The organism is Saccharopolyspora phatthalungensis (genome assembly GCF_014203395.1).
Taxonomy (GTDB): domain Bacteria; phylum Actinomycetota; class Actinomycetes; order Mycobacteriales; family Pseudonocardiaceae; genus Saccharopolyspora; species Saccharopolyspora phatthalungensis.
This window is the reverse complement of the sequence record NZ_JACHIW010000002.1, coordinates 682,388-913,073: the sequence shown is the minus strand read 5'-3', so window position 1 is coordinate 913,073 and position 230,686 is coordinate 682,388. Positions and strand designations below refer to the sequence as shown.

171 protein-coding genes and 4 pseudogenes (2 of these 175 cut by a window edge) are annotated in these 230,686 nt (G+C 66.8%); 104 read left to right on the top strand and 71 right to left on the bottom strand.

Annotated features, from left to right (window positions below; genetic code table 11):
- Nucleotides 1-3,875, top strand: partial view of a WXG100-like domain-containing protein gene (locus BJ970_RS30825; RefSeq protein WP_184730749.1) — the 3' end only. 7,603 nt of this gene lie to the left of the window's left edge; 3,875 of the gene's 11,478 nt are visible here — the last part of the coding sequence; its start codon lies off the left edge, out of view; the stop codon is at nt 3,873-3,875.
- Nucleotides 3,876-4,310: 435 nt separating this feature from the next.
- Complete coding sequence (locus tag BJ970_RS30820) at nt 4,311-4,604, top strand: hypothetical protein (protein WP_184730747.1); 294 nt, start codon at nt 4,311-4,313, stop codon at nt 4,602-4,604.
- 146 nt (nt 4,605-4,750) lie between these two features.
- Here BJ970_RS30820 and BJ970_RS30815 read toward each other — a convergent pair whose 3' ends face one another.
- Nucleotides 4,751-5,695 carry a LysR family transcriptional regulator gene (locus tag BJ970_RS30815; protein ID WP_184730745.1) on the bottom strand — a complete coding sequence of 315 codons (945 nt, stop codon included), beginning with the start codon at nt 5,693-5,695 and terminating at the stop codon, nt 4,751-4,753.
- Nucleotides 5,696-6,011: 316 nt separating this feature from the next.
- Here BJ970_RS30815 and BJ970_RS30810 point away from each other — a divergent pair, with 316 nt between their 5' ends.
- Nucleotides 6,012-6,869 carry an SDR family NAD(P)-dependent oxidoreductase gene (locus BJ970_RS30810; protein ID WP_184730743.1) on the top strand — a complete coding sequence of 286 codons (858 nt, stop codon included), beginning with the start codon at nt 6,012-6,014 and terminating at the stop codon, nt 6,867-6,869.
- Nucleotides 6,870-6,948: 79 nt separating this feature from the next.
- On the opposite strand, the gene BJ970_RS30805 is transcribed toward BJ970_RS30810, so the two are convergent.
- From BJ970_RS30805 to BJ970_RS30790, 4 genes are all read right to left on the bottom strand, one after another.
- Nucleotides 6,949-8,193 carry an MFS transporter gene (locus BJ970_RS30805; RefSeq protein WP_184730741.1) on the bottom strand — a complete coding sequence of 415 codons (1,245 nt, stop codon included), beginning with the start codon at nt 8,191-8,193 and terminating at the stop codon, nt 6,949-6,951.
- Nucleotides 8,194-8,428: 235 nt separating this feature from the next.
- On the bottom strand, nt 8,429-9,352 hold the full coding sequence (locus BJ970_RS30800) for an SDR family NAD(P)-dependent oxidoreductase (protein ID WP_184730739.1): 924 nt from the start codon (nt 9,350-9,352) through the stop codon (nt 8,429-8,431).
- 176 nt (nt 9,353-9,528) lie between these two features.
- Nucleotides 9,529-10,164: a dihydrofolate reductase family protein gene (locus BJ970_RS30795; RefSeq protein ID WP_184730737.1), complete on the bottom strand. Its 636-nt coding sequence runs from the start codon at nt 10,162-10,164 to the stop codon at nt 9,529-9,531.
- Nucleotides 10,165-10,271: 107 nt separating this feature from the next.
- Nucleotides 10,272-11,066, bottom strand: a complete 795-nt coding sequence (locus BJ970_RS30790) for a phytanoyl-CoA dioxygenase family protein (RefSeq protein WP_184730735.1) — start codon at nt 11,064-11,066, stop codon at nt 10,272-10,274.
- 440 nt (nt 11,067-11,506) lie between these two features.
- On the opposite strand from BJ970_RS30790, the gene BJ970_RS30785 reads away from it, so the two are divergent.
- The 8 genes from BJ970_RS30785 to BJ970_RS30750 all read left to right on the top strand — a co-directional run bounded on the left by BJ970_RS30785 (nt 11,507) and on the right by BJ970_RS30750 (nt 18,313).
- Nucleotides 11,507-12,745 (top strand): cytochrome P450, encoded by a 1,239-nt coding sequence (locus BJ970_RS30785; protein ID WP_246471907.1) that lies wholly within the window; start codon nt 11,507-11,509, stop codon nt 12,743-12,745.
- An 8-nt stretch (nt 12,746-12,753) separates the two neighbouring features.
- A complete protein-coding gene (locus BJ970_RS30780; protein WP_184730733.1) occupies nt 12,754-12,951 on the top strand; it encodes a ferredoxin in 198 nt (65 codons plus the stop codon).
- Between the two features lie 37 nt (nt 12,952-12,988).
- Entirely contained in the window at nt 12,989-13,225 is a 237-nt protein-coding gene (locus BJ970_RS30775) for a lasso RiPP family leader peptide-containing protein (RefSeq protein ID WP_184730731.1), read from the top strand.
- A gap of 156 nt (nt 13,226-13,381) precedes the next feature.
- The gene (locus BJ970_RS30770) at nt 13,382-15,232 is read left to right on the top strand and encodes an asparagine synthase C-terminal domain-containing protein (RefSeq protein WP_184730729.1); all 1,851 of its coding nucleotides are present in this window, start codon (nt 13,382-13,384) and stop codon (nt 15,230-15,232) included.
- On the top strand, nt 15,160-15,486 hold the full coding sequence (locus BJ970_RS30765; RefSeq protein WP_312864558.1) for a lasso peptide biosynthesis PqqD family chaperone: 327 nt from the start codon (nt 15,160-15,162) through the stop codon (nt 15,484-15,486). The genes BJ970_RS30770 and BJ970_RS30765 overlap by 73 nt, the downstream gene beginning before the upstream one ends.
- Entirely contained in the window at nt 15,483-15,914 is a 432-nt protein-coding gene (locus BJ970_RS30760; protein WP_184730725.1) for a lasso peptide biosynthesis B2 protein, read from the top strand. Before BJ970_RS30765 ends, BJ970_RS30760 begins: the two co-directional genes overlap by 4 nt.
- A 669-nt stretch (nt 15,915-16,583) precedes the next feature.
- Nucleotides 16,584-17,354, top strand: coding sequence for an RICIN domain-containing protein (locus tag BJ970_RS30755; protein ID WP_184730723.1), 771 nt, complete (start codon nt 16,584-16,586; stop codon nt 17,352-17,354).
- 227 nt (nt 17,355-17,581) lie between these two features.
- On the top strand, nt 17,582-18,313 hold the full coding sequence (locus tag BJ970_RS30750; protein WP_184730721.1) for a matrixin family metalloprotease: 732 nt from the start codon (nt 17,582-17,584) through the stop codon (nt 18,311-18,313).
- Nucleotides 18,314-18,536: 223 nt separating this feature from the next.
- Here the strand turns inward: BJ970_RS30750 and BJ970_RS30745 are convergent, their stop codons facing one another.
- Nucleotides 18,537-19,760, bottom strand: a complete 1,224-nt coding sequence (locus tag BJ970_RS30745) for a serine hydrolase domain-containing protein (protein ID WP_184730719.1) — start codon at nt 19,758-19,760, stop codon at nt 18,537-18,539.
- A 463-nt stretch (nt 19,761-20,223) separates the two neighbouring features.
- Between BJ970_RS30745 and BJ970_RS30740 the strand changes: the two genes are divergently transcribed.
- A complete protein-coding gene (locus tag BJ970_RS30740) occupies nt 20,224-21,978 on the top strand; it encodes a 3-hydroxyacyl-CoA dehydrogenase family protein (RefSeq protein WP_184730717.1) in 1,755 nt (584 codons plus the stop codon).
- Between the two features lie 312 nt (nt 21,979-22,290).
- Here the strand turns inward: BJ970_RS30740 and BJ970_RS30735 are convergent, their stop codons facing one another.
- From BJ970_RS30735 to BJ970_RS30725, 3 genes are all read right to left on the bottom strand, one after another.
- Nucleotides 22,291-22,707: a hypothetical protein gene (locus tag BJ970_RS30735; RefSeq protein WP_184730715.1), complete on the bottom strand. Its 417-nt coding sequence runs from the start codon at nt 22,705-22,707 to the stop codon at nt 22,291-22,293.
- 1,718 nt (nt 22,708-24,425) lie between these two features.
- A complete protein-coding gene (locus BJ970_RS30730) occupies nt 24,426-25,850 on the bottom strand; it encodes an MmgE/PrpD family protein (protein WP_312864557.1) in 1,425 nt (474 codons plus the stop codon).
- Nucleotides 25,847-26,680, bottom strand: coding sequence for an HpcH/HpaI aldolase/citrate lyase family protein (locus BJ970_RS30725; protein WP_184730712.1), 834 nt, complete (start codon nt 26,678-26,680; stop codon nt 25,847-25,849). The genes BJ970_RS30730 and BJ970_RS30725 overlap by 4 nt, the downstream gene beginning before the upstream one ends.
- A gap of 41 nt (nt 26,681-26,721) precedes the next feature.
- On the opposite strand from BJ970_RS30725, the gene BJ970_RS30720 reads away from it, so the two are divergent.
- Nucleotides 26,722-27,486 (top strand): alpha/beta fold hydrolase, encoded by a 765-nt coding sequence (locus BJ970_RS30720; RefSeq protein ID WP_312864556.1) that lies wholly within the window; start codon nt 26,722-26,724, stop codon nt 27,484-27,486.
- A gap of 184 nt (nt 27,487-27,670) precedes the next feature.
- Here BJ970_RS30720 and BJ970_RS30715 read toward each other — a convergent pair whose 3' ends face one another.
- The 8 genes from BJ970_RS30715 to BJ970_RS30680 are packed head-to-tail and all read right to left on the bottom strand — an operon-like array spanning nt 27,671 to nt 75,135.
- A complete protein-coding gene (locus tag BJ970_RS30715) occupies nt 27,671-28,129 on the bottom strand; it encodes a nuclear transport factor 2 family protein (protein WP_184730710.1) in 459 nt (152 codons plus the stop codon).
- Entirely contained in the window at nt 28,126-39,387 is an 11,262-nt protein-coding gene (locus BJ970_RS30710) for a type I polyketide synthase (protein ID WP_184730708.1), read from the bottom strand. The genes BJ970_RS30715 and BJ970_RS30710 overlap by 4 nt, the downstream gene beginning before the upstream one ends.
- A gap of 32 nt (nt 39,388-39,419) precedes the next feature.
- Nucleotides 39,420-53,774, bottom strand: a complete 14,355-nt coding sequence (locus BJ970_RS30705) for a type I polyketide synthase (RefSeq protein WP_184730706.1) — start codon at nt 53,772-53,774, stop codon at nt 39,420-39,422.
- Between the two features lie 49 nt (nt 53,775-53,823).
- Entirely contained in the window at nt 53,824-71,895 is an 18,072-nt protein-coding gene (locus tag BJ970_RS30700) for a type I polyketide synthase (RefSeq protein ID WP_184730704.1), read from the bottom strand.
- A gap of 54 nt (nt 71,896-71,949) precedes the next feature.
- Complete coding sequence (locus tag BJ970_RS30695) at nt 71,950-72,093, bottom strand: ferredoxin (protein WP_246471906.1); 144 nt, start codon at nt 72,091-72,093, stop codon at nt 71,950-71,952.
- 25 nt (nt 72,094-72,118) lie between these two features.
- Nucleotides 72,119-73,321, bottom strand: a complete 1,203-nt coding sequence (locus BJ970_RS39695; RefSeq protein WP_184730701.1) for a cytochrome P450 — start codon at nt 73,319-73,321, stop codon at nt 72,119-72,121.
- Nucleotides 73,322-73,327: 6 nt separating this feature from the next.
- On the bottom strand, nt 73,328-74,161 hold the full coding sequence (locus BJ970_RS30685; protein WP_184730699.1) for a cyclase family protein: 834 nt from the start codon (nt 74,159-74,161) through the stop codon (nt 73,328-73,330).
- Nucleotides 74,158-75,135 carry an HpcH/HpaI aldolase/citrate lyase family protein gene (locus BJ970_RS30680; RefSeq protein WP_184730697.1) on the bottom strand — a complete coding sequence of 326 codons (978 nt, stop codon included), beginning with the start codon at nt 75,133-75,135 and terminating at the stop codon, nt 74,158-74,160. Before BJ970_RS30680 ends, BJ970_RS30685 begins: the two co-directional genes overlap by 4 nt.
- 252 nt (nt 75,136-75,387) lie before the next feature.
- Between BJ970_RS30680 and BJ970_RS30675 the strand changes: the two genes are divergently transcribed.
- The 6 genes from BJ970_RS30675 (at nt 75,388) to BJ970_RS30650 (ending at nt 81,267) form a co-directional block, all read left to right on the top strand.
- A complete protein-coding gene (locus BJ970_RS30675; RefSeq protein WP_184730694.1) occupies nt 75,388-76,593 on the top strand; it encodes a cytochrome P450 in 1,206 nt (401 codons plus the stop codon).
- A gap of 23 nt (nt 76,594-76,616) precedes the next feature.
- Complete coding sequence (locus BJ970_RS30670; protein WP_184730692.1) at nt 76,617-76,811, top strand: ferredoxin; 195 nt, start codon at nt 76,617-76,619, stop codon at nt 76,809-76,811.
- A gap of 7 nt (nt 76,812-76,818) precedes the next feature.
- On the top strand, nt 76,819-77,703 hold the full coding sequence (locus BJ970_RS30665; RefSeq protein ID WP_184730690.1) for an aminoglycoside phosphotransferase: 885 nt from the start codon (nt 76,819-76,821) through the stop codon (nt 77,701-77,703).
- Between the two features lie 46 nt (nt 77,704-77,749).
- Nucleotides 77,750-78,799, top strand: coding sequence for an aldo/keto reductase (locus BJ970_RS30660; RefSeq protein ID WP_184730688.1), 1,050 nt, complete (start codon nt 77,750-77,752; stop codon nt 78,797-78,799).
- Between the two features lie 240 nt (nt 78,800-79,039).
- A complete protein-coding gene (locus BJ970_RS30655; RefSeq protein ID WP_184730686.1) occupies nt 79,040-79,624 on the top strand; it encodes a hydrolase in 585 nt (194 codons plus the stop codon).
- Nucleotides 79,621-81,267 (top strand): MDR family MFS transporter, encoded by a 1,647-nt coding sequence (locus BJ970_RS30650; RefSeq protein WP_221468321.1) that lies wholly within the window; start codon nt 79,621-79,623, stop codon nt 81,265-81,267. Before BJ970_RS30655 ends, BJ970_RS30650 begins: the two co-directional genes overlap by 4 nt.
- A 40-nt stretch (nt 81,268-81,307) precedes the next feature.
- Here BJ970_RS30650 and BJ970_RS30645 read toward each other — a convergent pair whose 3' ends face one another.
- From BJ970_RS30645 to BJ970_RS30630, 4 genes are all read right to left on the bottom strand, one after another.
- Complete coding sequence (locus BJ970_RS30645; RefSeq protein ID WP_184730684.1) at nt 81,308-82,111, bottom strand: tyrosine-protein phosphatase; 804 nt, start codon at nt 82,109-82,111, stop codon at nt 81,308-81,310.
- A gap of 192 nt (nt 82,112-82,303) precedes the next feature.
- Complete coding sequence (locus BJ970_RS30640; protein ID WP_184730682.1) at nt 82,304-82,741, bottom strand: response regulator transcription factor; 438 nt, start codon at nt 82,739-82,741, stop codon at nt 82,304-82,306.
- A 490-nt stretch (nt 82,742-83,231) separates the two neighbouring features.
- Entirely contained in the window at nt 83,232-84,662 is a 1,431-nt protein-coding gene (locus tag BJ970_RS30635; RefSeq protein ID WP_184730680.1) for a carboxylesterase family protein, read from the bottom strand.
- Nucleotides 84,659-85,432: a class I SAM-dependent methyltransferase gene (locus BJ970_RS30630; protein ID WP_184730678.1), complete on the bottom strand. Its 774-nt coding sequence runs from the start codon at nt 85,430-85,432 to the stop codon at nt 84,659-84,661. Before BJ970_RS30630 ends, BJ970_RS30635 begins: the two co-directional genes overlap by 4 nt.
- A gap of 319 nt (nt 85,433-85,751) precedes the next feature.
- Between BJ970_RS30630 and BJ970_RS30625 the strand changes: the two genes are divergently transcribed.
- From BJ970_RS30625 to BJ970_RS30600, 6 genes are read left to right on the top strand one after another with little or no spacing between them, the layout of a single operon-like run.
- Entirely contained in the window at nt 85,752-87,017 is a 1,266-nt protein-coding gene (locus BJ970_RS30625) for a cytochrome P450 (RefSeq protein WP_184730676.1), read from the top strand.
- A gap of 21 nt (nt 87,018-87,038) precedes the next feature.
- Nucleotides 87,039-88,307 carry an LLM class flavin-dependent oxidoreductase gene (locus tag BJ970_RS30620; protein ID WP_184730674.1) on the top strand — a complete coding sequence of 423 codons (1,269 nt, stop codon included), beginning with the start codon at nt 87,039-87,041 and terminating at the stop codon, nt 88,305-88,307.
- Nucleotides 88,308-88,318: 11 nt separating this feature from the next.
- The gene (locus tag BJ970_RS30615; RefSeq protein WP_184730672.1) at nt 88,319-89,308 is read left to right on the top strand and encodes an LLM class flavin-dependent oxidoreductase; all 990 of its coding nucleotides are present in this window, start codon (nt 88,319-88,321) and stop codon (nt 89,306-89,308) included.
- Nucleotides 89,309-89,316: 8 nt separating this feature from the next.
- The gene (locus BJ970_RS30610; protein WP_312864555.1) at nt 89,317-90,534 is read left to right on the top strand and encodes a CaiB/BaiF CoA transferase family protein; all 1,218 of its coding nucleotides are present in this window, start codon (nt 89,317-89,319) and stop codon (nt 90,532-90,534) included.
- Nucleotides 90,531-91,637 carry an acyl-CoA synthetase family protein gene (locus tag BJ970_RS30605; RefSeq protein ID WP_246471905.1) on the top strand — a complete coding sequence of 369 codons (1,107 nt, stop codon included), beginning with the start codon at nt 90,531-90,533 and terminating at the stop codon, nt 91,635-91,637. The genes BJ970_RS30610 and BJ970_RS30605 overlap by 4 nt, the downstream gene beginning before the upstream one ends.
- Nucleotides 91,638-91,667: 30 nt before the next feature.
- Nucleotides 91,668-93,086, top strand: coding sequence for a B12-binding domain-containing radical SAM protein (locus tag BJ970_RS30600; protein WP_184730668.1), 1,419 nt, complete (start codon nt 91,668-91,670; stop codon nt 93,084-93,086).
- Here the strand turns inward: BJ970_RS30600 and BJ970_RS30595 are convergent, their stop codons facing one another.
- A complete protein-coding gene (locus BJ970_RS30595) occupies nt 93,087-93,836 on the bottom strand; it encodes an ABC transporter permease (RefSeq protein ID WP_184730666.1) in 750 nt (249 codons plus the stop codon).
- Between the two features lie 22 nt (nt 93,837-93,858).
- Between BJ970_RS30595 and BJ970_RS30590 the strand changes: the two genes are divergently transcribed.
- Nucleotides 93,859-94,770, top strand: a complete 912-nt coding sequence (locus tag BJ970_RS30590; RefSeq protein ID WP_184730664.1) for an ABC transporter ATP-binding protein — start codon at nt 93,859-93,861, stop codon at nt 94,768-94,770.
- On the opposite strand, the gene BJ970_RS30585 is transcribed toward BJ970_RS30590, so the two are convergent.
- Nucleotides 94,755-95,387, bottom strand: a complete 633-nt coding sequence (locus BJ970_RS30585) for a hypothetical protein (protein ID WP_184730662.1) — start codon at nt 95,385-95,387, stop codon at nt 94,755-94,757. The two genes, BJ970_RS30590 and BJ970_RS30585, sit on opposite strands and share 16 nt — an antisense overlap.
- A 362-nt stretch (nt 95,388-95,749) precedes the next feature.
- Here BJ970_RS30585 and BJ970_RS30580 point away from each other — a divergent pair, with 362 nt between their 5' ends.
- On the top strand, nt 95,750-97,057 hold the full coding sequence (locus tag BJ970_RS30580) for an MFS transporter (protein ID WP_184730660.1): 1,308 nt from the start codon (nt 95,750-95,752) through the stop codon (nt 97,055-97,057).
- Nucleotides 97,058-97,128: 71 nt separating this feature from the next.
- On the opposite strand, the gene ccrA is transcribed toward BJ970_RS30580, so the two are convergent.
- Together ccrA and BJ970_RS30570 are read right to left on the bottom strand one after the other, a co-directional pair.
- Nucleotides 97,129-98,436: a crotonyl-CoA carboxylase/reductase gene (ccrA, locus tag BJ970_RS30575; RefSeq protein WP_376775183.1), complete on the bottom strand. Its 1,308-nt coding sequence runs from the start codon at nt 98,434-98,436 to the stop codon at nt 97,129-97,131.
- 384 nt (nt 98,437-98,820) lie between these two features.
- Nucleotides 98,821-99,213: a hypothetical protein gene (locus tag BJ970_RS30570; protein WP_184730656.1), complete on the bottom strand. Its 393-nt coding sequence runs from the start codon at nt 99,211-99,213 to the stop codon at nt 98,821-98,823.
- An 889-nt stretch (nt 99,214-100,102) separates the two neighbouring features.
- Between BJ970_RS30570 and BJ970_RS30565 the strand changes: the two genes are divergently transcribed.
- The 13 genes from BJ970_RS30565 (at nt 100,103) to BJ970_RS39690 (ending at nt 110,766) form a co-directional block, all read left to right on the top strand.
- The gene (locus BJ970_RS30565; protein ID WP_184730654.1) at nt 100,103-100,450 is read left to right on the top strand and encodes a helix-turn-helix domain-containing protein; all 348 of its coding nucleotides are present in this window, start codon (nt 100,103-100,105) and stop codon (nt 100,448-100,450) included.
- A complete protein-coding gene (locus BJ970_RS30560) occupies nt 100,393-101,358 on the top strand; it encodes an NsdA family TPR-like regulatory protein (protein ID WP_184730652.1) in 966 nt (321 codons plus the stop codon). Before BJ970_RS30565 ends, BJ970_RS30560 begins: the two co-directional genes overlap by 58 nt.
- Nucleotides 101,358-101,831, top strand: a complete 474-nt coding sequence (locus tag BJ970_RS30555; RefSeq protein ID WP_184730648.1) for a hypothetical protein — start codon at nt 101,358-101,360, stop codon at nt 101,829-101,831. The genes BJ970_RS30560 and BJ970_RS30555 overlap by 1 nt, the downstream gene beginning before the upstream one ends.
- A gap of 185 nt (nt 101,832-102,016) precedes the next feature.
- Nucleotides 102,017-103,270 carry a helix-turn-helix domain-containing protein gene (locus tag BJ970_RS30550; protein WP_184730651.1) on the top strand — a complete coding sequence of 418 codons (1,254 nt, stop codon included), beginning with the start codon at nt 102,017-102,019 and terminating at the stop codon, nt 103,268-103,270.
- 115 nt (nt 103,271-103,385) lie between these two features.
- Nucleotides 103,386-103,859, top strand: a complete 474-nt coding sequence (locus tag BJ970_RS30545; RefSeq protein WP_184730648.1) for a hypothetical protein — start codon at nt 103,386-103,388, stop codon at nt 103,857-103,859.
- Between the two features lie 185 nt (nt 103,860-104,044).
- Entirely contained in the window at nt 104,045-105,298 is a 1,254-nt protein-coding gene (locus BJ970_RS30540) for a helix-turn-helix domain-containing protein (protein ID WP_184730651.1), read from the top strand.
- 115 nt (nt 105,299-105,413) lie between these two features.
- A complete protein-coding gene (locus BJ970_RS30535) occupies nt 105,414-105,887 on the top strand; it encodes a hypothetical protein (RefSeq protein ID WP_184730648.1) in 474 nt (157 codons plus the stop codon).
- Between the two features lie 466 nt (nt 105,888-106,353).
- On the top strand, nt 106,354-106,728 hold the full coding sequence (locus BJ970_RS30530; protein ID WP_246472052.1) for an SseB family protein: 375 nt from the start codon (nt 106,354-106,356) through the stop codon (nt 106,726-106,728).
- Nucleotides 106,721-107,029 carry a hypothetical protein gene (locus tag BJ970_RS30525; RefSeq protein ID WP_184730644.1) on the top strand — a complete coding sequence of 103 codons (309 nt, stop codon included), beginning with the start codon at nt 106,721-106,723 and terminating at the stop codon, nt 107,027-107,029. The genes BJ970_RS30530 and BJ970_RS30525 overlap by 8 nt, the downstream gene beginning before the upstream one ends.
- A gap of 5 nt (nt 107,030-107,034) precedes the next feature.
- The gene (locus BJ970_RS30520) at nt 107,035-108,546 is read left to right on the top strand and encodes a putative T7SS-secreted protein (RefSeq protein WP_184730641.1); all 1,512 of its coding nucleotides are present in this window, start codon (nt 107,035-107,037) and stop codon (nt 108,544-108,546) included.
- The gene (locus BJ970_RS30515) at nt 108,543-109,280 is read left to right on the top strand and encodes a hypothetical protein (RefSeq protein ID WP_184730639.1); all 738 of its coding nucleotides are present in this window, start codon (nt 108,543-108,545) and stop codon (nt 109,278-109,280) included. Before BJ970_RS30520 ends, BJ970_RS30515 begins: the two co-directional genes overlap by 4 nt.
- Before the next feature lie 142 nt (nt 109,281-109,422).
- Nucleotides 109,423-110,253, top strand: coding sequence for a polysaccharide deacetylase family protein (locus BJ970_RS30510; RefSeq protein ID WP_246471904.1), 831 nt, complete (start codon nt 109,423-109,425; stop codon nt 110,251-110,253).
- 225 nt (nt 110,254-110,478) lie between these two features.
- Nucleotides 110,479-110,766 carry a hypothetical protein gene (locus tag BJ970_RS39690; RefSeq protein WP_312864554.1) on the top strand — a complete coding sequence of 96 codons (288 nt, stop codon included), beginning with the start codon at nt 110,479-110,481 and terminating at the stop codon, nt 110,764-110,766.
- A 258-nt stretch (nt 110,767-111,024) separates the two neighbouring features.
- Here the strand turns inward: BJ970_RS39690 and BJ970_RS30500 are convergent, their stop codons facing one another.
- From BJ970_RS30500 to BJ970_RS30480, 5 genes are all read right to left on the bottom strand, one after another.
- Complete coding sequence (locus BJ970_RS30500; RefSeq protein ID WP_184730637.1) at nt 111,025-113,019, bottom strand: alkaline phosphatase family protein; 1,995 nt, start codon at nt 113,017-113,019, stop codon at nt 111,025-111,027.
- A 698-nt stretch (nt 113,020-113,717) separates the two neighbouring features.
- Nucleotides 113,718-114,767, bottom strand: a complete 1,050-nt coding sequence (locus BJ970_RS30495; protein ID WP_184730635.1) for a Glu/Leu/Phe/Val family dehydrogenase — start codon at nt 114,765-114,767, stop codon at nt 113,718-113,720.
- An 80-nt stretch (nt 114,768-114,847) separates the two neighbouring features.
- A complete protein-coding gene (locus BJ970_RS30490; protein WP_184730633.1) occupies nt 114,848-114,985 on the bottom strand; it encodes a hypothetical protein in 138 nt (45 codons plus the stop codon).
- Nucleotides 114,986-115,754: 769 nt separating this feature from the next.
- Nucleotides 115,755-116,384, bottom strand: a complete 630-nt coding sequence (locus BJ970_RS30485; RefSeq protein ID WP_184730631.1) for a helix-turn-helix transcriptional regulator — start codon at nt 116,382-116,384, stop codon at nt 115,755-115,757.
- Nucleotides 116,385-116,578: 194 nt separating this feature from the next.
- A complete protein-coding gene (locus tag BJ970_RS30480) occupies nt 116,579-117,109 on the bottom strand; it encodes a hypothetical protein (RefSeq protein WP_184730628.1) in 531 nt (176 codons plus the stop codon).
- Between the two features lie 211 nt (nt 117,110-117,320).
- Between BJ970_RS30480 and BJ970_RS30475 the strand changes: the two genes are divergently transcribed.
- On the top strand, nt 117,321-118,325 hold the full coding sequence (locus tag BJ970_RS30475; RefSeq protein WP_184730625.1) for a radical SAM family protein: 1,005 nt from the start codon (nt 117,321-117,323) through the stop codon (nt 118,323-118,325).
- Between the two features lie 34 nt (nt 118,326-118,359).
- Here the strand turns inward: BJ970_RS30475 and BJ970_RS30470 are convergent, their stop codons facing one another.
- A complete protein-coding gene (locus BJ970_RS30470; protein WP_184730623.1) occupies nt 118,360-119,145 on the bottom strand; it encodes a thioesterase II family protein in 786 nt (261 codons plus the stop codon).
- A gap of 603 nt (nt 119,146-119,748) precedes the next feature.
- Here BJ970_RS30470 and BJ970_RS30465 point away from each other — a divergent pair.
- Together BJ970_RS30465 and argG are read left to right on the top strand one after the other, a co-directional pair.
- Nucleotides 119,749-122,391, top strand: coding sequence for an EAL domain-containing protein (locus tag BJ970_RS30465; RefSeq protein ID WP_184730621.1), 2,643 nt, complete (start codon nt 119,749-119,751; stop codon nt 122,389-122,391).
- Between the two features lie 129 nt (nt 122,392-122,520).
- On the top strand, nt 122,521-123,969 hold the full coding sequence (gene argG, locus BJ970_RS30460) for an argininosuccinate synthase (RefSeq protein WP_184730619.1): 1,449 nt from the start codon (nt 122,521-122,523) through the stop codon (nt 123,967-123,969).
- A gap of 101 nt (nt 123,970-124,070) precedes the next feature.
- On the opposite strand, the gene BJ970_RS30455 is transcribed toward argG, so the two are convergent.
- Entirely contained in the window at nt 124,071-124,385 is a 315-nt protein-coding gene (locus BJ970_RS30455) for a hypothetical protein (RefSeq protein ID WP_184730617.1), read from the bottom strand.
- A gap of 90 nt (nt 124,386-124,475) precedes the next feature.
- Here BJ970_RS30455 and BJ970_RS30450 point away from each other — a divergent pair.
- Nucleotides 124,476-124,964: pseudogene (locus BJ970_RS30450) on the top strand (NAD(P)/FAD-dependent oxidoreductase); the annotation flags it as partial.
- Between the two features lie 240 nt (nt 124,965-125,204).
- On the opposite strand, the pseudogene BJ970_RS40250 reads toward BJ970_RS30450, so the two are convergent.
- The 3 genes and pseudogenes from BJ970_RS40250 to BJ970_RS30435 all read right to left on the bottom strand — a co-directional run.
- Nucleotides 125,205-125,576: pseudogene (locus tag BJ970_RS40250) on the bottom strand (AMP-binding protein); the annotation flags it as partial.
- Entirely contained in the window at nt 125,488-126,213 is a 726-nt protein-coding gene (locus tag BJ970_RS30440; protein ID WP_184730615.1) for an enoyl-CoA hydratase/isomerase family protein, read from the bottom strand. The pseudogene BJ970_RS40250 and the gene BJ970_RS30440, both read right to left, overlap by 89 nt.
- Nucleotides 126,210-126,857: a CoA transferase gene (locus BJ970_RS30435; RefSeq protein ID WP_184730613.1), complete on the bottom strand. Its 648-nt coding sequence runs from the start codon at nt 126,855-126,857 to the stop codon at nt 126,210-126,212. Before BJ970_RS30435 ends, BJ970_RS30440 begins: the two co-directional genes overlap by 4 nt.
- A gap of 160 nt (nt 126,858-127,017) precedes the next feature.
- On the opposite strand from BJ970_RS30435, the gene BJ970_RS39150 reads away from it, so the two are divergent.
- Entirely contained in the window at nt 127,018-127,326 is a 309-nt protein-coding gene (locus BJ970_RS39150; protein ID WP_221468320.1) for a hypothetical protein, read from the top strand.
- Nucleotides 127,327-127,409: 83 nt separating this feature from the next.
- Here BJ970_RS39150 and BJ970_RS30425 read toward each other — a convergent pair whose 3' ends face one another.
- Together BJ970_RS30425 and BJ970_RS30420 are read right to left on the bottom strand one after the other, a co-directional pair.
- Complete coding sequence (locus BJ970_RS30425) at nt 127,410-128,189, bottom strand: IclR family transcriptional regulator (RefSeq protein ID WP_184730611.1); 780 nt, start codon at nt 128,187-128,189, stop codon at nt 127,410-127,412.
- Between the two features lie 70 nt (nt 128,190-128,259).
- Nucleotides 128,260-128,712, bottom strand: coding sequence for a hypothetical protein (locus tag BJ970_RS30420; RefSeq protein ID WP_184730609.1), 453 nt, complete (start codon nt 128,710-128,712; stop codon nt 128,260-128,262).
- A gap of 347 nt (nt 128,713-129,059) precedes the next feature.
- Between BJ970_RS30420 and BJ970_RS30415 the strand changes: the two genes are divergently transcribed.
- Nucleotides 129,060-132,323: an NACHT domain-containing protein gene (locus BJ970_RS30415; RefSeq protein WP_184730607.1), complete on the top strand. Its 3,264-nt coding sequence runs from the start codon at nt 129,060-129,062 to the stop codon at nt 132,321-132,323.
- A 22-nt stretch (nt 132,324-132,345) separates the two neighbouring features.
- Here the strand turns inward: BJ970_RS30415 and BJ970_RS30410 are convergent, their stop codons facing one another.
- The 3 genes from BJ970_RS30410 to BJ970_RS30400 all read right to left on the bottom strand — a co-directional run bounded on the left by BJ970_RS30410 (nt 132,346) and on the right by BJ970_RS30400 (nt 134,214).
- Nucleotides 132,346-132,705, bottom strand: a complete 360-nt coding sequence (locus BJ970_RS30410; RefSeq protein ID WP_184730605.1) for a lytic transglycosylase — start codon at nt 132,703-132,705, stop codon at nt 132,346-132,348.
- Nucleotides 132,706-132,889: 184 nt separating this feature from the next.
- On the bottom strand, nt 132,890-133,219 hold the full coding sequence (locus BJ970_RS30405; protein ID WP_184730603.1) for a LysM peptidoglycan-binding domain-containing protein: 330 nt from the start codon (nt 133,217-133,219) through the stop codon (nt 132,890-132,892).
- A gap of 506 nt (nt 133,220-133,725) precedes the next feature.
- Nucleotides 133,726-134,214, bottom strand: coding sequence for a LysM peptidoglycan-binding domain-containing protein (locus tag BJ970_RS30400; protein WP_184730601.1), 489 nt, complete (start codon nt 134,212-134,214; stop codon nt 133,726-133,728).
- Nucleotides 134,215-134,524: 310 nt separating this feature from the next.
- Here BJ970_RS30400 and BJ970_RS30395 point away from each other — a divergent pair, with 310 nt between their 5' ends.
- Both BJ970_RS30395 and BJ970_RS30390 read left to right on the top strand, forming a co-directional pair.
- Nucleotides 134,525-135,226, top strand: a complete 702-nt coding sequence (locus tag BJ970_RS30395; protein WP_184730599.1) for a LuxR C-terminal-related transcriptional regulator — start codon at nt 134,525-134,527, stop codon at nt 135,224-135,226.
- A gap of 374 nt (nt 135,227-135,600) precedes the next feature.
- Complete coding sequence (locus BJ970_RS30390) at nt 135,601-136,566, top strand: DNA/RNA non-specific endonuclease (protein WP_184730597.1); 966 nt, start codon at nt 135,601-135,603, stop codon at nt 136,564-136,566.
- Between the two features lie 21 nt (nt 136,567-136,587).
- Here BJ970_RS30390 and BJ970_RS30385 read toward each other — a convergent pair whose 3' ends face one another.
- A complete protein-coding gene (locus BJ970_RS30385) occupies nt 136,588-136,929 on the bottom strand; it encodes a response regulator transcription factor (protein ID WP_184730595.1) in 342 nt (113 codons plus the stop codon).
- 358 nt (nt 136,930-137,287) lie between these two features.
- On the opposite strand from BJ970_RS30385, the gene BJ970_RS30380 reads away from it, so the two are divergent.
- Nucleotides 137,288-138,607, top strand: a complete 1,320-nt coding sequence (locus BJ970_RS30380; RefSeq protein ID WP_184730593.1) for a serine/threonine protein kinase — start codon at nt 137,288-137,290, stop codon at nt 138,605-138,607.
- Nucleotides 138,608-138,714: 107 nt separating this feature from the next.
- The gene (locus BJ970_RS30375; protein WP_184730591.1) at nt 138,715-139,713 is read left to right on the top strand and encodes a hypothetical protein; all 999 of its coding nucleotides are present in this window, start codon (nt 138,715-138,717) and stop codon (nt 139,711-139,713) included.
- A gap of 61 nt (nt 139,714-139,774) precedes the next feature.
- Here BJ970_RS30375 and BJ970_RS30370 read toward each other — a convergent pair whose 3' ends face one another.
- Together BJ970_RS30370 and BJ970_RS30365 are read right to left on the bottom strand one after the other, a co-directional pair.
- Nucleotides 139,775-140,101 (bottom strand): GYD domain-containing protein, encoded by a 327-nt coding sequence (locus tag BJ970_RS30370; RefSeq protein ID WP_221468317.1) that lies wholly within the window; start codon nt 140,099-140,101, stop codon nt 139,775-139,777.
- A 186-nt stretch (nt 140,102-140,287) separates the two neighbouring features.
- Nucleotides 140,288-141,802 carry an FAD-dependent oxidoreductase gene (locus BJ970_RS30365; protein ID WP_184730589.1) on the bottom strand — a complete coding sequence of 505 codons (1,515 nt, stop codon included), beginning with the start codon at nt 141,800-141,802 and terminating at the stop codon, nt 140,288-140,290.
- A gap of 356 nt (nt 141,803-142,158) precedes the next feature.
- On the opposite strand from BJ970_RS30365, the gene BJ970_RS30360 reads away from it, so the two are divergent.
- From BJ970_RS30360 to BJ970_RS30315, 10 genes are all read left to right on the top strand, one after another.
- On the top strand, nt 142,159-143,022 hold the full coding sequence (locus BJ970_RS30360; RefSeq protein ID WP_184730587.1) for a hypothetical protein: 864 nt from the start codon (nt 142,159-142,161) through the stop codon (nt 143,020-143,022).
- 92 nt (nt 143,023-143,114) lie between these two features.
- On the top strand, nt 143,115-144,224 hold the full coding sequence (locus BJ970_RS30355) for an SRPBCC family protein (protein ID WP_246471903.1): 1,110 nt from the start codon (nt 143,115-143,117) through the stop codon (nt 144,222-144,224).
- A gap of 4 nt (nt 144,225-144,228) precedes the next feature.
- A complete protein-coding gene (gene gvpJ, locus BJ970_RS30350; RefSeq protein WP_184730583.1) occupies nt 144,229-144,660 on the top strand; it encodes a gas vesicle protein GvpJ in 432 nt (143 codons plus the stop codon).
- The gene (locus BJ970_RS30345) at nt 144,660-145,454 is read left to right on the top strand and encodes a GvpL/GvpF family gas vesicle protein (RefSeq protein WP_184732470.1); all 795 of its coding nucleotides are present in this window, start codon (nt 144,660-144,662) and stop codon (nt 145,452-145,454) included. The genes gvpJ and BJ970_RS30345 overlap by 1 nt, the downstream gene beginning before the upstream one ends.
- A gap of 1 nt (nt 145,455) precedes the next feature.
- A complete protein-coding gene (locus tag BJ970_RS30340; protein ID WP_184730581.1) occupies nt 145,456-145,707 on the top strand; it encodes a gas vesicle protein GvpG in 252 nt (83 codons plus the stop codon).
- Between the two features lie 4 nt (nt 145,708-145,711).
- The gene (locus BJ970_RS39685) at nt 145,712-146,167 is read left to right on the top strand and encodes a gas vesicle protein GvpO (RefSeq protein WP_312864553.1); all 456 of its coding nucleotides are present in this window, start codon (nt 145,712-145,714) and stop codon (nt 146,165-146,167) included.
- On the top strand, nt 146,164-146,628 hold the full coding sequence (locus tag BJ970_RS30330; RefSeq protein ID WP_246471902.1) for a gas vesicle protein: 465 nt from the start codon (nt 146,164-146,166) through the stop codon (nt 146,626-146,628). The genes BJ970_RS39685 and BJ970_RS30330 overlap by 4 nt, the downstream gene beginning before the upstream one ends.
- The gene (locus tag BJ970_RS30325) at nt 146,621-147,394 is read left to right on the top strand and encodes a GvpL/GvpF family gas vesicle protein (RefSeq protein WP_184730579.1); all 774 of its coding nucleotides are present in this window, start codon (nt 146,621-146,623) and stop codon (nt 147,392-147,394) included. The genes BJ970_RS30330 and BJ970_RS30325 overlap by 8 nt, the downstream gene beginning before the upstream one ends.
- 5 nt (nt 147,395-147,399) lie before the next feature.
- A complete protein-coding gene (locus BJ970_RS30320; protein WP_184732464.1) occupies nt 147,400-147,627 on the top strand; it encodes a gas vesicle protein in 228 nt (75 codons plus the stop codon).
- Complete coding sequence (locus BJ970_RS30315; RefSeq protein WP_184730577.1) at nt 147,620-147,943, top strand: gas vesicle protein K; 324 nt, start codon at nt 147,620-147,622, stop codon at nt 147,941-147,943. Before BJ970_RS30320 ends, BJ970_RS30315 begins: the two co-directional genes overlap by 8 nt.
- Before the next feature lie 92 nt (nt 147,944-148,035).
- Here the strand turns inward: BJ970_RS30315 and BJ970_RS30310 are convergent, their stop codons facing one another.
- On the bottom strand, nt 148,036-149,400 hold the full coding sequence (locus tag BJ970_RS30310) for an NAD(P)/FAD-dependent oxidoreductase (RefSeq protein ID WP_184730575.1): 1,365 nt from the start codon (nt 149,398-149,400) through the stop codon (nt 148,036-148,038).
- Between the two features lie 285 nt (nt 149,401-149,685).
- Nucleotides 149,686-150,831 (bottom strand): L,D-transpeptidase, encoded by a 1,146-nt coding sequence (locus tag BJ970_RS30305; RefSeq protein WP_312864552.1) that lies wholly within the window; start codon nt 150,829-150,831, stop codon nt 149,686-149,688.
- Nucleotides 150,832-151,133: 302 nt separating this feature from the next.
- Here BJ970_RS30305 and BJ970_RS30300 point away from each other — a divergent pair, with 302 nt between their 5' ends.
- Complete coding sequence (locus BJ970_RS30300; protein WP_184730571.1) at nt 151,134-151,496, top strand: PRC-barrel domain containing protein; 363 nt, start codon at nt 151,134-151,136, stop codon at nt 151,494-151,496.
- Nucleotides 151,497-151,552: 56 nt separating this feature from the next.
- Here BJ970_RS30300 and BJ970_RS38375 read toward each other — a convergent pair.
- Nucleotides 151,553-151,660 (bottom strand): annotated as a pseudogene (locus BJ970_RS38375) (maleylpyruvate isomerase N-terminal domain-containing protein); the annotation flags it as partial.
- Between the two features lie 140 nt (nt 151,661-151,800).
- Here BJ970_RS38375 and BJ970_RS30295 point away from each other — a divergent pair.
- The gene (locus BJ970_RS30295) at nt 151,801-152,529 is read left to right on the top strand and encodes a phosphatase PAP2 family protein (RefSeq protein WP_184730569.1); all 729 of its coding nucleotides are present in this window, start codon (nt 151,801-151,803) and stop codon (nt 152,527-152,529) included.
- Nucleotides 152,530-152,574: 45 nt separating this feature from the next.
- Here the strand turns inward: BJ970_RS30295 and BJ970_RS30290 are convergent, their stop codons facing one another.
- Nucleotides 152,575-152,991, bottom strand: coding sequence for a YeeE/YedE thiosulfate transporter family protein (locus BJ970_RS30290; RefSeq protein ID WP_184730567.1), 417 nt, complete (start codon nt 152,989-152,991; stop codon nt 152,575-152,577).
- Nucleotides 152,991-153,632 (bottom strand): YeeE/YedE family protein, encoded by a 642-nt coding sequence (locus tag BJ970_RS30285; protein ID WP_184730565.1) that lies wholly within the window; start codon nt 153,630-153,632, stop codon nt 152,991-152,993. Before BJ970_RS30285 ends, BJ970_RS30290 begins: the two co-directional genes overlap by 1 nt.
- Before the next feature lie 805 nt (nt 153,633-154,437).
- On the opposite strand from BJ970_RS30285, the gene BJ970_RS30280 reads away from it, so the two are divergent.
- The 7 genes from BJ970_RS30280 (at nt 154,438) to BJ970_RS30250 (ending at nt 163,492) form a co-directional block, all read left to right on the top strand.
- Nucleotides 154,438-154,734, top strand: coding sequence for a hypothetical protein (locus BJ970_RS30280; RefSeq protein ID WP_184730563.1), 297 nt, complete (start codon nt 154,438-154,440; stop codon nt 154,732-154,734).
- 37 nt (nt 154,735-154,771) lie between these two features.
- Nucleotides 154,772-155,605 (top strand): S1 family serine peptidase, encoded by an 834-nt coding sequence (locus tag BJ970_RS30275; RefSeq protein ID WP_312864551.1) that lies wholly within the window; start codon nt 154,772-154,774, stop codon nt 155,603-155,605.
- 102 nt (nt 155,606-155,707) lie between these two features.
- On the top strand, nt 155,708-156,742 hold the full coding sequence (moaA, locus tag BJ970_RS30270; protein ID WP_184730561.1) for a GTP 3',8-cyclase MoaA: 1,035 nt from the start codon (nt 155,708-155,710) through the stop codon (nt 156,740-156,742).
- Nucleotides 156,743-156,976: 234 nt separating this feature from the next.
- Nucleotides 156,977-157,768 carry a hypothetical protein gene (locus tag BJ970_RS30265; RefSeq protein WP_312864550.1) on the top strand — a complete coding sequence of 264 codons (792 nt, stop codon included), beginning with the start codon at nt 156,977-156,979 and terminating at the stop codon, nt 157,766-157,768.
- Nucleotides 157,765-158,019, top strand: coding sequence for a hypothetical protein (locus BJ970_RS30260; RefSeq protein ID WP_184730559.1), 255 nt, complete (start codon nt 157,765-157,767; stop codon nt 158,017-158,019). Before BJ970_RS30265 ends, BJ970_RS30260 begins: the two co-directional genes overlap by 4 nt.
- 1,654 nt (nt 158,020-159,673) lie before the next feature.
- Complete coding sequence (locus BJ970_RS30255) at nt 159,674-163,090, top strand: ATP-binding protein (protein ID WP_246471901.1); 3,417 nt, start codon at nt 159,674-159,676, stop codon at nt 163,088-163,090.
- Between the two features lie 129 nt (nt 163,091-163,219).
- Nucleotides 163,220-163,492, top strand: coding sequence for a hypothetical protein (locus tag BJ970_RS30250; RefSeq protein WP_184730557.1), 273 nt, complete (start codon nt 163,220-163,222; stop codon nt 163,490-163,492).
- Here BJ970_RS30250 and BJ970_RS30245 read toward each other — a convergent pair.
- Entirely contained in the window at nt 163,454-164,773 is a 1,320-nt protein-coding gene (locus tag BJ970_RS30245) for a helix-turn-helix domain-containing protein (RefSeq protein WP_184730555.1), read from the bottom strand. The genes BJ970_RS30250 and BJ970_RS30245 overlap by 39 nt on opposite strands.
- A gap of 230 nt (nt 164,774-165,003) precedes the next feature.
- On the opposite strand from BJ970_RS30245, the gene BJ970_RS30240 reads away from it, so the two are divergent.
- The 3 genes from BJ970_RS30240 (at nt 165,004) to BJ970_RS30230 (ending at nt 170,232) form a co-directional block, all read left to right on the top strand.
- Nucleotides 165,004-165,831 (top strand): mycofactocin-coupled SDR family oxidoreductase, encoded by an 828-nt coding sequence (locus tag BJ970_RS30240; RefSeq protein WP_184730553.1) that lies wholly within the window; start codon nt 165,004-165,006, stop codon nt 165,829-165,831.
- Between the two features lie 729 nt (nt 165,832-166,560).
- Entirely contained in the window at nt 166,561-167,943 is a 1,383-nt protein-coding gene (locus BJ970_RS30235) for an HNH endonuclease signature motif containing protein (RefSeq protein WP_184730551.1), read from the top strand.
- A 402-nt stretch (nt 167,944-168,345) separates the two neighbouring features.
- Nucleotides 168,346-170,232 carry a glycoside hydrolase family 15 protein gene (locus tag BJ970_RS30230; RefSeq protein WP_184730545.1) on the top strand — a complete coding sequence of 629 codons (1,887 nt, stop codon included), beginning with the start codon at nt 168,346-168,348 and terminating at the stop codon, nt 170,230-170,232.
- Nucleotides 170,233-170,271: 39 nt separating this feature from the next.
- Here BJ970_RS30230 and BJ970_RS30225 read toward each other — a convergent pair whose 3' ends face one another.
- Nucleotides 170,272-170,958: a GAF and ANTAR domain-containing protein gene (locus BJ970_RS30225; protein WP_312864549.1), complete on the bottom strand. Its 687-nt coding sequence runs from the start codon at nt 170,956-170,958 to the stop codon at nt 170,272-170,274.
- 364 nt (nt 170,959-171,322) lie between these two features.
- On the opposite strand from BJ970_RS30225, the gene BJ970_RS30220 reads away from it, so the two are divergent.
- Nucleotides 171,323-171,745, top strand: coding sequence for an STAS domain-containing protein (locus BJ970_RS30220; protein ID WP_184730541.1), 423 nt, complete (start codon nt 171,323-171,325; stop codon nt 171,743-171,745).
- A gap of 35 nt (nt 171,746-171,780) precedes the next feature.
- Here BJ970_RS30220 and BJ970_RS30215 read toward each other — a convergent pair whose 3' ends face one another.
- On the bottom strand, nt 171,781-172,269 hold the full coding sequence (locus tag BJ970_RS30215) for a beta-class carbonic anhydrase (protein WP_184730539.1): 489 nt from the start codon (nt 172,267-172,269) through the stop codon (nt 171,781-171,783).
- Between the two features lie 1,177 nt (nt 172,270-173,446).
- On the opposite strand from BJ970_RS30215, the gene BJ970_RS30210 reads away from it, so the two are divergent.
- Complete coding sequence (locus BJ970_RS30210; RefSeq protein ID WP_221468315.1) at nt 173,447-174,673, top strand: 3-deoxy-7-phosphoheptulonate synthase; 1,227 nt, start codon at nt 173,447-173,449, stop codon at nt 174,671-174,673.
- Nucleotides 174,674-174,680: 7 nt separating this feature from the next.
- Here BJ970_RS30210 and BJ970_RS30205 read toward each other — a convergent pair whose 3' ends face one another.
- Complete coding sequence (locus BJ970_RS30205) at nt 174,681-175,274, bottom strand: dihydrofolate reductase family protein (RefSeq protein ID WP_184730535.1); 594 nt, start codon at nt 175,272-175,274, stop codon at nt 174,681-174,683.
- Between the two features lie 280 nt (nt 175,275-175,554).
- On the opposite strand from BJ970_RS30205, the gene BJ970_RS30200 reads away from it, so the two are divergent.
- The 7 genes from BJ970_RS30200 (at nt 175,555) to BJ970_RS30170 (ending at nt 182,412) form a co-directional block, all read left to right on the top strand.
- Nucleotides 175,555-175,992, top strand: a complete 438-nt coding sequence (locus tag BJ970_RS30200; protein WP_184730533.1) for a cold-shock protein — start codon at nt 175,555-175,557, stop codon at nt 175,990-175,992.
- A gap of 538 nt (nt 175,993-176,530) precedes the next feature.
- Nucleotides 176,531-177,880, top strand: a complete 1,350-nt coding sequence (locus BJ970_RS30195; protein ID WP_246472044.1) for an ABC transporter substrate-binding protein — start codon at nt 176,531-176,533, stop codon at nt 177,878-177,880.
- Complete coding sequence (locus tag BJ970_RS30190; RefSeq protein WP_184730529.1) at nt 177,877-178,830, top strand: carbohydrate ABC transporter permease; 954 nt, start codon at nt 177,877-177,879, stop codon at nt 178,828-178,830. The genes BJ970_RS30195 and BJ970_RS30190 overlap by 4 nt, the downstream gene beginning before the upstream one ends.
- Before the next feature lie 2 nt (nt 178,831-178,832).
- Complete coding sequence (locus tag BJ970_RS30185) at nt 178,833-179,666, top strand: carbohydrate ABC transporter permease (protein ID WP_184730527.1); 834 nt, start codon at nt 178,833-178,835, stop codon at nt 179,664-179,666.
- 83 nt (nt 179,667-179,749) lie between these two features.
- Nucleotides 179,750-180,844, top strand: a complete 1,095-nt coding sequence (locus BJ970_RS30180) for an ABC transporter ATP-binding protein (protein ID WP_184721886.1) — start codon at nt 179,750-179,752, stop codon at nt 180,842-180,844.
- Nucleotides 180,845-181,447: 603 nt separating this feature from the next.
- Complete coding sequence (locus BJ970_RS30175; RefSeq protein ID WP_184730525.1) at nt 181,448-182,065, top strand: helix-turn-helix transcriptional regulator; 618 nt, start codon at nt 181,448-181,450, stop codon at nt 182,063-182,065.
- Between the two features lie 122 nt (nt 182,066-182,187).
- On the top strand, nt 182,188-182,412 hold the full coding sequence (locus tag BJ970_RS30170) for a hypothetical protein (protein WP_246471899.1): 225 nt from the start codon (nt 182,188-182,190) through the stop codon (nt 182,410-182,412).
- A gap of 206 nt (nt 182,413-182,618) precedes the next feature.
- On the opposite strand, the gene BJ970_RS30165 is transcribed toward BJ970_RS30170, so the two are convergent.
- A complete protein-coding gene (locus BJ970_RS30165) occupies nt 182,619-186,299 on the bottom strand; it encodes an ATP-binding protein (RefSeq protein ID WP_184730523.1) in 3,681 nt (1,226 codons plus the stop codon).
- Between the two features lie 391 nt (nt 186,300-186,690).
- Between BJ970_RS30165 and BJ970_RS30160 the strand changes: the two genes are divergently transcribed.
- The 5 genes from BJ970_RS30160 to BJ970_RS30140 all read left to right on the top strand — a co-directional run bounded on the left by BJ970_RS30160 (nt 186,691) and on the right by BJ970_RS30140 (nt 192,262).
- Nucleotides 186,691-187,116, top strand: a complete 426-nt coding sequence (locus BJ970_RS30160) for an SsgA family sporulation/cell division regulator (RefSeq protein ID WP_184730521.1) — start codon at nt 186,691-186,693, stop codon at nt 187,114-187,116.
- 539 nt (nt 187,117-187,655) lie between these two features.
- The gene (locus BJ970_RS30155; RefSeq protein ID WP_184730519.1) at nt 187,656-188,930 is read left to right on the top strand and encodes an extracellular solute-binding protein; all 1,275 of its coding nucleotides are present in this window, start codon (nt 187,656-187,658) and stop codon (nt 188,928-188,930) included.
- Nucleotides 188,931-188,941: 11 nt separating this feature from the next.
- Nucleotides 188,942-189,925, top strand: coding sequence for a carbohydrate ABC transporter permease (locus tag BJ970_RS30150; RefSeq protein ID WP_184730517.1), 984 nt, complete (start codon nt 188,942-188,944; stop codon nt 189,923-189,925).
- Between the two features lie 116 nt (nt 189,926-190,041).
- Entirely contained in the window at nt 190,042-190,845 is an 804-nt protein-coding gene (locus BJ970_RS30145; protein WP_312864627.1) for a carbohydrate ABC transporter permease, read from the top strand.
- Nucleotides 190,846-190,852: 7 nt separating this feature from the next.
- Nucleotides 190,853-192,262, top strand: coding sequence for a GH1 family beta-glucosidase (locus BJ970_RS30140; RefSeq protein ID WP_184730515.1), 1,410 nt, complete (start codon nt 190,853-190,855; stop codon nt 192,260-192,262).
- A gap of 436 nt (nt 192,263-192,698) precedes the next feature.
- Here BJ970_RS30140 and BJ970_RS30135 read toward each other — a convergent pair whose 3' ends face one another.
- From BJ970_RS30135 to BJ970_RS38365, 6 genes are all read right to left on the bottom strand, one after another.
- On the bottom strand, nt 192,699-193,760 hold the full coding sequence (locus BJ970_RS30135) for a PTS transporter subunit EIIC (protein ID WP_184730513.1): 1,062 nt from the start codon (nt 193,758-193,760) through the stop codon (nt 192,699-192,701).
- Between the two features lie 431 nt (nt 193,761-194,191).
- A complete protein-coding gene (locus BJ970_RS38370; RefSeq protein WP_312864548.1) occupies nt 194,192-194,635 on the bottom strand; it encodes a cytochrome P450 in 444 nt (147 codons plus the stop codon).
- Nucleotides 194,539-195,165, bottom strand: coding sequence for an FAD-dependent oxidoreductase (locus tag BJ970_RS30125; protein ID WP_246471898.1), 627 nt, complete (start codon nt 195,163-195,165; stop codon nt 194,539-194,541). The genes BJ970_RS38370 and BJ970_RS30125 overlap by 97 nt, the downstream gene beginning before the upstream one ends.
- A gap of 166 nt (nt 195,166-195,331) precedes the next feature.
- Nucleotides 195,332-195,706: a fluoride efflux transporter CrcB gene (gene crcB, locus BJ970_RS30120; RefSeq protein WP_184730511.1), complete on the bottom strand. Its 375-nt coding sequence runs from the start codon at nt 195,704-195,706 to the stop codon at nt 195,332-195,334.
- The gene (locus BJ970_RS30115; RefSeq protein ID WP_184730509.1) at nt 195,703-196,044 is read right to left on the bottom strand and encodes a DUF190 domain-containing protein; all 342 of its coding nucleotides are present in this window, start codon (nt 196,042-196,044) and stop codon (nt 195,703-195,705) included. The genes crcB and BJ970_RS30115 overlap by 4 nt, the downstream gene beginning before the upstream one ends.
- A complete protein-coding gene (locus BJ970_RS38365; RefSeq protein ID WP_312864547.1) occupies nt 196,041-196,538 on the bottom strand; it encodes a fluoride efflux transporter FluC in 498 nt (165 codons plus the stop codon). The genes BJ970_RS30115 and BJ970_RS38365 overlap by 4 nt, the downstream gene beginning before the upstream one ends.
- A gap of 374 nt (nt 196,539-196,912) precedes the next feature.
- On the opposite strand from BJ970_RS38365, the gene BJ970_RS30105 reads away from it, so the two are divergent.
- A complete protein-coding gene (locus tag BJ970_RS30105; protein WP_184730505.1) occupies nt 196,913-197,269 on the top strand; it encodes a DUF7144 family membrane protein in 357 nt (118 codons plus the stop codon).
- Nucleotides 197,270-197,290: 21 nt separating this feature from the next.
- Here BJ970_RS30105 and BJ970_RS30100 read toward each other — a convergent pair whose 3' ends face one another.
- Nucleotides 197,291-197,539: a hypothetical protein gene (locus BJ970_RS30100; protein WP_184730503.1), complete on the bottom strand. Its 249-nt coding sequence runs from the start codon at nt 197,537-197,539 to the stop codon at nt 197,291-197,293.
- 431 nt (nt 197,540-197,970) lie between these two features.
- Between BJ970_RS30100 and BJ970_RS40380 the strand changes: the two genes are divergently transcribed.
- A complete protein-coding gene (locus BJ970_RS40380; protein WP_446689104.1) occupies nt 197,971-198,909 on the top strand; it encodes an STAS domain-containing protein in 939 nt (312 codons plus the stop codon).
- Between the two features lie 30 nt (nt 198,910-198,939).
- A pseudogene (locus BJ970_RS40245) lies at nt 198,940-199,395 on the top strand (PhzF family phenazine biosynthesis protein); the annotation flags it as partial.
- Here the strand turns inward: BJ970_RS40245 and BJ970_RS30085 are convergent.
- The 5 genes from BJ970_RS30085 to BJ970_RS30065 form a co-directional block, all read right to left on the bottom strand.
- Nucleotides 199,371-200,714, bottom strand: a complete 1,344-nt coding sequence (locus BJ970_RS30085; protein WP_184730500.1) for an MFS transporter — start codon at nt 200,712-200,714, stop codon at nt 199,371-199,373. The pseudogene BJ970_RS40245 and the gene BJ970_RS30085 sit on opposite strands and share 25 nt — an antisense overlap.
- 115 nt (nt 200,715-200,829) lie before the next feature.
- A complete protein-coding gene (locus BJ970_RS30080) occupies nt 200,830-201,972 on the bottom strand; it encodes an enolase C-terminal domain-like protein (RefSeq protein WP_184730498.1) in 1,143 nt (380 codons plus the stop codon).
- Nucleotides 201,973-202,307: 335 nt separating this feature from the next.
- Complete coding sequence (locus BJ970_RS30075) at nt 202,308-203,282, bottom strand: LysR family transcriptional regulator (protein ID WP_184730496.1); 975 nt, start codon at nt 203,280-203,282, stop codon at nt 202,308-202,310.
- 58 nt (nt 203,283-203,340) lie between these two features.
- Complete coding sequence (locus tag BJ970_RS30070; protein ID WP_184730495.1) at nt 203,341-205,083, bottom strand: thiamine pyrophosphate-binding protein; 1,743 nt, start codon at nt 205,081-205,083, stop codon at nt 203,341-203,343.
- Nucleotides 205,084-205,121: 38 nt separating this feature from the next.
- Nucleotides 205,122-206,285, bottom strand: a complete 1,164-nt coding sequence (locus tag BJ970_RS30065; RefSeq protein ID WP_184730493.1) for an NAD(P)/FAD-dependent oxidoreductase — start codon at nt 206,283-206,285, stop codon at nt 205,122-205,124.
- A gap of 1,157 nt (nt 206,286-207,442) precedes the next feature.
- On the opposite strand from BJ970_RS30065, the gene BJ970_RS30060 reads away from it, so the two are divergent.
- The 3 genes from BJ970_RS30060 (at nt 207,443) to trxA (ending at nt 209,802) form a co-directional block, all read left to right on the top strand.
- Complete coding sequence (locus BJ970_RS30060) at nt 207,443-208,825, top strand: HNH endonuclease signature motif containing protein (RefSeq protein ID WP_184730491.1); 1,383 nt, start codon at nt 207,443-207,445, stop codon at nt 208,823-208,825.
- A gap of 82 nt (nt 208,826-208,907) precedes the next feature.
- Nucleotides 208,908-209,183 carry a hypothetical protein gene (locus BJ970_RS30055; RefSeq protein WP_184730489.1) on the top strand — a complete coding sequence of 92 codons (276 nt, stop codon included), beginning with the start codon at nt 208,908-208,910 and terminating at the stop codon, nt 209,181-209,183.
- A gap of 262 nt (nt 209,184-209,445) precedes the next feature.
- Entirely contained in the window at nt 209,446-209,802 is a 357-nt protein-coding gene (trxA, locus tag BJ970_RS30050; protein WP_246471897.1) for a thioredoxin, read from the top strand.
- Between the two features lie 15 nt (nt 209,803-209,817).
- On the opposite strand, the gene BJ970_RS30045 is transcribed toward trxA, so the two are convergent.
- On the bottom strand, nt 209,818-211,515 hold the full coding sequence (locus BJ970_RS30045) for a PucR family transcriptional regulator (protein ID WP_246471896.1): 1,698 nt from the start codon (nt 211,513-211,515) through the stop codon (nt 209,818-209,820).
- A 218-nt stretch (nt 211,516-211,733) separates the two neighbouring features.
- On the opposite strand from BJ970_RS30045, the gene dnaK reads away from it, so the two are divergent.
- The 6 genes from dnaK (at nt 211,734) to pgm (ending at nt 219,759) form a co-directional block, all read left to right on the top strand.
- A complete protein-coding gene (gene dnaK, locus BJ970_RS30040; protein WP_184730484.1) occupies nt 211,734-213,614 on the top strand; it encodes a molecular chaperone DnaK in 1,881 nt (626 codons plus the stop codon).
- Between the two features lie 8 nt (nt 213,615-213,622).
- The gene (locus BJ970_RS30035; protein ID WP_184730481.1) at nt 213,623-214,150 is read left to right on the top strand and encodes a nucleotide exchange factor GrpE; all 528 of its coding nucleotides are present in this window, start codon (nt 213,623-213,625) and stop codon (nt 214,148-214,150) included.
- 7 nt (nt 214,151-214,157) lie between these two features.
- Nucleotides 214,158-215,090 carry a DnaJ C-terminal domain-containing protein gene (locus BJ970_RS30030; RefSeq protein ID WP_184730479.1) on the top strand — a complete coding sequence of 311 codons (933 nt, stop codon included), beginning with the start codon at nt 214,158-214,160 and terminating at the stop codon, nt 215,088-215,090.
- Nucleotides 215,090-215,413: a chaperone modulator CbpM gene (locus tag BJ970_RS30025; RefSeq protein ID WP_184730477.1), complete on the top strand. Its 324-nt coding sequence runs from the start codon at nt 215,090-215,092 to the stop codon at nt 215,411-215,413. Before BJ970_RS30030 ends, BJ970_RS30025 begins: the two co-directional genes overlap by 1 nt.
- A complete protein-coding gene (clpB, locus tag BJ970_RS30020) occupies nt 215,404-218,037 on the top strand; it encodes an ATP-dependent chaperone ClpB (protein WP_184730475.1) in 2,634 nt (877 codons plus the stop codon). Before BJ970_RS30025 ends, clpB begins: the two co-directional genes overlap by 10 nt.
- Before the next feature lie 78 nt (nt 218,038-218,115).
- Nucleotides 218,116-219,759, top strand: coding sequence for a phosphoglucomutase (alpha-D-glucose-1,6-bisphosphate-dependent) (gene pgm, locus BJ970_RS30015; protein WP_184730473.1), 1,644 nt, complete (start codon nt 218,116-218,118; stop codon nt 219,757-219,759).
- A gap of 13 nt (nt 219,760-219,772) precedes the next feature.
- Here the strand turns inward: pgm and BJ970_RS30010 are convergent, their stop codons facing one another.
- The gene (locus BJ970_RS30010) at nt 219,773-220,333 is read right to left on the bottom strand and encodes a type 1 glutamine amidotransferase domain-containing protein (RefSeq protein ID WP_184730471.1); all 561 of its coding nucleotides are present in this window, start codon (nt 220,331-220,333) and stop codon (nt 219,773-219,775) included.
- 90 nt (nt 220,334-220,423) lie between these two features.
- On the bottom strand, nt 220,424-220,975 hold the full coding sequence (locus BJ970_RS30005) for a PadR family transcriptional regulator (protein ID WP_312864546.1): 552 nt from the start codon (nt 220,973-220,975) through the stop codon (nt 220,424-220,426).
- Between the two features lie 109 nt (nt 220,976-221,084).
- On the opposite strand from BJ970_RS30005, the gene BJ970_RS30000 reads away from it, so the two are divergent.
- From BJ970_RS30000 to BJ970_RS29975, 6 genes are all read left to right on the top strand, one after another.
- On the top strand, nt 221,085-222,659 hold the full coding sequence (locus BJ970_RS30000; RefSeq protein ID WP_184730469.1) for a class I adenylate-forming enzyme family protein: 1,575 nt from the start codon (nt 221,085-221,087) through the stop codon (nt 222,657-222,659).
- An 8-nt stretch (nt 222,660-222,667) separates the two neighbouring features.
- Nucleotides 222,668-225,094, top strand: a complete 2,427-nt coding sequence (locus tag BJ970_RS29995) for a xanthine dehydrogenase family protein molybdopterin-binding subunit (RefSeq protein ID WP_184730468.1) — start codon at nt 222,668-222,670, stop codon at nt 225,092-225,094.
- Between the two features lie 2 nt (nt 225,095-225,096).
- The gene (locus BJ970_RS29990) at nt 225,097-225,876 is read left to right on the top strand and encodes an enoyl-CoA hydratase/isomerase family protein (RefSeq protein ID WP_184730466.1); all 780 of its coding nucleotides are present in this window, start codon (nt 225,097-225,099) and stop codon (nt 225,874-225,876) included.
- 9 nt (nt 225,877-225,885) lie between these two features.
- Entirely contained in the window at nt 225,886-226,770 is an 885-nt protein-coding gene (locus BJ970_RS29985) for an FAD binding domain-containing protein (RefSeq protein WP_184730464.1), read from the top strand.
- 4 nt (nt 226,771-226,774) lie between these two features.
- Complete coding sequence (locus BJ970_RS29980) at nt 226,775-228,001, top strand: xanthine dehydrogenase family Fe-S subunit (RefSeq protein WP_184730462.1); 1,227 nt, start codon at nt 226,775-226,777, stop codon at nt 227,999-228,001.
- 200 nt (nt 228,002-228,201) lie between these two features.
- A complete protein-coding gene (locus BJ970_RS29975) occupies nt 228,202-228,633 on the top strand; it encodes a PaaI family thioesterase (protein WP_312864545.1) in 432 nt (143 codons plus the stop codon).
- Between the two features lie 447 nt (nt 228,634-229,080).
- Here BJ970_RS29975 and BJ970_RS29970 read toward each other — a convergent pair whose 3' ends face one another.
- The 3 genes from BJ970_RS29970 to BJ970_RS29960 all read right to left on the bottom strand — a co-directional run.
- The gene (locus BJ970_RS29970; RefSeq protein ID WP_246471895.1) at nt 229,081-229,572 is read right to left on the bottom strand and encodes a hypothetical protein; all 492 of its coding nucleotides are present in this window, start codon (nt 229,570-229,572) and stop codon (nt 229,081-229,083) included.
- Between the two features lie 67 nt (nt 229,573-229,639).
- Entirely contained in the window at nt 229,640-230,494 is an 855-nt protein-coding gene (locus BJ970_RS29965; protein ID WP_184730460.1) for a helix-turn-helix domain-containing protein, read from the bottom strand.
- Nucleotides 230,481-230,686 carry the final stretch of a DUF6879 family protein gene (locus tag BJ970_RS29960; RefSeq protein ID WP_184730458.1) on the bottom strand. The gene runs 310 nt beyond the window's last position, so the window shows 206 of its 516 coding nt (coding positions 311-516); its start codon lies off the right edge, out of view; the stop codon is at nt 230,481-230,483. Before BJ970_RS29960 ends, BJ970_RS29965 begins: the two co-directional genes overlap by 14 nt.

Genomic DNA, 230,686 nt, shown 5'->3' with positions numbered 1-230,686 from the left:
CGGACGCACGCCTTGCCCGTGATGCGGGCAAGCCCTACACCGCCGGGGAGTTGGGAGAAAGGTTCGGGAAGAACAAGGAATGGGGGCGGCAACGGCTGTTGGAAATCAAGGATGAGGGTGGGGTGACTCGGCAGGACCTGGAGGAGCGGGAGCGGGTGGCGGCGCGTGCGGAGGCGCGTCGAGCCTATGCCGCCGGTCAGCCCTACAGCCAAATGGCATTGGCGACGAAATTCGGGAAGAGCTTTGTGTGGGCTCGGTCGCGGCTTGCGGAGATCAGGGAAGAGGGTGTGGTACCTCGGCACAATTTGGAGGAGGAGGAGCGGGTGGCGGCGCGTGCGGAGGCGCGTCGTGCCCGGGACGCGGGCAAGCCCTACACGGGTAAGACGTTGGGGGCGAAATTTGGCAAGGGCAAAGATTGGGGGCGGCTGCGGATCGCGGAAATCAGCAATGAGGTTGGTGCGGGTCGGCTGGCAATCGACGAGGCGGAGCAGGAGCGGGAGGCGGCGCGTGCGGAGGCGCGTCGTGCCCGTGACGCGGGGGAACCCTGCACCGCTAAGACGTTGGCGGACAAGTACGGAAAGAGCGACACGTGGGGGCACCGGCGGCTAGTCGAAATCAGCAATGAGACTGGTGTGGGCAAGCCGGCATTGGACGAGCAGGAGCGAGAGGCCGCTCGTGCGGAGGTGCGCCGGGCCCTTGCGGCGGGCGATTCCTACACCGGTAAGGAGTTGGGGGAGAAGTTCCACCGAGGCATGAAATGGGGTGCCTCGCGGATCGCCGAAGTCAAGCAAGAGGTTGGTGGTTCCCAGCCGGCACTGGAGGACCAATTGCGGGAGGTGGCGCGTAGGGAGGTACGTCGCGCCCGTGATGCGGGGGAGCACTACACCGCGACGGCATTGGGAAAGAAGTTCGGGAGGGGCAAAGGCTGGGCGGCGCTGCAGATCGCGGAAGTCGACAACGACGGTGGCGTGTCCAGGTCGGCATTGGAGGAGCAGAAAAGGGAGGCGGCGCGGGCTGAGGTGCGTCGTGCTCGCGGCGCGGGCGAGTCTTGGACCGGCGCCGCGTTGGCGGACAAGTTCGGGAAGGGGAAAGACTGGGGGCGGATGCGGCTCGCGGAAGTCGACAACGAGGGTGGTGTGTCCAGGTCGGCATTGGAGGAGCAGAAACGGGAGGCGGCGCGGGTAGAGGTGCGAAGTGCTCGTGACGCGGGGACTTCCCACAGCGGTAAGACGTTGGGGGACCTGTTCGGAAAGAGCGACGCGTGGGGTCGGGCCCGGATAGCGGAAGTCGAGAATGAGGCCGGCGTGACCCGTTCGCTACGGGAGAAGCAGTTGCGGGAGGCCGGGCGCGTGGAGGCGCGTCGTGCTCGTGACGCGGGCACGCCATACAGCGGTGAGAGGCTGGCGAAGAAGTTCGGAAAGGGCAAGGATTGGGGTTTGTCGCGGCTTCGGGAGATCGGAGCTGAGGTCGCGGAATCAGCTGGCGAAACGCCGCGTTCTGGACAGGACTTCACGGGCAGCGGTAAGCCCAACGAAAGGGCTGCTGAGTCGTTCGCCGCGGGGTTGTCTGAGGGTTCGGGACGTCCCCACGTCGAAGACACTGGGACGGCCGCGGGTTGGTCGGCGGGCGCGTTGGCGGCAAGTACGGATGGAGATGAGCGGTCCCGGTTGGTTGCTGAATTGCGGAGCTTGGTTGACACATTGCGGCGGCTTTTGGTTGGTGCGCCGCAGGGTTATCTGCCTGGGTTGCGGCAGCGCGTTGAGCATTGGTGGGGGACGTTAGGTCGGAGAGCTCTTGATGGCGTGGATGTGGCGGAATTGCGGAAGCGCGTGCGCGATGCCGGGGCGCTGGTGACCCGGCTGCGCAGCGATGGGTTGGTTGATGCATCGGTACCTGTGGGCGCTGTGGGGTCGCTTGACGAAGCTGCCGCGCGGATGCCTGCGGGGCCTGGTCCGGCGCCGGGGGTGGTGCCCGAGGCCGACGATCTTGACGGTGCGGAGCAGGTGCGGGAGGCGGCGCGGGCGGAGGCGCGTCGTGCTAGTGACGCGGGTGAGCCCTATACCAGTGAGGAGTTGGGGAGGAAGTTCGATAAGCACAAGGAATGGGGTCGGCTACGGCTTACCGAAATCGCCGCGGAGGGTGGTGTGGGCCGACCCCTTTTGGAGGAGCAGGAGCGCGAGGCGGCGCGGGCGGATGCGCGTCTTGCTTGTGATGCGGGTGTGCACTATACCGGTGCGGCGTTGGGAAGGAAATACGGAAAGAGCGCGTCGTGGGGTAAGGCCAGACTTGAGGAAATCAGAGGCGATGCGGGTGTGAGCAGTCGGCACGATGTAGCGGAGCAAGCGCGGGAGGCGGCGCGTGCGGAGGCGCGTCGGGCTCGTGACGCGGGCAAGCCCTACACCGGCGGGGCGCTGGGCAGGACGTTCGGAAAGAGCGACGACTGGGGTCGGTTGCGGCTTGCGGAAATCAGGGATGAGGGTGGCGTGACGCGGTCGGCTTTGCGTGAGCAGGATCAGGAGTCGGAGCGGGAGGCGGCGCGTGCGGAGGCACGTCGTGCCCGTGATGCGGGCAATCCCTACAACGGTCCGGAGTTGGGGACGAGATTCGGAAAGTCAGAGGCGTGGGGCCGGCGGCGGCTTGCGGAAATCAGGGATGAGGGTGGCGTGACGCGGTCGGCTTTGCGTGAGCAGGATCAGGAATCGGTGCGGGAGGCGGCGCGTGCGGAGGCGCGTCGCAGTCGTGACGCGGGCAAACCGTATACCGGCGCGGCGCTGGGGAGGATGTTCGGCAAGGGCAAGGATTGGGGTCGGTCGCGGCTTGAGGAGATCAGGAATGAGGATGATTCGGTCGGCGAGGCGTCGGGTTCCGGTGGCGTGCCGACGGAGGGTGAGCCGTCGCCCGCGCAGCTGTCTGATCCGATGACCGTTGCGCCGGCGTTGGGCCAGGGGTGGGACGTGCGGGAGCCAGGGACGAGTGCTCTTGGCAAGCCAGCGTCCTCGGTGTGTGGGTCGGTGGGCGGGTCCTTGGCGGATGGGGATGCGGGTGAGCGGTCGCGGTTGGTTGCTGAGTTGTTGGCGTCGGTGACTTCGTTGCGTCGGCTTTTGGTTGATGGTTCGGCGTCGTATGTGCCTGAGTTGCGGGCGCGGGTGGAGTGCTGGTCGGACATTGCGCGGCGGGGGGTGTTGGGTGGTGTGGATGTTGGGGTATTGCGGAATGAGGCGAGGGCTGCTGGGGCTGCGGTGGGGGTGGTGCGGGGGGCGCGGCGCGATGCGGCGGTGTGGGAGTTGAATGGGTTGGTGGTGGCGGCTGATGCGGCGTTGCGGGAGGTGATGGGCTTGCAGGGTGCTGACGCCGTGGCAGGGCTGCTTGCTGCTGCGGATGCGGTGTTGGGTGCTGGGGCGGTGGATTCGGTGCGGTTGGTAATGGCGTATCAGGTGTTGCGGGCTCCGGATGATCGGGTGGCTGCGGAGGCGTTGCGGGAGCGGTTGCGGGGGTTGGCGGGTGCGAGTCTGAGTGCGAGTGGGGAGGCTGGTGGTGGTTTTCTGCCGCGGCCGAGTGATGAGTTGTCGGTGCGGGAGCCCGTGCGGGAGGAGGGGAGTACGGACGCGAATGAGGGGATGGAGCGGGAGCGGCGTGTGTTGTTGGAGCGGTTGTACCGGTGGGCGTGCGCGGGTGATGGTGGGTCTGGCGGTGGTGGTGTGCGGGATCGTGTGGTGGGGGAGTCGAGGTGGGGGGCGAGGCGGCTTTCGGTGGGGGATGCGGGGCGCGGGTCGGGCGGTGGGGGTGGTGGGCGTCGTCGTTTGTTCTGGCCTGGTAGTGGGGTGAGTCAGGGTGAGTCGTCGGAGTGGGTGGAGTCGGATGTGTGGTCGGAGTAGGGGGTTTGTCGGAGTCGTGGAGTATGTCTGAGAGTGACATGCTGAATGGTTTTGGGGAGGTGTTGGGCAAGGCTGGTACGGGTGAGTCGGGTGGCTCTGGTGGGTTTCGCGTCGTTGGGTCCGGCGCGGCAGGTGACGTAATGAGGTGGGTTCGTTGCTGGGGGGTGGGCGGGAGTTCCGGGTGGGTGATGCGGGTTCCGCAGGAGGGGTTTCCCGCCATTGCATTGGCCGAGGTCATTCCACCCAAGATCATCAGATGAGGTGATCAACGATATTTCGAGTTGCCCGGCGATCTAGCGGCGATATGTTTTAGATGGCCCCGCTGCGGCGGGGTTTCCCAACCCCGACGGGAATCCACTGCCATTCATCCTGACAAGCGGTGGCGGATTCCCTGCGGCGTCATTCACTGAGGTCAGTACGAAGGGGATTATTGTTATGCGTTCTGTCAAGCGCATCGTCGCTGTATCTGTTCTGGGGCTCCCCCTGCTGTTCGGTGCTCCGGGAATGGCGTTTGCCTGCGGCCACGGCAAACCGTCGCCGAGCATTAGCCAGGACCAGGACCTGAGCCAGGACCAGGACGCCAGCACCGCGCAGAGCAACAGCAACCGGCCCGTCATGTACGTGTTCAACGTGGGCAAGGGCGACCAGAACGTGGTGAGCTGGAACCACCAGGCCACCGACGCCGACACGGACCAGACCCAGGCGGGCTGGCAGCAGCAGGAAGACTGACGGCGGTCGAACCGCCAGCGGTCCAATTTGAACACGGCGAATGCTCGGCCCGGCGATCTCATCGCCGGGCCAGCATGCGTCCTCGTCCGGCGGCCGTGGTTCCCGATTGTGCCTAAATTTGGGGAATCCCGGCCCGACGCGGCGGATCATCGTCGCGTCGGAGCCACGAGATCGGGCAGCCACACTTCCTCGCGCACCGCCACGGGGGCGAACGAACGGCGCACGTGCCGGACGAGTTCGCCTAGTCCGGGATGCTGATTTCCAGCGTGCCAGATGAGCGACCACGGATAGAGAGGCTTCGGCCTCGCCAACGGGATGCGGGTGAGCCGCTGGTGCTCCGGCCATGAGCCTCGGGTCTTCTCGCCGACGAAGGTGAGCAACGCCGGCGAGTCGGCAATGGTGTCGAGTAACGACTCGAAGCCGAAATTCGGGCCGGTCGAGTCGATGTCGATCCGGAACGCCCTGGCGAACTCTTCGTAGAATCCCGCCCACTCCGTGCCGGTCACGATCCCCGGGACCCAAGCCGTGAACGGGGTCAGCTCATCCGGCCGGACCGCGGCATGTCCGGCGAGCGGATGCCGGTCACTCACCACGATCTGCACCGGCTCGAAATAGGCGAAGGACTGCGCGAGCTGGGGATCGGTCCGGTCGATGGGCTCACGCAGGTAGCAGAAACCCGCGTCGATGTCGCCGTCGAGCAGTCCGCGGATCGTCGCATCCACGCCGCTCGTGGTCAGTATCTCGATGGAGATCGCCTGGTGGCCCAGGTGGAATTCCCGAAGGATCTCCGCCGAAGCGAGACGGCGGCTCAGCACGTCGACGCGCAATGGCCGCGACTCCCGCCGCACCGACTCCACGGCGTGTTTTACCGCCACCAGCACCGCCTTTGCTCTGGGCAAGAACCGGACGCCGTCCGCGGTCAGCACGGCACCGGAGGCGACGCGCTCGAACAACTTGGTGCCGAGGAAGGATTCGAGCGCGGCGATCCGTTTGGATACGGCCTGCTGGCTGATGCCCAGCTGGTCGGCCGCGATCTGGAACTGCCCGTCTTCGGCCACCGCCACGAATGCCCGCACGGCCTCGAAGTTCATGATCAGACGATAGCGCCTACCACCTTGTCTGATGCTGCTGCCGGAGACTGGGCCGCTTGGCCGGTAAGCCTTTTCGTGCTCTTAAAAGAGATCCTAATGTTGGCTTCCGAAAGGCCCGTTGCGTTGTGCCGGACGGCCGCGTAATGGACCGACCGTTTGCGGTCTTCTAGGGGCCGGGCCGACGCTGTTACGGTGGCGAGGCCGCCGACGGGCTCGCCGACACGATTACCTCCCGGCCACCGGCGACGATCTACCGGAAGTTCAAGTGCCTCGAAACCCGCCCAGGCCGGCGATGGAAGGCAGGGAACGACGACAGATGAGCGCACTCCCAGACTTGCGTGAAAAGGTCGCCGTGGTCACCGGGGGCGCCACCGGTATCGGCAGGGGCATCGCCGAACAATTCCGTGCCGAAGGCATGCGGGTGGTCATCGCCGATATCGAGCCGGAAACCCTGCGGAATACGGCCGCCGAGATCGACGCGGTGGGAATTCACACCGACGTCAGCGATCTGGAAAGCGTACGGGCGCTCGCGCGGTCGGCGACCGAGCGGTTCGGCACCGTGCACGTGATCTGCAACAACGCCGGAATCGGGCCGATCGCGCGGATCGCCGACATGACGATCGAGGACTGGCACTGGATGATCGGCGTGAACCTGTACGGAGTGGTCCACGGTGTGCAGACATTCCTGCCCATCCTTGCGGCCAACGACGACGGCGGCCACATCGTGAACACCTCGTCGATAGCCGGCCTGGTCGCGCAACCGCGCCTCGGCGCCTACTCCGTCACCAAGTCCGGAGTGGTCGCGCTCACCGAGACGCTCGCCGCCGAACTTGAGCAGGCAGGCTCCAAGGTCGGTGCCACCGTGCTGTGTCCTGGAGCGGTACGAACGAACATCCACAAAAGCTCGCGCAACCGTCCGAGGCGCCACGCGGGAGGCGGGCTCGCGGACTTCGACGTCTCCCGGGTGGACAACCCGGCCTACCGCTGGATCACCTCCCGCGAGGCGGGCGAGGTGGTGGTCCGCGCCGTCAAACGCGGTGACCTGTATGCCCTCACCCACCCGGAGTCGTACGGCATGGTCGAGCAACGCCACCAAGCCATCGCTGCCGCCTATGAACGGGCCGCCGAGGACGTCGGCTCCATTCGCGAGGTAGCCCCTTCCGACGCCCGATGACCCCTTCCAACTCCCGATGAAACAGGTTTCGTTCGCGTTCGTTCCACGGAAATCACCACAGGAGACCAGTGGTGGTGTGTCATGTGCGGCTGGCGGCCGGTTCGCGATCGTGCAGTGGCGCATGGTCGTGCCGGGGGAGCAGGAGCGGCGTTGCGAGCATAAGCAGACCGGCGATCAAGATCGCGGTGTGGGCGCCGGTGAAAGCCGCCAACAGGCCCCACAGGGCGACCATGACCGCGTTGGTGGCCTTTCCGGTGACCGACCATGCGGACAGGGTGCGGGCGACTCGGTCCGTCGGAACCTGATCGAGCCGGAAGGTGGCGAACACCGGGTTGAACACGCCCATGCAGGTGATCAAGGCGAACTCGACGGCGATGACGAGCGCGAGCCCGGCCGGGCCGGGGCAGATGAAGACCAACCCGATGGACCAGCACGCGCGCAGTGCCCCGGCGCCGAGCATGATCTTGTGGCGCCCGAATCGTGCAACGAGCGGGGCGGCCAGCCGGGAGCCGATGAGGCCGCCGACGCAGGAGACCCCGAATGCCAGGCCGTATTCCCACGGCGCGAAACCGAGGCGGCCGAGCATCAGGACGGCCAGCAGCGGCGAGGTCGCCATGATCAGGCTGCTGACGAGGATCGTGTTGAAGAAAAGCGGGCGCAGCGCCGGGTGCGTCAAGATGTAGCGCCATCCTTCGACCAGGTCGCCGGCTCGCAGCCGTGGTCGGTCGGTCCGGGCCGGGCGCGGCTCCGTCCCGCCGATCGCGCGGATCCCCAGTGCCGAGAGCAGGTAGCTGACCGCATCGGCCAGCACTGTCGTCAGCGGGCCGAACAGCCCGATCGCGGCCGTGCCCAGCGGTGGTCCGAGCACGGTGGCGGTCCAGGTCGTGGACTCGAACCGCCCGTTGGCGATGAGCAGGTCCTCGGGCCGCACGAGCGTTTTCAGGCAGGCCCCGCTGGCCGCGTTGAAGGCGATGTCGGCCGCGGCGACGATGACCGAGACGACCAGGAGTTGCGCGAAGCTGAGCAGGCCGAGCACGAATGCGGCGGGAACGGTCATCACCGCCGCGAACCGGATCAGGTCCATCGCGACCATCACCGGCTGCTTGCGGCGGAATTCCACCCACGGGCCCAGCGGCACCGCGACCGCCGCTCCCACCGCCAAGCTCGCCGCCTTCAGCGCGGACACCTCGGTCTCCCCGGCGTGCAGCACCAGGATCGCGACCAGGGGAAACGCGTCGAACGCGAGCCACGTGCCCAGCGTGCTGACCGAAAAGGCCGCCCAGAGATACCCGAATTGCCGCCCCAGCGACCGCCTACCAACCATGCCCAGTGCGTCCCTCGCTGTCTCGCCTTAACAACCTCACGATGATCGCTCAGATCAAAGCGAGCAGTAGCCAGCGGATCAAACAACCGCCGAGTCGGCGAGTCACAACCATGCGTTGTGTGACGGTATCGGTGCGCTCGACCACATCCGAAAAAGCTCAGCGACGGTCACCCGCGTGGGGCTTGACGAAGGAGCGACCGACGCGCCGCGCGCAGCAGTGGTGGACGTTGTGCGCTCAGGGGGAGAGTCCGACTAGCGCGGCGCTGTCGTGCCACACGCGCTCGCAGCGTTCGGGGTCGGTGGTGTGCGGCGCGGTCTGGACGGCGATGCGGTCGACGAAGAAGCTGCCGGTTACGCCTTCGACCGTGGGCGAGGTGGCGAGCCACGCGGGCGTGTCGGCTCCGATGTCCGGGCCGGGACGATCCTTGGGCCCGGACGAGCCGGGCGCCCACCTCCCGCCGCCGGGTTGTGGGCCGGGTTGGGGAAAAATGCCGTCCCGGTATGCCTGCTTGATCAGCTCGCCGAGCCCGGGTACCTCCCGGCTCAGTCCGGTGCCGGAGATAAGACCGGGGTGGCAAGCGTTGACGGTGATGGCGGTCCCGGCCAGGCGGCGGGCAAGCGCATAGACGAACATCGTGTTCATGTTCTTGGTGCGAGCGTAGGCGTAATACGGCCGCAGCCCGGCGGGCTCGCCCAGTCGTTCCGGGTGGGCAAGGGGGAAATCGTCGAGATCGACCGGTTCCAGGGCCAGCGATACCGGATCCGAGCCGACCACGATCAGCCTGGCACGGTCCAAGGCCGCCGCGAGGGCACGCAGCAGCAGGTAAGGCGCCAAGTGGTTGACGGCCAGCACCCGCGGCAGGCCGTCGGAGGTCCGCCGGTCCAGCGGGGTGACCAGGGCGGCGTTGCTGATGACCACATCCGGTGCCGAACCGCTCAGCAGCCTCTCGGCGAGGTCGCGCACCTGGGCGAGCTCGGCGAGATCGGCCCGCTCCAGAACGAGCTCGGCGCCAGGCACCGCGGCGGCGATCCGCTCCCGCGCCGCCCGGAGGCGCTGGTCGCTGCGGCCGACCAGGGTGACCGTCAGTCCTTCGCCGGCGAGCCGCCGGGCAATCGCCGCGCCGATCCCGTTGGTGGCGCCCGTGACGACCGCGTGCATCGATGTTTCCCCGTTTCAGGCATCGGTGGTGTGGCGTGCCGCCACCACCTGCGGAGGCTTTCCGCGTAATCTCGGCTCCCTTTCCGGCAAACAGGACACGCCGTCAGCGTGTTTGCGACAGTGTGCCGCAGCGGGCGCCCGATTCACGCATTCCGTAACGCTATGTCCGCGATGTTTCAGTGGACGACCCGGTATTTGATGTGGGTGACCGCCTCGGATGGCACTACCGTGACCGGTTCAAGGGTCGGGTTGCCGACGTTATCCAGCAGGCGCTCGCCGGCACCCAGCACGATCGGGACGAGATGGATGAAAAGCTCGTCGAGCAGGCCCGCGGCGAGGAACTGCTGCACGGTCTGGGCCCCGCCGGCGATCGAGACATCCCGGTCACCGGCCGCCTTGCGGGCCTGCCGGAGCGCGGACTCGATCCCGTCGGTGACGAAGGTGAAGGTGGTGCCGCCCCGCATTTCCAATGGCTCCCGCGGGTGGTGGGTGAGCACGAAAACCGGCGCGTGGAACGAGGGCTCCTCGCCCCACCAGCCGCGCCAGGACTCATCCCACGGACCGTCGCCGCCCCCGAACATCCTGCGACCCATGATGTAGGCGCCGATCCCCTGGATGACCTCGGCGAGCACTTCGGAGTCGACCGAGCGCGCACCGCCCTCCAGGCCCCGGTGTTCGTGCCAGGCGCGGGTGGGAAACACCCACTGGTGTAGCCGCATGCCGCCCACGCCGACCGGATCCTTCGGGCTCTGGTTCGGACCGGCGGCGAAGCCATCGAGGGACATCCCGAGGTGGCAACTCACGGCACTCATCCCCGGCTACTCCTAGCGTCTGTTTGAGCCCAGGCGGCGTCTGAGGTTTCGCTACCGGCACCAGCCCAGGAGGCCAAATGCTACGCAAACCACTTGTGCAACGCTCTCTAGCCGAAGTCGGAGACTCGGGGGTAGCGGTCGTCGGGCGGCAGCTGGCCGGGCTCCAGGTCCTCCAGCGGGCTTTGGCCGGGAAGTGGCTGGTAGGTCGCCTCCGCGTCGGTGTAGGTGATGATGAATGCCTCGCGGGTCTCCTCGGAGGTGTTGCCACCGGCCATGTGTCCCACGCGGCTCTGGTGGAAGGTGGCGTCTCCGGCCCGCAGCGGCACGGTGACCCGGGGGCTCCAACCGAGCTGCGGCCACTGGGTGAACAGGTAGGAATCCGGGTTTTCCCGCGCTGCGGACAGCTCACCTCGGTACGGATCGGCGCGGCGATGCGACTCTGGCAGGAAGGTCAGGCAGCCACGCTCGACCGGCACGTCGACGAGCGCGATCCACGCGTTCATCGTCATCCGGGAGTCCAGCGGCGCGAACGTCAGGTCGTCGTGCCAAATGGTGGGTACCTCGTCGTGCGGATGCTTGGCGAACGCCTCGCCGCCCCACACGCGCAGCGGCATGCCGGCCAATTGCTCGGCGACCGCGCCGATCCTGGGGTGGCGGGAGAGGTTGCGCAGGGTTTCGTGCTTCCACCACGCGCCCTTGGTTTGCACGAGTGCCGTGCCACCGCCGCCCATGCCGGCCGTCTTGCCGTGCCGCTCGATGGCGTCCAACGCGGCTTCTCGGTATCGCGCTACTTCCTCGGCGGTGAGCAGGCTCGGGATATGCGTGAAGCCGTCCTCCCGGAACGCGGTGACGAATCGCTCCGCGACTGCGTCGGACTTGGTCTGGGCTGTCGTGTCGGTCACGTCACTCGTCCCATCATTTCTAGGCATGGTGCACGCGTTTCCAGGCATGGTGCACGATCATTTCTAGACATGGTGCGCGTTTGGCGTAAATTGAACAATCGTGCATGCAACAAAAGTTCATGTACGAAGGTTCAATTGAGCACGGCATCGGCATGGGCAAGACTGCGAGCATGTCGACATCGGCTGAAGGTCGCTTCTGCCGATGGAGCGTGCAGCTACCTGTCTCGCATTCTGTCCCCAAGGCTCAGGATTCGCCCGGAACACGCCAAGGTCCAGCGCACGGACTTGGGCCAGCCGATCATCGGATACGACGAGGCTCTCACGGTGCGTCGATGTACAAAACTTGGTCACCCCTGTCCCGCGCCCACCCCGGGTAGCCAACACATCCGGGACGGGCTGAAGATTCGGTGCGACAGGCCGTCACGAGAGACACCACCACTATGACCATGCTCGACGAAAACCAGGCCGCAATTCAAAGCTTTCCGATGCGGCGTCAATGCCCGTTCGCTCCGCCGGCGGAATACGCGCAGCTACGCGAGGAGGCGCCGCTCGCCCGCGTGATGCTGCCCAGCGGACGGACGGCGTGGGTCGTGACGCGGCACGCCGAGGCCCAGCAGGTGCTCGCCGATCCGCGAATCAGTACCGACATCACGCGGCCGGGCTTTCCCGCCCTGACGCCCGAGACGCCCGAGTCCGCCAGGAAACGCGGCCGGCTCCACGAGGGCGAATTCTTCAACGTGGACCCTCCCGAGCATGACGTGTACCGGCGGATGCTGATCCCCGAGTTCAGCGTCAAACGCGTCAAGGCCATGCGCCCCGGCATCCAGACCGTGGTCGACCGGCTGATCGACGAAATGCTCTCGGGTGGTCCCCCGGCGGACCTGATCGAATCGTTCGGGCAGCCGGTCCCCTCGATGGTCATCTGCCAGCTCCTCGGCGTTGCGTACGAGGACCACGTTTTCTTCCAATCGCGGATCCGAAACCGGAAGATGGTGACGGTTGCCGGCGAAACCGCCCTGGCCAGGGCGGCGATCGCGGAGATCCGGGCGTACCTCGACGACGTGGTCACGCGGGCCGAGCAGGAGCCCGGCGACAATCTCGTCGGGCGGCTGGTCACCGAACGGCTCGCGACGGGGGAGCTGTCCCACAACGCCCTCGTCGGCATGATCCACCAACTGTTGATCGCCGCACACGAGACCACGCACAACATGATCCCGCTCGGCGTACTCACCCTGCTCCGGCACCCGGGACAACTCGCCGAGCTGCGCGCCGATCCCGCGCTGTGGCCGGGAGCGGTCGACGAACTGCTGCGGTATCACTCTATTGTGGACGGTGCGGGCTTCGCTCGGGTGGCCATCGAGGACATCGAGATCGGCGGGCAGCTCATTCGGGCCGGAGACGGTGTTTTCGTGCTCACGGCCTCGGCCAACCACGACGAGCGGTCCTTCGAGCGCCCCGACGACCTCGACATCCACCGCGGCGCCCGCAACCACCTGGCATTCGGGTACGGCGTCCACCAGTGCCTCGGGCAAAATCTCGGCCGTGCCTGGCTGGAGATCGCCTACGAGACGCTGTTCCGGCGCGTTCCGGGACTGCGCGCGGCGGTCGAGGTGGATGACCTGCCGTTCAAATACGACACCGCGATCTTCGGGATGTACGAGTTTCCCGTCGCTTGGTAGGAGCCGCCATGCGCATCTCCGCGGAGAAGACCCGATGCATCGGCGCGGGTCACTGCGTGCGCGCAGCGCCCGACCTGTTCGACGCCGACGAGGACGGGCTGGTGACGGTGTCGAATCCGGACCCCGACCCGTCGCGCGCCGACATCCTGCGCGACGTCGTCGGCCTCTGCCCGAACGCCGCCATCACGCTACAAGAGGATCCCTGACTCGCGCCACGGCCACGCGGCCGATGGATTCATCGAGATGGCCACCTTGCCGCCGTCGACCGACGGCGCCCCGATTTTCCGGGCTGCGATGGCGCAACCCGGACTACTGATGATCGGAAAGGAGGAGCGCATGGTCGAATCGACGGAGCTTGATAACGACAAGGCCATCTATGTCGCACCGTTACTGGAAGAAGTCGGGGATTTCGCCGAGCAGACGCAGGGAAATCAGTACCTCTACGTCGAAGGTTTCTTCTCTTACCTCGGCACGATCTGACAGCCGACCGGCGCCTGAGTAACGTGCGCTGACCAGCGGCAGAGAGGATGTCTTCGCCGGTTTGCGGACAAACCGGTTCGGCGCCTCTCTGTCGCGATCGTTTAGGTGGGGTTATGTCGCGGGCCGCATTCTTTACACGTCGGGGTGGCGGACATAGTGGAAAAGGACAACGGGCGGCTGCCGTGGTTCGTGGTCGTTCCCGACCGGGTCGTGTCGTCGGAGATCATGCACCGGCTGCGGGATCGGGCCGAGCGGGTGGTGTCTTATCCTTCGAACCGGCCGTGGCTGCTGGGCAGCTGGGGCGAGAACGAGCTGACGGTTTGCGCCAGCGGGAGTAAGTCGCTGGCAACGGTGGGGACATGTTCCTTGTCGTCGGCCGAACTCGCCGTCCGCCTCAAGAGCGTAACCGATATCGGCGATATCGAGCGAGCGATCAGCGGCGCGCACGGCAGTTTCGCGGTGGTTGGATCGGTCAACGGAAGATGCTACTTGCGCGGGAATGCCTCGGGAGCACGCAGGATTTACCACGCGTCAATAGACGGCGTGACGTTCGGCGCGGACCGGGCGCGCACGCTGGCCTGGTTGTCCCGGGCCGATATCGATCTGAGCCAACTCGCGGCCCGCATCGCATTCCCGGTCTTGCCGCATCCGATCGCGAAGCGGGCGATGTGGGCCGGAGTCCACGCTCTTGAGCCGGCCGAAGCGCTTCAGCTCGCGGCAGACGGAAGTCACCGCACCGTCACCTGGTGGCACGCTCCACCTGCCGAGCTGTCCCTCGGGCAGGGCGCGGTTCCGCTACGCGAGGCGTTGCGTGCCGCTGTGGCGGTCCGCGTTCGTCCCGGCGAGGTCGTCGGCGCTGACTTGTCCGGTATGGACTCAACGTCATTGTGTTTTCTAGCCGCCGAGGCTGGCGCGCGACTGGTGACCTCAACCGTGCGGTGGAGCGATCCGGGAAACGAAGATCACGCCTACGCGCTGCAATCTCATGAGCGGCTGGCCAATGCCGAGAATCTGGTATTCAGCTCGGCGGAACTGCCGGCGTTCTTCACCGGGCTGGACAGGCGCCGTGAACCGGCGGACGAACCGCATGCCCTCAAGTGGGATCGAGCCGCTTCGATGCATGTGTCCGATGTGGTACGTGCCTTTGGCGCGTCGCGTCGTCTGAGTGGGCACGGCGGAGACCACGTCGTGCAGCCACCGGTGTTGTATCTGCGGCGGATGTTGCGTCATCGACCGCTGTCGGCCCTGCGCCAGCTCGCCGGCTGGCGCGCGCGGGATCGATGGGATTGGAAAGCGACTGGCAACCTGCTCCTGGATCGCAGCACATATCCGGCTTGGCTGGCGACCACGGCCGGACGATTACGGGAGATCGATGTTCTCGATACGAACCCGGAGCCCTGGGGGTGCCGCCCGCAGCTTCCGCCGTGGGCGAGCGATATGGCCATCGAACTTCTCCGGGACCTGCTGAGATCCGCTTCTGAACGGGTTGGCCCGCTTGGCCCGGACGCATGCCGGCACGTCTGGATACATCACGTGCAGGAGGCGGGAAGCGTCGCCAGACTCCTTGCCCACACCTCGGATGATGAAGGGCTGAGGATCGAGAGCCCTTACTGCGACGATGCGGTGGTCAACGCGTGTTTGTCGGTCCGTCCGGATCAAGCACGTGCACCGTGGTCGTACAAGCCGCTGCTGGCCGAGGCAATGAGTGGAATTGTTCCCGAGGCGCATCTGCGAAGGGAGACGAAAGACCACTGTGGACAGGAGTGGTTCGCCGGCTTGCGCGCCAATCAGCGAGATCTCGCCGACTGGTCCGATAGCTCGCTGCTGGTTGAGCTGGGAATCGCCGATGAGGCGATGCTGCGCAACGCCATGCTCAACCCGTACGTGTTATGTGGCGGGGCAGCTCAGTTGGCTAACACGTTGGGCGCGGAAGAGTGGTTGCGAGACCTGTCGGCTTACCCCACCCCGCGATATCTCAGCGCTGCCGCCGAGGAGGCGACACAGTGACTTCACTTCGCGACGATGTCTCCGTCTGCTCCGCGGATGACGGTATGGTTCTCTTGGATGAACGCAGCGGCCGTTACTGGCAGCTGAACGTTACCGGCGCCGAAGTGCTGTCCGCCTTGCTTTCCGGAGCCACCCCACAAGAGGTGGCCGCGCGGCTCGCCGCCAGCCGAGCGGTGGATGAACAACGAGCCGCTGCCGACGTCGCGGCGCTGCTGGATCAACTGGTCAAAGCCGGACTCGTGAGGGTTTCATGAGCCATAGCCAGACGCTCGACAGCGATTCCTGCAAACCGCCACCAGGCAGACGCGTGCTCGTCATCGTCGCCGTCACAGGCTCACGGATCTTGGCGAGGCTGCGACCCCATCGATTATGCGCGGTGCTGAAGTTCATCAGTCGCGGTGCGAAGGCCGCCGATTACGAATCGGCCTTACGCGCTCGCCAAAACGTTGTCGCGGTCAGCAGGCGTTGCGCCGGACGCTATTGCCTGAACCGTTCGATCGCGACTGCACTGCTGTGCCGCCTCTATGGCAACTGGCCCACCTGGTGCACCGGGGTCATGATGGCGCCGTTTGCGGCGCACGCCTGGGTCGAGGCGGACGGCCGCCGGGTAGGCGAACCCGCGGACGCCGCCGGATATAAGGTCATGCTTTGCGTCCCGCCACGCGGGATTTCCCCATCTTGAAAGCAAAACCGGAAAACCCAGGAACTGCCGCGCCCGCCAGGGACCTTGGATCACCTCGGTGTCAACGGACATCTCGCCTTTTTGCCGCCGAACCGTTACCCAAAACCATCGATGCAGGATCGAGGCCAAGGGTCTTCGTTGAGACCAAATAGCCGATTCCGTGCTCAACTACGGCCTTGTAATGTTGCACGCACGCGGAAGTGCTCGCGACGAGAGCGGATCATGGAGTGCTTGTCATGAACGCTCGTCTTCTTGCCATTGCGACATTTGGCAGTCAGGGCGCGACCGTGCGCGACCGACGACGAACGTGACGGCGACAGGCCCGACGGGAACTGACGTCCGTACCGGAAGTCGCGACGATGGCGGCTCATTCTTCCTCTTCTTCATCGGCGACCATGCCTAGGGCATTGTTTCGGTCTTCATCGGCAATCGCAGCAGGAGTGACGGTTCATGAGGATCACACTCGATCAAAGCGCGTCATCGAGCACCTCTCGTGCGCCATGGCGTCGCATTTTCCGACGATGCGCAGCGCGGATTGGCGCGTGCGCGGTAACATGCGCGCTAACGTTGGCGGGGCTGGCCACGGCCGCCCCGTCGGCGCAAGCGGCGGATGTGACGCTTCCCGTCACGTTCGGGATCGGACCGGTCCTAGGGATCGGCGGCAAGTGCATGGATGTCACAGGGGGCAGCGCCGATAACGGCACCGCAGTGGAGTTGTGGGACTGCGGCGACGGGCAGCCCAACCAGCGGTGGACCGTCCTTGCGGGCGGCAGCGATCCAGCCGGCTCCGTGTATGCCTTGGGTAAGTGCCTGGACGTCAGCGGCGGCGGCACGGGCAACGGCACGCGAGTGCAGATCTGGGAATGCAACGGGTCAGGTGCGCAGAAGTGGGTGGTAGGCACGGACGGAACGGTGTACAACCCACAGTCCGGCAGGTGTCTGGACGCGACCGGCGGAAGCTCGAACAACGGCACCCTGCTGGAAATCTGGGACTGCCACTGGGGCATCAACCAAGAGTGGCTGCCCCCTCAGACGGGCGTGCTCACCGAGCCCGCCAACGTCGGCGCCAAGTGCGTGGACGTCCTGGGCGGCAGCGCCGATGACGGCGCTGCGGCGGGGCTGTGGGACTGCAACGTCGGGCAGGCCAATCAGTGGTGGACCGTCAGCCCCGACGGCACTTTGCAGGCCCTGGGTAAGTGCCTGGACGTCAGCGGCGGCGGCATGGACAACGGCACGCGGGTGCAGTTGTGGACCTGCAATGGGTCAGGCGCGCAGGAATGGGAGAACGGCCCGTTCGGAGAGTTGATCAACCCACAATCCCACAAGTGTCTCGACGCGACCGGCGCGAGCACGGAAAACGGGACCCTGCTGCAAATCTGGGACTGCACTGCGGGGGACAACCAGAGGTGGACGAGGCCGACTCAGATCCCGTTCGCGTAGTAAGGGAGTGCCCCTTACCGCGGACGCGACCGTCGACAGCGATGCGCCATCACCTCTGGGCCGTGTGGCGCCGCCGTGCACGACCGAGCCACAGCGCCGGTGGCCCCGCGTGCATTCCCTTGGCGTAGCTCCGCCGAGGCCACCGCGCTACCGGCGCACCACACACCGACACATTCCGTGGAATCTCGACAGTCAAGATCGCTTGGTCGATCACGTCGGAGGACATCATGTTCATGAGGATCAAGCGTTCCCTACTCGCGATTGCCCTCGCCCTGCCGGTGCTGACATGCGGGCTCGCGCTGACAGCTCTCCCGCCGAGCGCGGCCGACCCCAACCCACGCCCCAGCGCCGACTGTGAGTGTGCCGAGGTCAACCCGGAGAACGCGTTACCTTACGTCTCCTGGGAAATGTCACCAGAACTTCGAAACAACCCAGCCATGAAAGACGTTGTCGACACCGCTGTCCGGAACTGGAATACCGCGCTTTTCGGCCCCGGCGCCCGCATGCTGCTGGAAGAGGGGGAGCAGCGCTGGCGGGAGTGGAAAGGTAACAGCTGGCAGTTCACGAATCGTCGCCAGGCGTCGATCATCATCAAGATCGGCCACAATGAAAACTGGCAGAGCCGCCCTGGGCAGGTGGTTCCCGGAGTGTGGACTTCCGGCAGGGGGCAATGCGTTCCACCTGAGCACGGGGGTTGCCATGCCATTGAAGCCGCGACAATCAAATTGAACCCGGAATACTTCACCGGGAGTGGCTGGGATAACCAACCGGACAAAAAGGATCTCCAGATCGGTACTGTCGCTCATGAAATCGGCCACGCGCTGGGGTTGAATCATTCCGTTGACCCCCTGCAACGCGACGAGCTCATGTTGGCGCGGCTTAAGCAAGAGGGTTTTCTTGCGACCTCACCCACCGCTGCCGAGGTGAGGGCGGTCAAGACGATTTATGGACTCCAGTAGGCGCGCCCCCGCTGCCCACCTTCGTCCACCTGCAGCGCGGCGGCGGGGTTGAGGGGTGGTGTCACGGGCGGCGGGCCTTCGCCCCAGTCGAACGGCAGCCACATTCCCTGCTCCGGCAACGGGTTGCATAGGGAAGACGCCCACCCCCTGCGTGGGCCCATCGATTGCCCGACAACACTCCTGGACACGGCACCACCGTCGCTGAGCGCTTCCTTCGGCCGTCTCAGCTGACTATCGCCTGGTACACCAGCTGTTTCAGCTGCGGCAGGATCGGGTGTGCGGTTTGCGGCTGAAGCTGGGTCAGGAACAGGACGGTCAGCTCCTCCTGCGGATCGACCCAGAAGAACGTGCTGGCCTTGCCCACCCAGCCGTACTCGCCGACGCGGGACGGAACCTTCGCCGTGATCGGGTCCACGGTCACCTGGAAGCCGAGCCCGAAACCGAATCCGTAAACCCCCGGATCGAGTTCCGGGGGAGACAACGTCCGGAGATCTCCGCAGTCGGGGAGGTGGTTGGTGACCATGAGCTCGACGGTGCGCGGGCCGAGCAACCGGATGCCGTCCAGTTCACCGCCCCTGCGCAGCATCTCGGTGAAGCGGTAGTAGTCGAGCGCGCTGGCGACCAGCCCGCCGCCGGCCGACACGCAATCCGGGCGCGTGAGCGGTGGCGCACCGGGAAGCGGCGTTGCCCGCCCGTTCGCATCCGGCCGGTAGACAACGGCGAGGCGGTCGGTTCGCTCGGATCCGACGAAGAACCCGGCGTCGTCCATCCCGAGCGGGCGGAAGAGGCGTTCGGCGACGAACTCGTCGAACGGCATTCCGGAGAGCACCTCGATCAGCCGGGCGATGACGTCGGTGCCGACCCCGTAATTCCACGCCGTTCCCGGCTCGAACTGCAACGGCAGGCCCGCATAGCGGTCGCACACCGCGGCGAGGTCCATGCCCGGCGGCGGTCCGGACTCCAGCCCCGCCGCGCAGTAGGCGGCATGGATGGGATGGGTGTGGAACGCACCGTAAGTCATTCCCGCCGTGTGGGTCAGCAGATGCCAGATGCGGACCGGCTCGACAGCCGGCCGGGTCGCGAGGTTGGTTCCCATGCCGGCCACGTACACCCTCGCGTCCGCGAACGCGGGCAGGTGATCGGCGATGGGATCGTTGAGGGAGAACAGGCCCTCCTCGTACAGGAGCATCGCGGCGACCGAGGTGACCGGTTTGGTCATCGAATACATCCGCCACAGCGTGTCCGGCTCGACCGGGAGCCCTTCTTCCCGGTTGCGCAGGCCACGGGTGGCCAGGTGCGCGATCCGGCCCTTCCGGGCTACGACGAGCAGGTAGCCGGGCAGCCGGCCGTCGTCGATGTAGCGGTCGAAGTGGCGGTCCAGCCGTGCCATGCGTGCCGGATCCAGGCCGACCGCGGTCGGCTCGGTCTCCTGCTGTAGCTGTCCCATGACCGCCCTTCACCGAACGCTCGCTTGCCTACCCCGGCCAGCGTCAACAAATAGGCCCAGCGCCAACAAATAGGCCCAGCGCCAACAAATATCTACGTCACCGCGCGCAAGAGTGTGAAGTGAACCTTCGTACACAAATTTCCGCCCGTGTACGAAGGTTCACTTCACAATCGGATATCGGTCGGGTACGAAGGACTTGACGTGCAGTGCTCCTGCCCGCCGGATCCGAGGATGGGAATGTCGACTCAAGCACCGCAAGCAGGCTCCGAGGTCGCGCTCGGCGAGGTGCTGCGGCGAAGGCCCGACCACCGGATCGTCGACGGACCGGCCGGGCAATACTCCACGGCCCGGTGACGTCGGTGATCCACCTGCCCGGCCGTGAGGCGGAGATCGGCGACGCCGTCTCGTCACCCGCACCGGTGGACACCTTCGCCGGTGCCCCGGTGACCGAAGGGATTTCTTGATGCCATCCAAGTCTTTCCCCGTAGTGGGCGTGGTCGGCCTCGGCGCCGTCGGTTCGGCGCTCGCCGCGATGATCGCTCGCAGCGGTAGGCGAGTGCTGTGTGCCGAGGCGGATGGCTACGCGCTCGCCGAAGGCAGGGCGAGGGTCGCACAGGCGTTGGACCAACTGGGCACGCCCGACGCCGGGAATCTCGTCGCGTACACGATCGCCCCGGCCGCTTTCGCGCAGGCGCACCTCGTCATCGAGGCATTGCCGGAGAACCTGGACCTCAAGGTCGACGTGCTGCGGAGGGCGAATGCATGTTGCCGGCCGGACGCGGTGTTAGCGACGACCACGACGGGCTTCGCCGTCACCGAGATCGCGGCGCGCTGCGGCCGGGTGGACCGTACCGTCGGCCTGCATGTCGGCAATCCGGGTGCCGTCGCCGAGACTTCGGTGGTCGAGGTGGTGCACACCCCGCTCACCGGCTCCTCGGTCCGCCACGACGTCGCCGAGTTCGTGGCAGATCTCGGGCTGACTACGGTGGCCGTCGGCGACAACCCCGGATTCCTCGGCGGCGCTCTCACACTGTCCTATTTGAACAGTGCGGCGGTCATGCTGGGCCAGGGATATGCGACACGTGACGACATCGACTCGGCGATGACCCTGGGTTGCCGGATGCCGATCGGGCCGTTGGCCCATTTGGATGCGCTCGGCATCGACATGGTGGTGGACAGCCTCACCGCGCTGGCCGCCCGCACCGGCGACCGGGGCTTTCGGCCGGCTCCGGTCCTGTCGTCGATGGTGGGAGCAGGATTGCTGGGTCGCAAGTCCGGCCGTGGCTTCTACCGCTACGGCAGTGATGATGCAAGCGCGCCGACCCCGGCCCCACGTCGTCGTGGCGCCGCGATCCGGCGGATCGGGCTGCTCGGCTCGGGCACCATGGCCACCGGTATCGCGGAAGTGTGCGCGGCAGCCGGTTTCCCTACCACGCTCGTGGCGCGGACCGCTGTGCGCGCAAAGGAAGCGACAGCGGCGATCGAACGGTCGCTTCAGCGCGGCGTGCGTCGCGGCCGGATCACCGATGACCAACTGGCCGCGATCGTCACCCGGTTCAACGCCACGACCGAGTTAGGCGCGATCGCGGCTTGCGACGTGGTCATCGAGGCGGTGCGCGAGGATCTCCGTGCCAAGCAGGACGTGTTCGCGCAACTCGACCAGGCCACCCGGCCAGGAACGGTGCTCGCTACCACGACCTCCAGCTTGCCGGTCGGCCGGTGCGCGGACGCTACCGGCCGGCCCGAGGATGTGATCGGGCTGCACTTTTTCAACCCGGCGCCGGCCATGCGGCTGGTTGAGGTAACCCGTACCCCGCTGACATCCGACAAGACCGCTGCGACCGCGCTGCGCCTGGTGTCGGCGCTGGGCAAGCATCCGGTCTGCTGCCAGGACCGGACCGGATTCATCGTCAACGCACTGCTGTTCCCGTACCTCAACCGCGCGGTGAACATGATCGGGCAAGGGTGTGCCACGACCGATGAGCTCGACACGATCATGGTCGGGGCGCACGGCTACCCGATGGGTCCGCTCCGCCTGCTCGACATGATCGGTCTCGACGTCTCCCTGGAGATCCTGGAGCGGCTTTACGACACCTTCGGCGAGCCGGAGCTGTTTCCCGCCAAGCATCTCCGGGAGCTGGTCATGGCCGGGCACCTCGGATACAAAACCGGCCGAGGCTTCCACGTCCACGACCCCGGCGGGCCCGGACAGCGCTGACGGTCGGGTTCCGCACTGGGGGTGGCGAGTGCGCCTTCCCGGCGTCCGTCCAATGGTGGTCGCCGGGGTGCGCGGGCGCGGTCGGCCGCCAGGCCGCAGGCGCAAGCCCACGCGGGTCCCCGGCGGGGCCGCCTTGGCGGCACCCTTGATCTGATAGCGAAAAATTCGGCAACACATCCGCTGAGACGGGACATGCTGCTGCGACCATGCTTGCCTGCGCTTGCGTGCTGTCCCGTTCCACGGTGGGCTCTGACAGTCGAAAGCCCCGCTTCGGACAGTTGCGGCCGAAACGGGACCTTTGGGCGGCTGAGCTTAAAAGTCTTTGCTGTGCTCGCCCTTCTGGTCGGGGTCCCAAAAGTCGATCACGTCGTCGAGGTCGTAGACGAAATAGATGGGCTTGTAGCCATTTTCCTTGAGTTGGGTGAAAATACCCTGTGCGAGCGCCTTGTGTTGCTCTTCGTCGCCGCGAGGCCCCCGGACAGTCACACTATGAGGCATTTGCGTAAACGGTATACCCATGTCTTCGTCTAGATCTTCGCTAAGACTTTGCTTGAGAAGCAGTTCGTAAGAAATGAAATGGTTGGTGCCGGGGTTGCGAACCGCAATATGATCCGCGTATATTTCCTCGATCGGCTCGAATTTCAATCCAATAATGCGCTCTAGGTCTTCAGTTATAGAGCCTTGGCGACCACTGTGGCTACCGAAGTACACATCAAAGTAGGCGGGCACTAGCTGTTCCTCTTCCAGTCGAAGTCAAAAGTCTTTCCCCATATTCTTACTCGGGCGAGTTTATAGGCGTTTCCAGGGGCGTTCAGATAGGCTTTTAATCCGTTGACTGCTTGCCCTTCTGTCAGATCTGTTCGTCTCGCGTCGACGATAACGTCGGAACTCTGACCCCTTTGGCTTGTGACTTGCTGAGCGCGTTTTTGACGGTTTTGTGTGTCGGCGGCTGGTTGTCCTTCTGTTGCAGCGTCTTGAATTCTACGGGATCACCGTTGACCGTGGAGTCAGCCGTACGGGCATGATCGCGCGTCGGCAATCTGCGTACGATGTTCTGCCCGGTCTGCGCAAGCCGTTTAGCAATAGATTCTTCGTCGGAGCTGAACCTCTCTTCGTTCGTTTCTCCGTCATCCTCGACTGCGCCTGGCCACGTTGCCGGGTCATCGGTGACGCCCTCGGGCGTTGACTTGGGCGTAGATATCTCGGGCTCGGTAGGCAGTCGTATGGCCGCATACTAGCCTGGATGCGCATCGCTGGCCTGGACGTACTTTCTGATGACGGGGCTCCGGATCGGCCGTTTTGATGCTCACTAGTGCCAACAACCTGAGCACGGTAGGTGGCGATCCGGTTCTTTACTTTAGTGCCGAGCTGGAATGCTCGCTCAATCTCCGTGGTGGAGTGCTGCAAGCTCGCGAAAGCCTCTGCGATTTCAGGGTCGTTGCTCTCTGCTACCACGGCGTGGAGGGTTTCGGCGGCCTCTTCCAGCAAGCTCTGCGCTTCGGTAAGTGCTGATACCAGTAGAAGTTCAGTGGCCCTATCTAATCCCCTCGCTACGTCATCAAGGCTCATACGTTCCTTTGTATCCCTTTTTCGTGTTCTTCGGGCCAGGTGGGGTGTTTGTGGCTCTCAACGCGGGTGGAGTCCGGTGGCCGTGCCGCTCGGGGCGCAGATCGGGTACCACGACACGGCCACCGGCGTTTTCTAGGCGGCGTCGGCGTGGAGGCGTGCGACAGCGCAGGCGTGGCAGCCCACTGCGGAAATGCGGGCGTAGCTGGGGGCGTCGCTGTCGAGAATCCCTGATCGCGCCGTGCAGGTGAAGAGCGCCCCAAAGGGCGCGTGTGGTGTAGTCACCGTTGTTGAGGCGGGGCTCCAGCAGCGTCTGAGCTTCGGTCACAAGCTGGTAAGCGTCTCCTTCTCGTTCGGTTGTGCGCCAGACGTTGCCAAGCACCACGCACCCAAAGCCAGCGACTCGGGCTCTCCAGCGTGTTCAGCAGCGTTCATGGCTCTGTCGGCAACCAACCACAACAATGGTGTGTCCGATACCCATGCGAGCACTTGGTGGGCGAAGCCGTAAGCACTGGTGAGCGTCGCGTAGACGCTTCGCCGTGGTTCCCGTCCAAAGTCCGGGCGGTGTGTATGGCATCTCGGATGATGGCGGGTAGCGATGCACCGACCGAACTGCGCGGTGTCGGACTGTTTTGCCAGAGGTGCCAAGCGTTGTCCGTCGTCGCCATCGGCATCGAACTGGTCGGCCCACCGCGAGCCGTCTGACGAAGTCTGCCCTCGGCTCGGAGACGTGCACTGTGGTCAGAGGTGTTCTCGTGAACTTCGCGTTCACCGCCTCAAGGCGCTCGACGAGCAGAAACGACGGCCGGGGAACACCTCGGTGCGGCCATGCCGGGAGCCGGCATCGGCTCCGGTCGCAAGCAGACACATCAAGCGGGCAGCTAGCGGTTGTGTGCGGGCTCCAGGCCGCCCAGCGATCGGGTCAGGTCGGTCACTTTCGCGGCTGTGCGCAATCCCCACGCCAGCTCGGCGAGGCGCTCGGCCTGTTCACGGCTCGTCGAGCGCGTCGAGTTGAGCATGAACTTGGTGGTCAGTTCGGCAGCCGACAGCGGGTTGTCCGGTCCGCCGCGGTTGCTCAGTACCGCCTCCTCCCGACGGGATCCGTCGGCCAGCTCGGCGGTGAGGATCGCGGGGAACTGGCGCGGGAAGATCTCGCTGCAGCGGGGGTCCTCGACCACCTGGACATTCGCGGCGAGCGCGAGCCGAACCGGGTCTTTCGCGGCGGCGTCGGTGAAGTCCTCGTGGAACACTCCCAGACCGCCGCCGCCCAGCAGCGCCGAGGCCACGGCGAACGGGCCGCTGAACGCCGCGTGGTAGCCCGACCTCGGGCAGATCTTCTCCGCCCGCGGCTCCGCGATCGTGTGCACCACGGGGCCCGGCACGCCGAGGGTCACCGCGACGATCGACTCCGGAGTCACCCCGGATTCCCGCAGCCGCAAGGCCCCGTCGATGCCGGCGTGGGTGAAGTGGTTGCAGGGATAGGGTTTGAAGAAAATCCCCGGAGTCTCCCAGCGGTCGCCGAGCCCATCGGTGAGCGGGCCGAGATCGGCCCGGTCACCGCAGAATGCCTGGAAGAACCCGAACCTGCCCTCCAACACGGTTGGCGGACCGGTGAGCCCCCGCGCGGCCAGGTCGGCGGCCACCACACCGGCATGCGCCGCCCAGCCGCAGTGCACCCGCTTGACCGTGCCGCCCGTGCGGTTGGCCTCGATCACCCCGGCACCCATGCTGCACGCGATGCCGATCACCGAGGTCAGTGCATCCCCGGCCAGACCCCGCAGCATGCCAGCGGCCACGGCGGCGCCGACCGTGCCGCAGATAGCGGTGGCGTGCTGGCCACGGTCGAAGAACACCGAGTTGTTCGCGGCCGGATCGTATCCGGCCATGCCGAGCCGGCAAGCGATTTCCACGCCGACGGTCGCCGCATCGAGCAGTGCCGGACCAGCCGCGTCCACCTCTTCGGCCACCGCCAACGCGGCCGGGATCACCGACGCGGACGGGTGCAACACCGATGGTAGATGCGTGTCGTCGAAATCCAGGCTGTGGGCGAGGGTGCCGTTGACCAAAGCCGCCGACGGGGTGGGCAAACGCTGCGTCAGACCGATTGCGGTCGCCGCCGGATTACCGCCCCACGCACCGACTGTCGCCGAAACGATCCGGGCCGGTTCGGCACCCACGGCGGCGAGGCTGTTGCCGATCACGTCCACCACACGCCCCGCCATGTCCTCGCGCAACTCGTCGGGCAGACCGGTCCGGGTGACCTCGGCCGCCAGAGCGGCCATTTGCTGCGCCGGAGTTCTCGTCACTTCGCGGATCCCCTCTGCTTAAGCGCGTCGGCCAACTCGACCAGCCAGCGCGCATTGGCGATCAGCGCCGGGTCGACGAACCTGCCCTGATCATCCATCCAGGCCGCGTCCCGCCGGTGACGCGACCGCTCCAGCCGCGTGCGTGCGTCGGCCACCTCGTCGGCGTCGGGGGTGAAGAGGCGGTTGACCACGTCGATCTGCTTGGGGTGCAGCACGGACCGGCCGAAGAAACCCCGGGTCTTGGCGGCCGCGGTGTCCTCGGCGAGCCCGGCCAGGTCCGCGACGTCGGTCCACGCTGCCAGCGGCGGGCTGGGCAGGCCCGCGGCGCGACTGCCGTTGACCACCCGCTGTCGCACCCAGTCCAGGGCTGCGCGGTCACGCACCCTCAGATCCGCCATGAGATCGGCTTCGCCCAGGGAAAGAACCGCGACCAACGGGTGCGCGGTGGCCAGTCGGAAGGCGTTTTCGACGCCGAGCGCGGATTCGATGATCGCGTGCACCGGCAGCCCGGTATCGTCGGCGGCCATCCGGACCAGGTCGGGTTCCTCCGCCTTGGGCAACCGCAGCCCGCCCGCGTCCGTGCCGGCGAACGCGGCAAGGTCCGCTTTGCCCCACGGCGATTCCAGCGCGTTGATTCGCACCCAGACCGGCTTGGGGTGCCGGATCCCCAGCGCCGCCACGGCGTTGTCCCGCGCGACGTCCTTCGCATCGGCCGGGACCGCATCCTCCAGGTCGAGCACGACGGCGTCAGCCGCTCCGGCCATCGCCTTGGCCAGCAATTCGGTCTTGTGCGCTGGGACGTACAGCCAGCTGCGGGTAAGTTCGATCATCGCGCACCCACCGATCGGCGAGCAGGAGTACGGTTCGCCGGGTGCTCGATCTTCCAGTGCACTACTTCCCCGGTCGCGACGGCACGCGCCTGGCCTACCGGGAGCTCGGCCAGGGGCGCCCGCTCGTGCTGCTGCATGGTTTCTTCTCGCTCGCGACGCAGAATTGGGTGCGCCCCGGCCACGCCGAAACGATCGCGGCGCGCAGTCATCGCGTGATCATGCCGGACCTCCGGGGGCACGGTGACAGTGCGAAGCCACACGAGATCTCCTCCTATCCTCGCGACGTGCTGGCCGACGACGGTTTCGCGTTGGTCGAGCACCTCGGGCTCGACGGCTACGACCTCGGCGGCTATTCGTTGGGCGGACGGACCGTGATCAGGATGCTGGCGCGCGGCGCGATGCCCGAGCGCGCGATCGTGGCGGGGCAGGGCATGCACGAGATTACCGGCCTGGGCGGCGGTGTCGGGACGTTCCTCCGCCGCGTGTTCGGTGGCCTCGGCACGTTCGCGCCCGGCTCGCCGGAGTGGAAGGCCGAGCGGTGGCTCAGGTCCGTCGACGGCGATCCGGTGGCGCTCCAGCACGTGCTGGACACCGTCGTCAACACGACGCCCGATGCCGTCGCGCGGATTCAGGTGCCGACGCTGGTGGTGGCGGGAGCCGATGATGACCGCGACGGGTCGACACCGGCGCTGGCCGCCGCTTTGCCGCGCGGCAGCCACGCCGTGGTGCCCGGGGACCATACGACCGCCACCGCCGCGCCCGAACTCGCCGCGGCCATCGTGGCCTTCCTTGGGTCTGTTTTATAAGCGGCGAAAGCCGCTTGCGGTGTGGGACTCAGCTCGCACCGCCTGCCCACAGGGTCCCAAACCGTCCAGGCGTCGCCTGGCGAGGACAGCCCCAGCGCCGTGTATTTGGGCATACATCAGTCGGGGATCCCCCTGTCACGTCTGGACCGCCAGGCGGCGACGGTAACTCCCGCAGAGTCGCCGATCAGTAGCGGCGCTCGCCGTCGGCGTTGATTGGCGACCACCACTGGTTGTAGTTCGTGGCACCGTCGCCGAAAATGCCGCCGTATCCCTCGACGACCTTGCCGTTGTCCCACTTGAGCATTTGCACCCCGGAGATGTCGAGCACGTCGAAGGGGGAGGCGCTGCCCTCCGGCGCTCCGTCGCGCACGGCGTGAATCCTGTTGGCGTCGATGGAATAGCCGTCCTCGTTGTTGATGAGCAAGGTGATCGGCCGCATGTGCCACGACCCGCCGGATGCCTCCAGCATGCCTTGGACGTAGGCCATGAAGTCGTCGATTCCCACGCGCCAGCCTGCCTGGGCATGGTTGCCCGGCGCGAGGAAGCGCAGGTCTTCCGACCAGTACAGCGCCGTCTTCTCCCGGTTCCCGGAGCTCACCGCCGCATAGGCGGCGGCGACCAACTCAGGGGTTATTTCCGTCATTCGCGTTCTCCTTCTCGTCGGGCTGTCCGGTCATGGGCCATCGGGTGAGGGCCATCGGGTGCGGGGAGGTCGGTGAGCCATGCGTCGACCGTCCGCGCGGTGGTTCCGGCGTGTTCCTCCATGATCGTGAAGTGATCTCCGGGGGCCTCGGCTCGCGCGTCGCACAGCGACCAGGTCGGCCCCCAATCCGATTCCGCGAGCGGGGCCCCGGTCTCGTCCGGCAGGGGATCCCTGGCGCGAACGAACAACGCGGGGGTGTTGATCGAGCGCGGTTCCCAGTCGCCGAACACCTCGAAGTAGCCGCCCATCGCGGTCAGCGACACGTGGTCCATGGACACGAACTGCTCGCGCCGGGAGAACAGCCCACCGGTGAACGCCTTCTGCAGGCGGGGGTTCATTTCGAGCGGCAGGTAAGTGTCCACCAGGATCACAGCGTTCGCGGGCTGGCCCCACCGTTCCAGCCGTTCGGCGACCGCGTGCGCGATCCAGCCGCCGGAGGAGTAGCCGAGCAGGGCGACCGGCGCTCCGTTTGCGTGGTCGAGTGCGGCTTGCGCCTGCGACTCGACCAGTGCGTCGACGCTGCCGGGCAGCTGTTCCCCAGCGAGGAAGCCAGGTTCGGGCAGTACCACGGTGTCGCGGGAGTCCTGGAGTGCCGCGGCGAAGCGTGCGTATTGGTGGGCACCGGACATCGCCACCACCGCGGGGAAGCAGAGCAGCGTGGGAGTGCGCGGTCCGCGTGCCAGCGGAACCGGGTGCGGGCGCTGGCGCAATTCGTCGGGCGAGTGGAAGGCGGCGCGCAACCGCGCCGCGTGCCGGACGAGCTCCATGCCCTCCTCGATCCGTCCTTGCTCGCACGCCTGCCGGAAATACGCGCCGAGGGTGTCCACTGCCGTGGAATGCTCGGCCCGCGCCCCGTCGTCCAGCTCGTTCCACAGGAACCGGGCGAGCGCGGGTGGCGTCGGGTGGTCGAACACGACCGTGCCCGGCAGCCGCAGCCCGGTGACCCGTTCCAGGCGGTTGCGCAGCTCGACCGCGGTCAGCGAATCGAAGCCGAGCTCGGTGAACGCGCGGTCGACGCCGACCTCCTCGGCGTCGCGGTAGCCGAGCACGGCAGCGACCTCCCCCCGGAGCAGGTCGAGCAGCGCTTCCTCCCGCTCGTCGACGGCTAGGTCGGCCAGCCGCGTGCGCAATTCGCGCGGGTCTCGGTTCTCGGTGGCCTCATGCCTCCGTGACGTTCGCGGTTTCGGCCGCACCAGGCCATGCCAGATGCGCGGAAGCGCTTCCCGGTCGGCCGCGGCACGCAGCACCGAGGTGTCGACTCGGACCGGCACGAGCACCGGTTCCGGCCTGGCCAGCGCGACATCCAACAGGGCAAGCCCCTCGGCGGGCGAAAACGGAACCACACCACCGCGTTCGAGCCGGTGGCGATCGGCCGCCATGCCGCCTTCGACGTCCCACGGTCCCCACGCGAGCGACAGGCCCGCGAGTCCCTTGGCCCTGCGGTGCGCGGCCAGCGCGTCGAGGAAGGTGTTGCCCGCGGCATAGGCGCCCTGGCCCGCCGAGCCGAGCGTGCCCGCCGCGGACGAGAACAGGACGAATGCCGCGAGGTCCAGGTCTTCGGTCAGCTCGTGAAGATGCCAAGCCGCGTCGACCTTCGGTCGCAGGACCCGGGCCAGGCGCTCTGCGGTGAGTGACCCGAGCACCCCGTCGTCGAGCACACCCGCGCAATGCACAACGGCGCGCAGTGGCCGATCCTCGGGGATGGTGTCGAGCAGCGACGCGACAGCGCAACGATCGGCGGCGTCGCACGCGGCGGAAGTGACATGGGCCCCGGCGCTTGCCAGTTCATCGACGAACGTCGTCATGCCGAGGCCCGCGTTTCCGCTGCGGCTGATGAGCAGGAGATCCCGGACGCCGCGAGTGAGCACCAGGTGGCGTGCCACCGTCCGGCCGAGCGCGCCGGAGGCGCCAGTGATCAGCACAGTGCCGTCGGTGAGGTCCACCGCCGAGGTTTCGGCGGCCGCAGCGGGAACCAGCCTGGGCACCCGCACCGCGCCCTGTTGCAGCGCCGCCTCCGGCTCGCCGGAAGCGAGCACAGCGGCGAGCTCGGGCCAGCTGATCTCCGGTGCTTCGGGATCGAGATCGATCAGCGTCAGACGCCCGGGGTGCTCGGCCTGTGCGGCACGGACCAGGCCCCAGATCGATGCGTAGGCAGGGTGCGGGTGCGGGCCGGTGGCACCACGGGTCACCAGGACCAGTTGTGCGGACCTGAAGTGTTCGTTCGCAAGCCAGTCCCGCAGCAGCTCGACGGTGCCGGTGACCAGCCGGTTGGCCAGGGCAGGTATGCCCCCTACCGTATGGGGCTCGGTGCGGGGCACGAAGACCCGTTCCACGGCCGCCCCAGACTCCGCGACTGTCTCGCTGAGCTTTGCCAGGTCTGGATAGGACTCCACGGGGGTGCCGCTGTCGCGCAACGCGCGGGACAAGCTGGTTTCGCCCTCGCCGACCACTGCCCAGCCGGCGGCGGGTGTGACCGCGCCAGCCGCTCCGAGTTTCCGCCATTCCACGGCGAACAGCGAACGATGGACCGTTGCCATTGCCTCCACCGGTCGAAGGGTCAGCTCCGCCACCCTGCCGACCGATCGTCCGTCCACACCGGACAAGTGAAGGGAGATACCGCTCCCGCCGGTGGACTCCAGTCGTCCTCGGAGGGCGTGCGCACCGGGGGTGGCTACGCGCACGCCGCGCCACGCGAATGGCAGTGCGGCGCCCGTTTCGGCGAAGTCACCGAGCCCCACTGCATGCAGCACCGAATCGAGCAGCGCGGGATGCACGACGTGCCGGCCACCCGTGTCCGCCAGGTCTTCCGGCAAGGACACCTCGACGTAAAGGTCGTCCGCGCGCCGCCACGCGGCACGCAGCCCGCGGAAAGCCGGGCCGTAGCGCAGACCCTTTTCTGCCAGCTCTTCATATACCGCATCGAGGCCGAGCGGCACGGCGCCGGGCGGCGGCCAGTGCTCGGCGGACTCCTCGGACACATCCTCCTCGGCGTGTCTGAGCACCGCGGTCGCGTTCCGGACCCAGGGGTGTTCATCGGATGCTCGCCCATGAGATTCTCGGGAATGAATGCGTGCCGTTCGCCGTCCTGCCGTGTCCGCGGCTCCGACGGTGAGCTGAATGTCCACCGCGCCTCGTTCGGGGATGACCAGTGGCGTTTCCAATGTCAGATCATCGAGCACGTCGTTTCCGAGGTGCGCGCCCGCATGGAGAGCCAGATCGACGAAGGCCGTGCCGGGCAACAGGATTTGATCGCCCACGGCGTGGTCGGCGAGCCACGGATGTGCCGCGAGAGAGACCCGGCCGGAGAAGACCACGGCGTCCGCATCCGGGGTGCCTGCCACCGCGTCGAGCAGCGGGTGATGGGTGCGGTCGAGCCCGATCGTGTGAGGGTCAGCGGGGGTGGGGTGGTGGTGCAGCCAGTAGCGGGCGTGTTGGAAGGGGTAGGTGGGCAGCGGGGTCGCGCGAGCCCCGGATTGCGCGTAGTGGTTTTGCCAATCGGGGCTGATTCCGTGCGCCACGAGCTGGCCGAGTGCGGTGGTGAGAGCCGCTGCTTCGGGTTGGTCGTGGCGTTGGGAGGCGACGGCGGTGTTGGGCAGGTGCGGGGTCAGGGTGTTGGCTGGGCCGATTTCGAGGAAGGTGGTGGCGTGGGTGTTGAGCGTGCTGGCGGCGCGGGCGAATTGCACGGTGTGCCGGGCGTGCTGGACCCAGTGGTCGGGGTTGGCCAGCGTGGTGTCGTCGATGAGTTGCCCGGTGCGGGTCGAGACGATCGGCACCGTGGCGGGCTGGGCCTTCAGTTTCGCCGCGGTGTCGCGGAATTCGGCGAGGATGGACTCCATCAGCGGTGAGTGGAAGGCGTGCGAGACGCGGAGCCAGGTAGTTCGGTGGCCGTTGTCGCGCAGTGATTCGGTGATCGTCGCGAGGGCGCTGCGGTCGCCGGAGAGGACCAGCGAAGTGGGGCTGTTGATGGCGGCAACGGAGACTGCGTTCTCGTGCCCGGTGTGGTAGGCGGCGATGGCGTTCTCGGATGCGGTGATCGCTACCATCGCGCCACCGGGCGGGAGGGATTGCATGAGTCGGCCGCGTGCGCAGATGAGTGCGGCCGCATCGGACAGGGAGAGCGCTCCGGCGGTGTGCGCGGCGGTGATTTCGCCGATGGAATGACCGGCGAGGATCGTCGGTTGGACGCCCCAGTACCGCCAGAGTTGGTAGAGGGCGGTTTGGTATGCGAAGAGCGCGGGTTGTGCGTACTGGGTCTGGTTGATCAGTTCGGGGTCTTCGCCGAACACTGCGTCGCGCAGGGGGCGGGGTAGGTGTGGGTCGATTGCGGCGCAGGCGGTGTCGAAGGCGTCGGCGAAGGCGGGATAGGTCTCGTAGAGTTGGTGTCCCATGCGGTGTCGTTGGGAACCTTGGCCGGAGAAGACCATTGCCAGGCTGTTCTCGGCGGCCCGCCCGGTGTGCAGGTCGGGGTGGTCGGTGCCTTGGGCCAGCGCGGCAAGCGCTTGGGCGCCTTGGGCGAGATCGCTGGTGACGATCACGGCACGTTCCGCTAACGCGGCTCGGGTGGTGGCCAGCGAGTAGCCCACGTCGAGGATCGAGTCGTCGTCGGTGAGACGTTCGGCCAGCCGGGCGGCCTGGGCGCGCAACGCGGACTTTGTGTGCGCGGACAGCAACCACGGCACCGCAGCCGGGTGTGCGACCGGGTTTTCGCTTCTTGGTGGTTGCGCCGGAGCCGTTTCTGCCGGTGGTTGTTCGAGGATGACGTGGGCGTTGGTGCCGCTGATGCCGAAGGAGGAGATGGCGGCGCGGCGGGGTCGGCCGGTGTCGGGCCATTGCTGGTTTTGGGTCAGGAGTTCTATCGCGCCGGTGTTCCAGTCGACTTCGGGTGTGGGTTGGTCGATGTGGAGGGTTTGGGGGAGGGTGCCGTGGTGCATGGCTTGGATCATTTTGATGATGCCGGCGATGCCGGCGGCGGCTTGGGTGTGGCCGATGTTGGATTTGATGGATCCGAGCCATAGTGGTGTTTGGCGGTTGTGGCCGTAGGTGGCTAGGAGTGCTTGTGCTTCGATGGGGTCGCCGAGTCGGGTTCCGGTTCCGTGTGCTTCGACGGCGTCTACTTCGGACGGTGCTAGTCCGGCGTTGGCCAGGGCTTGCCGGATGACTCGTTGCTGGGAGGGTCCGTTGGGGGCGGTGAGTCCGTTGGAGGCGCCGTCCTGGTTGATGGCGGAGCCGCGGACGACGGCCAGTACGGGGTGGTGGTTGCGGTGGGCGTCGGAGAGTCGTTCTAGTAGGACGATGCCGATGCCTTCGCCCCAGCCGGTGCCGTCGGCGGTGCTGGAAAACGCCTTGCACCGGCCATCGGCGGAAAGCCCGCGCTGGCGGCTGAACTCGATGAACGCCGCCGGCGTGGCCATCACGGTCACCCCGCCGGCCAACGCCAGGTCGCATTCGCCGTTGCGCAGCGATTGCGCCGCCAGATGCAGCGCGACCAGGGACGAGGAACATGCGGTGTCGATGGTGATTGCCGGACCTTGGAGGCCGAAGGCGTAGGAAATGCGACCGGAGGCGATGCTGGGGGCGCTGCCATTGCCGAGGTTCCCGCTGGAGTGGGTCGTGTCGTCGCTGAAGCGGGTGGCGTAGTCGCTGTACATGACTCCGGCGAACACGCCGGTGCGGGTGCCGTGCAGCGATGTTGGGTCGATGGTGGCGCGTTCGAGGGCTTCCCAGGTGGTTTCGAGCAGGAGCCGTTGCTGCGGGTCCATGGCGTGCGCTTCGCGGGGAGAGATCCCGAAGAGTGCGGGGTCGAACTCCGCGGCGTTGTGCAGGAAACCACCCTCCCGCACATAACTCGACCCGGGCGACTCCCCGTCCGGGTCGTAGATCCTCGCCTCGTCCCAGCCGCGATCGGTGGGAAACGGCGAGATCGCGTCCGCGCCCGTCGCCACCAGCCGCCACAGCTCTTCCGGGTTATCGACGCCGCCGGGATAGCGGCAAGCCATGCCGATGATGACGATCGGGTCGTCGTCGGCCGATCGCACCGAGATCGATTCGACGGCTCGCTCCGGTGCGCCGAGCAGCTGAGTGCGCAGGTGCCGGGCGAGCGCGATCGGGGTCGGGTGGTCGAACACCAGCGTCGCGGGCAGCCGTAATCCCGTCGCGGAGTTCAGGCGGTTGCGGAACTCCACGGACGTCAGCGAATCGAACCCGAAATCCCCGAAAGCCCGGGCGGGCTCGACCGAATCCGGATCCGTGTGCCCGAGGACCCCCGCAACCTGGCCGCGAACCAAGCCGAGGAGGGTGTCATCCTGTTCCACTTCGGACATCCGGTGCAGCCGGTCGGCCAGGGTGGAAGCGTCTGGTTCCCCTTGCGCCGCACGGCGCGGAGTCGTCGGAACCAGCTTCCGGAGCAGCGCGGGAACCGCGCCTCCCCGGCTGGCGGCGAGCGCTCGCGCATCCAGATGCATGGGCAGTACAACGCTCTCGCCGCTCGCGAGTGCGGCGTCGAAGAGGCGTAGACCTTCCTCCTCCGTCAACGCCCTAATGCCTGCGGGCAATGCGTCGAGGTCGCCGGTCATGCCGGTGTTCCAGGGGCCCCAGGCGATGGTGGTGGTGTTGGGGTGGTGGTGGGCGAGTGCGTCGAGGTAGGCGTTGGCGGCGGCGTAGTTGGCTTGGCCTGGGGTGCCGAGGGTGGCGGCGGCGCTGGAGAAGTGGATGTGGGTGGTGTTGGGGTGGGTGTGGGTGTGGAGGTGGTGTGCGGCGGTGGTTTTGGGGGTGAAGGTGTGGTGGAGGTGGTGGGGGGTTTGGTGGGTGAGGGTGGCGTCGTGGAGGGTGCCTGCGCAGTGGATGATGATGGTGGGGGGTGGGATGGTGTTGAGGGTGTGGGTGATGTGGTGGGGGTTGGTGAGGTCGCAGGTGTGGTGGGTGAGGTGGGTGTTGTTGATGGTGGTGGGTGGGTTGTGGGGTGGGTTTCGGCTGAGGAGGTGGAGGTGGTGGGGTTGGTGGGTGTGGATGAGGTGGTGGGTGATGAGGGTGCCGAGTGCTCCGGTGGCGCCGGTGATGAGGATGGTGTCGTGGGTCCAGTTGGGTGGGGTGTGGTGTGGTGGTGTGGTGTGGGTGAGTCGGGGTGTGTGGGTTGTGCCGTTGCGGAGTGCGATTTGTGGTTCACCACACGCCAACGCCGTAGCGATCGGCCGAAGTGGCGAGGCATCGGTGTCGTCCAGGTCGACCAAGAGGAACCGATCGGGGTGCTCGGACTGGGCGGAACGCATCAACCCCCAGACGGCGGCGTTGGCCAATGCGGCCGGCACGTCCGCCGCGGTGTCCGAATCAAGCAGCAGGGCGCTTCGGGTGATGAGGGCCAGTCGCGACGCGGCGAACCTGTCGTCGGCGAGCCACTGCTGAGCCAACTCCAGGGCCTTGACCGCGGCCCGTTCCGCTTTGTCCTCGGTGTCGCCTTCTGGCGGAACGAACGGAACCAGCACGACCTCCGGGACCGGCTTACCGTCGTCGATGGCGCGGCCGAGCTCGCTCAGATCTCCATACTCGTCCGCCTGGCCGGCGAACTGCGCATCGGTGGTGATGGCCGCCCATCTTCCGGGCGGTGTGGGCCGGTCGAGGTCGGGCAGCGGCACCCACGACACGCGATACAGCGAACGCGTCGCGGCCGAAGGCAGTCCCTCCTCGGGAATCGGGCGAAGATGCAGACGGGCCACGGTGAGCACGGGGCGCCCGGTCTGATCCGCGAGCACGAGCGACACGGCATCGGGCCCCGCTGGGGAAATCCGGACTCGCAGCTCCCGGGCATTGACCGCATGCAGGGAGACGTCCGTCCACGAGAACGGTATGGACGAGTGCTCGCCGGGCTGCGTGCTGAGGCCGATCGCGTGCAGGGCCGAGTCCAGCAGGGCGGGGTGCAGCGCGAAGCGATCGGCGTCCGCCAGCTGATCGTCTCCTAGCGCGACGTCGGCGAAGATCTCCCCGTCTCGTTGCCAAGCCCCGCGCAGTCCTTGGAACGCCGGACCGTACCGGAGATCGGCCGGGCCGTCAGACCCGTAGAATCCGTTGATGTCAAGGGGAACCGTCCCGGTCGGCGGCCACTGGGTGAGCATTTCGGCGGGCTGCGGGGTCTGGCCGGTGAGCCGTCCTTCGGCATGCTTCGTCCACGGCTGGTCGAAGGACGCGTCGGCCTCGCGCGTGAAGATGCTGACCGGCCGCCCGCCGTCCCCGTCGGGTTCCCCGAGCAAGGTCTGGACGTGGAGTGCGCTGTCCGTGAGCACGAGTGGGGCGCCGAGCGTGAGTTCGGCCAGGTGCGGGTGTCCGGCCTGCTGCCCGGCGTGGAGCGCGAGTTCGACCAATGCGGCGCCGGGCACCACCACCCGGTCCAGCACGGTGTGATCGGCAAGCCACGGGTGCGAGGTAAGCGAAAGGCTGCCGGTGAGCAGCATCCGGTCGCCCTCGGCGAGACCGACCGCGGCGGTGAGCAGCGGGTGATCCGATCCCAGCAGGCCGGCCGCCGACACATCGGTCGCCGCGCTCTCGGCCGATTCCAGCCAGTAGCGTTTGCGGGCGAACGGATAGGTCGGCAGCGCGGTCGTGCAGGCTCCGGAGTTCGCGTAGAGGTTTCGCCAGTCGGGCAAGCTTGCGCGGGTGATGAGTTTCCCGAGAGCGGTTGCGAGGGCCGCTGATTCGGCGTCGTTGTGGCGGAGCGAGGAGAGTGCGTCGTCGGGCAGATGAGGGGTGAGGCTGGCGCTGGGGCCCACTTCGAGAAAGGTGGTGGCGTGGTGGCTGAGGGCGGTGATGGCCTCGGCGAAACGGACGGTGTGCCGGGCGTGGCGGACCCAGTATTCGGGCTGGGAGAGGGTGTCGTCGTCGACGAGTTGTCCGGTGACGGTGGAGACCATCGGCAGCGTGGGGGATGAATAGTTCAAGGCTGCCGCGATGTCGCGGAATTCGGGGAGGACGGGATCGATCAGTGGCGAGTGGAATGCATGTGACACCCGCAGCCAGGTGACCCGGTTTCCTGCGGCACGCAGCGATCCGGCGATCGAGGTCAGCGTGGCGTGGTCGCCGGAGAGGACGAGGGAATTCGGACCGTTGATCGCGGCGATACCAACTTTGTCCGCATTTCCGGCCAGAAGCTTGAGGACGTCGTCTTCGGTGGCGTCGATGGCCACCATCGCGCCACCGGGGGGAAGGGATTGCATGAGGCGACCGCGCGCGCACACCAGCGTCGCCGCGTCGGTAAGCGACAGCACACCGGCAATGTGGGCGGCGGCGATTTCGCCGACAGAGTGCCCGGCGACGATCGACGGCTGGATTCCCCAGTGCTGCCACAGGCGGCAGATGGCCACCTCGATGGCGAACAGCGCCGGCTGCGCGTACTGGGTTCGATTGATCGGCTCGCCGTCGGTGCCGAACACGACGTTCGCCAGCGGGTGCGGCAGATGCGGGTCGATCTCGGCGCAGACGGCGTCGAAGGCGTCGGCGAACACCGGAAAGGTTTCGTAGAGCTCTCGTCCCATGCCCAGGCGCTGGGAGCCTTGGCCGGAGAACACCATCGCCAGACCACCCTCGCCGGCCCGTCCGGTGAGGACGGCGGCGGGTGCCTCACCGGCTGCGAAGGCGCTCAACGCCCGCCTGCGCTCGGCGGTGCTTCCGGCCAGGAGTACGGCACGTTCGTCGAATGCGGTGCGGGCCGTGCCCAGCGAGTAGCCGACGTCCAGCACCGGCGCCTCATCGGTAAGGTGCTCGGCCAGCTGCGCGGCCTGGGCGCGCAAATCGGTCTCGGTGCGCGCGGACAACACCCACGGCACGACAGGCGGGGTGACCACCGGCTCGGCCGGGGAATCAGCCGCATCCGGTGCCTGTTCCAGAATCACGTGTGCGTTGGTGCCGCTGAAACCGAAGGACGACACGGCGGCGCGTCGTGGCACGCGCTGCGGCCAGGGCACCTTTTCGGTGAGCAGCGAAACGGCACCGGACTCCCAGTCGACCTCGGGCGTGGGCTCCGCTATGTGGAGGGTGCGGGGCAGGATGCCCTGGTGCATGGCCTGGACCATTTTGATGATGCCTGCGATGCCGGCGGCGGCCTGGGTGTGGCCGAGGTTGGACTTGATGGATCCCAGCCACAGGGGTGTTTCGCGGTTCTGGCCGTAGGTGGCCAGGAGTGCTTGTGCTTCGATGGGATCGCCGAGGCGAGTGCCCGTGCCGTGGGCCTCGACGGCGTCCACCTGGTCGGCGCGCAGTCCCGCGTCGACGAGCGCGTCACGGATCACGCGTTGTTGGGATGGCCCGTTAGGCGCGGTCAACCCGTTGGACGCGCCGTCCTGGTTGACTGCGCTGCCGCGGATGATCGCGAGCACCGGGTGTCCGTTGCGCTGGGCATCCGAAAGGCGCTCTACGAGCAGCATTCCGGCGCCCTCCGCCCACCCGGTCCCGTCGGCGGTGCTGGAAAACGCCTTACAGCGGCCATCCGGGGCGAGGCCCTGCTGCCGGCTGAAGTCGACGAACGGGGCCGGGCTCGCCATCACCGTCGCGCCGCCGACCAGCGCGGCCGAACACTCCGATCGGCGCAATGCCCGGCAGGCCAGGTGCAGGGCGACCAGCGATGACGAACACGCCGTGTCGATGGTGACGGCGGGCCCCTCCAGCCCCAGGGTGTAGGCGAGCCTGCCGGAGGCGATGCTGCCCGAGTTGCCCGTGCCCAGATAGCCCTGGACCACCTCCGGGATCGCGGGAAGACGTGACGCGTAGTCGTGGTACATGACCCCGACGAACACGCCGGTCCGGCTGCCGCGCAACGATCCAGGGACGATTCCGGAACGCTCCACCGCCTCCCACGAGGTCTCCAGCAGCAACCGCTGCTGCGGATCCATCGCCAGCGCCTCCCGCGGCGAGATCCCGAAGAAGTCCGCATCGAATTCCGCCGCATCGTAGAGGAATCCGCCCTCGTGGGTGTCGCTGGTGATCGAGGCGAGATCCCAGCCGCGGTCGCGCGGGAATTCGTCGATTGCGTCCTGCTCCGCGGCGACCAGCCGCCACAGCTGTTCGGGAGCGCGCACGCCGCCCGGAAACCGGCACGCCATGCCGATGACGGCGATCGGCTCGCGGTCACGTTCCTCGGCGCAGCGCAGCCGTTGCTTGGTGTCCCGCAGTTCGGTGGTGAGCCGCTTGAGGTACTGGAGCGTCTTCTCCTCGTTCACGTCACTTCCGTTCCGGTCCGGCGTTCGAGAGGTCAGGACGAGCCGAGTTCGTCATCGATGATCGAGAAAACTTCCTCGAAATCGGCCGCCGCCAGGGCTTCCTCGGCGGCGTCGTCGCCGCGAGGGGAGAGCTCCCAGGAACCCAGCAGGGCGCGCAGCCGGCTCCTGATCTGCGCACCATGCGCGTGTTGCGGACCGATCTGGGTGAGTACGGCTTCCAAGCGGTCGATCTCGGCGAAGACCACATCAGGCCCGGACACGTCGTCGGGTAGCAACTCGGCCGCGAGGTAGTCACATAGTGCCGCCGGACTGGGCCGGTCGAAGATCAACGTCGCGGGCAGTCGCAGCCGGGTCGCGGTCTCCAACGCGCCGCGCAACTCGACCGCCATCAGCGAGTCGAACCCGAGGTCGGCGAACGGTCGGTCCATGGCGATCGCGTCGCCCGACTCTTGCCCCACGACCTCAGCGACACGGCCGCGAACCAGCTGCGCGAGCCGTTCCTGCCGTTCGTGCGGCGGGAGGGCGCGCAGTGTCTCGGCAAACGACCGGTTCTCGGGGCCGGGCGCATCAGCGGCGACGCGCATCTTCGCGACCGGGCGGACCAGGTCGTGGAGCACGTGCGGGATTCCGCTCTCGGCCGCTCGACGCCGCAACGCCGGGATGTTCAGCCGCATGGGCAGGACGACGCTCGCGCCAGTGGCGAGCGCGGCGTCGAAGAGCTTGAGTCCTTCCGCCGCGGTGATGGGCGTGAGACCGGTTCGCGCGATGCGCCCCAGGTTGGTGCCGGTCATGCCGGTGTTCCAGGGGCCCCAGGCGATGGTGGTGGTGTTGGGGTGGTGGTGGGCGAGTGCGTCGAGGTAGGCGTTGGCGGCGGCGTAGTTGGCTTGGCCTGGGGTGCCGAGGGTGGCGGCGGCGCTGGAGAAGTGGATGTGGGTGGTGTTGGGGTGGGTGTGGGTGTGGAGGTGGTGTGCGGCGGTGGTTTTGGGGGTGAAGGTGTGGTGGAGGTGGTGGGGGGTTTGGTGGGTGAGGGTGGCGTCGTGGAGGGTGCCTGCGCAGTGGATGATGATGGTGGGGGGTGGGATGGTGTTGAGGGTGTGGGTGATGTGGTGGGGGTTGGTGAGGTCGCAGGTGTGGTGGGTGAGGTGGGTGTTGTTGATGGTGGTGGGTGGGTTGTGGGGTGGGTTTCGGCTGAGGAGGTGGAGGTGGTGGGGTTGGTGGGTGTGGATGAGGTGGTGGGTGATGAGGGTGCCGAGTGCTCCGGTGGCGCCGGTGATGAGGATGGTGTCGTGGGTCCAGTTGGGTGGGGTGGGGTGTGGTGGTGTGGTGTGGGTGAGTCGGGGTGTGTGGGTTGTGCCGTTGCGGAGTGCGATTTGTGGTTCACCACACGCCAACGCCGCCGGTACGGCGGCCCACGACTCGTCGGCACCGTCGATGTCCAGCAGGATCACACGACCCGGCATCTCGGACTGAGCGGATCGCACCAGTCCCCACACGGCGGCACCGGCCGGGTCGGGGACGGTCCCGCCGCAGGCGACGGCACCTTGGGTGACGATCACCAGGGTCCGGTCATCGGTCCAGTTCTGTAGTTGTTCCAGCACTTCCGTCGCGGCGGCCAGCGCCACCTCGGGATCGCGGCTCTGGACGTTCTTCGGCCGGAACAGCAAGTGCGTGCCCGGATCCGACCCTCCCGTGCGGTTGGCGAGCGCGGCGGGCAGATCATCGCCCGCCACCGCGATTTCCCCCGCACCCGGTGGAATCTCGCGCGGCAACCAGGCCAGCTCGAACAGCGACCGCAGCAGTTCGGCGTCCGTGCTCGCGATCTGCTCGGGCGAGATCTTGCGCAACACGAGACGTTCGATCGTGGCCACGGGCTGACCGGTGCCGTCGGCAACGTGCACCGCGATGCAGTCCTCGCCCGCCCGGGAGATCTGAGCCCGCAGCACTGCGGACCCGGTGGCATGCAACCTGACGCCGGACCAGGAGAACGGCAGTCGCGCCTGCCTGTCCGCGCCGAACATCCCGGCCACGGCGACCCCATGCAGCACGCAGTCGAGCAGGGCGGGATGGATGCCGAACCCCTGTGCGTCCTCACCGTCGGGCAGCGCCGTTTCGACCACGATGCGCTCGCCGGCCCGCCACACCGCACGCAACCCACGGAATGCCGGGCCATAGTCCAGGCCGGCCGCCGAGAACTCCGCGTACGCATCGTCGATCGGCAACTCCTCCGCGCCCGGCGCCATCACAATCGGGCTCCCCGCGGGTTGCGCCGCTTCGGCACCCAGGACGGCCGAGGCGTGCCTTCGCCAGGACGTTTCGCCGTCGAGCATTGAGTGGACGGTCACCTGGCGGCGCCCCTCGGCGTCGCGCTCCGCCACGGCCACCTGAATCCGCACAGCGCCGCTTTCCGGCACTGCCAACGGGGTTTCCAGGGTCAGTTCCTCGAATCCTTGCCCGCCGGTGAGCCGCGCCGCGTGCAGGACGAGATCCACGAACGCGGTACCGGGCAGCAGCACCGAACCCAGCACGCTGTGGTCGGCGAGCCAGGGATGCGTGGCCAGGGAGAGGCTGCCCGCCAGGAGGAGCCCGTCGCTGTGCGCGAGCTCCACCGCACTGGTCAGCAGCGGGTGTCCGGCCCCGTCCGCGTCGGGCCGCGACGCGGCACCAGGGCGCGGCCAGTAGCGCTTGCGCTGGAAGGGGTAGGTGGGGAGTTCGGTGGTGTGTGCTCCGGTGGCGGCGAAGTAGGTGTGCCAGTTTGGTTCGAGTCCGTGGGTGAGGAGTGTGGCGAGTGCGGTGTTGAGGGCTTGGGGTTCGGGTTGGTTGTGGTGGAGTGAGGGGATTGCGGTGTTGGGCAGGTGTGGGGTGAGTGTGGCGGCGGGTCCGATTTCGAGGTAGGTGGTGGCGTTGATCGCGGTGATGGCGTCGGCGAAGCGGACGGTGTGGCGGGCGTGGCGGGTCCAGTGCTCGGGAGCTGCCAGAGTTGTGTGGTCGATTGGTTGGCCGGTGAGGGTGGAGATCATCGGCAGGGTGGGGGGCCGGAAGTTGAGGTTGGAGATGGTGTCGTGGAATTCGGTGAGGATGGGGTCGATGAGTGGTGAGTGGAAGGCGTGGGAGACGCGTAGTTGGGTCACGCGGTAGCCGTTGTCTTGCAGTGATCGGGCGATTTCGTTGAGTGTGGTGCGGTTGCCGGAGAGGACGAGTGAGGTGGGGCTGTTGATGGCGGCGACGGCTACGGTCTCCTCGTGGCCGGTGAGGTGGGGTTGGATGTCGGTTTCGGTGGCGGTGACGGCGATCATGGTGCCGTGCTCGGGCAGTGTTTGCATGAGGCGGCCGCGTGTGCAGATCAGGGTTGCCGCGTCGGGGAGGGCGAGGACGCCGGTGATGTGGGCGGCGGTGATTTCGCCGATGGAGTGTCCGGTGATGACCGATGGCTGGATGCCCCAGTGCTGCCATAGCCGGTAGAGGGCGACTTGGAATGCGAACAGTGCTGGTTGTGCGTATTGGGTTTGGTTGATCAGGTGTGGGTCGTCGCCGAATACGACCTCGTGGAGTGGGCGTGGTAGGTGGAGGTCGAGTTGGGCGCAGGCGGTGTCGTAGGCGTCGGCGAAGGCGGGATAGGTGTTGTAGAGCTGTTGTCCCATTCGGTGTCGTTGGGTGCCTTGGCCGGAGAAGATCATGGCCAGGCTGTTTTCGGTGGCGTGGCCGGTGATGATCTCGGTGGGTGTGTTGCCTGTTGCCAGGGTGGTCAGGGCTTTGCGTCGTTGGGTGATGTCTCCGGTGAGCAGGACGGCGCGGTGTTCGAGGGCGGCTCGTGTGGTGGCCAGTGAGTAGCCGACGTCGAGCACGGATGCCTCGTCTGAGAGGTGGTCGGCCAACTGCTTGGCTTGGACGCGGAGGGCTTCGGGAGTTTTCGCGGACAGCACCCACGGCACGACCGGAGGAACGCGGGAAGCCGCTTGCTCCTGCGTCGAAACGGGCGCCTGCTCCAATACGACGTGGGCGTTGGTGCCGCTGACGCCGAAGGAGGAGATGGCGGCGCGGCGGGGTCGGCCGGTGTCGGGCCATTGCTGGTTTTGGGTCAGGAGTTCTATCGCGCCGGAGGTCCAGTCGACTTCGGGTGTGGGTTGGTCGATGTGGAGGGTTTGGGGGAGGGTGCCGTGGTGCATGGCTTGGATCATTTTGATGATGCCTGCGATGCCGGCGGCGGCTTGGGTGTGGCCGATGTTGGATTTGATGGATCCGAGCCATAGTGGTGTTTGGCGGTTGTGGCCGTAGGTGGCTTGGAGTGCTTGTGCTTCGATGGGGTCGCCGAGTCGGGTTCCGGTTCCGTGGGCTTCGACGGCGTCTACTTCGGACGGTGCTAGTCCGGCGTTGGTGAGGGCTTGGCGGATGACTCGTTGCTGGGAGGGTCCGTTGGGTGCGGTGAGTCCGTTGGAGGCGCCGTCCTGGTTGATGGCGGAGCCGCGGACGACGGCCAGTACGGGGTGGTGGTTGCGGTGGGCGTCGGAGAGTCGTTCTAGTAGGACGATGCCGATGCCTTCGCCCCAGCCGGTGCCGTCGGCCGTGCCGGAAAACGCCTTGCACCGGCCGTCGGGGGAGAGTCCGCGTTGGCGGCTGAATTCTACGAAGGTGGTGGGGGTGGACATGATGGTGACGCCGCCGGCCAGTGCCATGTCGCATTCGTTGTTGCGGAGCGCTTGTCCCGCCAGGTGCAGCGCGACGAGCGAGGACGAACACGCCGTATCGACGGTGACGGCGGGCCCTTCCAGACCGAACGTGTAGGAAATCCGTCCGGACGCCACGCTGGTCGTGTTGCCCGTCAGCAGGTGGCCCGCCGTTCCCTGGGCGTCCTCGCGCAGGAGCGAGACGTAATCCTGCCCGTTGACACCCATGAACACGCCGGTTCGGCTGCCGCGCAACGATGTCACGTCGATGCCGCCGCGTTCGAACGCCTCCCACGAGGTCTCCAGCAACAGCCGCTGCTGCGGGTCCATCGCCAGCGCCTCGCGCGGCGAGATCCCGAAGAACTCCGCGTCGAACTCGGCCGCATCATGGAGGAATCCACCGGCAGTGGCGACACTGCTGCCGGACTCATCCGGCGCCGCGTCGAACAGCGCGCCGAGATCCCAGCCGCGATCGGTCGGGAACGGCGAGACGGCATCTCGCCCGCCGAGCACGAGTTCCCACAGTTCCTCCGGGCTGCGCACCCCGCCCGGAAAGCGGCAGGCCATGCCGACGATAGCCAACGGCTCGTCGGTCCCGGCGGCGGCCGTGGCAGCAGGCTCCGGTCGCTCGTCGGTGAGTAGCCCCGCGAGGTGCGAGACGAGGCGGTTGGCGGTGGGGTGGTCGAAGACGAGCGTGGCGGGGAGGGCGACGCCGAGCGCCGCGCCGAGCCGATTGCGCAACTCGACGCCGGTGAGCGAGTCGAATCCGAGCTCCTTGAAGGGACGTTCGCCATCGATGTCCCCGGCTTCGGCGTAGCCGAGCACCGACGCGACCGCCGACGTTACGGTCGACCGCAGCCAGGACCTCCGCTCGCTAGGGCTGAGCGCGGCAAGCCGGGCGCTGGGCCCGGTCTCCGACGCGTCGAGGAGGACGCACGCCTCGGGGAGTGCGGACAGGAACGGACTGGGCCGGGCGGAGACGAACGCGGGCAGGAAGACGTCCCATTGAACGTCGGCGACGGTGAGACAGGCGCCGGCCCGCCGCACGGCCCGCTCCAGCGCGGCCATCGCGCGATCCGGCCGGAGCGGGGCCAGCCCGCGACGTCGGGCATGCTCGCCCGCCGCGCCGTCGGCCATGCCGCCGTCGGCCCACGGTCCCCACGCGACCGAGGTAGCGGTCAGGCCCCGTTCGCGACGCCGCTGCGCCAACGCATCCAGATAGGCGTTGGCCGCGCCGTAGGCGGCCTGCCCGCCGCTTCCCCAGACGCCGGAGATCGAGGAGAACAGCACGAATGCGTCAAGCTGCCGCTCACCAAGGAGTTCGTCGAGATGTGCGGCACCGGCGATCTTCGCCCCCGTCACCCGCGCGAACTCCTCGTTGCTGGTCTCGGCCAACGGCGCCAGCTGTCCCACGCCCGCCGTGTGCACGACCCCGGTCAACGGCAGGTCCGCCGGAACGGTGGCGAGCAGGTTCGACAGCGCCGAGCGATCCGTTACGTCACACGCCGTGATGGTGACTGCCGCGCCCAGTCCAGTGAGTTCGGCGTCCAGCTCAGCCGCCCCCGGCGCGTCCGGGCCGCGGCGACTCACCAGCAGCAGGTGTTGCGCCCCCTTGCGCGCGAGCCAGCGAGCGACGTGCGCGCCCAGCGCCCCGGTGCCGCCGGTCACGAGCACGGTGCCGCGCGGTGTCCACTCCGGACTTTGCGGCCCGGTGTGCGAATCGCGGATCAATCGACGGGTGTAGACCCCGGAGGTTCGCACCGCGAGCTGATCTTCGCCTGCGGAGTCGGCCAGCACCGACAACAGCCGAGCGATGGCACGGTCGTCGAGTGCGGCGGACAGGTCGATGAGCCCGCCCCACAGGCCTGGCCACTCCAGTGCCACCGCACGGCCCATGCCCCAGATGGATGCCTGTGATAGGTGGCTCAGCTCGTCGGAGGGCACGGCCGCGACCGCCCCTCGGGTGATGCACCACAGCGGCGCATTTGCCCCGATTTCGTGGAGCGTCTTGAGCAGTGCGACCGTGGCCGTGAGCCCGCGCGGCAGCATCGGGTGTGTCTCGTCGGGAATGTCGTCGAAGGCAAGGAAGGACAGCACGCCCGAGAGCATCGAGCAGTCGCCGAGCGCGGTGATATCGTGCACGACCCGGACATCGGCTCCGCCGTCGCGCAGCGCGTCGAGTACCGAACGCAACTCCGCGTCTTCGCTGTGCCCCGGCGGCAGGACGACCAACCATGTGCCGTCCGGTGTTCGCGGCGGAGCCGACTTCAGCGGAGCCCAGGAGACGTCGTAGCAAAGAGAATCCACAATGGATTCCGCGCGTTCGCGACGCCGCCACCGGGCAAGTGCTGGCAGCGTGGTCGTCAGCGCGGCCTCGTCGGCCTCGCCCAAGGTGCGGGACAGTGCCTCCAGATCTTCCCGCTCGACTGCATCCCAGAACCGCGATTCCGACTTCGTGACCGGGACTTCCGGAAGCTCGGGTTCGAGCCAGTAGCGATCTCGTTGGAAGGGGTAGGTGGGGAGTTCGGTGGTGCGCGCCCCGGTGGCGGCGAAGTAGTCGTGCCAGCGGGGGTCGGTGCCGTTGGCGATGAGTCGGGCGAGTGCGGTGTTGAGGGCTTGGGGTTCGGGTTGGTTGTGGTGGAGTGAGGGGATTGCGGTGTTGGGCAGGTGTGGGGTGAGTGTGGCGGTGGGTCCGATTTCGAGATAGGCATCAGCATTGATCGCGGTGATGGCGTCGGCGAAGCGGACGGTGTGGCGGGCGTGGCGGGTCCAGTGGTCGGGGGTGGCGAGGGTGGTGTGGTCGATTGGTTGGCCGGTGAGGGTGGAGATCATCGGCAGGGTGGGGGGCCGGAAGTTGAGGTTGGTGATGGTGTCGTGGAATTCGGTGAGGATGGGGTCGATTAGTGGTGAGTGGAAGGCGTGGGAGACGCGCAGTTGGGTCACCGAGAAGCCGTCGGCGCGCAGGTTTTCGGTGATCTCTTCAAGAGTGGTGCGGTGGCCGGAGAGTACCAGCGAGGTGGGGCTGTTGATGGCGGCGACGGCTACGGTCTCCTCGTGGCCGGTGAGGTGGGGTTGGATGTCGGTTTCGGTGGCGGTGACGGCGATCATGGTGCCGTGCTCGGGCAGTGTTTGCATGAGGCGGCCGCGTGTGCAGATCAGGGTTGCCGCGTCGGGGAGGGAGAGGACGCCGGTGATGTGGGCGGCGGTGATTTCGCCGATGGAGTGTCCGGTGATGATGGAGGGGTGGATGCCCCAGTGGTGCCATAGTTGGTAGAGGGCGAGTTGGAATGCGAAGAGTGCTGGTTGTGCGTATTGAGTTTGGTTGATCAGGTGTGGGTTGTCGCCGAATACGACCTCGTGGAGTGGGCGGGGTAGGTGGAGGTCGAGTTGGGCGCAGGCGGTGTCGTAGGCGTCGGCGAAGGCGGGATAGGTGTTGTAGAGCTGTTGTCCCATGTGGTGTCGTTGGGTGCCTTGGCCGGAGAAGATCATGGCCAGGCTGTTTTCGGTGGCGTGGCCGGTGATGATCTCGGTGGGTGTGTTGCCTGTTGCCAGGGTGGTCAGGGCTTTGCGTCGTTGGGTGATGTCTCCGGTGAGCAGGACGGCGCGGTGTTCGAGGGCGGCTCGTGTGGTGGCCAGTGAGTAGCCGACGTCGAGCACGGATGCCTCGTCTGAGAGGTGGTCGGCCAACTGCTTGGCTTGGGCGCGGAGGGCTTCGGGGGTCTTCGCGGACAGCACCCACGGCACTACCGGTACGGCGACGGGAGGCTTGACCGGTGTTTTATCGGATTCCGGTGCCTGTTCGAGGATGACGTGGGCGTTGGTGCCGCTGACGCCGAAAGCGGAGATCGCGGCGCGGCGGGGTCGGCCGGTGTCGGGCCATTGCCGGTTCTCGGTCAGCAGCGTGACCGCGCCGGTGCTCCAGTCGACTTCGGGTGTGGGTTGGTCGATGTGGAGGGTTCGCGGGAGGGTGCCGTGGTGCATGGCGAGCGTCATTTTGAGGACGCCTGCGGCCCCGGCGGCGGCTTGGGTATGGCCGATGTTGGATTTGATGGATCCGAGCCATAGCGGTGTTTGGCGGTCGTGGCCGTAGGTGGCCAGGAGTGCTTGCGCTTCGATGGGATCGCCGAGCCGGGTTCCGGTTCCGTGTGCTTCGACCGCGTCCACTTCGGACGGTGATAGACCCGCGTTGGCCAGGGCTTGGCGGATCACCCGCTGCTGGGAGGGGCCGTTCGGGGCGCTCAGCCCATTCGAGGAGCCGTCCTGGTTGACCGCGGAGCCACGGACGACGGCGAGCACGGGGTGGCCGTTGCGGCGGGCGTCGGAAAGTCGCTCCAGCAGGACGACCCCGCAGCCTTCGCCCCAGCCGGTGCCGTCGGCAGCCGCCGCGAACGACTTGCAGCGGCCGTCAACGGCGAGCCCGCGTTGCCTGCTGAACTCCACGAAAGCCGCCGGGGTGGACATGACGGTCACGCCGCCCGCCAGCGCCAGCGAGCATTCCCCGTTGCGGAGTGCCTGCGCGGCCAGGTGCAGCGCGACCAAGGACGACGAACACGCCGTATCGACCGTGACCGCCGGTCCCTCCAGCCCGAAAACATAGGCCACCCGGCCGGAAATGACGGCGGTCGCGGTGCCGGTGAGGAGGTAGCCCGCGGCGTTCTCCGCCGCCCAGCCGGTCCCGTAATGGGAGGTGGCGGCCCCGACGAACACGCCGGTCGGGCTCCCGCGCAGCGCTTCGAGCGCTATCCCGGCCCGTTCGAACGCCTCCCATGAACTCTCCAGCAGCAGGCGTTGCTGCGGGTCCATCGCCAGCGCCTCGCGCGGCGAGATCCCGAACAGCCCGGCGTCGAACTCGGCCACGTCGGCGACGAACGCGCCCTGGCGCGCGTAGGAGGTCCCCGGCCTGCTGAGCGACGGGTCGTAGATCCCGTCGAGATCCCAGCCGCGGTCGGCGGGAAAGTCCGAGACGGCGTCCCGCCCATCGATGACCAGGTTCCACAGCCCGGCAGGCGAGTCGGCGTCGCCCGGGAACCGGCAGCTCATCGAGACGATGACCACGGGATCGTCGTCGGCGGCTCGAACGGCCGTCGTGCGCGCCACCGCGACATCGTCACCCAGCAACTCGCGCTTGAGGTAGGAGACTACGGCCACCGGTGAGGGATGATCGAAGACCAGCGTCGTCGGCAGCGCAAGTCCCGTGACCGAACGTAGCCGGTTGCGGAACTGGACGGCGGTCAGCGAGTCGAAACCGAGATCCCGGAACGCGCTGCGCGGTGCCACGTCGTCGGGGGCGGAATGGCCGAGCACGGAGGCCGTCTCCGAGCGCACTAGATCGAGCAGGGCTTGATCCCGCTCGCCAGGTGTCAGCGCGGCGAGGCGCTGCCGCCAGCCACCGTCCTCGGCGGCCCCGACCGGCTGGTCGCCCGGGCCGTCCAGCGCCGCCCGTGCTTCGGCCAGGTCGCCGATCAGCGGACGACGGCGGGCCGCGCTCAACGTCGGCGCGAAACGCCCCCAGTCGATGTCGGCGATGGCGATCACCGCGTCATCACGGGCGAGCGACCGGCGCAGCGCCTCGACGGCGAGTTCGGGCTCCATAACGCGTAGCCCGAGCCTGCGCAGCGCCTCCCCGGCCCCGTCCCGCGCGATCATGCCGCCGCCACCCCACGACCCCCACGCCACGGAGAGCGCGTGCACGCCGCGTGCGCGGCGATGCTGGGCGAGCGCGTCGAGGTAGGAGTTGGCGGCCGCGTACGCGCCCTGGCCGCTGCCGCCCCACACGCTGGCCCCGGACGAGAACAGAACGAAGGCGTCCAACGCGTGATCGTGGAACGCCTCGTCCAGGTTCCGGGCCCCCAAGGCCTTCGCGGCGAACGCGTCCGCCATCACGTCGGCGTCGGTGTCCACGAGCGACGCGGCGGTACCGACCCCTGCGGTGTGGAACACGGCGGTCACCGGATCGTCGAGGCCATCCAGCAGCGCGTCGAGCGCCGCGCGGTCGGCCACGTCGCACGACGCGATATCGACCCGAATGCCGGAATCGCCGAGCGCTTCCAGCTCGGCCTGCAGTTCGGTCGCCCCCTCGGCCGCGGCGCCGCGGCGGCTCGTGAGCACCAGGTGGCGGACGCCGGAGCGGGCCAGCCAGCGGGCGACATGTGCGCCGATATTCCCGGTCCCGCCCGTCACGAGGACCGGACCTTCGGTTCGCCAGGTCCGCTCCCGCCCGACAGACGTCGCGTTGCGGGTGAGTCGCCGCGCGAACACCCCCGAGGCGCGCACCGCGAGTTGATCCTCACCGGCCGTGCCGGCGACGGCCGCCACCAGCCGCGCCGTCGCTCGCTCGTCGGGCTGCTCCGGCAGGTCGACGAGACCGCCCCACCATCCCGGGTGCTCAAGGCCCGCCACCTGGCCGAGACCCCACACCTGGGCCTGTTCCGGATGGCGAATGCGGTCGGAACGGCCGACGGAAACCGCGCCGGAAGTCACGCACCAGACCGGGCAGCGCACGTCGGCATCGGCCGCCGCTTGGAGGAGCGCGAGCGTGGTCGCGGGCCCAACGGGCTCCAGGTCGGAAAGGGTGAGGAACGAGAGGACGCCAGCAGGCGCCTTTTCGGTCAGCAGGCCAGCGAGGACGTCCCGGGTGCCAGGCTCGATAATCGCGACCTCCGCGCCCGCGTCTTCCAGCGCCCGATGCGCCGCCACCACCCACGCGTGCTCCACGCACTCGGTAGGGACGAGCAGCAGCCAGCGCCCGGAGATCCGTGTCGTTTCCTGCCGAGAACCCTGCGGACGCCAGGTGACCTGGTAACGCCACGAGTCCACTGTGGAGGTCGCGACCTGCTCGCGGCGCCAGTCCGACAGCAGGGGAAGCGCCGGGCGCAGCAATTCCTGCGAGTCTTTCGAGCAACGGTCTCCGACCGACAGCATTTCGGACAGCGTCGTCAGATCCTCGCTCTCGACCGCGCCCCAGAAGTCCCGCTCAGCCTTGTCCGCCGCGTGCTGTGCCGTCGGCGCTTGCTTGGCTTCGAGCCAGTATCGGGCGCGTTGGAAGGGATAGGTGGGGAGTCCGGTTTGTCGCGGATTGGCGTCGGCGTAAACGGCTGTCCAGTCGACGGGGAGGCCGTGGGTCCACGCTTGGCCTGCCGAGGTGAGGAGTTGGGTGCGGGTGCCGTTGTTGCGGTGGAGGGTGCCGATGGCGGTGGCGGGTGTGCCGGCTGCTTCGGCGATTTCCTGGACACCGACGGTGAGTACCGGGTGGGGGCTGGGTTCGATGAAGGTGTGGTGGTCGGCGAGCAGGTCTTCGACGACGGGGCGGAGCAGGACGGTCTGCCGGAGGTTCTGATGCCAGTAGTGCGGGGTGAGGTCGGTGCCGGGCAGTGGCGTGCCGGTGACGGTGGAGTGGAAGGGGATATTGCCGTTGCGTGGCGAAATGGGTTCCAGGGCTTGCCGGAGCTCGTCCCGGATGGCGTCGACGTGGGGGGAGTGGGAGGCGTAGTCGACGGGGATGCGGCGGGTGCGGATGTCGCGCTCGTCCAGGGTCGTGAGGAGACTTTCGAGCGCTATGGTGGGTCCGCTGACGACCGTGGTGTGCGGCGCGTTGAGTGCGGCGATGCTGATGTCGGGGTGCTCCGTGAGGTTGTGCCGCAGGGCGTCTGCGGACAATGAGACCGAGGCCATGCCGCCCTTGCCGGCCAAGTGCCGGGCGATGATCTGGCTGCGCAGGGTGACGATGCGGGCGGCGTCGTCGAGGGTGAGGATGCCTGCGGCGTAGGCCGCGGCGATTTCGCCCTGGGAGTGGCCGATGACGGCGTCGGGACGGATGCCGAGTGCTTGCCAGGCGTGGGTGAGGGCGATCATCACCGCCCACAGGGCGGGTTGGACGACGTCGACCCGGTCGAGTTGCGCTGCTGGGCCGGTTCCGCGTAGGACGTCTGTGAGTGACCAGTCCACGTATGGTGCGAGGGCTTGTTCGCAGTCGCGGATGGTGTGCGCGAAAACCGTTGAAGAGTCGAGTAGTTCGGTGCCCATGCCGACCCATTGCGAGCCTTGCCCGGGGTAGACGAAAACGACTTTGCCCGGTGGTTCGGCCGGGTCGCGGGGCACGGTTGCGTTGGCGAGGCCGGTCAGGGCCGTTCGGAGCTCGCCGTGGTCCCCGCCGACCACCACGGCGCGGTGGTCGAGCCGGGCTCGCGTGGTGGCCAGCGAGTAGCCGACGTCAACAATCGATGTCTCGTCGGTGATGTGCTCGGCGAGCCGCCGAGCCTGGGCGCGGAGGGCTTCGGGAGTTTTGGCGGATAGCACCCACGGCACCACCGACAGGGTGTGGTGCGTATCCGGATTCTCGTGAGCGGCAGCGGGCGCTTGTTCGAGGATGACGTGGGCGTTGGTGCCGCTGATGCCGAAGGAGGAGATGGCGGCGCGGCGGGGTCGGCCGGTGTCGGGCCATTGCTGGTTTTGGGTCAGCAGTGCGATTGCGCCGGAGGTCCAGTCGACTTCGGGTGTGGGTTGGTCGATGTGGAGGGTTTGGGGGAGGGTGCCGTGGTGCATGGCTTGGATCATTTTGATGATGCCGGCGATGCCGGCGGCGGCTTGGGTGTGGCCGATGTTGGATTTGATCGATCCGAGCCACAGGGGGTTTTGGCGGTTGTGGCCGTAGGTGGCGAGGAGTGCTTGTGCTTCGATGGGGTCGCCGAGTCGGGTTCCGGTTCCGTGTGCTTCGACGGCGTCCACTTCGGACGGTGTTAGTCCGGCGTTGGCCAGGGCTTGGCGGATGACTCGTTGCTGGGAGGGTCCGTTGGGGGCGGTGAGTCCGTTGGAGGCGCCGTCTTGGTTGATGGCGGAGCCGCGGACGACGGCCAGTACGGGGTGGCGGTTGCGGTGGGCGTCGGAGAGTCGTTCTAGTAGGACGATGCCGATGCCTTCGCCCCAGCCGGTGCCGTCGGCGGTGCTGGAAAACGCCTTGCACCGGCCGTCGGGGGAGAGTCCGCGTTGGCGGCTGAATTCTATGAAGGTGGTGGGGGTGGACATGATGGTGACGCCGCCGGCCAGTGCCATGTCGCATTCGTTGTTGCGGAGCGCTTGCGCGGCCAGGTGCAGCGCGACCAGCGAGGACGAACACGCCGTGTCAATGGTGACGGCAGGGCCTTGGAGGCCGAAGGTGTAGGCGATGCGTCCGGTGGCGATGCTGGGGGCGCTTCCGTTGCCGAGATGACCGGCTGTCTGGTCGGGGATGTCGGCGAGGCGCGTGGCGTAGTCGTGGTACATGACGCCGGTGTAGACGCCGGTTCTGCTGCCGCGCAGCGCGGTGGGGTCGATGTTCGCGCGTTCGACGGTTTCCCAGGTGGTTTCCAGCAGCAGTCGCTGTTGCGGGTCCATCGCCAGCGCCTCGCGCGGCGAGATGCCGAAGAGGGTGGGGTCGAATTCGGCCGCGTCGTGGAGGAAACCACCCGCACGCACGTAACTCGTGCCGGGCGCATCGGGGTCGTCATCGAAGAGTGTTTCCAGCGGCCATCCCCGATCGTCCGGGAACCCCGAGATCGCGTCGGTGCCGGTGCGCACCAGTTCCCATAGTTCTTCCGGGGAGCTGACACCGCCGGGGTAACGGCACGCCATGCTCACGATCGCGATCGGCTCGCTGTCCCGGCTTTCCAGCTCCGCGAGGCGCTCGCGCGTCTGCTGCAGGTCGGTGGTGACCCGCTTGAGATAGCCGAAGAGCTTTTCCTCCTGCGCCATGCGCTAACACCACCTGTGAATCGAGCGAAGCCGGACCGGGGCGGGGCAGTCAGAGGTTCTGGTCGATGAAACTCATCAATTCCTCCGGTGTGGTGGTGTCGGCGGCCGTTGGTCCCGCTTGGTTCGCGCCCCCGCGCCGTTTCCAGCCGGCGAGCAGGTCGGCGAGACGCCTGGCCACCTGCTCGTGGTCGGACGAAACCTGGCCTTCGACGGCGGTAAGCGCCGCCTCCAGCCGGTCCAGTTCGTCGAGCAGGGAACCGGGCGCGCCCGGCAGCGCCGCGTCGAGGTGAGCGGCGAGCGCGTCCGGCGAGGGGTGGTCGAAGGCGAGGTTCGCGGGCAGCGCCAGGCCGCTCAATGCCGCGAGCCGGTTGCGCAGCTCGACCGCCGTAAGCGAATCGAACCCGAGCTCGGCGAAGCTTCGGTGCGGGTCGAGCGCGGCGGCGGAGGCGTGACCGAGCGTGCCGGCGACTTCGGTGCGCACCACGTCGAGCAGGACTGCTCTGCGCTGCGCGCCGTCGAGCCCGTCGAGCCGGTCCTGGAGCGGAGCCGATGCCTGCGACGGGGAGCGGGGCGCGGTGTTCGGTACCGGCACAAACCCGTGCAGAACTGCGGGAACTGACTCCCGCGAAGCGGACCGCAGCGCCGCCTTGTTGAGGATGAGCGGGGCGACCACCGGCTCGCCGGTGGCAAGGGCCTCATCGAACATCGCGCGACCCCGTGACTCGTCGAGCGGCGTGATCCCGATGCGTGCCAGCCGGCGACGATCCGTTTGGCCCAGCCGCCCCGCCATACCGCCGTCGGCGTCCCACAAACCCCACGCCAGGGAGACCGCCGGTAACCCGGCAGCCCGCCGCACCTCGGCCAGCGCGTCGACGAACGCGTTCGCCGCCGCGTAATTCGCCTGGCCCGCCGCGCCCAGCACGCCCGCCGCCGAAGAAAACAGGACGAACGCGGACAGGTCCATATCCTTGGTCAGTTCGTGCAGATGGCAAGCGGCATCCGCCTTCGGTGCGAACACGGCCGCCAGGCGATCGCCCGACTGCGCGGTCAATGCGGCGTCGTCCAGTGCTCCCGCGCAGTGCACCACGGCGGAAAGCGGCCACTGCGGCGGCACCGACGCGATGACTTTCGACAGCGCGCGCCGGTCGGAGACATCGCACGCGGCGAAGTCGACGACCGCGCCGAGCTCGTGCAGCCGGGCTTCCAGATCGGCCGCCCCCGGGGCATCGGCGCCCCGTCGGCTGACGAGCAGCAGCCTGCGCACGCCGCACGACTCCACTAGATGACGAGCGAATACACCGCCGAGCGCGCCCGAGGCGCCGGTCAGCAGGACGGTGCCCGGACCCCAGGACACCTCGGCATCCCCCGCAGTCGTAGCCACGAGGCGCGGCACGTGCATCTGACCGGCGCGCAATGCGATCTGGGGCTCGCCGGACCGCACCGCGGCGGGCAGTGCGGGCCAGGAGTCAGGGTGGCCATCCGTGTCCACGAGCACGAGGCGGCCCGGATGTTCCAGCTGCGCGGACCGCACAAGCCCCCACACCGCCGCCCCCGGCAGTCGGGGGTGGTCCTCGGTGCTGTCGGTGGCGCCACGCGTCAGGATCACCAGACGCGTCGAACCCTTGTCCGCCAACCATTTCTGCAACGCAGCCAGCACACGCTCCGCCGTGGTGCGGGCGGCCCGGGCGAGGTCACCGTTCACCGCCGGTTCCACCGCGTCGGTCAGCACGATCGCATCCGATGGCGCGGCGGTCAGCGCTTCATCGATGTCGCCGTGCACTGTCACGCGAAGCCCTGCGACGTCGGCGGGAACGTCGGCGGCACCGCCCACGACGGCCCATTGCTGGTCACCGATCTCGGTCTGTGGCTCGAAAGGCTGCCAGTCGAGCAGGAATGAGGGTGCGCTCCGCGCCTGGTGCAGTTGGTCGCTCGTCACCGGGCGACCCACGAGCGAATCGACGGTGGCGACCGGCGCGCCGGAGGAATCCGCCAGATCGAGCGAGAATTCGCCGGAGCCGCGGCGGACGAGGCGCACGCGCAGTTCGTCAACGCCCGCGCGGTGGACCGTGACACCGGTCCACGAGAACGGCAAGCTCGGCGAGTCGCCACCTGCGCTTGCGTGGAGCGCGGCGTCGAACAGTGCGGGGTGGAGGTGAAAGCCCTCGGTCGTGTCGTCCACGCGGACCTCGGCATAGATCTCGTCGCCCCGCGCCCACGCCGCCCGCAGGCCGCGGAACCCCGAACCGTATGCCACGCCCGACTCGACCAGCCGCCGGTAAAGACCCTCGACGTCGATCGACTCTGCATCCTTTGGAGGCCACTGCGTCAGTTCGGCGGGAACACGATCGGAGCCTGTCGTGAGCACGCCTGTGCCGTGCCGCGTCCACGGTTCCTCGGCTCCCTCGGGCCGGGAGTAGACCCCGAGGAGACGCCGTCCGGCGTCGGATTCCCCGGCCTCGACGCGCAGTTGCACCGCCCCATCCTCGGGAAGGACAAGGGGAGTGTCGATCGTGAGCTCGGCCAAATGCGGGTGGCCCGACTGCGAGCCGGCGTGGAGCGCGAGCTCGACGAACGCGGTACCGGGCAGGAGTACCGAGCCGAAGGCGGCGTGGTCGGCGAGCCAGGGATGCGTGCGCAGCGAGACCCGTCCGGCCAACAGCACCCCATCCGAAGAGGGGGAAGCCACGGAAGCCTTCAGCAGTGGGTGGTGGACCGGGTCGAGTCCTGCGGTGTTGAGGTCGGCGTCGGTGGGCTGGTCGTCGAGCCAGTAGCGCTTGCGTTGGAAGGGGTAGGTGGGCAGTTCGGTGGTGTGTGCTCCGGTGTGGGTGAAGTAGTTGTGCCAGTTTGGTTCGAGTCCGTGGGTGAGGAGTGTGGCGAGTGCGGTGTTGAGGGCTTGGGGTTCGGGTTGGTTGTGATGCAGTGAGGGGATTGCGGTGTTGGGCAGGTGCGGGGTGAGGGTGGCGGCGGGTCCGATTTCGAGGTAGGTGGTGGCGTGCTGGCCGAGTGTCGTGACGGCGCGGGCGAATTGGACGGTGTGACGCGCGTGGTGGATCCAGTGGTCGGGGTCGCTCAGGGTGTCGTTGTCGATGAGCCGACCGGTGCGGGTGGAGACCAGCGGCAGAGCCGGGGCCTGGAAGCGCAGGCCGGCCAGGGCTTCGCGGAACTGGGCCAGGATGGGTTGGATGAGCGGGGAATGGAAGGCGTGGGAGACGCGTAGTTCGGTCACGCGGTAGCCGTTTTCTTGCAGTGATCGGGTGATTTCGTTGAGTGTGGTGCGGTTTCCGGAGAGGACGAGTGAGGTGGGGCTGTTGATGGCGGCGACGCCGACTTCGTGCTCGTGTCCGGTGAGGTGCGGCAGGACGTCGTTTTCTGCTGCGGCGACGGCTGCCATGGCGCCGTGGTCGGGCAGGGATTGCATGAGGCGGCCGCGCGTGCAGATCATGGTTGCCGCGTCGGGGAGGGAGAGGAGCCCGGCGATGTGGGCGGCGGTGATTTCGCCGATGGAGTGGCCGGCGAGGACCGATGGCCGGATGCCCCAGTATTCCCATAGTCGGTACAGGGCGACCTGGAACGCGAACAGCGCGGGTTGCGCGTACTGGGTCTGGTTGATCAGTTCGGGGTCTTCGCCGAACACTGCGTCGCGTAGGGGACGGGGTAGGTGTGGGTCGATTGCGGTGCAGGCGGTGTCGAAGGCGTCGGCGAAGGCGGGATAGGTCTCGTAGAGCTGGTGTCCCATGCGGTGTCGTTGGGAACCTTGGCCGGAGAAGACCATTGCCAGGCTGTTCTCGGCGGCGCGGCCGGTGATGACGTCGGGGTTGCTCACCCCCTGCGCGAGCGCGGCAAGTGCCTGGGCGCGTTCATCGAGGTCACCAGCGACGACGACGGCGCGTTCCTCGAACGCGGCTCGCGTGGTGGCCAGCGAGTAGCCGATGTCGGGTACCGATGTCTCGTCGGTGAGGTGGTCGGCCAGCTGCGCGGCCTGAGCGCGAAGGGCTTCGGGGGTTTTCGCGGACAGCACCCACGGCACCACCGGTACAGCGGCATGAGGTTCGGCTGGTGGCGTATCGGGTGCTTGTTCGAGGATGACGTGGGCATTGGTGCCGCTGACGCCGAAGGAGGAGACGGCGGCGCGGCGGGGTCGGCCGGTGTCGGGCCATCGCCGGTTCTCGGTGAGCAGTGCGACTGCGCCCGATTTCCAGTCGACCTCGGGTGTGGGTTGGTCGATGTGGAGGGTTTGGGGGAGGGTGCCGTGCTGCATGGCGAGCGTCATCTTGATGATGCCGGCGATGCCGGCGGCGGCTTGGGTGTGGCCGATATTGGATTTGATGGATCCCAGCCATAGCGGTGCTTGACGGTCCTGGCCGTAGGTGGCGAGGAGTGCTTGTGCTTCGATGGGGTCGCCGAGCCGGGTTCCGGTTCCGTGGGCTTCGACGGCGTCCACTTCGGACGGTGTTAGTCCGGCGTTGGTGAGGGCTTGGCGGATGACTCGTTGCTGGGAGGGTCCGTTGGGGGCGGTGAGTCCGTTGGAGGCGCCGTCCTGGTTGATGGCGGAGCCGCGGACGACGGCCAGCACGGGGTGGCGGTTGCGGTGGGCGTCGGAAAGTCGCTCCAGCACTACGATGCCGACGCCTTCGCCCCAGCCGGTGCCGTCGGCGGTGCTGGAAAACGCCTTGCAGCGGCCATCGGCGGAAAGCCCGCCCTGCCTGCTGAACTCCACAAACGGAGCCGGTGTAGCCATGACGGTGACGCCGCCTGCTAGCGCCAGCGAGCATTCCCCGTTGCGGAGTGCCTGCGCGGCCAGATGCAGCGCGACCAGCGACGAGGAACACGCCGTGTCGACGGTGACTGCCGGGCCCTCCAATCCGAAGGAGTAGGCCACCCTTCCGGAAACCACGCTCCCAGCGCTGCCGTTGACCAGGTAACCCTCGACATCGGGCGGGACGTTGGTGAGCCGTGCGCCGTAATCGTGGTACATGACGCCCGCGAAGACGCCGGTTCGGCTCCCGCGCAACGACGTCACGTCGAAACCGGCGCGTTCGAACGCCTCCCACGAGGTCTCCAGTAACAGCCGCTGCTGCGGGTCCATCGCCAACGCCTCGCGCGGCGAGATCCCGAAGAAGTCCGCATCGAACTCGGCCGCGTCGTAAAGGAAAGCTCCCTCGGCGGTGATGTCCCAGCCGCGATCGGTGGGTAAATGCGCCACCGCGTCGCCGGCGTTCTCAACCAGCCGCCAGAGAGCATCGGGCGAATCGCTGCCACCGGGGTAACGGCACGCCATGCCGACGATGACCACCGGATCGTCGTCGATCGGCGCGGCGGCGGGGGCGCTAGCACCGGCCCGCGACATCCCGGAGAGTTGTTCGTCGAGGTAGCGGGCCAGCGCAGTGGGATTGGGCTGGTCGAATACGAGAGTCGCGGGCAACCGCAGGCCGGTGGCCAGGTTCAGCCGGTTCCGCAGCTCGACCGCGGCGAGCGAGTCGAAACCCAGCTCGCGGAACGCCCTGGTCGCCGACACCGCCTCGGACGAAGCGAGACCGAGCACACCGGCCGCCCGCTCCCGGACCAGGTCGAGCAGGACCGCTGGTCGCCGATCAGCCGGGATGTCGTCCAGCAGGTGTGTTTTTTCGCGTGCGGCCGAACGCCGAACGGGCGCCCGGACGAGATCGCGCAGCAGCGGCGGAACCGGCGACGTTCCGGCGACCAGCGCCGTGGTGTCGAGGCGCAGAGGTACTACCGCCGCTTCCGCTCCGGCGAACGCCGCGTCGAACAGCGCGAGTGCGCTTTCCGTCGGTAGCGCGCCGATCCCGAGACTGGACAGGCGGTGCAGCGCGGTTTCGTCGAGGTCTCCGGTCAGGGCGCTTCGCTCCGACCACAGCCCCCAAGCCAGCGACACGGCCGGTGAACCGCGGTGTCTGCGATAGCGGGCCAGCGCGTCGAGGAAGGAGTTGGCCGCCGCGTAATTCGCCTGCCCGGCGGAACCCACCACACCAGCCGCCGACGAGAACAGGACGAAGGCATCCAGATCGTCGGTCAGTTCGTGCAGGTTGACCGCCGCGTCGATCTTCGGTTTGCAGACCTCGTCGACCAGTTCCGGAGTGAGCGATTCGACGACGCCGTCGGCGAGCACGCCGGCGGCATGGATCACAGCCGTCAGCGGATGCGTGGAAGGCACCTGTTCGAGCAGGGTTTTCAGCTCACGCCGGTCCGCCACGTCACATGCGACGGCCTCCACCTGGGCACCCGCGGCCCGCAGCTCCGCGAGTAGCTGGTCAGTGCCCTCGGCCTGCGGCCCCTGCCTGCTTACAAGCAGCAGACGCCGCACGCCGTGCTGTGCCACGAGATGCCGTGCCAGCAAGCCGCCAAGCGTCCCGCTGCCACCGGTGAGCAGAACGGTGCCGTCCGGATCGAACCTCGGCGCGGGCACTTGCGGAGCGTCGACGCGGACCAGCCTGGGCAGGAGTGCGCGGCCCGCACGCAGCGCGATCTGCGGTTCGCCGTCGGCGACTGCCACCGGCAGCATCCGGTAGGAGTCGTCGGTGCCATCGACGTCCACCAGCACGAACCGGCCCGGGTTCTCGGTTTGCGCGCTGCGTACCAAGCCCCAGACCGCGGCGTGCCGGGTGTGGGCGGGGACCGCGTCCGCTACCTGGACCGCGCCGCGCGTCACCAGCACGAGCCGCGAGTCGGAAAACCGGGGCTCGGCGAGCCAGGCTTGCAGCAGACCCAGCGCATGCTGGGTCTCGGCGTGCGCAGCCGCGGCCGACGGCGTCTCGTAGTCGTCGCGCTGCCTGTCGAGGCGCGCGAAAACCAGGGGCGGAACGTTCGCGGCGGCGAGTACCGGGAGATCCGCGGCGCTGGCCACGTCCACATGTGCGTCCGCGCGCAATCCGGACTGGGGGGTGAATTCGCTCCATTCGATCCGGAAGAGCCCGTCACGCCCGCCGGCCCGGGCAATCGCCGTGAGGTCCACCGGTCGCAAGGAGAGGGCCTCGGCTTCGGCCACCAGTGCGTCGGCGGGGTCGGTGATCACCAGCCGGTGTTGTGCGGACAGGTGGACCCGTACCGTGTCGGCTCCCGTGGCGTGCACGGTGAAGTTCCGCCATGCGAACGGGAGGACGGAGGGCGCTTCGCCCCGGGACAGCATCGGCAGCAGCACTGTCTGGGACGCCGCGTCCAGCAACGCAGGATGCAGCGAGAACTGCTTCGCATCCGCGCGCGCTTCTTCTGGGAGCACGACCTCCGCGAAAACCTCGTCCGCCGACGCCCAAGCAACCCGCAGCCCTTGGAAAGTCGGCCCGTACGCGTATCCGTGCCCGGCGAGACGGTCATAAAGTTCATCGAGTGGCAGTGGTGCAGCGCCGATCGGCGGCCACGGTGCGTCGGCCACTGAGTCTTCGGCTCGGGCGCGAGTGAGAGTGCCGGTGGCGTGCGACGTCCACGGGTCGCTGTCAAGCGCATTCTCCGGTCGGGCATGGATATTCAGCGCGTAACTGCCGGTGCCCTCCGGCACTAGGTGAACCTGGACGTGGATGCCGCCTTCGTCGGGAAGCGGCAGCGGGGCAGTGAGCGTCAGGTCTTCGACGACATCGCAGTCGACCTCGTCGCCGGCGCGCACGGCCATCTCCACGAAGGCCGTGCCGGGCAGCAACACGACACCCGCCACCACGTGGTCGGCGAGCCAGGGGTCGGTTTCGAGCGAAATCCTGCCGGTGCACAGCACACCGCCGTCGGCCAGTGGTACGCACGCGGTAAGCAGAGGGTGCCGCAGCGCATTCTGGCCGGCCGCCGCAAGATCCAGCGCACCGCCGACGCGTGCCTTGGGCCAGTAGTGGGTGTGCTGGAAGGGGTAGGTGGGGAGAGCGGTGTGCGGTGGTGGGGTGGTGTGGGGGGTGGTCCAGGTGGTGGGGAGGCCATGGGTCCAGGCGGTGGCGGCGTTGGTGAGGAAGTGGGTGAGGGTGTCGTTGTCGCGGTGGAGAGTGGGGATGGTGTGGGTGGTGTCGGTGGTTTGTTGGATGGGGTGAGTGAGGACGGGGTGTGGGCTGGGTTCGAGGTAGATGGTGTGGGGGGTGTGGAGAGTGTGGATGGTGGGGTGGAATTGGACGGTGTCGCGGAGGTTGCGGTACCAGTAGTCGGGGGTGAGTTCGCTGCCCGACGCCAGGGTTCCGGTGACGGTGGAGTGGAAGGGGATGGTGGCGGGTTGGGGGGTGATGGGTTGGAGGGCGTGGCGGAGTGCGGTGTGGATGGTGTCGACGTGGGCAGAGTGGGAGGCATAGTCGACGGGGATGCGGTGGATGTGGATGTTGTTGTTTTCGAGTGTGGTCAAGAGTGTGTTGAGGGGTTCGGTGGGTCCGCTGATGACGGTGGAGTGGGGGCTGTTGAGGGCGGCGATGCTGATGTGGGGGTGGTCGGCGAGGAGGTCGTGGAGGGCATCTGCGGGCAGTGCGACCGACGCCATACCGCCCTTGCCGGCGAGGTGGTGGGCGATGAGTTTGCTGCGGAGTGCGGTGATGCGGGCGGCGTCTTGGAGGGTGAGGATGCCGGCGACGCATGCGGCGGCGATTTCGCCTTGGGAGTGGCCGATGACGGCGTCGGGGGTGATGCCGAGGGTGGCCCAGAGTTTGGTGAGGGCGATCATGATGGCCCAGAGGGTGGGTTGGAGGATGTCGACTCGGTCGAGGTGGGTGGGGTTGGTGGTGTCGCGGAGGATGTGGGTGAGGGACCAGTCGACGTGGGGGTTGAGGGCGTGTTCGCAGTCGTGGATGGCTTTGGCGAAGGCTGGTGCGGTGTCGAGGAGTTGTGCGCCCATGCCGATCCATTGGGCGCCTTGGCCCGGGTAGACGAACACGACCTTGTCCACCGGCCCCGCAGCCTCGATCGGGTCGGTTCCGTGGGCGAGTTCGGTCAGTCTTGCCCGCAGCTCGTCCCGGGTGTGGCCCAGGACGACGGCGCGGTGGTCCAGCACGGCTCGGGTGGTGGCCAGCGAATAGGCGACGTCGTGGATGGAGTGCTCGTCGGTCACATGCTCGGCCAGTCGGGAAGCCTGGGCCCGCAACGCTTCCGGGCTTTTGGCCGACAGCACCCAGGGCACCACCGGCTCATCGGCGGGAGCGTCCAAGGTTTCGGTGTCTTGCGGTGCGGCCTCGGCAGCCGGCTGCGATGGTTGTTCGAGGATGAGGTGGGCGTTGGTCCCGCTGATGCCGAACGAGGAAATGGCGGCGCGGCGGGGTCGGCCGGTCTCGGGCCATTGCCGGTTCTCGGTCAGCAGTGCGACCGCGCCGGAACCCCAGTCGACCTCGGGTGTCGGCTCCGTGATGTGGAGGGTTTGCGGGAGGATGCCGTGCTGCATGGCGAGCGTCATTTTGATGACGCTCGCGATGCCTGCGGCGGCTTGGGTGTGGCCGATGTTGGATTTCACCGAGCCCAGCCACAGCGAGTTTTCGCGGTCGTGGCCGTAGGTGGCCAGGAGTGCTTGTGCTTCAATGGGGTCGCCGAGCCGGGTTCCGGTTCCGTGCGCTTCGACGGCGTCCACTTCGGACGGTGACAGTCCGGCGTTGGCCAGGGCTTGGCGGATCACTCGCTGCTGGGAGGGTCCGTGGGGGGCGGTGAGCCCGTTGGAGGCGCCGTCCTGGTTGACCGCGGAGCCGCGGACGATCGCCAGCACCGGGTGACCGTTGCGGCGGGCATCCGAAAGCCGCTCCACGAGCAGCAGGCCGACTCCCTCCCCGGAACCGAAGCCGTCGGCGTCACTGGAAAACGCCTTGCAGCGGCCGTCCGGAGACAGTCCGCCCTGCCGACTGAACTCGATGAACATGTGCGGCGTCGCCATCAGCGCGACACCCCCGGCGAGCGCCATCGAACACTCGCCCCGGCGCACCGCCTCCGCGGCCAAGTGCAGCGCGACCAGCGACGACGAGCATGCCGTGTCTACGGTGACGGCAGGCCCTTCCAGCCCGAAGGTGTAGGCCACCCGGCCGGAGGCGACACTCGCGGTCGTGCCGGTGAGCAAATAACCCTCCAGCTCCGGCGCGGTATCGACGACCCGGGACTGATAGTCCTGGTAGGAAAGACCGACGAACACCCCGGTGTCCGTGCCGCGCAGGCTGTGCGGGTCGATCCCGCTGCGCTCGAAGGTCTCCCAGGACGTTTCCAGCAGCAGCCGCTGCTGCGGGTCCATCGCCAGCGCTTCGCGGGGCGAAATCCCGAAGAAACCGGCGTCGAAACCGGCCATGTCGTGGAGGAATCCGCCACGACGGGTGACCGAGGCGGCGAGCCGTTCGGGATCCCAACCGCGGTCGGCCGGGAAGTCGCCGATCGCGTCCCCGCCTGCCGAAACGAGCCGCCACAACTCCTCGGGTGAGGTCACCTGCCCCGGATACCGGCACGCCATACCGACGATCACCACGGGTTCCTCGGCACCGGACGCCGTCACCGTGGAGTGCTCGTCCGCGACTTCCGAACCCACCAACTCCGCTTCGAGAAAGCGTGCCACCGCGCCCGGTGTCGGGTGATCGAAAACGAGGCTGGACGGCAGCCGTACGCCGACCTCCGCGCTGAGCCGGTTGCGCAGTTCCACACCGGTCAGCGAATCGAAACCGGTTGCTTGGAAGGGACGTTCGGTGTCGATGCCATGCGCGTCGGCGTGGCCGAGCACGGCCGCGACCTGGGTGCGCACGAGGTCGAGCAGGGTCGCCGAACGTCGCTGCGGCGGCATCGACCGCAGCCGGTCGGTTAGCGGCTGGTCATCGGCTTTCGTCCGGCCGCCCGCGCCCGCGTCGATCAACGCCCGAACTTGCGGCAGGTCCTCGATGAGCGGGCGCCGGCGTGCCTCGGAGTAGGCGAGGAAAAAGCGTTCCCAGCGTATGTCGGCGACCATGACGGCGGCGCGTGGCTCGGCCGAGCCCCCGGACAGGATCGTCAACGCCTGGTCCGGAGACAGGGTGGGAACCCCGTGGCGGCGGAGCCGGTCGGCCACCGAGGCCCCCGCCATCCCATCCCCGGCCCACGGTCCCCAGGCGTAGGCGGTGGCCGGTAGGCCGAGCGCGCGGCGGTGTTCGGCCAGGGCGTCCAGGTATGCGTTGCCGGGCGCGTAGTTTCCCTGGCCGGGAATGCCGAGCACACCGGAGATCGACGAGAAGAGAACGAAATCGTCCAGATCCAGATCGAGGGTGAGTTCGTGCAGGTGCCGGGCGCCTTCGGCCTTCACGCGCAGCACCCGGTCGAGTTGGGCGGGGGTGAGTGCGTCGATGACGGCGTCGTCGAGGGTGCCCGCCGCGTGGATTACCGTGGTCAACGGGACCGCGTCGGGTAGTCCCGCGAGCAGGGCGGCCACGGCCGCACGATCACCGATGTCGCATGCCACGATGCTGACCTGGCTGCCCAGCGACCGGAGTTCGTCGGCGAGCGCTTCGGCACCGGGGGCGTCCGGCCCCCGCAGCGAGGCGAGCACCAGGTGAGCCGCCCCGTCCTGCGCCAGGCGGCGGGCGACCTGGGCCCCTAGCGCGCCGGTGCCGCCGGTGATCAGAACGGTGCCGCGCGGCGGGCAGCTCGTGCGCGCGACCGGCGGGGAAGAAGCGGGGAGCACGCGGCGTGCAAACGTCCCGGACGCGCGGATAGCGACCTGGTCTTCAACGGACTGCGCGAGGGCCGCCAGCAACCGGGACAGCGAGCGCTGATCCGGCTCCTCGGCCACGTCGATGAGGCCGCCCCAGCGCTCGGGCTGCTCCAGCGCCACCACCCGGCCGAACCCCCAGATCTGGTTCTGCACCGGTCGGCGCGGCGCGTCCGAACGCCCGACACCCACCGCACCGCACGTCACGTTCCACAGCGGCACTTTCAGATCAACATCGGCAAGCGCTTGGATCAAAGCCAGTTTGGCTGCGAGGCAGCGCGGGAGCGCGGGAGATTCCGGCTGTGGCGCGTCGTCGAAGGCGAGCAGCGACACGATGCCGTTGATGCCGTCCATGTCCTGCAACCGTGCGCCGAGGATGTGCCGGTCGGACTCGCTGTCGGTGTCCAGCCACAGCTCGGTGACCTCGGAACCACTGGCCCGCAACGCCTTCGGTAATGCACGTGCCCACGGGGTTTCGCGGCGGCTCTCCGGCAGCACGACCAGCCAGGAGCCGGTGGGCGTCGAGGTGCCCAGCGTCGTCAACGGTTTCCATTCGACCGCATAGCGAAGTGCGCGCAGCGCCGTGCTTTCACGATTGCGCCGACGCCACTGAGCCATTGCCGGCAGAGCCTCATCGAGCCATGACGGGCCGGGCTCCGCCGCGTTTTCGCCACTGGGGTTTTCGCGACTGGGGTTTTCGTGACTGGGGTTTTCGCGGCTGGGGAGGCCGAGCACGTCGGCGAATGCGGCGGTGTCCTGGGTCTCCACCGCGTTCCAGAACCCGAAGTCGTCGGACTGCTCGATGGCCTTGTCCGGTTTTTCGGGCCAGTAGTGGGTGTGTTGGAAGGGGTAGGTGGGGAGGGGGGTGTGTGGTGGTGGAGTGGGGTGGAGGGCGGTCCAGGCGGTCGGGAGGCCCTGGGTCCAGGCGGTGGCGGCGTTGGTGAGGAAGTGGGTGAGGGTGTCTTTGTCGCGGTGGAGGGTGGCGATGGTGTTGGCGGTGTCGTTGATTTCTTGGATGGGGAGGGTGAGTACGGGGTGTGGGCTGGGTTCGATGAAGGTGGTACGGGGGAAGACGAGCTTTTCGACGGTGGGGTGGAATTGGACGGTGTTGCGGAGATTTTGGTGCCAGTAGTCGGGGGTGAGGTGAGTACCGGGTAGTGGTGTGGTGGTGACCGTGGAGTGGAAGGGGATGGTGCCGTGGCGTGGCGATATGGGTTGTAGGGCTTGGCGGAGTTCGTTTTTGATGGTGTCGACCTGGGTGGAGTGGGAGGCGTAGTCGACGGGGATGCGGCGGGTGCGGATACCCCTTTGTTCCAGCATTGTGAGCAGTCGTTCGAGGGGTTCGGTGGGTCCGCTGATGACGGTGGAGTGGGGGCTGTTGAGGGCGGCGATGCTGATGTGGGGGTGGTCGGCGAGGAGGTCGTGGAGGGTGTCGGCGGGTTGGGCAATGGTGGCCATGCCGCCGTGGCCGGCCAAGTGCTCGGCGATGAGTTTGCTGCGGAGTGCGGTGATGCGGGCGGCGTCTTCGAGGGTGAGGATGCCGGCGACGCATGCGGCGGCGATTTCGCCTTGGGAGTGGCCGATGACGGCGTCGGGGGTGATGCCGAGGGTGGCCCAGAGTTTGGTGAGGGCGATCATGATGGCCCAGAGGGCGGGTTGAAGGATGTCGACTCGGTCGAGGTGGGTGGGGTTGGTGGTGTCGCGGAGGATGTGGGTGAGGGACCAGTCGACGTGGGGGTTGAGGGCTTGTTCGCAGTCGTGGATGGCTTTGGCGAAGGCTGGTGCGGTGTCGAGGAGTGTTGCGCCCATGCCGATCCATTGGGCGCCTTGGCCCGGGTAGACGAACACGACCTTGTCCACCGGCTCCGCAACGCCCCGGACAAGCCCGTCGACCTGCCGCCCAGCGCTCAGTGCGGCCAACGCGCCGGCTCGGTCGGGGCCGAAAACGGCGGCCCGGTAGTCGAATTCCGGACGCGTGGTCGCGAGTGCCATCGCGACTTCGACCGGGTCCGCGCTCAGCCGACTCTGCAACCGTTCCGCCTGAGCGCGCATCGCGGTCTCACTGTGCGCGGAGAGCAGCCACGGCACGGCGGATTCGGCCACCGAGGAGTCAGCGCAGATGCGCGGCCCAGCAGACGGCGGTGCTGCCTCGACAGGCGGCCGTGGTGGTTGTTCGAGGATGAGGTGGGCGTTGGTCCCGCTGATGCCGAACGAGGAGATGGCGGCGCGGCGGGGTCGGCCGGTGTCCGGCCATTGCTGGTCTTCGGTTAGCAGCGCAACCGCGCCGGAACTCCAGTCCACGTAGGGCGTGGGCTCATCGATGTGGAGGGTTGAGGGGAGCGTGCCGTGCCGCATGGCCTGCACCATTTTGATGACGCCGGCGATGCCTGCGGCGGCTTGGGTGTGGCCGATGTTGGATTTCACCGAGCCTAGCCACAGCGGGATTTCGCGGTCCTGGCCGTAGGTGGCTAGGAGTGCTTGTGCTTCGATGGGGTCGCCGAGCCGGGTTCCGGTTCCGTGTGCCTCGACAGCGTCTACTTCGGACGGTGTCAGTCCAGCGTTGGTGAGGGCTTGGCGGATCACTCGCTGCTGGGAGGGTCCGTGGGGGGCGGTCAGTCCGTTGGAGGCGCCGTCCTGGTTGATCGCGGAGCCCCGAACGATCGCCTGCACCGGGTGACCGTTGCGGCGGGCGTCCGAAAGCCGCTCCAGCACGACGATGCCGACGCCTTCGCCCCAGCCGGTGCCGTCGGCCATGCTGGAAAACGCCTTGCACCGGCCATCGACGGACAGTCCGCCCTGCCGACTGAACTCCGTCAAGATGCCCGGCGTGGACATGATGGTCGCACCGCCCGCCAGCGCCAGCGAGCATTCGCCATTGCGGAGTGCCTGCGCGGCCAGGTGCAGCGCGACCAGCGACGAGGAACACGCCGTGTCGACGGTGACCGCCGGGCCTTCCAGGCCGAGTAGATAGGAGATCCGCCCGGAGGCCACGCTCGTCGTGCTGCCCGTCAACCGGTAGCCGTCGGTCCCGTCCGCGGGCTCATGCAGCCGAGGGCCATAGTCCTGGGCCATAAGACCGACGAATACCCCGGTGTCGCTGCCGCGCAACTGCTGCGGGTTGATCGCCGCGCGTTCGACGGCCTCCCACGCGATCTCCAGCAAATGCCGCTGCTGCGGATCCATCGCCAGCGCCTCGCGCGGCGAGATCCCGAAGAACTCGGCGTCGAAACCGGCGATGCCGTGCAGGAAACCGCCGCCACGGGCGACCGAGCCGTCCGGTCCGCCGCCCAGCAACCGGTCCAGGTCCCAGCCCCGGTCCGCCGGGAAGTCGCCGATCACGTCCCGGTGGTCGGCGACGAGCTGCCACAGATCCTCGGGCGAGGCCACCTCACCCGGATAGCGGCAAGCCATGCCGACGATCGCCACCGGATCGTCGCCGCCCACCACAGAGCTCCCACGCACCGTTGCGGCAGTCGTCCGCGCGCCGCCTCGCAGCTGCTGCTCAAGATGCCGCGCCAGCGCCGTCGGCGTGGGGTGGTCGAAGACCGCGGTCGGCGGCAGCGCCACGCCGGTGGCCTTGGCCAACTCGGCGCACATACCCGCCCCGACCGCCGAAGTCAGCCCCTGATCCCGGAATGTGACCTCGGCACTCACCTGCGCGGGATCCCCGTACCCCAAGGCCACGGCCGTGTGGCGGCGAACCAGGTCGAACAGGACGTCCGGCATCCCCTCCGAGCCCGTCTCGCGGAGCTTGAGTTCGAGCGCCGTGAGGTCCTCGTCGGATTGCTCGGACACGCCGTCGAACCAGTGGCGGGTGCGCTGGAACGGGTAGCTCGGCAGCGGAATCCGCCGTGCGCCGGAGCCACCGAACACGGCCGTCCAGTCGACCGGCAGACCATGAATCCACGCTTCGCCGGCGGAGGCGAGCAGGCGGGTGAGCGTGCCGTCGCCGCGGTGGAGGGTGCCGATGACCCCGGCCGGAATGCCCGATTCCTGCGCTGTCTCCTCGATGCGGACCGTGAGCACCGGGTGCGGGCTGGGTTCGATGAACGCGGTGCTGTCCCGGATCAGGCTCTCGATCGTGGGGTGGAACAGCACGGTGTTGCGGAGATTGCGGAACCAGTAGTCGGGGGTGAGTTCGGTGCCGGACACCGGGGTTCCGGTAACGGTGGAGTGGAACGCGATCTCGCCGACGGGCGGCGTGATCGGCGCCAGAGCCCGCCGGAGATCGTCTTCGATCGCGTCGACGTGGGGGGAGTGCGAGGCGTAGTCGACCGGCACGCGGCGGACCCGCACTCGGATGTTTCGGTTCTCCAGTACCTTGAGCAGTCGCTCCAGCGGATCCGACGCGCCACTGACCACTGTGGACCGAGGGCCGTTGAGTGCGGCCACGCTGATCTCGGGATGGTCGACGAGTATCTCGCGCAGGGCATCCGCAGGCAGGGCGACCGAGGCCATGCCGCCCTTGCCGGCCAAGTGCTCGGCGATGATCTGGCTGCGCAACGCGACGATGCGGGCGCCGTCGTCGAGGCCAAGGATGCCGGCGACACACGCGGCGGCGATCTCGCCCTGGGAATGGCCGACGACGGCGGCGGGGCGAACGCCGAGCGCCTGCCAGACGTCGGCAAGACCGATCATGACCGCCCACAGCGCCGGCTGCACCACATCGACCCGATCCAGTTCCGCCGCGGCGCCGGCGCCGCGCAACACCTCGGTCAGTGTCCAGTCAACGAATGGCGCGAGAGCCTGTTCGCAGCGGTGGATGGATTCGGCGAACACCGGGGAGGAGTCCAGGAGCCCGGCGGCCATGCCCACCCACTGCGAACCTTGCCCGGGAAACACGAAAACTCCGACCCGGTGGCCCGTGGCTCGCCCCGAACGGACCAGCTCGGCGGGCTCCCCGGCGGCCAGCGCCGAGAGACCTGCCGGCGCGGCTCCCGTGGCCGTCCGGTCCGCGCCCAGCACCACGGCGCGGTGCGCCAAACCAGACCGCGAGGTGACCAGCGACCACCCCACGTCCACCGGCGAGTTGTCGTCGAGCGCGGGTGCGAGGCGGGTGGCCTGCGCGCGCAACGCCGCCGCGCTGGCCCCGGACAGCACCAGCGGCACCGGCGTGGCGTCGGAATCGGCTACCACCGGGGCTTTGGTGCTCGTTTCCGGGGCCTGGCGCGATGCCGAAAGCGGCGGCGCGGACAGCACGACGTGGCAGTTCGTGCCACCGACCCCGAAGGAACTCACGCCGAACAACGCGGAGCGGTCGGCTACCGGCTCCACCGTGCTCTGCACCCGAAGATTGAGCTCCCGCAACGGAATCTGCGGATTGGGTGTGCCGAACCCCGCGGTCGGCACGAGGATGCCCGCGCGAATGCACAGCGCGGTCTTGATGAATCCGGCGATGCCCGCGGCCGCCTCCAGATGGCCGATGTTCGACTTGATCGACCCCACCCGCAGTGGGCTCGCGGGCCCACCGGCGGCACCGATCGCCTCGCCCAGCGCGGCGGCCTCGACCGGGTCTCCGACGCTCGTGCCCGTGCCGTGCAACTCGACATAGGCGACATTGCCCGGGTCGGTGCGCGCACGCCGGTGGGCGGCCCGGATCACCTCGGCCTGCGCCCGCTGCGTGGGCGTCGACAGCTGGTCACCGCCCCCGTCATTGTTCACCGCGCTGCCGCGAAACACGCAGTAGACCTCATCCCCATCGGCGATGGCGGACGCCAGTGGTTTGAGCACGACGGCACCGCCGCCTTCGCCCTGGCCGAAACCGTTCGCCCGTGCGTCGAAGACGTGGCACCGCCCGTCGGGGGACAAAGCGCCGAAGCGGTGGGCGGCGATCGAATGGTGCGGCGCCAGCCGGAGAGCGACGCCACCCGCGATCGCGACGGCACAATCACCTCTGCGGAGGCTTTCCGCGGCGACGTGGACAGCCACGAGCGAGGACGCCTGCCCGGCATCGACGACAAGACTGGGGCCATTCGCCCGCAGGAAGTACGAAACGCGGTTGGCGACGATGCCGCGCAAGGAGCCGGTGAACGTGTGTGGCGTGATCGAATCCGGGCCCCGCTCGCGGATCAGCATGCCGTAGTCGTCGCCCGCCACGCCGACGAAGACGCCGAGCGCGCTGCCCGCGACGGACTTGCCGGGGATTCCGGCATCCTCAAGCGCTTCCCAGCCGAGCTCCAGCAGGAGCCGTTGCTGCGGGTCCATCATCGCGGCCTCGTGCGGCGAGATGCCGAAGAAGGCGGCGTCGAAGCCGGCGACATCGCCCAGGAACGCGCCCTGCCGGATGATGCTGGCCTCATCCGGGCTCAGGGCGTCCAGCAGCGACCGGTCCCAGCGCCCTTCCGGGACCGGCGAATCAACCGTGGCACCCGAGGTCAGCAACGACCACAGCGCCGTCGGACCGTCCGCGCCCGGGAAGCGGCAGGACAATCCGACGACGGCGATATCACCCTCGGACGGGTGCGCTGGCCCCCGCGACGCGGGAACGGCGCAATCCTCGCTCCAGACCGACACCTCGTTCCCCCTCTTTTTCGTCGATCTGTTCTCCGACAGCAGACAGCGGCGCCGTCATCGAAGGCTGATGGCGTTTTCCGGGCAGTTCGCGGCACAACGCCGCACGGCCTGTTCCAGCGCCGGCGGGACCGGTCCGCTCAAGGTCACGACGCCGAAGCCGAGCTCGTCGCAATCGAAGACGTCCGGGGCGATGTCCATGCACCGCAGGTGTCCCTGGCATTTCTCAGTGTCCAAGTGGACCCGCATCCGTGCCTCCCCACCGCAGTTCGAGTGTGCGGGGACCCCACACATGCCCGGTCGACCAGGTGACCGCGTCCCCCGGGGCGAGTTCGAAGTCCGGGATGACGCGAAGCCATTCCTCCAGCGCGATCCGCATTTCCATGCGCGCGATCGAGGAGCCGATGCAGCGGTGGATCCCGACGCCGAACGCTAGGTGCCGGTTCACCTGCCGGTCCAGGTCGACGCGTTCGGGCTCCGGGAACTCCGCGGCGTCGCGGTTGGCGGAGGGCAGGCCCATCAGGATCGAGTCGCCCGCCTCCAGCCGCACCCCGTGGAACTCCGTGTCGCGGGTGACGACCCGGGCGATCTGCACCGGAGAGAACGCCCGAAGGAACTCTTCCACCGCCGTCGGGATGAGCTCGGGGCTCGCCGCCAGTCGCGCTCGGTCCTCGGGATGCCGGGCGAGGTGCCACAGGCTGCTGCCGAGGGCGCTCCAGGTTGTGTCGATACCGGCGGTAATGATCAACACGAGCGCGCCGATCAGCTCCGCGGGCGTGAGCTCGCGACCGCCGATGTCCGCGCCGAGAATGCAGCTCACCAGATCCTCGCCCGGGCGCAGGCGGCGCTCGGCCATCAGCTCGGTCAGAAACGCCTGGGTCTCGGTCATGGCATCCCTGATCTCGTCCATCTCGTTGGAGTCGAGGATGACGCGCATCCGCTCGCCGAACTCTTCCTGCCGGTCGTCGGGACAACCCATCATCCGGGCCATGAACCGGGACGGGATCTTCTTCGCGTATGCGGCGGCGGCATCGCAGTGGTCGAGCGCCACGATCTGTGCCAGCAGTTCGCGGGCGTGTTCGCGGACGAACGGCTCCAGCGACTTGATCCTCCGCGGGCCGAAGGCCGGCAAGAGGATGCGCCGGAACGGCCCGTGCTGCGGCGGGTCGAGCGTGATCGGCGGGCGTTCGGCCAGCTCGTCGCCGAACGCGTCCTTGGGCACGCTGATCGACACCGAGGAGAACAGCTCGGGGTCCTTCGCGACGTCGTCGACGGACCGGTAGCTGGTGGCGATCCAGTAGCCGCCGAGTTTTTCGCTGCGTGCCACCGGACACGCGCTGCGCATGTCGTCGTAGACGGTGAAGGGATTGTCCGCGGCGGGCGGGGAGAACAGGTCGAAATCCGCATCGCGGTTCTCGGCTTGAGTCACGCTTGCTCACCTGCCTACCAGCGCGAGAGGGCGAACCGGGCAACCGCTGGCCCCGACGATCTTCAGCGGGGCGAGCACGAACGTGAATTCGGTGCTTTCGCGGCCGGACAGCTCGTCGAACCGCATGTTCTCGATGAGGTGGATTCCGTGTTCCACTAGCAGAATCCGGTGCACGGGCATGATCGCGTGGCCCCGCCCGGGCGGTATCTGCTCGAACGCCGTGGTATCGGTTCCGGCCGCCCGGATTCCCCGATCCGCGAGCCACCGCGCGGCCTCGGCGGTCACCCCCGGCACGCCCGTGGCGAACCCGAGGTAGGTTTCCGGCTCCGGCCACCACCGGCTCCACCCGGTGTTGATGAGGCACACGCCGCCGCCGACCGGCTCGGCACTAGCCCGGTCGGCGGCCGCGGCCAGGTCTTGCGCGGTGATGCCGTAGCCGGCGGGCAGGCAGTCGACGTCGTGCAGCCTTGCGATGTCCAGGTACACGCCGTGGCACACCATCGGCTCGATCGTTTCGACGCCGTGGACCGTGAACAATCCGCCCTGCTGGGCCTGCGCGCTGTCCCATCCGCCGTGCAACCGGCCGTCCTGGGACACGTGCGCGAGGGCGTCGATGTGGGTTCCGACGTGGCCGCCGGTCATGATGATCTCGTTGGCCGAGGAACCCCCGTCGGCCCTGACCATGTCGCCGTGCCGCCGGGCCAGCGCCATCCGGAACCCCGGATGGTTCGGCGAACAGGGAATCCCGTTGGCAAGCGGCTGCGCGAGGTCGAGCACGTCGACGCCGCGCCCCACCGCGGCCAGCAGCGCGTCATCGTTTCTCGCCTTGGACCGGTTCATGACGCGGTCCCGGTCAGGTCCGGTTCGGTCAGGTCCGGTTCGGTCAGGTCCGGTTCGGTCAGGCCGGAACCGGTCAGCTCGGGTTCGGGCTGGCCGGAATCGGGCAGGTCGGGTTCGAGCAGGTCGAGCGCTCGGGCGAGCTCCAGCACCCGCCTGGCGTTGGCGAGAATCGGCGGGGCCACCAGTTTCCGTTTCGCCGAGACCACGACCGAGGTGTCCTCGCGCTGCGCGTCCGCCGCCGCGCAGATCTCGCGCGCCGTGGCGATTTCCTCGGGTGAGGGCCGGTAAACCTCGTGGATGATCGGCAACTGCGCCGGATGGATCGCCATGCGGCCCAGGAAGCCGAGGCGCTTGCCGTGCTCGCAACTGCTGCGCAGCGAATCGGGCTCGCGCACCTCGGCGAACACGCTTTGGCACGGACTGGCCAGGCGGGCGGCGCGGGAGGCGGAAATGACCCGGATCCGGCCGGCGTCCATCGTCATGCCGTCGAGGTCGCACCCCAGATCCACCCGCAGGTCGGACTCGCCGAGTCCCAGCATCTCCACCGCCGGCGCGGCCGTGGCGAAGGCGTAGGCGAACTCCAGCGCGTAGGCGGACTCCAGCAGCAGATGGATCGCGGCGGCGCTGCCCGCTTCCTTGAGCAACCCCGCGACCTGGACGACGTCCGCGGTGTGCCCTACCTTCGGCAGCCGCAGGCCGTCGAGTCCGGCGCCGGCCACCGCCAGCACATCGTCCTTGCAGCGCCCGGAGGCCATCGAATTGACCCGGACAAAAGTGGGCTTCGGCATCGGTTCCGCGGTGAGCCGCGAGACCACTTCGCGCGCATACGTTTTCTTTGGCGCCGGCACGCCATCTTCCAGATCGAGAATGACGGCGTCCGCTTCGGACGAGTACGCGCGCTCGATTCGGTCCGGTTGATGACCCGGAACGTAGAGATAGCTCAATAGCAGTCTCCGTCGTGCCACACACCGCATCGATCGAACCCCCCTGATCACCAGCACTGGAACGAAACACGACATGCGGAAAACCGCTCGGCTGGGCCATTTCTACGTCGCTTTGGCCCGGCGGTAAATGGAACCTTCGTACAAAGCAGCGCGCTTGGGGTGTACGAAGGTTCAATTTACGGTGCGCCGCGACCTGAGTACGACTGTTGAGGTGCCGGTCCGCGCCGGTCCGAGTCGTGATGTCCGACGTATCGATTGCGGTGGACGGAGATTCTGATAAAGATGTCCTCCTCGGCTGAAGTCCCGTTCTATCCGATGGAACGCTCGGCTGCGTGTCCACTCGATCTGCCTCCCCAGCTGCGGGAGATCGCGCGTGACCGCCCGGTGTCCCGGGTGCGGATCTGGGACGGCAGCCAAGCGTGGCTGATCACCGGGTACGACGAGGCCCGGGAGTTGTTGACCGACCCTCGGGTGAGCTCCGATCAGTCCCGGCCCGGATATACCTTCGCGGCTCCGCAGGCGAAAGTCTTCCACAACCGCAACCGGTCAATGCCCACAATGGACGACCCGGAACACGCGGTGCTGCGACGCATGGTCGCCGGTGACTTCACCAACAAGAAGATGGAAGCGCTCCGGCCGAAGTTCCAAGAGCAGGTCGACGAGCTGATCGACGAGATGCTCGCTTCGGGAAACCGCGCCGACCTGTTCTCCCAGCTGGCAGTGCCGATGTCCTCCAAGGCGATCTGCGCGATACTCGGGGTGCACAACGAGGAGGGCGTGCGGTTCGCCGCGCTGGGCAAGACCATGGCTTCGCCCGCCTCGACCAATGAAGACCACGTCAAAGCGGTGGAGGGCATGCGGGCCCTGCTGCGCTCGCTGGTCGTCCAGAGCAAGACCGAGCCCGGTGACGGGGTCATCGGCCACCTGGTCGGCGCGGGCGAGTTGCCCGACGACGAGATCGTCGCCACCGCGCTGCTGCTCATGGCCGCCGGGCATGGCGCCACGGCGCACATGACGACGTTGGGCACCATGGCCCTGCTGGCCAATCCGGACCAACTGGCCCTGATTCGCGACTCCCGCGATCCCGCGTTCATCGCCAACGCGGTCGAGGAGTTGCTGCGCTATCTCAGCGTCGCCCACCTGGGCAGGCGCCGGGTGGCGATCGAGGACATCGACGTGGGTGGGGTGCTGATCCGGGCGGGCGAGGGCATCATCGTCGCGACCGACACCGCCAACCACGACCCGCACGCGTTCGAGGGTGATCCGGACGAACTAGACCTGCGGCGCAACGCCTGCCACCACTTCGCATTCGGGTTCGGCGTGCACCAGTGCCTCGGCCAGCAGCTCTCCCGCGTGCTCCTGCAGGTGGTCTACGGCACCCTTTACCGGCGAATTCCCACCCTCGCCCTGGCCGTTGCGGTGGAGCAGCTCTCCTACAAACTTGGCCTGGCGATTTATGGCGTCAACGAACTGCCCGTGACGTGGTAGCACCCCGGACGAGGAGATCCAACGTGCGAATTCGGCTGGACAGGGAAAGGTGCATCGGGTCGGGGCAGTGCGCGCTGGCCGCTCCGGAGTGGTTCGACCAGGACGCGGACGGCATCGCGGTCGTGTTGGCCGAGGATGTGCCGGATCAGGAGGCCGAGCCGGTGCGGCAGGCGGTGTTCACGTGTCCGGCGCGCGCCATTTCGCTGGATTCGGACTAGTTCGGGCATGAGCACGGACGCACAACGAGAAGCCCGGGAGCCGGCGCCGGCCGACGTCGACCTCGCGGCCCTGTCTGCCGGGGCCGTCTCGTTGCGGGGCAGCTGGGACGACCTGCCCGCCGCTGTCGTCGCCGCGATCCGTGAGGTCACCGGCCCCATCAACGGGATCGAGCCCGCCGAGCACGGCTACAGCAGCCACGTCGCCGGGACGCTGGACACCGCGAGCGGACGGTTTTTCGTCAAGGGGCTGCGGCGCGAGAACGGGATGGCGAGGACCCAACAACGCGAGGTCGCCGTCAACCCGCGCGTCGTGCCGATGGGGCCGCGGCTGTGCTGGCACGTCATCACCGACGACTGGGATCTGCTCGGCTTCGAGCACATCGCGGGCCGCATCGCCGACTACCGCCCGGGGTCGCCGGACCTGCCGCTGGTGGCCGGGACCATCGCGGCACTGAACGAGGTCACGGCGACCGGCCTTGAGCTGACGCCGGTGGCCGAGCGGTGGCGCGACCACCTGGGCGATCCGGCGGATGCCGCCGCGCTCACCGGCGACACGCTGCTACATACCGACTGGCACCACACCAACCTGCTGGTCACCGACGCGAGCGCCGTGCACGTCGTCGACTGGGCGATGGCCACGCGCGGCGCGGCCTGGATCGACCCGGCCTGCTGGATCGTCTGGCTCGCCTTCGCCGGCCACCCCATCGCCGACGCCGAGCAGTGGGCGACCGAGGTCCCGGCTTTCCGCGCGGCGCCGGACGACGCGGTGGACATTTTCGCCGAGGTGCAGGCCCGGCACTGGCAGTACATCGCCGACCACCACCCGAACACGATGACGCACAGCCTTCGCGACGCAGCCGTGCGATGGGCCCAGCACCGAGCACGTCGCTGACGAGGCCCCCGGAACGTTTTCGAAACCCAGTGAGGCCAGGAAGAAGATGAAACACGCACTGCTCGGAGCCAGCGGCGTCGGCACGTCCGTCTACGCGCTCGGCACGGCCACCTTCGGCGAGCACACCGACGAGGAGGAAGCCAGCCGGGTGCTGGAGGTTTTCGTGGACGCAGGCGGTCTGCTCGTCGACACCGCCGACGGCTATGCCGACGGCCGCGCGGAGGAGATCGTCGGACGCTGGTTGGCCCGCCAGCCCGCCGAGGTGCGCAGTCGCGTGCTGCTGTCGACCAAGGGCGGCGGGTACACGACCAGCGCGGCGATGAACGAATGGGGCAACACCCGGCACAATCTGACCCGCGCGCTGAACACATCGCTGCGCAGCCTCGGCGTCGACTCCATCACGCTCTACCAGGTGCACACCTGGGATCCGTTGACACCGCTGGAAGAGACGCTGTCCTTCGCCGACGACGCGGTCCGGCAGGGCAAGATCCAGTACCTCGGACTGTCCAATTTCACCGGCTGGCAGCTGCAGAAGGCCGTCGACACCGCCCGGCGCCTCGGCCTGACGGCACCGGTGGTCTATCAGGCCCAGTACAACCTGCTGTGCCGCGAAATCGAATGGGAGATCATCCCGGCCGGGACGGCCAACGGCCTCGGGCTGCTGGCATGGTCGCCGCTGTCGGGCGGGTTGCTGACCGACAAGTACTCCGCACATGCCCGCCCGGACGGTGATTCGCGGTTCACCGAGCAAATGGAGCGCGGCAAGATGCACGACAACTACGTCGCCGCGCTCTACCAAGCGCACGTCACGAACGAGCGCACGTGGGCAGTACTGAAGATCCTCCGCGATATCGCCGTCACGAGAGGCGTCACGCCGGCCGCTGTCGCGCTGGCCTGGGTCGCCGCCCGCCCCGGAGTGAGCTCGGTGATACTCGGCGCGCGCACCAGTGCGCAGCTCGCGGCCAACCTCGCGGCACGGGATCTCACCCTGGACGCCGAGGAGATCACCCGGCTGAACGAGGCGAGCGACCCGTGTCCCGCCGGATACCCCTACGGTGCTTTCGGTGCAATGCAACGAAGTCGTTCGATCCAGTAGCGCAGCGACCCGCCTGGGCCTACATCAGTCGGGGATCCCCTGTCACGTCTGGACCGCCAGGCGGCGACCGTAACTCCCGCAGGGGGGCCGCTACCCGCACCGCTACGCAAACCACTTTTGAAACACTCTCTACGGCACCGTACAACCGCTGGTTGTTCTGTCGGCCGTCGAGTTGTTTGATCCGCCGCATCGCTGGTGGGTCTAATGGAAACCGAAATCCCTCTGTAGAAAGGCATTCTCGTGGCAATCACCACGCTCGATGCGGGTACCGCGCTCGTGCTCGTCGACCTGCAGAACGCCATCGTCGCCGCTCCCACCGCCCCGCGCGGGGGGCAGGACGTGGTGGTGCGGGCCGCGGAGCTGGCGGAGAACTTCCGTGAGCACGGCGCCCCGGTCGTCATGGTCCGGGTCACCGCGGCTGCGGACGGATCGGACGCGGTACCCGGTCGCTGCGACCTGCCTAGCCCGGCCGGCGTCCTGCCGGAAGCCTGGGACGAGATCGTCGAAGACCTCAGCGGTCATCCGGGCGACATCATCGTGACCAAGCGCAACTGGGGTGCCTTCTACGGCACGGACCTCGACCTGCAGTTGCGCCGCCGTGGCGTTACCCAGATCGTGCTGGCGGGCATCGCCACCAGCATCGGCGTGGAGTCCACCGCGCGTTCGGCCCACGAACGCGGTTACCACGTCACGCTGGCGACCGATGCGATGTCCGATCTCGATCCGGAAGCGCACCGCAACAGCATCGAGCGGATCTTCCCCAAGCTGGGCGAATGCGGCACCACCGCCGAGATCATCGAGCTGCTGGCGAAAACCCGCTCATGAGCCTCGGCGCGGAAGAGAAACAGGCTGGCTTCAGCCATCGGCAGATCATGCTGGTCCTGCTGGGGCTGATGCTGGTCATCTTCCTGGCGGCGATGGATCAGAACGTGGTCGCCACGGCGATCTACGCGATCGGGCAGAGTCTCGACGGCCTGACCGGCCAGGCGTGGGTGACCACCGCTTTCTTGATCACCTCGACGATCACGACGCCGCTGTACGGCAAGCTGTCGGACCAGTACGGTCGAAAGCCGCTGTTCCTCATCGCGATCGGGCTGTTCGTCGTCGGCTCCGGACTGTGCGCGATGGCCACCTCGATCTACTGGCTCGCCGTGTTCCGGGCATTCCAGGGCATCGGAGCGGGCGGGCTGTTCTCCCTCGCCTCGACGATCATCGCCGAGCTCATCGCGCCACGCGACCGGGCCAAGTACGGCGGCTACCTCATCGCCGTGCTCACCGCCGCCAGCGTGCTCGGGCCGCTCGTCGGCGGCCTGCTCGCGGGCCAGGAAGCGTTGTTGGGGGTCGTCGGCTGGCGGTGGATCTTCCTGATCAACATCCCCATCGGCGTTGTCGCGGCGCTTGTCGTGTTCAAGGTTCTGCACATCGACCACGAACCGCGCCGGCACCCGGTCGACTACCCCGGCGCCGCGGCCCTGATCGTCGCGGTGGTACCGCTGCTGCTCGTCGCCCAGTGGGGACAGCAATGGGGATGGGGCTCGGGCAGGTCGACCGGGTGCTTCGCCATCGGTGTGCTCGGCATCGCCGGGTTCCTGCTCGCCGAGCGGCGAGCGGGCGACGAGGCCTTGCTGCCGCTCAGGTTGTTCCGCAACCGGGTGTTCGCCGTGGGGGCAGCGCAGTCCACCGTGATCGGCATCGGCATGTTCGGCGGAATCGTGCTGCTGCCGCTCTACTTCCAGCAGGTCAAAGGATATTCGCCGATCGATGCGGGGCTGCTCATGCTGCCGCTGCTGGTGGGCATGCTGGCGTTGTCCTACGCCGCCGGCCAGGTGACCTCCAAGACCGGTCGGTACAAGGCGCTGCCGGTGATCGGGTCCGTTCCGCTCGTTGTCGGCATGCTCATGCTCTGGCGACTAACCGCCGACACCGACATGGTCTATGTCAGCTGCGCGCTGTTCGTGCTCGGCGCGGGACTCGGCATGAACCTGCAAACGATCGTCGTGGCAATGCAGAATGCGGTGCCGGCCCGGGATATCGGCGTGGCGACCGCGTCGGCGACCTTCTTCCGGCAGATGGGAGGCACGGCGGGTATCGCGGTTCTGCTGTCCATCGTGTACTCCACGGCGGGCGGCAAGATCAGCGCGGCGTTCACGGCCGCCCGGGACACACCCGCGTTCCAGGCCGCCGCGACCGCTCATCCCGACCAGTTCGAGATGGCGACGTCGACGTCCTCGGGTGGCGCGGCAGTGCTCGACGACACCTCGTTCCTCAACGGCATGGACCCGGTGCTGGCCGCGCCGTTCAAGAGCGGGTTCACCGGCGCGCTGGCGATCGCGTTCCTGGTCGCCGCCGTGGTGCTGGTGGCCGCTTTCGTCTTGGCGATCGTCACGAAGGAGTTGCCGTTGCGAACGAGTGCGCCCGCGGCCGCAAAGGAACCTGACGAATCGGGAACCGCAGTTGGGCCCGCGTAGCGGCCGGCGGGCGGCTGGCCGATACCCGGGGAAGCGGGCCTTATTCGGTCAGCCGCCGTCGCAGCGCCTTCTGGTCGGCGCTGGTCCAGCCGTGTGCCGTGAGCCAGCCGAGTGCCCCGCCGAATCGTTCCTCGATGGTGGCCAGGAGTCGTTGCATGAAGTACGGCCGGGGCAGCGAACTCGCGACCGGTCGGCCATTGAGGTCCGCGGCGTAGGTCTCGCGGGAGCGCAGCCGCGCCAGAATCGGCTCGATCCGCTCGCCGGTCTGGATGTAGTCGGCGACGATCTCCTCCCGCACGACGCCGACCGCCTCCATGACGAGCGCACAGATCACGCCGGTGCGGTCCTTGCCGGCGGCGCAGTGCACCACGGTCGCTCCGTTGCCGTGCGCGATGAGACGAAGCGCGGTCACGACCGAGTCGGGGCGTTGGGTGAAGTAGTCGAGGTAGTTGGCGAGCAGCTTGTCTTCCGCCGGGGCGTGTTCGTCGTCGCGTTTGGTGTGCCAGGGAAGAACTTTGTCCACATCCACGGTTGCCTTGGCGTCCGCGCCGGCACGGGTGACTTCGGTGAACAGCGAGAGGTGGTGGATCGTGACGGCATCGACCCGGGTAAGCGGGCCCGGGCCTTCCAGCCGCACCTCCGCGTCGGTGCGGAGGTCGATCACGTCCCGCAGGCCGACGGAGTCGATCAGGTAGGTCACGTCGGCCGCCGTGAGGTCTTGCAGGTCGTCGGATCTGAGGATCTGTCCGAATCGGGTAGTGCGGCCGTCCACGGTCGCCAGCCCGCCGAGATCGCGAACGTTGACCGCGCCCGCCAAATCGATCCACCGGCTGCGGGTGGTCAAAGTTCCGGTGCAATCATGCTAGGTCCCCTGGCATGTTAAGTCCCCCTGGCGATTCTGCTGCTGCGGTACCCATTTTGAGAGGTGGCTACCGACGGTGCATCGTCCTTTCGTCCGCATTCGCTTGGCCCGAATGCCTGTCTCCGATCGTCCTGCCCACCTTGATCAATCACGGGTTTGGTGAGTCGGAAATTCCTATCTTCCCGGGTCGGGAGCGTTTTTTCTGGCCAGCGTACGCCGGGCGCCCAGGCCGCAGTGAATACTCAGGGCCAGCGGTGTTTGCGCGCAGACGGGGGCCCGGCAGGCAACGTCCCGGGGCGGCGCGCACCGCCAGATGCCGAGCTGGTAGGCGTAGGAAACGAGGCCCGCCTGGAGCCTTGATTCCACGCCGAGTTTCGCCATTATTCGCGCGACGTGGGCCTTGACGGTCCGTTCGGTGATGTGCAGCTTGAGGCTGATGGCGCGATTGGAGTTGCCGCTGCCCAGCTGGAGGAAAACCTGGGTCTCGCGAGACGACAACAGGGCCGCCCGGGCGAGTTCATCGCGCCACATGCGCGGCTCGACATCGCCGTCGACCGCGTCATCGACCAGCTCAAGGGCCTTCGGACCGACGCACTTGACAGGATTTATCATACCTGTGTCCCCAGTGTCATTGGTGGCGAACGGCGGGATGGTCTCCGCCGTTTGTCCGGCTTGCGTGCAGAATCCAGGCGCCCAGGAACCCGACCGTACACCCGTTGTGCTCCGTTCCGTTGCCACCTTGGCTGTTTCTTCGCCATGCACCGGAATGCCGGCCGCGCCGATGTATTCGGCTGGCTACGAATTCATTCCGGCGTTCGGATGTCGGCTTTGTGTCAAACGGCGGAGCGCAGTGCGGGGAGTTGGGTTCGGCGTGGGTCATGACTGGAAAATGGTAGTGGGCGTAACGGTCAATGCGGACCGTAGGGATGTGGAAGCGCTTGTCGTTATTGGGGCATGTGGTCGCCTCCAGCGGGCCCGATTGTCCCTTGCTCATGCCAGCACTGCGTGGCCGCTCTACGCAATGGGCTGATCGTGTGGTGCCAGCGGAAAACGCGCGGCCGGAGGCCGGACTACGCAAAAAGCGATGCGCTTCGTATCATCGTCATGGCTCGCCCGGAAGTGCGCCCAGGGTCTGCGTGTCCGTGCTGTCCGGGTTGAGCCATTTCGCGACCGGTCTGTCCACAGTGTAGCGTTGCCAGTCCGGTCGTCCGTTCCTGGCCAGGTCGATGAGCGCACGTTGTTCCTCGGCGCCGACCGCCCGGTCTTCGTCGGTGCCTGCGCAACCGTGCACATCGCAGAACAGCGCGGAGGTGTCGGCACCGTGCACGGGTTTGCCGCTCACCAGCGGGTTTCCCGCCAGATGCGAGGTGGTGGGGTGATAGTCGAACACCTGCGCCCAGCAGTGTCCGCCCGCACCCGTCGCGGCGGCCAGCAACCGTTCGGCCGGCTCAACATAAAGCTTCCGCGACAACAGGCTGATCTTGTCGTCATGACCGACACCGTGCCGGCTTCCGCCGGAATGCCCATCGTCCTCGACGAGGCGCGCATACCGCTCGTCGACGGCGTTGCCCCGGACCAGGTCGAGGATCCGCGCCTCGTCGGAAGTCACCGACACCAGCAGCGGCACTTCGGACACCGAACCATCCGCAATGGACCGAAGCGGCGGTTGGTGGAGCACATCGCCGTCGACCACCGGGTCGTAGCGGGCCGGTCCACCCTGGATCGTTCTGCGATGGATGTATCGCAGTGCGGTGTTGCTGAGGTTGACGAGCTCCGAGGGCGTCTGTGCCAGCGACTCCGCAGCCGCGATGAACCGTTCCGCGAAGCGGGCGGCTTCGGACAGTTCACCGACCTGGTCGGCGCTGCCGCTGTAGATCGCCGCCTGGTGGAAAAGCCCGCGTGCGGCCGGTACCCCCAGCAAGGTGGCCACATCGGAGGCTCCGGTCGACAAGCCGAAAAGCGTGACGTTGCCGGGATCGCCGCCGAACCGCGCGATGTTGTCCCGCACCCACCGCAGCAGCAGAAGCTGGTCGCGGACGGCGAGGTTCGACCCGTCCGCGAAGTCCGGGTCCAGCGCGCCCAGGTAGAGCCACCCCCACGGGCCGAGCCGGTAATTGGCCGACACGATGACGACGTCGTGGTGTGCCGCGAACACCCACGGATCCACGGTCGGCATGTTGCCGCCGACCATGTGCCGACCCGGATGCAACCACACCAGGACGGGCTGCGGATCGGCGCGGTCGGGCTGGCGCGTCCAAACGTTCAGGTTGAGGCACTGCTCGCTCTTCACCGCGTCCGGGTAGAGCGGCGTCCACCTCTCCGGCGAGGCCCCCATCTGCACTTGCCAGCTGACCGCGCCCCACGCCCTCGCATCGACCAGATCCACGGAATGCCGCTCGTGTGCCGGGCGAAACCGTTGTGTCACACGGCCATAGGGGATCCCCCGCCAGTTGGGCACGCCGCGGTCGACGAACCCACGAACGCGCCCGGATGCGGTTTCGATGACCAGGGTCGCGTCGCGGCTGCGCGTCATGTCTCGACGCGGCGGGCCAGCTGGACGAACGTTTCGGAGCGGGTTCGCACGGTACCGCCGAACTTTTCCTCGATCGTGGCGTGCAGCGCCGCCAGCAAAGCGCTGCGGCGCTCGGATTCGAGCTGCTGGTGATCGCTGAAGGTCGTCACGAGCCCAATCCACTCGTCGGCGCTCAGGGTGAGCTGCCAATGGTGGGTTTGCGCGTCGAATGCGGTGAAGGCCTCCTCGCCCGCGAACGGGTCGGCGACGCCTTCGGTGCTTCTCGGGACGCTTCCCCCGACTCGCGTGCCCGGCGCGTGCTCGCGATAGACGTCTTCGAACGCGGCCAAGACGGGTTCTTCGAGCTCGTGGACGTTCCAGAACCGCGCGATAGTTCCGCCCGGACGAAGCAAATCGGCCGCTCGGCGGATACCCGTATCGGGGTTGATCCAGTGCCACGCGTCACCCGAGATGATCAGGTCGAACTGGCGTCCCGCATCGTCCCAGGTCTCGAAGCTCGCCACCTCGACCACGACGCCCTCGCGCGCGGCCACCTCGGCCATGCGTTCGTCGAGTTCGACACCGAGCACGTCAAGGCCGCGCTTGAGCAGGGCGGTGGCGGCTTTCCCGGTCCCGCACCCCACATCGAGCACGTCCTTTGGCTGCAAGGCCAGCAGACTGTCGATGAGTGCGTCGGGATAGCTCGGGCGGAACCGATTGTATTGTTCGGCCACCGATCCGAACGACCCGGCGCGAGCGCGTTCCAGGTGACGTTTGCTGAAAGACGACATGCGGGCAGGCTACCGCAGCGCAAAGGGCGGTGCGAGGATTTCGCGCGGATACCGGAAAATGTTGGCGGGAACGTTCAACGCGGCCCGGATCGGCCAGAAGTCGCCATCCGGAGAACGGCCGCGCCGGCACCGGTGGGTAACCCGCGAGCTCGCCGTTCTGGACGTACGGCTCGATTGTCGATCCGGCCGTGCCGGTGGCGCGCAAATTGACTGTTGGTACGACGTTCGGGTGTACGAAGGTCCAATTTACCCTCCGGCGCCTCGTGGGTAGGAACGGTGTGAGGCTCAGTGCCGTTGCCCGCGGGACCCGAGGATGAGAATGTCCGATGACGTGCCGGAAGTCGACTTTGACCACCACTCGGCGGACTACGCCCGCGATCCGGTGGCCGCGAACATCGGGATGAACTCCCGCTGTCCGGTCGCCTACAGCCGCCGCCACGGCGGCTTCTGGCTGGTCACCGGATTCGACCAGATTTCCGAGGTCGCGCATCAACCACAACTGTTCTCCTCCGAGCATGAACTGCCCAACAAGCCGGGCAGACCGCAGGGCACCGTGGTACCGCCCTCCTCCTTCCGCGGGATTCCGCTGGAGATCGATCCGCCGGAGTACCTGGAGTGGCGCAAAGCGCTGAACGTATTCTTCTCGCCGGCAGCGGCCCGGAAACTGCGGCCGCGCATCGCCCAGTTCGCGACGTGGTGCGTCGATCAGTGCATCGAAAGCGGCGCGATGGACCTCGTCTTGGACCTGTCCAACCCGGTGCCCGCGCTGATCACGCTCGACATCGTCGGGCTGCCGCTGGACGACTGGCGGCTCTACGCCGACGTCGTGCACGCGCTCGTCTACACGCACCCCGGGACGCCGGAATTCGACCGCGCCGAGGCGGGATTCGCGCGGCTGATCGAGACAGTCCGGGAGCTGATCCCGAAGCGGCGCGCCGATCCGGGCGACGACCTCATCAGCTTCCTCACCCAGGTTGAGATCGGCGGCGCGACGATTTCCGACGAGGACATCGCGGCGGTCTGCAACGCGGTCATCCCCGGTGGGGTCGACACGACCACCGCGTTGCTCGCCAACACCTTCGACTACCTCGACCGCGATCGCGCCGCGCGCCGGCACTTGATCGACGCGCCGGAGTCCATTGCGGACACTTGCGACGAATTCCTGCGCTACTTCACGCCGGTGATGGGAGCGGGCCGGACCGTCATGCGGGACACCACGATCGGCGGTGTCCCGGTGAAGCAGGGTGACCGCGTCCTGCTCTCGTGGGCGGCTGGCAATCTCGACGCGAAGGTCTTCCCGCGGCCGGCGCGGATCGACCTGGACCGCGATGCGGGACGGCAGACCGCGTTCGGCGTCGGCTTGCACCGGTGCATCGGGCGGCACATCGCGCGGATGGACTTCGAGGTGATGGTCGGCGAGGTACTGCACCGGCTGCCCGACTACCGCATCGTCGAGGGCGCCGAACGGTACTCGACGCTCGGGCAGATCAACGGCTTCGTGAAGATGCCCGCCCGCTTCACACCGGGATCGCGGCGTGGGCCGGCAGTGGCCACGGTCTCGGAACTGCCGTCGCTGTCGGACTGATTTCGGGGAGTGCGGGACGAAATGGTGCAGCAGAAGGTGCTCAGGCTCGGGGCCATCGTCGACGGCCCGGGGGGCCACGTCGCCGCATGGCGGCACCCGTTGACCCGAGCCGACGCCCAACTCGACTTCGCCTTCCACCGCCGCAACGCCGAAATCCTCGAACATGGCGTGTTCGACTGCATTTTCGTGCCCGATGTGGTGGCCCTGTGGGGTACGGACGTGGAGCATCTGAGCCGGACCGCCCGCAACGAGCATTTCGAGCCGCTCGGCCTGCTGGCGGCCTACGCCGCGACGACCGAGCACATCGGGCTCGCGGCGACGGCGACCACCACGTACAACGAGCCTTATGACATCGCTCGCAAGTTCGCCTCCCTGGACCACATCAGCGGCGGCCGGGCGGGCTGGAACGTCGTCACTTCCGCCGCGCCGTGGGAGTCGCGGAACTTCGGTTTCCCCGAGCACATGGAACACGATCGGCGATACACGCGCGCGGAGGAGTTCCTGTCGGTAGCCGACCGGCTGTGGCGCGAACTGTCGCCGATCGAGCACGAGGGAGAGTTCTTCAGCGTCCGAGGCCCGCTGAACGTGCCGCCCACACCGCAGGGTCGTCCGGTCATTTTCCAGGCGGGCGCGTCGCCGGTGGGCCGGGACTTCGCCGCGCGCCACGCCGAGGTGATCTTCACCCGCCATACGAGGCTGTCCGATGCCCAGGACTTCTACGCCGACCTCAAGAGCCGCGCGGCGCGGCACCGAAGAAGTCCGGACCGCGTCCAGATCTGGCCCGGCCTGCAACCGATCGTCGCGGACACCGAAGCGCAGGCGCGGGACCGACTGCGCGAACTGCAAGAGCTCATGCCCGACATCGTCGCGTTGCGCGCCTTGCAGGATCAGTTGGGCGACGTCGACCTGACCGGGTATCCGCTGGACGGCCCGGTCCCGGACCTGCCGGTCGCCAATCACTCGCACAGCACGGCCGAGCGTTGGATCTCGCTGGCCAGACGGGAGAATCTGACCCTGCGCCAGCTTTCCTTGCGGCAGACGGGAGACATCGTCGCGGGCACGCCGCGCCAGCTCGCCGACCACATGGAAACGATGTTCAAGCAGGGGGCCGCCGACGGTTTCATCGTCGACTTCCCCTATCTACCGGGATCGTTGGAGTCCTTCGTCGATCGGGTCATTCCCGAGTTGCGCCGCCGAGGGTTGGTGCGCACCTCTTACTCGGACGGGACGTTGCGGGAGAACCTTGGCCTGACCCAACCGCGGGAGACGCCCTTGGTGAGTGCGATATGACGGGGCGCGGCATGGTGCTTTTCGCACCGTTGAGCACGGCGCAGGACGACGGCGCGACCGGACGAACGGCCTTTCTGCGCACTCGCGAGCGCGCCCGCGCCGCCCACCAGGTCGGCATGGATGCACTGCTGATCGACGACCGGCAGTCGATGGGGGACCCGGCCGGGAGCACGATGTACGAGGCAGGCACCATCGCCGCCGCGCTGGCGGTGGCGAGCGAAGGCATCGGGCTCGTGACGGCGATCGCGACCGAGCAGCTGGCGCCCTATCACGTGGCACGAGCGGTGGCCACCGTCGACCACCTCAGCGGCGGACGCGCGGGCTGGGAGGTGCGTTCGGCCAGTGACGACAACGAGGTGGCCAACTATCGTCGCGGTCCGGCCACGGATCCCGCTCAACGGTCGGCCCGCGCGGCGGAGTTCATCCGGGTGGTCACCGGCCTCTGGGACAGCTTCGACGACGACGCGTTCGACCGTGATCGCGCGTCGGGTTCCTACTTCGTCCCGGAACGGCTGCACGCACTCGACCACGAAGGGGAGTACTTCGACGTGGCCGGGCCGCTGAACATCGCCCGTCCGCCGCAAGGACATCCGGTCTTGGTGCACCGGCTGACCGGCCCAACCAGCCAGACACTCGCCGGCCGCCTCGCCGATGTTCTCATCGTGCCGACCGACAGTGCCCGGGACGTGGCGGAGATCCGGCAAGGGGTGCGAGCCTCCGCGTCCGGCGCCGATCGCGCCCCGGAAGACGTGCTGATCCTGCTCGAATGGCGGGTCCGGGATGAGGACCGGCCGGACCACCTGTCCGATCTCGTCGAGGCAGGCGCCGTCGACGGCTTCGCACTGCTGCCGCCGCGCGGGCCGATCGAGGCATCCGAGGACGCGATGCTCCGGCTAGCCGCCGACCTACGTCGCAACGTCAGCCGGTCACCGGAGCCGGGGCAGACCTTGCGGGCCAGACTGGGTCTGCCGCGCCCGGCCGACCGCCGCACAGTGGTGTGAGCGCCTTGGTGGACGAAACATTCGACGGCGCCCCAACGCCGCCGCTGGCCGACATCAAGGTCATCGACATCGCGACGCTGTTCGCCGGGCCGTTCGCCGCGCAGTTGCTGGCCGACTTCGGTGCCGACGTGGTCAAGGTCGAGCACCCGAAAGGCGATCCGCTGCGCCGCTACGGCCCGGCGCGCGACACCGTGCCGCTAATGTGGAAGGTGGTCAACCGCAACAAGAAGAGCGTCGTGCTCGACCTCAAGCAACCGCAGGGACGCGACAGCTTCCTCCGGATGGCCGCCGATGCGGACGTCGTCATCGAGAATTTCCGGCCGGGCACCTTGGAGCGGTGGGGCATCGGGCCGGAGGTGCTTCAGCGGCTCAACCCGGCGCTGGTCGTCACGAGGGTGACCGGCTTCGGCCAGGACGGGCCCTACGCGGGCAGGCCGGGCTTCGGCACGCTGGCCGAAGCCATGAGCGGCCTCGCCGCGATGTCCGGCGAACCGGGAGGCCCCCCGATGCTGCCGGCCTTCCCCCTGGCCGACGCTTTCGCGGGCGTGCAAGCCGCCTGCGCGACGCTGGTCGCGCTGCACGCGCGCCACCGGCTGGGCAAGGGGCAGATCGCCGACGTCGCGATCACCGAGTCCATCATCGGGGCCCTCGGCGCGCAGCTGACCGCCTACGACAAGCTCGGGCTGAAGCCGGAGCGGGTGGGCAACCTTTCCAACAACAACGCTCCGCGCAACGTGTACCGCTGCGCGGACGGTCGCTGGGTGGCGGTGTCCGCGCCGGCGCAGTCGGTGGCCGAGCGCGTCATCCGGCTGGTCGGAAGACCGGAACTCGTCGATGAGCCATGGTTCTCCACCGGCGCCGGCCGGGTGGCGCACCGGGCCATGATCGACGATGCGGTCGCCCGCTGGATCGCCATCCGCGATCGCCCCGCGGTCGTCGCCGCCTTCGAAAAGGTGGAGGCCGCCGTCGCGCCCATCTACGAGGTCGACGATGTGCTGAGCGATCCGCATTTCCAGGCGCGCGAGGTCGCGGTCCGGGTGGCCGACGACGAGTTGGACACCGTGTGCATGCCGAACGTGCCCTTTCGGCTCTCCGCGACACCCGGACGCATCCGGTGGGCCGGTCCGAGCTTGGGCGAGCACACCGACGAAGTCCTTGCGGCCATCGAGAACCCGATCGGCCGCACCGACCAGTCAGGCGAGGAAGCCGGAGGAGGCGCCGAATGAGCATGGCAGTCGAAAAGCAGCGCTGGGAGCTGCTGGACCCCGCGATCGACCCGGCCGATCCCGACGAGTACCTGCGCGCCGCGCTGCGCTGGCATTTCGACGAGCGGACGGGATCGCCATTCTGGCTGCGCCGGGCCAAGCGCCTGGATTTCGATCCGATGCGCGACGTGCACACGTTCGCCGACCTGCGGATGTTTCCCAACGTCGTCGACGAGCTGCGCACCGTGCCGGTGGAGGACCTGATTCCGCGCGGCTACGGACCGAAGGCCCCCGCCCCCAGGGTGTTCGAGAGCGGCGGCACCACCGGAGCACCGAAGCGGGCGATCCTGATGCCGGACTGGATCGAGGCCGCGGTCGACCGGATGGTGCGCGGGCCCCAGTTCGCCGGGCGCGAGCCCGGCAACATCCTGGTCTTCACGCCGACGGGTCCGCACAAGATCGGCTGCATGTACGACTACATCGTCGAGCGGCAGAACACCATCAAGTTCTGCGTCGACATGGACCCGCGCTGGGTCAAGAAACTGGTCAGCCGCGGCCTGACCGACGAGGTCGAGGCATACGTGGAGCACCTGCTCGACCAGGCCGAGCACATCATGAGCACGCAGCGGGTGGGTCTGCTGGTCACCACGCCGCCGATGCTGCGGGCCTGCACCCGGCGACCCCGCCTGACCGAGCTGATCAACTCCAAGGTCGAGCTGATCTTCTGGGGTGGCGCGCACCTGACCGTGGACGAGCGTTTCGAGCTCCAGCACGAGTTCTTCCCCGACGTGCGGATGCTCAGCCGGTACGGCAGCCTGATGATCCTCGAAAGTGCCGGTGAGCGGCCCGGCCTGAGTCAGGACGACGACATCATCTACGACCCCCGCAGCCCGGTCGTGACCTTCCAGGTCGTCGAGCCCGCCACGGGCGAACCGGTCGGCCACGGCCAGCGCGGTCAGGTCGTCATGAACCACGTCAGCAAGGGAATGTTCCTGCCGAACAACCTTGAGCGAGACACCGCCATCCGCGTCGCCGGATTGCCGGGACAGGTGGGCGACTCGGTGTCGGCGCCCGCGCCGGTCGACACGTTCGACGGCGAGAAGGTCATCGAGGGCGTCTACTGATCAATTCGCACCACCCGCCCAGGGGGAATCGTGAAGGTGACGTTGGTGTTCGTCGCGGAGGCCGAACGGGTCGGCTTCCCGGTGTGGACCGCTCCGCTGACCACGCCGTTGCTGGCGACCTGCCTGCTGCGGGCCGGCCACGAGGTCGAGCTGCTGGATACCCGGTTGATCGATGAGGGGCTGGCCGACGTGCTGGCATCGACCAGCGGAGACCTGGTGGCGATCAGCTTCATGTCGCACTCGCGTGACGAGGCGTTCCACGTCGCCGAGCTGTGCCGGGCGGCGGAGCGGATCACGGTGGGCGGCGGGGCGCATCCCACCGTGCGACCGCAGGAACTCCTCGACAGCGGGCTTTTCGACTACGTCGTGCGCGGTGAGGGGGAGCGAACCCTGATCGCGCTCGTGGACGAACTGGCTCGCGGCGGCAGGCCGGCCCAGCAGGTTCTCGACGGCGAGCCTTTCGACCTCGGGGATTATTCGCCGCTGACCGGCTTCGACGCCTACGCGGAGGTCTACCGGCCGCCGACGGCGGTGTCGGTGGCCAAAGCCAAGAGCCTGACCGGAATGCGCCCGGAAACGCTGCGGGAATACGCCCGGCCGGGGGAGGACGCCGTCGATGTCAGCTCGCTGCACACGCTGTCCCCGCAGGACTTCCCGGCCAGCCGGGATTTTCGCTCGATCTACTTGGAGCTGGGCAGGGGCTGCCCGTTCACCTGCCTCTACTGCACCATCCAGAACGACTGGTTCGCGCCGAAGCGCGCCAGGGCGAGGCCGTTCGACTCGGTGGAGCGCGAGCTGCGGTACTTCGTCGAGAACTACGGCACGAACTATGTGATCCTCGTCGACTCGATCGCGCCCGCCGCCGCCGAATTCGGGCGGTTCGTTGAGCTGATGAAGACGGACTTCCCCGACGTGGAGTTCAGCTTCAACGCCACTGCCACGCACTTCACCCCGGCCGTGGCGAAGGCCCTCGAAGGAGCGAACTGCCTGGTGTGGTTCGGGTTCGAGACCGCGTCGAAAACAATGCTGCGGGTGCTGCGCAAGCCGGGCAGCGTGCGGACCCAGTACCGGGCGGCACAGCTGTGCAACGAGCACGGCATCCGGTTCGGCGCGAACCTCCTGCTGGGCGTCCCCGGCGAGACCACCGAAGACTACGAGGCCACGATGGATTTCCTCGGCACCACACGGCCCTACAGCCCGAACCCGAACGTCCTGACCCCGTTGCCCGGTACCGACATGTACGACCGGTGCCTGGCACAAGGGCTGCTGCGCGATCCGCACAACTACCGGTCGTGGAGCGCCGAAGAGGTGCGGGCGACGGGACACGGCCCGCTCGTCGGCGTCGACTACGAACGGGTGCTGGCCTATCACTCGACGATGCTGGCACTGGATCGCACCGGCGAGACCGTGCACGTGGACCGGGGCTGCCACCTCAAGCCGCACGGCTGATCAGCCGGACCAGCGAAAGATCCGGACCGCGATGAGGAAGCTGCCGGCCGCCCACGCCAGCAGGATCAGCAGGTTGCCGGATACCGCGACCAGTCCCGCGCCGTCGAGCATGACGGCGCGGATCGTGTCATTGGCCGTGGTGAGCGGCAGCGCTTTGACGACAGGTTGCAGCGCGTCGGGGAAGCGCGACACCGGGAAGAAAATCCCGGAGCCGACGTACATGGGCAGGGTCGCGGCGCTCAGCAGGCCGCTCGCCGTCTGCAGGTTCGGGGTTCGCGCGGCGACGAGCAGGCCGAGCCCGGCGAAGACAAGTGCTCCCAGTACCACGACCACCACCAGGAGAACGAGCGATCCGCGCACGGGCGCCCCGAACACGAGAGCGCCGAACACCAGCAGGATCGGCAGCTCCGGCAGGATCACGACGACCCGCACCACCACGAAGCTGAACAGGAAGTACGCCCTGCTCATCGGAGTGGCGACCATCCGCTTCACCAGCTTGCGGATGCGCATGTCCGCGATGGAGTAGCCGACACCCCACAAGCCGCTGGACATCAGCCCCATGCCGATCAGACCGGGGATGAGGAAATGCACGTACTCCTCGTCGCGACCGCCGCCGGCGGGAACGCCCCGGAACGCGACGCCGAGCACGAGGGCGAGCAGCACCGGAGAGGCGAAGGTCCAGAACACGCTGCCCGGCTCGCGGTAGTAGGTGCGCAGCCGGGCCAGGATCAGTTGCCAGAGTTGGGTCATGCGCGTGATAGGTTCCTCAACGATGTCGGCCTGGGCACTACGTTGCCGGAAACTGGTGAAGCGCTACGGGGCTGTGACCGCGTTGGACGGCCTCGACCTGGACGTGCGGCAAGGGGAGTGCTTCGGGCTTCTCGGTCCGAACGGCGCCGGCAAAACTACCACGATGGAGATCGTCGCCGGCCTGCTGGATCCCGGTGCCGGCGATATCGAGGTGCTGGGCGGCAATTGGCGCGCGGACAAGGAACTGCGAACGCGAGTTGGCATCGCGTTGCAGGAAACGCACCTGCCGGATCACCTGACGGTGCGGGAACTCCTGGCGCTGTTCCGCTCGTTCTACCGCGACGGCCCGACGGTGAGCTCGCTGATCGAGCAGTTGGGCTTGGCCGACAAGCGGGACACCTTGTTCCTGAATCTGTCCGGCGGGCAGAAACAGCGCGTCGCGGTGGGATGCGCGCTGGTGGGGGATCCGGAGCTGGTGCTGCTGGACGAGCCCACGGCGGGTCTGGACCCGCAGGCGCGGCGGCGAATCTGGGACGTGCTGGGCAAGTTGCGCACCGAGGGCCGGACGGTGCTGCTCAGCACCCACCACATCGACGAGGCGGAACGGGTGTGCGACCGCGTCGCGGTGGTCGACCACGGACGGGTGATCGCCGTCGGCGCACCCGGCGAACTGATCGCGCGGCTGGACAGCACGAGCCTGGTCGAGTTCCGCGTCGAGGGCGTGGCCGACATCGCCGAACTGCCCGGTGTGCGCTGCGCCGAACGCCTCGACGCCGACCGTTTCCGGCTGGCCGGTTCCGAACTACACCCGATGGTCGAGGCACTGTTCGCCCGTGCCTCGACCGCCGGGTTCCGGGTCGTCGACCTCACCACGAGGCAGGCCACCCTGGAGGACGTGTTCGTCAAGCTGACCGGCCGTCACCTGCGAGACTGACCGGCCCGTTCGTAGACCACGGTGGACCGGATCTGCCAGTGCCCGCCCTGTCCGTCCTGGTTCGTGCCCCCGCCCTCGCCGTAGACGACCAGCGCCGAGCCGGCGCAGATGAAGGTCGCCTTGACCGGGATCAAGCCCATGACGTTGCCGTCTGGGCCGCCCAGCCGCAGAGATTCCGCCAAGCCCCAGCCCACCGGCTTTCTTGGGCCGAGGAAGACGTTCTCGGCGGTGGCGTCGCCGGTCGCGGTGGCCGTGTCCATCGTGATGGCGCCGGTGATCGCACCCGTCACGGTGGCATTGCACCGAATACTCCCGCGAAACTGAATCCAGGAGTTGACCCGTTGCCCGACCAGGGCGTGCACTTCTTTCTTGGCGTCGCGGAAATCGATTTCGACCGAGTCGGCGCCCACGGTCATCCTTACCCCGGTGCCACTGTGCGCCTCGCTCAGGAAGGGCTTTCCTTGCGCGACACCGCTGCCGCTGACGTACTGCCACGTAGACCGCCAGACTCCGTGCACGTCGCCAACCGACGCCACCTCCGCGGCGGTGGCTCCTAAGAGCGTGGTCCCGAACATCGGTTCCGGGACGAGATCTACCTGCGTCACTTCGCTTGTCATGATGCCCCCAAAGTCCGTGCGATCGGATCCCGATGTTGAACACGTTCAAGTCAGGCCAATGTAGTGAGACCGACCCGCCCGCGGTAGTGCTTTCCCAAAACTCGTCCGTAGGCACTGGCCGTCGTGGACAGTGCCGCGGCCGCCGCGGGTGGCGCTGCCCTCGGTGTTGTGAACGAAAGTCCAATCCACGCCTGTCGGCGCGCGCGGTACCTTGAGCGCTGGCTGCCAGGACGAGAGCCGCATTCGGCCCAGGGATGACCAACCGGATCCATCACAAGACCAGAGTTCGGCGTCGGATGGGGGAGGACTAGGATGCCTTACTTCGCAATGTCTGTGCACGGTCGGCCGACTGGTGGCCTGCGGTGAAAGCATCGAGAAAAGCCCTCGCGGCTGGAATGATCGGCAACTGCATCGAGTTCTTCGACGCCACCCTGCATTCGCTTCTCGCGCCGGTCTTTTCCGGACAGTTCTTCCCGACCGGCAACCCGGCGATCTCGCTGCTCTACACCTATGCCGTCGTGGTCGGCGTCGGCTTCGTGGTGCGTCCGATCTCCTCCGTGCTGCTCTCCCCGCTCGCCGACCGGCTGGGGCGCCGTCAGATGCTCTCGCTCACGCTGCTCATCATGGGCGGCGGCGTGTTGCTGGTGGCGATCATCCCGAACTACCAGACGATCGGCATCTTCGCTCCGATTCTGCTGATCATCGCCCGCGCGGCGCAGAACGTGTCCAACTCCGGCGAATACCAGGCGGCCGCCGCATTCGTGGTGGAACACGCCCCACCGCACCGGCGGGCCACGATGGGGGCCTTCCAGTCCGCGGCCGCGGTCGTCGGCGTTCTCATCGCGACGTTCACCGCGAGCGTGGTGACGGCCGTCTTCCCGCGCGATGCGCTGGAGGCGTGGGGTTGGCGGCTGCCGTTCGTGTTCGCCGCCTGCCTGTGCCTCTACGGTGTCTATTTGCGACGAAACGTGCCGGAGAGCCCGCTGTTCGAAAAGCTCGATCGCCAGGAAGAACTCGACAAGACCCCGCTGCGCAGCACCATGCGCGGTCACAAGCGGGGTTTGCTGCTGGTCGCCGTGCAGCAGTTCAACGCGGCTTCCTTCTTCGTGTGGCAGGTGTTCCTGCCGACCTACGCGCATCTGGTGGCAGGCTTCCCGCTGGCCCTCGGGCTTGGCCTCAATGCCGTAGCGCTGTTGATTTTCGTGATCCTGGTGCCGCTGGCCGGCATGCTCTCCGACCGGGTCGGCAGGAGACCGCTGGTCATCGCAGGCGCGGTGGGCCTCGCGCTGGTCGCGTACCCGATGTTCGTGCTGATGCAGGAAGTCACGCCCACGCGCTACCTCCTCGTGGCGCTGGTCGGGAACCTGCTGCTCGCGCTGTCCCACGGCAGCTCCGCCGCGTTGTTCTGCGAACTGTTCCCGACCAGGGTCCGCGCGTCCGGCGTCGGAGTGCCCTACCAGCTGGCCAACCAATTGTTCGGTGGTGCGACTCCGCTGATCGCCACCGCGACTCTCGCGGCCAAGCACAACATGGCGTTGGCCTACTACGTCATGGCGCTGGAGGCGGCCGCCGCGATCCTGTTCATCTTCCTGCTGCCGGAAACACGCCACCGCAGGCTCGATGCCGTTGACGACGACGAGCGATCGCCGGTCGGCAAGGCGGACGGGTAGGAACTTCCAGCGGTCGTCCTTCGGCTCGCTCGATGGCGGTGTCCCGCAGTGCCGGACACCGCCATCGCCTGTCATTCCAGGCCAGTCATTTCGGTTGGGTCGTCGGCCTGGCGGAACCTGTTGATTTTCGTCGCGCTGCGTTCCCGGAGCTCCTGATCGTCCACGCCGAGTCCCGTTTTGGGGGCTAGGCAGAGCACGCCGACCTTTCCACTGTGGCAGTTGCGGTGCACACCGGCCGCCGCCACGCCGGCCTCGGGTAACCGGTACACCTTGGAGAGCGTCGGGTGAATCATGCCCTTGCAGATCAAGCGGTTGGCTTCCCAAGCCTCGCGATAGTTGGCGAAGTGGCTGCCGATGATCCGCTTCAGCGACATCCACAGGTATCGATTGTCGTACAGGTGCTGATATCCGGAGGTCGAGGCGCAGGTGACGACGGTGCCGCCGCGGCGGGTCACGTACACGCTCGCGCCGAACGTTTGCCTACCAGGGTGTTCCAGGACGATGTCGACGTCTTCACCGCCGGTCAGCTCGCGGATGTGCGTGCCGAATCGCTTCCATTCCGAGGGGTCCGGTGTGGCTTCGTCCTTCCAGAACCGGTACCCCTCGGCGTCGCGATCGATCACCAGGTCGGTACCCATTGAGCGAACGAGCTCAACCCGTTCCTGGCTGGAGACAACGCATACCGGAATGCCTCCTCCGTTGCGGACCAGCTGGACGGCGTAGGACCCCAAGCCGCCGGCCGCACCCCAGATGAGGACGTTGTCGCCTTGCTTCATTCGGGCGCCATTGCGGGAGACCAATTGGCGGTACGCGGTGGAGTTCACGAGTCCGGAGCAGGCGGCCTCTTCCCAGGTGAGGTGCGGGGGCTTGGGCATGAGCTGGTTCGCCCGCACCAACGACAGTTCGGCCAAACCGCCGAAATTGGTTTCATACCCCCAGATTCGCTGCTGGGGATCGAGCATCGAGTCGTCGTGGCCGTCCGGCGATCCCAGGTCGGTGGACAGGCAGTGCGCGACCACCTTGTCGCCTGGCCGCCAGCGGTTCACTCCGGCGCCGGTCCGCAGGACGACACCGGAAAGGTCGGAGCCGACCACGTGGTAGGGCAGATCATGCCGCTTTCCCTCGTCTCCCGAGCGACCGTAGCGCTTGAGGAACGCGAACGTCGGAATCGGCTCGAAGATGGCGCTCCATACGGTGTTGTAGTTCACCGCACTCGCCATGACGGCGACCAGAACCTCGCCCGGCCCGGGTTCGGGAGTCGGAACTTCCGCGAGGTGTATCGACTTGGCCGGGTCTTTGTCCGCGGAGGCGAGCCCTTCGAACATGTCGACCTCGTCGGCGAGCAGGACCGCGCCACGATACGTGTCGGGAACCTGCATGGTCGCGAAGTCCTCGGCGGCAGCGGTGTCCGTGATCGCCTGCACTAGCTCATTCATTCGCTGGTAGTCACCTTATGTTGGCTGCATTCGGGTTGTCTCGGCGGCAACTGCCGGGCAAGAACGATTCGGGAGGATTCGCCTTGGGCCCCAGCGGCGCCAGAGAACGCTATCGATGGCTGATCGTTCGCGCGACCTCGTTGCCCGGACCCTGCGGCAAATGCGGGTGGGACGTCCGGACGCTTCCCTGTGGCCGTCAGCTGCTCCGAACGCTGCGGTTCGCACAGGAGCCGGTCGTCGCAAGTTGCGTCGGTGGAAAACCCGACCGTCCCACTGCCGTTGTCCGCGATAGCTGGGGTGTAGAGGTACTACGTCCGCGCGGCGAGGTTACCATGAATCCCAGTCCGGGCGGGCTTTTCGGTTTTCCTTGTCGTGATGCACCTCCGAGCCGCCATTTGTAGTAACCGCTTCAACCCATAGGTGCATGCGGTCGTTCTCGCGCGCGAAGTCCTGGTAGACACTGTCGCCCTGGCGCAGGGCATCGAGGTTATTGATCGCATCGTGCGCAATGTGCCTGTCGTCGCCGACGTGACCGGTGCCGTCGCGTGGTCCGAGCAGAAGCACGGTCGTGCAGTGTGCGTGCTTGGCGGTCATATGCGCGATCCAGCTGACGGCCTCCACCGGCGTGCGCAGAACTCGCTCCGGTTCACGGTCGAGCCGCTCGGCACGCGAGGAACCTGTTTCGTCGCTGCTGATGCCGACGTAGGCAAGCCAGTACACGCCACGACTTCGCCACTGATCTGGATTGAGAATGGTGAAGCTCCTTGCGCTACAACGTGATCGCCCTTGAACCGGTGTGCTGGGCACCGCAGTTCGAGGCGCGCAATGGCCGATAACCGGCCGCCCCACCGTTCTCGTGGAGGCAGTTTCAGCGGCGCCCAGGGTTGGGGATGTTCTCTTTGGCTTTGGCGAGGCAGTCGGGGCATCGGGGACGCATGGTGGTGGGATGGCCGGGTTCGGCCCACATCACCAGACCGCCGCATGCACCGTAGGAGTTCCTCTGCTGGGCGACCAGGTGGGTTTCCGTGTCACGCAGGCTGGGGCCGGGAAGCCAGCGCGGGTAAACCTCTTTCGTGCCGGAGTTCATCCCTGCACCCGCCTCCGGGGCCTATGGCGGGGCCAGCCGACCCACACAGGCCTCCCCACAGCCCCGTCTCGCGGGCCTATTTCCCTTTCTGCGCTGGTTCTTCCGACGGGCCTGCGTTTGCGTTTCCGGGGCGATAGTCCTCGATTCCACCGATTCCCATTCATCGAATGGACGGGTCAGGAAGCGACTCGCGCAATCCACGCAGAACTCATGCCTGCGTGCTTCGAGCCGTTCGGGCGGCTCAGGAGACAGCGTCATCTGCATCCCGTACAAGCCTCCCGGCAGCTCGTCTTGCGCCGCTGCGCGCGTGCCCGTCAAGTCGCAACTGGCGGTGCGCTGGATCATCGACATGCCACCCTCATCCCCCGCTGATCGAGAACATGAGCAAAAGCGTGCTCGCGGCGAGCGGCTGGAAAGAGGGAGAGTTGCGGGGAGTGCACGGGGAGAGTTTGGCGAGAGTCGATTCCTACGGTCCGTTGTCGACCCATTACACTCAGCAACACCCGGTCCCAAGGAGTCGACGTGTCCGAGCCGAACGACGCGCTGCGTGCCGCTCGTGAAAGTATCGAGTCGCTAGCCTCCCCGGGGCACCCGTTAACTCGCCAAGAGCTGGCCGAAGCGTTGAATGCGCAGGTCTACCGCTCGACCGAGAAGATCACCGCAATCGACGCCAACCACATCGGGAAGTGGGAGCGCGGCGTGATCACCTGGCCGGCGGCGCACTATCGGGCAGCGCTGCGAGCAGTGCTTGACATCGCAACCGACGCTGATCTGGGTTTAGAAAACCGGGTCGCGGGTGTACCACTGAGAACGTGGACCGCAAGACGTTTTTACGAAGCACTCTTGGCGTGGGTGCCGGTGTCGCGATAACAGGCGCTACCGGTCTGGTGGGTAGCCAGGACGATCTCGTTTCGGCTGTGTCTGGTCCGACCCAGTACTACCGGCGCATGGAATCAAGCGTGTCGTCGCAATACCTTGCCCCAGCAGCCGAAGGGCATCTGCAACTTGCCAAGCAGATCGTGCAAGACAAGCTGCGCAGCAGTAAGGGCTTCGCGATCTTGAGTGAAGTTGCCGGCCTTGCTGCCTGGCTTGCGGCCGATAGAGGCGACTCGGCGACCGCTCGCGCTCGCTACAAGGAGAGCATTCACTACGCGGAATCGTCTCGAATCCCGTTGCTCGTCTCCTACATGACAGCCAGTCTCGGGCACTACGCCGTGGAGACGGGCGATCCCCGCCGTGGCTTGTACTTTCTCGATCGCGCTGCACAGTATCAGGACAGTCGGACTCCGGCCGCAGCTCGCGCTTGGCTGGCGTGCCTGCGCGCGGTCGCCTACGGGGCGATAGGTGATCGAGCGCAGACCTTGGACGCGCTCAGGACGGCGCAGCGCAACGCCGATCGCCAGACAAGCGACGCTCAGTGGCCGTGGATGTTTGCGTTCACGTCGGCAAAGGCAGCTCGCTACCAGTCGAGCGCGCTCGCCGCATTGGGCGACTACTCAGGTTCGTGCACAGCGTATGCGACTGCGATTCCCGCTATCACGGCACCGAAACCCCGCTCGCTCGCGAAGGTCGAGTATGCGAACCTCCTGGTAACGATGAGGCAGGAGGAAGAGGCATGCCGACTCGCGGTAGAGGCACTTCAGGCCGGCCAGCAGTACGGTTCCGAAAGAATCGTGGAGCGCGTGCGTGATCTGCGTTCCCGGATGTCTACGGCGTGCCGTGATGCCGAACTTCTGGACCATATGTTGATCGGTCTCTATACCAAGGAGCGGTGGTAATGCGACTTGCGGTGACAGGACATCGGGGGCTGGCGCAGCGGACGGTGGAGCTGGTGCAGGCCGCACTCCGTACGGAGCTGGGGCAGTACGAAGGTTCCCTGGTCGGGTTGAGCTGTATCGCCGACGGTGCGGATGCGCTTTTTGCGCGAGCAGTTCTGGATCAGGGTGGTTCGCTGGTGGTCATCGTTCCGGCCGTCAACTACCGCGACAAGCTGCCCGAAGAGCACCATGCCGAGTACGACGATCTGCTTGGCCGGGCCTCGGATGTCGTTCGGCTCGATTTTCCGGATTCCACGTCGGAGTCGCACATGGTGGCCAGCGTGAAGATGGTCGAGATGGCGGACAAGCTTGTAGCGGTGTGGGACGGTAAGCCGGCTCGGGGCTACGGCGGCACGGCCGATGTCGTCAACGCCGCCCGCGACCGTGCTGTGCCGGTCACCGTCATCTGGCCAGACGGGGCCGAACGAGACTAGCCACCGTCACCACCGGACCCGTTGAACATATGGGGTCGGGTCCGGCGGCGGTGGACAACGCGCGATAAGACCGCCGTCGTCACTGCGGAGTTCGCCTTCGCATGCCATCAGACCGCTGGCGTTGGCGATGAAGTCCGGGACGCATTTGCTGGGGCACACGATCGGATTTCCGTACCCTGATCACCATGCGGTTGCACGATGAGGCGACAGTGGGTCAGCGAGTGGCGTACTACCGGCGTCGGCGCGGCTACAGCCAAGCTGTTCTGTCCGGTCTCGTTGGCCGCTCCGAGGAATGGCTTTCACAGATCGAGCGTGGGGCACGTGATATCGATCGGTTGTCTACGATCCTGGAGGTCGCGAAAGCGCTTCGGATCGTGCCCCAGCGTCTCCTACCGGGGCCGTTCCACACAACCCCACGACAGACGCAGCAGTCGGGCACGATTGGAACGGCCCCTGATGTCGTACCGGATATCGAAACAGCGATGCTCCGCTATGACGGGATCGCCGGTTTGGTTGGTATTACCGACCCTGGCCCGGTCAATCTGGGACATCTGGAGCGTCAGGTCGAGTTGTCTTTCGTGTGTTCCCAGACCGAGCAGTGGTCTCGCATGGCCCCGCTCGTGCCGGGCATGATCGCGGATAGCTACCACGCCTCGCGGCAGGCGGTAACTGATGCGGAGAAACGGCGGGCAAAGACGCTTGAGGCGCTGGTTTACCGGGTTACGAGCGGGATGCTTGACCGGCTGGGTGAACCACGGTTGCCGTGGGTCGCCGCTGAGCGGTCTATGGCGGCAGCGGAGATGACAGAGGACCCGCTGCTGATCGCCGGTGGCGCGTGGCGTCTCGCCGTTGTCCTCCGCCACTCGGGCCGGCTCACAGAATCTACGGATGTGCCGACAGCAGCTGCCGATGCGCTGCGCAGGGATGACCGGAATGCCACGCCCGAACACCTCAGCGTCTACGGCTCTTTGATGTTGAAGGGCGCAGTAGGGGCAGCGAGCGTTAATGACCATTCGGCAGTACGCGACTATCTGAGCGAAGTCGAACGGACCGCCGAACGCCTCGGCAGCGACCGCAATGATTTCTGGTTCGCGTTCGGGCCGACCAACGTCAGCATTCACAGGGTTTGGCTTGCACTCGAATTGGGTGACCCGTCCCAAGCGATTGACCTCGCCGACGCGGTGCCGCTGGATCAACTTCCGCCCGAGCTGGCAGAGCGCAGGGTGTCACATCTGATCACGGTGGCGTGGGCATACTACCTACGTCGGAGGTACAGAGAGGCGCTGGACGCGCTGACCGAGGCGCGGATGGCGGCACCGGAGCAGTTGATCTTTACTGGTCGCGTGCACACGATGCTGAGCGGCATGCTCCGCCGGGAACGCCGGTCGATCAAGCATGACCTGCGGGAGCTCTCGGAGTTTGTCGGAGTCGCAGGGTGACGTAGGTTGCTGTAACTGCCGTACGTGACTTGCGTTCTCGGATGTCGGCAGCGTGCCGTGATGCCGAATTTCTGGACCATATGTTGATCGGTCTCTATACCAAGGAGCGGTGGTAATGCGACTTGCGGTGACAGGACATCGGGGGCTGGCGCAGCGGACGGTGGAGCTGGTGCAGGCCGCACTCCGTACGGAGCTGGGGCAGTACGAAGGTTCCCTGGTCGGGTTGAGCTGTATCGCCGACGGTGCGGATGCGCTTTTTGCGCGAGCAGTTCTGGATCAGGGTGGTTCGCTGGTGGTCATCGTTCCGGCCGTCAACTACCGCGACAAGCTGCCCGAAGAGCACCATGCCGAGTACGACGATCTGCTTGGCCGGGCCTCGGATGTCGTTCGGCTCGATTTTCCGGATTCCACGTCGGAGTCGCACATGGTGGCCAGCGTGAAGATGGTCGAGATGGCGGACAAGCTTGTAGCGGTGTGGGACGGTAAGCCGGCTCGGGGCTACGGCGGCACGGCCGATGTCGTCAACGCCGCCCGCGACCGTGCTGTGCCGGTCACCGTCATCTGGCCAGACGGGGCCGAACGAGACTAGCCACCGTCACCACCGGACCCGTTGAACATATGGGGTCGGGTCCGGCGGCGGTGGACAACGCGCGATAAGACCGCCGTCGTCACTGCGGAGTTCGCCTTCGCATGCCATCAGACCGCTGGCGTTGGCGATGAAGTCCGGGACGCATTTGCTGGGGCACACGATCGGATTTCCGTACCCTGATCACCATGCGGTTGCACGATGAGGCGACAGTGGGTCAGCGAGTGGCGTACTACCGGCGTCGGCGCGGCTACAGCCAAGCTGTTCTGTCCGGTCTCGTTGGCCGCTCCGAGGAATGGCTTTCACAGATCGAGCGTGGGGCACGTGATATCGATCGGTTGTCTACGATCCTGGAGGTCGCGAAAGCGCTTCGGATCGTGCCCCAGCGTCTCCTACCGGGGCCGTTCCACACAACCCCACGACAGACGCAGCAGTCGGGCACGATTGGAACGGCCCCTGATGTCGTACCGGATATCGAAACAGCGATGCTCCGCTATGACGGGATCGCCGGTTTGGTTGGTATTACCGACCCTGGCCCGGTCAATCTGGGACATCTGGAGCGTCAGGTCGAGTTGTCTTTCGTGTGTTCCCAGACCGAGCAGTGGTCTCGCATGGCCCCGCTCGTGCCGGGCATGATCGCGGATAGCTACCACGCCTCGCGGCAGGCGGTAACTGATGCGGAGAAACGGCGGGCAAAGACGCTTGAGGCGCTGGTTTACCGGGTTACGAGCGGGATGCTTGACCGGCTGGGTGAACCACGGTTGCCGTGGGTCGCCGCTGAGCGGTCTATGGCGGCAGCGGAGATGACAGAGGACCCGCTGCTGATCGCCGGTGGCGCGTGGCGTCTCGCCGTTGTCCTCCGCCACTCGGGCCGGCTCACAGAATCTACGGATGTGCCGACAGCAGCTGCCGATGCGCTGCGCAGGGATGACCGGAATGCCACGCCCGAACACCTCAGCGTCTACGGCTCTTTGATGTTGAAGGGCGCAGTAGGGGCAGCGAGCGTTAATGACCATTCGGCAGTACGCGACTATCTGAGCGAAGTCGAACGGACCGCCGAACGCCTCGGCAGCGACCGCAATGATTTCTGGTTCGCGTTCGGGCCGACCAACGTCAGCATTCACAGGGTTTGGCTTGCACTCGAATTGGGTGACCCGTCCCAAGCGATTGACCTCGCCGACGCGGTGCCGCTGGATCAACTTCCGCCCGAGCTGGCAGAGCGCAGGGTGTCACATCTGATCACGGTGGCGTGGGCATACTACCTACGTCGGAGGTACAGAGAGGCGCTGGACGCGCTGACCGAGGCGCGGATGGCGGCACCGGAGCAGTTGATCTTTACTGGTCGCGTGCACACGATGCTGAGCGGCATGCTCCGCCGGGAACGCCGGTCGATCAAGCATGACCTGCGGGAGCTCTCGGAGTTTGTCGGAGTCGCAGGGTGACGTAGGTTGCTGTAACTGCCGTACGTGACTTGCGTTCTCGGATGTCGGCAGCGTGCCGTGATGCCGAATTTCTGGACCATATGTTGATCGGTCTCTATACCAAGGAGCGGTGGTAATGCGACTTGCGGTGACAGGACATCGGGGGCTGGCGCAGCGGACGGTGGAGCTGGTGCAGGCCGCACTCCGTACGGAGCTGGGGCAGTACGAAGGTTCCCTGGTCGGGTTGAGCTGTATCGCCGACGGTGCGGATGCGCTTTTTGCGCGAGCAGTTCTGGATCAGGGTGGTTCGCTGGTGGTCATCGTTCCGGCCGTCAACTACCGCGACAAGCTGCCCGAAGAGCACCATGCCGAGTACGACGATCTGCTTGGCCGGGCCTCGGATGTCGTTCGGCTCGATTTTCCGGATTCCACGTCGGAGTCGCACATGGTGGCCAGCGTGAAGATGGTCGAGATGGCGGACAAGCTTGTAGCGGTGTGGGACGGTAAGCCGGCTCGGGGCTACGGCGGCACGGCCGATGTCGTCAACGCCGCCCGCGACCGTGCTGTGCCGGTCACCGTCATCTGGCCAGACGGGGCCGAACGAGACTAGCCACCGTCACCACCGGACCCGTTGAACCTATGGGGTCGGGCCCGGCGGCGCTGGACAACGCGCGATTTCAATGGAAATCGCCGGGTTGATTCCCATTGAAATCGTCGGCGGGAGCGCTCGGAGAGGGCCATCTGGGTGATGTGTTCGGGTCCTGCCCAACGGGTCAGGTGGCCTGCCTAGGATGTGACGTGCACTGGAGCCGAGACGATACGGAGCCGTATGACGGACGGTTTCCCGTCGACTTGCACACCTTGACACAAGCATCCGGGGGGTGCGAACGAGACATCGAGGCGATGCCGACGAAGCGAGTTAGCGGCATTGACCACCTGCGACGCTTTGGACATGATGCCCTCACTACCGCCGTGGCGGACCCCCGTCCGCGCTGGGATCGAGAAATTACTCACCTGGCCGCGGATCGGCGTGATCTCGGTTCGGTGCCGCTGGCCGGAGGTGAGATCACGTGGACATGGCTGAAGAGTCGCGAATTGTGTCGGCCGCGTCTCGTTTGCGTGGTGGTCAGGCGAGGCTTAGTGATGTGGCTGAGTGGTTCGACCGTGGCTACTTCTACACGAAGACTCCTGCTGATGCGCCGCGGCTTTTCGTTGCAGATTTGGGAATGCGCGGGCGGTGGGCATGTGTATTCAGCTCGCCGCAGCGACTGGCCAACGCGGTCGGTGAGTGTGACTACATCGGCATGCCCGGTGCAGACTTTCTTGAGTTGACTCCTGGCGGGGTAGGGCTGGTATTCGACCCTGGGGAGGGCTACGCGCTGGCGTTGAGGGCAGATATCCTCGCACCCGCTGCCGCGACGGTCCGGACGCGAAGGAAACGGCATGAGTGATCGCGAGCAGGTCGAGGTCACGATGCAGGCGTTGATCGATGCCGCTAAGGGGCTCAACGCGGTGATCGATGACATGTCGGATCACGGTCTCCAGGGCGTGGACGACCTCGGTTCCGACAGTGCCGCGTACGGGCACGATCGGTTAGCAGGTGCAGTACGGGGGTTCGCGGAAGGGTGGTCATACGGCCTGTCGGTGCTGGTTCGGGACGCGACCGGTCTGAGCGAATCCCTTGCTGAGTCGGCGGAAACCTATGCCGAAGCCGAACACATCAGCGTTGAAGAGTTCATGAAGCGGCGGTGACTGGCATGGCCGAGCTAGGGGCCACGGGTGACCCGAGGGCCCTGGTCCCAGGCAACCCCGAGGCGTTGTTCGGCGAGATCGCCCTGTGCTACCGATTCGCGGAAAATCTTACGACAGCCGGTGAGGCGCTGAAGAAACTTGACACAGGGCAGTGGAAAGGCGAAGCGGCTGACGCCTTCCACGAGGCTTTCGACGGACATCCGATCGAGTGGATCAAAGCCGGTGATGCCTTCTCCGACACCGCTGATGCGGTGACTCCGTTCGCTGAAATGCTGGAATGGGCGCAAGGTCAGGCCGCCGAATCGATTGCATTGTGGAACGAAGCTCAAGCGGCGACAGCAAGGGCCAAAGCCGAGCACGCCGATGCGGTCGCTCGCGAACGCCAGCGCGCCGCGACGGGTCTACCCGGCGCGGTACCGGCGGCGGTGCCGTTCTTTGATGCCGGTGCGGAAAAGCGTGCCCTCGCACAGGACATGCTGCACCGCGCGCGAATGCAACTGGTAGCAGCCGGCGATCGGACAGCCGCGGCCATCGACGCGATCGCGCAGGGGGCTCCCAACAGGCCTCGGTTTTGGGGCCAAGTAAGCTCTACTTTGTGGGAATTCGGCGCGGGTGTGGGAGAATGGGTAGGCGATCTCGGTGAGATTTTCTCCCATCTCGATGACATCCCGGCCAACGTTGTGCAAGCCTTTGCCCAACCGGTTGAGTTCGCCAAGAGCGTCGTCAACTGGGAACAGTTCCACACCAACCCCGCCCGGGCGGTAGGCCACGTTCTCCCCGACGCGCTGCTGAGCCTTGCCGGAGGTGTGGGAACAGGTAAGAAAATCCTCGGCGTCCTGCGGAAAACCCCAACCGGCCGTAAGGGGTGCTTTGTCGAAGGAACCGCGTTACTCACCGAGCAAGGGAACACCCCGATCCAGAACGTGGCCGTGGGCGAACTGGTGTACTCGGTCGATCCGCGCACTGGAGAACGACGCTGGTGCTCCGTTCAGGAATGGGTACGCCACGACGTCACCCGACTTGTCGATCTCACCATCGCCGACGAGGCGATCGCGTGTTCTCCGGAGCACCCGTTCTGGGTCTGTGGAATGGGCTGGACGCAGGCAGGCGACCTCACTGTCGGGGATGTTCTGCTCGATGCCGATGGCATGGAGCGCAAGGTCGAGGCCGTCTCGGCAAGACAAGGCACGTTCGCCGTCTACAACCTTGAGATTGCTGAGCTGCACACCTACCACGTCTCGGGCTTGTCGATCCTGGTGCACAACAAGGCCATGTCGACGCCTGAACCGGAGGGAGTTCCCAAGAAGCGGGACGAGAAATGGTTGAAGCGCCAGGGGATCGATCCGCATGACGTCAAGGCGGACCTGCCCGGCCCGATGAGTTGGTTCGATCTCCATGTGGACCGGGGGGCAACATCTTCGCGGTCCGCAAGGGCGCGGATCCGCGCTCAGGTCAGTACGTCGGAAACGTGTTGGATTACGATGGGTAGCATGAATACCAAGGGAGGATCGTGGTGAGCAGCGAAGCCAACAATGTCCCGAAGGGATACCCCGGGTTCCGGGTCCGCGATCCGGCTCCGCTGCGACCCACACCCGCCACGCTGAAGCGAGTCGCGCTCGCCAAACTGTCCTCGGTGGAGTTCTTCAGCGCGTCGTTTGGCGGCGAGAGCTTCGTTTTCGCGCCGTGGCTAACCACACTGATCGACTACGGTACCGCCATGCGCTTCGCAGGGGTCTACCGCACCGAACCCGTCAGCGCTGAGGACGACGAGGAAGCGCCGTCTGCGGATGCCCGGCGGCTGTGTATCCGGCGTTCCGAATGGATCCGGGATGTCGATCTCGCACAGGCCAGCGAAGCAGATGATCTCGGTGATTACCTTGCAGCCGGGCCGCAAATTGCGAACACATTCGTCTTCACAACCACCCACGCACAACAACAGATTGCCGATATCACTAGTCGCATGCTGGACCAGCTTGCCCGGGGGATCACGATTAGCGCGAGCGAACCCAGGCCGGCTGCCTGGCAGGAAGTAGCAGTCGAGGTTGCCGACGACCGCTTCATCACGAACGTCAACTACTCGCCACTGCTGACCCGCTGCGACATTCTCGAATCAAGCCTGCCACCCTGGCTAGAGGCCACCGAGGCGGCGGTCAAGCAAGAAGGCATCCTTCCAGACGGCGATGTCACCCTCAGCATCCGACGATCAGTTCCCGAACTCGTCCATGCGACATTCCGCCCCACACACGGCTAAGCCCGCGCCAAATACGGCCGCCGTTCCTGTGACATGGGCCGCTGGTGACCAAGGCCGCGCTCTCCCACGCACCGCGCTTGCTCCGGCAGCAACTTCCGCGCCTGGCCTGCCTCGTGCGGCCGCCTGCACTACCCCGTACTGGTTGACCGAAGCCGGCTCAGCAGCCATTGTCGTCGGCATGGGCGGCATCCACGACCCGGTCGACCGCCGGACGTTCTTCGGCCTGCTCGCCATTGGCCTGGCGAGCGTGGTGGCGGGCTGCGCGAATCCCGCCGGCAACCAACCACCCCAAACACCCGCCGCTGCCCCGCCGCACAATTGGGACACCCCCGTGCCACCCGCGCCGGAAGGCGGGCCGACCAGAGTGCTCAGCCACGGTCCCCCCGGCACCGACAAGATCGCTCTCACCGTCGACGACGGCTATAACGACATGGTCGTCACCGGCTACGTCGACTTCGCGGTGCGTACCGGAATCCACCTGACGTTCGGCCCGAACGGCACCTACGCGCACGCCTGGGCACCACACGCGGATCAGCTCAGGCCGCTCGTCGAACGACGCCAGGTGCAGATCATCAACCACACCTTCAGCCACCTCGACCTGCGCCGGATGACCGACGCGCAGATCCGGGCCGAACTCGAACGCAACGAGGACTGGGTCACCAGAACCTTCCGCACCAGCACCAAGCCCTACTACCGGCCGCCCTTCGGTTTCCACAACGAGCACATCGACGGGGTCGCGAACGAGATCGGCTATCGCAACACCGTGCTGTGGAACGGCACCTACGGCGACTCCGAGCCGATCACCCCGGCATACCTGATGACCCAGGCCCGCAAGTACCTGCGCCCCGGCACCATCATGCTCGGCCACGCCAACCACCCCGCGATCCTCGGCCTGTTCGACCAGATCACCGAGCTGATCAGGCAGCGCAACCTCACCCCGGCAACGCTCAACGAACTGCTCGCCACGCCCTGAACGCGACCGCTGCGCTAAGGTCGTGCGCCATGACTGACGGCGCCGCCCGGCGGATCGTGGTGTACGGCGTCACGGGTTCGGGCAAGTCGGCCGCTGCGCAGGGATTAGCCGGGCGACGGGCCTGCCGTGGTACTCCGTGGACGACCTCACCTGGGAGCCGGGCTGGGTCGAGGTGCCGCCGGAAGAACAACGCCGCCGCATCACGACGATCTGCAACCGCGACGAGTGGATCCTGGACACCGCACCGGCGCACCGTGGCGCGCGATCGACAAACGCCTTATCTGCAACGGCAACCAGGAATCGTTCCGGACGATGTTCGCCCGCGACTCGATCATCGTGTGGCACTTCAAGTCATTCCGGCGCAAGCGCCGACGCATGCGGGGCTGGGCCGTGAACCCCTCGGGACCGAACGTCCGTCGACTCGCGCGGCCGAAAGAACTGGACGCCTGGATCAAGACGTTGCAGCCCATCGCCACGCCACGGGCCCCGCACGACGAGCCGCCGTGTGGGTAGGGGTAACGAGCGATTTCGCGCACATTTTCCCTTCCCCCAAACAGACTGTCGGCTGGACACGGCCCCGGATCCGTACGGCCGGGGCCGCCGATCGCTGGACCTGGCCCATAGTGGCCGCCTACACCCAACTCCGACTCGCCCGTCATCTCACCGGCGCTCTCCCCGCGTATGAAGCGCCGACCAGGGGATCGCGGTTGCCCCCCGGTCGGCGTGGCTTTTCGTGCGGCGTCTCCGCGTTGAGCGTCCGCGACCCGATTCTCAGACGGACGTTGCCATTCCGAAGAGATGGAGATAGCCCGTGCTCGGCTTGGGCAGCTGGACCATGCCGACGGTCTTGCTCGGGTCGATGGGCACCGAAGTCGAGAAGACGTAGGTGTTGACGTTTTCCGGACCCGATGCCCTGTTGCGGTAGGGCATCTTCGCCACGACGCTGTTGGTCGGCAGCACGGAACGGCCGCCGCCGTTCAGCGTCCAGTCGCCGAACTCCACCGAGAATGCCTGCGTCGTGCCGTCGGTGTAAGTGACAGTGCCCGTGCCGGTCAGGGGCCCGTAGACGGCCGAACCCAGAAATGTGAGCTTCGAACCCTTGCCGGAGAACTCGACGTGCTGCCCGGTGGAGACGACGTTGTCCGCGACACCGGCTGGCACGTTCGGCCAGGTGAACGTGGCCCCCTCTGCCGTGACGGTGGCTCCCGGGCTCAGGTGCTGCGCCGCGAGCGCCTGCGCGGAGTAGCTGTGGCCACTGACGTCGAAGGCTCCTGTGGACGCGTTCTGATCGTCGCTGATACCAACGTTGTTGAACGCCGACGACAGCGACGCATACGGAACGTCGGCCGAGCCGGTACCCTCGTCGCTGCTCTTCGCATTCTTGTAGGTGGCCCGAGCGGACAGTGCGTAGGCACCGGGCTTTGCGTCCGCAGGGGCGGTGACCGCCCAGGTGGTCTTCACCGACTGGCCAGGGTTGACCGTGGTGAACCCGGTGGGCGAGGTGGCTTCAGCCGTCCAGCCCTCGGGCGCGGTGAGTTTGATGGAGGCGTCCGAGAGCGCTTCCGGACTGGTGTCGTTGGTGTAGGTGGTCGTCACGGTGGCGGTGGTGCCGGGCTTGACCAACGGCGTGTCGACCGTGAGCGAGTGGTGCGCGTTGTAGCTGGGCACTTCCCATTTCTGGTTGATCGTGGCATCGCAATCCCGGAGTTCCGCCGGGGTTGCGATGGCGATGTCGGCGCCGGGGACGGTCAGGCAGCGGCCGGATACCGGATTGAGCAGGGAACCGTCGTCCTTGGGCTGCCAGTTTTGCGCCGGGGTGCCGTCGCAGTCGGCGAGTTCGGTCGCCTTCTCATCCGGGGTGGCGGCCAGGCACTTGCCGGACTGGCGGATCGTGCCGTCGGCATGCCTGATCCATTGTTGGTTGGCGGCGGCTTCGCAGTGCCACAGGCCGAGCGCGCCCCCAACCGCCGGATTCGTCTCGTGGTTCTCCAGGCATCGCCCGGCCATTCCCTGCAGGCGCTCCGTCTTCGACAGATCCCACGGCCCGGTGATCGTCGAGACGTCGGCATCGGCCGTGTGGTTGATGTGCTGCAGGCCGTACATGTCCAAGATCGTGCGCAGCACGTTGTAGTGGTTGATCTTCTGGTCGTCCTCGCCGGCCCTGGCCATCGGCCCCACGACGATCGTCGGGATCCGGTTGACCGGCGTGAAGTCGTCCTCGTCCCAGGTCAGCACGAAGAGGCTGTTGTGCGTCTTGGCCCAGGTGATGTAGGAGTCGAACTTGGCTTTGACCCAGGCATCGCCCTGCGCGATGGTGCCGTCGTGCATGCTCTGGTCGCCGTTGCCCACGACGAAGGAGACGGTGGGAAGTTTGTCGAAACCGGCCGGAGTGCTTGGGAAGTCCGCCAGCCTCTTGTCCATCGGGTTCAGGTTGTCCGGGGTGCCCGGAATGTTCTTGTAGCGGAGCCACTGGGTGGGGCGGCCCTGGTCGGCGTAGTCGGCGAAGCTGTACCCGTGGGTGGTGAGCTGATTGGGGAGGTTGTCGGTGTCGACGGACTCCGGGGCGGGCCAGTCACTGGTCTTGACGATGTCCGATGCGGACAGCAGTGCGTAGTAATTCGGCAGGCTCGGGTGCGTAACACCATACGAGTTGGTGAACGACACACCCTGGCTGACGAGAGACTTGATGTACGGCGCTTGGTCCTGAGGTCTGGTGGACGAGTTTCGGAGGACGTCGTCGTAGCCCTTGTTCTCCATCATCACCATGACCACATGGTCCGGCCGGGGAACTGCGGTGGATCCCGTGACAACCGAAGACCCGGCAACTGAAGCCCCGGCATCCGAAGCTCCGGCATCCGGAGATGCCGCAGCCGAGGGGACCGTACCCGCAAGGGCGGCGCATGCTAGTAGGGCCGAGGCCATCAGACCTCGGATGCTCCGGCGAGTTAACTGCATCCTGGTGCTTCCTTTTTACTTGTAAGCATTTTCTGTCGAACCGGTCCGCGACAATTCTTCGTCGGTCGATCGCGGACAAGCCGGCGACGGCACACGGCGAACCTCACCGTGAAGACCACCGCGAAATACGGCGTTTTTGTGGTTTCGGGTCCATCCGTGACGGCGGAAAGCCTAGGTACGCTTAGTTTCTGGCTCAGTAGCGGTCTCGGTAGCGATCCGTGAACTTCTCCTGAACTGGCCGGGCAGCTACGAGTCATCCCGATGCCCGTGCATGATCAGCTACGGAAAGGTCGCTTCCCCTAGCCCCTGCGGACCGTCCACATGGAACGTCTTGGAGACCCAGCGGGCGATTACCGTGCGCAAGCACGAGGGTGCAATCAAGCGCCGTTTCTCAGCGACACAGCGGGATGTCCGGTGGAGCTGGAACGTCAGGGAGCGTCTCGGCCGGTGGCTGGCAGGCCGAACACGGCGACCGACACCTCGATGCCGCCGGCGGGTTAAGGAGCGCCTTAGCGTGGGAAGTACGGTCCCGGTGCGGGTGCGGGTGCGGCTGCGATTCGTTCGCGGGCGAAGCGCAAGGCGACGGACACGGTGTCGCATTGAGTCGATGCCGCCTCGCGCAATACCTGGGCGGCGGTGTCGCCGATGCGCCGGACCCGGTCCTCAAGACCGTCGTCGTCACAACGGAGTTCGGCTTCGCACGCCATCAGCCCGCCGGCGTTGGCGATGAAGTCCGGAACGTAGACGATGCCGCGTCGCGTCAACACGTCTGCAACTCCCGCATCGGCGAGGATGTTGTTGGCCGCGCCGACGATAACGGGAGCTTTCATCGTCTCGGCGGCCTGCTCGTCGACCGTCCCGCCCAGCCCGCAGGGCGCCGCGATGTCCAGGTCGGCTGCCAAGATCTCGGCTGGATCTTCCGCTGTCGCCCCGTACTTCTCGCAGGCCATGCGAACTCGGTCGGCATCCAGATCCGCGACGACGACTTTCGCGCCGGCGTCGGCGAGCAACTCGACGAGGTACATGCCCACGTGCCCGGCCCCTTGCACCCCCACGCGAGCTCCGCGCAGCTCGCCGAGGTTCGCCTGCTGCACCGCGGCCTGCATGCTGCTGAATACGCCGATGGCCGTGAAGTACGACGGATCGCGTTGCTGGCTTGACACCAGCGGCACGTGGTCCGCGATGAGCGCGAGATCCGCGACGGTCGTGCCGGAATCGACGGCAGGGATGTATCGCCCACCCAGCGTATTGATGTACTCGGCATGCGCGATGAGCAAGTCACGGGTCTTCTGGGAAGCCGGATCCGCATTGATCACGCTCTTGCCGCCACCCAGGCGCAGGCCCGCCAGCGCGGCCTTGTAGGTCATGGCTTCCGCCAGGTTCATCGCATCCTGCGCGGCTTCAACATCGGTGCGGTATCGCTTGATGCGGATGCCACCGAGAGCCGGCCCCAACGCGGTGTTGTGCACTGCGATCACGCTGCGGAGTCCACGAGCCCTGTCCCGGCAAACGACCAGCTGCTCGAAATCACGCTCGGCCATATCGCGAATGATGCTCATGTTTCCCTCGATTGCTCTCGTCAGCTGATCGTTGCCGTAGATCATCACCCGATTACCGGCCAACGGTCCTGGACACGGCACTAGTTCTGGCTGAGCGTGTACGCTGGGCTCGGCTGGGTCTGGGACGGGACCATCAGCTCCGTGGCAGCGGTGAACTGCTCCAGCTCTTCTTGCTTGATGCCGTAGCAGTGCTCGGCAGCGGGGACGTATTCGCGCACCGCTTTCCACCGGCGGACTCGTTGCTTTCTTGGTCGAACAGCGGTGTCCACCGGTCGTCACGGTTGGTATCCTCACGCGCTATAGCTCGCAGAGGTTTTCGCTTGTTGTTCAGGACGTCTGAAATATGCCGCACACGTCCGGGTTTGTCAGCATCCGCTGCCCATTCGTACGGTCCGAGGGGGACTGAACAGGCAAACCGCGAGCTAGACCGGGTGGGCAGCCGGACACCCCGCGACCAACCGATCATGTTCCTGGCTCGGCGCGATATGCAAGATCAATCAGGACGGATCGAGTCCCGTCATGTGCGCAATGGATGCGCTTGGGTGTTTCTCCCAAGTTAAGGCAAAACCAGAAACCGCACGTCCTGGCTCGGGCTGACTAGTTGTCGATCGCCACGGCGCCGGGCGCGAGCACCAGCCGGGAGATCTGCAACCGGGTGGCCGATGGATGTGCTGCCGCCGCAAGGGAAGGGGTAGCAGTTCGGACGGTGCTTGTCAGTAGCCGTAGCCTGTTTGCACAAGCCGGATATGAACGAAAGGGCAACCCGCTGGCGTCCGGCGACGGTATCCGGAACACGAGCCCAATGAGCGCCTGCCAAGGGAAGACTTATCCCCTGAACACAGCCGGCGGACTGCCCTCAGGCACAGAGTAGCGTGCCCCCGTCTCGCCGGGGTCGCTTTTACTGCGTCCGGTTGCCAAAACGGTTACCTGAATGGCAACGATGAGCGTCGAGGAACGCCGAACCGTGGCAGCGGTCGATCGTGGGTTTCAGATGAGACCCGAACGAATCGCGAAGGAAACGGCGTGTGTGCGGTTGCGGAGTCCGTGGCGCTTGGTGACCTGGTGCAGGATGTTTTTGATGTTGCGTTCCGAATAGGCCAGTTTCTGCGCGATCTCCTTGAGGTCGAAGCCCTCGGAGATAAGCCGGAGAACATCGACCTCGCGGCTGGCGAGCCCGTACATGGTCAGGTCGCGGGGAGCGAGTACTTCGCGTTGGATGCGCTGGAGTTCGTCCATCAGCGTGCCCAGGAGCGACGGTGGGAGGACCCCGCCGCCGTTGCCGACGGTGTGGATGGTGTGCAGGAAGGAAGCGGGGGAGAAGCGGGAGCGCCAGAGTATGGCGCGGACGCCGCACTCGACGGCCTTGGAGATATATGGTCGTAAGTCGCCGTCGGCGATGAGCAGAAAGCTCTTGGCCGTCTCGGAAGCCAGCTCGCATAATGTCCTTATTACGTATGAGTCAGCGGTTTCCTGGGCTAAAACGACGACATCGGCGTCGGCCGTCCCGGTCTGGGTGAGTCGCCGATCCTGGTCGATGCAGCTGGCCAGGCCGGCTCGGGTGAGGTGGTCCGGGGCGTGGAGGGCCACGCGGACTGTCGCCACGGCCGTGTCGTGCACGTTGATTCCCCCGTGTGATGTATTAGTCGGCGGCTGATCAGGCGCGGGTTTGTCCTTGGCCGCAGCGAAGACAAGGAGCCGTCGCTACCGGCGGGCTTGCCGTGCTGATCGGCGACCCGCTTGAACCGCCGCAAGCCGGCATGCGTTAGGTCGTGCACGGTCGAGGACCCCGTTGGCCTCCCTTCGGGGCGACTTCAGCCCAGGAGCAGCGCAAACCGTGTGACCGGTGCGCTTGGCTCGCCGAACCGAGCGGTCCGGCGGCTCCGGTACGTCGCCCGGCGCCCGTACGCCCGGGAGCACTCGGGTTCACGGGCCTCCTCTGGTCGCTTATGCGGACGGCCTACTGTGCTCCTCCGCATGGTCGAATTTTCGTCAGTAGAGATGAGGGAGTCAAGGCGCAGTGAGGACGGATACGCGAAGTTGGCGCGGCGGTAACCTGTCCAGCCGACCGTCTTCCGGCCGCGGTGCTGGCTCGCATGGTCTGCGCTGCCCACACTGGTTTTGCGGGCGGTGGCGGCAAAGCCGGATCGAAGGATGCCGATTCGGGATGTGTCGCGTGCGGGCCGAAATACCGGCGTCGCCGAATGCACGTGGTGACCCAGGGTTGACAGCACATCCGGGATCGAAATCACATCGGCATCATCGCTGGCATCGGCACGTGACGCGCGCCGGTCGAGATCGGCATTGCCGGAGATTGCGGCATCGGCTTGTTCGCCGATGCGCACACTGAAAGTGATTTGGGTGAACGGGCATTCAACGTTCCCGTTCGGGCTTGATCAAGGAAATCGGCTCGCCGCAGCGGAACGGAGCGCTATGCTGCGCTCTGCATTGCAAAAGTCCGGGTTTTGTCCGGGAATTCGCTAACGATCCGTGCCCAGGCCGACCGCTCCTAGATGCGCCGCGCACCGCAGGAGGTCGGATGACGATGAGGAAGCGATGAACGCCACTGACGAAATGTTACTGGAAGCCGAATCCGTTAGACGAAAGAACTTTGGGAGTGCGCTCCGCCTGCACTCGGTGATCTATCCGCTCGATTTCTGCACCTCGGGATGCACCTATTGCGGCCTGAGCACGCTACTCAAGAATGCGCATGGGATTCGTGGCGGAATGCCGCCGGAGACGTTCAAGCGGCTGCTGACCGAACTGGTCGATGTCGGCTACCGGGTGCACGAACTGGTCTTCGGCACGGTCGCCGAGGATCAGGAACTGCTGGCTACCAGGGTCGCGCGCTGGGTCTCGCGGGCACGCGAGATCGATCCCGACGGTTACCTCATCGTCAACTGCGACACCCTGCAACCCGCCGGATACCGGCGGCTCAAGGACGCCGGGGCGGACGCGGTGTGGACCTTCATGGAGGTGATGACACCGGAGATCTATGCCGCCAAGCACCGGTCCGGCCTGAAGGCCGACCGCGAGCAGCGGCTTGAGGCGCCGCAACGGATGCGGGACGCGGGGCTCGAAGTCGGCAACGCGCTGCTGTGGGGCCTGGCCGCCGATTGGAAGGCCGAGCTGGAGCAGTTCGTCGAGTGGTCCCGTGAGGTCGGCGGGTTCGACTTCGTCGCCACCCCGGTCCAGCAGACGTTGACGCTGCTGGAGGGCTCGGAGGTTCCGGCGGACTTCGATGTCAATCCGCCGCTGCTGGTGACCGAGTCCCGGTATCTGGAAATCTGCGCCCACCTGCGGCTGGCCTTCCCGGATGCGCACCTGGTCGCGAACACCCGGCTCGACCCGAAGTTCGTCTACGGCAACGTTTCCCGGATCACCGACATGTGCAACGGCTACGTGTGGACCGGTTCGCTGTCGCATCCCAAAGACGAGCTCGCCCCGGTCGGCCACGTGCGCTCGGCCGCGACGCAGATGGACTTCTTCAATCCCGGCTCATTGCCCGGGGGCATCCAGGAGCTGTGCCCGGACGACGTGCTCGTCGAGCTCGCCCTATAGCGCAGGCGCCTCGGCTAACCGCAACGTCGCGATTTCAATGGGAATCGACGCGCTGATTTCCATTGAAATCGCCGTTGGTGTGCGCCGCGAGCGCAGACGACACCACCTCGATCACCTTAGGCCGGTGATCGTTGATGTAGAAGTGCCCGCCGGAGTAGGTGTGGAGTTCGAATTTCCCGGTGGTGTGCTGTTCCCACGCCTCGGCCTCCTGGCGGGTGGCCAGCGGGTCGGTGTCCCCGACCAGCGTGACGATCGGGCACGACAGCGGGACGCTCGACCGCGGGCGGTAGGTCTCGATCGCACGGTAGTCGCTGCGCACCAGGGGAAGGATCAGTTCCACCAGCTCCGGGTTGTCGAACACCCGGGTATCGGTGCCGGACAGGGCCTTGAGCTCGGAGATCACACCGCGGTCGTCGAGCAGATGCACGCGCTCCTCGCGGTGGCTGGACGGCGCGCGCCGGCCGGAAGCGAACAGCATGACCGGCGGTATTCCCGCGTCGTCCAGCCGGCGGGCGACCTCGAACGCGACGGTGGCGCCCATGCTGTGGCCGAAGAACGCCCACCTGCGGTCGGCCAGCGGGCGGAACGCCTCGAAGACTTCGTCGGCGAGACGATGGATGTCGTCGATCAGCGGCTCGGTGTGGCGGTCTTGCCGACCGGGGTACTGCACCGACAGGACCTGCGTCGTCGTGGACAGCGCGGTCGACATCGGTAGGTAGAAGTTCGCCGCACCTCCGGCGTGCGGGAAGCACACCAAGCCGATCTCGGCGTCGGGTCCGTTGTGGTAGCGGCGGAACCACAGGTCGCTGTCGAGGGGCATTGCGCGGGCAGCCTTTCTGGTTGCTGGCGGGCCTCCGGGCCGCCGCGGCGGCCCGGAGGCCCAAGACTACAGATCCGCGAGGAAACGGCATGGGGCGAGCCCGGGTTCGTCGTTGAGCGTTCACCACGCGGACTGGTCAACTGACCCTGGGGCCGAGGGGGTGGCCGTCAGCTCTTGCGACGGACGGTGCTTTCTTGCGCATTTCTGCTTGGCTAGTGAAAAAATCACGGTGGCCGGTCGCCACCTGCTTTCCGGGTGCCTCTGTGCCGGATCCCGTGCCCATTTCAATATAGGAATGCCTCGCGCCGGCCGTGGCCGCTTCCGTACGCTTAGGACCGCGCTGGCCACCAAGGCGCATCGGCGGCGGTTGCGCGCTTCGGTGCGCATGCTGATCCACTATTTCAGCGAATGGATACGCCACCGCAATGCCAAGGCGGTCTCGGCGCCGCATTGGTAACGATCAGAATTTGGGGTAGCGTACCGATAAATGCTCGTTACCTGCCCATGCGGGGCAGGTCTCTCGCCCCAAATATGCGGACAGTAACGGCAAAACTACGGAACGTGCTCTCCTGGAGTGGCTCCGGGCTTGCAGAGGTACCCGCAGTGAACAACAAGAACGCGGCTTCATACGCCGATCACGGTGAATTGTTCAACGCCCTGCCGGTGGCGATGGCCGTGCACGATGACCAGGGAAACCTCCTGGCGGTCAACGAGGCTCTTTGCGAGCTCCTGGGCTACGCCCGCGCCGAGATCACCACGATGACCTGGGCAGATTTGCTCGACTCGCAGAACGGCGAGCCGGCGGCGCGGCACGAGCTCATGCGCCATCAGCGCAGCCTGGTCGGCGCCCACGGGCAGCGCGTGTTCTGCGATGTGCATTCCACCCGCAGCGAGCACGCTGATGAGTCGGTATGGCTGACCGCGGTCCTGGATGTCGGTCAGCGGCGTCGATACATCGGCCAGTTGCACGACGAACTGATCTATGACGAGCTGACCGGGCTGCTCAACCGCAGGGGCATCTGGCAACTGCTGAGCCGGTTGTTGGCGGAGAATACCGATGGGCAGCTGGCCGTGCTCTTCTGCGACCTCGACAACTTCAAACGCATCAACGACTCGCTGGGCCACGAGGTGGGCGACGAATTGCTGTCGGTGCTGGCGACCCGCCTGCGGCATGGCCTGCCGCCGGGCTGCACACCGGCCCGGCATTCCGGAGATGAATTCCTCGTCGTCTGCGCCGATCTGGCCGCCGCCGGCGGCCTGGACGCGCTCACCGACATCGTCTCGGAGCTGCTGACCACGACCATCGTTCCCCGCGGATACGAAATCGCGGTGTCCGCCTCGATCGGCGCGGCCACGGTCAGCGATCCGTCGCACACCCCGCAAGATCTGCTGCGATTCGCCGATTCGGCGATGTATCACGCCAAGAACCAGGGTGGGGCGCGGGTGGTCCGCGCGGATCCCGATCTGACCAACTCACTAGAGCAGGAGATGCAGTTGGAGGGACAGCTCCGCCTGGCGATCATCCGCGACGAACTCGTCCTGCACTACCAGCCGATCGTGGACCAGGCCGGCCGCGTGATCGGCGCCGAGGCGTTGCTGCGTTGGCCGCACCCTGAGCACGGCCTGTTGTCGGCAGAGGCGATCCTGCCCGCCGCCCGCCGCGCCGGCCTGCTGGCCGAGCTTGACCGGTGGGTGTTGCGCACCGCGCTGCACGAGGCCGTGCAGTGGCCGCACACCGAGGCCGGCCGACCGGTTGGTATCGCGGTCAATCTCGGTAGCCAGTTGCTGCACAGTCCGAAATTTGCGGATGATCTCGCCGGAATCGTCACCGACTGCGGCATCGCCTGGGACCGGGTGACCCTGGAAATCACCGAAACCGACCTGCTCGACCTCACCCCGGGCACCCTCGCGGCCATGACCGACCTGGTCGCCCGTGGGGTGCGTTTCGCCGTGGACGACTTCGGCACGGGCTATTCCTCCCTGGAACGCCTCAAAGACCTGCCCGTGCAAGTCATCAAACTCGACCGCAAATTCGTCTCCGGGGTCGGAGACGATCCCGTTGACACCGCCATCGCCGGCGCCGCCCTCAGCATCGCTCAGGCCCGCGGGATCTCCTGCATCGCCGAAGGCGTGGAAAACACCGACCAGCTCTACCGGCTAGCGGCCCTCGGCTACGACACGCACCAAGGCTTTCTGTTCTCCGCAGCTGTACCGGGGGCCGAACTGCGCACCCTCATCAACTGCTCGCCCGCCCTCAACGGTTCCGTGCAGCGAAGGTCGCCGGTCGCGGTCCGCGTTCGGTCCGAACGCACCGAAGTCCCGCCGCCCCGCAGCCGCTGCTCGCCTGTGGTCGCCCGCCGGCAGGGCAAGGTGACCGGAACCACCGGCATGGTGCCCGGCGAACACCTGTGCTGGGCATACCAGTACCCCGAGGAATTCCAGACCCGTGCCCGTGAGTACGTCCTTGACGGTATCCGCCTGGGACAGCAGGTCCTCTACCTCGGCAACGCCCCTGCTTCGCACCTGCGAACGCAGTTGGCCCTGGACGACAGGCTCGCCGCCGCGCTGGAAACGGGCGCTCTCTCGGTGTCCTCGGTGACGGATTCCTATCCTGTCGACCACAGCGGAGCCGTCATGCCGGAGGCCACGACGGCCACTTTCCTGGCCGCCGCCGAGGAGGCACTTGCGGCCGGATACAGCGGGTACCGCGTGATCGGCGACGGCACCCCGATGGTGCGCACGCCCGCCCATCGCGAGGCGTTCGCCCGTTCCGAGTATCTTTTCGATCATGCGATGAGCGCCCAGCCGGTGACCGGGCTGTGCGCCTACGACGTCACGCAGCTCGGCAGTTCGGCCATCGCCGAACTCGCCTGCCTGCATCCGTTGACCAGCCCGCACGCGAGCCCGTTCCGGTTGTACAGCGAACCACCCGACGGCACCGGCGGCCGCTACCTCGGCCTCGCCGGGAGCGTCGACCTGCCCTGCGCTGACCTGCTCGTGCACGCCCTGCGGCACAACCGGCAGGAAGAGCTGCTCATCAACGACCGAGGACTGGAGATCCTCGACCCCCGCGCACTGCTGGCCCTGGACCGCCACGCGCGCGAACACGAGCAGCGCCTCATACTCCGTCTCGCCCGGCCACTGGCCACCCGCCTGACCGGCCTGTTCGACCGCCTCACCCACACCCGAATCGAAGCGCAAGCGCACTCTTCGCACCCGCACCCGTCCGACCCGCTTGCGTCCTGACCCCGGATCTGATCGTTTGGTGCGGACGGCCACGCGATCAAGCCCGGCGCTCCCGTGGAGCGTCGACTCCACCGACCGGCGGTCACCCGGACTTGCATGGTAATTCACCACCATGCATAATTTTGTACTATGTCCAAGGTTCTGACCTCCCTGCCCACCGGCGAGCGCGTCGGCATCGCTTTCTCCGGCGGCCTCGACACTTCCGTCGCGGTCGCGTGGATGCGCGACAAGGGCGCCGTCCCGTGCACCTACACCGCCGACATCGGCCAGTACGACGAGCCCGACATCGCCTCGGTGCCCGGCCGCGCGTTGACCTACGGTGCCGAGATCGCGCGGCTGGTGGACTGCCGCGCGGCGTTGGTCGAGGAGGGCTTGGCCGCGCTCACCTGCGGTGCGTTCCACATTCGCTCGGCCGGGCGCTCCTACTTCAACACCACGCCGCTGGGCCGTGCCGTCACCGGGACCCTGCTGGTCCGGGCGATGCTTGAGGACGAGGTGCAGATCTGGGGCGACGGCTCGACGTTCAAGGGCAACGACATCGAACGGTTCTACCGGTACGGCCTGCTCGCGAACCCCCAACTGCGCATCTACAAGCCCTGGCTCGACGCGGACTTCGTGTCCGAACTCGGCGGGCGCAAGGAGATGTCGGAGTGGCTGCTCGCCCACGGCCTGCCCTACCGGGACAGCGCCGAGAAGGCCTATTCGACCGACGCCAACATCTGGGGCGCCACCCATGAGGCCAAGACCCTCGAACACCTCGACACCGGCATTGAGACCGTGAATCCGATCATGGGCGTGCGGTTCTGGGATCCCGACGTCGAGATCGAGGCCGAGGACGTGACGATCGGCTTCGAACAGGGCCGCCCGGTGACGATCAACGGCAAGGAGTTCGCCACCCCGGTCGACCTGGTGCTGGAGGCGAACGCGGTCGGTGGACGGCACGGCATGGGCATGTCGGACCAGATCGAGAACCGGGTGATCGAGGCCAAGAGTCGCGGCATCTACGAGGCGCCCGGGATGGCGTTGCTGCACGCGGCGTACGAACGACTGGTCAACGCGATCCACAACGAGGACACGCTGGCGAGCTACCACAACGAGGGACGGCGGCTCGGCCGGCTGATGTACGAGGGCCGCTGGCTCGATCCGCAGGCGCTGATGTTGCGGGAGTCGTTGCAGCGTTGGGTCGGCACGGCGGTCACCGGCGAGGTGACGCTGCGGTTGCGGCGCGGCGAGGATTACTCGATCTTGGACACCTCCGGACCCGCGTTCAGCTACCACCCGGACAAGCTGTCGATGGAGCGCACCGAGGACTCGGCCTTCGGCCCGGTGGACCGGATCGGCCAGCTCACCATGCGCAACCTCGACATCGCCGACTCGCGGGCCAAGCTTGAGCAGTACGCTGGCCTCGGCATGGTCGGCACCAACCATCCCGCGCTCATCGGTGCCGCCCAGGCGGCGTCGACCGGCCTGATCGGGGCGATGCCGCAGGGCGGCGCCGAGGCCATCGCATCGCGCGGCGAGGTCTCCGGCGACGACGAAACGCTCGACCGCGCCGCGATGGAGTACGGCACCGACTGACCGGCTCGTGGGCCGGGGACCAAATGTCCATAGTGGACGTTGGCCGGATAGCGGTGGTTTCAATGGAAATCGGCACGTCGATTTCCATTGAAATCGCCCCGCTACGCCTCGCTCGGTCGCCCGGGTGCGGGGTGAACGGTCAGCTCGACGACGTCGGCCAATCGGTAGGGCTGGGTGTCCACGAGGGCCCCGTGCAAGCGGCGGAGCCTCGACACCTCCGCGCGCACCGTGACGAGGTGCTCGGCATCGCCGAACAAGGCCAGACTCAGCGCTTTGGCGGAGAGGCCGTCGGGGTCGGCGGAATGCAGCAGCGCGAAGATCTCAGCATGTCGCTTGGTGAGGGCATGGTGCCATTCGGTGTCACCGGCTCGTAGCCGGAGCACGGGTGGGCGGGACAGGTCGAGATCGAGCCGCAACGTCCGGCCGCGGCTCGACGGTTGGATGAGCCAGCCATCGGCCAGCCGCTCGGGAAGGCAGGAGCCCAGACCGGGCACCGCGAGGACCTGTGGGGCGACGACGAGTCCGGGCTGTTCATGAAGTACCTCCGCCGCGGCTCTGGCTACTACATCGACGTCGGCGCCGCCGAACTGGTCGCCGACGGCGAGATCAAGCTAGCCCACGGCCAAGTCGACCACCTCACCAGGAACAGCGTGGTGCTGGCCGACGGCACCGAATTGCCAGCCGATCTCGTCGTCTATGCGACCGGGTACGGCTCGATGAACGGCTGGGTGGCGGACCTGGCCGGTCAGGAAATGGCCGACAAGGTGGGCAAGTGCTGGGGTCTGGGTTCGGGCACGACGAAGGATCCCGGGCCGTGGGAGGGCGAGCAGCGCAACATGTGGAAACCCACGCAGCAGCAAGGGTTGTGGTTCCACGGCGGGAACCTGCATCAGTCCCGGCACTACTCGCTCTATCTCGCCTTGCAGCTCAAGGCCCGCTACGAGAGGATTCCGACTCCGGTGTACGGCGTGCCAGAAGTGCACCACCTCTCCTGAGCGGCCGGCTCGTTGGCCGAGGCTGCGCCGGGTATAGGTCGTGGGCGGCGCGCTGTGCAGCCTCAGTGTTGCGCCGCGAGGGATCTGGAGCGTTGCGGTCGATCTTGCCGACCCCCCGGTTGATCGACAGCCGGGCGAGGTAGTGAATCCGATCCGGGACGTTAGATCCCGACTTCTTGTCCGCTGAGGACAGTGCCGAGGGTGCCGGTGCAGCCTGCCTCGCCCGCGTTCCGGTGCCAGGTGCTCCAGTGCTCTCAAGTACATCGTCGGCACGCCGGTCACGATCGTGGGGTCGTGCTCGGTGATCTGCCGGTCCAATGCGGTCGCGTCGAAGCGCTCGACGAGCGCGATGCTCGCGCCTGCGAGCAGCGGGGCGATCAGCTGATTGTTGAGTCCGTTCGTGTGATAAACCGGCATGATGTGCAGCAGCCGCGATGCAGGAAGCTCCCGCCGAGGGCGACCGAGTCGCCGTCGCCGATGTAGTCGGTGAGCTCCGCCAGGGATACGATTTTGTCGGTTGGGGTCATTGTTTCTGTTCTTCTCGGAAACGTTGGAGGCGGTCCCGGAGCCCGGGAACCGAGGCCGAGCGAACGAGATCGGCGAGATCGGCATCTGCCGAATCGGCCGCGAGAGCTCGGTGGAACACCGAGCGGGCGTCCGCTTCGACTCGGCCGGCCCCCTCGGCCACGCGGGCCAGCAGTTCGTCCCACTCGCTGGTATCGGCGACCTCGGTCAGCAGACCGGTGCGCAATGCGTGGTCGGCGTCCATCGTCAAGCCCCGGCCCTGCACGTCTCGGGCGGCCGTTTCCCCGATCCGGCCTGCGAGTCTGCGCGTGCCGAGCACGATCCCGAAGGCCAGCCCGGGAAATCTGAACGCGGAATCAGGCGTCCCTACCCGGTGCGTGCAGGCGCAGACCAGGTCGGCGGCCGCTCCGAACACCCGACCGTGCGCCAGCGCGAGCGTCTCGAACGGTGCGTGGAAGACCAGTTGGAGCAATTGCTCGACGCGCACGAAACGCCGCAGCAGATCGCCGTCGCTGGCCTCGGCCAACCCGCCGAAGTCGAAGCCCGCGCTGAAGGTCTTTCCCTCGCCGCGCAGCACCACGAGATCGGTGGGCTCCTGGTGCGCATCCCGCAAGCATTCGATCAAATCCTCCACAATGGATTCCGCGAGGGCATTGCGCTTGGCCGGCCGGTTCAGCGTCAGCACGAGCGCGCGGTCGGTGCGCTCGGCCACGAGCTCGATCATCGGCTCTTCCTCATCTCGTCGACGATTTCGGCGTTGTGCTCGCCGAGAGCCGGCGGACGGCGCCATACCTTGGGGGACTCGCCGTTGAAACGCAGCGGTGAAATGAACGTCCGCGTGGTCCTGCCGCCGGGCAGCTCTATATCGGCCACCCATTGCATGTGCTCGACCTGCGGATCGGCGAGCGCTTGCGAGTAGCTGTTCAGCGGCGAGCACGGTACACCGGCACGTGTGAAGAGGTCGAGCAGTTCGGCCGTCGGGTAGTTGGCGAACTCCTCCTCCAGCAAGCACCTGAGTTCGTCCTGGTGCCGTGCGCGTGTGGTCGTGGAGACGAACCGTTCGTCGGCGGCCAGATCCGGCCGCCCGAGGGCGGTGCACGTCGCCTGCCACAGCCGGTCGTTTCCTGCGGCCAGGGCGAAATGTCCGTCCGCGGCGCGGAAAGCCTGGTACGGCGCGTTGCGCGGATGAGCGGAACCGAGCCTGCCCGGATCCGCACCCTTTCCGAAATATTCGCTGGTCTGCAACGCGGCGATGGCAGCGAGGATCCGAACATCGACACGTCGATGTAGGTGCCGCATGCCGCAGTAGGGCCCCGACGCCACTGTGCAGAATTCGACGACACTGATGTCGCGCAACGGTGTAACCATCAACCAATCACCTTCGCTTTTCCGTTTCACCAGGGTCGAGTCCCAGTTGTGTTCTACTATGCGGAACAGCGTTCTATATAACGATATGCCGCCGACGCGCGTTGCGTCAATCCGTTGACAGGCACGGAGAGGCCGCTCACAATGGCCGCCGATACTCGTGGTGATCAGTCCGCTTTTGCAGGCTTTTTCGGCGGGCGCCGAGTCCGGCGGGGTGTCGGTTTACCTCGCGGAGATCGCCAAACCGGGCCACCGCGGGCTTTACGTGAGCTGGCAGTCGGCCAGTCGGCAGATCAGCGTGGTCTTCGCGGCTCGTCACCCTCCCGAGATCATGCCGGAAACCGTGCGTGCCACCGGTTTCGCGATCAGCACCATCGCGACACCCGGACTCGTGGGAGATCCGGCCCCGGCCACCGCGACGCCCGGACCCGTGGGAGATCCGGCCCCGGCCACGGAAATCCGCCGCGCGTAGTCGAGCACGGCAGCACGAGCCTCCTCGCGGGTGGGTCCGGATCGCCCTGGGGAAACGCCCCTGCGGCGCAGGCCCCTCGATTACTAGTCGGTCGCTCGGGCTGCCGCACGCCAGTAGTCGCGGCAGCCTAGCTCCCGCGATATGCCTTCGGCCGCCTTCAGCACCTCGTCGCGGAAACTCGACTCGATCTTCGGCAGGAGCCGGTCCGTCGGCCCCGACACGCCGACCGCGGCCTCGGGCTCGTCCTGTGCGTTGAAGATGACCGCGGCCAGCCCGGAGACCGAGCTCCGCCACTCGCCGCGGTTGACCGCCCACCCGCGTTCGCGAACCTCCGCGAGTTCCTGCCGGAGCGCCGCGGGGTCGGTGATCGTGCGGTCGGTGTAGGAGACTAGGGCTTCACCTACGACGGCAGCCAGGTCGTCGTGGGAAAGCCGAGCCAGGAGGGCTTTCCCGGAGGCCACGCAGTGGGCGGGGGCGCGTCCGCCGATGGAGGAGTATGCCCGTACGGGCTGCGGGCTCTCGATCTTGTCGAGGTAAACGACGGCTGCCCCCTCAAGAGCGGCGAGGTGCACGGTCTCCTGGGTCACGTCAGCAAGCCGCTGGGTGTGCGGAGTCGCCAGCCTGCGCACGTCCACCCGGTCCATGATCGCGCTCGACAGCTCGAACAACTTGAGCGTGCATTCGTAGGTTCCGGCCGTGTCGGCGGCTCGGACGTAGCCGGCCGCGGCAAGGGTCTGCAGGGTCCGGTGCGCGTTGCTCCGGGCAAGGCCCAGCTCGCGGGCCAGTTCGCTAACCCCGCGCGGGGTGGGGCTCAGCGCGAGTGTCTCCAGCACCCGGAGCCCTTTCAGCAACGTACTGTCCATCATCCCATTATATAGAACGGCATTCCATAATGTCGTGGGCAATCCGGAGCGCGTTGCAGTGCCTGCGCGGTCATCGACCCCGCAGGCGCCTCTTGTAGAAGGGTGTCTGGACGCTTCGCTTGCCTTTCGCGTAGATCGTGGCGAACAGGCTCAACATCGACATTGCGAGATCTTCCTGGCGTTGCTCGGCAACCAGCCTGTTCCAGATCTCGTCTGCCGCCGGGCGGTCCTTCTCCTGGACGGCGGCGGCGAAGCGCAAGGCATCGAGCTCGTCGTGGGACAGGGCCTGCCGGGGCCCGCGGTGCCCATTCGGATCGTCGACCTCGATCTGCTTGCGGTCGAGGTTCGAGGCCAGCACGACGGCGGCCAGGTACAGGCCGGATTCTCCGTGGGTGTCCCTGAGGTCCATCAGGTGTCCGCGCGCGGCTGATGGTGTGCCGCCCACGTAGGCGTCCACTGCGGCCTGGGCGAATCCGAGAACTGACCGCTCGTTCTCTTCGGTCAGCAACGCCAGATCGAACATGGGCTAGGACGCTAGCTTCCGATCAACGAGACGGACAGACATCTAGCCCGAACGGGTTAACGTGGCAAGGAAAAGAACGGGGATGGCCGCGTCCGCCGCCGAGGTGATCGGTTTCCGCTATTCCGATGATTCATCGCCAAGGGCGAGAAAATTTCTGTTTCTGTTCTTTTGCTGGGTGTCATGACCGGCTGGGGCGGGTTGGTCGGGTGCCGGGATTTCCCAATTTTAGGCAAAATCGGGTCCGCGCATCCGCAGGGCGGCGAGAAAGTTCGGTGCGGAAATCGCGCTAGCGCGCGATGGTCCGATCCGCGCTGTTTAAGCGAAGGGCGGTTCGAGAAGATCGGATTGTGCTTAGCGAAGCGGGGCTGCGGATCGGCCAGGAGATCGTCAAGTACGCGGCACGCGCCTGGGTGGGGCATCGCACTACCGTCGAGGTCCGGAACGCGGAATTGATCGACTTGGTCGCGGTCGGCGTGGTGGACCAGTTCCACCGCCGCAAGCTCGCCCGGCAGTGGGAGGAGATCGGTGACCAAGTGGCGCAGCGCCTGCTCCCGGTGCTGGAACGGGAAGCGAAGTTACCCGATGCCGAGTGCCGGGCGGCCCTCGGCGCGGTCGTGGAAACGCTGATCGAAGCCGACCTGTCCGATTACGCGCTGTTCGACGCTGATGTCGACCCGATGACGCTGGCGCGGAGCATCCGCCGGCGGATGAGCCAAGCTCCTCGCCGAGCCGGGTTGAGCGAAGCCGGGGAACTGCTCTACCGGCGGGTCCTCGACGAGAGCTGCGTCTGCATCGTCAGCGTCGTCCAGCAGCTCCCGGCGTTCGAACCTCGTGCGCTGACCGAACTGCTGCGCCGGGTCTCCGATGCCGCGGACCAGATCGGCCGGGTGCTGGAGCGTCTTCCTCGCGCCACGCTCGACGCGCCGCGAGGAACCGACCATGATGCCGAGTTCACCCACCGCTATCTGGCCTATCTGAGCGAGACGCTCGACGTGCTGGAGCTCTACGGCGTCGACGTCCACCGGTTTCGGCCCCGGACTTCGGTCAGCTTGGCGTACCTGAGCCTGTCGGTCACCGGTTCTCGTCGCGACGTACCGCCTGGCAGGCGCGGCGGGGAATGGGATATCCCGTCCGAACGCGGTCTGCGGGTCGAAGAGGCCCTCGGGGAGGGAAAGCGAACGCTGCTGCGCGGTGACGCCGGATCCGGGAAGACGACCTTGCTTCAGTGGATCGCCATCAACGCCGCCCGGCACGGCTTCACCGGCTCGCTTGCCAGGTGCAACGGTGCCATTCCGTTCGTCGTCTGGCTGCGCGGGCACGCCGACGGGGAACTTCCGTGGCCGGAGGACATGGTCGCCGCCGGCGCGGGGCCGTTCGCCGCCCAGATGCCCCCGGGCTGGGCGCACCGGCAGTTCTCCTCAGGTGCGGCGCTGTTGTTGGTCGACGGCGTGGACGAGCTGACGAGTCGCCGCCGCGCGGCCGTCCGCAGATGGCTTTCCCGACTGGTCGCGGCCTTCCCCGAGATCGAGATCGTGATCACCTCCCGCCCGGCAGCGGCGGAAGCGCGATGGCTCGACGGCCAGGGATTCCAGTCACTGCTGCTGGAACCGATGACGCCGGCGGACGTCGACGCCTTCTGCCGCAGGTGGCACGACGCCGTCCGGGAAACCGCCCGAAACGGCGCGGAACTTCCGTGCACCATCGCGGAACTGACCGAGTACGAGGCAAGCCTGGCCCAGCAGCTGGATTCCAGGCGCCACCTGCGGGCGTTGGCCACGAACCCGCTGATGTGCGCCATGCTCTGCGCGCTTAACCTCGACCGCCGCAAGTATCTGCCGGCGGACCGGATGCAGCTCTACGCGGCCGCGCTGGAAATGCTCATCGAACGCCGTGACGCCGAACGTGCGGTACCAACCGATCCGGCATTGGAGGTCGCGTCGAAGGTGGCGCTCCTCCAGTACCTCGCGTGGTGGCTGACCCAGTGCGGCCGGGCAGAGCTGGGGATCGAGGATGCCGTCCAGCGGGTCGACTACGCGCTCACTCGCATGCCCAACCTGGATCTCGACGCCAAGTCGGCCGTGCGCTACCTGGTCGAGCGCAGCGGTGTCCTCCGCCAGCCCAGGCTCGGCCGCGTCGATTTCGTGCACCGCACCTTCCAGGAATACCTTGCGGCCAAACAAGCCGCCGAGGAACACCTCATCGACGTCTTGATTCGCAATGCTCATCTGGACCAGTGGCGCGAGACCGTGGTGATGGCCGCCGGGCATGCGACTGCGCGGCTCCGCGACGAGTTGCTGACCGGAATGCTCGACAGAGCAGACGAGGAGCCCCGGCGCGCTCGTCGGCTCCGCCTGATCAGCGCCTCCTGCCTCGACACCGCGCACACGGTCTCGCCGGAGGTTGCCGCACGGACTACAGCCGCCCTCAACGCACTGCTTCCGCCTCGGCGGAAGCAGGAGGCGCGCTCCCTCGCGCTCGTCGGAGAACGACTCCTTCGCCACCTTCCGCGCCGGCTGGACGACCTCAGCGAATCGGCCGCTGCGGCATGCGTGCACGCGGCTACGCTGATCAGCGGGCCGGAGGCGTTGTCCACGCTGGCGCGGTACGCGAGCGATCCACGGGAGCAGGTCCAGCTCGAACTTGCGCAGGCATGGAAGTACTTCAACCCCGAGGAATTCGCGAAGAAGGTGCTCGCCCACGCACCGCTGCGGTACGGCAGTATCACCGTAGAGCGATCGGAACACCTGCCGCACCTCGGGAAGCTCCGGGCGCTGCGGGCAACAAAGCTTGATCTGCGGGTCGACCGGACCGAAGACCTCGGCGCCCTCAGCGAGGTACCGAACCTCACCGAACTGCGGATCTATCCCGAGGGCCCAGCACTCGACCTGAGCCCGCTGCGCCGGTACCCGAACCTGGAGTACCTCCAGATCGTGAACAGCCCGTGCCGGGGTCTGGATGTGCTGGGGGAGCTGCGACACCTGGTCGGCCTCCACATCAGGCTTTCCCGGCAGGTGAGCGATCTGGAGTTCGCGAGCAACCTTGCCCAGGTCGAGCACTTCTTTTTCGGCGACTGCCGGAACATCCGGGACGTATCGCCGCTGAACGGCCTGCCGGCCGCGTCGGTCAAGCTTTGGGGATGCGAGGCATTGAACGACCTGTCCGGTTGGACCGGCTCGTCCCGGCTGACGACGCTCGGCATTCACGCCGCCCCGCTCTATGGCGGTGCCGGGGCGTTGGAAACGCTCATTTCCGGACTGGAGTTCCTCACCCTCTCGGCCTGTCCCACGGTGACGGACCTCAATCCGCTTCGCGGAACAAGGATTTCCACGCTGTGGCTCGCACACTGCCCGGTCACCGATCTCGCGCCCCTCGGGGAGGCAAACGAGCTGCGGGACCTCGCCATCGACTGGACCGAGGTCACCGACATCAGCCCCGTCGTCGGTCTCCCGCGACTGCGACGCATCGACATGCGCGGTCTGTCTCCCGATTTGGATCTTCGGCCGCTGCAAGACCGGCCGCGATCTCCCAAGCTGGAAATTTGGCTCAGCCCCGGGCAACGAGCACGCGGACTGGGCGGGCTCGGTGAGGGGGTGCGGATCAAGCGGGTGTGAGTCCTGCGGAGGTTCCCTCCGTTCATGTCGCCGCTGGGGGTTGTTCTTGTGGAATGCAGAGCTTGTCCGCTAATTGATCGACGCTCGGGTCGAGCATGTGGTTGTAGCGGGCCAGCTTCCCCGGATCGTCCTTGTCATTCAGGCCGTGATCCCTACAGATCTTCGTGAGAGTGTCACCTTGCTGCACCTGATAGACCATGCATACGTTGTGATCCTCGGACAGGAGCAGCCTGTCACCGGGGTGAATGAGGTCCGGATTCTGGATGTGGTTGATCCGCTGGAGCTCCTGCCACGGAACGTGGAACCATTCGCCGATCTCCGAGAGCGTGTCGCCCTCTTGCACAACGTAGGTGTTGCATTCATTAGTCGGGGCGGTAGTCATGGAAACTCCTAGCGACATGCGCGGTCTGTCTCCCGGCCTGGATCTTCAGCCGCTGCAAGACCGGCCGCGCTCTCCCAAGCTGGACAAGGAGTCGCCCTCGACGGGCGGCTCGTCAAGGGCGACTCCGGCCTGCGGCGAGTGCCCGAGTGCCGCAGGCTCACTCCGTTTCCGCCGTTGCGGTGCGTCACGATTGCGGAATGCAGATCTTTTGCCCCACCTCGATGTGATCCGGATTGCGGATGTGGTTGTAGCGCGCCAACGGGCGCCAATCCACGTGGAACTTCTCGCCGATCTCCGAGAGCGTGTCGCCCCTCACCACGGTGTAGACCGTGCATACGTTGTGATCCTCGGACAGGAGCAGCCTGTCACCGGGGTGAATGAGGTCCGGATTCTGGATGTGGTTGATCCGCTGCAGCTCCCGCCACGGAACGTGGAACCATTCGCCGATCTCCGAGAGCGTGTCGCCCTCTTGCACCACGTAGACGTTGCATTGATTAGTGGGGGCAGTAGTCATGGAGACTCCTCGGGTTGTTCGGTCGCGCTCCCGCCGGATCGCTCGGAGCGCCCCTTCCATGAAAAGCACGACACCCGTGCGGCGACAATGAACAGTCCGCTTCATTGAGGGTTCATCGCCGATGCCGTGCTACGGCTGAACGAGCGTGACAGCGTGCTGAATCTTCTGAAGCCACACGGAGAACACTGAACCCCCATTAAATCCTTCGGATCCATATTGAAATCTTCCAGCCGTCTCCCGAACCTGGATCTTCGGCCGCCGCGAGACCGACACGATCGTCCAAGCCGGGGACCTGGCTCAGCCCCGGGCAAACAGCACGCGGACCGGGCGAAGTCGGCGAGGTCGACCGGGCCGTCAGGGCCGAACCGGGTTACCGCAGGATGGATTTCAGCGAGAGTCGCCCTCGACGGGCGGCTCGTCGAGGGCGACTCCGGCGTGCGGCGGATGCCCGGAGTGCCCGAGCGCCACAGGGCGGAGACTCACTCCGCTCCTTCCGCTGCCGTGCGTCACGATTGCGGAATGCAGATCTTTTCGCCCGGGTGGATGAGATTCGGATTTTTGATGTGATTGTAGCGCGCCAAGGTCAGCGGATCCGTATCAGGATTCAGGCCATGATCCCTGCAGATCTTCGTGAGATTGTCATCAGGCTGGACCGTGTAGACCATGCACACGTTGTGATCCTCCGACAGGGTTAGGTTGTCACCGGGGTAAATGAGGTCCGGATTCTTGATGTGGTTGATCCGCTGGAGGTCCTTCTGCTTAACGTGGAACCATTCGGCGATCTCCGAGAGCGTGTCGCCGCTTTGCACCTCGTAGACGTTGCATTGATTAGTGGGGGCAGTAGTCATGGAGACTCCTCGGGTTGTTCGGTTGCGCTCCCGCCGGATCGCTCGGAGCGCCCCTTCCATGGAATGCGCGACGCCCGTGCGGCGACAATGAACAGTCCGCTTCATTGAGGGTTCATCGTCGATGCCGCCGTACTGCTGGTCGAGCACGGCAGCGTGCTGAACCTGCTGAAACCACGCGGAAAAACTGAACCCAAGTTAGATCCTTCGGATCCATATTGAACCTTCCAGCGGTCCGTGGCACCTCTCGGCGCGGGGGTCACGGGGCTGCTGCGATTCGCAAAGGCGAAGTCGCAGGAGAGTCGGGACCATTTGCCATACCCGCCACCGTCACGCCTTGATAGGGTCGGCATTGAACTGGCCGTGCGACGCGACGCCTGGCAACTGGAGGACGCTTCCAGATGACGGTGAAACGGGATCTTGGCGAAGCGCCGCTGGGGCGGTGCCAGGGTGATTCAGCATGATCGAGATCATTATCGTTGCCGCGACGAGGTTCTATCGGGAGGGGTTGGCCCTTGCCCTCCAGAACGCCGACGGCTTCGAAGTCATCGCGACCCTGGCGCGGCCGGAGGAACTCGAACCGGATCTCGCCGCGCGCACTCACGGAGTGGTCCTGCTTGATATTTCGGACTTGTCGGACGGTCCCAGTGTCGTGCTCGCGTTGCGCGCGAGAAATCCCGGTCTGCGGCTCATCGCGTTAGGGGTGTCTGCGCAGGAATATGACATCATTGCATATGCCGAGTTGGGCGCGGCCGGGTACCTGACCCGGGATCATTCGATTTCTGAACTGGTTCGGACGATCGAGAGCGTTGCCCACGGGGAGTTGCGCTGCTCGCCGAGGGTGGCGGCCGCCTTGAGTCGCCGGGTGGCCGAGCTGTCCGCAGAGGTGCAGCCCGGTCCGAACGCGGGGCTCTTGAGCCGTCGGGAAGCGGAGGTCGCCGTGCTGCTGGAGCAGGGTCTGTCCAATCAGGAGATCTCCCGGCAGCTGTGCATCGCCTTGGCTACCGTGAAGAACCACGTGCACAACATCCTGGACAAACTCGGATTGCAGGGGCGGGCCGCGGCCGCCGCTTGGGCCCGGCAGCAACGCTTGGACCACTCCGTCCTCATTCGTTCGACGCTGCATCAGGCTCTTCCACCGAGTAACCGCCCGCACTCGTGACTCTCCCGGAATAGCTCACGCGGGCCAGGCGTGCGGAGCCGAATCCACTTCGGCCCACCGGCTTCAACGTGCCGCTCGGCCACGATGGCCCGATGGGCGGTTCGAAGTTGGGCCGCTGCAACCAAATGTGCGTTGGTTCGTGGTGAAACCGGATGGGCGCGTGAACCCGGTCCGCGACTGGGTTGAGCCTCATTTGAACCGTCGGGCCCATACCGAGGCCGTCGAAGCCATCCGACGATGTGGTAGCTACCTCCAGGGCAACGAGGCCGTGCCGCCGTGGCGGCTTGCCGGTGACCAGGTCCTCCAGCAGGCCGGGGTGGAATTCGCCTGGCAGCTCTCGACGAGTCGACCTCGACCAAACGAAAGGCACGATCATGCAAAGTCCGCAGCCCAGGCTGACTGTTCCACTCAACATCGCAATAGAGATAGGAGAATCGGCGACGGCGGAGCTCGCTCAGGTTGCCTACACGCCGGCCGAAATCGCCCGCCCGCACTCTTATTACGACGGTTACACGGGATACGAACCGGGATTCCTCGGGACCGACTTGTCGTTACCGGAACTCTCCGACGAACAGCGTCGCAATGCGGCGAAGAACAATGATGCGCCCGCCGGCAAGGATCCCACCGTCCTGCCGTACACGCACTTCAGCATCGTTGTCAATCGGCGCCGTCAACTGGCCTACTACACGGCGGTGAACATCGACGGGGCTAAGACCGTCGAATTCGACCGGCAGGCGGACAAGTGGTACTTCGACCCGCGCATCGCGGAATCGGAGCAGATCGGCGAGTCGCTTTACCGGCGCAACGCGCTGGACCGGGGGCACCTCGTGCGGCGGCTGGATCCGGTTTGGGGAGCCGACCCGGCGCGAGCGAACGACGATACGTTTCACTTCACGAACTGTTCGCCGCAGCATGAGAAGTTCAACCAGGGAACAGAGCTCTGGCTGGGGCTGGAGAACTTCATCCTGGAGAACGCCGACCTCACGGACAAGAAGATAACCGTGTTCACGGGCCCGGTCATGACCGATGACGACCCGCTGTACAAGGGCGTCCGGCTTCCCCTGGCGTACTGGAAAGTCATCGGCTACCGCGATCCCGGTGGTGCGCTTCGCGTCTCGGCATACCTGCTTGACCAAACGAGACTGATCGACGACATGCTCCCCTTCGCGGCGGTCTTCGAAGCCGGTACCTACCGCATTTCGCTGGCGCACCTGCGAGCACAAACGGGCCTTGATTTCCGGTACCTGGAGACGCACGAAACCCCGTTGACGTCGGATGGACTCGAAGCGCGTGTCGGCAGGGTGCCGTTACACAGCGACTTCTCCAACCTGGTGCTCTAGCTCGACATGCCGGATGTGCGCTCAGCGCATGATCCCGTCCACGATGTTGAGCAGCGCTTCCGGCGAGATCTCTCCGAGCGGGCGGCAGTGGAACGCCTCGCGGCCGTCGCCCGTCATGATCAGGAGGTGCACGGGCGAACCTTGTACGAGCAGCTGCATCAGCAGGTCGGGAAGCTGGTGGTACCCGGTGGTCAGGACCACCAGGTCGGCTCGTGTGCTGTTGATGCTCAGTACAACCTGTCGGGCGCTATCCGCGTTTCCGGCACTGCCAACGATGTCGATCCCGCGCCGTTGCGTGACAACGACCTGAATGATCTCACGCATCATGCGTGGCATGTCGATGAGGAAGATCCTGGCATTCATGATAAGAACCTCCTCGCCTCCCGGACATCATGGCTTTGCCGTCCAGGCGGCAGAATGATCCCGGCGGGGCCAAAGTGGGTTCATAGTCAATCCAACGCGCACGCCGCCTGCGAGCGACTGACCGGTCCGACCGAAGCGCAGGAATCCCCGCGTGCAACAGGACACGAGTGGCGGGGATTGGGCACATGTGGATCCCGCATGGATCGGTGTGCTCATTGCCGCCGGCTGCGCACCTTTGGCTTACTGGTCGTGTCTACCAGCCTCCCGGCCAACGAGGGGACGCGGGGCAGCGTTGGGGAAAGGTCACGAGCAGGCGGTGGCCGGCCGGACCGCTTCTCGTCGACTCGGAGGGGGAGAGATGACGCAACAGATCGGTGGTGTGCCGTACTGGGAAGTCGAGTTCGACGAGGCGGGCATGCTCCGCCAAGGCGGAAAACTGCCCGAGATCATCGCGAGTGCGGGGGCACGGGAGCTCTTCGTGCTCAGCCACGGCTGGAACAGTTCCTTCGCCGGCGCGCGTGACCTGTACTCGGAGATGTTCGGGCTCGTCGCGGGGATGCTCCCCGCGGAGCAGCGGGCGAATACCGGGTTCGTCGGAGTGCTGTGGCCTGCGTTGCTGTTTCCGGAAGACGCCCCCGCCGCCAGCGGCCCGCAGGTCCCGGAGGCATCGGTGCCCCGGGCTCTGGGGGCGTTGGCGTCCCCACAGGCCACCGCAGAGGTGTCGACAGGCGCAGAGCTCGCGGAAGCGCTCGCCCCCGCCTTCCCGGACCAGCAAGCGCAGCTGAAGCGGATCGGCGACCTGCTCGACCGGCGGCCGCAGGACCCGGACCGGCTCGTGGAGTTTTTTCGCCTGGCGAAAGGACTCGTGACCACACCCAGCAACGCCCCGGAAGACGCGGGAGAGGTGGAGGTGATGAACGCACCGCCGGGGCGGGTGTTCGACGCGATGGCCGCACTCTCACCCGGGAATGGTGGAAGCGAGCAGGAGCTCAATCCGTTCGGACGAATGTGGCAGGGGGCACGCGAGGCATTGCGGGTGCTCAGCTACTACGAGATGAAGGAACGCGCCGGGGTGATCGGCCGCAATGGTCTCGGCCCCCTGCTCGAACAGTGCGGGCAGTCCGTCCATGACGCGCGTGTGCACCTGCTCGGCCACAGCTTCGGGGCCCGACTCGTCTCGTTCGCCCTCGAAGGTCTCGCGCCCGAGAGGCGTGGTACGAACAGTCCGGTCAAGTCGCTGTACCTGATGCAGGGCGCTTTCAGCCACTTCGCCTTCGCACCGCGAGCCCCGGTGCGGGAGGGCGCCGGCGTGTTGGCCGAGTACGCCGACCGGGTCGACGGCCCACTCGTGTGCACGTTCAGCGACGCCGACCGCGCGGTCGGCTGGTGGTATCCCAACGCCAGCAGACTCGCCTGGCAGGACGCCGAGTTGGTGGCCCAGATCAACTACCGCTGGGGAGCGATGGGCCACGACGGCTACCAGCAGACCGGCGTCCGGAGCGCCACGATGGCCGAGCAGGGCACGGACTACGGGTTCCAGCCGGGCGTGTTCTACCGCCTCGACGCAAACGGCGTCATCAACCGGAACCTGTCCTGGTTCGCCCAGGCACACAGCGACATCCGGCATCCGGAGGTGGCGTGGGCCGCGGTCTCGGCCGCTCGATCGCCGCGCGGGTGAGCGACGTGAACGCCGCGCGGGAAAGCGATCAGGACGCCGTGTCACGAAAAGTCCACGGTCGACGATGGCCTTGGGGGAACAGGGCATTCGCCCGCATCGACGAACTGATGGCAGTCGTGGAATGGGCGGAGAATTGCTCCGCACCGCACGAGCTGTGCACCGAGAAGATGGCGGCAAGTGCCCGCATGCACCTCAAGTGCGCTCAACGAGTTCTCCGCCGGACGTGGTGGCCGCGTCGGGCGCACGGGGTGGACAGTGCACTCGCCCACATCCACGCCGCCCACGTCCTCGTGCTTCGGATGGTTTCGCTCGAAGATCTCCGCGGCATGCTGCCCGACCTTCTCATGCTGATCGAGGATGCCCTGCCGCCCGAGGACAGGCGTCGGTTGTCCGTGGAGAGGATCTTCAAGAGTTCTGCGGACGGGAGGCTTATCGCGTCCCAGCAGCAGACCGTGATCGATGCCGTACGCGAGGCCTACTGGGTCCAGGAGCGCGAAATCGTTCGTGAGCGCAGCTTTTCGCATCTCGTGTGGTATTGGACCAGCGGCCTGCTGTGCATGGCCGTTGCGATCGCGGTCGTCTCCTTCCTCAATCAGAAACTGCTGCCGATGTGCTTCGGTCCCACCCCGAACGCGCTACCGCTAACGGAACAAATAGTCGTGTGCCCCCTTGGCGAAGCTCCGTTCAAGCAGAATCGGGACGCAAGCTTCGAGGCCGCCGCTTCGTCATTCGACTACGCCGTCATCGAAGCGGCCGGATTCGTCGCGGCAGCGGTTACCGCCGCTGCCGCGCTGCGCCAGCTCAAGGGCAGCCCGACCCCGTCCAATGTGCCGCTTGCACTCGCGTGCCTCAAGCTTCCGGCCGGGGCGGTGACGGCCGTGCTTGGCATCCTGCTCATGCGCGCCGATTTCGTACCAGGATTGTCATCCCTCGATTCGTCGGCGCAGATCGTCGGCTGGGCCGTCATCTTCGGAGCCGCACAGCACCTGTTCACCAAGGCCGTCGACGCCCGAGGCCGGGAAGTCATGGAGGCCGTGCCAAGCCCGCAACCCGCGACCGCTGCGGCGGCGCCCCCGTCGCGGGCACCCCTCTACGGCCGGGCGTGAACACGCCATCGCGCCGCCGGGTGTCCTCGCCCGGCGACCGCAGCGACGTTGTCTCTTGGCGTCATCCGCCCGGCGGCCGGTAGTCGAACTCCTTCGACGCCGCATCGTCGACCTCGGCGGGACTCAGCAGGACGACGGTCTTGGTGCGTGCCCGCCCGGATCCGCTGACAGCCAGCCCAAGCGATGCTGCCGAAGCGTTGTCCGGCAGATCGACGACGACATACGTGTCGACCTCGCCGAAGGCGAAGTAAAACGATTCCACCCCGCCACCGAGCTGGGCAACCGCCTCCCGCACGGCCTCCACCCGGGCCGTGCCGCCTTTTTCGCGCAGTCCCTTGACACCCTCGTCGGTGTAGGTCGCTTGCACCAGGTACTTGGGCACTTCCATCACTCCCCCCGCTGGTCCTGCACGGCCGTGCGCGCCGAACGCACTGCACGGCCAGGACTGAACGGTCACCCCCGGCTGGCGTTGACGAAAGAGTCCAAAGGCCTCCGGAGGCCAAGTAGTGGCCGGATTCGGCGATGGCGTCCAGGGGTCTGTCTTGTAAGGACACCCCGGCGCGGCGTATTGGGCTCAATGTTCCGACTCCGGTGGAGTTTTGACCTCCAACGGCTGCACGGCCGGGCCCTCCAGGACGGCGCCGTCGACATCGAACCGGGAACCGTGGCAGGGGCAGTCCCAACTCCGTTCGGCACCGTTGAAGCGCAGCAGGCAACCAAGATGGGTGCAGCGCAGCGAGACGCAGTGCAGCAAGCCGTCCTCGTCGCGGTAGACGCCGGTGAAATCGGTCCCATGACGAATCACCCGCGCCACGCCCGGAACCACGTCCTTGGTCGCGATGTGGTTTCCCGTCGTCAGCCGATCGCTGACGAAGTCCACACCCGCGCCGAAGTTGATCTGGGCCAGCTCCCACCACGAAGCAGGCGAGAACCGGTTCGGCGAAAGCGAAGCCGCCCACGGGTTGTCCCGTGAGTCGAGGAGGTCCGTCAGCACCATCGCGGCGAAGGTCCCGCCGGTCAGCCCCCACTTCATGAACCCGGTGGCCACGAAGAGCCGGGAGGAGAACGGGACGGCGGCGCCCACCATCGGGAAGTGGTCGTACGAGGTGGGGTCCTGCGCCGACCAGCGGTGGGTGATTTCTTCGACATCCCAATGGGTTCGGGCGAACTCCTCCAGACGCCCGTATTGTGCGGCGGCGATTCCGCGTGCACCGGTGGGGTGTCCCTCGCCGCAGACGATCAGCTCACTGCCGTGGGAGCGCAGCGACCGAACCGGCCTCCCGGCGTTGATCGACAGTCCCCGTGGGGGAACTCCGCGCAACCGCGCGGCGATGCAATAGGACCGTTCGACTTTCAACCGCGCGAAGTGCAGTCCCCTGTCCAAAACCGGGGAGTGGGTCGCGACGACCACCTGATCGGCCGTGAGCGACCCGAAGGCCGTATTGATCCGGCATGGCGAACCGTCGGTCAGCCGCAACGCCCTGCTCTGCTCGAAGATCGCGGACTCGTCACCGTGCACGAGTTCCGCCAAACCCAGCGCGTAGCGTACCGGGTCGAATTCGATCTGGCCGTCCAGCCGCAGCGCGCCCATGACCGGGAACGGGAGATCCGGAGTCTCGTCCGCCAGGACCGGAAGCCCCGCTTCCCTGGCCGCCTCGGCCTCGGTCTCCACGGCACGCATCCCGGCATCGTCCACGGCATAGGTGTACGCGGGCTGCCGCCCTAACCCGCAGGCGATGGACTCCTCAGTGGCCAGTTCCGCGATCTTCTCCACCGCGGCGGTGCTTGCCGCCGCGTACACCTGCGCCGCATCCCTGCTGCGGTGCTCGCGGATCGTGGTGTACATGGTCGATTGCAACGCGGTGGCCTTCGCCGTGTTGTTGCCGGTCGCCCCCGAGGCGACCCGGTCGGCTTCCACCACCGCGACCCGGGCACCTTGCCGTTTCAGCAGCAGAGCCGTGGTCAGCCCCGTGATCCCGCCGCCGATGACGGCGACGTCGAAAGACCGCCGACCGCGCAGTACGGGGTATTCCGGCCGCTGAGCCTGTGTCCACGGCGAATTCCGCGCCGTGTGGCTGTGCGTGGTCATGTCCCTCCATCGCCTACCAGGACCGACAACCGTTGGTTTCCCCGTCCCGGCGACCGAAAACCGCACGCCCGCCGGAGCGCGGTCGCAACAACTGATTTTTGGGGCGTTCCGCGCCCGCTGGTGAACAGATGTTTGGGACCAGGTGAGCGAGGTACCCCGAAGGACATGTGCTTGTCGAGATCTTCAGGGTTTGATCATGGCGCTGCGCACGGCGATGTGTGTTGTGTCGCTAGCGGCAGGGTAGCCCTCCTACAGATGGTCGCCGCGGCGGCTGGATGATAGGGCGACATTGGGATCGGTGGGGTTTTGCGCTTTCGCGCAACGGGCCGCCCGGGACTCGTGCTGAGGGGTTGATCATGAAATCGGGACCTCAAATCGCTTTGGCGGTTGCTGTCGGCTACGTCCTCGGGCGCAGCCGGAAGATGAAGCTCGCGATCGCCGCCGCCGGAATGGTGGCAGGGCGGCGTTACGCCGGGGGGCCCAAGGAACTGCTCGCGCAAGGGAGCAAGTTGGTGCAAGCGTCACCTGAGTTGAAGAAGTTGACGAATGAGGCGCGTGAGCAGCTGATTAATGCGGCTAAATCCGCGGCGATCGCGGCGGCGTCGAGCAAGATCGATTCTCTCGGTGACAGTTTGACCAAGCGGGCGGCCGGTTTGCGGGCCGGCGGGGTCGGGGAACAAGCCGCCGCGCTCGGGCAGCAGGCCGCCGGTGCCGGGGAACAAGTCGCCGTCGTCGGGCAGCAGGCCGCCGGTGCCGGGAAGCAGGCATCTGGCCTGGGCAAGCGGGCCTCCGGTGGGGTCAAGCGCGCCTCCGGTCTGGCCCAGCGGACCTCCGAGGAAGGGCCGGAGGAGTTCCCGGACGAGGACGCAACCGCAGCCGAGGAGAGCGCCGAACAAGCGGCTCCGGAGCGATCATCGCGAGGCGCCGACCGTGCCCGCGTTCGATCGTCCGGACGGCCAACGTCACGCCGCACCGGCACACGTCACTCTGTGCCGAGTGATCGGCAAGGCGGTCCCGCCCCGAAGCAGCATTCCGAGTCGGGCTCGGCGACGGCCGGGCGGGACGAGTCCAAGACGGCCAGACGGTCCCCCAGACAGTCCCACGGTGCAACCGAAGGTCGGTCAACTGGCCGGACACCGAGTCAAAGCAGGTCCGCAACTGCGGGGCAGCGCAAGTCGGGTGAGAGTTCTGAGTCTTCCGCCACGAGGAAGTCGTCCTGAGCGAGCTGAGGTGATTGACCATGGCAGAGCCGTCCAAAGAGGGTCGTTCCGCCGGGTCGGGTGGGTTTCTGAGTGAGCTGCCACTGGAGCCCTTGAAGGCCGGCTTCCAGGATCTGCTGACCGCCGTTGGGGAACGGGCAGCGGGTTACGTCAGCGACAAAGTCGAAGATATGACCCAACGACTGACGGCGTCGGCAGCCAATGGCGGGGCCGGCCTGATGGCAGCAGTGACGGGGGGCAAGGAATTGGCCGCGGGAGGCTCGCCGGTCAAGTCGGCGTTGAAGGCAGGTTTGACCGGCATGACGGTAAAGGCCAAGGAGGCAATAGGGCTGGGCGGAGGCGGCGGAGCCAAAGGGGGGAAGAAGGGCAAGGCCAAGGTCGTCAACATCATCGAGCACAACGATGTGGGACTGCCGCTTCGGGTCGTGTACGACCAGTGGACCAGGTTCGAGGATTATCCGAGCATGACGAAGAAAGTCCTCAGCGTGGACCAGGAGGCCGACGAGAAGGTCAATTGGCAGGCGCAGATCTTCCTGTCGAAGCGGAGCTGGGAAGCCTCGATCATCGAACAGGTTCCGGATGACCGCATCATCTGGACTTCGAAGGCCGCGAAAGGATCGGTGGACGGTTCGGTCACGTTCCACGAACTCGCGCCGGACATGACGAGAATCCTGCTCGTCATCGAATACTACCCCCAGGGCTTCTTCGAGAAGACCGCCAACTTGTGGCGGGCGCAGGGACGCCGGGTTCGTGCGGACTTCAAGTACATCAAGCGGCACATGATGACGCAGACGATCTTGGAACCGGACCAGGTCGAAGGCTGGCGTGGCGAGATCCGCGACCGGGAGGTCGTCAGGACGCACGAGGAAGCCATGCGCGAGGAGGAAGAGGAAGGCGGCCTCCGCGAAGCCCCTGCCGAAGAGGAGGAATACGAGGGCGAGCGCGGGGAAGCCGAAGAGGAAGAAGAGTACGACGAAGAATACGGCGACGAGGAGGATTACGGCGAGGAAGACGAGGCCGGGCGGGCCGAAGATTACCCCGAATCCGACGAAGAGTACGAGGAAGCGGACGACCACGGCGACGAAGACGAGGGCTATGCGGAACGTGACGGCGAGGACTACGAGGAAGACGAGGGCCGTGGCGACGAGGAAGAGAGCAGCCGGAGTCGCCGTGAATCCGTGACATCCAGTCGGAGAAGGTGATCGCATGACGGTGGCGAGCACGCAAGGCGGCGGTGGTGGCTCCCCCGTGCAGCGGGGGTCGGCGAGCAGCCTCGCGGATGTTGTCGAGCTCATTCTGGACAAGGGTTTGGTCATCGATGCGTTCGTGCGAGTTTCGCTCGTGGGGATCGAGTTGCTGACGGTCGATGCGCGCGTCGTCGTCGCCAGCGTGGACACGTATCTGCGGTTCGCCGAGGCCACCAACAGGCTCGACTTGGACCAGAAGGGCGGCAAGGACCTCCCGGAACTAATGGAGGGCATGTCGAAAAGCGCCGTCGAAGGCAAGACCAAAGGGGTGATCGACGCCGCCAAGGACAAGTTCGACGAGTTTCGCGGTGCGGGCGAAGAGAAGCGCGAGAAGCAACCCGTTCGCCGTCGTCCACCGCGCCGGGAATCGGATGGTCGGGGGCGTGAATGATGACCACGCGTGCGGAAAAGGACAACGACGTCCAAGCTGGACGGTCGGGTCCGGTCGATCACGGTGTGTACGTCTACGGGATCCTCAACCAGAGGCAGCGGCTGCCGGAAGAACTGCCTTCGGTCGGGGACCAGGAGGCTGCGGTGAAGCTGGTGTCGCACGGCGAGCTCTCCGCATTGGTCAGCGAGGTCGAGCTCGTTCGTCCGCTCGGTATCCGTGAGGACTTGCTCGCGCATGAGCGTGTGCTCGACACGTTGGCAGCCGATACGGCCGTGATTCCGATGCGCTTCGGCGCCGTCGTGAGCAGCGTCGATGCGGTCGTGGACGAGCTTTTGGCGCCGCACCACGACCATTTCGAGGCGATGCTGTCCGAACTCGCGGGGTCGGTGCAGTACACCATTCGGGGCCGCTACGCCGATAGCGCGCACATTCGTGAGGTCGTGGCCGAGGAGCCGGCGGTCCAGGAACTGCGCGAAACGCTGCGCGGCGTGCCTGAGGAAGCGGGCTACGCCGAACGCCTGAGGCTGGGTGAGCTGGTCAACCAGGCGGTGGTGAGAAAGCGCGAAGCGGACACCGAAGAGCTGATCACGTCGGTCTCATCCACGGTCCTGGCGACCAATCCACATCAGGTCCCCGCCGAGGACGATGCGGTGGACGTCGCCTTCCTCGTTGATCGGGACCAGGTGCCGCAATTCGAGCAAGCAGTGGACGAGCTGGGGGAGCGGTGGGACCGGCGGATCAACCTGCGCTTGATCGGTCCGCTCGCGCCCTACGATTTCCTGCCGGAGGTCTGACATGGGTCTTCTCTCTGGGCTGTTCACGCTCCCGCTGGCACCGGTCCGAAGTGCCGTATGGATCGCCGAGCAGATAAAGCGGCAGGCGGAGGGGCAATACTACGACCCCGCGCTCATCCAGCGACAGATCGCCGACGTCGATGACGCGCATGCGGCCGGCGAGTTGACCGATCAGCAGCGCGACGAACTGCACGAGGACTTGCTGGCCCGACTGTTCGAAGCGCAGCGCCGACGCCAAGCAGGGGAGATGTGATTAGGTGGCAACCGCGCGCAGCGACGATGCCAGGGACCGCGAGCCTTCGGCGCAGCGGCCCCGCAGAATCCGGCCGCAGCAAACGGGATCGGGTCCCGCGGGCACCGCCGGTGGCCGAGTGGAGAAGGACCGCAAGCCGCAGCGAGCGCGACCGGAACCGGACAGCGATGCGGACGGGCGAGCCAGGCAGGAAAGGGAGCGGTCGCTCAGTGCGACCCAGGCCGCCCAGTTGGCCGTTCGCCAGGTGCACGAACTGACGGGAAAGGAGCCGGAGACCGTCACCTCCATCGAGCGCGTGGGTGCCGGCTGGCTCGTGGGCATCGAGGTGGTCGAGAGCCATCGGGTCCCGGACACCACGGACATCCTGGCCGTGTACGAGGCGGAGTTGGACCAGGACGGCGACCTCCTTTCCTACCGCCGGGTCGACCGCTATTCCAGGGGGCGAGGCGACGAACGATGACCGAGCACGACGCCGAGGGGCGCCCGATGACCTCCGCAGCGGCCGGAGGCGGTGGCGCGCGCGCACCGGTCTGGTATGGACAACGCGCGGCGGCCCCGGCCAGACAGGAGTCCGCCAACCTCGCCGACATCCTTGAGCGCGTCCTGGACAAGGGAATCGTCATCGCAGGCGATATCCAGGTGAACTTGCTCGACATCGAACTGCTCACCATCAAACTCCGGCTCGTGGTCGCCTCCGTCGAGCGCGCCCGCGAGATGGGGATCGATTGGTGGGAACACGACCCCACCTTGTCGTCGGGACACCGCGACCTGGTCGAAGAGAACCGACAGCTGCGATCGCAGGTCCGCGAGCTCGAATCCGAACGCGAACCGTCTCGGGGCGCGATAGAGCAAAGCAACGAAGAACAACGCGCTCGTCGAAGCACGCCAAGTCGTTCCGCCGAGGAGCGGGATCGTGGCTGAGACGCTGTCCTATGTGTACGCGATCTCGCGGGCGGACGCCGACCTGCGGCCGGAGGTGGCGGGGATCGCCGGTGCGGAGGTTCGACTGGTGACCTCTGGTGCGCTCGCGGCGCTGGTCAGCACGGTGCCGGCGGACGAATTCGACGAACTCGGACTCCGGAAGAACCTGGAAGACATGCGGTGGTTGGAAACAACGGTGCGCGAGCACAATCGCGTCGTCGATACGGCAGCCGCCGACTCGACCGTCGCGCCACTGGCGTTGGCCACGGTCTACTACAACGACGCCCGCGTTCAGACCGCTTTGGCCGAGCAAGAGCCCGCGTTCCTCGATGTCCTGGAGCTGATGACTGGCCGCACCGAGTGGGGAGTCAAGGCATACGCCGACCTCAGCAAGAGCGCAGCGCAACCCGCTGAATCGGAGGCCGACACGGCCGAGCGCCCCGGGAAGGCTTACCTCGGCAAGATCCGGGAACGACGGGAAGGACAGGCCGAGGCGGAGCAAGAAGCGTTGGAACAGGCAGGCGAGATCCACGATGCACTGAGCGAGCTCGCCCAGGCGAGCCGACTGCACCCGCCGCAGAATCGCGAGCTCGCGGCCTACCGCGGCTTGATGGTGCTCAACGGTGCCTATCTGGTGGACGACGAGCGATCCGCGGAATTCGCCTCCGCAGTGGACAACATCGCGAGGACAAGCCCGCTGCGGACCGAGCTGACCGGCCCGTGGGCCCCGTACTCGTTCGCCGTGGTGGCTACGGAGCGAACGTGAGCACGATGACCGCAGGATACGACGTGAGCCCGCGAAGCGTTCGGGATACGCGTGAAATCGCGCTCGTCGACTTGCTGGACCGGTTGTTGGCCGGGGGCGTGGTGCTCACCGGGGATGTGACCATCTCGCTGGCCGGAGTGGACCTGGTGCGGGTGTCGTTGCGTGCGATCATCACATCGATCCAGGAGAGCACGGCGGACGTCGACTCTTGGGAGCGGGGCGGCGATGAGTGAACAGCCGGAGCACCGCCGGATCGACAGATCGGGGAGACTGCAACATCGGATCGAGACCGATGCCGATTCGGTGCAACGCGATCTGGTCCGGCTCGTGCTGACCATCGTCGAGCTGCTGCGCCAGCTCATGGAACGTCAGGCGCTGCGCCGAGTCGACCAAGGCACGCTCGGCGACGACCAGGTCGAGGAACTGGGACTTGCCCTGATGAAGCTCGAAGAGGCGATGACCGAACTGCGCGATCGGTTCGGGTTTTCGCCCGACGATCTCAACCTCGACCTCGGCCCGCTCGGCCCGCTGCTGCCTCGCGATCGATGAGCGATATGCCGGGACCGGGAAGGCGTCGATTCCGATTTTGCCTAATATTGGGAAATCTAGGGAACCCGGACTCGGCCGCGCGCCGGGCGCGGTCAGCTCCTTTCGGCGATAGGCGTGCGAGCGGGCGAACGGTCCTCGCTCCGGCGCCCGTCCGTGCGCATGTGCGGGACTTCGGGAGATGCCGTGTCCAGCGGCACGGCGCCGGATCGGACGAGGCCGAGCTGCACGGTTTGCCGGGTCATGAGCGCTTCCAACGCCCAATCGAGCGCGGTTCGCACCCGGTTGGCAGGCATCGCGAACAGGTGATACCCGCGGGTGACGACCTTGGCGAGCAGACCCGACAGCGAAATGTGCAAGGGGTTGGCCGCCGCCTTGCCCGCACCGAGGTCGACGAGGAACCCGAGATCGTGGTGCCGGTATCGGGACAGCCGGCCGTGCCGCAGCGACGCGGCGACGTTGTGTGCGGCGAGCTTGCCCTGCCGGACGGCGTGCTGTGCGGTCATCGGCGTGAGCTGCCCGGGACGGCTGCGATCGGGGACGGCGGCTGCGTCCCCGCACGCGAACACGTGCGGTTTGCCGGGGACCTGGAGCGTCTCGTCGACGGCCAGCCTGCCCTGCTCCGTGCGCAGACCTAGGGAGTCGACGAGCGGATCGGGTCGCACACCTACGCACCAGATCAGCGAGCGGGTGGGCACGAACCGCCCGGTGCTCAGGGTGACGCCGTCCTCCGTCGCTTCGTCGATCGACGTCTTGGTGCAGACTTCGACACCGCGCTCCCGCAGGACCCGGTCTGCCGTACGGGACAGCCGCCGATCGAGGCTGGGCAGCACGCGGGGCGCGATGTCCAGCAGCATCCAGCGCATTGGCTGCTCACCCAGCTCCGGGTGGCGCTCGGCGAGTATGCGGGTGAACCCGGGTCCTTGCGCGGCGACCTCGGTGCCGGTGTAACCCGCGCCGACCACGACGAAGGTGCAGCGCGCGTCGCGTTCGTCCTGGTCATCGGTCGCCCCGGCGAGCTCCACCTGGCGGGTCACGTGGTCGCGGAAGTACAGCGCCTCGGGTATGCCGCGGAATCCGTGCCCGTGGCTGGCCAGTCCCGGGATGGGAAGCAACTTGTTGACGCTGCCCGCCGCCAGCACGAGCCGGTCGAAACCCAGTTCCCGGGTGTTGTTCTCCGGGTCGACGTAGACCAGCTCCTGACGGTCCGAGTCGATCGCGGTGACCTCGCCGAGCACCAAGTGGGCCCTCGGCAGAGTCGCCGGCAGCGAGATCGAGATCGCGCGGGGGTCCAGTATCCCGGCGGCGACCTCCGGCAGCAGCGGCAGGTACAGGAAGTAGTCCGTGGGGTTGACCAGGACGATTTCGGCTTCCTCCGGGAGCATTTGCCTCGACAGGAGCTTCGCTGCGTGATAGCCGGCGAATCCGCCGCCGACGATCACCACTCGGTTTCGTCCCATTGTGGTGTCCTCCTCGCATCGGCCCTCAAGATCGTTATTACCCGGCTCGCAAGCCGGTCAAACAGAGGCGAGGAGGAGCTTTTGAACTTGGGCTGCCTTGCGGTGGAGGTATTCCCTCAGCGCCATCCGCCGAAACACCCGGCTTGGCGACGGCTCCGGGCAGCTTTCCTCGGGCCTTGACCAGGCGGTGCACCAGCTGCCCCGCTACCCGGCCTGGCTTGACCAGTGGCGATTTCAGTGGAAATCGCCACGTCGATTTCCACTGAAATCACCACCGTCCGGGCGTCAAGACAGCGCGCTACCCGCCTTCCATTTGTCCCACGACAACGACCAGTCCCCGTAGGTGTCCCAGACCGGCAGCGCGGGCCCGCCCGAGTTGGTTACTTCGACGACGTCGCCGAGTCCGAAGTTCTGGAAGAACCACGCGGCATTGGCCTGGTCGAGGTTGATGCATCCGTGCGAGACGTTCGAGTTTCCCTGCTGGGGCGTGCTGGCCGGGTTTTCGTGGACGAATTCGCCGTCGTTGGAGATGCGTTCGGCGAAGAACTCGTCCGACCGGTAGTAATCCGGGTTGCCGGGACACACGCCGTAGGTGCAGGAGTCCATTGTGTACTTCTGCTGCTTGTCCGAGATCACGTGCGTGCCGACGTGCGTGGGCGTGATGTCCTTGCCCATGCTGATCGGCATGGTGTTCACCAGCTTGTCGTTGTGGAAGATCTGCATCTGCTCCGTGTTGCCATCGGCCTTGGCCACCCACGAGTCGTGCACCTGGAAGTCGAGCGTGCGATCGGTCTTCCCGTACACGCCGTTGCCCAGGTCGACGCCGTAGAGGTTGACCTTGACGGACACCTTGGTTCCGGGCTTCCAGTACTGCTGCGGCCGGTAGTGGACCTCTTGGGCGGAGATCCACGACCACATCCCGGGCTGGTCCGGCGTGGCGGTGACGTGCAGCCCCTTCTCGGCGGCGGCGCGGTCTTTGATCTCGTGGTCGAACCGGACGACGATCGGCTGACCGACGCCGACATCGTTACCCGCCCTCGGCGCCGGAATGAGGCTGGGATACGCCTGCGCCTTCGGGGTGAGGGTGCGGACCGTGCCGTGCTGCGTGGTGGCCTTCCCGTCCTTGCCGGTCACGGTGGCAGTGACCTCGTAGTTCGAGCCGTAACCGAGAACCTCGGTGGTGCGCCAGCTCAACTTGTCGTCGGCCATCGCGCCCTTCACCTGCTGGCCGGCCGGGCTCGTCACGGTGACCGACGTGAGGCTGCCGTCCCGCACCGAAACCACGATCGGCGCAGTGGGGTTGATCTGGTCGCCCGCCGCCGGCGTGATGTCCACCACAGGGGAGGGGGTGGAGGGTCTTTCTTCCCCCGAACCCGGCAAGCCGGACGGGCTGCACGCGCTCAGTCCGACCACGATTCCCAATGCAACCACCGCATGAATCGGACGTCGCGGGAATAACCGTACAATTTTTCGGTCCATCCGATATCTCATCAGCTCACCTCGCCGCCAGCTTATTGTCCAGCTTCGCAAGGGGATTATCCGCGTCGGTGATCATGCGCTCCCGCTGGGCGGCGGCATGTTGAGCAGCTGCGCGAAGTCTAGGTTGCCGTGCGAAGCGCACGAACCTGCACGCACTGCTTCCTTCCCGGGCGATGGCGGCCCCTCGACGGCCCGCGAGCGCGTGGCGGACGCTCCTCGGGCGCACGAGCGATTCGGGCGTAGCCTAAAGAGCCGTGGAGGACCTGGGCCGTCCCATCGCATACCTTGCCCTCGACGAAGGCACGCCGGTCTTCGATCACACCGGTGCACGGGTGGGTGTCGTGGAACGCGTGGTCGCCGACCTGCCGATGGACATCTTCGAGGGCTTGATCATCCAAGAAATGCCACTTTTCGGTCGCCACCTGTTCGCCGACGCGGACCAGATCGCGGAGTTGCACGAACGCGGCGCGCTGCTGTCGGTCGGCCGCGAAGATCTCCGGGAGTACAGCGAAACGGCCGTCGCCAAGCGCAACAGGGCCTCCTCCCGGCGAACAGGAGAAGGCCGTTTCCGCGCCCTGCTGCGCCATGCCTGGCACTGGATCAGCACGCGCTCCTGACATCGAAGCAGGACAGCGGGATCAGCCCGCGCCGAAGGCCCCGTGCGGCCAGCCGATCACCCGAGGACGAGCGGGAGTCTCGCGGCCAGCTCGTCCAGTTCGGCCTTCTCCGTGTCGGTCGGGGCACGTCGTCCCGTGCCGACCAGCAGCACGTCCTTGTCGGCGCTCGCGATACGGTTGATCTACCTCGCCCGCGTGGCCGCCGCCATTGTCGAGCCCTGGGCCCGGGCTGCTGCCGTCCGCACCGCGCGGTCGAGATCAGTCTGCGTGCGCGTTCGCGATCGCCGATGCGGGGATGGAGACGATGACGGAACGACACCGCTGGACCCAGCCGCCCCGCCGACACCTCACGGCTCAGGTGGATTTGCGCACGGGGCGGCCCGATCCGCATGCCTCCTCCGGGTTCAGCGCCGCAGTGCTGCTCGGCGGGACCGGAGCATGGCTGTTGGCCGGACTGACTGACGACGTCGTCGAACGGGCGGGAACCGCTCGGCTGGACCCCGTGGTCGAGGGTTTCGCGGTGGCCCACCGCACCTACTGGCTGTCCGCGGGAATGCAGGTCGTGACCTGGCTGGGATCCGGCGTCGTCCTCGTCCCGATCCTGTTGGTGGCCACCGCGTTCCTCCTGGCGACACGAGGCGCGGTGCGGGCGGCCGTCGAGATCTGGGCCGCCTACCTCGGAGGCGTTGCCCTGTACACGACCATCAAGGCCGTCATCGACCGGCCTCGCCCGCCGGTGGCCGAGCTGATCACCCAAGCCGGCGGAGCCGCCTACCCATCCGGCCACGCCACCCAGGCGATCGCGACCTGGGGCATGCTGGCGCTCGTGCTGACGCGCACTTACCCACCCCGCGCCCGCGCCGCCACGCTCGTCGCCGCCTCGCTCATCGTGCTGGTCGTCGGTGTGTCCCGGATCTACCTCGGGGCTCACTGGCTCACCGACGTCCTGGCGGGCTACGCCCTCGGCGGAGCCTGGATCGCGTTCCTGCTTGCCATCCGTCTGGCGGCTCAGAGGTCCCGTCCCGCCAAATAGCGCGAAAAGGTCCGCGACCGCGCCAAGCGCGCCGGCGGGAGACCGCTACAGCCCACAGGATCCGCGGTCCAGGCGGAAGTACCTGGCGTTGGCCCAGCGGCAGAGCCAGATGCCGACGACGACGCCGGCGATCGTGACGAGGGCGGGGAGGTATCCGCTGGCGAGCTGGATGATCGGGATCGCCGGGCAGCCACCCGAGATCGCCCAGCCGGTGCCGAAGAGCACCGCGCCGGGGATCACGCCGGCGTGGATGCGCCCCGGTGTGCGGCGGACGCCCACCAGGGCGAAGACCACCACGATGATCGCGACCGCGGCGGCGAAGGCAAGGAGCATGCGCGGATCCCGGAAGGTGAACATGCGGTTGAGCTCGCCGTAGTCGCCGAATCCGATGTTGGTGACGGTGTAGCCGAGGGCCAGCCCGGTGATGATGTTGGTGACGAGAACCGCGCCGCGGGTACGCATCAGATCACCTTCCACAGCAGGAACGAAACGAGGACCGCAGTACCGAAGAAGACGGCGGTGGCGACGATGCTGACCGGCCGCAGTCGGCCGCAGCCGCTCAGGCCGTGGCCGGAGCTGCACCCGCCAGCGAGGCGGGTGCCGAAACCGACGAGTATGCCTCCCCCGAACAACACGCCGATCATGACGGCCGGGTCGGCGGTGACGAGTTCGCGGAAGCCCTGGCCCATGTCGAACCGGAGCTCGAACCGGCCGGCGGTGACCGCCGCGGCCCATCCGCCGACGAAAATCGACAGGAGCAGGGCGGCCTGGGTGATCAGCGGCGCCGGTCGCAGGCCGGCGGTCTCGGCTTGTGCACGTGCCGTGGGCCCAACGTTTTCAGGTGCCTGCGCGTCGTCGGGCTCCGTCGGCACTCCCGGGTGCTCGCCGAACTCTTCGGCGGTGGCCGCCGCGAGAGCCCTGGCGAGGGCACGGTCATCGGTGAACTGTGCGTCCAGCCGTTCTATGCGTCGTTCGGTGCGCCAGTGCAAGACGCGATCCCACGCCGAGGACACCCCTAACGATCGGTCAGTGGTGAGGGTGTAGTTGATGGTGACCAGGGCGAGCGCGACGGCGCCTTGCCACCAGGGCCAGTAGTCGCTCATGCGGGGCCTCTCATCCAATCGGCGAGTCGCCTCCACCAACGGCGCCTCGAACGCTGCGCTTGCCGCGCGAGCGGCGTTGATCGGGCCGGTGAGCTCCCCGGGGGCTTCGGAACCGGTGCGGGCGGCGGCGCGAACGGCTGGGCCGGTTCGGGTTTCGGTGCGGGATCGAACCAGGCGGTGGCCTGCGGTGGCTCGGGCCGCGGCGGGCGCGGCGTCCGGCTCGCGGCCGCGGCGGATCGGTTGGCGGCGACGTCTTTGAGGTGCTGAGCGTCGCGGCCGTTCGGCAGTAGCGAGATCGGTACCGGTCGGCCGGTCACTGCCAGCTGGTATCGAGCACAGTCGAGCCAGCGGTCCTCGGTGTCGCAGTAGTAGTCGCGCCAGTTGCGCAGGCTCGCATTGAGCAGTGGAAAGAGAGGACATCCATCGGTGTGGGAGCAGCCCACGTCGCTCCGATCTGACCGGCGCACACCACCTGGGCGCGGGAAGGCGGCATGGTCCGGTCTTTCGTTCTTGTCGGTGCAAAACCCCGCCGGTGGGCTGAGGGCTCGGGGAGTGTATCCGCCGCATCCGCGGAAGAACCGACACGCTCCAGCTTTCGGAAAACATGAATTCCGGTCGAAAAGGGGCGGCGGTCAGTGACTTTGTCAAGTTGCTTTCAGTCAACCAACGACACCTTCGGCGTTTGGTTATCGCGTCGTGATGCGCGCGTTCTCGCATCGTTGGTCACCGTGTGCCATCGGCCTCATTTAGGCGCGCGGGGTCATGCGGCGCCCGCGCCCCGCATGTCCGGAAAAGCCGGATTCCGTTGCAGGGGAGCGAAAAGACCGCACCAGCAGGAGCGGTCCGGCCGACGACCCGTGTGCTCGGTGAGACGCGCGATGGCCCGCAGCAGTCGTGGGGCCGCGCCGCCATGCCCGACCCGCACCAGTTGCCGGTGAAGCTGCCCTGGCGGACGAATAACCACGCGCGGCCCCGCATGACGGCCTCGAAGCCGGTCTTCCTGCGCGGCGACGGGCACGGCGTCGTGATCGGCATCGCCCCGGGCGGCGGCTTGTGGTATCAGGGATCGGTCGGGGTGTTCGCGCCTCGCTGCCAGCCTTAGTTACGGCATGGGTTCTCAATTGTTCCGGGAGGATGCCGTGATCGTGAGAACGCGCCTCGGCCCGGTGACTTCGTTGGTCTGCGTCGCCTTTCTGGCGGTTGCCGGGTCTGCATCGGCGGGCCCGGACTGGGCGGCTGCGTCCAGCGCGGCCGTGCATCCCGGTGTGCAGACCGTGACCAACTCCGCGCAGTGCACCTCGAACTTCGTGTTCACGAGCGGGTCGAAGGTGTATCTCGGGCAGGCCGCGCATTGCGCCGCCGCCGCCACCAATGCCGATCAGGTCAACGGTTGCACCTCGTCGTCGCTGCCCATCGGTACCAAGGTGAAGGTCACCGGGGCGAGCAAGCAGGGAGTGCTGGCCTACAGCTCGTGGCTGACCATGCAGGCGGTCAAGGAGAAGGACGCCAACGCCTGCGCCTACAACGATTTCGCACTGGTCGAACTCGATCCGGCCGACGTCGGGAAGGTCAACCCGAGCCTGGCGTTCTGGGGCGGTCCCAGCGGCCTGAACACCGAGGGGCTGCGGCAGGGCGAGGTGGTCGTGTCTTACGGCAGCTCGCAGTTGCGAGCCGGAGCCAGTGACCTGAACGCCAAGCAGGGCACGTCCCTCGGCGACACCGGCGGCGGGTGGAGTCACACCATCGTCACCGTCACACCAGGTATCCCGGGTGATTCCGGGAGCGCCGTGCTGGATTCCGCAGGCCGCGCGGTGGGCGTCCTGTCCACTTTGAACATCTCGTCCAACGCCGGCAGCAACAATGCCGGTGACCTCGCCCGAGAACTAAATTATCTCCGTGCGCACTCGTCACTTAAGAACGTTTCGTTGACAACGGGCACGCAGACCTTCCGCGGTCCGCTGACACTCTCGTAACCCCGGCCGCCGGGGGCTACCGTTTCCGCGATCGCGGCGCTGTTGCCCGGGAACCCGTGGCGGGAGCACCATCAAAGGTTGAGCTTCCATCCTGGAGGCGGGATGCACGACGCCAGGTACGCCGACAGTCAAGCACCGGACCGATTCGGCCGGTGGCTGCGGGATCTGCGGATCTCCGTGACCGACCGGTGCAACTTCCGCTGCCGGTACTGCATGCCCAGGGAGGTCTTCGGCCCGGATCACGTGTTCCTGCCGCGCTCGGAGCTGCTGACCTTCGAGGAGATCACCAGGCTGGTGCGGGCCTTTTCCCGCCAGGGCGTGCGGAAGATCCGGCTGACCGGTGGGGAACCCCTGCTGCGCCGCCAGCTCGACAAGCTGGTGGCGATGCTGACGGAGGTCGACGGGATCGACGACCTCGCGCTCACCACGAACGCCTCGCTGCTGGCCGCTCAGGCACGGGCATTGCGCGACGCGGGCCTTTCGCGGGTGACGGTCAGCCTCGACTCGCTGGATGCGGACCGGTTCGCGCGGATCAGCGACACGCGGGTGCCGCTGTCCCGGATCCTGCAGGGCATCGCCACCGCCGAGGAAGTGGGCCTGGCGCCGATCAAGATCAACACCGTGGTCAAGCGGGGCATGAACGACGGTGCGGACCTCCTCGAACTGGCCGAGTTCGGTCGCGCGCACGGCTACACGGTGCGGTTCATCGAGTACATGGACGTAGGCACCACCAACGGATGGCGGATGGACGACGTCGTGCCCGCCCGCGAGATCGTCGACCGTCTGCACGCCAGATGGCCGGTCGAACCGGTGGACTCCGACTACCCCGGGGAGGTGGCCCAGCGCTACCGCTACCGGGACGGCCGCGGCGAGGTCGGCATCATCGCCTCGGTCACCGAGCCGTTCTGCCGGACCTGCACCCGGGCCCGGCTGAGCGCCCAGGGCGAGCTGTTCACCTGCCTTTTCGCCGCCCGCGGGCACGACCTGCGCGCATTGGTGCGCGGCGGGGCCGACGACGCCGAACTGGAACGCCGCATCCAGGCGATCTGGGGTCGCCGCACCGACAGGTACTCCGAGTTGCGCACCACCGAAGCCAACCGGGCCCGCAAGGTGGAGATGTCCTACATCGGCGGCTGATCTTGGTCTCCGCTGCCGGCTGCATGCACCGGGTTTCTCCCCCACGGATCAGCTCAACGGCAAGTCGGGGAGTCGAAAGGCCCAAGACAGGGACGCGGCCGGAGGCGGAGGGTGAGCCCCAGACGGTCTGACTGCCACGCACCGGACGGAGTAGGTGATCGTGTGAGGGCACCGGACGGCGACGAGGTCGGTGGTCGGCGCGAGCCTGACGACGAGCCACCTCAAAGTGCAGAAGTGGCTGAGGACGAGATTTCCGAGGCAGAGCTAGCCGCGGCCGGTGCCGAGCCCGATGTGCTGCTGGACGTGCCGAACCTTTCCGTGGAAGAGATCAAGGTCGAGGTCGAAGATCTCCGGGCGCGGGTGTCGTTGCAGGCCGAGGTGCTGGACCTGGTCAAGCTCAACGTCGGGGCGGACGTTGCGCTGGGGCGGGTATCGCTGACCATTTCCGGCGTGCAGGCCGAGGCGCTGCTCAAGGTCCGGCTCGACACGGTTGCCCGGATTCTGGAACGCGTGCTGACCACGATCGACCGCAACCCGCAGATCATCGAGCAGGCGGTGCGCAGCGTGGAGCCCGCCCTGCGGGGGGCCGGCGAGGCTGTCAGCGAGGTCGGGCGAGGAGCCCGTGAGGCGGTCGAAGACCTCGGCGGCGGGGTCGGTGAGGCGGTCGAGGAAGTCGGTACTGGCGCGGCGAAGTCCGTTGAATCCGTTGGGCGGGGTGCCGGCGACGCCGTGGGCGAGGTGGGGCGTGGTGCGGGTGAAGCCGCGAAGGAAGTCGGCCGGGGTGCCGGCGGAGCCGTGGGGGGTGTCGGCGAGGCAGCGCGGGACGTAGGACATGGCGCGGGCAGAGCAGTGGGCGGGCGCAAAGGCGAAGACGAGTCTGCGGACCGCGGCGGCGCGGGGGAAGAACGGCCGAGGCCCAGCCGCGTCGTCGAGCGGGAGGAGAGGCGACGTCCGGCCGACGGCAAACCCCGGCGCAAACCGCCGCCCCGATCGGATCCGAGCGGCAACAGGGGCCGGTCGTCATGAGCTCATCGGACGGTGCGCACGACATCGGCTTCCACGCGACCGTGCGAGCGCGGCGACTGCGCTTCCAGGCGGAACCTGACGTTCGGGTGGAATTCCTCGGCACGGCGCAGGGCGAGTCGTCCGCCGACCGAGTAGGCCTTCCCCGTCGCGTGGCGGCCGGGGTGACCTACCGCGACGTGCGGATCGATTACCGCCTCACGGCCTCGGTCGACGACCCGTTCGCGGACGGACCTGACGACCAGCGGGCTTGAGCGAAGTTGCCCGGCCGGTGTTGCGCATTGTGCACCGATCGAGTTTTTGCCCGGTGCGTTTCCGCAAGGAGTGTGGATGCGAACGAGTCGTTCGGGCATGATTTCCTGCCCGAAGGTTCCGATCTGTGGGTGCTGGCTTGATCCACGAAGGACAATCCGCCCTTGTCTTGTGCATCCCCGAATGGGAAACGAAAATTTGCTCGGCCAGGACGAGCTATCCGCCCTCTGCTCGTCGCTGGATCAATCTTGCCGACCGCGTCGCCCCTCGTCGGTTGCCCGAAAATAGCGCACTCGGCAACCGTCCCTGTTTGCATCGACTCGTTGCCGATCTTGACATCCGCGCATGCGCGGACCGTCCGGGCGGGGCCGGTTCCCGGGAGCCCCGAGCCGTCGCGGACCCCGATGTGGTCCGCGGTGTCCGCCGTCCCTCCGGGCGGGCTGCGACGTCTTTGCCAGGCAGAAGGGCCAGGAGTGCGTCGGCTGTCAGGGGATCGCCGAGGCGGTGGACGGCTACGTCTCCACCGCCTCGGCGAGGTCCGAAGTGCGGCCAAGTCCGTGTGCGATGTGCTCGGCCGGTACTACTGCGGCCGGGCCTGCGAGCGGAACTCGCCGTTGATCTTCGCACCTTTCCAGAATGCCTACGGCAATTTCCTTCGTTGCTTTCCGGCGAATCGGCGTACGGAGTTTTCCGGGTGAAGATGCGGCACGTGGTCATCTTGCCCAGGGCGCACCGATCCTATTGCGATGGATCTCTTCTCGTCGGAATTGATCGGCGCCTGCTCGTGAATTCAAACGCAATTCTCCGTGGGTCCGCGATATGTGGCATTGTTCGCGTGCGAATTGCACGCGCCGATGGCCGCGCATTCCGGGCAATGAGCGGATGTTGATTTTGTTCGTCCACCACGTGGACGAACGATACCGGCCCGTGGGGTTCCGGGTCGACGCCTGGTGTCCGAAAGGTTGCGGCCTGGTTGCGCCGACCCGGAAATGCGAATCCGGCGCCAAGTCGACTTTGCTGACGCGAATTTGTCCCAGCGCCGGAGCGGGTGTCCGGGGCGAGGTCGCCAGCGCCCCGTTGGTCCAGCGTGAAGGCGGAACGATAGGCAAAGAACCGGACACTTGGTACAATACGCCACCGGTTGTTGAAGTTTCCAGCAAATCCGGCCGACTCCATTTGCAAGACGCGTTACCGGTAAAAGATGGCGTCCGTCCACGGATGTCCGGGCTAACGACATTCCGCCACTTGCGCGCATACCCGACTTGGGCCTAAGCTTCGGCTATGACACTTCCGAAACAGCGGTTTCCCTAATGCATTCTACGCCGCGGGCTCGGCAAGTGCTTCTCACTGGGTGTGGTATCGGTGCCGGAAAATGGCATGAACGTGAAGTAAGTGTTTCATTACATTGAATCGGGCTGCCGCGCGAGTATCAGCGGGATGTGGTCGCGGGCAGCGATGGCCCCGGCCGTCTTCGTCACGCATGCATACTCGTATGTCGGCCGCTGTACAGGGGGGTTTGTTTTGTCCTTCTCGCCCCCGGCTGAAGGAATCGAGGATGGCCCCCGGGGGATCCCGGCGAGCGCGCCTGGGGATACCTCGCTCACACTTGAGTTGCTCGGCCCGGTGCGGGCTTGGCGGGGCAACGAGGAGCTCGCATTGGGCTCCGCCCATCGCCGGACGGTCCTGGCCGTGCTGGCGATGTCGGCGAACCAGTCGGTTTCGCGGCAGCAGCTCATCGACGCGGTGTGGGGTGAGTCTCCGCCGTCCAGCGCCGAGGGCAGCATCTACACGTATGTCTCCGACATCCGACGTGCCCTGGAGCCGGAACGTTCCCGACGCAACGCCGGGCAGATCCTGACCACGGTGAGCTCCGGCTATTGCCTGCGGCTTCCGCCGGATGCCTGCGATGTGCACCGCTTCCAGGAGTACCGGTCACGCGCCCAGCAATGCTGGGCCAGGCAGGATGCGACCGGTGCCATCGAGGCGCTGGATTCGGCCCTGCGCCTGTGGAAGGGCGAGGCGCTTTCCGGTATCCCCGGTCCGTTCGCCAGCGTCCAGCGGCCACGCCTGACCGAACTGCGCCTGGCGACACTGGAACAACGCGCCGAGATCGTCATCGCCGAGGGCGGACATGCCGAGATCGTCGCGGAACTTTCGGCGCTGGTGCGTGAGCATCCGATGCGCGAGGCGCTGCGCGCGCTGTTGATGCTGGCGTTGTACCGGTCCGACCGGAAGGGCGAAGCGCTGGCGGTGTTCCGGGAAACCCGCCAGACCCTGATCGAAGAGTTGGGGATCGAACCGGCCTCGCCCCTGCGCAACCTGCACGAGCAGATGTTGGCCAATGATCCCTCGCTTGCCCGCGTCCCGGTGCGCCGGTCCGAGTCGACCGCACCGAAGGCGGCTCCGGTGGACCCGACTCCGTCGCAGCCGGCTCCGGTGAAGCCGGCGCCTCCCAAGCTGCTGGGCGTCGAGTCTCGGCAGCCGAGCCGCCCGGCCAGGTTCGTCGGCCGATCCGCCGAGGTGTCCTTCCTCCGGGATGCGGTGTCGGACGTGGCCGCCGGAAATGGCCGAGCCGTGTGGATCGAGGGCGAACCCGGCATCGGGAAATCCTGTCTGTTGGCGGAAGGACTCGCGGAGGCCATCGCATCGGGTTGCCAGGTGGCGTGGGGGGTGAGCGATGAACTCGGTCAGCGGTTCACACTGCGGGTCCTGTTGGAATGCCTCGGCGTAAAGCCGGATTCGGCGGACCCCAGGCGTGCCGAACTCGCCTCCGCCCTGCGCGACAGGCCCGACACCTCCGCCTCCGACGAAGACGTCCAGCCGGTGGTGCACAACCTCCTGAACCTGGTCGCCGAGCTGTGTGCGGACGCACCGCTGGTACTGGTGATCGATGACCTCCACTGGGCGGATGCGGCGACTCTGCTGGTCTGGCAACACCTGTGCCGGCTCCGCCGGGAGCTACCGTTGTTGCTGATCGGGGCGTGCCGACCGGTGCCCGTCCGGGCCGAACTGGATCAAGTGCGCGCGAACGTCGAGGCCGATGCCACGGTGCTCCCGCTCGGCCCCCTGCCCGAGTCAGCGGTGCACGAGTTCGTCAGCGCGATCGTCGGTTTGCCGGTGAGCGCCAAGTTACGGGCGGTGGTCAAGGGCGCGCGCGGAAACCCGCGCTACGTTGAGGAGACCGTCAACGGTCTGCTGCGAGAGGGCGCGATCGTCTTCGCCGGGGGCTACGCGGACACGGATCCATCGTTGGACGACGCGGTTCCGGACGCCGCGCTCTCGGCGATTGCCGGCCACCTCAGATTCCTGTCCGGGCAGACCACCGAACTCCTGCGCCGGGCCGCCTTGCTCGGCGAACAGTTCTCGCTGGCCGAGGCGGCTATCGCGCTGGACAGGCCGGCATCGGATCTGATCGAGATGGTCGACGAAGCATGCGCGGCCGGGCTGCTGATGGAATCCCACGATCTGCTCGCCTTTCGGCATCCGCTGGTGCACAAGGTCTTCTACGCGAAAATGCCCAATGCCGTACGGCTCGCGATGCACCGGCAGTTGGCGGAAGCGCTGGCCAAGGCAGGTGCACCCGCCGACCGGGTGGCGGCGCAGCTGACCGCGGCACCCGTCACGGTGGATTCCTGGCTGATCGACTGGTTGCTGGCTAACGTCGGGGTGCTGAGCAGCAACGCACCGCATTCCGCAGCGGCGCTGCTGCGCGCTGCGCTCAACCGAGGATCGATATCCAGTGCCGTGCGCGAGAAATTCGCGGCGGCGTTCGCCAGGCTGATGTTCTGGCTGGGGCGGGAACCGGCGAGCTCCGCGCAGTTCGTGGTGGCGCGGACCACCGACAGCCTGCTCGATGCGGACATGCGCTTGATCCTCGCCTACATCTACTACCGCAGGGGTGGTGTCGGCAAAGCCCTCGACGAGATTCGTCCGGCGATGCGGGACGAACTCGTTCCCGAGACGTGGCGGAGCCGGTACACGCCCCTGCTGGCGGCCCTGGAGTCGGCCGAATTCGGCGATCCAGGCAACCGCCAGGCCGTCACAGCGCAACGACGCGACTCCCGCTCGACGCCCGAAACCTCCGACCGGGCACCGGATGCCTTCGAGACGGTGCCCCAACTGGCCGACCTGTGGATGCTTGCATTGGACGACACCATGCTCGCGCTGCAGGACCTCGACCACGTCGACGACGCCCTGGGAGCCTTGCGGGCGGCCGAGCACTACGCGACCTCGCACACCTTGCCCGGGGAGATATCCGTTGCCGGCGTAGTGCATTACTACTGGCTGGGGCTTTGGCCGGACGCACTCGGCAAGGTCAGCGCGATGACCTTGGCGGACTCGTTGACCGAGTCCTACTTGCTGGGTCGCCCGGGTGCTTCCGCGATCCTGCATGGGGTAGCCGCGTTGATCGCCGGGCACCGCAACGAACAGGCCACGGCGAGAGCACACCTGCACTCCGCGGGGCAATGGTCACGGCGCAACCCCACCGGTTTCCTGGCCGGTAGCGATTTCCTGCTCATGGCGCGGTCGCTCCTGGCCGAGGGGCAGGGCCGACTGGAGGCGGCGCTGGAACGGCGCGTCCCCATCCTCACATCGGACTTCGCGCCGATGACGCATCGCTACCGGTGGTTGCCCGGCGTGGCCCGGATAGCGGCGCAACTGGGCGATTCCGAAGCGATGCGGCTGGCGTTGGAAGTGTGCGAGTCCGAGATGAGGCGTGACCGGACGGCGGCACGGGAGGCCGCCGCCGCGCATTGCCGGGGACTCGTCAATCGCGACCTCGGTGCGGTGCTCACGGCGGCCGACCACTACCGGTCCGCCGGCCGCCGGATCGAACTCGCCGGAGCGGAGGAGGACGCCGCGATCCTGTTCGCCGAGCGAAGTCGTTTGGATGACGCCAGAGCCGCGCTGGGAGCATCGCTGTCTACCTACGCCGAATTGGGTGCCGTGTGGAACGTCCAGCAGGCTGAATCCCGGCTGGAGCAGTTCGGCCTCCAGAGGCTGCCAGGCGCAACAGCGCGGGCGTCAGGTGAGGCGGAGCCGCCGGGGGCGGTTCAGGACCTACGCCCCTGACGGCGGATGGTCGCCGTGCCTGACGAACGAGATGGGAGAACGGGGCTCGTTCGTGGCAAGTCACTTCCGGCTCCGCTTTCCCCATTTCGTGACAGTCGGGTTTTTCCGCCTTCTACTACGCTCGGCGGCGTGGACGCCTTGGAGGAGATCAAGCGGCTGAACGCGCACATGTTGCGGACCGTGGCCATCGGCGGTGACGCGCTGGGCGTCGCGCCAGGAGGCAAGCAGCGCGCCAAGGGCTACGTGCGCGCCATGTTGGATGCCGCCGCAGCGGTCCTGAGCGAGCGCACAGGGGACGATCGGCCATTCTCGCACGCACTCGCTCGCGCGGTACTCAGGGACGAAATCAGCCCGGAGGAAGCCCTACGCCTGCACGCTGAGGGCCGGGATACTCTGCTGTAGTTCCTTCCCGAGCTGCCGAACGTCGCTGCCCTGCCGCTTCGCGGATTCCTTGATCAACGGCGCCAGGCGTCCCGCGAGCCGGGCGCTGCGAACGTGCTCGGCGTGGCCGATGGTCTGCTGTCCCACTGTCACGGCTTGATCGGGGTCGCCCAAGGCCAGATGCACCCGTGCGAGGTTGGCGGTTTCGAAGGCCAAGGATCGGTGCTCCCACGGCCGCCGCCCTCGAACGGCAACGTCCAGATCCGCAAAAGCCGCTTCGTAATCTCCACGTGCGATGTGTCCCGCGCCGGTCACGGCTGCGAGGTCCGGAGCGCGAAACCACCGGAATGTGGGGGTATCGCGAGAGAAATCCACGTCGGCGTGGTGGCTTCGCGCCTCGTTGATCTGTCGTGCTGCGTATTCCGAGAAGCCGGCTTTCGCACTGGACCACGCCGCGTTGGCGCAGAGAATCGACATCATCAGTGGGGAACGGTCCACACCGACGGTGCCGAGCTGGAAGAGCTTCGTCGCGGCTGCCGGGTCTCCGAAGTGGAGTTCGGTGCGACCGGCGCAATAGAGCAGGCGAGCGCGCATCATCGCATCTCTTGCCTTGCCAGCAAAGGACAAACCTCGTCCGTAGTGTGCGCGGGCGGTCTCGGTGTGGCCTTCTTCGGTCGCGAACCACCCGGCCGCACTGTGGCAGTAGGCGAGTCCGCTGAAGATCGCCCGCCGCGTCCTTTCGTCGGCCTCGGCCGCATCCAGCGATTCTCCATACTCGACGGCGGAAAGCGCGGCCCGGTACTGGCCGTATCCGCCGTGCCGCCGGTCTGTGGCGCGAAAGGCGTCCACCAGCGCGGTAAGGGCTTGGACATCGCTTGGACGGACCATCGTCGTGAGCGGTTCGGGCTCATAGTCCGTTGCTGGGGCGAACATCTGCCGCTGTTCGTCGCTGACGGTTCCGCCCAGCGCGAGACTGCTCACCAGCGTCATGAACGCGCGTCGCTTCACGTCTTCGTCCTCCTCGCTTGGAGGTTGTCTGTCCGTCCCTGCGTATGGCAGTCCCATCAGCCCGCGGGGGATCGATAGCCCCTCCGCGATGCGTTCCAGGAGCGCATACGACAGGACTTTCCGCCCCCGCATGATGTCGTGCACTTCGCTCTGGTTTTGGCCCGTCCGCATCGCTATGCGGCTCTGCGAGACGCCGCGCGAGTTCAGCAACCGGTAGAGCGCGGAGATGTCACGACGTCCCAGGATCGCATGGGCGTCCGGGTGCCCCCATAGTTCGGTCAGGTCGTCGATCATTCACGTAGCGTACCCAGATGATCACGCTATGAGAGTGACGCGCAACCGGCCGCGCGGGTGAATCTGCGGCGTCTGAGGTTCCGCTACCGGACCGCTCGGGAGCTGGTGCCGAAATCCGTGGGAGGCGGCGCAGGGTGGCCCGGGATTTTCATTCGACTCATCACTCGGCGGTGCCATAGCCTGATCTTGCTGAGGGGCGCCTGAAGTCAGTGCGGATATGGAGACTGGGCATGGGCAAACTGGCCGGCAAGGTCGCGTTCATCACGGGAGCAGCCAGAGGCCAGGGACGCAGCCATGCCGTCCGGCTCGCTCGGGAAGGCGCGGACATCATCGCGATCGACACCACCGCGAAGGTCGAGACCGTCCCTTACGCCTTGTCCTCGGCGGAGGATCTTTCCGAGACGGTGCGCTTGGTCGAAGCACTCGACCGGCGAATCGTCGCACGCGACGCGGATGTGCGGGATTCGGTGGCGCTGGCCAAGGCGGTCAACGACGGGATCGCAGCGTTCGGGCGACTCGACATCGTGCTGGCCAACGCCGGCATCTCCAGCCCGGCGCCGACGTTGGAGATGAGCGACGAAACCTGGCAGGACATGATCGACATCAACCTGACCGGGGTATGGAAGACGCTGAAGGCATCCGTGCCACACATCATCGATGGCGGCCGTGGCGGTGCCGTCGTGATCACCAGTTCGATCGCGGCGATCCACGCGAACCAGAACATCGCGCATTACAGCGCGGCGAAGGCCGGTCTGGTGATGCTGATGAAGGTGATGGCCAAAGAGCTGGCCCCGCACAGCATCCGGGTCAACACCGTGCACCCGACTACGGTCGCCACGAAAATGGTCCTGAACGACGCCGCCTACCGGCTCTTTCGACCAGACATCGAAAACCCCTCCCGCGCCGACTTCGAAGCGGCCGCCAGGACGCTCAACCGAATGCCGGTCGCTGCGTTGGAGCCGTCCGACGTCTCCAACGCGGTCCTGTACCTCGTGTCCGACGACGCGAGGTACGTCACGGGCACCATGCAGGTCATCGACGCCGGCGGCGCGCTCTGACTGCACGACAGCGAATTTGCTGTTCTGCGGTTCCATCGCTGTCTCGCAGCTCATCGGGCGGGACATGGCGCCATCGAGATTCCGGTGTTCTTCGGATTGACCGCTAGGGTCGGTCTTATAAGCGGCGTAAGCCGCTTGCGGTGTGGGACTCAGCTTGTGCCGCTGCGGGTTCTCAGGCGTCGCCTGGCGAAGACAGCCCAGCGCCGCGTATTGGGTATACGTATAAGTAATAAGTTGGACGATGTGGAGTCCGCGGCCTGAGGGATTCTGAGCGGCTTACCTTGACATGATTCGCGCGCCTTTCGAGGGGGTTGGGGCTGTGGGAGGTTCGGTGTTGGGTGGGCCATCCCCGCGATCGGTGGATCGCGGGGGCTGTGTTCCGGAGGTCAAGCCCGGCCTGGCGGCCGCCTCTTCGAGGTTTCAGGCTTGACATCCGGCCCACAGCCCCGGTTCGGCTTTGTATCGCGGGGATGGCCCCGGAGTGGGCTGGCGCAACCGGCGGGTTGCGTTGCCGGGGTGGCGGATTCGGTCGTGGCTGGGGCTGGTGCCCGGTCGGCTTGGGGTTGTTCCGTAAGGGTTTTTGATCGGTCGTGCTGGCGGGCGCCTTCGGCGTGTGGTGGAGGTTTTTGTTGCTGGGTGGGGGTTTTCGGGGTTTTGGTGGGGGTTTCACCTGATCAAGCGATGCTGGAATGCGTGCGAATGGGTGTTCGAATCTGGGAGAATGGAGGCATGGCACCGTTGACGGACACCCGGGACGCGAGCGTGGAGATGATGTCTTCACGGTCGTCTGTGGTGTCGTGCTCGGATGCCGAGCTCATCGCCCGGATTCAGCGCTGTGAGCAGAGCATGCGGGTGGTGATGATGGAGCAGTTGCAGGTTATCGCCGAGGCCGACCGGCGGGGGCTGCATGCCGAGCGTGGTGCGAGGTCGATGCAGGTGTGGTTGCGGGAGCTGTTCAACATCGACCACCGGGACGCCACGACCCGGGTGACGGTCGCCCGTAACGTCGAGGACCGGGCCTCGCTGTATGGCGAGACGATGCCCGCCGAGCTTCCCCAGACCGCCGCCGCCTTGTCGCAAGGCGCGATCAGTGTTGAGCATGCGCGGGTGATCGTGGCGGGCATTCGTCGGCTGCCGGAGTACGCCCGTTGTCACCGGGTGGGGGAGGTCGAGGCGACCCTGGCCGGCTACGCCCGCCAGATGCCGCCGCGTGAGCTGGAGACAATCGCCGAACGAATCAGGTATCTGCTCGACCAGGACGGGGCCTACCAGGACGAGGAGGGCCAGCACGAGGCGCGGGAGCTGCATTACGGGACCGCCCGGGACGGGATGACGGTCATCAAGGCCCGGCTGGACCGCGAGACCGGGGCGAAATTCGTTGCGCTCATCGAGCCGCTGGCCGCCCCGTGCCCGCAAACCGGCGGGGAGAAGGACCCTCGCAGCGCCGGGCAGCGCAACGCCGACGGCTTCGCCGCGCTGCTCGATCTGGCCACCGACTCCGACGGGATGCCGCGTGCCGGTGGGCAACGGCCGCACCTGACGATCACCATCGACTTCGAAGACCTCAAACGCGGGCTGGGTTTCCCCGATGAGCAGGGCATGCCCGGCACGCTCAACACCGGGCGTGCCATCACCGCCGAGAACGCGCGGCGCATCGCCTGCGACAGCGAAGTACTGCCCATGGTTCTCAACGGAGCTGGCCTGCCCCTGGACCTCGGCCGGGCCAGGCGAACCGCACCCGCGCACCTTCGCGCCGCGCTACTCCAGCGCGACGGCAGCTGTTCGTTTCCCGGCTGCGACCGGCCGCCGGGGACCCCCGACGCGCATCACGTCGTGAGCTGGATCGACGGCGGCCCCACCGAACTGGCCAACATGACAATGCTATGCGGCCACCACCACCGCACCGTGCACAACCACCGATGGGAAATCCAGATACGCGACGGCAGACCCGTCTTCATCCCACCACCCACCGTGGACATCAACCGAAGACCACGACCAGGCGGCAAGGCGCTGCCCGCCCAGCATCGCGAACACCTCCGGGACCTCATCCCCACCCAACGGGACCCGGCGGCCGAATCGTGCCGCTCGCGTTCGGAGGCGGCGTTCAGCTGACCGGTGCCGTGGGCTTTGCGGCTACCACGGCCGCAGCCAGCCGCCAGGAGGCATTCGTACCGCTGCGGCGCAGTAGCGGTGCACGCGCGGTGTGCTTCCTTGCGACGGGCCGAAAGTCCCGAGCTCGCTGATGCTTTGTACTTTCTCGGCTTCTGCGGCGACAGGCCCCAATATTTGAGTTACGCATCAATAAGTCGGGGATCCGGGAGTCCAGGCGGCGTCTGATTTTCCACTACTCGCACCGCAGCGCCTTGCTCTTTGCGGACGTCGCCGGCGAATGGTCCCGGCTGCTGGACAGCTGGTGGGCTGGGCGGAAGCCGCACCCTGACGCGTTAAACGCCACTCGGCCACTCTCGCCCACCCGGTAGTCAGCCGGGCGGCGACGGTCTAATCTCGATCAGCATGGCTGGTGATCGAGAAAACGGCCGCCCGGGGCCGATCGAGGATTACGCGTTGCTGTCGGACCTGCGCACCGCCGCCCTGGTCGGCAAGGACGGCTCGATCGACTGGCTGTGTCTGCCCCGCTTCGATTCGCCATCCTGCTTTGCCCGCCTTCTCGGTGGCGACGATGACGGTCATTGGACGATCGCGCCGTCCGGCCCGGTGCAGCGGGTGCAACGGCGCTACCGGGGCAACTCCTTGATCGTGGAAACCGAGTTCCACACCGCGTCCGGAGTCGTGCGACTGATCGACAGCATGCCGCCGCACGAGAAGAATCAGGACGACGAGCCGTGCGTGGTACGGGTGGTCGAGGGCGTCTCGGGTGCGGTCGAGGTCGACCTGAGATGGGTGGTGCGGTTCGCCTATGGCGATTCGGTGCCGTGGGTGTACCAAGACGAGCGCTCGGAGCCGGTGCCCGACCGCTGCATCGTGGCAGTTGCCGGCCCGCATACCGTGGTCCTCCGGGGGGACCTGCTGCCGCAGCGCACGGCCAAGGGGCGCGCGCACGAGTTGGCATTCACCGTTCGTGCCGGCGAAAAATACGCCTGGGTCATGCAGTGGTCGCCGAGTCCGGACGAGTTGCCGGCGCCGATGGATCCGTTGCAGGAAACGAAGGACAGCGAAGACTTCTGGCGGGACTGGACCCGGAAAATCGATTACCGCGGACCGCACGCGTCAGCCGTGTACCGGTCGCTGGCGACCCTGAAAGCGCTGACCTACGCACCCAGCGGTGGCATGGTGGCCGCACCGACGACCTCGTTGCCGGAGGTGTTGAGCGGGAACAGGAACTGGGATTACCGGTACTGCTGGTTGCGCGACGCCACGCTCGTCCTCTTGGCCTTGGACAACTACGGGTGCGTCGAAGAGGCCGCGGCCTGGCGCTCGTGGCTGGTGCGTGCCGTGGCGGGAGATCCCGCGGATCTGCAGATCATGTATGGCGTCAACGGGGAACGGCATCTGCTCGAATGGGAGGCCGACTGGCTGCCCGGATACCACGGTGCCAGCCCGGTGCGGATCGGCAATGCGGCGTTCCGGCAGCGCCAACTCGACGTGTACGGCGAGGTCATGGATGCACTGCACCTCGCACGGGAGCGCGGCCTGACGGAGACCGCCCAGTCTTGGGCGTTGCAGCGCGGCATGTTGCGGCATCTCGAGAAGATCTGGGACCAGCCGGACAATGGCCTGTGGGAAGTTCGTGGCCCCGAGCGCTATTTCACCCATTCCCGGGTCATGGTGTGGGTCGCGTTCGACCGGGCGATCCGCGCCGTCGAGGAGGACGGTTTGCCGGGCCCCGTCGAGAGCTGGCGGGAGATCCGGCATGCTGTGCACACGGAAGTGCTGGCCAAGGCGTGGAACGACGACCTGGGAGCATTCACCCAGTACTACGGTGGCACCACACTCGACGCGGCGACGCTGCTGCTGCCCGCCGTCGGGTTCCTCTCCGGTGACGATGAGCGGGTCCGCAGCACCGTGCACGCCGTGCAGGCGAACCTTCAGCATGGTGTGCTCGTCGATCGCTACACCACCGGCGCGGAAACGAACGAGGTCGATGGGCTGACCGGCCGGGAAGGTTCGTTCCTGGCGTGCTCTTTCTGGATGGTCGATGCCCTGGCGCTGTGCGGAAGGAGGAAGGAAGCGGAGGACATGTTCGCCGAGCTCCTGCGGTTGGCGAACGACGTGGGCCTCTACGCCGAGGAGTACGATGTCCACACCGGACGGTTCACCGGCAACTTCCCCCAGGCGTTCAGCCATCTCGCCCTGATCAACTCGGCGTCGGTGCTCTACGGCGGGCGCACCAGGGAAGAGATCAATCGTCGGGGCACCTCGGCCGGAAGCCGACAGGACTGATTCCGTCCGGGCGGCAGGGGATGCGCTTGCCGGCTCGGCCTATTTCTCGGCTCCAGGAAGGACGCCAGTGCGCACCACGGTGCGCGCCACTTCGGCGAGTTTGACATTGGTGTTCTGCGATGCTCGCTTGAGCGCTGCGAAAGCCATCTCGCTGGAAAGCTGGTATCGCTCCATCAACCTGCCCATTGCTTGGCCGATCTCTTGGCGGGTCTCCATCGCCGTGCGAAGCTGATCTTCTGTGCGTGCACTGTTGAGCGCCACCGCTGCGTGCGAGGCGAGTACCCATCCCTTGCGTTGGCTCCGCAGGTCAAAGGTGTTTCGCGTGTTGCTGTAGAGGTTCAGCGCGCCGAAGTGCTCCTCGGTGTAGAAGAGCTGGAATCCGAGCATGCTGGCGAACCCGAGTTCGCGAGCACGCGGTGCGTAGGCGGGCCACCGGGTTTCACTGGCTAGATCCTCGGATCGGTAGACCTGCTCCTCCCAGGGAACCTTGCCCAGCGCCGCGTCGAAGCAAGGGCCCTCGCGCAATTCCACTTGCGCCTCGTCCGACTCACGCACACGTTCGCTCGTCAACGCCGCCGTATGCAGCCCGTGCTTTCGGTCCAGCAACATGACGCCGCCGTCATCGCAACCCTCCAGGAACTGCAATGCGAGCTCGACCACGCGGTCCAAGACGTCTTGTTCGGCGCGTTGCGACGCGAGATCACGAGCGATCTCTGCGCACCACACGAGAAGATCCTCATCCGTCACGACTCATGCAACCCCTGCATCAAAATGCCACATTCGAACCACATGCCTGAACGAGGTTCAGCGCCGACCTGGCAAGCCGCGCTTCCGCTCGCAGTTTACGCGAGCGCCGCCGAATAGGTTCCCGCCGGACGGAGGGATGACAGCACACCCTGCTGCTCGTCGGCCGCCTCCTCGTCAAGATTGTTGTTATGGGGTAGCATCGGCAGCGGTTGTGCAGTCAGCCGCGGATCAAGCAGAGTACCGACGAGGTGCTGGTCCGGAGTCCTCGACCTGCCGCAGGTTAGTGCGCAAGTCGGGTGTCGCGACTGCGCATCTCTCGGCGGAGCGAGAAGGGGTTAGCGCTGTGACCGCCGATTCCATCACCTTCCAAGCTGCTCGTGCGAACACACGGGCGGCCACCAACGAGCGCACAGCGCCCGGTAAAGCCTTGCGGGTGCGGGTGTCGTACCCGAACTCCGAGTCAATCGTCGTTGCCGCGTTCGGTGAGATCGACGCCGCTACCGTTGCCCGCTACGAAGAAGCGTTGCTGCCACGGCTGTCGGCTGCGGTACGGCTCGTCGTAGTCGATTTGAAGCAGGTTCACTTCCTCGGCGTACCGGGACTCGAGTTGTTGCACCGCGCTCGGCTGCTGGCCGAAGCTCAGGGCGTCGTGCTTCGGCTGGTCGCCGACACCGGTGAGGTTCTTCGGGCATTGGACGTGGCAGGGCTCGCGAGCCAACTGGATTGCTTCTCCACTGCGCTTCCGGCGCTGGCGACAGGTGTCTGAATTGGTGCGGCGGAACCGCACGGCGCCTTACCGCGTCAGACGACTTCGTCGATCCGGCCCGTCGCCACGTCGAAGACGAAGCCGCGCACTGAATCCTTCTTCGGCACGAACGGGCTGTTCCGGATCCGCGCTATCGACTGGCGCACGTCCTCTTGCGGATCGGCGAACGCCTCGGCGGCCCAGGTCGGCTTCACGCCGGTGTCCTGCTGGATCGACAGTTTGAACTCGTCGTCGGTGAAGGTGAGCATGCCGCAGTCGGTGTGGTGGATCAGCACGATTTCCTCGGTCCCGAGCAGCCGCTGGCTGATCGTCAAGGATCGGATCACGTCCTCGCTGACGACGCCTCCGGCATTGCGGATCACGTGTGCCTCGCCTTCCTGGAGACCGAGCGCTCCGTAGACGTTGAGGCGAGCGTCCATGCAGGCCACCACGGCCACCTTCTTGGCCGGAGGCAACGGCAGCGGACCCTCGAAGCCCTCGCTGTAACGGGCGTTGTTGGCGACGAGCTCATCGGTTGCGGACATGGCATAACCTTTCCGTCCAGGATTGGGAATGACTGACCAAGACGGCCGCGCACGCCGATGACACCCGAAGAACGGAGACGAAAAGGGAGGGTCGAAACGACCGCGCGCGGCCTAGCGACAGAACTCGTCGAACTCGTGAACTCGACGGCTCGGCCAGAACGGCTCAAGCTGCACACCGCGCATGCACCTATGCTGCCACCGCGCTACGAGGTTCGGCAAGCGACGAAGCGGGTTGCGCCGTGCCGGTCGTCGTGAGATTCCGGTTTTGCCGGAAGTTGGGGGTTTCAGGGGCCGGTGGGGTCGTGGTGGGGTTCTTTATTGCCGGAAGTCGGGAGCGCCGGCGCGCGGTCGGATCGAATTGCGCGGCATTCACTCGGGTTTACCCGAATGACAGTCTATTGTGGACCAATTGGATATCCGCTGGTGGTGGTATTCTCGCCGAGCGGGCCAGGGGTGGAACCGCGCATAGATCACGCGAGGAACACGCCAGAACTTCCGATCGCGGCACGCCTGATCGCGCCAAATGATCCCAGCCGTCACCACGTCGTTGTTCCCGGGGCTCCGGTATTTTTGCCCGAAGATGCCTGGCCTGGGGGTCCGGCGAGGAAGAGTGTTTTGCGGTCGCGAATCGCGTGCGTGTTCGGGACGCGGTGCCTGACTCGCTTGCGAGTCGCTGGTACGAAAGGGCAGGGTTGTCGGGGCATCGTGCGCCAATTATCGGGAGGCGTTTGACTTTCCGGATGGAGTCGTGATTCACGCTCGTGGGGAAGCTATTTGGATTGCCAGGATTCGCTCGTCCGATCGGGTGAACGAGTGACTTCGCCCAAATTTGCGGTAACGCCGCCCTTGTGCAGGTGAATTTCGCAGTTGTACTCTTCCGGCTACCGGTCGAGTCCGGCTACCGGTCGAGCCGGAGGATTTCACTCGAAGTGCCGCTGAAGCACCACCGTTGGGAGAACTGCGCCTGGCATCGGCGTTCGGACAGCGAGTTCGCCACCGCGATCCGGGTTCTATCGCCCATCGCGTCGTGATTCGGTTAATCATCTCGAATCATCGCAGGATGGGAGGAATCTGCTTGTCGAATACCTCGCATGGTGCCGCGGCCGTGAAGCGGCCAATCGAGAAATAGTCGTCCAGGGAACAGCGGTCTGGTGCGCGAACAATGCTGAAGGTTGAAATGAACGAATCACATGCCCTGCTCGAACCGCCTGCCCTGCTCGATCGGCCCGCAGCGCAACAACCCGACTGGCCGGACCCGTGTGCACTGCGGGAGGTGGTGGATGAACTCGCCGCGCGGCCGCAACTCGTCTCGCCTCAAGAGTGTGATCGGTTGCGGGCGAGACTCGCCTCGGTGGCCGCGGGCGAGGCATTCCTTCTCCAAGGAGGCGATTGCGCGGAAACCTTCGCGGGTGCCACCCCCGGGGCCGTCGAGCGGAAGGTGCGCACACTCCTTCAGATGGCCGAGGTCCTCGCCGCCGGTATGGACCTGCCCGTGGTGACCGTTGGCCGCATCGCGGGTCAATACGGAAAACCCCGTTCCTCGGCAATGGAAACCAGAGACGGTACGGTCCTGCCGAGTTACCGGGGCGACGCCGTGAACGGGATGGACTTCAGCACCGAGGAGCGGACACCGGACCCGGGCAGACTCCTCCAGGCATACCGGACTGCGGCCGACACCCTGGCGCGGGTTCGGGAACTGACCGGAAACCCCGCGCCGGTCCGCCAGGAGTTCTTCACCAGCCACGAGGCGCTGCTGCTGCCGTACGAAGTCGGTCTCAGCCGCACTGACCCGCTGACGGGCCGGCGATTCGGCATGTCGGGCCACATGCTTTGGATCGGGGAGCGGACCAGGCAGCCCGACGGCGCGCACGTGGAATTCGCCGCTGGGATTTGCAATCCCGTCGGTGTGAAGCTCGGGCCGACCGCCGATCCGGCCGACGTGTTGGCGTTGATCGACGGACTGGACCCGGACCGCCAACCAGGCCGACTCACCCTGATCACACGGATGGGCGCAGGCAGGGTCCGCGATGTGCTGCCGCCGCTCGTGGAGCGGGTCGCCGCGAGCGCGGGCCCGGTGACCTGGGTTTGCGATCCCATGCACGGCAACACGTTCTCCTCGCCGAGCGGCTACAAGACTCGTCGTTTCGACGACGTGCTTGACGAGGTCGTGGGCTTTTTCGAAGTGCACCGTGCGCTCGGAACCCACCCGGGCGGCCTGCATCTGGAGCTCACCGGTGAAGCCGTCACCGAGTGCGTCGGTGGGACGCCTGCGGTGACCTTGGAAAGTCTGAACCAGCGGTACGAGACGGCGTGCGACCCGCGCCTGAATCGCGACCAAGCACTTGAACTCGCGGCCGCGGTGGGGGAGCTGGCGAGGCTCGCGCCGGGGGTGGTTGTCTCCTGATTCCAGGTCAGCGGCCTGCCGGCCGGTAGGTGCAGATGAGCACGCCGGTCCCGGTGGTCGTGGTCGAGATCAGTTCGAGCGGGCGGGCCCGACCATCGCCGGGAAACACCCGCTTGCCGCCGCCGAGCAGGATCGGCTGGATCATCAGGCGGTACTCGTCGACGAGGTCGTGTTCGACCAGCTGCGCCGCGAGCGAGGCGCTGCCCATGACCTGCAGCGCCTCGCCGTCTCGTGCGCGCAGCTCGCGCACCGCGCCGATCGCGTCGTCTGCGGGCAGCAAGATCGAACCGGACCAGGTGAGATCGTCCTGGCTGAGCGTGCGGGATGCCACGTACTTGGGGATCTCGTTCATGCGGTCGGCGAATGGGTCTCCGGCGCGGCCGGGCCAGGCGGCGGCCATCGTCTGCCAGGTGCGCCGGCCGAACAGCAGCGCCGCTGTTTTCCGCATGGTCTCGTCGATCATCGAGCCCATGACCTCCGGGTCGAAGTACGGCATCGACCAGCCGCCGTGGGCGAACCCGCCGTCGGTGTCCTCCGCACGGCCGCCGGGCGCCTGCACCACGCCGTCCAGGCTCATGAAGTCACTGAGAATGATCTGCATCGCTACTCCTTGTTCGGGACCCGCTGACCGGCCGGTCAACAAGTAGACCTCGTCCGGGCGGCAAAGTCATCGCCCGCTCCAAGACGGCACCGGCGCTGACGATCCGGCGGACCTATGCACGGAAGCGACGGAAGTTTGCGTACCCGCACACCTCGATTCCTGAATTGCATGTGGCCCTGCGGGTCGGTCGCAGGGCATTCGCTTGCTTTTCGAATGCCCGATGTTATGCTTTAACCGTAATTATTGTGTCGCGGTCTAGCGGGGTTGAGGGGCTGAAGCGGTGGAAACGGGTACGATAGTTCGGTTTGATGGGATCAAGGGTTACGGCTTCATCGCGCCGGATGCCGGCGGTGAGGACGTGTTCCTGCATGCGTCCATTTTGGACGATTCGCTCAAGGAGGTTCTCCGGGGCGGCATGCGGGTGGAGTTCGAGGCGACGCCCGGTACGCAGGGTACGAAGGCCATGTCCGTGCACCTACTTGGTACGCCTTCGCATGCGTCGACGGTGGAGTCGTCCGCCGGGGCGGCGCAAACCTCCGAGGTATACAACAGGCGCGACGATGATGAGCTTTGCGACGTCCTCTCGACGACGGAATTCGCGCAGAAGATCACGGACGTGCTGATCGAGGCCGCGCCCAGCATGACGGGCGGCCAGATCCTTCAGGTGCGCAGGCAGCTCGTGGCGTTCGCGCAGCGCCACGGCTGGGTGGAAACCTGACGGAGGCCAATGCGGACGTCGCCGAGTGCGGCGCTCCGAAGTGATCAGCACTGCTGTTCGCGCTGAAGTAGATCCGCATAGGCGGCCGGGACGCCACGGCGTCCCGGTCGCCTATGCATTTTCTGTCGCCGTATTGCGGCGGATACGGCGTCGGTGCGGTCGCACGTTGGTTGCGCGCTCTTGTCAAAAGGTGTGCGAGTTCACATCATCTCTTCCGCGGGTGCTGCGCGAATGGGCAAAGTAGCGGGGTTCCTGGGGGCCGAATCCGCTCACCTGTTGTCGGGACCTCTCGCGTGGGTTTTGAATAACCCGGCAATCGGTTCAGATGGGGTACCAAACCGGTGCTCAGGCGAGCGAAAACCTGGATGGTGCCACGCCGACGACGATGTCGAGGAAGGTGTATTGCGTATGCGGGCTGCGATCGTCAGCCAGTCGCGGTCGATCAGCTTGAGTTCGGTCCCTGATGCGGGACCGAGCATCGGGCAAACGGTCGATTCGGTGCGCTCCGGTGTTGTGGGGTGGTCGCATGTTTAGGCGCATGTTTAGGCGTGGTGTGCGTGTGGTGTCGTTGTTGTTGGTGGTGTTGGTTGGGTTGAGTGGGTGTGCGGGTGCTGGTGCTTTGGGTGGGGGTGATCGGGTGTTGGTGGTTGGGATTGTGGCGAATCCGCAGATGAAGGATGCTATTGCGTTGTCGCGGGGGTTTGAGCGGGATAATCCGGGGATTCGGTTGAAGTTCGTGCAGTTGCCGGAGAATCAGGCGCGGGCGAAGATTACGGCGTCGACGGCGACGGAGGGGGGTGAGTTTGATGTGGTGATGATCAGTAATTTTGAGGCTCCGCAGTGGGCTGCGAATGGTTGGTTGGAGAATTTGCGGCCGTTTATGGATGCGAGTCCGGGTTATGATGCGGGTAATTTTATTCCGTCTATTCGTGATTCGTTGTCGTATCGGGGTTCGATGTATGCGGTGCCGTTTTATGGGGAGTCGTCGTTTTTGGCGTATCGGAAGGATTTGTTCGCTAAGGCGGGGGTGACGATGCCGGAGCGGCCGACGTGGCGGCAGGTTGCCGAGTTGGCGGCTCGGTTGGATGATCCGGCGGCCGGGGTTGCCGGGATTTGTTTGCGTGGTAAGCCGGGGTGGGGGGAGAGCCTGGCGGTGTTCGATACGGTGGTGAACACGTTTGGTGGGCGGTGGTTCGACCGGGATTGGAATGCGCGGTTGACCTCGCCGGAGTTTCGGGCTGCCGCGCGTTTTTATGTTGATCTGGTTCGGGCGCATGGTGAGGTGGGTGCTTCGAGTGCGGGTTTTTCGGAGTGCGGCACTCGGTATGCGCAGGGTCAGGCGGCGATGTGGTATGACTCGACGGTGATGACCAGCACGAATGAGAAACCGTCGGATAGTGCGGTGGTGGGTAAGTCTGGTTATGTCCCGGCGCCGGTGGAATCGACTCCGGCCAGTGGCTGGTTGTATACGTGGGCGTTGGCGATGCCGAGGGTGGCGCCGGATAAGCAGGCGGCGTGGCGTTTTATGCGCTGGATGACGGATAAGGAGTATGTCCGCACGGTGGGCCGGTCTTTGGGGTGGAGTCAGGTTCCGCCGGGTTCCCGGGTGTCGACGTATCAGATCCCGGAGTATCAGGCGGCCGCGGGTGGTTATGCCGGGGCGACGCTGGAGGGGATCGATTCGGCGAATCAGCAGGCGACGATGACCGGGCCGGTGCCGTATCCGGGGATTCAGTTCGTGGGGATTCCGGAGTTCCAGGATTTGGGGACCCGGGTTTCTCAGCAGCTTTCGGCTGCGATCGCGGGGCAGATTTCGGTGGATGAGGCGCTGGAACGGTCCCAGGAGTATGCCCAGACGGTTGGTAAGTCGTATCAGGAGACGCGATGACTTCGACGTTGTCGGGCCCCTCGGCGGGGGCTGCGCAGGTGGTGGGCCGCCCGGCGGGTTCGCGTGGTGGTGGCGGGTCGGTGTGGCGGCGCAGGCTTCCGTTGTTGCCGGCGTTGGTGTTCACGATCGCGGTCACGCAGGTCCCGTTCGTGGTGACGGTGTTCTATTCGTTCCAGTCGTGGAATCTGGTGCGGCCGGGTTCGCGGCATTTCGTGTGGTTGCGGAACTATCTGGATGTGTTCGCCGATTCCCAGTTCCGGACCGCGATGCTCAACACGGTGGTGTTGACGGTGGTGTGTGTGCTGGTGTCGTTGCTTGTGGGGTTGGGTCTGGCGTTGTTGCTGGACCGGTCGTTTCCCGGGCGGGGTGTGGTGCGCACGTTGTTGATCACTCCGTTTCTGATTCTGCCGGCGGCGGGGGCCCTGTTGTGGAAGACCACGATGTTCGATCCGACGTTCGGGTTGCTCAATTTCGTGCTGGAGCCGTTCGGGGCCGGTGAGGTGGACTGGTTGTCGGAGTTCCCGCTGGCCTCGGTGATGGCGCAGGTGATCTGGCAGTGGACGCCGTTTATGATGCTGCTGGTGCTGGCCGGGTTGCAGAGTCAGTCCCGGGAGGTGCTGGAGGCCGCGCAGGTCGATGGTGCGGGGCGGTGGCGGACGTTCGTCTCGATCACGTTGCCGCAGTTGTCCCGGTATCTGCAGTTGGCGGTGTTGTTGGGGGCGATTTACATCGTCAACAGTTTTGATGCGATCTTTTTGATGACCCAGGGCGGGCCGGGGATCGCGAGTACGAATCTGCCGTATTACATCTATCAGCGGGCGTTCGAGGGTTTCGATGTCGGGCAGTCCTCGGCGATGGGTGTGATCGTGGTCGCGATCACGCTGGTGGTGGCGACGTTCGCGTTGCGGTTGATGTTTAGGGCCTTTGATATCAGTGACGGGGGGAAATAGCGATGAGCGCGCAAACAATCGCCCGAGCCCGGGGTGGGCGGGGGTTGGTGACCGGGGTGACCTGGCTGGTGGCGGTGCTGTTCGTGTTCCCGTTGCTGTGGATGGTGATCACGGCGTTCAAGCAGGAGGCCGATGCCTACACCGATCCGCCGCGGGTGATCTTCTCCCCGACGTTGACGCAGTTGGCGGGGGTGCTGGAGCGGGGGTTCGTGCCGTATCTGGCCAACTCGGCGTTCACCACGGTGGTCTCGACGGTGTTCGTGCTGCTGCTGGCGGTGCCGGCGGCGTATGCGCTGTCGATCGCGGCGGTGCCGGGCACCCCGAACGTGCTGGGGTTTTTCCTGTCCACCAAGATGCTGCCGGTGGTGGCCGCGATCATCCCGTTGTATGTGATCTCGCAGAATCTGGCGTTGCTGGACAATGTGTGGATCCTGGTCATTCTCTACACGGCGATGAACCTGCCGCTGGCGGTGTGGATGATGCGGTCGTTTTTCCTGGAGATGCCCAGGGAAGTCATCGAGGCCGCCCGGGTCGACGGGGCCGGTCTGGCGGTGATGCTCTACCGGGTGATCCTGCCGGTGGTCGCGCCCGGTATCGCCGCGACCGCGTTGATCTGTGTGATCTTTTCCTGGACCGAGTTTTTCTACTCGGTCAACCTCACCGCCGCCCAGGCCGGCACGGTGCCGGTGTTTCTGGTCGGGTTCATCACCAGCGAGGGCCTGTACTGGGCGCAACTGTCGGCTGCGGCGCTGCTGGCGTCGCTGCCGGTGATGATCGTGGGCTGGATCGCCCAGAACCACCTCGTGCGCGGCTTGTCCATGGGCGCGGTCAAATAACCCCCCACACACCCCAAACGCTTTTTCCCGGACGCCCCGGGGACAGCCGAACGTCCCGGGCACAGACTTGGAGGCAGCACATCATGGCAGAAGTCGCCTACGCGGAGGCTTCCCGCATCTACAGCGGCACCCACGCCGTGCGCGCGGTCGACCGCCTCAACCTCTCCATCGACGACGGCGAGTTCCTGGTCCTGGTCGGCCCCTCGGGATCGGGTAAATCCACCGCCCTGCGCATGCTGGCCGGGCTGGAAGCCGTCGACGAAGGAGAGATCCGCATCGGCCACCGGGCGGTGAGCACCCTGGCACCCAAAGACCGCGACATCGCGATGGTCTTCCAGTCCTACGCCCTCTACCCCCACATGAGTGTCGGGGAGAACATGGGCTTCGCCCTCAAACTCCGCCGCATGCCCGCCGCCCAGATCAAAGACAAAGTCGCCGAAGCCGCCGCGATGCTGGATCTGACCAAATACCTCGACCGCAAACCCAAAGCCCTCTCCGGCGGCCAACGCCAACGAGTGGCCATGGGCCGGGCCATCGTGCGCGAACCCAGCGTGTTCCTCATGGACGAACCCCTGTCCAACCTCGACGCCAAACTCCGCGTGGAAACCCGCGCCAACATCGCCGCACTCCAGCAACGCCTGGGCACCACCACCCTCTACGTCACCCACGACCAGGTCGAAGCCATGACCATGGGCGACCGCGTCGCCGTGCTCGCCGACGGCGTGCTCCAGCAATGCGCCAGCCCCCGCGAACTCTACGACCACCCCGCCAACTCCTTCGTCGCCGGCTTCATCGGCTCACCCGCCATGAACCTGCTCACCCTGCCCCTCGACGCCACCGGCGTGCAGATCGGCGGACTGAGCATCCCCCTGCCCCGCACCGTGCTCACCCACGCCACCACCCACCAACTCGCCGAGGTCACCTTCGGCATCCGCCCCGAATCCCTGCGACCGGCTACCGACACCGAAAACGGCTTCGACCTCACCATCCGCCTGGTCGAAGAACTCGGCTCCGACGCCTACCTACACGGCCTCATCGGCGACACCGACCACAAAATCGTCGTCCGCGTCGACGGCCGCACCCCACCCCAAATCAACCAGAAAATCCGCGTCACCATCCGCAACACCACCGAAATCCACACCTTCGACCCCAACACCACCCAACGCATCACCGGCTGACCAGCGAGTTCCGCAGATGTGGCGGCGGTCGGGCGGGGTGGTACGCCTCGACCGTCTACCGGGTCCTCCATCGTCGGCTTGGGCCGGACGAAGGAGAACCCGGGTCGCCGCGGTCTGCCCAGGAGTGCAGCCCAGGGGGACGTGCTGACCAGCCACTGTGACGACCGTCTCGGCGAAACGCGTTTCGCCACACGGCGGGTGCGTGACGAGGCAAAGTGGGTTAGCCGAACGGTCAGTTCTGGTCGTGGAATCGGCTAGCGTATCGAGTTTCAGGCATGGTTGATTGAGGGGCACCGGATCGAGGAGGAGTGCGTTGGTAACGACCGATCTGCCGGGGGGCACCGGGTCCCCGTTGCAGCAGTTGGAGTCCGAGATGGCGGACGCTCGTGAGTACGTTCTGCGGTGCCGTGCCTCGGGAGACGAACAGGCGGCCCAACTCCACGTAGTCTGGATCGACCTCCTGCTGGATGAGTGGAACCGGCGCCAGTCGCTCGCGCAACAGTCTTTACCAGGGCAAACCCGTGTAGAGATGACATAGAGAATTCGTGAAGACGGGCTTCGCACACTGAGATCACATCATCACTCAACGTGTGGGAGACACCGATGGACCGAGTGCGAGTGGCTGTGCAGGCTGTAGACCCCATCACCCTCGCCGGCCTCACCAGCTGCCTGAAGTCGCGGCCCGAGTTGTTCGTGGTGCCGACGCATGCCGAGGCCGACGTGATCGTGTTCGCCGCGGACCGCATCAACGCTCAGGTCCTGGCCGACTTGCGGCAGTCGGCACAAGAAGTCTCCGTGCCCCGCGTGCTGGTGACCAACGAACTCAACCCCGCCGACGTGCTCAGTGCGGTCGAATCCCGCGTGGTGGCGGTGCTACCGAGAACGGCCGCGACCGGTGCGAGACTGATCAACAGCGTCCTCGCGGCGGCCAACGGCGGCGGCGTGATGCCGCCCGACCTGCTGGGCGAGCTGCTCAAGCAGATCGACTACCTGCAGCGTGAGGTGCTGACGCCGCGCGGTTTGAGCTCGTCCGGCCTGACCACGCGGGAAGTCGACGTGCTGCGGTTGATGGCCGATGGCATGGACACCGCGGAGATCGCGCAGAAGCTGTGCTACTCCGAACGGACCGTCAAGAACGTCATCTACGGCGTGACCAGCCGCCTCAACCTGCGCAACCGGCCGCACGCGGTGGCTTATGCCATGCGGGCCGGGGCGATCTGACCACGTCCGAAAACGGTTCTAAGAGCGTGCCATCCGCACCTGGGGCGGCTCTGTCGCGCTCTCCGGGGGGAATCGCCGGAACCCGAAAACCTCGCAACGGCATAGCACGGGGGAGGACCTCGATGTTCACCATGGATGCGATGGCCACGAAAGCGGCCCGATGCGTGCTGCCCTGCACTGATGCGCAGGGCCGCGACTCCGAATTGACGCTGGTATTCGCCGATAGGCAGTTGCTGTTGACCGCACCGGATGGAACCGATGCGGTCCTCACTCCCTTGCAGGCCGAGCGGTTGCGCGCGGCATTGCGCGACCTGCTACTGGACGTCGACCCCAGCGACTACCTCTGACGCTGGGGCTACGGTCTGTTTGTAAGCGGCGTAAGCCGCTTGCGGTGTGGGACTCAGCTTGCACCGCTGCGGGTTCTCAGGCGTTGCCTGGCGAGGACAGCCCCAGCGCCGTGTATTGGGCATACATCAGTCGGGGATCGGCGGAGTCCAGGCGTCGTCTGAGGTTCTGCTACCCGCACCGCTACGTAAACCACTTTGAAACACTCTCAGGAGTTGACCGGAACGCGCCTGCCGACTTCGTCGACGATTGCGACCCGGGAGTGCGCGTTGAGCTTGCCCAGTATGCGGGCGACATGGCTTTGCACCACGCGCCGCGGCACCGCCAATTCGGACGCGATGTCGGGGTTGGAACGGCCCTCTGCGACGAGAATCGCGATCTGGATTTCGTCGGGGGAGAGGGCTTCCCATCCGTCGGCGGGGCGGACGAGTGCGGTGTGCGGGTTCGAACGGATCCCGAACCTGCGCAGCCGGGATTCGGCCCGGCGGATGTCCCAGCGGGCGGATAGCTCGGCGAAGTGCCGGATGGCCTCGTCGAGCGCGCGCTGTGCCTCCTTAAGCAGACCCCGTTGCGCCAGCAGCAAGGCGGCGTCCTCCAGCGCCGCGGCGAGTTCGACCCGACGTCCCACCTCCCGGTAGTGCCGTGCCGCGGCCATGATCGGTTCGGGGTCGCCCGCGATGAGCCCTTGGCAGCGGGCGGCCGCGGCGAAGGCCCGGGCCGGCTGGCTCTCCTTGGCCGCTTCGTTCTGGCAGACCTCCAATGCCTGGTGCGCTCGGTCGTGGTCGCCGAATTCGACGGCCAGCCGGACGAAGTCGGGCAACCACTGGTGCCGCAGCATCAGGGGCGCGAAGGTGGGGTTGAGGACCGGATCGAGGACGGACAGCGATCTGTCCTGCTCGCCGCGCTGTTCGGCCACGAGAGCCTGGGCGACCAGCAGGAAGTCGCAGCTTTCCCGTTCCGCGCCGGTGGATGGCGAATACTCCTCGGCCGCGTCGAGGTGCCGCGCGGCCATCTTGACGTCTTCGCGCCGTCCGGCGATCAGCGCGCCGACGCCGTGCGAAAGCAGTGCCGCCGGCCCGGGTTCACGCAACCCGTAGAAGGAGATCGCCGGGCCGTCCTCGGTCAGGGTCTGCAATGCCAGCATGGCGTCGTCCCAGCGGCCCACCCAGTAGTAGTGCACCGCTTCGGTCACCTGCAGGCCGCTTGACGGGATGTGTTGGGCCGCGACCTCTCTGGCCGCGCGCATGGTCGTCTCCGCTTCGTCGAGGCGATCCAGGTTCTGCAACGTGAACGTGCGGTTGTCCAGCAGGTCGAAGCGGAACTCGGAAAGGTCGGCATCTCGACCGACCACCTCCAGCGCCTGGTCGATGTGCGCGAGCGCGCGTGCGTGGTCCCTGCGCACCGAATCCACCAGCCACATGGTCTGCAAGGCGTGCGCGATGGGGTAGGGCTCATCGGTGATCATCGCCTGCGCATAAGCCTCGTCGGCGCTCTTCTCGGTCGCGTCGAGATCGCTGAGATCGCCACGCCGGAAGTTCGCCAGCAACGACCGGTGCCTGGCGCGCCAGATCTCCGGGACCGCCGGATCGTTGGCCGCATTTCCCAGCGTGTCGATCGCCGCAGGTGTCATGCCTCGCCGATGCAGCATCGCCGCCAGCAGTTGCCGCATCTCCGCCGACCGGTACGGGTCTGTCGCGATTGCGAGGGCTTGGCGCGCTTCCGTTTCCGGGTCGCGTCCCGCCCGGAACAGCACCTTGACGAGCGCGACGAGCAGCACCTCTCGGTTGGGGTCGTTGGCCGGGCAGCTTTGCAGCGCGCGTTCGAACAGGTCGATGGCGATCAGTGGCGCGCGGTTGGAGACCGCGACGTTGTTGTCGCTCAACCATTCCAGCACCCACCGGTCGTCGGCGGCCGGTGCGGCAAGGAGGTGTTCGGCGACCTGTTTGACCGGGGCGCCGTTGCTGGCGAGTGCTTCGGCCGCCTGCCGGTGCAGAGCACCTCGCACCGCTTTCGGAATTCCGTCGTAGAGTGCCTGACGCAATAGCGGGTGCCGGAACGCCAGTTGTGTCTCCGCGTCAACGAGCACGTTGGCCGCGACGGCTTCCTCGAAGGCCCCTAACAGTTCGAAGACCTGTCGGCCGGTGGCGGCGGCGATGTCGGTGACGGAGAACTCCTGCCCGAGCAGCGCGCCCCAGCGGAGCACTTCCCGGGTGGGGGCGGAGAGGAAGTCGAGCCTTCTGCCGATCGCGGCGACGAGGGTTTTGGGGGCTTCGGCGATCGAGGAGGCGGGGACGTCGGCGGTGCCGTTGGCGATCTCCACGACATTGGCGCGGATCAGAGCGTCGGTCATTTCTTGCACGTACAGCGGGTTTCCCGAGGCGCGGCCCGCTATTTCCCGCAGGACGGGCCCGGGTTTGGCGCCGACGATCTCGCCGAGCAGTTGCTCGGTCTCCAGGTCGGTCAGCGGTTCGAGGTGGAACACTTCACCGTCTCGTGATTCGACGGCGCGGCGCAATTGCCGCAGCTCGACCCGTTCCGGAGCGGGACGGGTCGCCGCCACCAGCAGCAGCGGCAGCTGGCGCGTTGCCGCGCAGAGCCGATGCCACACCAGCACGCTGGCTTCGTCGGCCCATTGCAGGTCGTCGATGACCAGCAGCAGCGGCGAGGTCGCGCACAACTCGTCGACGAGCGCGAGCAGCTGGTCCACCGGTTCCGCGGCGTGCTCGCCGTGCAGGGTGGCGGCCAGTCGTGTCCGCCGGGTATCCGGTGCGGTCGCGTCGATGCCTAGGCATTCGGTCATGACCTGGAGCGGGAATCGCTGGCTGAGCTCGTCGGCGACCGCCCACGCGAGCTGGCAACCACGGCGCCCGGCGTCGGCCAGAGCGACCGTGAGCAACTCCGACTTGCCGATGCCGGGCTCACCCTCGATCCATACCGACCGGCCCCGGCCCGACAACACCTCCGACACCAGCTCCCGCAGCCGCGCGGTCGGCACCGCACGCCCGACGAAGCGCCTTTCGGCGTTGCGCTGGAGCGCGCGGGTGACATGGGCCGGCACGATCGATAGCGGCGCCGCCCCGGCCGAGGCAGCCCTGGCCGGGGTCGCGTCCAAGGCGGGATCGTTGGCCAGGATCCGCTCGTGCACCCGGCTGAGCTCGGGACCGGGTTCGATGCCGAGTTCCTCGACCAGGACCTGGCGGGTCTCCCGGAAGACCTCCAATGCCTCCGCCGGCCGCCCGCTGCGATAGAGCGCGGTCATCAGCAACACGCGCAGGGACTCGCGCAGCGGGAACTCGCGGACCAGCCCGGCCAGCTCCGCCGCCAGCTCCACATGGCCACCCAACGCGAGCACCGCCGTCGCCCGGTGTTCCATGGTCGCCAGCCGCAACTCCGCGAGACGCTCGCGCTGGAGTTGTGCGAAGGGGCCCGGAACACCGGAAAGCGCCTCCCCGCGCCACAAATCCAACGCGGCATCCAGCGATTCCACCGCCGTCTCGTGATCCCCGGCCGTGAGCTGTTGTCGTCCCTGCTCGCGCAGCCGGTCGAAGACGCGCACATCCAGGGCTTCGGGCGCCAGCTGCAGCGTGTAACCGGCGGGCTGCGAGATCAGGACACCCGCGGTCGACCGGCGCGAACGATTCGGCTCCAGACTGCGTCGCAACCCCGAAACATAGGTATAAACGCTGCCTTCCGCGCTAGCCGGCGGCGACTCACCCCACAGCGCGTCGATGAGTTCGTGCCGGGACACGACGTGGTTGGCATGCAACGCCAGCACCGCGAACACCGCTCGCTGTCGGGCCGGACCGAGAGCGACCTCGTTCTCCCCCAGCCAGGCGCGCGACGGTCCCAGCAACTCGACTTTGAGCGGGCCACTCGCGCTCGTCAGCATAACCCCCCTATTCCCAGTTTCGAGCAAATTCAGAGGCATCTCCAAACTAGGGCACTTTTGGGCACGAATCCGTGCCCGACCGGCTGTGTGCCCGAAGGATTGCCTGTTTTTACATGTGGTTGCGGTCGCACGCGATTTTCGGCTGCAACTGAGGTGATAGATTCGGGCAAGTGGGTGAATTCGCGCTCGTCGGACGCTTGCGGAGCGTCGTCGAATGTCTGCTCAATTGAGCGCTTTGCCGCAGGTATCGAGGGAGATTCGCGAATGGGAATCCACTGCTCGGTGGGCGGGCACCGGACGGTGCGCACGGGGCGGAGATTTCGTGAAGAAGATATGGGGTCGTGGCGGCCATGCTTGTTCCCGGTCAGGAAACGACGCTAGGGAGTTCGCCATGACGGTCAATGATCACCAGACGGTTCTCGTCACCACGGTCTTCAACCTGGTCGCCCCGGCAGGGGTGCTCGCGCCGGTTGGAGTGGAACTACGCTACGACAGCCGCAACCCGTACGAGGTCGGCATCAAGTTCAACGTGGGCAGGACCGGCCAGGTGGATTGGGTGGTCGCCCGCGAGCTGGTGGCCGACGGGCTTGTCGTCGACAGCGGGCATGGCGATGTGCGAATCCGGCCTAGACGGGACGTGTCGGGATTGGTCGTGATCGCGTTGAGCTCGCCATCCGGCCAGGCCACCTTCGAAGCCGACGCCGATGAGTTGATGGAATTCTTGAACGATACCTACGACGTCGTCGCACCCGGCGAAGAGCACAAGTGGATGAGCATCGACGACGCGCTGAGCAGATTGCTCCCGCACGACATGTAGCCGATCGGCACCCCGGACCGCGGTGTTGTCCGGTGCGTGGGGTGTCGTCCGGTCCGTGGGTGCGGCCAACTGATGGCAGGCCGGTCGTGTCGAAATAGGCATATTTCGACACCGGCGATGAAGAAAACTTGTCCGTGCGGTGAACGACGAGAACGCCAGGGGAGTGGGGCCGCCCGCGCAGTTGCTCAGCGACGCGCACTCGTGCGTCGCGGTGTGCCTGGGGAACCGGGTCCTCAGTGGACGTCCCGGGGTCCCGGAACTGATCCACGAGCCGGCCGCCGAACCAGGACAAGCGGGGCGCAATCGATTTCTCCGGAGTGCCCGCAACCGCCGGTTCCGCGGTCAATACCCTTGTGGCCGAATGGTTTCGGGTGGCGGCCCGGCGGAGCAGATCACGAACCTGAACCGGTTCGCACTGAGCCGCATGGTTACCCCAACAGGCAGTCTATGCTTCCTCTTCTGGACACACCCGTCGGGTACGCGGTAGACCAACGGGCACACTGCCCAGTGCGTCGCGACCCCGGAGACAAGGAAGTGCAATGACACGAAGGCGTTCGTTGTGGTCTGTACTGGCCGTGACTACGGCCCTAGCGGTCGTGTTAGGCGGCTGTGCTGGGGGTGGCGCTGACAGCGGCAAAATCGTGATCAAGGTCGCGACGTTCGGTGAGTTCGGTTACGAGCCGTTGTTCGCGGAGTACGAGGCGCAGCATCCGAATATTCATTTGGAGGCTCAGGTCTCGGACTTTGAGGCGCATCACAAGGGGTTGGCTACCGCGTTGGCGGGTGGGCATGGAGCTGCGGACGTTGTTGCGGTGGAAGAGCAGTATATGCCGCAGTTTATGCAGTCGAAAGACAAGTTCGTGAATCTGGCCGATTTCGGGGCTCAGGATCTGAAGAGTCAGTGGTCGGACTGGAAGTGGGCGCAGGGGGTCAGCAAGGACGGTAGCTTCGTTCTCGGGCTCGGGACGGATATGGGGGGCCTGGCGACGTGTTATCGGCGTGACCTGTTCGCGCGGGCCGGGCTGCCGACCGATCGCGCTGAGGTGGCTCGGTTGTGGCCCACGTGGGAGGATTATGCGCGGGTTGCCGACCGGTTCAGTGCGGCGGTGCCTGATGTGAAGTTCGCGGACTCGGCGGGGAGTATCTATACCGCGATTCTGAACCAGTCCGAGGAAAACTTCTTCGCGAAGGCGGATGATTCGTTCATCGCGGATCACAATCCGAACCTGCGGCGGGCGTTTGATATCGCGGGGGGAATCGCGGCGAAGGGCCAGACGGCGCGGGTGACGACGTATACGCAGGCGTGGAACGTCGCGGTGAAGCAGGGCACGTTTGCGACGATGAACTGCCCGGCGTGGATGCTGGAGCAGATCCGGTCGGCGGGTGGCGATGCCAATGCGGGGAAGTGGGACGTGACCACCGTGCCGGGGAACAGCGGTAGTCAGGGTGGTTCGTTCTTGACGGTGCCCAAGCAGGGTGCGCATCCGCGGGAGGCCTACGACGTCGCGAAGTGGTTGACTGCGCCGGAGCAGCAGAAGCGGATCTTCTTGCAGAGTGGGAGTCTGCCGAGCGCGCCGGCCGCGTATAAGGACCCGGCGGTGATTGGTAAGACCGATCCGTATTTCAGCAATGCACCGGTGGGGCAGATTTATGCGACGTCGGCGGATACGTTGCGGCCGAATTACCGGGGAACCAAGGACAGTGTGGTGCGGCCGAAGTTCGGGCAGGCGCTGGGCCGGGTGGAAGAGGGTAAGCAGACCGTCGACCAGGCGTGGGCCGAGGCCGTGCAGCAAGCACGCGACGCGCTGAAGTAGTAAGGAAGCAGATGTCACCGCTTCGGGTGTCGACGGCGCCTTCCCGTCAGCCGGCCCGCGCTGATCGTGGGCCGGCTGACGGGGCGCGTCGGAGGTGGGTGCTGACGCGACTTGATAACCGGGTGACGCCGTTTTTGTTCATCGCTCCGTTCTTTGTGTTGTTCACGGTGTTCGGCGTTTTCCCGTTGCTGTATACCGCGTGGGTGTCGTTGCATGACTGGCAGTTGATCGATGGTGATCAGGGCTTTGTGGGGTTGGCGAATTATGCCAAGTTGTTCGCCGACCCAGATTTTTACAACGCGTTGTTCAACACGATGAGTATTTTCCTGCTCTCGACGGTTCCGCAGTTGCTGGCGGCGTTGGGGATCGCGGCGCTGCTGGACCGGCCGTTGCGGGCCGGGACGGTGTGGCGGGCGGGTGTGTTGCTGCCGAACGTGGTGTCGGTGGTGGCGGTGGCGTTGGTATTCGGGCAATTGTTCGCGCGTGATTTCGGCGTGGTGAACTGGGTGCTGGGTCTGGTGGGGGTGGATCCGGTGGACTGGGGGGCGCAGCGGTTGCCCTCGCATGTGGCGATCGCGACGATGGTGATCTGGCGGTGGACGGGGTATAACTCGCTGCTGTATCTGGCTGCGATGCGGAATGTGCCGCGGGAGTTGTATGAGGCCGCGGCGCTGGACGGGGCGTCGCGGTGGCGGTCGTTTTGGTCGGTGACGGTGCCGGGGATCCGGCCGACCATCATTTTCACGGTCGTGGTGTCCACGATCGGTGGGTTGCAGTTGTTCGCCGAGCCGCAGTTGTTCGATGCCTCGGGCACGGCCGGTGTGGGCGGCAGTGACCGGCAGTTCCAGACGGTGACGATGTATTTGTATGAGAAGGGGTTCGGTCTTTTCGATGCGGGGTATGCCGCGGCGATCGCATGGGTGTTGTTCGTGGTGTGCGTGCTTTCGGCGCTGGTGAATTTCTGGCTGGCGCGCCGGATCCGAGCAGGAGGGTGAGGCCGGTGGCTGCCGGTGTCGTGAACCCCGCATCGTGGCGGGACGAGCGAGCAACGAGTGGGGCCACGAATGGCGGGGCCGGGGATGGCCGGGCGGCGGGGGCGCGGCGGCCCGGGGTGCTCGTTTATGCGCTGCTGGTGGGGGTGGTGGCCGCGTCGGCGTTTCCGCTGTATTGGTCGTTTGTGGTGTCCTCCAGTGATTCCTCGGCGATCGGTGAGGCGAGCCCGCCGCTGATTCCGGGTGGGTATTTGCTGGACAACGTCCGCCGGGTATTCGACACGGTGGATTTCTGGCTGGCGTTGCAGAACTCGTTGATCGTGTCGGGCACGGTCACGTTGTCCAACGTGGTGTTGTCCAGCCTGGCCGGGTTCGCTTTCGCCCGGTTGCGTTTTCCGGGCCGTAACTCGTTGTTCCTGGTGGTGATCGGCACGGTGATGGTGCCCGCACAGCTGGGGGTGATCCCGCTTTACATGGTGGTGGGTGAGCTGGGCTGGTACGGCCGGCTGGAGGCGGTGATCGTGCCCGGTCTGATCAACGCGTTCGCGGTGTTCTGGATGCGGCAGGCCTGTGAGGAGGCGGTGCCGACCGAGCTGGTTGATGCCGCGCGGGTGGACGGGTGCTCGTTGTGGGCGGTGTTCTGGCACGTGGCTGTGCCCGCGATCCGCCCGCAGGCGGCGGTGCTGGGCATGGTGACGTTCATGGCGGCGTGGAACGATTTCTTCTGGCCATTGATCGTGCTGGATCCCAACGAGAGCCTGACCGTGCAGGTGGCCTTGTCGCGGCTGGCCAGTGGCTATTTCCTGGACTATTCCCTGATGTTGACCGGTGCGACTTTGGGGGTGTTGCCGGTGATCATCGTTTTCATCGTGTTGGCGAGGCAGATCGTCAATGGAATCACACGCGTGTCGGTTAACGGATGAGGTGGTTATGACCAACGAACAGGTACTCGGTTTCCCGCAGGGTTTCATATGGGGGGCGGCGACGGCCTCTTACCAGGTCGAAGGCGGAGCCAAGGAAGATGGCCGCGGCCCGTCGATCTGGGACACCTTCGCCGCCCAGGAAGGCAAGGTCCTCAACGGGGATACCGGTGAGGTGGCGTGTGATCATTTCCATCGTTATGCCGAAGACGTGGCGCTGATGGCCGAGCTGGGCCTGCCGGCGTACCGGTTCTCGGTGTCCTGGCCCAGGGTCATGCCCGATGGGCGCACCCTGAATCCTTCCGGGATCGCGTTCTATGACCGGCTCGTGGATGAGCTGCTGGGCCGCGGTATTTCCCCGATGGTCACTCTTTACCACTGGGATCTGCCGCAGGCGCTGGAGGACTCGGGCGGCTGGCGGGTGCGGGATACCGCCGCGCGGTTCGCCGATTATGCCGTGGCGGTGCACGGTGTGCTGGGTGACCGGGTGCGGGACTGGACGACGTTGAACGAGCCGTTCTGTTCGGCGTTTCTGGGTTATGGCAACGGGGTGCACGCGCCGGGTATCGCCGAGCCTGGGACCGCGTTGGTGGCCGCGCATCATCATCTGCTGGCTCATGGGCAGGGGATGGCCGCGTTGCGGGCCCTCGCTCGTCCGGATCAGCGGTTTTCGCTGGTGCTGAACTTTTCGCCGGTGCTCACCGATGCCGATGATGCGGCTCATCGTGAGGCGGCGCGCAAGTTCGATGGCATGCACAACAGGATGTTTCTTGACCCGGTGCTCGGCCGGGGTTATCCGCAGGACGTGCTGGCTGATCTTGAGCACCTGAACGCTCTGGAGCCGGCGATCCGGGAGGGTGATATGGAGTTGATCACCACGCCGCTGGACTGGCTTGGGGTCAACTATTACGCGCCGACACGGGTGGCGCCGTTGCCTGATGTGTCGGTGCCCAGCAATTGCGGGCTGCCCGGTATGCGTGGTTTCAATGTGCTGCCGCCTCGGGGTCCGTTGACGTCGTTCGGCTGGGAGCAGACTCCGGGTTCGCTGACCGATCTGCTGGTCTGGCTGCACGAGCACTGTCCCGAGGTTCCGCTCGTGGTCGCCGAGAACGGGGCCGCTTTCCCGGACACGCTGGACAATGGCCGGGTTCGTGATTCCCAGCGGGTCCGCTATTTCGCAGATCACCTTCGCGCCGTGCATGCCGCTATCGAGCGTGGTGCCGATGTCCGTGGTTATTTGGCGTGGTCCTTGCTGGACAACTTCGAGTGGGCGATGGGTTATACCCAGCGTTTCGGCCTGATCCACGTCGACTTCGACACCCAGCAACGCACCATCAAGGACAGCGCCCGCTTCTACTCCAGCGTCGTGGAAAACAACACCGTACCAACTGGGGACTACGCAGAGCTCGCGGTGGACTAGTACCGACGCATCTCAGGCACCGATGGCCGGTTCGGCGCTGCACCTGCCATCGTCTCCCGAAGCGGGGCGATCCCCCGAATCCGGGATTATCAGCCGAAAGTCTGGGGTCGCGATCACCCATTCGCGACGGAGCGCTTGAGCTCGAATTCGCGCGTCGCCCTGGTCGGCCGTGAATAGGTGTACGGGCAACATCGCCACCGCGATCAACCTGCACCTATTTCGTCAAAGTCCGGCGCGGCGAACATTTTCCACTTTGCCGTGTTGACGGTGCCGGAATGGCGTCCCCATAACGTGCCCGATCTTGCCGCACCGGGTCGGCCGACGCCATCAACGCGCGGCTGGTCGTTGTGCACGAAATCGCGCCGACCCGCGGACACCGCCCGTCACTGGAGGTCTTGTGGCAACTGTACGAAGGGCTCCGCAAGCTGGCGTGACGTCATCGCTCGACCGCTCGCTCCGGGCCGAACCGCACCAACACGGCCGCGAGGAGGAATGAGACCACGGCCGAGGCCGCTACGCCGGCGAGCACGCCAACATGGCTGCCCCGGGGTGTGACAGCCAGCAACGCGATGATGCTGCCGGGGGAGGGGGTCGCCGTCAGCCCCGCTCCAGTGGCGGCGAAGATGAAGATCCCGACCGCGCTGCCGCCCATCGCGGCGAGGATCAACTGCGGTTTCGCCAGGACGTAGGGGAAGTAGATCTCGTGAATACCGCCGAAGAATTGGATCAACACCGCGCCCGGGGCGCTGGCCCGCATCGACGTCGTTCCGAAAAACGTGCAGGCGAGCAGGATGCCGAGGCCGGGGCCGGGGTTGGTTTCCAGCAGGAACTCGATCGCCTTGCCGCTCTCCGCGGATGCGGTGACACCCAGCGGAGACAGGACGCCGTGGTTGATCGCGTTGTTGAGGAACAGCACCTTGGCCGGTTCGATGATCAACGCGGCCAGCGGTAGCAGGCCGAGATCGATCAGCGCTTGCACCCCGTCGGCCAGCGTCCTGGTCATCACCTCGATCATCGGCCGGACCCCGATCATGCTCAGAATCGCAACCGCGCCGCCGAGAATGCCCGCGCTGAAGTTGTCCACCAGCATCTTGAAACTCGGCGCCACCCGGGCGCCGATGCTCAGATCGAACCACCTCTGGAGCAGTGCCGCCGCCGGACCGATGAACATGGCGCCGAGCAGCATCGGGGTGTCGGCACCGACCACGAGCCCGATGGTCGCCACCGCGCCCACCACCGCGCCGCGCTGCCCGTGGACCACCCTGCCCCCGGTGTAACCGATGAGAATGGGCAGCAGCACCCTGATCATCGGTTGGATGATGGCGGCCAAGGTGGCGTTGGGCAGCCAGCCCTCGGGAATGAAGAGTGCGGTCATCAGGCCCCAAGCGATGAACGCCCCGATATTGGGCATCACGATGCTGGCCAAGTGCCCGCCCCATCGCTGGATCGTCGAACCGACTTGCCAACGCGATGGCTTTTCTTCGGCGGTGTTCGTCATCCTCAACTGTTCCCTGGTGTTTCCAGCTATCGGCGCAGGCCGTGCGTCGAAAGCAACATGACCCTGACCCGTTGCATCGGTGCGCTCCTTCGGTGCAGTGCATCGGGAGTCAGGGTCAATCGAGCTCGGGTTTGGTGGTGTGGACGGCGTGCCGCGTCCGCCGCGGTCGACACTGGCGGTGCCGCCGCTCACCGTTTATCCGGCCCAGCCGTCAAAGTCGTCGTCGGCGCTGTTGCGGCAGCCGATAGTGACGATGCGCTGTGGCAGGCCGCACGCAGCTCACCGCACTACGTCTGCGTAAACAACGGAAATTACCGGGTAATGCACTTTCCTCCCTTAGGTTTGCCTATCCGCGCAACGGCGCCGGTTCGGCAAGAGTCATCTTTCACACCATCACGTCGCCGCTGTTGGGGTCGCCCAGTCCGCGACCGTCATCGACACCCCGGCGCCGACCAAGACTGGGCTACGACCGGCCGAGCCCGGTCCTGCGCGGTCCCCGCCACCTGGCGGTCATGCACCGGGGGCTCGAAGCGCAGCAACTCCTCGACGGTTTCGGGCGCGGTGTGCGGGGCGTCGCCCAAGCGGTCCAGCGCTTCGGGGCGGCGCAGGAGGGTGAGCATCCCGTTGGTGATCAGGTTGACTGTGGTCTCATGGCCGGCGATCAGCAGCAGGACTGCGGTGGTGATCAGCTCCACCAGAGACATCCGTCCTTCCGGCCCCTCGTCGGTGATCCACGCGGAGAGAATGTCGTCGCCGGGGTGGTGGCGGTGCTCCTCGATCAGCCCGGCCAGGTACTGCCCCAGGTCGAGGCGGGCCTGCTGCGCCGAGCGCCGCTGCTCGGCCGCGTCCTGGCCCGGGCTGAGGCCGGCGACCACGGCGTCGACCAGGGCCCGGAAGCGCGGCTCGTCCTGCCTCGGCACGCCCAGATGATCAACACCTGGTTTGGTTGTCGAGTCAGCCGACGTCCGAGTCCGGCGGTGTCCTCCCTGGTGCGCAGCACGCATACGCCGTCCAACGCGGCCTCGGTCTCGTGCGGCCACGGGCGGGAGCGCACGCCGGTGGCGATCAGCAGGCGGTCGAACTCCACCTCGTCCCCGTCGGCCAGCAGGACGCGCTTGCCGTCCCGGTCGAGCCCGGTGGCGGCGACGCCGAGCCGCCACTGCGCATCGATCGCGCGCCGGTGGCCAAGCCCGGTGTCCTCGGGCAGCGTCCAGCCGAGCAGCACCTGCTTGGACAGCGGAGGTCGGTCATACGGCTCGTAGGGCTCATCCCCGATCAAGGTGAGCGAACCGGCGAAGCCCTCCTCGCGCAGTTGCTCGGCAGCGCGCAGACCGGCCAGCGACGCACCGACGATCACGATGCGGCCTTTTTCGCGGAGCGCCTGCAGGAGACTGTCAGGGGCCATCGGCGTCTGCCCCCTGACGGGTGGCCTCGGTCGCGTCGATCATCCTGACCTCGCCCCCGAGACGTCGGCGAGCGCACCGGCCGCTGTGCCCAGTGGATCGGGCCGGTGGCCGTACCCTCCTATGCTGGCGGAGCGCCGTCGGCACCGCATGCGCTCTCTACCTGGTTCACTGCCACACCGCTTGCGCCAGCATCCCGCCCAACGTCACCGCGCCCAGGCCCGCGATCACGCTGGCCACCACATTGGCGAGCGCGAAGAACCGCGCCCCGTTCTCGGCCAGGCGTAACGTCTCGTAGGAGAACGTGGAGTAGGTCGTCAGCGCCCCGCACAATCCGGCGCCCACCAGCAATTGCACCGCCGCCGGGGCCGCCCCGGCGGCGGCCGCGCCGGTGAGCAGCCCCAGGATCAGGCAGCCGGTGACGTTGACGGTGAACGTGCCCCACGGGAACACGGTGTCGTGACGGGCTTGCACCGCCCGGTCGGTCAGGTACCGCAGCGGCGCCCCAACCACGGCCCCGGCGATCACCAGCAGCCAGTTCACTTTTCCTCCTTGGTGTACCGGACCGCCTCGACGTGCTCCAGGATCACCAGGCCCTCACCGATCAGCTCGTCCAGCTGGGGCAGGAAGGCCCGTACCCGCTCGGCGCGATCGACGATGACCACCGCCACCGGCAGGTCTTCGCTCAGCGACAGCAGCCGGGTGGTGTGGATCAGCGAGGACGCGCCGTAGCCCTCGACACCCCGGAACACGCTTGCCCCGGCCAGTCCCGAGGCGTGCGCGCGGTGCACGATCTCGCTGAACAACGGCTTGTGGTGCCACGTATCGTTCTCGCCGACGAAGATCGTCGCCCGCAAAGCCTGGCTGTGCTGTCGTGTCATGCCTGCCTCCCGCGTCGCGCTCGTCGGGTCACCGCGCGGGTGGCCGTCGCGGCAGCCCATACCGCCGCGAGGGCGGCCAGCGGCGTGGTCGCCAGGTAGGCCAGGCTCAGCCCGGCCTGCCCGGTCTGCACCAGCTGCTGGGCCTCGACGGCGTAGGTGGAAAAGGTGGTGAACCCGCCCAGCACGCCAGTGCCGACCAACGGCCGCACCAGCCGGTGCGCGGTCCACACGTCGCTGATCAGGACCATGAACACCCCGATCGCCGCGCACCCGGCCACGTTGATCCCCAACGTGACCCAACCGAAGCCGCCCGGCGGGGACGGCCACCACAGCGACGCGCCATACCGGGCCGTCGCACCCAGAGCGCCGCCGAGCGCGACCACGGCCACCACCGCGAACTGGCCATGCGCCCGCACCGCACGCCGCGCGGGCACCGACAAATCAACATCGGAATCGGCGGGCTCATCCACCCGCTCAGATTCTGGGGACTTCACAACAGAACTCCTCCTACTCACATACGTGGTCAGCCGACGCGCACCAGGGCGCTGTCGGTGGTGAGTAGGGACCGTTGGCGGCGAACGCACCGCGGTTCGGGTACGGCGGGCCCCACCGCCGCGCGACGACCCCGGCACGGGCACCGCCGCCGCAACCAGGGTAACCAGTACCGCACCGCAGCTCGCCAGCGGCACCGGTTTCAACGCAGAGGACGAACGACCCGAGCGCATTGCGTTCGGTCACCACACCCTTGAACTGTCGCCGGCGGCGCCGGCAACAGTCGCTGCTGAGCGCAGGCACGGCCACGAGGGGGGAGGGCATGGCAACTTCCGGAGCGGCTCGCGGTCGCCTCCACGTGGGACAAGGCGGCTGGATGACCTTCGCGACACTGTTCCTGCTGGCCACCGCGGTCCTGCACATCGTCCTGGGGGCGCTGGCGCTCTCGCGCACGGCCGGCCTAAACCTTTCGACCACGCCCGTCCTGGCGGACTACCGGTCATTGGGCTGGGGTTTCCTGTTCACCGGGATCGTCCTGATCGCGACCACGTTCGGGGTGCGGGCCGGTCAATTGTGGGCTCGCATCGTCGGTATCGTGCTGCTCGCGTTGAGCTTCCTGAACAACCTCGCGCTGCCCGTGGGGGTGGCCCTGTCGGTGTTGATCATGATTCTGGACGTGCTGACCATCTATGCGATCATCGCGCACGCCAGGTCGTCCAAACCGAGCTCCTGATGCAACGCACCTGGACACGGCCTAGCCAGGGGTGCGGCAGTGTTCCGCCGCGCGCGCCAGCCAATGGGCACAGCGCCGGGCGAAGTGGGCGAGTCCCTCTCCCATCGCCGCGTAGTCGCTGTCTTTCAGGAGACTCGCCCAGTGCTCAAGCAGTTCGATTTCGTGAGCCAGGAGCGCACATTCACGTGGGTCGGTGATGTCGGCGTGTTCGAGCCTCCGCCGCACCTCCTCGACGGACTCGGTTGTCGCGAGCACCTCCACCGGTGGCATGTGGCCAGCATACGCCCGAGAACGGTGGTCTTTGCCCCGCTGGATTCAACCGCCGGCCACCCAAGTCGTTCCGGTGGAGGCGCCGTCCGGCCATTCGATCTCGATGTTCGCGTCGAGGCGTCGAGCGCTATGTGATCCGCGGTGGTGTCCGCGATGCCGTTGAAGCAGTGCCGAGAGCCCAGGGCCTTTGACCCGATCGGAGCGTGTCACGATCTCCTGCACCTGTTCGACGCTGGCCAGCCGGTTCCATTGTGGACATAAGAGGAGGCAATGGTACGCCCGTGGGCGCGGAGGTCGTCGCGCCGCATCGCGGACTGCGCCGCGCAGGCAAAGCCGGAATCCCTCCCGAGATCGGCTTGAACGGGATTTCGGGTGTTGCGGTGAGAAGGCCGGCTCCGTTGGCATACTGGGGAGAACACGCAGGAGGTGCCGTGGATCTGGAACTGACCAACGTTGGACTGCCTGATGGGATCACCCTGATCGAGGTGACTGGTGAGATTGACGTCTACACCGCGCCGAGCCTGCGGGAACGGCTGATCGATGCCGTCAACGGCGGTGAGTTCCGGCTGATCGCGGACCTGACCGGAGTGGATTTCATGGACAGCACCGGGCTCGGGGTTCTGGTCGGCGGCTTGAAACGGACCCGGGCGCAAGGCGGTGCATTGGTCTTGGTATGCCGTGCCGAGCGGCTGCTCAAGATCTTCCGGATCACCGGTCTGACCAAGGTCTTCCAGATCGTGCCCGATGTGCTCTCGGCCCGGGCCCTGTTCGCCGACCCCGAGGGCCTGGCCGCCCCGCCGACCCCGGATGCCGAAAACGTTGGCTGGCACTGGGTTCCCGGCCGGATCTACCTCAGCGACGAGCGGGACAGCCGGAGCGTCGAGGACGCGACGCAGCGGTTGCTCGACGCCTTCGGCCTGGAGTGCGTTTACTCGTTCCCGCCGGTGATCGGCTCGTGGTTCGGCGAGTTCCTGATCCGCTTGAAGAACTCGGGGCAGCTACCGACCAAGGAGGAGCAGTTCGTCAAGCTCAGCCGGGCCCTGGATCTGCGCCTGCTGGACCGGCAGCAGGCCGAGGTCGACGCCGCGCAAGGGGCCGCCGTGGCGGGACTGATCCGGTCGTTGCAACACACCCCGCGCGCGGTTGTGCAGGTCGGCTCGGTGCTCCTGGTCAAGGTGGACGACGTGATCGTGGTGCGCAACCTGACCCAGGTCGAACTCGCGTACTGGGAACGCAACCCCGCGCTGTTCCGCGACCCGGCCGCCGCCCTGCTGGAACTGCAACAAGCGAATTCCGGTGCCGCCGAGGTCGTTGCCTCCGCCAGCGACCACGAACACGCATCGGCCGCCGACCACACGAACGCCCGCTGAGCCGCGAGGGGCGCGGCGCATCCCGCCTACCATTTGCGGTGGTTCACGCCCGCGATCGAGGTGGATTTGTGCGGCCACGCCACCCTCGCATCCGCTTCTTACCTGTTCGAGGACTGCCACCCCGATGCGACGCGGTTGCAGTTCTGGACCCGCAGCGGATGGCTGTTCGTCGAGCGCGACCCGGCGGGCGGCGGCTACACCATGGATCTCCCCTCCGAGCCGCCCATGCCTTGCCCGATCGATCCCGTGGTCGCCTCGCGCGGCCGCGGATCCGGCCGGCGTCGAGATCGTCCAGCGCTTCCTGGAAGCGGTCCAGCGGGTATTTGGTGGTGTGCAGGCGGACGCGCCCCTGCGCGGCCTGCCGAGGGGGCAGCCATGCCCAACGAGTACAGCGGGTGGAGAAAGTCCACTCGCAGCAGTCCGAACGGCCAGTGCGAATTGCGGACGGTCGGCTCGGCAGGTCATTCGTCGATGCGCTTTCGGTAGGTTTCTTCCAGCAGCAGTGCGCTTATCACGGAGATGACCGCGGCGGCGATGACGTAGACCGAGACGAAGTTCGTGCTTCCCGTGGCGGCGACTACCCAGGCCGCCACCAGCGGGGCCGGAGTGCTGGTCACGATGCCGGAGAGCTGGAAGGCCATCGACGCCCCGGTGTACCGCATCCGCAACGGGTACTGCTCGGTGTAGAGCGGGCCGTTGATCCCGCCGGTCGAGGCGTGTCCGATCCCGAGCGCGCCGATCATGGCGAGCCACACGAGCGGCTGGGTTTCGGAGTCGAGCAGGGCGAAGAACGGGAAGGCCCAGGCGCCGATGAACAGCGAACCGAAGATGTAAACGGGTTTCCGCCCGATGCGGTCCGACAGCGCGGCGAAGGCGGGCTGCATGACCAGATCCACCACGGCCGCGATCATCAAGGCTTCCAGCAGGAACGAACGCGGCATTCCCAACTGCTGGGTCGCGTAGGAGCCGGAGTAGACGGTGAACACGTAGTAACCCGTGTTGCACGCGAACTGGACGAGCGCGAGGAGCAGGGTCTTGCGTTTGGCCGTGGCGAGGACTTCCGCGATCGGCAGCTGCGCGGCCCTGGTTTCCTCCACCTGCTGCCGGAATGCCTTCGGGTCCTCCAGGGCGGTGCGCAGCCAGTAACCGATGGCTACCAACGCGATGCTGAGCAGGAACGGCATCCGCCAGCCCCAGCTGAAGAAGGCTTCGTCCGGCAGTGTCGAGGCCAGCGCCACGACACCGGTGGACAGCAAGAGCCCGGCCGGGACGCCCATCTGGACCGCAGAGCCGAACAAGCCACGTCGTCTCGGCGGTGCGTGTTCGATGACGATCAAGGCGGCCCCGCCCCATTCGCCGCCCAATGCCAGGCCCTGCACCATCCGCAGCAGGATCAGCAGGATCGGCGCGATGAGCCCGGCCGCCGCGTAGGAGGGCAGGGCTCCGATGAGGAAAGTGCTGCCGCCCATCATGATGAGCGTGATCACCAGCATCTTCTTGCGGCTGAGCCGGTCACCGAAGTGGCCGAAGATCAGGCCGCCGATGGGTCGCAGGACCCAGGAGACCGAGAAGCTGGCCAGCGACGCGAAGGTGGCCACGCCGGGCGAGAGATTGCTGAAGAAGACCCGGGGGAAGATCAGCGCCGACGCCGTTCCGTAGAGAAAGTAGTCATACCATTCGATCGTCGTGCCGATGAAGGACGCGCGGGCCGCCCGCTTGACCTGCGTGAGCTGTTCGGCGGCGGAGATCCCGGCCGCCTCGGCGTTCGCTGGTGGCGCGTGCAAGTCCGCGGGCTTCTGGTTCATGGCGTCGGTCCTTCTCGGTGAGTCGGGATGAGGCGGTCGTGGTCTTCCGGAGTGGCCGCGGCGAAGGGTGCGCTGCCGACGCCGTTCGCGCTGCCTGGACTGGGTACTGACCGGACTAATCGAACGACGTTCCGGTCACGTGGTGGTGGGTGCGCGCGAGGGCGCGGACCTTGTCCGCGTCCACCTCGATACCGAGCCCGGGGCCTGATGGGGGCAGGACCGTCCCGCGCTCGTACCGGACGCCGACGTGCACGAGATCATCGACCAGGAGTTGCGGGCCGAACAGCTCGCAGCCGTAGGACAGCGAAACTCCCGAACCGGCGAACGCCAGGTAGGCGGCGGTTCCGATGCTGCTCTCGATCATGCATCCGAGATAGCCCTCGATACCCGACGACTCGGCCACGGCAGCGACGTGGCGCGCCTGCTCAAGACTGCCGTGCTTGGCCGGCTTGTAGACGAACACGCGAGCCGCATCGGAGTTGGCGAGGGTCGTCGCATCGGCGAGCGTCTGCAGGGACTCGTCCGCGGCGATCGGTATCCGGGTCGCGGCCTGCAATGCGGTCATCCCCGCCATGTCGTCGGCGGCGACGGGTTGCTCGACGAACGCGATGTCGAGCTGCTCCAGGACTGGCAGAGCACTTCCGGCCTGCGCGCGGGTCCAGCCCTGGTTGGCGTCGATGCGCAGCGAGACGTCGGGCCCCAGCGCTTCCCGGATGGCCGTGATGCGAGCCAGTTCGGCTCGAAGCGGTAGCGCACCGGCCTTGATCTTGAAGATGCCGATTCCGGCGGCCTGCCGCTCGGCCGCTTCGGCGATGTCCTGCTCGACCGTGCCGCCGGCCAGGCTCCAGCTCAGCGGTACCGGCTCCGGACGGTGGCCGCCCCAGAGGGCGCCCAGGGGAATGCCGAGAACGCGGGCGCGCAGGTCCGCGAGGGCGATGTCCACCGCCGCCTTGGCGAACCGGTTGCGGCGGATGCCAGCGTGAGCGTCGACCAAGCCGCACACCGCGTGGATCGCACGACCGACCAGAGCCGGCAAGAGGTACCGGGTGAGCGTCGCGACGACAGACTCGGCGCTTTCCTCCGACCAATGCGGCCCGCCGAGCAGGGTAACCTCACCCCACCCGCTGGTTCCGTCGTCAGCGGCGGCGCGGACGACGATCAGGTCCGCCGTCACCGCAGTACCAAAGGACATCACGTGTCCTCGGCGCAGCCGGACCGGAACGTGCCAAACGTCGAAGCCGACGATCTTCGGGCTCATGAGATCGCGCCTTGCGCCAGATGTCCCCGGCTCGTTGCACGTCTGGCAATGCCTCGACAAGTCATCGCATCGGATCCTTAGCTCGGCTGCGTCGTCGCGGCTGGGGTCGATCTTTTCCGATGGGTCGATCGGCGACCGCCGCGCGGTGTGCTTTTTGTAGTCGTGCGTTCCAGGTCACAGCAAGGGCGCCTGGAAAAGTTCTGCTGTACGGCCTTTCAGGAGATTTGCAGCTTGCCGGGCCGGAAACACCGGCGAAACCCGAGGCAAAGAACCCTTCGCGGCGAGTGCACCGCGCAGGTAGCACGCGATCGATCGACCCGGTGCCGCCTCGATCATCAACGCGTTTGGTAAGTCCTCGTGGCCAGCGGCGCGTGTACCGTGTCGGTGGAGAATCCGCTGGTGGTGAACGCGATGAACGCGTCGGTCGCCGCGGCGATCGCCGCGAGCGCGTGCGGCAGGAGGGGATTGGGGTCCGCGGAGCGGTGAATCGCCCGGACTTTCCGTCGCGGCTTGTTCCCGGAGATGCGATGCATGGTGATCGTGTGATCCACCCCCAGGGCCAACGCCGGTACCAGGGCGATGCCGAGACTTTCCCGGACGATGCCGCGGATCACGTCGTAGTCGTTGGTTTCGAATCGAACCTCCGGGGCGAATCCGCTCAGCGCGCACCAGTGCTCGAGATTCGACCGTCCGGTCGAATCCGGCCGGTTGGCGGCCCAGATTTCGTCCGAAAGGGAAGCCAGATCGACGGTCTCCGGCAACGGATCGCCGCGATTCGCCCCGGCGAGCACGACCATCTCCTCGTCGAGCACGGGGTGGACCGTCAGATCGTCCGGCCATGTCGCCGGCACGGCGTCGTATTCGAATACCAGCCCGAGATCCGCGCGCATCGCTCGCACCGCGTCGACGACTGCGGCGGACTGCCCCTCGTCGTGGACGGTGAACTCGGCGTGTGGGTACTGGTCCAGGAGCCGCGCGAGCGCCTTCGGCAGCAGTTGCGCCCCGACCGTGGGGAAGGAGCCGAGGCGGAGCCGCCCGCGGTCACCGCGGGCGGCGCCGCGCATCTCGGTCTCAAACTCGTCCAGCCGGGCGAGGATCGCCGCTGCTACTTCGCTGACCTGCTGGGCAGCCGCGGTGGGCCACAGGTTGCGGGGACCCCGTTCGAACAGCTTGACGCCCAGGCTCCGTTCGAGAGCGGCGATCTGCTGCGAAACGGCCGACGTCGTGTACCCGAGCTTCTTGCCCGCCGCACTCAACGAGCCTGTGGCAAGCACGGCTTGCAGTGTCTGGAGGTGGATGAAGTTGAGCATGATCCCGACGCTCCCGGTCTGTGTGGGCGAACCCGCACGGCCGGAAGGAGCGCTGCGCCTAGTAGACGGGGCGGCCGGCTGACGAGTTCGTGAGCGCAGCCTGCCACGGCGACACCGGTGGCGGGGAGTCCTTGTGCTCCGGCACCAGAACGTGCACCACGGTCGGCCCCTCGGCATTCGCGGACTGCTTTACCAGCAGCTCCAGGTGGTGGAGATCCGTGGCGCGCGCGGCCTCGATACCCATTCCGCGCGCGAGCAGCACGGGATCGATCGGCCCCGGGTCGACCTGGAAGTACCGCTTTTCCAGGTACAGGTGTTGCAGCATCTTGATCCAGGAGAACGAGCTGTTGTCGAGCACCACGTAGGTGATCGGGAGCCGGAGCCGAGCCGCGGTCTCCCAGTCGCCGATCCCCATCGCCAGGCTGCCCTCGGTGGTCAGGCAGAGCACCCGCTGGCCCGGGTGCGCGATAGAGATCCCGATCGCGGCCGAGATCGAGTAGCCCATCGGTCCGTGTCCGCGCGGAATGACGACGCGCCAAGCCGCCCCGTCGGCTTCCCAGAACGCGGACAGGTTGGGCGTGGGGGTGCCGGGATCGGCGCAAACCCAACTACGGGTGCCCAAGACACCGTGCAGTGCGTAGACGACATCGCGCGGTTGTAGTGTGCCGATTCCGACCGGAGGTAGCGGCGACGAGTTGGCGGCGGTCCAGCCGCGACGAGCCTCGGCGATGGCGTGCTGGCGTTTCTCCCGAACATCTGCCTGCGCCGGGCTGAGGGCTTCCCGCAGCTGGTCGAGAACGGTCTCCGCGTCGCCGACCAGACCGACGCTCGCCGGGAAGTTGCGGCCGGCGCGCGCCTCGTCGATGTCGATCTGGATGATCTTCGCACCGGAGCGCTTCGGTGCGACGAAGCCGTCGGTGTCGGTCGAGTTGGACCGGCTGCCGACGATCAGGACCGCGTCCGCGGCGGCCAGGTGTGCGTTCGAATAGCCACGCGAACCGTTGCCACCGTTGACGCCCAGCGACAGCGGATGGTCCTCGGGGAAAGCGCTCTTGCCGTGGATCGTGGTGGCGACCGGAATCGCGGCGTGCTCGGCCAACCGACGCAGCGAGCGCCAGGCTCCGGATGCGTGCACGCCACCGCCGGCGAGGATGGCCGGGCGCTCTGCCGCAGCCAGCACTCCGACGGCTTCGGCGACCCCCTCGGCCGATGCCGCCCGACGGGTCGCGGGCGAGGTCGATGTTCCAGTGCTGGCCTGAACATCGGCGTGCTCGTCGAGGACGTCTTCCGGGCAGATCAGGACGACAGGGGCCGGGCGGCCGCCGAGCGCGGCCCCGACGGCCTCCGCGACGAGGCCGGGGATCTCCTCGGCCCGCTGGGCCACTCGCTGCCACTTCGTCACCGCGCCGAAGAGCGCGACCTGGTCGATCTCGGTGATCGCCCCGGAACCCCGGCTGGCGCGGTGGATGTCGGTCGTGATGGCGAGGGCCGGAATGCTCGACGCGTAAGACTCACCCAGCCCGCTGGCCAGATACACCGCGCCCGCGCCACTCGACGCTTCGCAGACCGCCAGGCGCCTGGACGTTCGAGCGAACCCATCGGCCATGTAGCCGCAGTGTCGCTCGTCGCGGGCGAGAACGTGCCGGATCTCGTCGGTGTGCCGGGCCAGCACGTCGTAGAAGGCGACGCCGGTGTCTCCTGGGACGCCGAAGATGGTGTCGATGCCGTGCCCGATGAGCGACTCGACGAGAAGTTCGGAACCGCTGCGACGGGATTCGCGCGCGGCGTTTCTGAGTGCCATGGCTCTCCTCGAAAAAGTGGACGCGGGGCGCGGAGAAGTCAGAAGACGGCGGTCTCAAGGGCGGCGGCGGTGCGGCCGCCGAACCGCTCCAGCCGCAGCGGATCCAGGTCGAGATCCGGCGAGCCGTCCAGGAGCCACTGCGCGAGCGCTTCACCCACGGCGGGCGACTGCATGAAGCCGTGGCCGGAGAAGCCCGCCGCAACCCAGAGTCCGGGAACGGCGTCGACCGGGCCGACGATCGCGTGATCGTCCGGGGTCATCTCCCGCAGGCCGGCCCACCCTCGGACGATTTCGAGGTTCTCCAGCACCGGGAACCGGTTGCTCAGCGCTTCGGCAAGACCGCTGACGCGGGACCAGTCGACCTGGGCGACCTCGCTGCTCGGGACGTCGCGGTCGTTGCCGCCGATCACGGCGGTCGCGCCGTTGGCCTCGGGATGGACGTAGGCGCCGGTGGCCATGTCGACCGTCAGCGGCATCGAGCCGTTGAGCGCCTCGATCGGGGCGGTGGTGAAGGCTTGCCGGGAGTGCGGGAAAACAGGGATGTCGACCCCGCATTGCCGGCCGACGGTCCGCGACTGCGGCCCGGCGGCGATGATCACCTGCTCCGCCTCGACGATGCCGTCGGAGGTCTGAACGGCCTGCACCGCGCCGTAGCGGTCGGTCCGCAGGCCGATGAAATGCGATTGCTGGTGGACGTTCGTGCCGTTGGCGCGGGCGGCCCGGAGGTAGCCGGCGACGGCATCGGCGGGGGAGGCCGATCCGTCGCCCGGCGTGTAGGTCGCCCCGACGAGATCGTCGGTGCGGATTCCCGGGAACACCCCCGAGACATGGGCGGGATCGAGGATTTCCACTTGCACGCCAAGGGATTTCTGTAGCTCCGCGTTCGCGCGGAACGTGCCGAACACCGCCGGGTCCGAGATCAGGAAAAGGTAGCCGTGCCGCCGGAACTGCAACCGACTCCCGGTGCGCTCCTCGAACTCGGTCCAGAACGGCATCGAGCGCTGGACCAGCTCGATGTTCACGCGTGCGGAGAACTGGTGCCGGATGCCGCCGGTGGCGCGCGCGGTCGCGCCCTCGCCGACCAGGTTGCGTTCGATGACCGTCACGTCTCGGTAGCCGCGGATGCTCAGGTTGTAGGCGATGGAGGCGCCCACGATGCCCCCGCCGATGATGACGACCCGTCCGCCGGCCAGCGCTGCCACCGTCAGCCCCTCTCCGTGCAAAAATCCGCGAGAACCGTTCTTGCATTTCTAGGCGGCGACTCGCGAGGCGGACAAGCCCGCGAGATGCACCGATTCTGAAGGTAGGTTTAGGCGCGCTGCAGCACGCGGCACCACGCCCGCGACGGTGCTGATCGATCCGGACCGAAGGTAGGAGATCACGGTCTCGACCAGCCGATCCTCTTCGCGGTGGTGGCCGTCGGCGCGGGGAGTACCGCATCGCGCAGGGCTGCGCCGATCTCGCCCAAGCGCGCCGTTACCACGCCATTGGCCAGCGAGACCGGTCGGGAGTACACGCGGTTCTGGGCTTGACGAACTGTTCGCACACCAGCGTGAGTTGGATGACCGCAGTCTCGCTCGTCACGCGGAACGGATCGGCGCCATCGATGAGTCCCCCTGTCCTGAGCTCCCGCGTTGCGGGACGAAACAAGCGCGCCGTGCCGGTCCGCATCCTCGCCGGAGAATCCGTTGAACGGCTTGACTTTTCACGAACGTGGCCGCCTTTTCCTCTGAACCAAGATAAGTTGTCTCAAAGGTCGGGTTTCCGCAGGAATGGGCGCCTTTTGAGGGGGTTGGGGCTGTGGGAGGTTCCGTGTTGACATGGGTTGGGGGCGCCTTGGCGTGATTTGCTCGCCTTTTGAGGGGGTTGGGGCTGGGGGAGGTTCCGGGTTGCCATGGTTCGCGGGCGGCTTGGCGTGATTTGCTCGCCTTTTGAGGGGGGTTGGGGCTGTGGGAGGTTCGGTGTTGGGTGGGCCATCCCCGCGATCGGTGGAGTGTGGGGGCTGCGTTCCGGAGGTCAAGCCCGGCCTGGCGGCCGCCTCTTCGAGGTTTCAGGCTTGACATCCGGCCCACAGCCCCGGTTCGGCTTTGTATCGCGGGGATGGCCCCGGAGTGGGCTGGCGCAACCGGCGGGTTGCGTTGCCGGGGTGGCGGATTCGGTCGTGGCTGGGGCTGGTGCCCGGTCGGCTTGGGGTTGTTCCGTAAGGGTTTTTGATCGGTCGTGCTGGCGGGCGCCTTCGGCGTGTGGTGGAGGTTTTTGTTGCTGGGTGGGGGTTTTCGGGGTTTTGGTGGGGGTTTCACCTGATCAAGCGATGCTGGAATGCGTGCGAATGGGTGTTCGAATCTGGGAGAATGGAGGCATGGCACCGTTGACGGACACCCGGGACGCGAGCGTGGAGATGATGTCTTCACGGTCGTCTGTGGTGTCGTGCTCGGATGCCGAGCTCATCGCCCGGATTCAGCGCTGTGAGCAGAGCATGCGGGTGGTGATGATGGAGCAGTTGCAGGTTATCGCCGAGGCCGACCGGCGGGGGCTGCATGCCGAGCGTGGTGCGAGGTCGATGCAGGTGTGGTTGCGGGAGCTGCTCAACATCGACCACCGGGACGCCACGACCCGGGTGACGGTCGCCCGCAACGTCGAGGACCGGGCCTCGCTGTATGGCGAGACGATGCCCGCCGAGCTTCCCCAGACCGCCGCCGCCTTGTCGCAAGGCGCGATCAGTGTTGAGCATGCGCGGGTGATCGTGGCGGGCATTCGTCGGCTGCCGGAGTACGCCCGTTGTCACCGGGTGGGGGAGGTCGAGGCGACCCTGGCCGGCTACGCCCGCCAGATGCCGCCGCGTGAGCTGGAGACAATCGCCGAACGAATCAGGTATCTGCTCGACCAGGACGGGGCCTACCAGGACGAGGAGGGCCAGCACGAGGCGCGGGAGCTGCATTACGGGACCGCCCGGGACGGGATGACGGTCATCAAGGCCCGGCTGGACCGCGAGACCGGGGCGAAATTCGTTGCGCTCATCGAGCCGCTGGCCGCCCCGTGCCCGCAAACCGGCGGGGAGAAGGACCCTCGCAGCGCCGGGCAGCGCAACGCCGACGGCTTCGCCGCGCTGCTCGATCTGGCCACCGACTCCGACGGGATGCCGCGTGCCGGTGGGCAACGGCCGCACCTGACGATCACCATCGACTTCGAAGACCTCAAACGCGGGCTGGGTTTCCCCGATGAGCAGGGCATGCCCGGCACGCTGAACACCGGGCGTGCCATCACCGCCGAGAACGCGCGGCGCATCGCCTGCGACAGCGAAGTACTGCCCATGGTTCTCGACGGAGCTGGCCTGCCCCTGGACCTCGGCCGGGCCAGGCGAACCGCACCCGCGCACCTTCGCGCCGCGCTACTCCAGCGCGACGGCAGCTGTTCGTTTCCCGGCTGCGACCGGCCGCCGGGGACCCCCGACGCGCATCACGTCGTGAGCTGGATCGACGGCGGCCCCACCGAACTGGCCAACATGACAATGCTATGCGGCCACCACCACCGCACCGTGCACAACCACCGATGGGAAATCCAGATGCGCGAGGGCAGACCCGTCTTCATCCCACCACCCACCGTGGACATCAACCGAAGACCACGACCAGGCGGCAAGGCGCTGCCCGCCCAGCACCGCGAATACCTCCGGGACCTCATCCCCTCCCAGCGGGACCCGGCGGGCGAATCGCGCTGCTCGCGTTCCGAGGCGGCGGTCAGCTGACCGGCGCCGTGGGCCCCGGTGAGAACTGGCGCTGGTGCTATATCGACGAGCCGAAGCCCGTCACATCCCGCACCCTCACGACATGTACGACGAAGAAGTGTCTGGACTGCACAACCCGGTTGTCCACGAGCTCAGCCTGGCCGGCTGGCTGGTCGGCAATTGCCAGAAGCACGAGGAGTGGTGGCCGTCCCGTGAAGTGCGGGGGCACATCCTGCGGTGCTGCGGAGAGGTGGTGAACCGCGTTGGTGACCTCGCGGACCGGCTTTTGGACCACGATCCGGAAATAGCGGACGAAGTGCGGCAACTGACGGAGCTGCTGGCTCACCGCGGCGAACAACTGGATAACACCGGCGAATAGCTCCTGCGCCGCTGAGGCCGGGCAGGCCCGCGTTCGCTCCGGGGGGCCGAATGGCCGCAGCGGATTTGGACCCGGTCAGTGCACGAATGTCGGTTCGGCGATCGTCAAGCTTGTGGTGGCGGCGCACTTCTGCCCGCCGCGGAGCCCGGGGGTGGGAGAGGGCATGGAACCGCAGAAGATCCGATGCGAAAACTGTGGACGCGTCAACCGGATACCGCCGGCGGGCGAGGGGCGCCCGATGTGCGGCAACTGCCACCGACCGATGCCGTGGATCGTGACGGCCGGGGACGATGATTTCGCCGCGGTGGCCGAGAAATCGTCCCTGTTCGTGTTGGTCGACCTGTGGGCCCCGTGGTGCGGCCCCTGCAGGATGGTCAGTCCGGCCTTGGAGCAGGTGGCCAAGGAGCTCGCCGGCCGCGTGAAGCTCGTCAAGGTCAACGTCGACGCGGCGACCAAAACCTCGCAGCGGTTCACCGTTCAGGCCGTCCCGACCCTCCTGCTGTTGGACCGGGGCCGGGTCATCGCACGACAGGCCGGCGCGCTGCCCGCGCCCGCGCTGCGCGAGTGGGTCGAACAGGGGATCGGTGCCAGCACCTCCGAATCGGGACGATCCCACTGATTTTCGCCGCTCATGTCACCCGCCGAGAACTCGCCACGCTCGGGTCGCGACGTGCAGGTTGAGCCGGCTGTCGACGTCGTTGATGTCCAGATGCGAAATCTCCCTGATCCGGCGCAGGCGGTACCGGAGGGTGCTGCGGTGGATGACCAGTGCGCTGGCGGTGGCGCTGTAGTTGCCGCCGCATTCGAGGTACTGCGACAGCGTTGGCACCAGGTTCGAGTGGTGCCTGCGGTCGTAATCCTGGAGGGAGCCGAGCCACTCCTGGACGAACGTCTCGATGTCGGCGCCGCCCTCGCCCTGCCCGAGGATGCGGTAGATGCCGAGTTCATCGAAGAAGGTGATTCCGTTGCGCAGCCGCGACTGCTGACGGATCCGCAGGGACCGCAACGCCTCCTGGAACGATCGCGCGAAGTCCGCCGGCGAGTCGCAGCGACCGCCGACCCCGATCGCTCCGCCGCCGTTGCCCATTTCGTCGGCCACCGCACGGTAGAAGGCGGCTCCGTCGGGTCGGCCGCTGCTGAACAGCACCACCATTCCCGACCGGCGCGCCAGCAGGATCGACATGCCCACCTTCTTCGCGGCCTTCCAGGCCGCGATGGCGAGCGCGTCCTCGGTGCCCGCGCCGAGCCATTGAAGCGCAACCGCGTAGTGCGGCCCGTGCAGGTTGTGGCCGACCGCTTCGGAGCGGGCGAAAACGCTGTGGTCGCTGGTGCCGGCGAGGAGGTCCTCGACGAGATCGCGGCGCAACCGAAGCTCGACCTCGGCCAGGTTCCGGGCGTGGCTCAACCGCAATTCGAGGGCCATCGCCGCGTGCTCCAGGGCGTAGATCACCTGCGGTTGCAGCGTGGGCCCCGGATCGAACAGGACGATGACACCGAGGATTTCCTGCCGCGGCTGTGCGACCATGACGAGCCGGTCCCGGTCCCGCGTCAATCCGTTGCAGTTCGCCGCTTGCTGGAGGGTCTCTTCCCGGCGCAGGTTCGGTTCCGGGTACGGGTCGGGTCTACCCGGACCCGCCCACGACAGCAGGTTGCCGAAGCGGTCCTCGACGGCGACAGCCCGATCGGTCAGCGCGTGAAGGGTGGCCGCGATCTCGTTCTCGTGGCCATCCGAGGCCACGATCCGGGTGAAGGCGTCGTGGATGAGCTGGCGGCGCTGCAGGTCCTCGACCGTGTCCTTGAGGCGCTGGTTCATGATCGCGAGCTCGTCGCTCAACCGGCTCAGCTGGAGCGCGTGCTCCCGTTCGACCTGGTGCAGCGAGGCATTGGCCACGGCTGCGGCCGTCTGCTGGGCAAGCACGTTGAGCAGGAACAGCTCGTGCGGACTCGGCTCGGCCTCTCCCGTGACGACGAGATAGCCACTCAAACCACCGGGACGGCGCAAGCCGAAGGCCCGCGCCCACGCCGCCCCCGGTATCGCGATCAAGCCGTCCTCGCCCTGCAGTGCGCGGAGCCGATCGGCCAGCTCGGCCGCGGGAGCGTGGTCGTCGGGCAGGAACTCGATCAGCTCCCGATCGCGCAGCAGGTAACCGGACCGCGCTTGGCAGGGCCCCAGAGCGGGCACCGAGGACATCGCCAGGCGCAGGATGTTTTCCTGGTCCCGGCGCTCGAACATCGTCATCGACAGCTGGAACAGGCGGTGCAGATCGGATCCCGGCGCTGCCGCCCACGCGTCGGTGTTTCGCGGTATCGCAAGGGTGTTCGGGTCGTCCATGGGGGTTCCCCCGACGATGCTCTGTACGCCTCGCAACGTTACGCCGTGAAGCGGGCCGGACAACCCGGCGCGGTCGGCGTCCGGGCGTGGCGTGCATGGCCGACCGATTGCTTCGACAGGCCGAAACGAAGCGGAGATTTCGTCCTCGGGGATGGACGCGCCAAGGGAGCGCTAGCGGCACGCTGGCACGCAGTCGGCCCTAGGACAGGAGCTCACTCATGGCTAAGGCAGTCGGCATCGATCTGGGGACGACGAACTCGGTGATCGCGGCCTGGGAAGGCGGCGAAGCCGATGTGATCCCGAACGCCGAAGGCTCGCGGACCACGCCGTCCGTGGTCGCCTTCACCGATTCCGGGGAGCGGTTGGTGGGGCAACTGGCGCGCCGCCAAGCGATCTTGAACCCGAAGGGGACCATCTACTCGGCGAAGCGGTTCGTCGGCCGCCGCTACGACGAGGTGGCCAGCGAAGCGGAGGCGGTCGCCTTCGACGTCGTCGAAGGCGACAACGGGCTGGCCCGGTTCGAGGTCCGGGGCAAGCAGTACGCGCCCGAGGAGATCAGCGCCCTGGTGTTGCGCAAGCTCGCCGACGATGCGGGCAAGGCGCTCGGCGAACGGGTCACCGAGGCCGTCATCACGGTGCCCGCCTACTTCAATGACGCGCAACGCACCGCGACCAAGGACGCCGGGCGGATCGCCGGGCTCGAAGTGTTGCGGATCATCAACGAACCGACCGCCGCGGCGCTGGCCTACGGCCTGGACAAGCGCGGGCACGAAACGGTGCTGGTGTTCGACCTCGGTGGCGGCACCTTCGACGTCAGCATCCTGGACGTCGGCGACGGGGTGGTCGAGGTTCGCGCCACCGCCGGTGACGGCCACCTGGGCGGTGACGACTTCGACCGCAGGCTGGTCGACCACCTGGCCGACGAGTTCCAGCGGGACAACGGCATCGACCTGCGCAACGATCCGCAGGCCCTGCAACGGCTCTTCGAGGCGGCCGAGAAGGCCAAGGTCGAATTGAGCTCGGTGTCGCAGACCCAGGTTTCGCTGCCGTTCATCACCGCCGACGCCGCCGGGCCCAAACACCTGCAGAGCTCGATCATGCGGTCCACCTTCGAGAAGCTGACCGCCGATCTCATCGACCGTTGCCTGGACCCGGTCAAGCAGGCGATGGGCGACGCGAAGGTCACCGAGAACGACATCGACGAGGTCATCCTGGTCGGCGGCTCCACCCGGATCCCGGCCGTGCAGGCGCTGGTGCGCAAGCTGACCGGCGGCAAGGACCCCAACATGAGCGTCAACCCGGACGAGGTCGTCGCGATCGGGGCCGCTGTGCAGGCCGGGGTGCTCAAGGGCGACGTGCAGGACGTCCTGCTGCTCGACGTGATTCCGCTGTCGCTGGGCGTGGAAACCCGGGGTGGCGTGATGACCAAGCTGATCGAGCGCAACACCACGATCCCGGCTCGCCGCGCCGAGGTGTTCTCGACCGCCGAGGACAACCAGTCGGCCGTGGACATCGTCGTCCTGCAGGGCGAGCGCGAACGCGCGGCCGACAACCGCGTGCTCGGGCGGTTCCGCCTGGAGAACATCCGCCCCGCGCCGCGCGGGGAACCCCAGATCGAGGTCACCTTCGACGTCGACGCCAACGGGATCCTCAGCGTGACCGCGCGGGACAAGGACACCGGAGCGAAGCAGAGCATCACCATCAGCGACAGCTCCAACCTCGACAAGAGCGAGGTCGACCGGATGGTGTCGGAGGCCGAGCGCAACCGGTCCGAGGACCAGCGCCTGCGCGATGCCATCGACGCCCGAAACGAGCTCGATGCGGCCGCCTACCAGGTCGAGAAACAGCTAGCCGAACTAGGCGAGGCGGCACCGTCGAACGAGCGGGCCCGCGCGGAAATGTTGATCAACGACGCGCGCGAAGCGGTGCAGAACGAGGCACCGCCCGACCGCGCCCGTCCACTGACCGACGATCTGCGGCAGATCTACCAGGGCCTGGCCGCACGCACCGCGACAGCGGGCGCCGCCTCCGGTGGCGGGTCGCGGTCGGGCGGTGCCGACTCCGACGACGTGGTGGACGCCGACTTCGAGCGGATGTGAGGCGTGCGATGACGGCACCATGGGAACCCGACACGGACGGCCCCGAGCAGGAACCCGAGGTCGAATCCGACGCCGAGTCGGCCGAGCCCGAGGCGAAGCAGCAGGAGCCCGATGTCGCGGAGTTGGAGGACCGCTGGCGCCGTGCCCTCGCGGACCTCGACAACCTGCGCAAGCGCCACGCCCGCGAGCTGGAGCGGGTGCGCGCGGAGGAGCGGGCCAGTGTGACCGCCGCTTGGTTGCCGTTGATCGACAACCTGGAACTGGCATTGGAGCACGCCGAAGCCGACCCGCGCTCGGTGCTCGACGGGGTGCGAGCGATCCGCGAGCAGGCGGTCAACCTGCTGGCTCAGCTCGGATACCCGCGCCGGGACGAGGTCGGGGTCCCATTCGACCCGAACCAGCACGAGGTGGTCAACGTCGTCGAGACCCCGGACGCCGATCCGGGCACGGTCATACGAGTGCTGCGTCCAGGTTACGGCGACGCCGACAAGCAGCTGCGTCCCGTTGCGGTGGCCGTGAGCCGGAAACCGGGGTGAAGCGGACATGGCGCGCGACTACTACGAAATGCTCGGTGTGTCCCGCAACGCCAGCTCCGAAGAAGTGCAGCAGGCATACCGCAAGCTCGCCCGCCGCTACCACCCCGACGTCAATTCCGATCCAGAATCCGAGGAACGCTTCAAGGAGATCAACGAGGCGTACAGCGTGCTGTCCGATCCCGACACCCGGAAGCGCTACGACCGCTTCGGCCCGGACTTTCGCTCCATCCCGGAGGGCTACGAGGAGTGGGTCGGTGCCGGCCAGGGCGCCCGGCGCGGCGGAGGCCGGCCCGGCGCGGGCGGGCGCGGCGGCGTGCGCGTTTCGGCCGACGAGGGTTTCGGCGGGGTCGGCTTCGAGGATCTGTTCGGCAGCTTGTTCGGAGCGCGGGGCGCGGCCGGGCCGATCCCGGGAGCGGACCAGGAAGCCGAGCTGGAGCTGACCGTGGAGGAGGCCTACCGCGGCGGCAAGCGGAACGTCACCCTGTCCGGTCCATCCGGGCCCCGCACCTTCGAGGTGACGATTCCCCGCGGGGTGGTGGATGGCCAGCGCATCCGGCTGTCCGGGCAGGGCGGTCGCGGCGGCGGCAACGTCCGGCCGGGTGATCTGTACCTCGTGGTGCACCTCGCGCCGCACAGCCATTACCGGGTGTCCGGGCGGGACATCTACGTCGACTTGCCGGTCACGCCGTGGGAGGCGGCGCTGGGCGCGATGGTCCCGCTCACCACGCCAGGCGGCGAGACGAAGGTACGGGTGCCACCCGGCTCCTCCAGCGGCAGGCGGCTGCGGCTGCGCGGGGAGGGCATGCCCAACCCGCGCGGCTCGCCCGGCGACCTCTACGCGGAAGTCCGGATCGCGGTGCCGCCGAAGCTGACCGACCGCGAGCGCGAACTGCTCCAACAGCTCGCGGCGCAATCCTCCTTCGACCCGCGGAGGTCCTGATGACCGTTCGGTACCAGTTGGCCCGCCCACATCGGTTGAGCCTGGAGACGGCGGCCGCGCGCGCCGGTCTGCATCCGGATCTGGTCCGTCGTTTCGTGGCGTTGGGCTTGCTGGACGCCTCCCGCGACGTGCAGGGGCGGTTGTGGTTCGACGAGAACGCGCCCGCCGCCCTAGCGCGGATCCAGCGCCTTCGCTGCGGCTTGTCGTTGAACTACGCCGCTATCGGCGTCGTGCTGGACCTGCTCGAACGGATCAGCCGACTCGAAACCGCCTTGCAGGCCGCCGGTCGAAGCGGTACGGGAGGTAACCCACCATGGACATGAACCGCTTGACCCAGAAGTCCCAAGAAGCGCTGCAGAATGCGCAGAGCGCGGCGACCGAGCTGGGGCACACCGAGGTCGACGGTGAGCATCTGCTCATGGCGTTGCTCGACCAGCCCGAGGGCATCGTGCCGCGGGTGCTCGAACAAGCCGGTGCCGATCTGAGCGCGTTGCGCAGCAGCGCACAAGAGGCGCTGTCCCGACGCCCTAAGGTCACCGGGCCGGGCGCCGCGCCGGGGCAGGTGTATGTCACGCAGCGCCTGTCCCGGTTGCTGGACGCGGCCGAGCGTGCGGCCAAGCGGCTCAAGGACGAGTACGTGTCGGTGGAGCACTTGGCCCTTGCGCTGATCGAGGAGGGATCGTCGACCGACTCCGGTCGACGGCTGGCCGAGCACGGCATCACCCGGGAGTCGTTCCTCAGCGCCCTGACACGCATCCGGGGAAGTCAGCGGGTCACCTCGGCGACACCGGAGAGCTCGTATGAAGCGCTGGAGAAGTACGGCCGTGATCTGGTGGACGAGGCTCGCAGAGGGATCCTGGACCCGGTCATCGGCCGGGACGCCGAGATCCGCCGGGTGATCCAGATCCTCAGCCGCAAGTCGAAGAACAACCCCGTGCTCATCGGCGATCCCGGCGTCGGCAAGACCGCGATCGTGGAAGGCCTGGCCCAGCGGATCGTGCACGGCGACGTTCCCGAGGGGTTGCGGGACAAGACCGTCTTCGCCCTCGACATGGGGTCGCTGGTCGCGGGCGCGAAGTACCGGGGCGAGTTCGAGGAACGCCTCAAAGCCGTGCTCAACGAGGTGAAGTCCGCCGAAGGGCGCATCCTGCTCTTCGTCGACGAACTGCACACCGTCGTGGGCGCGGGCGCGGCCGAGGGCGCGATGGACGCCGGCAACATGCTCAAGCCGATGCTCGCGCGCGGCGAACTCCACATGATCGGCGCGACCACGCTCGACGAATACCGCAAGCGCGTCGAGAAGGACGCCGCGCTGGAACGCCGTTTCCAGATGGTCATCGTCGACGAACCGAGCGTGGCGGACACCATCTCGATCCTGCGCGGCCTGCGCGAACGCCTTGAGGTGTTCCACGGCGTGAAGATCCAGGACAGCGCGCTGGTCACGGCGGCCATGCTGAGCCACCGCTACATCACCGACCGCTTCCTGCCGGACAAGGCGATCGACCTCGTCGACGAGGCCTGCGCCCGGTTGCGCACCGAGATCGACTCGATGCCCGCCGAACTCGACGAGCTCACCCGGCGCGTGACGCGGCTGGAGATCGAGGAAGCCGCGCTGTCCAAGGAATCCGACCCCGCCAGCGAGGCCCGGCTGGCGGAACTGCGCCGGGAGCTGGCGGATCTGCGCGCCGAGGCCGACGCCAAGCACGCGCAGTGGGAAGCCGAACGGCAGGCCATCCGACGAGTCCAGGAACTGCGCCAGGAACTGGAGCAGCTGCGGCGCGAAGCCGAGGAAGCCGAACGAAACTACGATCTCAACCGCGCGGCCGAGCTGCGGTACGGCAGGATCACCGAGCTGGAACGGCGGCTGGCCGCGGAGGAGGAGCAGCTTGCGGGCAAGCAGGGTGATCACCAGCTGCTCCGGGAAGTCGTGACCGGCGAAGAGATCGCCGAGATCGTCGCGGCGTGGACCGGCATCCCCGTCGCGCGGCTGCAGGAGGGCGAACGCGAAAAGCTGCTGCGCCTGGACGAGATCCTGCGTGAGCGGGTTATCGGTCAGGACGAGGCGGTTTCGCTCGTCGCCGACGCGATCATCCGCGCCCGGTCGGGTATCCGGGATCCGCGACGGCCCATCGGGTCGTTCGTGTTCCTCGGTCCCACCGGTGTCGGCAAGACCCAGCTGGCGAAGACCTTGGCGGCCACCCTGTTCGACGCCGAGGAGAACATGATCCGGCTCGACATGAGCGAGTACCAGGAGCGGCACACCGTCAGCAGGCTCGTTGGCGCGCCGCCCGGCTATGTCGGGTACGAGGAAGGCGGGCAACTCACCGAGGCGGTGCGGCGCAAGCCCTACTCGGTGGTCCTGTTCGACGAGATCGAGAAGGCCCACGCCGAGGTCTTCAACACCTTGCTGCAGGTGCTCGACGACGGCCGGATCACCGATGCGCAGGGCCGCACGGTCGACTTCCGTAACACGGTCATCATCATGACCTCCAACATCGGGTCGGAATACCTGCTCGAAGGCGTCGCCGGCGGCGAGATCAAACCCGACGCGCGCGAGCGCGTGATGGCGGAGTTGCGCGGCCACTTCCGCCCGGAGTTCCTTAACCGCATCGACGACATCGTGCTGTTCCGCCCGCTGTCCTTGCCCGAGATCGAGCGGATCGTGGACCTGCAATTCGACGAGCTGCGCGGTCGCCTGGCCGACCGGAGGATCACGCTTGAGGTGACCGACGAAGCCCGCCAGCTAATCGCCGAGCAGGGTTTCGATCCGGTCTACGGTGCCCGGCCGTTGCGCCGGTTCATCGCGCACGAGGTGGAAACCCGGATCGGACGCGCACTGCTGCGCGGAGAAGCGCGTGAGGGCGGAGTCGTTCGGGTGACCGTTGTCAACGACGAGCTGGACATTTCCTACGCGGAGGGAGCAGCAGAGCACGCGCGGGCGGCATGACGGCAAGCGCCTTCTTTCGTGGCAGCAGGTCGAATACGGTGGCTTCTTGCGCTGGAAACCCTACGGAAGAGGTGGTCGATGTCCGTGCATCCCAGGGCGGGGCAGCGTGCGGAGCCGGCTGATCTGGTCGATGTAGCACGCCTGGTGACCGCTTACTACGCCGAGCGCCCCGATCCCGCCGCGCCGGAGCAGCGCGTGTCCTTCGGTACCTCCGGACATCGCGGCTCGTCCCTCACTAGGAGCTTCAACGAGGACCACATCCTGGTCATCAGCCAGGCGATCTGCGACTGGCGGTCGGCTCAGCGCATCGACGGCCCGCTGTTTCTCGCTCGGGACACCCACGCGCTGTCGGAACCGGCGCTTGTCAGCGCACTGGAGGTCTTCGCGGCGAATGAGGTGGACGTGCTCGTGGACGCCCGGGACGGCTACACGCCGACCCCGGCCTTGTCCCGAGCCGTCCTGGCGCGCAACGCCGGGCGCACGAGCGGTCTATCCGACGGGGTCGTCGTCACGCCGTCCCACAATCCCCCGACGGACGGCGGTTTCAAGTACAACCCGCCGCATGGCGGGCCCGCCGAAACCGAGGTCACGAGTTGGATCGCCAGGCGTGCCAACCAATTGCTCGGCGCGGACTTGGCGGGCGTGCGCAGGACCGCCTACGCCCGCGCCAAGGCCGCCACGGGGAGCTACGACTTCCTCGAGGCCTACGTGGGTGAGCTTGCTTCGGCCATCGACCTCGATGCGATCCGGGCCGCGGGCATCCGTATCGGCGTCGACCCCCTCGGCGGGGCCAGCCTCGCCTACTGGTCCGAGATCGCCGACCGGTACCGGCTAGACCTGACGGTGGTTGCGCCGGACGCCGATCCGACGTTCCGGTTCATGACGCTGGACTGGGACGGCAAGATCCGCATGGATTGCTCGTCCCGGTACGCGATGGCCTCGCTGATCGACCGGCGGGCCGATTTCCAGATCGCGACGGGCAACGACGCCGATGCCGACAGGCACGGGGTGGTCACCCGGGAAACCGGCCTGCTCGACCCGAACCACTACCTGGCGGTCGCGATCCACTACCTGTTCGGCCACCGGCCCGACTGGCGACCCGATGCCGCGGTCGGCAAGACACTGGTCAGCTCCCGGATGATCGACCGGGTGGCCGAGGACCTAGGGCGCGGACTGGTCGAAGTTCCGGTGGGGTTCAAGTGGTTCGTTCCCGGGTTGCTGGCGGGATCGATCGCGTTCGGCGGTGAGGAGAGCGCCGGCGCCGCGTTCCTCCGGCGCGACGGCAGCGCGTGGACCACCGACAAGGACGGCATCCTGCTCAGCCTGCTGGCGGCGGAGATCCCCGCCAGGACCGGCGCCGACCCGGACGAGCTGTACCGCAAACTCGTCGAGCGCTTCGGCGAGTCCAGCTACGCCCGCATCGACGCCCCGGCAACGCCGGATGAGAAGGCACGCCTGTCGAAATTGTCCCCGGCGGCCGTGCGGGCGACGACGCTGGCAGGCGACCCCATCACGTCGCTGCTCACCACCGCGCCCGGCAACGATGCGCCCATCGGCGGATTGAAGGTCGAGACGGACTTCGGCTGGTTCGCGGCGAGGCCGTCCGGAACGGAGGACGTGTACAAGATCTACGCTGAGAGTTTCCGGGAACCGGACCACCTCGCACGCATCCAGGACGAGGCACGCCAGGTCGTCTCCGCGGCCCTGCAGTCCGACAGTTGATCCCGCCTTCCGGTTAGGCGGTGGCCTGCTTGGCCTGGCTGAACTGGTGAATGATCGCCGCGCAGAAGGCGGGGAGGTCGGCAGGGGAGCGGCTGGTGGTGAACTGTCCATCCGTGACGACCTCTTCGTCCACGACCTCCGCCCCGGCATTGCGCAGATCGGTGCGGATGCTCGGCCACGACGTCAGGCGGCGTCCCCGCACCACATCGGCCTCGACCAGGGTCCAGGGGCCGTGGCAGATGGCCGCGATCGGTTTGCCCGCGTCCGCGAATGCCTTGACGAGGGAGACCGCATCGGCGTTCCTCCGTAGCTGGTCGGGGTTGACCGTGCCACCCGGGAGCAACAACGCGTCGTAGTCGTCGGCCGATGCGTCTGAGATCAGCCGGTCGACCGGCAACGTTCCGGCGGGGTTGATGTCGAATTGCCGGGCTTCGATCTCGCCGGGGTGGAGCGAGAGCAACTCGGTCTGCGCCCCGGCGCCATAGAGCGCACCGCGCGGTTGGTCGAGTTCCACGCGTTCGACGCCGTCCGCAGCCAGAATCGCGATCTTGCGCCCGCGAAGTTCGTTCGTCATGATCGGTCTCCTCACCTGTGCGATTTTCGGTTCGTGACACGCGTATCTACCCGGTGGGGTAGCCGAGTCCGCTTGTGTTTGAACCAGCTTTCAAGAGCCGAACTCGCCTCGTTCGGCTCGTTCGGCCAGTGACGACCAGAACCGCAGGGCGGCGTGCTCCATTTCGAGGCCGAGCCCGAGCGTGACCATGCGCCGGGAAATGGCGGGCGCATCGCCGAAGCGCTGCTGCATCTCCTCGTACTCGGCGATGCGCGCCTCGTGCTGCTTGATCTGGTCGCGGGCCAGTCGGGTGATGTCCACCGGATCGGCGAGCTCGTTGAAGAACAGTTTGATCTCCGCGATGTCGCGGAGTTCGAAGTGCTGGTTGGTCGGTTCCGCGATCCACGCGCGGACGGCCTCGCGGCCCGCTTCGGTGATCGTGTAGGTCTTCCGGCGTCGGCCGTCGTCTTCCTCGTCGACTTCCAGGAGCCCCAACTGCTCCAGGCGCTTCGGTTCGGAGTACAGCTGGGCGTGCGGGAAGTGCCAGAAGTAGCCCACCGAGTGGCCGATGGCGCGTTTGAGGTCATACGACGTCGAGGGCCCGCGCAGCGCGATCATCCCCAGCACGACGTACGAGGTCGTCGAGAGCCGAACCGTTGACACACTTCGAACCTTATCGTACGTTTCCAACCATCCGAAACAGACGATCCGCTCTGGACGATCTGACTCCGGCCACGAAGTCGCATCATGGATGCTGCGAGAGGAATTGGGTATGGACCTCGGGACAGTGCTGCGCTGGACTGCCGAGCGGTATCCCAGACGGCGTGCGGTCGGCGGGCCCAACCCGATGACCTACGCGGAGTGGGACGCCCACACGAACCGCCTGGCACGGGCACTCGCCGACCTGGGCGTCCGGCCGAAGGACCGCGTGGTCTTCCTGCTGGCAGGCGGCGAACCGATGGCCTCGCTGCACTTTGCGGCGCAGAAGCTCGGCGCGGTCTCCGTCCCGCTGTCCTTCCGGTTCGGCGCGCCCGAACTGGCCTACTGCCTGCGGGACGCCGCGCCCGCGCTGGTGGTGACCGATGCGTCCACGACCGCCACCACGCAATCGGCGCTCGGGACGCTGCCGCCGATCAGGTGCGCACACGTCGGCGACGGAGCGCCCGCCGAAGCGGCGCCCATCCTCGAACTGGCCGCCCAGCAGCCCGACTGCGCGCTCGGCGTTCGAGTTGCCCGGGACGACGTGAGCGTCATGCTCTACACCTCGGGCACCACCGGGAAACCAAAAGGCGTCCCGCGAACCCACACCGCGGAGTTTCACGCGGTGCTCGCGCACCTGCTGCAAAGCCGGCAGGGCTCGTTCGAGACGACCCTCGGCGTGATGCCGATGTTCCACACGATGGGCCTGCGGAGCTTGCTGGCCAGCGTCGTGAGCGCCGGCACCTGGGTGCCACAGGTGCGTTTCGACGCGGAGGAATCGCTCGAACTCATCACCCGGGAACGGGTTTCCGCCTTATACCTGGTGCCCACCATCTATTGGGGTCTGCTCGGCACCGGCCGCCTGCACGAGGCGACAAACGTGCGCAAGCTCGCCTACGCCGGAGCGTCGATGACGCCGACCCTGGCGGCGCAGCTGGTCGAGACCCTGAACCCGGACGTGTTCGTCAACCACTTCGGCAGCACCGAGATTTACACCTTCACCATCGGACCGGACGTGGCGGCCAAGCCGGGCTGCGCCGGCCGCGCCGGGGTGTTCACCCGGGTCCGGCTGGTCGACCCGGACCCGCAGGCGTCGCCGAACGACCTGGTGGCGGCCGGGATGCAGGGCCAGATCGCGATCTCGATGCACAGCCCCGAGGCGTTCGGTGGCTACTGGCAGCGACCGGATGCGGACGCGAAGTCGATCCGGGACGGCTGGTACTTCCCGGGCGATCTGGCGGTCGCGGATGAGGACGGGGACCTGTGGGTTTCCGGCCGGGTCGACGACATGATCAATTCCGGCGGGGAGAACATCTACCCCGACGAGATCGAAGACGCGCTGATCCGCTGTCCGGCGGTGCGCGACGTCGTGGTCGTCGGACTGCCCGACGACCGCTGGGGCCAGGCCGCCACCGCATTCTTCGTTCCGGAGCAGGGAATGACGGCCGACCACGCCGTCGAGGTGCTGGCGAACTTCGTGCGCGAGCAGTCCGGACTTCCATCGCTCAAGCGGCCGAAACGATTGGTCGCCGTGGCGCAAGTGCCGAAGTCCGCGGTAGGCAAGATCCTGCGGCGCGAACTGACCCAGGGGCATTACGAGCCGCTGGCCGAAACCGCCACCGGCGCTGCGATCGGATCCCGAAAGTGAACCAGCGGATGGCTTCCCCCAGGACGACCGCCCGGATCGAGGACCCCGCCCTGCTGTGCGGCCGGGGTCGGTTCCTCGATGACCTCGACCCCCTGCCGGGCACGCTGACCGCGGCGATCGTGCGCAGCCCGCACCCGCACGCGCGCATCCGCGGCGTCGATCTCTCCCGCGCCCGCGCGCACCCTGGTGTGGCGGCGGTCGTGGGCCCCGACGAGGTGCTTGAAACGCTCCGCCCGTTCCCGCTGTCGCTGAAGGCACCGATGCCGTACTACCCGACCGCGACGGACAAAGCACGGTTCGTCGGCGAGCCGATCGCGGTCGTCGTCGCCGGTGACCGCTACGCGGCCGAAGACGCCGCCGAACTGGTCACCGTCGACTACGCACCGCTTCCCGCGGTCGTCGACATCGCCCGGGCGCTCGAACCGGACGCACCGCGACTGCACGACGGTGCCGACGGCAACGTGGCAACCGACCGGACATTCCACTTCGGACCGGTCGACGAGGTCTTCGCGGCGGCTGAGCACGTCGTCAGCGGGGAATACGAGTTCCCGCGCTATTCCTCCACCCCGATGGAGTGCTACTCGGTCATCGCCGAATGGCAGGACGAGGTGGACGGTCCGGCGATCACGGCGTGGGCCAACTTCCACGGGCCGTTCTCGATGGTGCCGGTCATCGCGGGCGCACTGGGCGTACCGACCTCCCGGGTTCGGCTGCTGGTGCCGGCCGACAACGGCGGGAGCTTCGGCATCAAGGCCGGGATCTACCCGTACGTCGCCCTGCTGGCGCTGGCCAGCAAGCACGCCGGACGCCCGGTGCGCTGGACCGAAGACCGCAACGAGCACCTGCTGGCGAGTTCGGCCGGGTCGGATCGGTCGATGCGCTTCGACGCGGCCGTGGCCGCCGACGGCACGGTACAAGCGCTGCGCGTCGACCTGATCGACAACGTCGGCGCCTACCTGCGTCCACCGGAACCGAGCACGTTGTACCGGTGCTTCGGCAACATCACCGGCGCCTACGACATCGATGCCGTGCAGATCCGGTCCCGGGCGGTCGTCACCAACAAGACCCCCACCGGGCTCAACCGCGGTTTCGGCGGCCAACAGCTCTACTTCGGGCTGGAACGCCTGATGGACAAGGTCGCCATCACATGCGGCCTGGATCCCGTCGAGGTCCGGCTGCGCAACCTCGTCCGCGCCGATGAATTCCCGTACCGCACGGCGACCGGCGGCATCTACGACTCGGGCGACTACCCGCAGGCGTTCGAACTCGCCCTGAAGAACGCCGACTACCCGGAATTGCGTCGGCGGCAACAGGAAGCGCGGGCTCGGGGCGAATACTTCGGCATCGGCGTAGCCACGATCGTCGACCCGTCGGCCACCAACATCGGTTACGTCGGCCTGGCCACCCCCGCCGACCAACGCCCGCCCGGCCGAGGAAAGTCCGGTTCCACCGAACACGTGCGCGTCAGCATCGACGTCAACGGCATCGTCTCGGTCCTGCTGGGCACGGTGCCGCAGGGCCAGGGGCACGCCACCGTGGCGCAACAAGTGGTGGCAGACCAGCTCGGGCTGCCGCTGGGCATGGTGCGACCGGTCGTCGAGATGGACACCGCCACCACGCCGTGGACCATCAGCTCCGGAAGCTACTCGTCCCGCTTCGCGCCGCTGCTGACCAGCGCGCTGGTGGAAGCCAGCGAGCGCCTCGCGCACACCCTGCGGCTGGCCGCCGGCACCATGCTGGGGCTCGACCCGGCGGACCTGGTGCTGGCCGAAGGCAAGATCCGGCATCGCGACGACCCCTCCCGCGCCGTGGAGTTCCGGCACGCCGCCGGGATGGTGCACTGGGATCCGGGATCGTTGCCGGACGGGACCGCGGCCCGGCTGTACGAGGAAGCGGCCTTCACCCCACCGCAGGCCAAGGCCCCCAGCCGGGACGACCAGATCAACTCCAGCCTCTGCTACGGGTTCGTGGCCGAGCTGGTGGTGTGCCGCATCGACCCGGCCACGCTCCAGCTCAACGTGGAGCTGGTGTCCACAGTGCACGATGCGGGCACCATCCTGAACCCGACCTTGCTGGAGGGGCAGGTGCACGGTGCGCTGGCACACGCGATCGGCGGGGCGCTCTACGAGGAGATGCGCTACTCCGAATCGGGCCAGCCGACCTCGGCGACGTTCATGGACTACCTGTGCCCGACCACGGCCGAGACGACCTACGAACTCCTCAGCGATCACCTGGAGACACCGTCGCCGCTGACCCGGCTCGGCGCGAAGGGGTGCGGCGAAGGCAGCTGCATGAGCCTGCCGGTGGCGATCGCCAACGCGGTGGCCGACGCACTGGAACCGTCCGGAGTGGACATCACCTCGCTGCCGTTGCACGGCAACGTGATCCACCGCCTGCTCGGCGGCGAAACACCTGAGAACGAAAGGGAGAACTGACGATGGCCCTCACCGGAGGCGAGATCAAGCTGACCCGCGGGCACGACGGCCGGGTCGCCTACCTGACCCTGGACCACGGGAAGTACAACATCATCACCTGGCAGACCCGCCAGGTGATGGCCGAGCGGTTCGCCGAGATCGACGCCGACGACAAGATCCAGGTCGTGGTGATCCAGGGGGAGGGCGAGCAGTTCTCCTCGGGCGGCGACATCGCCGGGTTCATGGAGGTCGACCCGATCGACTTCACCGACCTCGGGCACAACGTCACCGCGCCGTCCCGCAGCCCCAAGGTGGTGGTCACGGCGGTGGACGGATACTGCTTCGGCGTCGGCTTCGAACTGGCCCTGTCCTCGGACATCCGCCTGGCGACCAGCCGCAGCCAGTTCGCGCTGCCGGAGATGAACCTGGGCATGATCCCCGGCTCCGGCGGCACCCAGCGGCTCGCCCGGCTGATCGGCCTGTCCCGCGCCAAGTACCACGTGCTGACCGCCTCGCGGATCAACGCCGGCGACGCCAAGGACTGGGGCCTGGTCGCCGACGTGCTTGACGATCGCGCCGCACTGGACGCGGCGGTGGAGAAGCTGGTGGCCAAGCTGCTCGGGTTCTCCCCACTGGCCGCGCGGACCGCGAAGGAGGTGCTGGACCGCGGCGTGGACGGTCCGCTCTACACCGGCATCGAACTGGAGCGCAAGGCATACGCGATGCTGCGCTCCAGCCACGACTTCGCCGAGGGTGTCGCGGCGTTCAACGACAAGCGCGCACCCAAGTTCCAGGGCCGGTGACATAGCGCGATGAAGGCCGCACCTTTCGCATACGTCCGCCCCGCGACGCTGGATGAGGCCGTCTCCGAACTCGTCAGAGCCGATGGCGGAGGCAAGGTCATCGCTGGTGGCCAGTCCCTCGTGCCGGTGCTGGCGATGCGGTTGGCGCGGCCGACGACGCTGGTCGACATCAACGCCGTCCCCGAGTTGGGCGAGCTGCGGGCGGACGGCGGCCGGCTGGAAGTCGGCGCCACCGTCCGGCAGCGACGCATCGAGCGGGCGCCCGAGGCCGCCTCGGTGCCCTTGCTGCGCATGGCCTTGCCCTGGGTCGGCCATCGAGAGCTCCGCAGTCGCGGCACGGTCTGCGGCAGCCTCGCCCACGCCGACCCCGCGGCGGAGATCCCCGCCGTGGCGAGCTGCCTGAACGCCGAGCTGGACTTGGTCGGCCCGCGCGGTCGGCGAACCGTCGCCGCCCGGGAGTTCTTCGCCGGTGCGATGGCTACCGCGCTGGAAGGTGAAGACGTGCTCGCCGCGGTGCGCTTCCCGACCGCCCGGCCGGGGGATGGTTTCGGATTCGCCGAAATCGCTCGTCGGCACGGCGACTTCGCCTTGGCGGGTGTGGCGGCCCACGTGCGGGTGGCCGAAGATCGCGTTGTGTTCGCGACGCTGACCGCGTTCGGCGTCTCCGACCGCCCCGTGACTCGTGAGGTCGCGGACCTGCTGTCCCTTGCCGCGGCGGCGCAGGATGTGCCGACCGAGCTGCAAGGGCCGCTGAGTTCGCTGGCGGTCGAGGTCGTGAACACCGACGGCGATGTGCACGCCTCGACCGAATACCGGCGGCGGTTGTTCCGCACCCTCGCCGCCCGGGAACTGGCCAAGGCATACCGGCGCGCCACCGAAAGCTCCCAGAGGTAAGGACATGACGAGCACTGAAACCCCCCGCGAAGCCGATGAAACCCGGCTGCGGCCAGTCCGCGCGGCGGCGGATGAACCGGTCGAAGTCCGCCTGACGGTCAACGGCACACCGGCGGTGCTGAACCTGCCTGCCCGCGTCACGCTCTCCGACGCGTTGCGCGACCACCTCGGCCTTACCGGCACCCATGTGGGCTGCGAGCACGGCGTGTGCGGCATGTGCACCGTGCTGGTCGACGGCGAGGCGGCGCGCGCTTGCCTGCTGTTCGCCTGCCAGCTCGATGGCGCCGAGGTCGTCACGGTGGAAGGACTCGGACGACCCGACGACCTGCATCCGCTCCAGCAGGCGTTCGGCCGCAACCACGCCTTGCAGTGCGGTTTCTGCACCCCGGGTTTCCTGCTCAGCTCCTACGACCTGCTGGCGAACAAGCCGGACGTCACCGACGACGAGCTGCCCGCGGAACTGTCCGGGGTGATCTGCCGCTGCACCGGCTACCGCAACATCCTCACCGCCGTCGCGGAAACACACCGGGCGCATCCCGACGGCATCCCCGAACCGGGCAACTGCGCGCGGCGCGCACTCGTCGGACGCTCCAACGGCCAGTCGGCGACGGTGCCCGAAGCCAACAAGCCGGTAGCCGACACCGCAGCCAAGACCGTGGACATCAAGCTTCCGCAAGGGGAACCGACGGTCGCGGTGGAGATCACCACCGACCTGGACGTGCCGTTCGACCTGGTGTGGCGGGTGCTCGACGACGTCCACCTGCTGGCCCGCTGCCTGCCCGGCGCCGAACTCACCGATGACCTCGGCGAGAACGCCTACGCGGGGCGCGCCCGTGTCGCGGTCGGGCCGATCAAGTTGTCCTTCAACGGATTCGCCCGGATCGTCGAGCACGATCGCGACACCGGCACGCTGCGGGTCCTGGCCCAGGGCCAGGACACCGGCGGAGCGCAGACCCAAGCCGACATCACGCTCGTCGCCCGCCCCACCGAACAGGGCACCCAACTCCGTGCTGACGCGGCGGTATACCTCACCGGCCGCATCGCCCAGTTCGGCCGGGCGCTGGCCGGCGACATCAGTCGGCGCATGTTCGAGCAGTTCGCCGAGGCGGTCAAGGAGGCCGCCACCTCCGGCGAGGCACCCCAGACCCCGGCGGGCGCGCCGAGCGCGCTGCGGTTGCTGCTGAGCACTCTGCTCGACCGGCTGCGCCGAATCGGCCGTCGCAAGCGCTGATCCCACCGGCCGAGCCTCTATCGCCGAAGGCGATGGGCGATGATCAGACCCGAGGGCGCAACCGCGGTGCCGTCGCCCACCGGACGGGCGGCGGCGTTCGCTGAGTCAGGCATCGCGACGGCAGCTCGGTGCAGCACGAGATGGCCCGGTGCGCGACAGCGGAGCACTCGACGGCGACGACCAGGGGAGGAAACGCAGCCGTGATCGAGGAGGCGCAGAGTGAGTTGCGGGACAGGGTATCGGCTCCCGACCAACTCGTGGCCCGGATGGGGATCGAGATCACCGATTGGTCGGCCGACCGGCTTGTCGGGACGATGCCGGTGCAGGGCAACAGGCAGCCTTACGGGCTCTTTCACGGTGGCGCCAGTGCGGTACTGGCCGAGACCCTGGGGTCGATCGCGGCCCTGCTGCATGCCGGACCGGACCGGATCGCCCTGGGCGTCGAGCTTTCCTGCACGCACCACCGCGCGGCCAAGAGCGGGGTGGTCACCGGAGTGGCCACCACCGTCCACAACGGACACGACACGGCGACCTACGAGATTGCCATCACCGACGAAGAACACCGGCGCGTCTGCACGGCGATGCTGACCTGCGCGATCCGCCGCAGACCAGGCACTTGGCCCAAGCGATGATAGCGCTGGCTAACTCCGTCGGTTTGATCCCGCCAGATTCTTGCAAGAAAAAGAAGATCACGCTTGGGGGCATACCGTAGTAGCGGATTGTCTATCATCCAATATGATCAACAGGATATAGTCGGCCACCGACTGGGGAGGTGGCTACTGGCGTGGTGCAAGACGCCCTGAACGGTTACGAGAGTGGGGAAGTTCGTCGCGGCGCACCGCAGAGCGGATATGGGAAATTTCTAGGAAGTAGTGGCGATACACTGTTCCTTTCAAATGGAATGGAAGCATTGGGTCGGTCCTCTTTCTCTCCTTAATGCCGCAGTAACTTCCGGCGTGATCACCCAAGGCATCCCGTCCGTTGGATTGCATTTTCCTTAGTTGCCATCGGCTTCCACTTGGACCTACTAGGGTCTTAGCGGAATCCCCCGTTCCTGCGCCTGGCCCGGGAATTAGTTCTCAGCGGTTCTGTCTCAGCGGTCGAATGTTCACTGGTTTAGGCAACCCTGGCGGTATCGCGCACTTCGGGTGCGGGGCTTCGATATTCATCGGTGCTCCTGGCTTCCCTGGTTCTTCCAATGCCAGGACTTCATGTAGAGTCCACGACGGTTTGCCGTGGTATTGCCACGCCACTATCGGTGGGCAGAACACGGGTGAGTCACCGATGATCGGGCACCGGTAGGCGCTAGCATCCTTAGCGCTGCGGAGAATGAACACGTCGGCGCTAGTACCGCGATGGAACATCGCTGCTAGCAGCTCGGGGGCTTCCAATCGCCCCCAGCGAATCAGCGTCCAGCCACGCTTGCGCAGCTCGGTAAGCAGATCTTCCAGCGTCAGCGACGATTCGTTTTCGGTTGTTGGGGTGCTCATAGCTGCACCCGCTTCCGGCGCTTCATCATCGCTCGGTACTTCCGATGTTTCCGGCGCTGCTCTTTCCAGCGCCACAACCATGTGCGCATGTGATGCCTCCCGAATTGTCTACCTTGATTATCGGGAGGCCTGATCGACGGGTGTAGCGCTATGCGCGTTGTTGGGTAAACTCGTCTGCTACTGATTCGAGAAAGTCTCTCGCCTGGTCTCCGGTCACTGCGCGTTCGCGGAAGTGCTCAAACACGTTGAGGTGATACGAGATGTCTCGGTAGTCGCGTAGCGCGACTGAGCCGGAGAAGAGCTCGACCGTGACTAGCCGATCATCATAGACGGCGAAAACGTTAAGAGGGGGTTCGCTGACAAGCGCACTATTCGGCAAGATGGCTAAGTCCACGTTCGGCCGGGTGGATGCTTCGGTCATGTGGCGCAATTGCGCGGCCATAACATCGGCGGCAGCGTATTTGACTCGGGCCGCTTGCTCGGTAAGCAAGAAGTAGAACCGACGAGATTCGTCGTTCAAAACTTCCTGCCGATCTAGCCGTGCCTGTATGGCGCGGTCGATATCCCGCGCTGGTCTTCCCTCTACGCCTGGAGTAAGAACAGCACGCGCGTACTCGCGTGTCTGGAGGAGACCCGACGGGATCGCGGGGAGAAAATGGCGAACAACAGAGGAAGCCTTCGCAAGTGATTTCAGTTCGGCTTGCCGTCGCCAGATCCCTTTTCGGGCGGACGAGCGAACGGAGGCGTACTCGACGTTCGCCGCGCGGGCTAGAGAAAGAATTTCCGCCCGAGCATCGGAAGGCACTTCAAGCGCTTGGAGTAAGCATTCAACATCGGCGACGGATGGTAGAGCCCTGCCTGATTCAATCCTGCTGACCTTTGATTGAGACATAGCAGCACGGGCCGCCAGCCTCTCACCGGAGAGGCCGACGGCCTTTCGTAGCTGTTGCAGCGTCTCAGCAAGGTTCTTTCGGTCCTGCTGATCGGTATCAGGTTCGAGCATTCCACTCGCTCAATGGAACGGCGTGCGCCAATGCTGTGTCTCGCCACTTCAGGTATTGGGTGGGGTCTGGGTTTTCTCGCTGGTCTCGATTTATCAGGGTGCCGTCTGGATTGAAGTTCAGGTCAACCACCAAAGAGTCATCGAAGATCCAGAAATCATGCGCGGGTAGATCGAGGTCAAGATTGGTCACGT

Coding starts and splice junctions, on each gene's coding strand:
- BJ970_RS30820 (WP_184730747.1), top strand. CDS start 4,311: ATGCGTTCTGTCAAGCGCATCGTCGCTGTATCTGTTCTGGGGCTCCCC.
- BJ970_RS30815 (WP_184730745.1), bottom strand. CDS start 5,695: ATGAACTTCGAGGCCGTGCGGGCATTCGTGGCGGTGGCCGAAGACGGG.
- BJ970_RS30810 (WP_184730743.1), top strand. CDS start 6,012: ATGAGCGCACTCCCAGACTTGCGTGAAAAGGTCGCCGTGGTCACCGGG.
- BJ970_RS30805 (WP_184730741.1), bottom strand. CDS start 8,193: ATGGTTGGTAGGCGGTCGCTGGGGCGGCAATTCGGGTATCTCTGGGCG.
- BJ970_RS30800 (WP_184730739.1), bottom strand. CDS start 9,352: ATGCACGCGGTCGTCACGGGCGCCACCAACGGGATCGGCGCGGCGATT.
- BJ970_RS30795 (WP_184730737.1), bottom strand. CDS start 10,164: ATGAGTGCCGTGAGTTGCCACCTCGGGATGTCCCTCGATGGCTTCGCC.
- BJ970_RS30785 (WP_246471907.1), top strand. CDS start 11,507: ATGACCATGCTCGACGAAAACCAGGCCGCAATTCAAAGCTTTCCGATG.
- BJ970_RS30780 (WP_184730733.1), top strand. CDS start 12,754: ATGCGCATCTCCGCGGAGAAGACCCGATGCATCGGCGCGGGTCACTGC.
- BJ970_RS30775 (WP_184730731.1), top strand. CDS start 12,989: ATGGCCACCTTGCCGCCGTCGACCGACGGCGCCCCGATTTTCCGGGCT.
- BJ970_RS30760 (WP_184730725.1), top strand. CDS start 15,483: ATGAGCCATAGCCAGACGCTCGACAGCGATTCCTGCAAACCGCCACCA.
- BJ970_RS30755 (WP_184730723.1), top strand. CDS start 16,584: ATGGATGTCACAGGGGGCAGCGCCGATAACGGCACCGCAGTGGAGTTG.
- BJ970_RS30750 (WP_184730721.1), top strand. CDS start 17,582: ATGTTCATGAGGATCAAGCGTTCCCTACTCGCGATTGCCCTCGCCCTG.
- BJ970_RS30745 (WP_184730719.1), bottom strand. CDS start 19,760: ATGGGACAGCTACAGCAGGAGACCGAGCCGACCGCGGTCGGCCTGGAT.
- BJ970_RS30740 (WP_184730717.1), top strand. CDS start 20,224: ATGCCATCCAAGTCTTTCCCCGTAGTGGGCGTGGTCGGCCTCGGCGCC.
- BJ970_RS30725 (WP_184730712.1), bottom strand. CDS start 26,680: ATGATCGAACTTACCCGCAGCTGGCTGTACGTCCCAGCGCACAAGACC.
- BJ970_RS30715 (WP_184730710.1), bottom strand. CDS start 28,129: ATGACGGAAATAACCCCTGAGTTGGTCGCCGCCGCCTATGCGGCGGTG.
- BJ970_RS30705 (WP_184730706.1), bottom strand. CDS start 53,774: ATGGCGCAGGAGGAAAAGCTCTTCGGCTATCTCAAGCGGGTCACCACC.
- BJ970_RS30695 (WP_246471906.1), bottom strand. CDS start 72,093: ATGGACATCGCCCCGGACGTCTTCGATTGCGACGAGCTCGGCTTCGGC.
- BJ970_RS30685 (WP_184730699.1), bottom strand. CDS start 74,161: ATGAACCGGTCCAAGGCGAGAAACGATGACGCGCTGCTGGCCGCGGTG.
- BJ970_RS30680 (WP_184730697.1), bottom strand. CDS start 75,135: ATGCGGTGTGTGGCACGACGGAGACTGCTATTGAGCTATCTCTACGTT.
- BJ970_RS30675 (WP_184730694.1), top strand. CDS start 75,388: ATGTCCTCCTCGGCTGAAGTCCCGTTCTATCCGATGGAACGCTCGGCT.
- BJ970_RS30665 (WP_184730690.1), top strand. CDS start 76,819: ATGAGCACGGACGCACAACGAGAAGCCCGGGAGCCGGCGCCGGCCGAC.
- BJ970_RS30660 (WP_184730688.1), top strand. CDS start 77,750: ATGAAACACGCACTGCTCGGAGCCAGCGGCGTCGGCACGTCCGTCTAC.
- BJ970_RS30650 (WP_221468321.1), top strand. CDS start 79,621: ATGAGCCTCGGCGCGGAAGAGAAACAGGCTGGCTTCAGCCATCGGCAG.
- BJ970_RS30640 (WP_184730682.1), bottom strand. CDS start 82,741: ATGATAAATCCTGTCAAGTGCGTCGGTCCGAAGGCCCTTGAGCTGGTC.
- BJ970_RS30635 (WP_184730680.1), bottom strand. CDS start 84,662: ATGACGCGCAGCCGCGACGCGACCCTGGTCATCGAAACCGCATCCGGG.
- BJ970_RS30630 (WP_184730678.1), bottom strand. CDS start 85,432: ATGTCGTCTTTCAGCAAACGTCACCTGGAACGCGCTCGCGCCGGGTCG.
- BJ970_RS30625 (WP_184730676.1), top strand. CDS start 85,752: ATGTCCGATGACGTGCCGGAAGTCGACTTTGACCACCACTCGGCGGAC.
- BJ970_RS30620 (WP_184730674.1), top strand. CDS start 87,039: ATGGTGCAGCAGAAGGTGCTCAGGCTCGGGGCCATCGTCGACGGCCCG.
- BJ970_RS30615 (WP_184730672.1), top strand. CDS start 88,319: ATGGTGCTTTTCGCACCGTTGAGCACGGCGCAGGACGACGGCGCGACC.
- BJ970_RS30605 (WP_246471905.1), top strand. CDS start 90,531: ATGAGCATGGCAGTCGAAAAGCAGCGCTGGGAGCTGCTGGACCCCGCG.
- BJ970_RS30595 (WP_184730666.1), bottom strand. CDS start 93,836: ATGACCCAACTCTGGCAACTGATCCTGGCCCGGCTGCGCACCTACTAC.
- BJ970_RS30590 (WP_184730664.1), top strand. CDS start 93,859: ATGTCGGCCTGGGCACTACGTTGCCGGAAACTGGTGAAGCGCTACGGG.
- BJ970_RS30585 (WP_184730662.1), bottom strand. CDS start 95,387: ATGACAAGCGAAGTGACGCAGGTAGATCTCGTCCCGGAACCGATGTTC.
- ccrA (WP_376775183.1), bottom strand. CDS start 98,436: ATGCAGGTTCCCGACACGTATCGTGGCGCGGTCCTGCTCGCCGACGAG.
- BJ970_RS30555 (WP_184730648.1), top strand. CDS start 101,358: ATGCGACTTGCGGTGACAGGACATCGGGGGCTGGCGCAGCGGACGGTG.
- BJ970_RS30550 (WP_184730651.1), top strand. CDS start 102,017: ATGCGGTTGCACGATGAGGCGACAGTGGGTCAGCGAGTGGCGTACTAC.
- BJ970_RS30545 (WP_184730648.1), top strand. CDS start 103,386: ATGCGACTTGCGGTGACAGGACATCGGGGGCTGGCGCAGCGGACGGTG.
- BJ970_RS30540 (WP_184730651.1), top strand. CDS start 104,045: ATGCGGTTGCACGATGAGGCGACAGTGGGTCAGCGAGTGGCGTACTAC.
- BJ970_RS30535 (WP_184730648.1), top strand. CDS start 105,414: ATGCGACTTGCGGTGACAGGACATCGGGGGCTGGCGCAGCGGACGGTG.
- BJ970_RS30530 (WP_246472052.1), top strand. CDS start 106,354: ATGGCTGAAGAGTCGCGAATTGTGTCGGCCGCGTCTCGTTTGCGTGGT.
- BJ970_RS30525 (WP_184730644.1), top strand. CDS start 106,721: ATGAGTGATCGCGAGCAGGTCGAGGTCACGATGCAGGCGTTGATCGAT.
- BJ970_RS30520 (WP_184730641.1), top strand. CDS start 107,035: ATGGCCGAGCTAGGGGCCACGGGTGACCCGAGGGCCCTGGTCCCAGGC.
- BJ970_RS30500 (WP_184730637.1), bottom strand. CDS start 113,019: ATGGTGATGATGGAGAACAAGGGCTACGACGACGTCCTCCGAAACTCG.
- BJ970_RS30495 (WP_184730635.1), bottom strand. CDS start 114,767: ATGAGCATCATTCGCGATATGGCCGAGCGTGATTTCGAGCAGCTGGTC.
- BJ970_RS30475 (WP_184730625.1), top strand. CDS start 117,321: ATGAACGCCACTGACGAAATGTTACTGGAAGCCGAATCCGTTAGACGA.
- BJ970_RS30470 (WP_184730623.1), bottom strand. CDS start 119,145: ATGCCCCTCGACAGCGACCTGTGGTTCCGCCGCTACCACAACGGACCC.
- argG (WP_184730619.1), top strand. CDS start 122,521: ATGTCCAAGGTTCTGACCTCCCTGCCCACCGGCGAGCGCGTCGGCATC.
- BJ970_RS30440 (WP_184730615.1), bottom strand. CDS start 126,213: ATGATCGAGCTCGTGGCCGAGCGCACCGACCGCGCGCTCGTGCTGACG.
- BJ970_RS30435 (WP_184730613.1), bottom strand. CDS start 126,857: ATGGTTACACCGTTGCGCGACATCAGTGTCGTCGAATTCTGCACAGTG.
- BJ970_RS30425 (WP_184730611.1), bottom strand. CDS start 128,189: ATGGACAGTACGTTGCTGAAAGGGCTCCGGGTGCTGGAGACACTCGCG.
- BJ970_RS30420 (WP_184730609.1), bottom strand. CDS start 128,712: ATGTTCGATCTGGCGTTGCTGACCGAAGAGAACGAGCGGTCAGTTCTC.
- BJ970_RS30410 (WP_184730605.1), bottom strand. CDS start 132,705: ATGACTACCGCCCCGACTAATGAATGCAACACCTACGTTGTGCAAGAG.
- BJ970_RS30405 (WP_184730603.1), bottom strand. CDS start 133,219: ATGACTACTGCCCCCACTAATCAATGCAACGTCTACGTGGTGCAAGAG.
- BJ970_RS30395 (WP_184730599.1), top strand. CDS start 134,525: ATGATCGAGATCATTATCGTTGCCGCGACGAGGTTCTATCGGGAGGGG.
- BJ970_RS30390 (WP_184730597.1), top strand. CDS start 135,601: ATGCAAAGTCCGCAGCCCAGGCTGACTGTTCCACTCAACATCGCAATA.
- BJ970_RS30385 (WP_184730595.1), bottom strand. CDS start 136,929: ATGAATGCCAGGATCTTCCTCATCGACATGCCACGCATGATGCGTGAG.
- BJ970_RS30380 (WP_184730593.1), top strand. CDS start 137,288: ATGACGCAACAGATCGGTGGTGTGCCGTACTGGGAAGTCGAGTTCGAC.
- BJ970_RS30375 (WP_184730591.1), top strand. CDS start 138,715: ATGGCAGTCGTGGAATGGGCGGAGAATTGCTCCGCACCGCACGAGCTG.
- BJ970_RS30370 (WP_221468317.1), bottom strand. CDS start 140,101: ATGGAAGTGCCCAAGTACCTGGTGCAAGCGACCTACACCGACGAGGGT.
- BJ970_RS30365 (WP_184730589.1), bottom strand. CDS start 141,802: ATGACCACGCACAGCCACACGGCGCGGAATTCGCCGTGGACACAGGCT.
- BJ970_RS30360 (WP_184730587.1), top strand. CDS start 142,159: ATGAAATCGGGACCTCAAATCGCTTTGGCGGTTGCTGTCGGCTACGTC.
- gvpJ (WP_184730583.1), top strand. CDS start 144,229: ATGACGGTGGCGAGCACGCAAGGCGGCGGTGGTGGCTCCCCCGTGCAG.
- BJ970_RS30345 (WP_184732470.1), top strand. CDS start 144,660: ATGACCACGCGTGCGGAAAAGGACAACGACGTCCAAGCTGGACGGTCG.
- BJ970_RS30340 (WP_184730581.1), top strand. CDS start 145,456: ATGGGTCTTCTCTCTGGGCTGTTCACGCTCCCGCTGGCACCGGTCCGA.
- BJ970_RS30330 (WP_246471902.1), top strand. CDS start 146,164: ATGACCGAGCACGACGCCGAGGGGCGCCCGATGACCTCCGCAGCGGCC.
- BJ970_RS30320 (WP_184732464.1), top strand. CDS start 147,400: ATGACCGCAGGATACGACGTGAGCCCGCGAAGCGTTCGGGATACGCGT.
- BJ970_RS30315 (WP_184730577.1), top strand. CDS start 147,620: ATGAGTGAACAGCCGGAGCACCGCCGGATCGACAGATCGGGGAGACTG.
- BJ970_RS30310 (WP_184730575.1), bottom strand. CDS start 149,400: ATGGGACGAAACCGAGTGGTGATCGTCGGCGGCGGATTCGCCGGCTAT.
- BJ970_RS30295 (WP_184730569.1), top strand. CDS start 151,801: ATGACGGAACGACACCGCTGGACCCAGCCGCCCCGCCGACACCTCACG.
- BJ970_RS30290 (WP_184730567.1), bottom strand. CDS start 152,991: ATGCGTACCCGCGGCGCGGTTCTCGTCACCAACATCATCACCGGGCTG.
- BJ970_RS30285 (WP_184730565.1), bottom strand. CDS start 153,632: ATGAGCGACTACTGGCCCTGGTGGCAAGGCGCCGTCGCGCTCGCCCTG.
- moaA (WP_184730561.1), top strand. CDS start 155,708: ATGCACGACGCCAGGTACGCCGACAGTCAAGCACCGGACCGATTCGGC.
- BJ970_RS30260 (WP_184730559.1), top strand. CDS start 157,765: ATGAGCTCATCGGACGGTGCGCACGACATCGGCTTCCACGCGACCGTG.
- BJ970_RS30245 (WP_184730555.1), bottom strand. CDS start 164,773: ATGATCGACGACCTGACCGAACTATGGGGGCACCCGGACGCCCATGCG.
- BJ970_RS30240 (WP_184730553.1), top strand. CDS start 165,004: ATGGGCAAACTGGCCGGCAAGGTCGCGTTCATCACGGGAGCAGCCAGA.
- BJ970_RS30235 (WP_184730551.1), top strand. CDS start 166,561: ATGGCACCGTTGACGGACACCCGGGACGCGAGCGTGGAGATGATGTCT.
- BJ970_RS30230 (WP_184730545.1), top strand. CDS start 168,346: ATGGCTGGTGATCGAGAAAACGGCCGCCCGGGGCCGATCGAGGATTAC.
- BJ970_RS30215 (WP_184730539.1), bottom strand. CDS start 172,269: ATGTCCGCAACCGATGAGCTCGTCGCCAACAACGCCCGTTACAGCGAG.
- BJ970_RS30210 (WP_221468315.1), top strand. CDS start 173,447: ATGAACGAATCACATGCCCTGCTCGAACCGCCTGCCCTGCTCGATCGG.
- BJ970_RS30205 (WP_184730535.1), bottom strand. CDS start 175,274: ATGCAGATCATTCTCAGTGACTTCATGAGCCTGGACGGCGTGGTGCAG.
- BJ970_RS30195 (WP_246472044.1), top strand. CDS start 176,531: ATGTTTAGGCGTGGTGTGCGTGTGGTGTCGTTGTTGTTGGTGGTGTTG.
- BJ970_RS30190 (WP_184730529.1), top strand. CDS start 177,877: ATGACTTCGACGTTGTCGGGCCCCTCGGCGGGGGCTGCGCAGGTGGTG.
- BJ970_RS30185 (WP_184730527.1), top strand. CDS start 178,833: ATGAGCGCGCAAACAATCGCCCGAGCCCGGGGTGGGCGGGGGTTGGTG.
- BJ970_RS30180 (WP_184721886.1), top strand. CDS start 179,750: ATGGCAGAAGTCGCCTACGCGGAGGCTTCCCGCATCTACAGCGGCACC.
- BJ970_RS30175 (WP_184730525.1), top strand. CDS start 181,448: ATGGACCGAGTGCGAGTGGCTGTGCAGGCTGTAGACCCCATCACCCTC.
- BJ970_RS30170 (WP_246471899.1), top strand. CDS start 182,188: ATGTTCACCATGGATGCGATGGCCACGAAAGCGGCCCGATGCGTGCTG.
- BJ970_RS30165 (WP_184730523.1), bottom strand. CDS start 186,299: ATGCTGACGAGCGCGAGTGGCCCGCTCAAAGTCGAGTTGCTGGGACCG.
- BJ970_RS30160 (WP_184730521.1), top strand. CDS start 186,691: ATGACGGTCAATGATCACCAGACGGTTCTCGTCACCACGGTCTTCAAC.
- BJ970_RS30155 (WP_184730519.1), top strand. CDS start 187,656: ATGACACGAAGGCGTTCGTTGTGGTCTGTACTGGCCGTGACTACGGCC.
- BJ970_RS30150 (WP_184730517.1), top strand. CDS start 188,942: ATGTCACCGCTTCGGGTGTCGACGGCGCCTTCCCGTCAGCCGGCCCGC.
- BJ970_RS30140 (WP_184730515.1), top strand. CDS start 190,853: ATGACCAACGAACAGGTACTCGGTTTCCCGCAGGGTTTCATATGGGGG.
- BJ970_RS30135 (WP_184730513.1), bottom strand. CDS start 193,760: ATGACGAACACCGCCGAAGAAAAGCCATCGCGTTGGCAAGTCGGTTCG.
- BJ970_RS30125 (WP_246471898.1), bottom strand. CDS start 195,165: ATGGCCCCTGACAGTCTCCTGCAGGCGCTCCGCGAAAAAGGCCGCATC.
- BJ970_RS30115 (WP_184730509.1), bottom strand. CDS start 196,044: ATGACACGACAGCACAGCCAGGCTTTGCGGGCGACGATCTTCGTCGGC.
- BJ970_RS30105 (WP_184730505.1), top strand. CDS start 196,913: ATGACCTTCGCGACACTGTTCCTGCTGGCCACCGCGGTCCTGCACATC.
- BJ970_RS30100 (WP_184730503.1), bottom strand. CDS start 197,539: ATGCCACCGGTGGAGGTGCTCGCGACAACCGAGTCCGTCGAGGAGGTG.
- BJ970_RS30085 (WP_184730500.1), bottom strand. CDS start 200,714: ATGAACCAGAAGCCCGCGGACTTGCACGCGCCACCAGCGAACGCCGAG.
- BJ970_RS30080 (WP_184730498.1), bottom strand. CDS start 201,972: ATGAGCCCGAAGATCGTCGGCTTCGACGTTTGGCACGTTCCGGTCCGG.
- BJ970_RS30075 (WP_184730496.1), bottom strand. CDS start 203,282: ATGCTCAACTTCATCCACCTCCAGACACTGCAAGCCGTGCTTGCCACA.
- BJ970_RS30070 (WP_184730495.1), bottom strand. CDS start 205,083: ATGGCACTCAGAAACGCCGCGCGCGAATCCCGTCGCAGCGGTTCCGAA.
- BJ970_RS30060 (WP_184730491.1), top strand. CDS start 207,443: ATGGCACCGTTGACGGACACCCGGGACGCGAGCGTGGAGATGATGTCT.
- BJ970_RS30055 (WP_184730489.1), top strand. CDS start 208,908: ATGTACGACGAAGAAGTGTCTGGACTGCACAACCCGGTTGTCCACGAG.
- trxA (WP_246471897.1), top strand. CDS start 209,446: ATGCCGTGGATCGTGACGGCCGGGGACGATGATTTCGCCGCGGTGGCC.
- BJ970_RS30045 (WP_246471896.1), bottom strand. CDS start 211,515: ATGGACGACCCGAACACCCTTGCGATACCGCGAAACACCGACGCGTGG.
- dnaK (WP_184730484.1), top strand. CDS start 211,734: ATGGCTAAGGCAGTCGGCATCGATCTGGGGACGACGAACTCGGTGATC.
- BJ970_RS30035 (WP_184730481.1), top strand. CDS start 213,623: ATGACGGCACCATGGGAACCCGACACGGACGGCCCCGAGCAGGAACCC.
- BJ970_RS30030 (WP_184730479.1), top strand. CDS start 214,158: ATGGCGCGCGACTACTACGAAATGCTCGGTGTGTCCCGCAACGCCAGC.
- BJ970_RS30025 (WP_184730477.1), top strand. CDS start 215,090: ATGACCGTTCGGTACCAGTTGGCCCGCCCACATCGGTTGAGCCTGGAG.
- clpB (WP_184730475.1), top strand. CDS start 215,404: ATGGACATGAACCGCTTGACCCAGAAGTCCCAAGAAGCGCTGCAGAAT.
- pgm (WP_184730473.1), top strand. CDS start 218,116: ATGTCCGTGCATCCCAGGGCGGGGCAGCGTGCGGAGCCGGCTGATCTG.
- BJ970_RS30010 (WP_184730471.1), bottom strand. CDS start 220,333: ATGACGAACGAACTTCGCGGGCGCAAGATCGCGATTCTGGCTGCGGAC.
- BJ970_RS30000 (WP_184730469.1), top strand. CDS start 221,085: ATGGACCTCGGGACAGTGCTGCGCTGGACTGCCGAGCGGTATCCCAGA.
- BJ970_RS29995 (WP_184730468.1), top strand. CDS start 222,668: ATGGCTTCCCCCAGGACGACCGCCCGGATCGAGGACCCCGCCCTGCTG.
- BJ970_RS29990 (WP_184730466.1), top strand. CDS start 225,097: ATGGCCCTCACCGGAGGCGAGATCAAGCTGACCCGCGGGCACGACGGC.
- BJ970_RS29985 (WP_184730464.1), top strand. CDS start 225,886: ATGAAGGCCGCACCTTTCGCATACGTCCGCCCCGCGACGCTGGATGAG.
- BJ970_RS29980 (WP_184730462.1), top strand. CDS start 226,775: ATGACGAGCACTGAAACCCCCCGCGAAGCCGATGAAACCCGGCTGCGG.
- BJ970_RS29970 (WP_246471895.1), bottom strand. CDS start 229,572: ATGGTTGTGGCGCTGGAAAGAGCAGCGCCGGAAACATCGGAAGTACCG.
- BJ970_RS29965 (WP_184730460.1), bottom strand. CDS start 230,494: ATGCTCGAACCTGATACCGATCAGCAGGACCGAAAGAACCTTGCTGAG.